Genomic DNA, 221,099 nt, shown 5'->3' on the forward strand with positions numbered 1-221,099 from the left:
CTCCGCTCCCGCGCCCGCCGCGACCACGCCAGGCACGCCGCCCACCGGCGCGCCGCCCGCGGCGCCCGACGTCGCCCCGGTCGGCGGCGAGCGCAACGGCCACGCCTTCCCGCCGCCTGCGCCCGAGCCGCAGCATCCGCCGCAGCCGCCGGCGGCCCAGCCCGAGCCCCCCGGCGCCGAACCCGCGCACGCCACCGCGGTCGCGACCGCCGAGGTGCAGGAGGCGATCCAGCCGCCCGCGCCGGTCGCCCCCGCCGGAGCCGTCGACCTCGCGTGGGTCAAGCAGAACTGGCCCGCGGTCATCGACATGGTCAAGGGCGCGAACCTCATGCTCGGCGCCGCGGTCGCGAAGTCCCGGCCCGTCGAGCTGAACGGCGACGAGCTCGTGGCCGCGTTCGCCAGCGAGGACTCGTTCTACAAGCGCAAGGCCGACGACGTCGCGTGCCGGCAGCTCGTGGCCGACCAGCTGCGCAACCTCGGCGGCGGCACGCTGAAGCTCACGTTCGACCTCCGCGACGAGGTCGAGGAGGAGGTCGCGGCCACGGCCGCTCCCGCGCTCTCCGAAGACGAGATCATCGAGCGGTTCAAGCACGAGTTCGAGGCCGAGGAGATCGTGCCCGACGACGAGGAGCCCACGTCCTGATGCCCCAGCCCCCGAACCTCCAGAAGATGCTCCAGCAGGCGCAGGAGATGATGGCCGCGCAGCAGGAGGCCCAGGAGGCGCTCAAGGAGGAGCGCGTCGAGGTCTCCGCCGGCGGCGGGATGATCAAGGTCGTCGCCACCGGCGACCTGCGCCTGGAGTCGATCACGCTCGACCCCGACGCGGTCGACCCCGAGGACGTCGAGATGCTCCAGGACCTCGTCCTGGCCGCGGTCAACCAGGCGCTGTCGCAGGCGGAGGAGATCGCGGCCAAGAAGATGGAGGGCCTCGGCGGCGGGGGCGGGTTCGACCCGGCCAGCGCGCTCGAGTCCCTCGGGCTCGGCGGCGGGCTGGGTGGCCTCGGCGGCGGTCTCGGCCCGGGCGCTCCGGGCGGAGCGCCCGGCGGGATGAACCGCGCGGCGCGCCGCGCGGCGAAGAAGAACCGGTAGCGCTTGTACGCCCCCTCCGTCCAGCGCCTGATCACCGAGCTCGGCAAGCTGCCGGGCGTCGGCCAGCGCACCGCGCAGCGGCTGGCGTTCCACCTGCTGCGCGCGACGCCGGAGGAGGCCAACGCGCTCGCGGACGCCATCCGCGAGGTGAAGGAGAAGATCGGCCTCTGCGAGATCTGCTTCAACCTCGCGGACGAGCCGACCTGCCGCATCTGCCAGGACACGCGCCGCGACGGCGGGCTCATCTGCGTCGTGGAGGAGCCGGGCGACGTCATCCCGATCGAGCGCACGCACGAGTTCAACGGGCGCTACCACGTGCTCGGCGGCGCGCTGTCGCCGATCGACGGCGTGGATCCGGAGGACCTCAAGCTCGCCGAGCTGTTCCGCCGCATCACGACGGCGGACGAGCCGATCCGCGAGGTCGTCGTCGCGACCAACCCGACGACGACCGGCGAGGCGACCGCGCTCTACATCGCCGACGAGCTGCGCGAGCGCGCGCCGGCGACGAGCGTCACGCGGCTCGCGTCCGGCCTGCCGGTCGGCGGGGACCTCGAGTACGCGGACGAGGTCACGCTCGGGCGCGCGCTCGCCGGGCGCCGCACGCTGTAGCGATGGCCGCGGCGAAGGCCTGCCTCTTCTGCCGCATCGCGGCGGGCGAGGAGAAGGGGTTCGTGGTCTACGAGGACGACGCGTTCGCCGCGTTCCTCGACATCCGCCCGCTCTTCCCGGGCCACGTCCTGCTCGTGCCCAAGGCGCACGTCGAGGCGGTCTGGGACCTGCCGCCGGAGCTGGTCGGCCCGCTCGGCGAGCGCGTCCAGCGGCTGAGCGTGGCGGTGCGCGACGCGATGGGGTCCAAGGGCGTCTTCAACGCCGTCAACAACATCGTCTCGCAGTCGGTCCCGCACCTGCACGTGCACGTCGTCCCGCGCAACCCGAAGGACGGCCTGCGCGGGTTCTTCTGGCCGCGCACGAAGTACGCCGACGACGCGGAGGCCGAGGAGGCCGCCGCGGCGATCCGGGCCGCGCTGGGCTAGGGCCGCCAGCCGGTCGCGCGCAGCGCGGTGACCGGCAGGAAGAGCGTGTCGGGCAGGGCGTCCCACGCGAACCACTCCCACGCGGTCGCCTTGTCGGGCTCGCGCAGCTCGGGCTCGCGGCCGGGCGCGACCTCGACGCGGTGGTGGAGCGTCACGTAGTGCAGCCCCTCGTCGGCGAAGACGTCGTTCGTCCACGCGACCGGCGCGACGTCCACCGCGACCAGCCCCGTCTCCTCCTCGAGCTCGCGCGCGGCGGTCGCCTCGGGCGTGTCGCCCGGGTCGAGCTTGCCGCCGGGGAAGCCCCACGTGCCCTCGCCGTGTGCGCCCTGGCGGCAGCCGAGCAGCACGCGGCCGTCGCGCACGACGATCGCGCTGACGCCGACGCGGGGGATGGCGATCTCGGGCACGGTGGTCACGGCGCAGGAGGGTGCCACACTCGGACGGTGTCCCACGGCCCCGACCTCGGCGTGCTCGGCCTCGACGCCGACACCCAGCGCAGCCTCGACTTCCTCACCGTCGCGCACGGCCTGACCGGGGTCGAGCGGCTCAACCGCCTGATCGACGGCTCGCGCGGGGAGACGAGCGCCGAGCACTCCTGGCACCTCGCGCTCTACGCGCTCGTCCTGCACCCGCGCGTGGCGCCGGAGACCGACCTCGGCCGCGTCCTGTCGATGCTCCTCGTCCACGACGTCGTGGAGGTCGATGTGGGCGACACGCCCTTCCACGACACCGCGGCCCGTGCGGCGATCGCGGACGCCGAGGCCGCCGCCGCGGTCCGCCTCTTCGGCCTGCTCCCGGACGACGTCGGCACGCACGCGCACGCGCTGTGGGAGGAGTTCGAGGCAAGCGAGACCCCCGAGGCGCGCTTCGCCCGCGGCCTGGATCGCCTCCAGCCGCTCGTCCTGCACTGGTCCGGCGACGGCTCGGCGTGGCGCGCGGGCGACCGCACGGCCGACCAGCTCCGCACCCGCCTGCTGCCGGAGATCGAGCGCCACTGGCCGCCGCTCGTCCCGATCGCCGCCGCGGTGATCGACGACGCCGCGCGGCGCGGCATGGTCCGCGCCTAGCCGTCCGCCGCGGCCTTGCGCAGCGCGGCAGCGTGGCGGAGCGCCTCGTCGAACCGCGCGCGCGGCACCCGCCCGGCGGCCACCGCGCGCACAAGCGCACGGACCGCCCCGTCCTGCTCGGCGCGGCCGCCGGGGACGAAGAGGAGGTCGCATCCGGCGCGCAGCGCGGCGACGGCGGCCTCGCCGACCGTTCCGCCGGTGGCCGCGGTGGCGGCGACGAGGTCGGCGCTGATCACCGCGCCCTCGAAGCCGAGCCGCTCCCGCAGCAGGCGGACCGCGTCGGGCAGGAGCGTCGCGGGCGTCACGCCGTCCCACGCCGCGTAGACCGCCGCGCTCATCTGCATCGCCGGCGCCTTGCCCACCACGCCCGCGAACGGCCGTACGTCGCGCGCGACCAGCTCCTCCAGCGAGAGGCCGACGGTCGCCGGGCCCGCGGAGGGATCCTGCGACGCCGCGCCCTCGCCGGGGAACCGCCCGGGCGCGGGGCTGACGCCCGCGGCCTCCCAGCCGTCGACCGCCTGGAACGTGAACGCCGCGGTGCGCTGCGGGTCGTCGCCGTAGGAGCGCTGGGAGGCCGCGCTCCCCTCGACGCCGAGATCCGCGGACGGCGCGAGCACGACGTCGACGCCGAGCCGGCCGAGGCGGCGGCCGCTGCGCAGCGCGGTCGTGCGCGCGTCGCGCTGGGTGCCCTCCGCCCCGAGCGTCGGCTGGGCCGCCGGGCCCAGGCCGGGGAACTCGGAGGGGTCCACGACGATCAGCGGGAGCGGCCGCCGCTGGCGCCGGGCACGCCGCTCCTCCCGGCGGATCAGCGCGCGCAGCTGGGTGGTGGAGCGGAAGTCCGCGCCGCTCACGTACAGCGCGCCCCAGATGCGCTGCGGCCCGCGGTCGACGGGGAAGCCGACGACGAAGAGCTGCGCGGCCTGGCGCTCGAGCGCGGCGGCGTCGCGCGCGGGCGTGGTGGCGGTCTGCGTCGTGGTCGCCGTGGTGCCGAAGCGCGAGCCGCCCTCGGGCACGCTGCGCCCGCCCCCGTCCGGGTTCGAACCGCCGCTCACGAGCAGCACGACGGCCGCGGCCGCGGCCATCGCGATGCCGGCTACCACCAGCGCCCAGCGCCTCATATCCTCCACCCGCGATGCCGGAGACCGTGGTCATGAAGTTCGGCGGCACGTCGGTCGCCGACGCCGAGCGCCTCAAGCGCGCCGCCAAGCGGATCGTCGAGAAGCGCGAGCAGGGCCACGACGTCGTGGCCGTCCTCTCGGCGCGCGGCAAGGAGACCGACCGTCTCATCGCCGACGCGCAGGAGATCTCCCCCGATCCCGACCCGCGCGAGATGGACATGCTCCTCTCCACGGGCGAGCGCGTCTCCTGCGCGCTGTGCGCGATGGCGATCAACGACCTCGGGCACCGGGCCATCTCCCTGACCGGCTCACAGGCGGGGATCGTGACAGACACGTCGCACACGAAGGCCCGCATCCTCGACGTGCGCGCGGATCGCATCCGCGAGGCGCTCGACTCCGGCTCGATCGTGCTGGTCGCCGGCTTCCAGGGCGTGTCGACCGCGAAGGACGTCACGACGCTCGGCCGCGGCGGCTCCGACACGACCGCCGTCGCGCTCGCCGCCGCCGTCGGCGCCGAGGTCTGCGAGATCTACACCGACGTGGACGGCGTGTTCACGGCCGACCCGCGCATCGTGCCGGAGGCGCGCAAGCTCTCCGTGGTCACCTTCGAGGAGATGCTCGAGATGGCCGCGTCGGGCGCCGGCGTCCTGCAGCTGCGCTCCGTGGAGTACGCGCGCAACCACGGGGTTCGAATCCACTGCCGTTCGAGCTTCCACGACAAGCCCGGTACGGTGGTGGTCGGAGACGACGAGACCGTGGAACAGCCCCTCATCACCGCCGTGACGCACTCCTCGGGCGAGGCTCGCCTCACCCTCGTGGGCGTGCCCGACATCCCCGGCATCGCCGGGCGGATCTTCACGACGCTCGCGGACGCGAACGTCAACGTGGACATGATCATCCAGAACGAGCCGGTGGGCGAGGGCGCCCAGGCCGAGGTCTCGTTCACGGTCCCGAAGGACGACCTGCGCACGGCCCAGGCGGCGCTCCAGCCGCTGGTCGACGAGGCGGGCATCGCCAACGTCGTCGCCGACGAGTCGATGGGCAAGGTCTCCATCGTCGGCGCGGGGATGAAGTCGCACCCCGGCGTCGCCGCCAAGGTCTTCCGCACGCTCGGCGAGGAGGGGATCAACATCGACATGATCTCCACGTCGCCCATCAAGATCTCCTGCGTCGTCCAGGGCGACCAGCTCAAGCAGGCGGTGCGCTCGCTGCACAGCGCGTTCGAGCTCCAGGGCCCCGACACGATGCGGCCCGAGAACCCGTTCGGGGAGTTCGCCGCCTGATGCGCGTCGCCGTCGTCGGAGCCACCGGTGCCGTCGGCACCATCATGCGCGACCTGCTGCGCAAGCGCGGGTTCAAGGCCGACGCCGTCGTGCCGTTCGCGAGCGAGCGCTCCCGCGGGCGCGAGCTGCCGAACACCGACGAGCCGTGCCGCGTCCTCGCCGAGGACACCATCCAGGACTTCGACCTCGCGCTGTTCAGCGCGGGCGGCGCGACCTCGCGCGAGTGGGCGCCGAAGTTCGCGGCGGCCGGCGCGGTCGTCGTGGACAACTCATCCGCCTGGCGCATGAGCGACGACGTGCCGCTCGTGGTGACCGAGGTCAACCCCGACGCGCTGGCCGGCCACAAGGGCATCGTCGCCAACCCGAACTGCACGACGATGGTCGCGATGCTGCCGCTCAAGGCGCTGCACGACGCGTTCGGCCTGCAGGCGATGGTGGCGACGAGCTACCAGGCCGCGGGCGGCGCGGGGCAGAAGGGCATCGACGAGCTCGCCGCCCAGGTGCCGGTCGTCGGCGCCGACGTCGACCTGCTCGTCAACGACGGCGACGCCGCGCGGCGCAAGGTCGAGGCGTCGGTCCACGCCGACACGCTCGCCTTCAACGTCGTGCCCTCGCTCGGCAAGGTCGTCGAGGACGGCTACACCGACGAGGAGATCAAGCTCCGCAACGAGTCGCGCAAGATCCTCGACATCCCGGGCCTGCAGGTCTCGCCGACCTGCGTGCGCGTGCCGGTGATGGTCGGCCACGCGGTCGCCGTCCGCGCGATCTTCGAGCGCGAGCCGTCGCTGGACGAGGCGCACCGCGTGCTCGAGGCGTTCCCGAACCTCGTCGTCCAGGACGTCCCGACGCCGCTCGAGTGGGCGGGCCGGGACGAGGTCGCGGTCGGCCGCATCCGCCCGGATCTCGGCGTCCCGAACGGCCTCAACCTGTTCGTCGTCGGCGACAACCTGCTCAAGGGCGCGGCCCTGAACACGGTGCAGATCGCCGAGGAGCTCGTGGCGCGCGACCTCGTGCGCCCGGCCTCCGCCGTCGCGGCGTCCTAGCGGCGCAGGCGCACGACCCGCTCGCAGGCGGCCGTGCGGTCGCCGGAGCCGGCGATCGCCGTGTCGGTCCCCGTGCCGCAGACCAGCAGGTCGCGGCCCGGGCCGCCGATGAGGAGGTCGTCGCCCGTGCCGCCGACCAGCACGTCGTGGCCGGCGCCGCCGTCGAGGCGGTCGCGGCCGCTGCCGCCGTCGACGCAGTCGTCGCCGGGGCCGGCGTAGACCTCGTCGTCGCCGCCGCGGGCGCGGATCAGCTCGGCGCGGGGCGCGCCGAAGAGGCGGTCGGCGCGGTTCGTGCCGCGTGGCGCGCTCAGCGTGGCCAGGCGGCTCGTGGGGCAGATGTCCGGGAGCGACGTGGAAGGGCGTGAGGACGGGCGCGACGCCACGCCGGCGAAGAGCTCGGGCGCGGGCGACGCCAGCAAGGCGGCCGGCTCACGGGCGGTCGGCGCGGCCGGCGCGGCGTTGGTGTTCGCGGGCGGGCGCGGCTCGTCGGGCTCATCGGGCGGCGTGAACGGCGCGGCATCCCCGCCCTCGACCGGCACCGCGACCGCGCCGGCGGTCGTGCTCACGAGCAGCTGGGCGTCGGCCAGGCGCGCCGCGCGCAGCCAGACGCGGCAGGACTCCCCGGGCGCCAGCGTCCGGCCGGTGCAGCCGTCCTCGGTCACCTCGACCCCGGACGCGCCGCGCTGGGCGGCGGCCGCCGCGGTCGATGCGAGCATCGTCGCGGTGACCGTCAGGCCGTCCGGCCCGGCCACGATCTCGACGGGCTCGGCGGCGCCGGTCTCCGGCAGGCGCAGCGCGGCGGGCGCCGCGAACGGCTCGGCGCCGTCCGGGTAGCCGACGCGGATCTCGCCCGCCAGCGGCGGGGCGTCCACGCAGCGCTGCTCGTACCAGCCCCACAGCCGGGTGACGTTGCCGACGTCGTCGTGCACGACCTCGCGGACGTCCCACGTGCCGCCGGCCGGCTCGCAGGCGCGGGCCGAGAACGCGACGCGCGGCTCGGGCCCGGTGAGGTCGACTCCGACGCTCGCGGTCTCGTCCGCGGCACGGACGACGAGGCCCTCGAGCGCGACCGTCGCCGCGGGCTCGCGGAGCACCGTCCCGCCGCTCACCGTCACCCACGACGCGCCGTGCGCGACGGCCGGCAGGCCGCACGCCGCCCCGACCACGATCGCGGCGATCAGCAGGCTGCTGCGTCCGTGCGAACGACCCACGTCGCGACACTACAGACCTCACCGTCCGGTGTCAGACCGGAGCTGCCACGAGGGTCGCACGCCGACGGCCGCGGAGCACGACCTCGTCGCACGACGCCCAGCGCTCGCCCTCGTCGCCGGACGCGCGATCGACCACCACGGACGAGACGAGCAGGCGCGCGTCACGCCGCTTGGCGAGGTCGCAGAGGCGCGCCGCCTCGTTGACCGGATCGCCGATCACCGTGTACTCGAACCGCCGCTCGGCGCCGATGTTGCCGGCGACGCACGGCCCGGCCGAGACGCCGATCGCGGCGTCCACGTCGGCCAGCACGTGGAGGCGGTGGCGCAGCTCGCGCGCGGCGCGCAGGACGGCGCCGGCCGCGTCGTGGTGGTCGGCCGGCGCGCCGAACACCGCGAGCGCCGCGTCGCCCTCGAACTTGTTCACCCAGCCGCCGTGGCGCTCGACGACGTCGACGACCACCGCGAAGAACCGGTTGAGCAGCGCGACCACCTCGTCCGGCGGCCGGCGCGCCGCCAGCGACGTCGAGCCGATCAGGTCGACGAAGAGCACCGCGACCTCGCGCTGCTCGCCGCCGAGCCGGACGCTCTCGCCGTCGGCGGCGCCGTCGAGGGCGGTGCGCGCGACCTCCTCGCCGACGTGGCGTCCGAACAGGTCGCGGAGGCGCTCGCGCTCCTCCAGCCCGGCGGCCATCGCGTTGACGCCGCTCTGCACGAGCCCGACCTCGCTGCCGTCGTTGACGGTCACGCGCGCCTGCAGGTCGCCGGCGCGGATGCGGCCGAGCGCGGAGCGCACGCCGCGCAGCGGGTCGGCGACCGAGCGCGCGGCGAGCAGCGTCCCGACGAGCCCGGCGCCCGCGGCGGCCACGGCCAGGGCGAGGACGCTGACCCCGAGCCGCTCGGCCGAGAAGTCCGGGTCGACGATCATCTGGACGGCGAGGATCATCAGGCCGAGCAGCGGGACGCCCGTCGCGCACGCCCACACCAGCACGAGCCGCCCCGTGACGCCCGGGCCGCGCGCGACGAGCTCGGGCTCGTCCGCGAGCGCCCGCGCGGTGACCGACCGCATCAGCCGCTCGGACAGCAGGTAGTCGAGCGCCGAGCACGTCAGCCCGCCGAGCACGATCGTCACCGCGACGTGGCCGGCGAACTCGGGCGTCGCGATCGCCGCGTTGAGCGCGAAGAACACCGCGGCGCCGATCGCCCACCCGACCGCGCCCGTGACGGCGCACCGCAGCGGGAGCGCGAGCACGCGGGCGCGCTCGGCCGCGCTCGACGGCCGGCCCGCCCGCAGCCAGCCGGAGATCGGCGCGTACTCACGCGCGCTGATCCGCCACGCGACGGCGCTGCTGAGCGCGAGGAACGCGAGGCCGACGAGGCCGTTGACGAGGAAGAGCGTGCCGCGGCTGAGGTCGCTCTCCGGCGTGGGGAGGATCAGCCACAGGAGGAGGAAGACGTCGAGCGCGCCGACGGCGGTGGCGGCGGTCTGCGCGGTGGTCAGGCGCCGGTGCGTCCCGTCGTCGGCCCAGACGGCGTGGCACCCCGCCTCCCGGTCGCGCTGCCGGCCGGCGTGGCGGGTGAGCCGCAACGTGCCGGTGCCCGCGCCCATGCAGGGACGGTACAGGTTCCTGCGTGCCGTGACGAAACGGTCCATGTGACGTCGGTCACGCACCGTGGCGCGTTGCCGCTGTCGCGGCACATGGGTGAACCGCATTAGGATGCGCGTGTGTTCGGCAGGGGAAACCGCGCGCGTCGCCGCCTCGTCGGCGCGACGCTGCTCTGCGCCGCGTTGGCCGGCGCCACTGCGGCGCCCGCGGGCGCCGAGGTCCGTTCGGCCCAGGGCAGCGACGCCCTCAACGACCAGACGAGCGTGCAGGGCGGCCACGACATCGGCGCCGTGCAGGTCGCGTACGACAGCGCGGGCGCCGCCACGGCGAGCGTCACGCTGCGCGAGGCGCCGTCGGCGGCCGCGGACGGCTACCTGCGCGTCTACCTCGGCAGCGGCTCGCGGACCGACTGCACGCCGCAGGCGCAGGTGCTGGCGGTTCTCCATCCGGCGAACACCGAGGGCGCGGCGTACGCGGTGCCCTCGACGGGCTCCCTGACGCTCGGCGGCACGCGGACCATCGTCGACAAGACGGTCACGATGCAGGTGTCGGGCGACAAGCTGCGCGGGCTCACGGTGGAGTGCGCGCTGGTCGGCACGACCAGCACGACGGACGTCTTCGACGCCTTCGGGCTCGACCTGCCGGTCACGCAGGCCGACCCGCCCCCGCCGCCTCCGCCGGCACCGACCCCCACGCCCACGCCGACCCCGACGCCGAGCCCCTCGCCGACGCCGGCGCCCGCGCCCAAGCCCGAGCCGGTCAAGCCGCCCGAGGGCGTCAAGCTCACCGTCGAGCTGCCCACGGTCGCGCCGCTGCGCACGAACCGGTGGGCGACCGCGAAGCTGCGCGTCGTCAACAGCGGCACGAAGGCCGCGCGCGACGTGCGGCTGAAGGTCACGCTCCCGCGGGGCGTCAACGCCAAGCGCAAGACGGTGAGGCTCAAGACGATCCGCGCGGGCAAGAAGGCGACCGCGACGCTGAAGCTGCGCCTCACCAGCCAGGCTCGCGCGACGTCGACCGTCCGGGCGACGGTGACCTCGAAGACGAAGGGCGTCAAGCCGCTCAAGAGCGACCTGGTCCTCAAGAAGTGGCGCAAGTCCAGCACGAAGAAGACGAAGGGCACCAAGGATCAGGCCGCGCCGCCGCCGTCGATGGTCGGCCTCGCGTTCACCCGCGCGGAGGTCGACGTGCTCTCCAGCAACCGGTGGTTCGCGTTCACCTTCATGGACGACAAGTGGGTCTACCGCGGCGTGCCGGAGGAGAGCGGCTTCCCGCCCTGCACCGCCAAGACCGCGGGTGTCGACGAGCGCGGCGACGAGACGGACGGCTGCCTGCCGTACCACTACGACCCGGCGAACAACTCGCTGACGATCGACGGCCAGGCCTACCTGGTCTCCGCCGACCGCACGAGCATCACGCTCGGCGAGAACACGTGGACGCTGAGCCCGATCCCGGCCGCCGGCTCGACGTGGAACCTCGCGCTCAAGGGGATCGACGTCTGGGGCTACTGGCCGAACCAGACCGTCCAGCAGAACTGGCTGACGATGACCACGACGGGCCTGTTCGCGCTGTCGCGCGAGACGCTCGGCACGTTCGGCGGTGGGGCGATGATCCCCGGCGGCGGCAACTTCGCCTCGGTCTCGCCGGACCAGAAGGGCACCTACGCGGTGCTCCCCAACGGCACGCTCGAGCTGCGCTACGAGAGCGGCGAGGTCGTGCGCAAGTCGATCATGGTCCTGCGCGACGCGAAGACCGGCGACGCGGACCCCGCGCGAGTCGGCCTGCTCCTCGGCGGGGTCCAGTACTTCCTCGACACCGACGACTGAGCCCGTCGGGGCCGGCGTCGCCTACGCGACGCCGGCCACCACCGCGTTCGACCAGTCGATGACCGACGTCGGCTTGACGACGTGGCGGCCGAGGCCGAGCTCCTTCTCGTCGAGGCCGAAGGCCAGGCCGAGGAGCTGCGGCAGGTGCAGGACCGGCAGGCCGAGGTCGCGCCCGGCCAAGCGCTCGGCCAGCGGCTGCTGCAGGTCGAGGTTGAGGTGGCAGAGCGGGCAGGGGGTGACCAGGCAGTCGGCGTCCTGGTCGATCGCGTCGCCGATGTGGCGGCCGGCCATCTTCAGCGACGCGTCCTTGTTCATGGTCACGATCGGGAAGCCGCAGCACTTGTGCTGGCCGGCGTACTCGATGACCGTGCCGCCCAGCGCCTCGATCAGCAGATGCAGGTACCGGTCGCGCGGGCGCTCGGTGTCGATGCCCAGGCGGTCGGTCGGGCGGATGATGTAGCAGCCGTAGAACGGACCCACCTTCAGGTCGGTCAGCGGCCGCTTGACGCGCGCCTTGACCTCGTCGAGTCCGATGTCCTCGACGAGCATCCACAGCAGGTTCTTGTTGACGACCTTGCCGGTGTCGTACCGCAGGCCGCCCTCGAGGTTGCCGTTGATGTGCTCGCGGTACTCGGCGTTCGCGTCGAGCCGTTCCTGCGCCTCGCTCTGCGACCCCTGGCACGTCGAGCAGATGTTCATCATCGCCGCGTCCGTCTGCTGCGCCAGCGCGAACGTGCGGGCGTTGAGCGTGTCGGCCAGCTCCTGCGAGTGCTCGGCGATCACGCCCGCGCCGCAGCAGTTGCCGCGGTCGAGCTCGATCAGCTCGATGTCGAGCAGCGGGGCGACCTTCGCCATCGCGCCGTGCAGCTCCGGCGTGAAGCCGCGGCTCACGCAGCCGGGCCAGTACGCGACCTTCATGCCGTCGCCTCCTTGTGCTCCTCCGCCGGGGAGTCGTCGTAGCCGGTGACGTAGAGGTTGAGCTCGACGCGCTCGTCGCGGCCCTCCACCACGTCGTAGATGCGCTGCACGTCCTTGAGATCCTCGCGCGCGAGCTTGTGGCCCAGCGCGGCCTGCTTGATGCCGACCTTGCGGCGGACGATCGCCTTGGTGATCGCCGGCAGGGAGGAGACGAGCTCCTGCCCGGCGGCGGGGTGGAACTTGCCGAACCACGAGTCGCCGCCGTACGAGCGCGGCAGCAGCTCGGCCTCGTGCAGCAGGCCGTAGCCGCGGATGAGCGAGACGAACGCCCGCTCGTGGCGGTTGCCGTTGTTGCGGTCGTCGATCTCGTGGTCGTCGCCCGCGATGCGCCGCAGCCGCATGATCTGGTTCATCGGCGCGACGCCCTTGGGGCACGCCTCGATGCAGTTGAAGCAGTGCGTGCAGTCGTACATGCCGTGCGGGTCCTCGGCGAGGTCCTTCAGGCGCTCGTACTGCTCGGCGTCGCGCGGGTCGCCCACGAAGCGGTAGCTCTTGGCGAGCGCGGCCGGGCCGACGAACAGCGGGTCGACCTCCATCGACAGGCACGACGCGACGCACGCGCCGCACTGGATGCACGCCATCGACTGCGTGACGTCGACCATGTTGTCGTGCGGGACGACGTACTCGCGCTCGGGCACCGGCTCCTTGGCCAGCAGCCATGGCGTGACGCGCTTGATCTTCTTCCAGTGGACCGCGTCCATGTCGACGATCAGGTCCTTGATCACCGGCATGTTGTTGAACGGCTCGACCTCGATCACGCCCTCGCGGCCCGTCGCCTGGGCCACGTCGAGGTGGGTGTGGCAGGCCAGGCCCGCGCGCCCGTTGATCATGACGCCGCAGGACCCGCAGATCGCCGCGCGGCAGGAGCACCGGATGCCGATCGACCCGTCCTGCTGGCCCTTGGCCTGCAGGATGCCCTCGAGCACGGAGTTGTGCGGCTCGAGGTCGACGGTGTACTCGGCCCAGTACGGCGGCTGGCCGCTCTCGGGGTCGTAGCGCCGCAGGCGCAGCGTGAACTCGGCCACTAGTACTTCCTCTCCTCGGGCTGCCAGCGCGTGATCGTGACCGGGGAGTAGTCCACCTTCGGCACGTCGTCCCCGTTGCGCGAGATCGTGATGTGCTTGAGCCAGTCGTCGTCGTTGCGCTCGGGGAAGTCGGTGCGGAACTGCGCCCCGCGCGACTCCTTGCGCTCGATCGCGCCGATGACGGTGGCCTCGGCGGTGTCCAGCAGGTAGCCGAGCTCGAGCGCCCCGAGCACGTCCTGGTTGAACACGGTCCCGCGGTCGTCGATGTACGCGGTCGCGGCCTCCTCCTTGAGCCGGCGCACGACCTGGTGCGCCTGCTGGAGGCCCTCCGCGTCCCGGAAGACGGCCACGAACTTGTTCATGGTCGTCCCCAGCTCGTCCTTGATCCCGGAGACCCGCCGGCCGGTCTTCGGCCGGTCGATGATCGCCTGGATCTCGCCGGCGTCGCGTTCGGCCGCGCCGGCGGCCGAACGGCTCTGCGGCATCGGCGTCTCGCGCGCGCGCCGGGCGGCGTGCTCCCCGGCGCGCCGGCCGAAGATGAGCGTGTCGAGCAGCGAGTTCGCGCCGAGGCGGTTTCCGCCGTGCACCGAGACGCAGGCGCACTCGCCGGCGGCGTAGAGCCCCTCGATCGCCGTCGCGCCCCACGCGTCGGTCTTGACCCCGCCCATGATGTAGTGCTGGCCGGGCCGGATGAGGATCGGCTCGCGGGTGATGTCGACGCCCGCGAAGTCCTTGCCGATGTTGACGATCTCGCGGAGCGCCTCGAGCGTGCGCTTGCGCGGCACGACCGTCACGTCGAGGTAGATGCCCTCGCCGTTCGGCCCCGCGCCGCGGCCCTCGTTGATCTCCGTCTGCTCGGCGCGCGAGACGACGTCGCGCGACGCCAGCTCGAGCTTGTTCGGCGCGTACTTCTCCATGAAGCGCTCGCCGTTGCCGTTGAGCAGGTGCGCGCCCTCGCCGCGGGCGCCCTCGGTGATGAGGAAGCCGTTGGTGACCAGGCAGGTGGGGTGGTACTGGACCATCTCCATGTCCATCAGCTGCGCGCCGATGCGGAACGCCTGGCTGATGCCGTCGCCGGTGCAGATGAGCCCGTTGGTGGTCGGCTTCCACGCGTGCCCGGCGCCGCCGCTGGCGAGGATCACGCTCTTGGCGGTGAACGTCTCCATCCGCCCGGTGCGGATGTCCCGCGCGACCGCGCCGACGCATCGGCCCTCGTCGTCCTGGACGAGCGACGTGGTGAACCACTCCTCGTACGAGTCCACCCGGTCGGCGTACTTCATGATCTGCTCGTAGAGCACGTGCAGGATCGCCTGCCCGGTGATGTCCGCCACGTAGTACGTCCGGGCCTGCGACGCGCCGCCGAACGCGCGGGTCCCGAGGTGGCCCTCGTCGTCGCGGTGGAACGTGACCCCGATGTGCTCGAGGTGGATGATCTCCTCCGGCGCGGCCCGCGCCATGATCTCGATCGCGTCCTGGTCGCCCAGGTAGTCCGACCCCTTCACGGTGTCGAACGCGTGCGACTCCCACGTGTCCCCGGCCTTGAGCGCGGCGTTGATCCCGCCCGCCGCGGCCACCGAGTGGGACCTGACGGGGTGGACCTTGCTCATGATCGCCACGGAGGCGCCGGCGTCGGCGGCCGCGAGTGCGGCGCGCTGGCCTGCGAGGCCGGCGCCGATGATCAACACGTCGTGTGCGGGCATCGCCGCGCAAAGTAACGGATGTCACCGCCTTAGGGTGACCTGCGTCACACCTCTTATGTGAGCGATGTCACGGAAGCGCGGCGGTGAGCGCTCTTCGGACCTGCTCGACCGTCAGCACGCCGCGCAGCACGCCGCTCTGGTCGACCGCCATGACGGCGCCCAGGCGGCGCAGCGGCTCGGCCCCGACGACGGCCTCCAGCGGCTGGTCGGTGGAGACGGGGTCGCCCGGCGTGAGCACCTCGTGGGCCGACAGCGCGGGCTGGCCGGCGTTGATCGCGGCGCCGATCCGCTCCCGCTCGGCGATGCCCAGCAGGCGGCCCTGGTCGTCGACGACGGCGGCCCAGTCGGCGTTGTGGCGCGCGAACCAGTCCTCGGCGTCGATCAGCCGCGTGGACGCCGGCAGCGTGAGCGGATGCGGGTCCATGATGTCGCCGACGGTGACGCCCTCCAGCCGGTCGGTCACGCGCGCGCTGACCGCCGCGGACTTGGCCGAGCCGGCGATCAGCCAGCCGAGCACGACCCACCAGATGCCGCTGAACGCGTCGTCGGACGTGAACAGCACGTACAGGCCGTAGCCGGCCATCAGGTAGCCGAAGCCCTGGCCGAGGCGGGCGGCCGCGACCGTGCCCTTCGTCCGGTCGCCGGTGACCTTCCAGATGATCGCGCGGGCGATCCGGCCGCCGTCGAGCGGGAACGCCGGGATGAGGTTGAAGACGAAGAGGATCGCGTTCATCGACGCGACGAACGCGATCAGCAGCTCGACCGGCTCGGGCGCCGAGCCGTCCTCGAGCGTGGCGAGGTCGAACGCCTCCCCGAACCCGGCGACGACCGCGGTGATCGCGTAGCAGAGCGCGACGATCAGCAGCGTGACCGCCGGGCCGGCCGCGGCGACCTTGAACTCCTCGCCCGGCGACTGCGAGTCGCGGTCGAGCTTGGCGATGCCGCCGAACAGCCACAGGTCGATGCCCTCGATGTTGATCCCCGAGCGGCGCGCCGCGAAGGCGTGGCCCAGCTCGTGCAGGATGATCGAGCCGAAGAACAAGAGCGCCGCGATGACCGCGACGACGTAGGCCTGCTCCGAGGAGCCGCCGAGGGCGTCCTGGAAGGAGCCCGAGAGGACGTAGATCGCGAAGAACAGGATCAGGAACCAGCTGGGGCTGGCGCCGACCCGGATTCCGCTGATCCGGAACAGCTGGATCGAACGCTCACCCAACACGGTGAGACAAAGCTACTCCCTAGGACCGGACACGCGTGAGGAAGGCGGCGAGCGCGGCGGCGACGTCGTCCGGCGCGTCCTCCTGCGGGAAGTGGCCGACGCCGTCGAGCACGACCAGGTCGGCGTGCGGGATCTCGCGCTGGAAGCGGTGCGCGCTCGCGACCGGCGCGAACGTGTCGTCGGCGCCCCACAGCAGCAGCGTCGGGACGTCCAGCGCCGCGAGCCGGCCTTCGGTGCCCGCGAGCTGCGCGAAGTCGCCGGAGCGGTAGAGCTCGAGCTGCGCGGCGCGCCGCTCCGGGTCGGCGTAGCCCTTCCAGTACTCGTCGAGCGCGCCCTGGGTGACGTGCGGCGACGCGCTCCGCAGCAGCTCCCCGAACGTCGCGCGGGTCAGCCCGGCGAGGAGCCGCTCCCCCTCGCCGTCGGTGCGCAGCGCGCGGGCGAGCCCGTGCCACTTGCCGTCGGGGAAGAAGCCGGTGCTCATGATCGCCAGCGCGCACACCGCGTACGGCCGCTCGATCGCCCACCGCAGCCCGATCAGCCCGCCCCAGTCGTGCGCGATCAGCGCGACCGGCGCCAGCTCCTCCTCGGCCACGAAGTCGTCGAGGCAGTGCACGTGCTCCTCCCACGTCGCGGCGCGTCCGTCGAGCGGCGCGCTGTCGCCGTAGCCCGAGAAGTCCGGCGCGACCGCCCGCCACCCGGCCGCCGCGATCGCCGGCATCACGGCGTGCCAGACGTACGAGCTGTTCGGATAGCCGTGGAGCAGCAGCGCGACCGGCGCGTCGGGGTCCCCGGCCTCCCGGAAGGCGAGCGGCATGGCGCCGCCAGCCTCTCAGAGCGGCGCGCGGGCGGCTAGAGGACCGGCGTGTGGCGGTCGACGATCGCGCGCGCGTCGACGCCGCGGGGGAGGGTGCCGAAGGCGAGGCCCGCGTCGCCCGCCAGGCGTGAGGCGCAGAACGCGTCGGCGACCGCGGGCGGGGCGTGGCGGACCAGCAGCGAGCCCTGGAGCGCGAGCGCGAGCTTCTCGACGATGCGGCGCGCGCGGATCTCGACGCCCTCGAGATCGGCGAACTCCGCGCGCAGGCCGTCCACGAACGCATCCAGGCGCGCGTCCCCTCCCGCGGCCTCGTCGACCTCGGCGAGGTACGCGTCGAGCACGGCCGGCTGCTTCGCCAGCGCACGCAGCACGTCGAGCGCGTTGACGTTCCCCGAGCCCTCCCAGATCGAGTTGACCGGCGCCTCGCGGTACAGCCGCGGCATCCCGGAGTCCTCGACGTAGCCGTTGCCGCCGAGGCACTCCATCGCCTCGAACGCGTGCGCGGGCAGCCGCTTGCAGACCCAGTACTTGCCGACGGCCGTGGCCAGGCGCTTGAACGCGGTGTCCTCCTCGTCGTACGCGCGCGCCAGGCGCATCGCCAGCGCCGTCGCGGCCTCGGACTCGATCGCCAGGTCCGCGAGCACGTTCTGCATCAGCGGCTGGTCGACCAGCGTCTTGCCGAACGCGCTGCGGTGCGCGGCGTGCCACGTCGCGTTCGCCACGCCCCAGCGCATCCCGGCGGCGCTGCCGATCACGCAGTCCAGGCGCGTGTGGGCGACCATCTCGATGATCGTCGGGACGCCGCGGCCGGGCTCGCCGACCAGCCAGCCGAAGGTCTGGTCGAACTCGACCTCGGACGACGCGTTGGACCTGTTGCCCAGCTTGTCCTTCAGGCGCTGGAGCCGGAACGTGTTGCGCGTGCCGTCCGGCAGGATCCGCGGGACGAGGAAGCACGACACGCCCTCGTCCGTCTGGGCCAGCACCAAGAAGACGTCGCACATCGGCGCGCTGCAGAACCACTTGTGGCCGGTGAGTCGGTAGCCACCGGCCGCGTCGTCCGGCACCGCACGGGTCGTGTTCGCGCGCACGTCCGAGCCGCCCTGCTTCTCGGTCATCGCCATGCCGCACTTGGCGCTCGCCTTGTCGGCGCGCAGCAGCGGGTCGTACGACGCGGCGGTCAGCTTGGGGATCCACTCGTCGGCCAGCGCGGGCGTCGAGCGCAGCGCGGGCACGGCGGCGAAGGTCATCGTGATCGGGCAGCCGTGGCCGCCCTCGGCCTGCGCCGTCGTCAGGTAGAGGGCGGTGCGCGCGACATGGGGGTTGGCCTCGCCCGACGTCCACGGCAGCGCGTGGATCTGGTGCTCGGACGACAGCGCCATGAGCTGGTGGTAGGCGGGGTGGAACTCCACCTCGTCGATGCGGTTGCCGTACCGGTCGTGCGTCCGCAGCACCGGCGGGTTCGCGTTGGCCTGGAAGCCCCAGACGGCCAGCGGCTCGCCGCCCCAGATGCGCCCGACCTCCGCCGCGCGCGCCTTCGCCCACCCGGCGCCTTCGCGCTCCAGCGCCTCCACGAGCGGGAGGTTCGTCGAGAACAGGTCGAGATCCGCGAGCGGCGGGACCTGGTTCGTGACCTCGTGGGTCGTGAACGGGGCGGACAGCGCATCGACGGCCATGTCGCGGAGGTTACGCCAGCGGCGCCGGCCGGCCGAACAGCCACCCTTGTCCGTAGTCGACGCCGCACTCGCGCACGGCGGTCGCCTGGTCGGGCAGCTCGACCCCCTCCGCGATCGTCGTCATCCCGTGCGCGTCGGCGACCGACACGATCGCCTCGACGATCCGCCGGTCGCGCGTGCTGCCCGGCAGCTCGCGCACGAACTCCATGTCGATCTTCAGCGCCGCGACCGGCAGGTGCTTGAGGTAGGAGAACGAGCCGAACCCGGTGCCGAAGTCGTCGAGGGCCGTCCGGCAGCCCGCGCGCGCGAGCGTCGCGCACAGCGTGGCGGCGTGCTCCATCGAGGCGATCGCGGCGGTCTCGGTGATCTCCAGCAGCAGCGCGCCGGGCGGGAGCCGCGCCGCGGCGACCGTGCGCGTCAGCCAGGTCGTGAAGCGCTCGTCGGTGATGGAGCGGGCCGAGAGGTTCGCGGCGACGGGCATCCCGCGCGCGGCCAGCGCGAGCGCCCGCTCGATCACCCAGCGGTCGATGCCGGACATCAGGCCGAACCGCTCGGCGGCGGGGAGGAAGGCTCCGGGCGGCACCTTCCGCCCGTCGCCGTCGACGAGCCGCACCAGCAGCTCGTGGCGCGCGACCGGCCGGGCGCCCTGGAGGGAGACGATCGGCTGGGCGCACAGCGTCAGGCGGTCCTCGCGGACGGCCCGGCGCACGCGGTCGGCCCACTGCAGCGGGCCGGGTCGGGCGAGGTCCGCGACGACGAGCCGCCCGCGGCCGGTCTCCTTGGCCTCGTACAGCGCCGCGTCGGCCGCGGACATCAGCTCCTCGGCGCCCGCCGGCCGGGGCCCAGGCAGGTGCACGACGCCGGCGCTGATCGTCGCGCCGAAGCGCTGGACGCACTGCGTGGCCGCGTCGACCAGCGTCGTCGCGACGCCGAGCGCGCCCGCCGGCTCCACCCCGCCGAGCAGCACCGCGAGCTCGTCCCCGCCGAGCCGCGCGACGACGTCGCTGCGGCGCACGTGCTCGCGCAGCGTGGCGGCGAGCCGGCACAGGAGCTCGTCGCCCGCCGCGTGGCCGTACGTGTCGTTGACCATCTTGAAGTGGTCGACGTCGAGGGTGAGCAGCGCGCCGCGCCACTCCCCGCGCGCGGCGAGGCTCGCCGCCCGCTCGACGGCGCTCTCCAGGTAGCGGCGGTTGTACAGGCCGGTGAGCGCGTCGCGCTCGGCGCCGTGGCGCAGCGCCTCCTCCATGCGCTTGCGCTCGGTGATGTCCTGGCCGATCACCGCCAGGCCGTCGCCGCCCTCGAGCAGCCCGAACGTGCAGACCGCGTCGAACAGCTCCCCCTCGGCGGTGAGGGCGACGGCGTCCTGCTGGCCGACGGCGCGGCCCGCGAGCGCGAGGTCGATCACGTGCCGCATGCGGACCCGGTCCGCCGGCGCGAACAGCTCGACCATCGGGCTGCCGATCGTCGCGGCCGCCGGGCGGCCCCACATCTTCGCGGCGCCCGCGTTCCAAGACGTGATGCGCCGGTCGCGGTCGATGGCGAACGCCGCGTCGGGCGTCGCCTCGACGATGCCCGCGAGGTTGCGGCACTCGGCCAGCGCGGCGGCGTGGTCGGTCTGGCCTGGCGGGCTCAAGACCTCGACGGGTCCCCGCTCGCACCGGAAGTCAGCGCGCCGACGTTGGCCGGCAACGCGGGCGCGCCGCGGCAGACCGGCGAGGCCGGGCGCTACGCGGCGACGCGCTTGAGCGGCTCGGCGACCGGCTCGAGCAGCAGGCGTTCGTCCAGCCGGTTGAACGCCGCGACGACCTCGGGGTCGAACTGCCGCCCCGCCTGGTCCTGGATCTCCTGGACGGCCTTGTCCAGCGGCCACGCCTGCTTGTGCGGGCGCGGGTGGGCGAGCACGTCGAAGACGTCCGCGACGGCGGTGATGCGGCCGGCGAGCGGGATCGCGTCCTCGGCCAGCCCGTGCGGGTAGCCGCTGCCGTCCCACCGCTCGTGGTGGGAGCGGGCGATCTGCTCGGCCATGCGGAGGATGGGGGAGCGCGAACCGCTGAGGATGCGCGCGCCGTGCGTCGTGTGCGCCTCGAGCATCTTGCGCTCGTGCTCGGAGAGCTTGCCCGGCTTGAGCCAGACGGCGTCCGGGATGCCGATCTTGCCCACGTCGTGGAGCGGCGCGGCGAGGCGGATGTGCTCGACGACGTCCGGCGAGAGCCCCAGGCGCGCGGCCAGCAGCGCGGCGGTGCGGCCGACGCGCTTGGTGTGCATCTGGGTGTCGTCGTCGCGGTACTCGGCGGCCAGCGCGAGGCGCTCGAGCGTCTCCTTGCGGGCGTCCTCGAGGTCCGCGGTGCGGGCTCGCACCCAGCGCTGGAGGTCGTGGTTGCGGTCCTCCAGCGCGCGCTGCAGGCGGCGGGTCTGGAGGAGGTTGCCGACGCGCAGCAGCACCTCGACGCGGTCGAGCGGCTTGGTGACGAAGTCGCGCGCGCCGAGGCCGAGCGCGCGGCGGCGCGTCGTCGGCGTGTCGTCGGCGGTGAGGACGAGGCAGGGGATGTCGAGGTCGACGATCCGCTGCAGGAGCGAGAACCCGTCGATGTTCGGCAGCTGGAGGTCGAGCACGACGAGATCGGGGTCCCACCGGTCGAGCAGGACGTCGAGGACGGCGGGCGCCGCGGCCGTCCGGACGTTCTCGTACCCGGCCGCATGGAGCATGCGCTCGAGCAGGCTGGCGCTGTCGACGTCCTCGACGACGACGATGCGCTGCTGGGTTCCGGATCCGTCCGGGACGAGCGTCATGGCCTTCTCTCCATCGACCGCCGGCCGCGAGAGTTGAGCGCGGATGGCCCGAAGGGCGACGCGTCTGGACGAGTCCCTTACTAGCCTCCCTGCCGCCCACGACAAGGACACGCATGGCCAAGATCAAGGTGAAGGACCCCGTCGTCGAGCTCGACGGCGACGAGATGACGCGGATCATCTGGCAGTTCATCAAGGACCAGCTGATCCTCCCCTACCTCGACGTCGAGCTGAAGTACTACGACCTCGGGATCGAGTCGCGTGACAAGACCGACGACCAGATCACGGTCGACGCGGCGAACGCGATCAAGCAGTACGGCGTCGGCGTCAAGTGCGCGACGATCACGCCGGACGAGGCGCGCGTCGAGGAGTTCGGGCTGAGCCGGATGTACCGCTCGCCCAACGGCACGATCCGCAACATCCTCGGCGGCGTCATCTTCCGCGAGCCGATCGTGATCTCCAACATCCCGCGCCTGGTGCCGGGGTGGACGAAGCCGATCATCATCGGCCGTCACGCGTTCGGCGACCAGTACCGCGCCGAGGACTTCGTGGTCCCCGGCGAGGGCAACCTGACGCTGACGTTCACGCCGAAGGACGGCGGCGAGCCGATCGTCCGCGACATCTTCGACTTCCCGGGCGGCGGCGTCGCCATGGGCATGTACAACCTGGACTCGTCGATCCGCGACTTCGCGCGCGCGTCGATGCGCTACGGCCTGGACCGCGGCGTGCCGGTGTACATGTCGACGAAGAACACGATCATGAAGGCCTACGACGGGCGCTTCAAGGACCTGTTCCAGGAGGTGTTCGACAACGAGTTCAAGGCCGACTTCGAGAAGGCTGGGCTGACCTACGAGCACCGCCTGATCGACGACATGGTCGCCGCGGCCCTCAAGTGGGAGGGCGGCTACGTCTGGGCCTGCAAGAACTACGACGGCGACGTGCAGTCCGACACGGTCGCCCAGGGCTTCGGCTCGCTCGGCCTGATGACGTCGGTGCTGATGACGCCGGACGGCAACACCGTCGAGGCCGAGGCGGCGCACGGCACGGTCACGCGCCACTACCGCCAGCACCAGCAGGGCAAGCCGACCTCGACGAACCCGATCGCGTCGATCTTCGCCTGGACCCGCGGCCTGGCCGCGCGCGGGCGGATGGACGGCACGCCGGACGTCACCGCGTTCGCGGAGACGCTGGAGAAGGTCTGCATCGAGACCGTCGAGAGCGGCAAGATGACGAAGGACCTCGCCCTGCTCGTCGGGCCCGACCAGGAGTTCCAGACGACGCAGGAGTTCCTCGCGTCGATCGACGAGAACCTCAAGAAGGAGATGAACGCCTGATGGCCACTCGGGTTGCCGTGACCGGCGCTGCCGGTCAGATCGGCTACGCCATCCTCTTCCGCATCGCCTCCGGCCAGGTCTTCGGGCCGCACGAGAAGGTGCAGCTGTCGCTCCTGGAGATCCCGCAGGCGGTCAAGGCCGCCGAGGGCACCGCCATGGAGCTCGACGACTGCGCGTTCCCGCTGCTGGAGTCGATCGACATCCACGACGACGCCACCAAGGCGTTCGACGGCGTCAACGCGGCGTTCCTCATCGGCGCGCGCCCGCGCACGAAGGGGATGGAGCGGGCCGATCTCCTCGAGGCCAACGGCGGCATCTTCAAGCCGCAGGGCGAGGCGCTCAACGCGGGCGCCGCGGACGACGTCCGCATCCTCGTGGTCGGCAACCCGGCCAACACGAACGCGCTCATCGCGCGCTCCAACGCGCCGGACATCCCGGCCGAGCGGTTCACCGCGATGACCCGCCTGGACGAGAACCGCGCGGTCGGCATGCTCGCCAAGAAGGTGGGCGTCGGCGTCGAGGACATCCAGGACCTCGTCATCTGGGGCAACCACTCCCCGACGATGTTCCCGGACCTCTTCAACGCGAAGGTGAACGGCAAGAAGGCCGTCGACGTCGTCGGCGACATGGACTGGTACGAGAACGAGTACCTCCCCAAGGTCGGCAAGCGTGGCGCGGCGATCATCGAGGCGCGCGGCGCGTCGTCGGCCGCCTCGGCCGCGTCCGCCGCGATCGACCACATGCGCGACTGGGTCCAGGGCGCCGACGGCCTGCGGTCGATGGCCGTCCCGTCCGACGGCTCCTACGGCGTGCCGGAGGGCCTGGTGTCCTCGTTCCCGGTGAAGGTGTCCGGCGGCTCGTACGAGATCGCGCAGGGCCTCGAGGTCGGCGAGTTCGCGCAGTCCAAGATCGACATCACCGTGAACGAGCTGTCCGAGGAGCGCGAGGCCGTGCGCAAGCTCGGCCTCGTTCCGTAGCTCGCAGCGCTGCTGCCCGGAGGACGCCTACGCGGCGTCCTTCGGGAACCAGCCCCGGCCGTCCTTGCGGACCTGGCCGTCCTGCTCGAGCCCGGGAAGGACGCGGTAGAGGTAGTTCTGCTGGATCCCCATCTGCTGCGCCATCTCGGGGATCGTGATGCCCGGCGACTTGCGCACGAGGTCGAGGGCCTCGTTGGCGCGCGTGCCCGAGCCGCGCGGGCGCCCGCGCCGGCCGTTGCCGCCGCCGCCCGACCTGCTCGCGCCACCGCCGGAGCTGCGCTGACCGCCGCCACCGCCGCCCCCCCGCGGCGCCTGCACGCCTTCGAGCGCGGCGAGCGCCGCCTCGAGCTTGCGGAACTCCTCGACGTGCGGACGCAGCTCGTCCAGGCGCGCGGAGATCTCGCTCTTCTTCTCTTCCAGAAAATCGGCCATGGCCGCTTAACCGTAACTCTTACTGACACATGAGAAGCAAGATCGCCGTCATCGGTGAAGTGACAGAGACGTTTCGGTGGCTGACCGCGCCGACGTTCGGCCAGTCGCCTGACGCCACTCCTCGGCGAGCATCGCGTAGAGCAGCTCGTCGGTCCACTCGCCGTGCATCCGCTCGTTCTGCAGGAAGTGGCCCTCCTGCCGCATCCCGAGCCGCGCGGCGACGCGGGCGGACGCGGCGTTGCGCGCGTCGAGCCGCGCGTGCACCCGGTGCAGCCCCGCGTCCTCGAACGCCAGGCGCAGCATCGCCCGCGCCGCCTCGGTGGCGTAGCCGCGCCCCTGGTGGTCGGGGTGCAGGACCCAGCCGATCTCGCCCTGCTCGTGCTCGGAGCTGCGCCAGAACAGGTAGGCCTCGCCGACCATCGCCTGCGTCTCACGGACCTCGACGACGAGGCACAGGTGGTCGTCGACGGCGCGGATGTCCGACCGGGTGCGCTTGTCGGCGAGCGCCGCGGTCAGCTCCTCGGGCGAGCGCCGCCCGACCGGCAGGTAGCGCGTCACGTCCTCGCGGCCGTAGAGGTCGAGCAGCGCGTCGAGGTCGTCCTCGCGGTAGGGACGCAGGTCGAGGCGCTCGGTCGTGATGGGGTACGTCGGGGACAGCATCGGGCGGCAGCGTACGGGGCGCCGCCGAGCCGGACGCGCGGGCTACGCGCGGACGCGGCTCTCGGCGAGCCGCTTGAGGTTCTCCAGCGAGGCGAGCGCCTCGCGCTCCGGGATGCCGCCGGCGATGACGCGCTCGGCGGTCGCGCCCAGCGGGCCGAACGGCGCCTTGAACTGGTTGCGGTAGTGGAAGCGCGTCCCGCCGCCCTCGGCGGTCAGCTGGTTCTCGATGAACGCCTTGGAGCGCATCGGGCCCTTGCCCTCGAAGCGCGCGAAGTGCGGCGCGTCGACCTCGACGAGGTCCCACGTCACCCAGAACGGGACGCCGCGCAGGCACAGCTGCTGCTTCATCTCGAAGCCCTCGCGGCGGAAGTCGCCGCGGACGTCCTTGACCTCGCGGGCGATCGTCACCCACCGCAGGGTGCCGCTCGGCTCCATGGCCAGCTCGAAGACCTCCTCGACAGGGGCCTGGATCAGGATGTCCACCTCGACGAGGCTCATCGCGCGCCAACGGTACCCGGCTCGAGCTCCTCCCACTCCCGCAGGGCGCGCTCGACGGCGCGATCGAAGCGGTGGAGCTTGACCCCGAGAAGCGGTGCGGCGGCGTCGTCGCGCGGGAGGATGTCCGCGCCGAGCGAGCCCATCAGCGGCTCGATCAGCCCCGGGTCCTCGCCCGCGATCGCGGCGGCCAGGCGGCTGGCGACGCCGTTCATCGTCACCGGCACCCCGACGCGCGGGCGGCCGACGACCATGTGCTCGGCGATCCGCTCCATCATCTGCCCGTACGTCATCACGTCGGGTCCGGCGATGTCGAGCGAGCGGCCGCCCGCCTCCGGCACCGTCGCCGCGCGGGCGAGGAACGCGAGCATGTCGCGCCCGTCGATCGGCGCGGTGCGGTACCTCGCCCACGGCGGCAGGGGGAGCACGGGCACGCGCTCGACGAGCCGGACGAGGAAGCGGAACGACCGCGACCGCGCGCCGATGACGATCGAGGCGCGCAGCGCGACCGAGTCGGGGACGGCCTCGAGCAGCAGCTCCTCGACCTTGAGGCGGCTGGCCATGTGCGGGGAGACCGGGCCGTCGGGGAGGATGCCGCCGAGGTAGACCACACGCCGCACCCCGGCGCGCACCGCCGCCTCCGCGAACGCCCGCGCCCCCTGCTCCTCGCGCTGCGCGAACGTGCCAGCTGCGGCGTCGGCCCGCTCCATCGAGTGGATCAGGTAGTACGCGACGTCGACGCCGTCGAGCGCCTCGTCCAGGCCGGCGCCGGTGAGCACGTCGCCGCGCGTCGTCGGCGCCGTGACGCCCGCCGCGCGCGCCCGCTCGGGGTCGCGCGCGAGCCCGACGACGTCGTGCCCTGTCGCGCTGAGCCGCGGCGCGAGCGCGCCGCCGACGTAGCCGGTGATGCCGGTGACGAGAACCCTCACACCCAACTCCTATAGCGTCTCGCCGTGCCCACGGATCCAGAGATCGCCGTCGTCGGCGCCGGCATCATCGGGCTCGCGGTCGCGCGCGAGCTGCTGCAGCGGGGCGCCGCCCGCCGCGTCGTCGTCCTCGAGCGAGAGGAGCAGGTCGCGGCGCACCAGACCGGTCACAACAGCGGGGTGATCCACGCGGGGATCTACTACCAGCCCGGCTCGCTGAAGGCGCGGCTCTGCGTCGAGGGCGCGCGGCGGATGTACGCGTTCTGCGAGGAGCGCGGGATCGCGCACGAGCGGATCGGCAAGCTCATCGTCGCGGTCGACGAGTCCGAGCTGCAGCGGCTCGACGAGCTGGAGCGGCGCGGGCGCGCGAACGGCGTCCCGGGCCTGCGGCGGCTCGACGCGGCCGGGCTGCGAGGGGTCGAGCCGCACGCCACCGGCGTCGCCGCGCTCCACTCGCCGGACACCGGCATCGCCGACTTCCCCGGCGTCGCCCGCGCGCTGGCCGACGACGTGCGCGAGCTGGGCGGCGAGGTCGTGCTCGGCACCGAGGTGCTCGGCGCCGAGCGCCGCAACGGCCACACCGAGCTGCGCACGCGCCCGCGCGCCGCCGCCTCCGCGGACGCCGCCGAGGTCCTCCGCGCCGGCCGCGCCGTCTTCTGCGCGGGGCCGTGGGCCGACCGCCTCGCGATCGCCGCCGGCGCGCCCGCCGACCCGCGCATCGTCCCCTTCCGTGGCGCCTACCTGACGCTGAAGCCCGAAGCCCGCCATCTCGTCAAGACGCTCATCTACCCCGTTCCCGACCCCGACCTCCCGTTCCTCGGCGTCCACCTGACGCGCCACATCTCCGGCGAGGTGTGGCTCGGCCCGACGGCGCTGCTGGTCGGCGCGCGCGACGCGTACGCGCTGCACACCGTCCGCGCCCGTGACGTGCGCGACACGTTCACGTGGCCGGGCACGTACAAGGTCCTGCGCCGCTTCTGGAAGACCGGCCGGACGGAGCTGCGGATGGCCGCGTCGCGGCGCGCGTTCGTCGCCGCCTGCGCGCGCTACGTGCCGGAGCTGACGCTGGACCACGTGGAGCCCGGCGCGGGCCCGGCCGGCGTCCGCGCGCAGGCCCTCGCGCGGGACGGCTCGCTGGTCGACGACTTCCTGCTGACCGACGCCGGAGGGGCCCTCCACGTGCGCAATGCCCCAAGCCCGGCGGCGACCTCCTCGCTCGCCCTTGCAACGATGATCTCAGACCGCGTCGAAAAGGCCCGCTCCTAGCGGCAGAATCGCGAAAATTGCTGCTATTTGCGGGTGATTAACAAATTGGCGGCATTTGCGGGAAGGGCCGTTGAAGGAGTTCGCCGCGTCGTGTTGAGTGGCCCCCCGTGACAGCCGCAGTTGCCCCGACCCGACCCGCTCGCAAGCCCTCCACCCGCAAGGCGTCCAAGGCCCCGTCCTGCGCCGATTGCTTCTTCCGCTGCAACCTCCTGTGCGCCCTCCAGGAGGACGCCCCGTGCGCGACGTTCCGGCCCAACCACCCGGACGGCCTGCGCCCCCCGCAGCAGCTGCGCTTCACCTTCCGCAACGAGCGCCGCACGCGCGCCGCGTGGGCCTTCCCCACCGCGGACGAGCAGGCCGCCCTCCACAGCTGAGCGTCACTGCGGGCCGTCGCGCGGGGGGAGCCTGATCTCCCGCGCCGGCTCGGCCGCCGCGACCCCGTCGACGGCGGCCACCTCCCGCAGCACGGCGTCGTCGGCGACGGTGCCGGTGATGGCGCCCGCCGTCGCCAGGACCGTGACGTCGCGCAGCCCCGCGCGCTGCGCCGCGGCGGCCACCGCGCCGATGTCGGCGAGGCGGCCGTCCTCGACGGAGATCGTCACCTCCACTACGGCGCCTGCACCAGGCCGGCGCCGACGTCGGCCGACGACAGGTTCGGCATCCGCCGCGCGGTGCCCGTGAGCAGGCGGGCGAGCGCCGCGCCGCGCGCGCTCGGGTCCGCCTCGGCCAGCAGCGCCGCGACGCCCGCGACGTGCGGCGTCGCCATGCTCGTCCCGTTCAGCCGCTCGTAGCGCTGCGGCATCGGGACCGTCGACAGCACGTCCACGCCCGGCGCGGCGACGTCGATCTGGCCGCCGTCCGGGTTGATCCCGCGGTTGGAGAACCGCGCGATCTGCATGCTCGAGTCGATCGCGGCGACGGCCAGGATCGACGGGCAGTTCGCGGGGTGGCTGACCGGCACGAGCGTGAGCGGCCGGCGGCTGTCGTTGCCCGCGGCGGCGATGATGAGCGAGCCGCCCTGCGCGGCGCGGCGCGCGACCGCCTCGAACACGCGCGAGAACCGGTCGCCCGGCTGCACGGTCCCGCCGAGCGACATCGAGATGACCGCGCACCGGTTGCGCATCGCCCATTCGATCCCGGCGAGGATCTGCGTGTCGGTGCCCGAGCCGCGGTCGCTGAGCACCTTGCCCGCGAAGATCTCCGCCTCGTACGCGACGCCGTAGCGCGGCCCGGTCGGCGGCGTCTTCGGCCCGGCCGCGGTGCCGATGCAGTGCGTGCCGTGCCGGTTGCGGTCCTGCGGCTCCTCGCCCCGCACGAACGACTCGGCCTTGATCGCGCGCTCGGCGAAGTCCGGGTGCGCCAGGTCCATCCCGGTGTCGAGCACCGCGATCCGCACGCCGGCGCCGCTGCGGGTGGAGAGCACCGCGCGCGTGGCCTGCAGGCCCCAGGTCGCCTGCGACTCGTCGACCTGCGCAGGCATCACCGCCGTCGCGCCCGCCGCCGGGCCTGCGGGCAGGCCGACGGCCGACGTGAGGTGGATCACCGCGTCGCGGTAGCCGGCGAAGTAGTCCGCGGACGGCATCCGCGCCTCCGGCGGCGCGAGCGGTGGCGGCGCGGGCGGCAGCGGCTGGGGGTTGAGCAGCGCCGCGCCGTCGGCCACCGGGCCGGTCAGCGCCGGCGCCTCGAGCGCGCGCACGATCCGCTCGGGCTCCACCGCGAGGATCGTGTTCGTGCTCTCCTTGCCCAGCGCCTCGCTCACCTTGGCCAGCTGATCCGGCGGCACGTCGCAGACCGCCACGCCGAGCTTCTCGAACAGGACCGCCCCGCCGGGCTCGGGCAGCGCCGCCTCCTTGCCGCTCGCCACGCTGATGCCGGCCGCCTGGCCGAGCACCCGCGCGCCGGCCTTCGTCGCGCCCTCCTCGAAGAGGACGAGGTACCGCCCCGTCGTGCTCGTGAGGAGCGGATCGGCTCCGTCGGTGCCACCGAACGCCGCCATGCCGGATCACCTTCCGTCGGGTAGGGGTTGCTCCTCCGCCGACCCTACGCCTGCCGCGCTCGACGGCGCCGACCGCGGCAGGTCCGTGGCAAGGTCTGCCGCAGCTTGCGGGAGAAGGACTAGCATCCGTCGCCGCATGAGGGTCACGGTGCTCGGCAAGTCGCCGGCCTACACGGACGCCGGCGGAGCGTGCAGCGGTTACTTGGTCGAGGACGGCGGCAGCGTCGTCCTGCTCGACTGCGGCAACGGCGTGTTCGGGAAGCTCCGGCGGTTCGTCGACTACTGCGCGGTCGACGCGGTCGTCATCTCGCATCTGCACGCGGATCACTTCCTCGACCTCGTCCCGTACGCGTACGGGCTGATCTACGCGCCCAAGCAGCAGCCGGTCCCGGTCGACCGGTGGCCGGGCACGAGCAACCCCGCCCGGCCGACGCTGTACGCGCCCGTGGGCGCGAAGGACGTGTTCCGGCAGGTCACCGGCGCGTGGGGCGACGAGGAGCTGATCCTCAAGGCGTTCGACGTGCGGGAGTACGAGACGCGCGACGAGCTGGAGCTGGGCGCGCTGAAGGTCCGGTTCCACCAGGTCCCGCACTTCCACCCGAACACCAACGCGGTCGAGTTCACGAGCACGGTCACCGGCGGCCGGCTGGTCTACGGCGCCGACCACGCGCCGACCGGCGAGCTCGTCGACTTCGCGCGCGACGCCGACCTGCTGCTGATCGAGGCGACGCTCCCGCGCCCCGAGCGCGACGGCGTGCGCGGGCACATCACGCCGCAGGAGGCGGGGGAGCACGCGCGCCGCGCGAACGTCCGCCAGGCGGTGCTCGTCCACATCTCCGACGAGCTGGACCACCTCTGGGCCGCCGACTGCGCGAGCAAGGCGTTCGGCGCGCCGGTGCCGGTCGCCAACGAAGGGGACGTGTTCGAGTTGCTCCCTCGGGGGGAGAACGTCGTCTCGGCCTCGGGCACTCGCAAGCTCGCGCCTGCGGACGACGTCACATGAGCAGCCGCGACCTCTTCGCCAACTTCGAGCGCATGCGGCGCGAGGTCGACGAGCTGTTCGGCGAGGTCTTCGACCCGCACCGCCGCCGGGCCGCGTTCTCGCCCGCCGTGGACGTCTTCTACGTCGGCGACCCGCCGCGCGCGGTCGTCCACGCCGAGCTGCCGGGCGTCAACCCGGACGAGGTCAAGCTCGAGGTCCGCGGGCGCGAGCTGATCCTCGTCGGCCGCCGCCTCCCGCCGCGCGCGGAGGGCCGGCTCTACCAGCAGATCGAGATCGAGCACGGGGCGTTCCGCCGCATCGTCCCGCTCGGCGCCGACGTCGACGCCGAGCAGGCCCGCGCCGACTACCGCAACGGCATCCTCGAGGTCGTCCTGCCGCTGAAGACCGACCGGCCCGTGCCCAAGAGCGTCCCGATCCGGCGCGCCGACGACGACGCCCCGGAGGGCCCCGGCCGGTGATCGACATCACCGCAACCGAGCCGCTCCAGGAGGGCGAGCAGCCGGCCGTGCCGGACCGCGCTCCGGTCCTGCCGATGCGCGAGGCGGTGGCGTTCCCCGAGACGGTCCTCCCGCTCGCGGTCGGCCAGCCGCGCAGCGTCAAGCTCGTCAACGACGCGCTGGCCGGCGACCGCACGATCGTCCTCGTCGCGTCCCGGGACCCCGAGCTCGACGAGCCCGGGCCGGACAAGCTCTACGACGTCGGCGTCGTCGGCACGATCGCGCGGATGCTCAAGGCGCCCGACGGGACGCTGCGCATCCTCGTGCAGGCCGGCGAGCGGGTGAAGCTCGACCGGTTCGTCAGCGAGACGCCGTACCTCGTCGCCGAGGTCACCGCGATGCCCGACGAGGCGCCGCCGGAGGACGCCGCGCCGGAGCTGACGGCGCTCGTCCGCAACGTCCAGCAGACGTTCAGCGAGATCGTCGAGGCGCTGCCGTACCTGCCCGAGGAGCTGCAGGTCGCGGTCGCCAACGTCGACGACCCGAGCGAGCTGTCGCACCTCATCGCCGGCTCGCTGCGGCTCAAGACGGCCGAGAAGCAGGAGCTGCTCGCGGAGACCGACGTGGCCAGGCGGCTGCGGCGCATCGCGCAGATCCTCGCGGGCGAGCTGGACGTGGTGCAGATCGGCTCGCGCATCCAGTCCGAGGTGCAGGGCGAGATCGACCGGACGCAGCGCGAGTTCTTCCTCCGCCAGCAGCTGAAGGCGATCCAGGAGGAGCTGGGGGAGCGCGACCCGAGCGAGGCCGAGGTCGACGAGCTGCGCGAGCAGCTGCACGACATCGAGCTGCCCGAGAACGTGCGCCGCCAGGTCGACCGCGAGCTCGACCGGCTGGAGCGGCTCCCGCAGGCCGCCGCCGAGCACGGCGTCATCCGCGGCTGGCTGGAGTGGGTCGCGTCGCTGCCGTGGGGCCGGCGCACCGACGACAACCTCGACCTCGCGCACGCGCGCGCGGTGCTCGACGAGGACCACTACGGGCTCGAGCAGGTCAAGGACCGCATCCTCGAGTTCCTCGCCGTGCGCAAGCTCAAGCCGGACGCCCGCGGCAGCATCATCTGCTTCGCCGGCCCGCCCGGCGTCGGCAAGACGTCGCTGGGCCGCAGCGTCGCGAAGGCGCTCGGCCGCGAGTTCGAGCGCATCAGCGTCGGCGGCGTGCGCGACGAGTCGGAGATCCGCGGCCACCGCCGCACGTACATCGGCGCGATGCCCGGCGTGATCATCCGCGCGATGCGCGACGCGGGCTCGATGAACCCGCTGTTCATGATCGACGAGATCGACAAGATGGGCGCGGACTTCCGCGGCGACCCGGCGAGCGCGATGCTCGAGGTGCTCGACCCCGAGCAGAACGCGACGTTCCGCGACCACTACCTCGACCTGCCGTTCGACCTGTCGTCGGTGATGTTCATCGCGACGGCGAACAACCTGGACACGATCCCCGGCCCGCTGCTGGACCGGATGGAGATCATCCAGATCGCGGGCTACACCGAGGAGGAGAAGCTCCAGATCGCCAAGCGCTACCTCGTGCCGCGCCAGCTGGAGCGGACCGGCCTGAAGAAGAGCTGGCTGACGGTGACCGACGCGGCGCTGCGCGTGATCGTCCGCGAGTACACGCGCGAGGCGGGCGTGCGGTCGCTGGAGCGGGAGATCGGGAGCGTGTGCCGCAAGGTCGCGCGCCAGATCGCCGAGCTGCCCGACGGCGAGAAGCCCGGCCGGCGGAGCGTGTCGGAGGCACGCGTGCGCGAGCTGCTCGGCAAGGCGCGGTTCCTGGCCGACCCCAGCCGCCGCACGCGCGACCCCGGCGTCGCGACCGGCCTGGCGTGGACGCCGGTCGGCGGTGACGTCCTCTACATCGAGGCGGGCGCGATGCCCGGGACCGGGCGGCTGACGATCACCGGCCAGCTCGGCGACGTGATGAAGGAGTCCGCCCAGGCCGCGCTGTCATGGGTGCGGTCGAGCGCGGACGGCCTGCGCGAGGACTGGTTCGCGACGCACGACCTGCACATCCACGTGCCGGCCGGGGCGATCCCGAAGGACGGTCCCAGCGCCGGCGTCACGATGGTGACCGCGCTCGTGTCGCTGCTCACCGGCCGCACCGTGCGGTCGGACGTGGCGATGACGGGCGAGGTGACGCTCCACGGCGAGGTGCTGCCGATCGGCGGGCTGAAGGAGAAGGCGCTCGCGGCACAGCGGCTCGGCATCCGCCACGTCATCGCGCCGGAGCAGAACCAGCGCGACATCGACGAGATCCCGGAGCATCTGCGCGAGCAGCTCGAGTTCCACTTCGTGAGCCGCGTGGAGGACGTCCTTGGTGTGGCCCTCGAGCGAACGGGGGTAGCATCAGGCAGCGAGAACGGCCAGCCACCTGAGAGAAGCGAGGAATGGCGAAGAAGAGCAAAGCGGCCAAGGCGACCGCGGGCACCGCAGTCGCAGGCGCCTCCCCGTACGTCCAGCGCCTGATCCAGGACGAGGAGCTGCGCGAGAACCTGCGGACGGCGTATGAGTCCGGTCGCAGCGCGTACGGCCGCCTCAACAACGGCAAGGCGCCCGCGAAGGCGCTGCTGGACGACAAGAAGCTCCACCGCGAGCTGCAGACCGCAGCCGACGCCCTGCGCGACGCCAGCGACGCGCTGCGCGAGGGCCCCCAGAAGAAGAAGAAGCGCAAGGGCGGGATCGGCAAGCTCCTGCTCGTCGGCATCGTCGGGACGGGCCTCGCCCTCGCGGTGAGCGCCGACCTGCGCAACAAGGTCCTCGACCTGCTGTTCGGGGCCGAGGAGGAGTTCGACTACACGTCGACGACCGCGCCGTCGAGCCCGGCGCCGTCGCAGCCGCAGCCCGCGGGCACCGGCGGCTGACGCCATACCAGCCGGATGATCGAAGGGCGCCTGCGGGCGCCCTTCGTCGTTCTCGGGCCGAAGCGAGGTCTAGGCTGTCGGGTCCGATGGAGGCCGCGGCCGCACCCACCACGCGCTCGCTGCAGGGCGAGAAGGCCGAGCGCATCGTGCAGGCGATGCGGCGGTCGGTCGCGTCGCGCGGCGTCGCCGGCTCGACGTTCGACCACGTCGCGCGCGAGGCGGGCGTCTCGCGCGGGCTGCTGCACTACTACTTCGGCACGAAGGAGCGGCTGCTGGTCGAGGTCGTGCGGCGCGACTGCGCGCTGCGGATGGCGATGCTCGACGAGCACCTCGCGCCGGCGCGCACGCCCGACGACGTGCTCGCGCTCCTGATCGCCGAGCTGCAGCACATCGTCTCGGCGGACCCCGACCTGCTGACGCTCCTCTTCGAGCTCTTCACGCTCGGCCGCCGCAACCCCGAGCTGGCCGCCGAGTACGTCGAGCTGCAGCGCCGCACGCGCGACCAGCTCGCGTCGGTGCTGGAGAGCAAGCGCGACGAGGGCGTGCTCCGCCTCGCGGCGGAGCCCACCGACGTCGCCGACGTGCTCTTCGCGATCGCCGACGGCATGGCGATGCGGATGGTCACCGAGCCCGACCGCGACTGGTCGGCCGCGATCGCGCTCGGCGTGCAGACGCTGCGGCCGCTCCTCGACGCGGCGTAGCGCGCTACGGCTGGTCCACCTTCGCGAGCCACCACCACTGCTTCGTCCCGAGGCTCGAGTCCCGCGTCTTCAGGTACGGCCCGGAGTCGGACCACGTCGGCTCGGCCGTCAGCAGCATGCCGGTCGGCCGATGGACGATCTCGAAGACGCCGACGCGCGTCTCGACGAGGGCCCAGCGTTGGCTCGGGTCCGTCGCGCTGTACCGCTGCGCGACGACGGCGGCGCCCGGACCGTCGGAGGCGATGCACGCGCCCGGGACGTTGCTGTGGATCGCGTAGCTGCCGGCGTGGTTGTCCACGAGCTGCCACTTCTGGTTGCGCTTGGCCTCGTCGTGCTGGAACAGGAGGATCCGCGTGCCCGGCGTCGCGGAGCCGCCGGCGAGGTCGAGCGCCAGCTCCGACGCGGCGTACGACCGCAGCCCGACCCAGGCGAGCTGGCTGACCGCGGCGACGTCGCCCGCCGACAGGTGGCTGCGCTGGCCGATGACGGCGCTCGGGTCCTTCGGGACGATCGTCGCGGTGTGCGGCTTCGCGAACGCGTCGCGGGGGTAGTGCATCACCGAGCCGTAGTCGTACGGGCCCGCCATCGTCGCCACCATCTGCCCGTACCTGGCGAAGTCCGGCTCCTTGTCCTTGTGCTCCGGCGCGAGGTTCGCGAGGTCGACGTCGACGTAGGTGTCGCGATCCCAGCGCGAGTGCTCGTGCACGAGCCCGACCGTGTGCCCGATCTCGTGGATCACGTTGCCCTCCGTGCAGTTGTCGGCGAGCGAGATCGTCTGCTTGCCGCCCTGCTTGCCGATCTTGCTCTTGCACCCCTCCGGGATCCGGGCGAAGACGACGAAGTTCGGCTCCGTCGTGCGGCGCGGGAACCGCAGCGGGGTCAGGCTCTCCCAGACGCCGAGGGCGTCGTGGACGCGGTCCTGGCCGGGGAGGTCCGACGCGATCTCGTACGGGATGACGTTGTCGGTCCACCGGTAGCCCGCGCCGACGATCATGCTGGCCTCGACGCGTCCGTCCTCGTGCCGCGCGAGGATCGTGTACTCGTGCGGCGCGTCGGGCGTGGACGCCGCGAGCTCCTCCGCCCGCCCCAGCACGATGTCGCCCTCGAAGATCGCGTCGCCGTCGTGGACGCCGTACTCGAGCTCGACCACCTCGTTCGTGGCGGCGAGACGGACGAAGCCGCGGCCGCGGCCGGTCGTCGGCACGTGCTCGACGTTCATGACGCCGCCGTCTCGCCTTCGAGGAGCGGCGACAGCGCCACCGCGCGCAGCGTCATGCCGCTGAGCACCGCCTGCAGGTAGGCGTCGATCGCGACGTGCAGCCGGCCGCCGCCCTCGTAGCGGCCGACCATGTTCGCGCCCTGGTAGGTGATCAGGCAGCCCCACGTCTCGCCGGAGTCGCCGTCGAGGTGCGCGTCGCCGATGTCGAGGAACGACAGCGGCCCGAAGTACGGCGTGTGGACGTACGCGTTGCCGATGACGCCGCTGCTCCACGTCGCGCCGGGACGGATGGTGTCCCCGCGCGACGTGCCCAACGGCAGCGCCGACCCGTTGCTGATGACGACCTCGTACATCGCAGCTCCCTCCTTGGAGGCGTGTGGGTGCGCGAGCCTACATGCCGGAAACTGGTGCGTGTTCTTTTCTTCTCCGGTTCAGTGGGCGTCGTCCATCCGCGCCTCGCGCGGGAGGAGGAACGCGAGCGCCGCCGCGGCCGCGAGCAGCGCCGCCGCGACGACGACCGTCCGCTCCGCCGCCGCGGGCGACGCGTGCCCGTGGTCGAGCAGCGAGAAGAAGATCGTCGCCAGCACCGCGATGCCCGCGGCGCCGCCGAGCTGCTGGATCGCCGTCAACGTGCCGGACGCCGAGCCGACCTCGTGCTCGTCGACGCCGGCGAGCACGACGTTGAAGAACGGGCCGAACACGAAGCCGTTGCCGATGCCGAAGGCCAGCAGCGGGCCCGCGAGCTGCCACGTCGTCGTGTCGGTGCCGTTGTGCGCGATCACCAGCCCGCTGACGAGCAGGCCCGCGATCGCGAGGAGCAGGCCGCCGTGGAGGACGCGCCGCCCGTACCGGCCCATCAGCGGGTACGAGGCGCCTGCGCCGATCGCGGCGCCGAGCGACATCGGCGCGAACGTCAGGCCGGCGTGCTCGGCGGAGAACCCGAGGCCGAGCTGGAGGAACAGCGACACGACGAGCATCACGCCCGTGAAGCCGGCGAAGAACACGATGCCGAAGAGCAGGCCGCCGCGGAACGCGCGGTTGCGCAGGAGGCTCGGCTCGATCAGCGGCGTGCCGCGCCCGCTGCGCTCCACCAGCGCGAAGAGCGCGAGCAGGGCGACGCCGGCGGCGAGCAGCACGAACGCCCACGCGGGCCAGCCGGCCTCGCGGCCCTGCACCAGCGGGTAGATCAGGCACAGCGACGCGGCGCCGATCAGCAGGACGCCGCGCCAGTCGAGCTTCACCGGCGTGGGCGCCTTCGACTCCGGAACGAACCGCGCGGCGAGCAGCAGGCCGGCGATGCCGACCGGGACATTGATGAGGAAGATCATCCGCCACTCGGTGCCGAGCAGGTCGGCGCCCGCCAGCCAGCCGCCGAGGATCGGCCCGCCGACCGCGGCGAGACCCATCGCCGGGCCGAACGCCGCGAACGCGCCGCCGAGCTCCTTCGGCGGGAAGACGTGCTTGATGATGCCGAGGCCCTGCGGGATGAGCAGCGCGCCGAACGCGCCCTGCCCGGCGCGCAGCGCGATCAGCGACTCGGGCGTCGGCGCGAGCGCGCACGCCGCGGACGCGGCGGTGAAGCCGCTCATGCCGAGCAGGAACATCCGCCGCCGCCCGAACGCGTCGCCGAGCCGGCCGCCGATGATCAGCAGCACGCCGAACGCGAGCGTGTAGGCCGCCGCCCACCACTGCATCGCCGACGCACCGCCGCCCAGGTCGGCGCGGATGACCGGCGCGGCGATGGTGATGATCGTGCTGTCGAGCAGGTCCATGATCTCGGCGGTCAGGACGATCGCGAGGATCAGCCAGCGCCAGCGGTGGGCGGGCGTGTCGGGTCCATCGGCGGACGGGGCCGCGGGGGCGGGGTGGGAGTCGGCAGCGGTGGTGGTCATCGCGTGGTGGTCTCCGGTCAGGTGATCGGCGAGCGAACGTCGTTCGTTACGAACAGCGTTCGTGACGAACACCGTACGCAACGAACAGCGTTCGTGTCAACTAGACTCCGGGCGATGGCCACCTCGCCGCGCTCTCGCCGCGACCGTCCCGCCAAGCCCCCGCTCACCCGCGAGGCGATCGTCGCCACGGCGCTCGACATCGCCCGCGCGGAGGGCGTCGAGGCCGTGACGATGCGGCGCCTCGCCCAGGAGCTCGACACCGGGCCCGCCTCGCTCTACGTCTACGTGGCCAACCGCGAGGCGCTCGAGGAGCTGATGTTCGAGGCGGCGGCGGCCGAGATCGACGTCGAGCCCACCGACCCGCGCCGCTGGCGCGAGCAGCTCCACGACCTGTGCGAGCGGATGGCGCGCGTGATGTCCGAGCGCTACCCGGGCATGGCGCGGCTCGCGATGGCGCGCATCCCGGTCGGCGACAACGTCATGCGCGTCACCGAGTCGATCCTCTCGCTCCTCGAAGCCGGTGGCGCCCGCGACCAGGGCGCGGCGTACGCGGGCGACATCCTCTCGATGTACGTGACGTCGATCGCCTACGAGCAGACGCTCTACACGCGCAAGGAGGGCGACAAGGCGAGGTACGCCGAGGAGCACGAGCGCGTCCACCAGCGGTTCCTCGGCATCGATCCGGCGCGGTTCCCGACCGTCGCCCGCCTGGGACCCGCGCTGGTCCGCGGCGACGGCCACGAGCGGTTCCACCTCGGCATCGACGTGATCGTCAACGGCCTGCTCTCCACGCCGACCGCCGGCCGCCTCTCGGAGATGCCGGCGGGCGACACCGGCGAGCCTATGTGGGGAACAGGCGACCGAGCCTGAGCAGCACGCGCGGGTCGCCGCTGGGGCGCAGCCGCCGCCGCAGCAGCAGCCGGGCCGGGTCGGCGCGGCCGGCGCTCAGGTCCACCCAGTCGTCGAACGACGCGTAGCGCAGGCGCACCGACGGCCGCGCCCCGCCGGGCACCGGCCCCGCCGCCACCCGCGCGGCCGCGCCGTCCACCACCAGGTGCCACGGCTCGTGGTCGCCGAACTCCCACTGCACGGTCGTCCCCGGCTTCACCGCGCCGACGCGCGCGGAGCGGCGGACCTCCTCGAACAGCAGCTCGGTCGCCACGGGGTCCGGCCCGCGGTAGTTGCGGCGCGGGCCGATGTAGCCGGCGCGCAGGAACCGCAGGCCGACCTCGGCCCGCTCGCGCGGCGCCAGCGACAGGTCGAACGGGAACCCCGGGATGTCGTCGATCGGCAGCCCGATCGACCGCAGCCGCGCCTCCTGCATCTGCGCGCCGTACGTGTAGAGGTCGGCGAGCTCGTAGCCCAGTGCGGTCGTGTACGTCTCGTCCCAGCCGGGCAGCTCGGCGACCGCGGTGGTCAGCGGGAGCACGTAGCGGTACTCCTCCAGGATCGCGTCCTGGATGCCCTGCGGGTCCTCGCGGTACAGGTCGGCGAGCAGGCGCACGCCGAACGCGATGTGGCGCTGCTCGTCGAGCGCGACGTTGCGCAGCCCCGCGCGGAAGCCGGGGAGCACGTCCAGCTCCGCCAGCTTCTCCTCGAGGATGTGCTGGCCGGGCTGGGCCAGGCCGCCCTCGATGACGATGTGGTAGAGCGTCACGCCCTTGGCCAGCAGCTTCCGGTCGCGCGGGGCGTCGCGCAGCTGCTTGGCCATGTCCTCCAGATGGCCGAACACCTGCCGGTGGCCCCACGACAGGTCGGGCGCGGTCGCCGCGAGCGTCCCGCCGACCGTGCCGTCGCCGACGCCCACGACCTCCTCGAAGAACCGCTTGAAGAGGATCGCGTGCCGGGTCTCGTCCACCTGCTGGGTGGTGATGAACTCCTTCTGCTCCTCCAGCGGCGCCGCGTCGATGTACGGCCCGAGCGTGTCGGCGACGGTGTCCTCGCCGTGGAAGAAGAGCGTGAACATCCACGACGCGGCGCGCCGCTGCTCCGGCGTCATCCGCTCGTGCCAGTCGACCCGGTCCTGTGTCAGGTCGATCTCCGTCGCCCGCCAGTTGCCCCGCTCCCACCGGGCGTAGAGATCGGGGTACGTGATCTGCTCGGTGGACGCCGGGATGACCGGCACGGTGGCGTTCGCGGTCATGAACGCCACCGTACACCCGCCCTGGCCGGGCGGCCAGTCGACTTACGAGGACAGCTTCGGCGTGGTCCACGGCGCGTTGAGGCGCCGCGTCAGCTCGTCCGCGAGCTCGTCGATCGCGATGCGGTCCTGCGCGAGCGAGTCGCGGTCGCGCACCGTCACCGTCCGGTCCTCCAGTGTCTGGTGGTCGACCGTCACGCACCACGGCGTGCCGATCTCGTCCTGGCGGCGGTAGCGCTTGCCGATCGAGCCGCCCTCGTCGTACTCGACGAACATGCGGCCGCGCAGCAGCGACTGGATCTCGCGCGCCACCTCGGGCTGGCCGTCCTTCTTGACCAGCGGCAGGATCGCGGCCTTGATCGGCGACAGGCGCGGGTGGAGCTTGAGCACCGTCCGCGACTCGCCGCCGACCTCCTCCTCGTCGTACGCGTCGACGAGGAACGCGAGCGTCGCGCGGTCCGCGCCGGCGGCCGGCTCGATCACGTGCGGGACGTAGCGCTCACCGGTCTGCCCGTCGAAGTACTCGAGCTTCTCGCCGGAGTACTCGGTGTGCTTCTTGAGGTCGAAGTCGGTGCGGTTCGCGACGCCCTCGAGCTCCGACCAGCCGATCGGGAAGAGGTACTCGACGTCCGCGGTGCCGGACGAGTAGTGGCTCAGCTCGTCCTGCTCGTGCTCGCGCATCTGCAGGTGGTCCGGGCGGATGCCGAGGCCCGTGTACCAGTTGAAGCGCTGCTCCTTCCAGTACTCGTACCACTGCGGCGACTCGCTCGGCGGGACGAAGAACTCCATCTCCATCTGCTCGAACTCGCGCGTGCGGAAGATGAAGTTGCCGGGCGTGATCTCGTTGCGGAACGACTTGCCGACCTGCGCGATGCCGAACGGCGGCTTCTTGCGCGAGAACTGCAGGACGTTCTTGAAGTTGATGAAGATGCCCTGGGCCGTCTCGGGGCGCAGGTAGGCCTGCGAGCCCGTCTCCTTCACCGGCCCGACGGTCGTCTCGAACATCAGGTTGAACTGGCGGACCTCGGTGAACTCGTGCCGCCGGTCCTCCGTCTTGGGGAGGTTCGCCTTCTTGGGGCAGATCTCGTCCGGGTCCACGTGGTCGGCGCGGAAGCGCTGCTTGCAGACCTTGCAGTCGACGAGCGGGTCCGTGAACCCGGCGAGGTGGCCTGAGGCCTCCCACACGCGCGGGTGCTGCAGGATCGCGGAATCGAGGGCGACGACGTCGTCGCGCTCCTGCAGGAGGGTCCGCCACCACTCGTTCTTGACGTTCGTCTTGAGGAGAACGCCGTAGTGGCCGTAGTCGTAGGTCGAGCCCAGACCGCCGTAGATCTCCGAGCTCGGGAAGATGAAGCCGCGGCGCTTGCAGAGCGCCACGATCTTGTCCATGGTCACGACATCGGTGCTGGGCATCGATGGGTGATCGTAGACTGCTGCGTCGCGATGCCGATCTACGAGTACCGACGGCCGGACGGCTCGACCTTCGAGGTCATGCAGAAGTTCAGCGACGAACCGCTGACCCAGGACCCCGAGACGGGTGTTCCGGTCGAGCGGGTGCTGTCCGCTCCGGCCATCCACTTCAAGGGCTCCGGCTTCCACAACACGGACTACGGGACGCGCAAGCGCAACCGCGAGAAGGCCGCGTCGTCTTCGAGCGATTCGGGCTCGTCCTCGTCGAGCGACTCCGGCTCGTCGTCCTCCTCGGGCGACGCGTCGTCGAGCTCCTCGACGTCCTCCGCGAAGTCGGACTAGTCACGGAGCGGGCGGCTCTCCCAAGCCGCCCGCCTCGTGGTTGCCCCTTGCCCGTCTCTCGGGAAGTCTGAGAGCGGGAACGCGGGGCGGCGCGAGAACTTGCGCTAACCGTCGAGGAACTTCTGGACCGCCCGCTGCTTGCGGTCCTCCGGCACGTTGCCGTCGAGCGTGCCGAGCACGTTCGTCTCCGGGGTGCCGCCCACCGCGAGGCTGCCGAACACGGCCAGCAGCGTCGGGCCGCTCATGTCGGTCTTGAACGTCTTCGGCACCTCCCAGCTGATGAACGGGAGCCGCACGAAGCCCTGCGGCGACAGCACGCGCGAGCGCATCGCGCCGATGATGCGCTGCTGGCGGCGGGCGCGGCTGAGGTCGTTCTCCCGTGGGTTGCAGTCGTTCTTGCGGACGCGCGAGAGCGCGAGCGCCTGCTTGCCGTTGAGGTGCGTCTTCTTGCCCGCCGGGATGCGCACGGTCACGCCGCCGTTCTTGTAGCCGCCGTTGACCTTCGCGACGACGCACGAGCCCTTGTAGTTGATGCCGCCCATCGCGTCGATCAGCTCCGGGAACTCGCTGAAGCTCACCTCGATCACGTGGTTGATCTCGATGCCCGTGTACTGGCTGACGGTCTGGATCGCCAGCGCGGCGCCGCCGAACGCGTACGCGGCGTTGATCTTCTGGACGCCGTGACCGGGGATGTCGACGAGCGTGTCGCGGGCGATCGAGAGGCGGCTGTTCGCGCCGCCGCCGACGCGCATGAGCATGATCGAGTCGCTGCGGCTCGGGCCGCTCGTGCTCGCCCCGGCCTCCTTCGTGCCCTCGGGCCGCTGGTCGGAGCCGAGGACGAGGATGTTCGTGGGCGAGCCGACCGGCAGCCCGCCGCCCGCCAGCGCCGCCTCGGTCTCGTCGGAGACCTGGCCCTGCTGGATCTGCGCGCTGACGAGGAAGACGACGAGGCTGAAGAGGAGCCAGGCCGCGATCGCGCCGAGGATCCAGCGGACGACGCGCCACTTCGTGATCGGCTTCTTGCGGAACAGGCGCCGCCGGCTTGGTCGCTGGGGCTCGTAGGGGATGTGCGGGGCGGGCTGCGGCCCGTCGGGGTGCAGGTCCGGCGCCGGCCGCGCCTCGTCGCCGCGCGGGGGCGCGCCTCCCTCGGCGACGGGGTCCTTCTTGCGCCGGCCGAGCGAGGGCCGTGTGCGGTACTTCGTGTACTTGGGAGGCTCGGGGCCGCTCATGGCGAGCGTTGTATGGTGGCAGCGCGATGCCCGCGGGCTGTGTGATCGGCGTCGACCTGGGAGGGACCAAGCTCCTGGGTGGGGTGGTCGATCAGGGTCTGACGGTGCACCACCGCGCTCACCGCTGGGCGCGTGGGCACGACGAGAAGCAGGTCCTCGAGACGCTCGTCGGCGCGGTGAACGAGCTGCGCGACGCCGCCGAGGGCCCGGTGCTGGGCGTCGGCTTCGGCATCCCCTCGCTCATCGACCACACGCGCGGCCGCGTGATGTGGACGAACCACTTCCCGCTCTACGACCTGCCGTTCCGCGACCTGATGGCCGAGCGGCTCGGGCTGCCGGTGTGGGTCGACAACGACGCCAACGTCGCGCTGCTCGTCGAGCAGCGGGCCGGGGCCGCGCAGGGGCACGACGAGGCCGCGATGCTCACGCTCGGCACCGGGATCGGCGGCGCGCTGATGATCCGCGGGACGATCGCGCACGGCGCGCGCGGCGGCGCGGGGGAGCTCGGGCACATGGTCGTCGACCTCGACGGGCCGCCGTGCCCGTGCGGCAACGTCGGCTGCCTCGAGGCGCTGGCGTCGGGCAACGCGCTCGGCCGCGAGGCGCTGCGGGTCGCGGCGGCGGTTCCGGATTCCGGCCTGGGCCGCGCGCTGGCCGCAGGCCGGGAGATCACCGGCCAGCTGTGCACCGAGCTCGCGCACGACGGGGACGCCGCCGCGCGCGACGTCGTGGCGCTGATCGGGATGCGGCTCGGGGTCGGCATCGCGAACATCGCGAACATCCTCAACCCGTCCGTCGTCGTGGTCGGCGGCGGCGTGATCGCGGCGGGCGACCTGCTGCTCGAGCCGGCGCGCGAGGAGGTCCGGCGCCGCGCGAACCCGCCGATGGCCGCGGACGCGCGCGTCGTGGCCGCGCGGTTCGGCGAGGAGTCAGGGATGCTCGGCGCGGCGCTCCTCGCACTCGACGGCCTGGCCGCGTCGTCGCCGCCGGTCGCGTCGTGAGCGGCCGCCTCGTCGTCTGCCCGACGCCGATCGGGAACCTGGAGGACGTGACGCTGCGCGTGCTCGCGGCGCTGCGCGAGGCCGACGTGGTGGCCTGCGAGGACACGCGGCGGACGCGGGTGCTGCTGGACCGGTACGGGGTGAGCGCGTCGCTGGTGTCCTACCACGAGCACAACGAACGGGCGCGGACGGCGGAGCTGGTCGCGCGGATGGCCGACGGCGCGGTCGTGGCGCTGGTGAGCGACGCGGGGATGCCGCTGGTGAGCGACCCGGGCCACGTCCTGGTCACCGGCGCCGTCGCGGCGGGCGTGCCGGTCGAGGTGCTGCCCGGCCCGTCGGCGGCGTTGGCCGCGCTGGTGGCCTCGGCGCTGCCGGCGGAGTCGTGGCGGTTCGTCGGGTTCCTCCCGCGGAAGGCGGGCGCGCTCGCGGACGTCTGGAAGTCGGTCGAGACCGTGGTGGCCTTCGAGTCCCCGCGCCGTCTCGCCGCGTCGCTCGCCTCCCTCGCCGCCGTCGACGGCGCCCGGCCGGTCGCGGTCTGCCGGGAGCTGACGAAGGTCCACGAGGAGGTCGTCCGCGGGGACGCGGCGTCGCTCGCCGCCCGCTACGCGGAGGAGGAGCCGCGCGGGGAGATCGTGGTCGTCGTCGGGGGCGCCTCCGGCGAGGCCGCGGCGGAGGGCCCGGCGGTCGACGCGCTCGCGCGGCTGGTCGAGGCGGGCGCGAAGGCGCGCCCCGCCGCGCAGGTCGTCGCGGAGCTGACCGGCGTCCCCGCCAACACGCTGTACCGCGCCCTCAAGACCCCCGGCGCCTAGTCAGCCTCCCGTCGCACCGGTCGCGGGCAGGCGCTCGTCGAGCTCGTTCTCGATCCGCTCCTCGAGCTCCGCGACGCTCCGGTCGAAGTCGCGCTGCACGACGTCGACCTGGTCGTCGATCCGCGTGTCGAGCTCGCCGCCGGCCACGACGAGCATCGCCCCGACCCCCGCGAGCACCACGACCGCGGTGACGAGCACGGCCGCGACGATCGCGCCGAGCGGCGACCGGCGCCGGTACGAGGTGCCGCAGTAGGGGCAGTGCGGATCGACCGTCCGCGCGACGGTCGAGCAGCGCGGGCAGACGCGCTGGGGCGGCTGTGCGGCGGCGGAAGCGGCGCTCATCTGCGGCAGGGTGCCACGTCTCTGCGGAGGGGGTGTGCCAATCCACGCGCAACCGCCCACGAGCGGCGCTCCAGCGCGCAGGATGGCCCGCGTGTCGGGCCTGACACGCAGCGCACGCCCCGGTCGCCGCCGCCTCTCCTCCCCCCTGTGGGCGGCGGCGGCCGCCGTGCTCTGCCTCGTCGCCGCCTCCCCCGCTGCCGGCGCCTGGACCCCGCCGGTGGAGGGGGAGGTGGTGCGGCGCTTCGACTTCTCGCGCGCGACGCCCTACGCGGGCGGCCGCCACCGCGGCGTCGACCTCGCCGCGCGCACCGGCCAGACGGTCGTCGCCCCGTGCGCCGGCCGCGTGACGTTCGCCGGCCGCGTCCCCGCGCACGGTCGCGGGGTCACGATCGCGTGCGGCGCCCACGCGGCCACGGTCCTCGAGCTGGCGTCGACCCGTGTCGCGCGCGGCACCCACGCCGCGCGCGGGATGCCGATCGGCGTCGCCGGCGCGCGTCCCGTCCACCTCGGCGCCCGCCGCCGCGGCCACCGGCACGGCTACGTCGACCCGCTCGGCCTCCTCGCCCGCACGCCGGCGCCCACACCGGCCGTCCCGCTCGGCCGCGCCCCGCAGCCCGCCGCCCCCGGGCGCCCGGCGCCCGCACCGCTCCCCGTCCCGGCCTCGACCCCGCGCCCGACCGCCGCCCCGGCCCCACAGGCCACACCCGTCCTGGCCTGGCTCGGCCTCGCCCTCCTCGTCTGCGCGATCCCAAGCGGCGCCCTCGCCCATCGCCGCCGCCGCTCGACCGTCGCCGACCGCGCGGAGACCGCGGTGTGAAGGTCAGGGAGATCATCCGTATGGTGGAGCGAGACGGGTGGTGCCACGTCCGAACCACCGGAAGCCACCGGATCTACAAGCACGCGAGGAAGAGCGGCATCGTGGTGATCGCCGGCAAGCCCAGCGACGACTTGCCGCCTGGCCTCGAGCGCAGCATCCTTCGTCAGGCTGGCCTATGGAGACGCTCATGACCGCAGGACCCGAGGAGTACCTGGTCGTCGTCGAGGGTGACGAGGCGACGAACTTCGGCGCCTATGCGCCCGACCTGCCCGGGTGCGTGGCGACGGCGAACACGTATGAGGAGTGCCTCCAGCTCATGCGTGAGGGCATCGCGATCTACATCGACGAGCTGCGCAAGGACGGCGAGCCGGTCCCGCCGCCGACCATCGCCGGCGCGGCGTTCGTGCGCGCGGCGGCCTGAACAAGCGGCTCGAACCCGGATCGCCCGCGCGGGTGGGCGTCGATAGCCTCGGAAGGACGATGGCCTTCTACGTCACGACGCCGATCTTCTACGTCAACGCCGCGCCCCATCTCGGGCATGCGTACACGACGATCGCGGCGGACGTCGTCGCGCGCCACCACCGGCAGCGCGGCGAGGAGGTCTTCTTCCTCACCGGGACCGACGAGCACGGCGAGCCGGTCGCGCTGGCGGCCGAGGCGCAGGGGCTCAGCCCGCGTGAGCTGGCCGACCAGAACGCCGAGCGGTTCAAGGCGCTGCTGCCTCAGCTGCACGCGTCGAACGACTTCTTCATCCGCACCTCCGACCCGCGCCACGTCGAGAAGGTGCAGGAGGTCCTGCAGCGCGTGCACGACAACGGGCACGTGTACAAGGGCCTGTACGAGGGCTGGTACTGCCCCCGCTGCGCGGACTTCAAGTCCGACAGCGAGCAGGGGCCGGACCACACGTGCCTCATCCACGAGATCCCGCTCATCCGCGAGCAGGAGGAGAACTGGTTCTTCCGGCTCTCCACCTTCCAGGAGCAGCTCGAGAAGCTCCTCGACGACCCGGACTTCGTCCAGCCCGCCGCCCGCCGCCGCGAGGCGCGCGCGTTCGTCGCGCAGGGTCTGCAGGACGTCAGCCTCAGCCGCGGCAAGCTCAGCTGGGGCGTCCCGGTCCCGTGGGACCCGAGCCACGTCTTCTACGTCTGGTTCGACGCGCTCCTCAACTACTACACGGCGCTCAGCTTCGCGAAGCCCGGCGAGGACCTCACCGACACGTTCTGGGGCGCGCCGACGAAGCACCTGATCGGCAAGGACATCCTCAAGTTCCACACGATCTACTGGCCGGCGATGCTGCTCGCCGCGGGCCTGGAGCTGCCGAGCCGCGTCTTCATCCACGGCTTCCTGCTCGGCGCGGACGGCCGCAAGATGTCCAAGTCGCTGGGCAACGTGCTCGACCCGTTCGCGGTGATCGACCAGTACGGCGTCGACGCGCTGCGCTTCTACCTGATGCGCGCGGTCTCGTTCGGCGAGGACGGCCCGGTCTCGATGGACGGCGTCCACGAGCGCTACAGCGCGGAGCTGGCGAACGACCTCGGCAACCTCGCGAGCCGCACGGTCAAGATGGTGCAGAAGTACCGCGGCGGCGACGTGCCGGCGGTCGACCTCGACGAGCGGCTGGAGAGCGAGTTCCGCGGCCTGTGCGCGGACGTCGGCGCGAAGGTCGGCGAGTTCGCCGTGGCGGAGGCGCTGGAGCTCATCTGGCAGCGCGTGCGCCGGCTCAACCAGTACGTGCAGGACACCCAGCCGTGGCAGCTCGCCAAGGACGAGGCGAACGCCGCGGAGCTGGACCGCGCGCTCGCGTCGCTGATCGAGGGCCTGCGCACGGTCACCGTCCTGCTGTGGGCGTGGCTGCCGGACAAGATGGGCGCGCTGCTCGACACGCTCGGCATCGCGGACGACGACCGCGCCCTGTGCGAGTTCGGCGCCGGTCCGCGCGTCGCGGCGGTCCGCGATCTCGAGCCGCTGTTCCCGCGGATCGAGCGCGCCGAAGCCGCGTGATCGACTCCCACACCCACCTGGCCTCCTGCAAGCCCGACGACGCCGAGCTCGTCGCGGCCGCGGTCGACGTCGGCGTCACGAAGATCGTCACCGTCGGCACCGACGCGGGCTCGCGACGCGCCGCGATCGAGGCCGCGGAGAAGTTCCCGCAGGTGTACGCCGCGATCGGGCACCACCCCAACGACGCGACGGGCTTCGACGACGCGGACCTCGCCGACGTCGCCCAGCTCGCCGCCCACCCGCGCTGCGTGGCGATCGGCGAGACGGGCCTCGACTTCTACCGCGACTACGCGCCCGCGCAGGACCAGCAGCGCGCGTTCGAGGCGCAGATCGACCTGGCCCGCGAGACCGCCAAGCCGCTCGTCATCCACACGCGCGCGGCGGACGACGCGACGATCGACACGCTCACCCGCCGCGCGGACGGCCTGCAGGTGATCCTCCACTGCTTCTCGATGGCGTCCCGGCTGGACGAGTGCGTCGAGCGCGGCTGGTGGTTCTCGTTCGCCGGCAACGTCACGTACAAGAACGCGCAGGACCTCGCGGACGCCGCCGAGAAGGTCCCGGCCGAGCGCCTGCTGGTGGAGACCGACGCCCCGTACCTCACGCCCCAGGTCGTGCGGAAGGAGCGCAACCAGCCCGCGTTCGTCGCGCACACCGCGCGGTTCGTCGCCGAGCGCCGCGGCGTGTCGTACGAGGACCTCGAAGCGCAGGTGGAGCGCAATGCCGCAGCCCTCTTCGGCTGGAGCTGAGGGCCTCCCCGCGCAGCCGACGCTGCGGCGGATGAAGGCGTTCGGCATCAAGCCCAAGCGCGACCTCGGCCAGAACTTCCTCATCGACTCGAACATCCTCGGGGTGATCGAGCGCGCGGCCGAGCTGGGCCCTGACGACGTCTGCCTGGAGATCGGCGGCGGCGTCGGCGTGTTGTCCGAGCACCTGGCGGCGCGCTGCGCCCACGTGCACGTGAGCGAGCTGGACCGCAGTCTCGAGCCGGCCCTGAAGGACGCGCTCGACCCGTTCGGCCCGGCGAAGGCGACGCTCCACTTCGGCGACGCCCTCCAGCTCGACCTGCCCGCGCTCGACCCCGCGCCGACGAAGGTCGTGGCCAACCTCCCGTACGGCATCGCCGCGACGGCGATCCTCAAGACGGTCGAGGAGCTCCCGCACGTCACCCGCTGGGTGGCGATGGTGCAGAAGGAGGTGGGGGAGCGGTTCGCCGCCCCGCCCGCGTCGGCCGCGTACGGCGTCCCGTCCGTGCTTGCCCAGCTCGCGTGCGAGGTGCGCGTGATCCGCGGCGTCTCGCGCTCGGTCTTCCACCCGGTGCCGAACGTCGACAGCGTGCTCGTGGGCCTGACCCGGCGCCCCGGCGTCGCGCCGCCCGACCGGTTCCTGCGCGGCCTCGTCCAGGGGGCGTTCGGCCACCGGCGCAAGGCGCTCGCCAAGGCGCTGCAGATCTCGGGCCGCGGCTTCGACCGCGACGCCGTCCGCGCCGCGCTCGACACGCTCGGCCTCCCGCAGGACGTCCGCGCGGAGCGCCTGACGCCCGAGCAGTTCCGTCAGCTCGCCGACGCCCTACGGGGCATCCCGGATGGCGGCTGAGGCGCGGGCCGGGCAGGCTTCCGCGCCGATGCAGCAGCCCCTGACCGAGCGCGCGCCCGCGAAGATCAACCTCACCCTCGCCCTCGGGCCGTCCCGCGAGAGCGACGGCCGCCACGAGCTGGTCACCGTCTTCGAGCCGCTGCGGCTCCACGACACCGTGACGCTGAGCGCCTCGCGCAGCGGCGTGGACGAGATCGCGTGCGAGGGCGTCACGGGGCCGAACCTCGCGGGCGACGCGCTGCGGCTCTACCGCGCGGCGACCGGCTGGGACGGGCCCGCGGTGCGGCTCACGATCGAGAAGCGCATCCCGGTCGCGGCGGGGATGGCGGGCGGCTCGGCTGACGCGGCGGCGGCGCTGCGGCTCGCCCAGCGGGCCGCGGATGGCGCGGCGAGCGACGAGCAGCTCCACGAGATCGCGTTCGCGCTGGGCGCCGACGTGCCGGCCCAGCTGCGGCCCCGCCGCGCGCTCGGCACCGGCGCCGGCGAGCGGCTCCGCGACCTGGCAGGACCGGTCGCCGATTACGGTGTCCTGGTGCTTCCGTCCGCCCACGAGCTGTCCACCGGCGACGTGTTCCGGCAGGCGGACGCGCTCGCCCTCGCCCGCGACGCTGGGGCGTTGAGCGCCGTGCTCGCCGAGGTCGAGGCCGCGACGCCGGGCGCCGCGGGGACGCTCGCGCACGTCACCGGCGGCGTGCCGCTCCTCAACGACCTGGAGGCCGCCGCCCGCGCGCTGCAGCCGGCGATCGGCGAGGCGCTCGACGCCGTCCGCGCCGCGGGCGCCGACCACGCGATGGTCTCCGGCTCGGGCCCGACCGTCGTCGGCCTGTTCGCCAGTCCGGCCGCGGCGGCCGCCGCCGCAGTGGAGCTCCAGGCGAGCGGCCGCACCCCCGCCCCCATCCTCACCGGCCCGCTGCACGGAGCCTGACCCGATGCGCGCGCTCCCGCTCGCCGCCGCGGCGATCATCCTGCTGCTGTTCGTGGTCCAGCGCCTGCGCCGCCTGTTCCCGTGGCCGCTGCAGGTCCTCGGCTTCTTCGTGATGGTCGCGCTGGCGCTCTACGGCTTCGGCGTATTCGACCTGCCGAACTTCGAGGAGCTGCTGCTCGACATCGGCGAGGCGCTCGGCAACTGGACGTACCTGCTCGTCGGCGCGCTCGCCTTCCTGGAGACCGGCGCGTTCGTCGGCCTCGTCGCGCCGGGGGAGACCGCGGTCATCGCGGGCGGCGTCATCGCCGGGCAGGGCGTGATCGACGTCGTCCCGCTGCTGCTGCTCGTGTGGACGTGCTGCGTCCTGGGCGACACCGCGTCGTTCTGGCTCGGGCGCAAGCTCGGCCGCGGGTTCATGCTCAAGCACGGCCCGCGCGTGAAGATCACTGAGGAGCGGCTGGAGGCGGTCGAGCGCTACTTCGCGCGCCGCGGCGGCCTGACGATCCTCATCGGCCGCTTCATCGGGCTCGTGCGCGCGCTGGCGCCGTTCGTCGCCGGCGCGTCGCGGATGCCGTTCGCGAAGTTCCTGCCGTACGACATCGTCGGCTGCGGCCTGTGGTCGTCGACGTTCGTGCTGCTCGGGTACTTCTCGTGGCGCAACATCGACCGCGCGGCGCAGATCGCGTCGACCGGCACGCTCGCCGTCGGCACGACGGTCTCGGTGGCCGTCGTCGGGTACCTCGTGTACAAGTACCTGCGGACGCCCGAGCAGCGCGAGGTGGCCAAGGACTGGCTGCGTGCGCAGGGCCTGTGGCGTTCGCGTCACAATGAGGGCTGAACCATGAGCAACGAGGCGATCACCTACCTCGTCGGGGCCTGCTGCGGCGTCTTCGGCCTCGCGGCCTACGCGGCGTGGATCCTCATCCCCGCGTGGACCTCCTACAGCCGCTGGTACGAGCGCCTGGGCGCGGCGTTCCTCTCCCTGTACGTGCTCGCCGGGATGGTCGGCGTCGGCCTCCTGGGCGGCGCCGCGGTCGTCTGGTCGTACGACCGCTGGGCCGGCTGACGCGGGCGCGTCAGGGGGCGTCTCCTAGAATCAGGGCATGTCGTCGCCTCCCCCAGGGACGGAGGCTGGCCTCGACCTCACCTCGCTGGAGGCCATCTCCGCCGCCGTCGAGGCGGGGGCCGGCCTGCCCGAGGTCGTGCGCGCCGCCGCTCGCGCGCTCGACACGAGCCTCGTGCTCGTGGACCGCTCCGGGCAGATCCTGGCCGTTGCGGCCAAGTCGCCCGCGGACGAGCGGTCGCTCATGAACGACGCCGACGACGTCGAGGTCCTGGAGCTGCGCGTCGCCGACCACGCGGTCGGCACGCTGCGGATGCGGCAGAGCGCGGGGGCGTCCCCGATGCTCGTCCGGCTCGTCACGACGCTCGTCGCGTCCGAGGTGGAGCGCGTCCGCGCACCCGAGCGCGCGTCCCGCGAGGCCGTCGCCTCGTTCCTGCACCAGCTGCTGTCGCGCGGCTTCACCGAGCGTGCCGACCTGCTCGCGCGGGCGGAGGAGCTGGCGATCGAGCTGGAGGGCGGCGCGTCGATCGTCGTCGCCCGCGCCAAGGCGCATGTCGCGACCGACGACGGCTGGCGCTCGCGCGTGCTGATGACGGCCGAGCGCGGCGCCCGCGCGGCGATCGCCGGGACGGTGGCCGCGCTGCGCGAGCGCGCCGAGTCGGTCGGCGCCGAGGTCGTGCTGCTGATCCCCGGCGGGGATGAGGCGGAGGCCGCGCGCACCGCGGAGGCCGTCGTGAAGGAGCTGGAGGCGGGGCTGCCCGGCCACACGTTCGCGGTCGGCCGCTCGCGCGTCGCGCTCGACCCGCTCCACCTCGATCGCGCGGGCAACGAGGCGCTGCTGGCCGCCAACGTGGCCGAGGGCGACGAGGAGCGGCCGGTGCTGGCGTTCGAGGAGACCGGCGCCTACCGGCTCCTGCTGCCCGCGATGAGCGAGGACCCGGCCGAGCTGCAGCGCTTCTACGCCGAGACCGTCGAGCCGCTCGTCGTCTACGACGAGCAGTACGCCACCGACCTCGTGCAGACCGTCGAGGCGTTCCTCGAGGCGGACGGCAACGTGGCCGGGACGGCGGCCAAGCTCTTCACGCACCGCCACACGATCCGCTACCGCCTGGAGCGGGTGCGGGAGCTGTCCGGGCTGGACGTCGGTTCGACCGACGGACGCGAGAAGCTCAGCCTCGGGCTGAAGGCGATGCGGGTCCTCGGCATCGCCGCCCCCGCGGGACCTGCCGCCGCGGACGCCGCTTGGCGCGCGCGTGATCGGCAGAAGTGACGCTTCTCTAGAGCGTTTACGCGCCAACTTGCTTCGCGCTGGACAGGTGTATGTCCAGGCGCCATCGGATGAACCGGCTCTTGGAGCGACCACCGCCCGATCAGGGGGGTTGATCCGCGGCCCCAGACGGTCGATGAGTGGGATGTGCAGGCAGGAGCACGACAGCCAGGCGGAGCCCCGGGCGGGACCGGGAACCGTGCGCGCTCGCTCGCGTGGTCGGCGGCCGGACTCGCGTCCGCGCTGGCCCTGATCGGCGGCTCGCTCGCCGCGCTGAACCGCGAGGTCCTCTCCAACGGGGAGTGGCACCGCTGGTCTCACGACACGCGCCCCGCCGAGGTGCAGCTCGCGCCCGACCAGCCGCGCGCCGTCGCCGGCGGTGGGCAGCAGCGCATCACCGGCAGCGGGCTCGGCAGCGGCTTCGGCTTCATCGCCGCGGTGGACGGCGCGCTCGTCGCGATCCCCACGGCGAGCGGCGACGGCTTCCTCGCGGGAGCCACGTCCGGTGGCGTCGGCGGCGGTCCGCAGGGCCCCGCAGGCAGCACGCCCGGCGGCGTGCCGCGCGGCGACGCGGTGGACGGCGACGTCGAGGTGCCGCGCTCGCCCGCCCGCAACCCCGGCTTCACGCCCACCGGCGACGCCGACGGCGACGGCCTCAACGACGACACCGAGCGCCGTATCGGCACGAGCCCGCGCCGCGCGGACACCGACGCGGATGGGCTGCCCGACGCGTGGGAGACGCAGAACGGCCTCAACCCGCGCTCGAAGGTCGACGCGCGCAAGGACTCGGACAACGACGGGCTCAGCAACGAGACCGAGTTCCGCGTCCGCTCGAACCCGCAGCTGGGCGACACGAACGGCGACGGGCGGTTCGACGGCGACGACGACAGCGACGGCGACGGGCTCCCGAACAAGTACGAGCAGAAGATGCCGCTGTCCGATCCGGCGTCCGCGGACTCCAACGCGGACGGCGTCGGCGACGGCGACGACGACGCGGACGGCGACGGCGTCCCGAACGCGGTGGAGATCGCCGCGGGGACGGACCCGCTGGTCTACGACCCGCCCGTGAAGCCGGTCGATCCCGAGCCGCAGCCGCAGCCGGAGCCCGAGCCGCCGGTGGAGCCCCAGCCCGAGCCGCAGCCCCCGGTCGAGCCGCAGCCGCAGCCTGAGCCGCCGGTCGAGGAGCCGCAGCCGCAGCCCGAGCCGCCGGTTGAGCAGCCGCCGGCCGAGCCCGAGCCCGCGCCGGCCCCCGAGCCGGAGCCTGCGCCGGCCTCCGAGCCCGAGCCTGCGCCGGCCCCCGAGCCCGCCCCGCAGCCGGAGGCCGCGCCCGCACCCGAGCCTGCGCCCGCCCCCGAGCCCGCCCCGGCGCCGGAGCCCGCTCCCGCGCCCGTCGCGCCGGCTCCGGAGCCTGCGCCCGAGCCCACTCCGGCACCGGCCGACCAGCCGCCCGCCCCGGACTCCGCGCCCACGCCTCCGGCCCCCGCCGCGCCGTAGCGGCGGCCGTCGGCCGAGGCGGGGCGCGGGGCGGACGGCGTACCATCCGCCGCGCATGATCGGCGTCATCACCGGCTCGGGGACGTACGCGCTCCCCGGCTTCCAGGGCGAGCCACGCGAGGTCGAGACGCGCTTCGGGACGGTCACCGCCACGGTCGGGACGTTCGCCGGCGCCGACGTCGCGCACGTCTCGCGGCACGAGCCCGGCCACCGCCGCCTCTCCAACCACGTCCGCCACCAGGCGAACGTCTCCGCGATGCGCGAGCTCGGCGTCCGCGCGGCGATCGGCGTGACCGTCTGCGGCGCGGTCGACCCGGACGTGCCGCTCGGGTCGCTCATCGTCTTCGACGACCTGCACTTCCTCGCGAACCGGCTGCCCAACGGCGAGATCTGCACGCTGTACGACACGCCGGGCGAGGCCGGCCGCGGGCATTGGGTCTTCGAGGGCCCGTTCGGCAGGGTGGTGCGCGCCGCGCTGCTCACCGGCGCCCGCGAGGCCGGGCACGACGCGCGCGACGGCGGGTGCTACGGCCACGTCGACGGCCCGCGGTTCAACACCAAGGCCGAGATCCGCACGCTCGCGCAGGCCGGCGTCACCGCCGTCTCCCAGACCGCGGGGCCGGAGACCGCCCTGTTCGGCGAGGCGGAGATCCCGTACGGGCTGCTCGGCTACGCGACCGACTACGCCAACGGCGTCAAGGCCGAGGCGACGCCGGTCGACGAGCTGATGCGGCTGATCGGCGCGTCCACGTCGACGTTCGCGACGACGCTCGCCGGCGCGGTCCCGGTGCTCGCGGCCGCCGAGCTGGGGCCGGTCGGAACGATCCTCCGCTTTGACTGACGCGCGCCCCGCCGCGGTCGTCGTGCTCGCCGGCCCACCGTCGGCTGCGCTCGAGCCGGTGCTCGGCGCGCAGGGCGTCGCGCGGCTGCACGACGTGCTCGTCCGGCGGGCGCTGGCGTGGGCGGAGAGCGTCGGGACGGCGTACGTCGACGACGACGCCGGTGGCGACCCGGGCACCCGCTGCGCCGCGGCGGTCGACCGCGTCCACGCCGAGCACGGCGGCGGGCCGGTGCTGCTGGTCGGCATCGCCACGCCGCAGATCTCGCCGACCGTCGGCCGGGAGGCGCTGGAGGACCTGCGCAGCGGCACCGACGTCACCTACGGCCCGACGGCGCACGGCGGGTTCTACCTCGTCGGCCTGCGCGAGCCGCACCCGGAGGTCTTCGCGCTCCCGCCCGAGGCGTGGGGCGGCGGCCGGGTGCTCGACCTCGCCCTGCGCGCCGCGACGGCCGCCGGGCTCAGCCTGGCGATGCTCCGCTCCGAGCGGGACCTCGCCGGTCCGGAGGACGTCGCCGCGTTCCTCGCCGACCCGCTGACGCCGCCCGAGGTCGCAGAGCTCCTCCGCCCGCCGGCCTGACGCGAGGCGGCGGTGTCCCGCCTTGCATGGCGCGTTGCAGCGGGACGTGGGAGGCTTTGCGCCCAACTTCGTGCAAAGTGCAGCGTTGAGGTACGCGTGTGGGCTGAGCCGTCTCACGATGGGTGGCAGGTGCAGGTGCTGACCGACGTGCTCGAGAAGCCGGGACGCGTGCGGCCGCATTTCCAGCCGATCGTCGACCTCCAGCGGGGCGAGGTCTGCGGATATGAGGCGCTGGCGCGGTTCACGGACTGGCCCGGCGTGCCGCCGGCGGACGTCTTCGCGGCGGCGGACGACCACGGGCTGGGCGGCGCCCTGGAGGCGCAGATGGTCCGCGAGGTGCTCGAGGCGCGGCCGCACGTGTCGGCCGACCGGTTCCTCTCGGTGAACCTCTCGCCGCGCGCGGCGCTGTCGGATGAGGTGCAGGAGGCGTTTGCGGGCTCCGACCGGCTCGACAGCGTGATCATCGAGATCACCGAGCAGACCGACACCGACCTCGACCCGCTCGGCGCCGCGCTGGCCGAGCTGCGGGCGCGCGGGGCGCTCGTCGCGGTCGACGACGCGGGCTCGGGCTACGGCTCGCTGCGCCGCATCACGGCGCTCCACCCGCACTTCGTGAAGATCGACCGCTCGCTCGTCCACAACCTCGACAACGAGCCCGCGCGGGCCGCCGTCGTCGAGACGCTGAGCGAGCTGGCGTCGCGGATCGACGCGTGGGTGGTCGCGGAGGGCATCGAGCGCCTGGAGGAGCTCGACGCGCTGATCCGCATGCGCATCCCGTTGGGGCAGGGGTACGCGTTCGGCCGGCCGGGACCGGGGATGGGCGAGCTCGAGAACGAGATCGCCGGGCACATCCGCACGAAGTACCGGCCGGCCGCGCGCGAGCTGCAGGTCGCGGCGCTGATCGAGGCGGTCCCGACGCTGCCCGAGCCGGTGAGCGACCGGGCGCTGTCGGTGCTGTTCGATCGCCGCCCGGGCCCGGAGCACATCGCGCTGGTGGACGCGCAAGGGAGGCCGAGCGGGCTCGTCCGCCGTGAGGACTTCGCGCGCCGCGAGCCGCCGGTGCGCTCGCTGATGCTGGTGACGCGCGAGATGCCGCTCGCGGCGGTGAGCCGGCGCGCGATGGCGCGCCCGGCGGCCCGGCGCTTCGACCCGCTCATGTGCTGCGACGAGGCGGGCCGCTACGCCGGGCTGGTGCGGATCGAGCGCATCGTGGACGCGCTCGCCGTGATCGCCTCCGAGTAGCTACGCAGCGACGATGTGCGCGCGCACCTGCGCGGCCAGCTCGTCGCTGATGTCGGTCAGCCCATGGTCCTCGTGGGCGTGCACCACGACCTGCCGCAGGATCCCGGCCTCGTCGGAGGCCTGGAACGTGGCGACGCAGCCAGGGACGACGGCGCCGCAGGCGAACTGCTTCATGGGGAGAGACCTTCCTTGGTCCGGAGAGCGATCGACGACCCGCGTCCGGTGCGGGTCCGAGACCTGCATCGGCGCGCGCATCAACCGATCGGAGGATGCGCGGACGAGCGTCCGACGGTGCCGGTGCCACCTTCACGCGGCGATCCCCATCTCCCGCTCGTACCACCGCACCCACTTGCGGACCGCGTTGTCGGAGACGCCGTACTTGCGCCCGGTGCCCGACCACCCGAGGAGCTCGACCTCCTCGATCAGCTGGCCGTAGGGCGGCCGCTCCACGCGGCGCGCGCCCGGTCGCGCTCGCCCAGTCCGGTCCCACCGCGAGCCGCACTCCTGCGAGCAGTACCGCTGCGATCTGGACCGCGGCCTGAACGACTTCTCGCACCGCTCGCAGGCCCGCTCGCCAAGCAGGGCCGCGTTGCGTCCGCAGTGCGTCGACAGCGTCGCGTTGCAGTTGGGGCAGACGATCCGGAGGTTCTCCAGGCGGTTGTCGTTCCGCACGCCGTTGACGTGGTCGAGGATCAGCGACATCCGCCCGCCGCGCCACTCCTCGCCCTGCCCGCAGAGCTCACACCGGCGTGCCTTGAGCCCCGCTCGGTAGAGCTTGTCCTTGAGATGCGACGAGCCGATCGTGCTGCCCTCGACGAGCAGCTGCTCGAGCGGTGTCGCCTGTCGCCTCGCGGCCGCGGCGATCTTGGCGTACGGCGGATCGAAGTGGTCGGTCGAGATGCCCCAGATCTCCGTCCACTTCCGGAGGACCTTGTACGCCCCTCCGCGGTCGCACATCCCCAGCCGCCGCAGCGTCTCGGCGTAGCTCTTCGACGCCGCGACCGCCTCGCGTGCCTGCTCTTCCGTGTAACGCGGTGCCATACGAACACATGTTCGTATCCGGCTCGGATGGAAGGGAGCTGGGGGGCCCGGATTTGAACCGGGGTCGCAACGGCTCCAAAGGCCGGCATCTTACCGCTAGACCACCCCCCAGAGGGTGCGCGGAAGAGTATGGCGTGGGGTGGGCTCCTACGATCTCCCGCATGCCTCGCCTCGTCGCCGTCGTCATGGCCGCCGGCCAGGGGACCCGCATGAAGTCCGCGACCCCGAAGGTGCTGCACGACCTGTGCGGCTGGCCCCTCGTCCGCTGGCCCGTGGAGGCCGCCAGGGCGGCCGGGGCCGATGCCGTGATCGTGATCGGCGGGCCCGATCGCGCGCTGGAGGGGCATCTGCCCGAGGGCGTCGAGCTGGCGGTGCAGGAGCAGGCGCTCGGCACCGGCGACGCGGTCCGCGTCGCCGCGCCGCACCTGCAGCCGGACGACACCGTCATCGTCATCAACGGCGACGTCCCGCTCGTCACCGCGGACACGCTCCGCGACCTCGCCGAGACGCACCGCAGCGCGTACGCCGCGGCGACGATGGTCACGATGGTGCTCGACGACCCGGGCGCCTACGGGCGCGTCGTGCGCTCGGTGGACGGCGACGTGCTGCGCGTCGTCGAGGCCAAGGCCGGCGGCGACGCGACGCCGCAGGAGCTGGCGATCAAGGAGGTCAACGCCGGCATCTACGCCTTCGAGGGCGCCGCGCTGGTCGACGCGCTCGCCAGGATCGGCAACGACAACGAGCAGGGCGAGTACTACCTGCCCGACACGCTCCCGGTCCTCATCAGCGCCGGCCGCCGCGTCGTCGCGCACGTCGTCGACGACGCCTCGCTGACCCTCGGCGTCAACGACCGGGTGGAGCTCGGCCGCGTCCGCGAGCTCGCGCAGCAGCGCATCCTCGAGACGCTCGGTCGCGCCGGCGTCACGGTCGTGCAGCCGTCCTCCACGTTCGTCGACGTCACCGTCACCGTCGGGCGCGACACGACGATCGAGCCGGGCACGGTGCTCAAGGGCGAGACCAGGATCGGCGCGGACTGCGTCATCGGCCCGCAGGTCACCACGCGCGACGTCACGATCGGCGACGGCGTCAAGGCGTTCCACGCGTACCTCGTCGACAGCACGGTCGAGGACGGCGTGAGCATCGGGCCGTACGTCCACCTGCGCGGCCACACCGTCCTGCGCGCGGGCGCCAAGGCGGGCACGTTCGTGGAGATGAAGAACTCCGACGTCGGCCCCGGCGCGAAGGTCCCGCACCTCTCCTACCTGGGCGACGCGGACGTCGGCGCGAAGTCGAACATCGCGGCCTCCAACGTCACCGCCAACTACGACGGGCGCAACAAGCACCGGACGACGATCGGGGCGAACGTGAAGACCGGCGTGGACACCACGTTCGTCGCCCCGGTCACCGTCGGCGACGACGCCGTGATCGCCGCCGGGTCGGTCATCACCGAGGACGTCCCGCCGGGCGCGCTCGGCGTCGCCCGGGCGCGCCAGACCAACATCACGGACTACGCCCGGCGCAAGGGCTAGAGTTCCACCATCGTGAGCGCCCTCGAGACGCAGCCTGTCGCGTCGAGCCTCGGCATCGGCTACGACAAGAAGCTCATGGTGTTCGGGGGTCGCGCGCACCCCGAGCTCGCCACCAAGATCGCATCGAAGCTGGGCATCGGGCTCGGTCCGGTGACGCTGAAGACCTTCTCCAACGGCGAGGTCTACTGCCGGTTCAACGACTCGATCCGCGGCGCGGACGTGTTCATCGTCCAGCCGACGTGCGGCAACCCGGCGACGGGCGTCACCGCGAACGACGCGCTCATGGAGCTGATCCTGATGATCGACGCCGCCGTCGGCGCGTCGGCGCACCGGGTCGTCGCCGTCACTCCGTGGTACGGCTACTCCCGCCAGGACAAGAAGTCGATGGGCCGCGAGCCGATCTCCGCCCGTGCCGTCGCGCGGATGCTGGAGGCCGTCGGCGCCGACCGCGTCCTCACGATGGACCTCCACGCCGGCCAGCTCCAGGGCTTCTTCTCCAAGCCGGTCGACCACATGACCGCGCTGCACATCCTCACGCAGCACTTCATCGACCTGAACCTGCCGGACCTCGTCGTCGTCGCGCCGGACGTCGGGCGCGCGAAGCTCAACCAGAAGTTCGCCGAGAAGATGGGCGCGGAGCTCGCGATCCTCACGAAGGAGCGCCCCGAGCACCAGAAGGCCGAGATCGGCTACGTGATCGGCGACGTCAAGGGCCGCAACGCGATCATCGTGGACGACATGATCGACACCGCCGGGACGCTGAAGGCGGCGGCCGAGACGGTGCGCGAGGCGGGCGCGAAGTCGGTGTACGCCGCGGCGACGCACCCGGTCCTGTCGGGCCGCGCGTTCGAGAACCTCACCGAGGCCGGGTTCGAGCAGATCGTCGTCACCGACACGATCCCGCTCCGCGACGGCGCACCCGACAACATCACCGTGCTCAGCTGCGCCGACCTGCTGACCGACTCCGTCCGCCGCATCTTCACGGACGACTCGGTGAGCGACATCTTCGGCGGCGAGAACCAGCTCTTCTAGGCCGGGAGCGGCGCTCCGAGGAGCGCCGCGACCGCACCCGCCGCCGCGGCGAGGAGCAGCGTCAGCACGACCCCGCGGCGGAGCGCGAGCAGCAGCACCGCCGCGCCCGCGAGGACGCCGTACTGCCACGCCTCCGAGAGCGCGTCCGCCAGCGGGACGGCGGACCCGACGATCGCGCCGATGGCCGCCGGCCCCGCGCCGGCGAGGAACGCCTGCGGTGCGGGCGACGTGCGCAGGCGGTCGAACCGCTCGGCTCCCAGCGCGATGAACCAGAACGACGGCGCGAACGCCACGAGCGCGGCGAGCAGCGCGCCGCCGACCCCGTGCGCGGCGTACCCGACGACCGCGACCGTCTGCACCACCGGCCCCGGCGTCGCCTGGCCGAGGGCGACCGCGCTCGTGAACTCCGCCTCGGTCATCCACCCGTGGCCGACCGCGTCGCCCTGCATCAGCGGGATGATCACGAACCCGCCGCCGTACGAGAGCGCGCCGACCTTGAACGCCGTCCACGACAGCGCGGCGAGCCCGCCGGTGGTCGCCGCGGCGAGCAGCAGCGGGGCGGGAGCGAGGGAGGGCGCACCCGAGGGCAGACCCCGGCGCCACACCAGCTCGACCGCGCCGCACGCCAGCAGGACGAGCACGAGCCACGCGCCGACGGTGGCGGCGGCGACGGCGCCCGCAGCCGCGTAGACGACCCACCGCGCGCGCGACGCGGCGCGCGACCAGCTCGGCCCCATCAGCGCGACGCCGGCCTGCACGGCGACCGCCGCCACCGCCGCGCCCGCACCCGCGCCGATCCCGCGCACCCAGTCCGGCGGCGCGCCGAGGAAGAGCGCGGCCAGCGCGATGATGAGCACGAGCCCGGGCACGATGAACGCGCACCCGCCGACCAGCGCGCCCGGCACCCCCCGCAGCCGCCACGCGCAGTAGATCGCCAGCTGGGTCGAGGCGGGCCCGGGGAGCAGGTTCGTGGCCGCGACGCCGTGCTCGAAGTCCTCCTCGTCGATCCACCCGCGCCGCTCGACGCACAGCTCCCGCAGCAGCGCGACGTGCGCCGGCGGCCCGCCGAAGCCGACGCACCCGATCCGCCCCCATTCGCGCAGGATCGTGGACAGGGGGAGAGCGGGGGCGGAGGTCGTCACGACGTGGAACACTGCCGCACGTGCTGCGCAGAGATGTGACCGACCACCACCTCGCATGACGTCGCTCGTCGTCCTGGGCCCGCCCGCGGCCGCCGTCGCGCACGCGATCGACCCCGACGCCTGGGTCCTCGGCGAGGGGCGCACGACGCCCGCGATCACCGCCGCCCACGCCGGCGCCGAGCACTCCCCCGGCGCGCTGGCCGACCGCGCCCGCCAGAGCGACGTGATCGCGATCGCCGCCGACGTCCTCGCCCCGCTGACCGTCCGCTACGCCTGCCGGGACCTGGCCGCCGAGCTGCAGGCGCCGGTCGTCCTCGCCATCGAGGCGGACGCCGGCCTCACCGGCCGCGCCCGCGCCGCCGCCGAGGCCGTCCGCGGCGCCGGGCTCGCGGTCGCCGCGATCGTCCTCACCGACTGGCCCGACCCGCCCGACCGCGTGCTGCTCGACGAGCGCGTGATGCTGTACGAGACGACCGACCTGCCGGTGCTCACGCTGTCGCGCGGCGAGCGGCCCGACTGGCCCGTCGAGGACTGGAAGGCCACGCTCCCGGCCACCGCGAAGCGCAGCGCCGACGGCTCCGCGCCGATCCGCATCGCGCTCGAGCCGTACCGCGCGTGGGACGGCGACGCGCCCGGCGACCCGCGCAGCGCGCCGCGCCCGCGCATCATGGAGACGCTCGAGGAGATCGTCAGCGTCGAGGGCCCGCTGCTCGCCTCCCGGGCGTACGCGCTCTACAACAAGGCCGCCGGCGGCAAGAAGCTGACGAGCGTCGCCCGCGCGCCGCTCTCGAACTCGATCTACCACCTGGCCCGCGAGGGCCGCATCGACCTGATCCGTAGCGACGACATCCCGTGGCAGAACGACGACGTCGTCCGCGCGCTCGACAGCCCCGAGGTCGTGGTGCGCGAGCTCGGCCCGCGCGAGCTGATCGAGGTCCCGCTCGACGAGATCGCCGAGCTGATGCGCCGCCTGCGCGCCGCGGGCGACCCGCCCGACCTCAAGCGCGCGGTGCTCGACGCCTACGGCCTGGTCCGCATGACGTCGCGCGCCCAGCAGTACCTGTCGGCCGCGGAAGAGCTGCTCTGAGCGCCGTGGACACCGGTGCGGCCGTCCTCACCGAGCGCCTGGGCCTCAGCGACGACGAGCTGCTGCGCGTCCTCGACGTCGACCCGCTCACGGTCCTGACGGGGGAGCTCGACCACAAGCCCGAGATCCCGATCCTGCTGGCGCTGACCGAGGACCTCGACGCCGTGGTCCTCCAGCGCTGGCTGCGGGCGCAGGGCCCGCGCGGCCGCCCCGTCGACCTCCTCCTCGCCCGCGACTTCGCGGCCTTCGAGGACGCGGTCGACGAGTTCCGCGGGCGCGGGTTGATCATCCGCGCCCGCTGACCCGCCGGCCTACTTGGGATCCGGGCGCTTCTCGCCCGGCCAGACGCCCGTGAGGTACTGGAAGCCCTCGGCGCCCCCGCGGTTGACCGCGGCGCGGACCGTCTGGAACACGGCGCCCTGGACGGCCGCCGCGAGCAGCACCTTCGTCCAGCCGCTGCCCTCGATCGTCGCCTTCGGCGCCTCCTCGTCGTCGATGCGCGACCAGATGACGTTGAAGACCGACTTGGCGAGCATGCCGCCAAGCAGGCCCAGCACGATGCCTATCGGTCGGTAGAGGATCTTCATGATCACGCTGTACCTCCTGTCGAAAATCGGGAATCTCGCCCGGCGCGTCTGACATCATGCCGTCATGGGTGAGCCGGAGGACACCCGACGCGACGAGGCCGAGGAGCTCCTGCGCCGTGCGCTCCTCGACGCGGCCGCTGCCGCCAGCGTCGCGCTGCGGGTGCAGCCCCTCGCGACGTGCGACGCGCTGACGATCATCTTCCACGGACGGCGCGACCTCGGCACGATCCAGACCTACGTCGCCCACGGCGGGCTCGGCGCGGGCGCGAAGGTGGGGGCGAACGAGCTGCTGCGCGTGCCGTGCGACCTCGACCTCGGGGACGCGCACGACCGCGACGAGGCCGAGGAGGCCTACCAGGCGCAGGCGCGGGCCCTGCGCGACGCGATCACCGCCGCCGACACCGTGCTCGCGGTGTGGCGCGAGCCGCTGGAGGACCTGGCGTCGAGCGTCGTCCAGGTCGACCGCTCGGTCGCGCTCCCGGTCAGCCTCCCCGCGCACCGCCTGATGCCGGTCGCGCTCGTCGCGCCCGACCGCGGGGTCGTGGTCGCGCCGGTCTGCAGCGCCCGCACGCTCGCCGACGGCACGCCGCCGCTCGGCATCGCGATCGCCCAGCAGGACGTCGCGCGCATCTACCCGCTGGCCCAGGAGCCCGAGGCCTGCCTCGACGCGTTCCTCACCGAGGCGGCGGAGCACGCCCGCGCGATGGCCGAGCGGCTGGAGCGGCAGGAGGCGTCGGTCGAGCGGTTCCTCGAGTTGAGCGGCGAGGAGCCCGATTGACCGTCGTCGCCCGGCGGCGGCTCGTGCTCGCCGTCGCCGTCGTGCTCTTCCTGCTCGTCAGCGTCGCGGTCGCGCGCTGGTTGTCGGCCGACTCGACGGAGCGCACGAAGGTCGAGCGCCTGCTGAACGCGCAGGCCGCCGCCGACCTGCGCGCGATGGCGACCGAGCTGGAGGACTGCGACACCGCATGCGCGCAGCAGCTCGCGGCCCTGATCGCCCGGTTCGAGGGGAAGGGGAGCGGCGAGGTCGAGATCGTCCGATACGACTCGGGCACCTCCCACGCGCTCGGCAGCGAGACCGCTCCCACCCGCGTCGTGTGGCAGCGCGACGGGCTGCTCCCGACCGTCCAGTGCGTCACCGTCGAGCGGACGGGGAACGCGATCACCGGCCCCTCCGTTAGCCTGACCCGCCTCAGCGAGCCGATCGCGCGGGAGAGCAGCTGCTGAGCTGAGCTTCCTGCGCAACCTTCGGCACGCCCGTGTGTTGAACCCCACCGTGCCGATGCCGAAGCGACTGCTCTTCCTGCTCCTCTCCCTCCTCGCCCTCCTCGTGGCCGCCGCTCCGGCGTCCGCGCAGGACACGCCCTCCCGCGGCGCCCTCTACCAGGACCGCGCCGACAACCTCTTCCTGATGGACGGGAGCTGGCTGTTCCGGCTCGACACCGCGAACGCCGGGCTCAAACAGGGCTTCCACAAGCAGACGAGCGCACAGGGCTGGACGGAGACGACGGTCCCGAACGCGTGGAACGCCCAGGACGAGTCGGCCGCCTCGATGGCCGGCACCGTCGGCTGGTACCGCAAGGACTTCAAGCTCCCGTCGTCGAGCAGCCGCTACGACTGGGTGCTCCGCTTCGAGTCGGCCAACTACCGCGTCCGCGCGTGGATGAACGGCAAGCTCGTCGGCACCCACCGCGGCGCGTACATCGGCTTCGAGCTGCGCATCCCGCGCAGCTACCTCAAGCGCAGCGGCACGAACCGGCTCGTCGTGCGGGTGGAGAACATCCGCAAGCCGTGGGACCTCCCGCCGGCCGGCTTCACCCGCACGTCGGTCCCGACCGGCGGCTGGTGGAACTACGGCGGCCTGCTCCGCGAGGTCTACCTCAAGCGCGTCGACAAGATCGACTTCAGCTCGGTGCAGGTGCTGCCCGAGCTGCCGTGCCGCTCGTGCGCGGCCACCGTCCGCTTCCGCGTGACCGTCCGCAACTACGCCGACGAGCCGCAGCGCGTCCGCATCACCGGCAAGTACGGCGACAAGACCGTCCGGCTCGGGACGCAGTCGATCGGCGCCAAGCGATTCGGCACGTTCACGACGAGCGTCCGCGTCGGCGACCCGAAGCTGTGGTCGCCCAAGCACCCGAACCTCTACGACGTCTCGCTCACCGTCCGCGCGGGCAAGGACGACGGCCGCAAGGTCCTCGGCTACCAGCTCAAGAGCGGCATCCGCTCGGTGAAGATCGTCGACGGCAAGCTCAACCTCAACGGCCTGCCGGTGAACGTCCGCGGCGTGTCGCTGCACGAGGACGACCGCAAGGTCGGGTTCGCGATCGACAACAAGATCCGCGACCAGCTCCTCAAGGACGCCCGCGACGTCGGCGCGACGATGATCCGCTCGCACTACCCGCTGCATCCGTACATGCACGAGCAGGCCGACCGGCTCGGCCTGCTGGTGTGGTCGGAGATCCCGATGTACGCGGTGAAGACGAACTACCTCGCGTCGGAGACCGTCCGCAAGGTCGGCGCCAACGAGCTGCGTGAGAACGTGCTCGCCAACGGCAACCACCCGTCGATCATCACGTGGTCGATCGGCAACGAGCTGTCGGCCCGTCCGGGCCCGGTGCAGGGCGACTACATCCGCCGCGCCGCCGCGCAGGCCCGCGCGCTCGACCCGACGCGCCTCATCTCGTACGCCGTCGCCGGCTACCCCGGCGCGGGCTGCCAGACCGAGTACAAGCCGCTCGACGTGATCGGCATCAACGAGTACTTCGGCTGGTACCCGGGCCCGAACGGCCAGATCGCCGACCGCACCGTGCTCAGCGAGTACCTCGACTCGGTCCGCGCCTGCTATCCGGACAAGGGCATCTTCATCACCGAGTTCGGCGCCGAGGCGAACCGCAACGGCCCGGTCGAGGAGAAGGGCACGTACGAGTTCCAGCAGGACTTCATCAACTACCACTCGGCCGTCTACAACTCGAAGCCGTGGCTGAGCGGCGCCCTGTACTGGACGATCCGCGAGTTCCGCGTCCGCCCGGAGTGGGACGGCGGCAACCCGCGGCCGCAGTCGCCGATCCACCAGAAGGCCGTCGTCTCGTTCGACGGCGTGCGCAAGCCCGGCTTCGCGGACCTGCAGCGCAACTACCTCGCCGTCGACCAGTACCCGGGCGATCCGGGGACGCTGCCCTCGCAGCGCTCGCGCCGCTAGGTAGCTGGTCGTCCGGACGGACCTCGCTACCCTCTCTGACCGCCATGGCCAACGCAACGACTCGTCTTTCCGCCACCCCGCGCGACATCGAAGGCTCGCGCTCGAACCGCCGCCTGCGCCGTTCCGGTCGCGTGCCCGCGGTCCTCTACGGCGGTGATGGCGAGCCGCAGCACATCAGCGTCGATGCTCGCGATCTCCGCATCGCCCTCCAGGGCGCGGGCGCCGTCATCGAGCTGGACGTCGACGGCACGACCGCCAACGCGGTCGTCAAGGACCAGCAGCGCGACCCGGTCCGCGGGGACGCCTGGCACGTCGACTTCGTGCGCGTCAACATGAACGTCGCGATCCAGACGCCGGTCGTGCTCGACCTCCAGGGCGTCGAGAACGCGCCGGGCATCGTCGAGGGCGGCGTGCTGGAGCAGCAGCTCCGCGAGCTGACCATCGAGGCGCTCCCGGGCGACGTGCCGGAGTCGATCGTCCACGATGCGTCCGGCCTCGAGGCCGGCGGCACGCTGACGGTCGCCGACATCACGGCGCCGAAGGGCATCACGATCCTCGACGACGCAGAGGCCGTCGTCGCGTCGATCACGCTGCCGCGCGCCGCGATCGAGGACGACTCCCCGGAGACCGAGACCGCGGTCGTCGGCGAGGACGGCACGCCCGCGGGCGAGGCCGACACCGGCTCCACCGGCGGCGACGCCGACGAGGCCGAGCCGGCCCCCGAGACCACCGAGCAGTAGCGCCCCGCCGCGGTGCGCTTCGGCAAAGGCCAGTCGACGGCCCCCGTCGACTGGCTGATCGTCGGCCTGGGCAACCCCGGGACGCGGTACGCCGGGACGCCGCACAACGTGGGCTTCGAGGTCGCGGACGCGCTCGCGCGCCGCTGGGACCTCCCCGCCGCGAAGAAGAAGTTCAACGGGCTGGTCACCGAGGGAAGGACTGGCCCGGGCGGTCCTCGCGTCGCGGTGCTCCTGCCGCAGACCTACATGAACGAGGCCGGCCGCAGCGCCGGCCCCGCGCGCGGCGCCTACCGCGTCGACGACCTCGAGCGGGTGCTCGTCCTGCACGACGAGATCGACCTGCCGTTCGGCGACGTCCGCACGCGCGTCGGCGGCGGGCTGGCGGGCCACAACGGCCTCAAGTCGCTCAAGCGCGAGCTCGGCGACCCGGGCTTCCAGCGCGTCCGGATCGGCGTCGGCAGGCCCGACTCCACCGATCCGGACATCGTGGCGTCCTACGTCCTCGGCAAGTGGCGCCAGAGCCGCGACGAGGTCCAGGACCTGATCGCGCGCGCGACCGACGCGGCCGAGCGCATCGTGCTGCCGTAGCCCGGCGCGCCGCGCAGCGCGCGCGAGCGCACGTCGAGCAGCTCGACCACCTGCGCGGTCGGGAGGAACGGGTCGGCGACCTTCGTGCCGTCCGTCATCGACAGCGCGGCGACCGGCCGGCCGTTCAGCTCGGCCAGCAGCACCTCGCCGCGCGGGACACGCGGGGAGGAGTCGAGGCCCGCGAGGTCGCGCAGCACCTGCTCGTCGTGCAGACCGGCACGGCGGATCGTGATGGTGGGATCCATCGCTTCCTGCCTTTCGTCTTCGGGGGAGGGAGAGGGGCGCCGCGGTCAGGCGGCGGAGGCGGCGCGGACGAGCGCCTCGGCGAGCAGCGGCCCGGCGGTGGCGGAGGCGTCCGCCTCCGGGTGCCACTGGGCGCCGATCGCGAACCGGCGGGACGGCACCTCGATCGACTCGACGACACCGTCCGCGGAGACCGCCACCGGGCGCACGCCGCGGCCGAGCCGCTTGATGCCCTGGTGGTGGGCGCCGCCGACGTGCGCGCCGGTGCCGACGATGTCGCGAAGCTTGGAGCCGTCGCCCGTGCGGACACGGTGCGACTCCTCGCTGCCGTGGACCTCGCCGGCCATCCCGGCCTGCGCGAGATCCTGGTGCAGCGTGCCGCCGAGCACGATGTTGAGCAGCTGGCTGCCGCGGCACACGCCGACGATCGGCAGGTCGTCGACCAGCGCCTGGCGGACGAGCTTGAGGTCGCGGCGGTCGCGCTCCAGGTCGGCGCCGAGCGTGAGCGGGCTCAGCTCCTCGCCGTAGAGGCCGGGGTGGAGGTCCTGGTAGCTGCCGCTGAGGACGAACGCGTCGGCGCCGGCGAGCGTCAGCTCCCGCTCGTCGCTCGGCAGCACGACGACGTCGGCGCCCGCGGCGCGCAGCCACGCCTCGCACGAGTCCGGCGCGGCGTCGGCGACGAGCAGCGCGACCCGCGGGGCGGCGCGCTGGGCGCCTTCGCGCATCGCCTTGGCGAACGCGCGGCGGGCGCGCGAGACGCGCTGGCGGGCGGCGGCGTCGGCGATGTCGAGCAGCTGCGCGATCTCGTGGTGCGTCAACCCGGCCTGGAAGCGCATCAGCAGGAGCATCCGCTCGTGCGGCGTCAGGCGGCCGAGGGCCTCGCGGGCGGCCAGCGCCTCGTCGTGGTCGCCGCCGACGGCGGCGGCGTCGAGCTCCTCCGCCAGCGGCGTCGCACGGCGCACGCGGCGGCGGCGCAGCTCGTCGAGCGCGAGGTTGGTCGCGGTCCGGTGCAGCCAGGCGCGCAGGTGGTCGTCGTCGGCGTCGCGGGGTGCGGCGGTCCAGGCCTTCGCGAACGCCTCCTGACGCACGTCCTCGGCGGCGTGCGGGTCACCGAGCATGCGCCGCAGCCGCCGGGTCAGCGGCGCCGTCTGCTCTTCCATGAGGGCTTCGAGGGTCATGCACCCGTTCAACGCACGAGGACCCCGAAGTGTGACGTCGTCAGCCGCGGAGGGTGAGACGGGCGGTCGCGATGCGCTGCCCGGCGGTCGCATGTGCGGTCACGGCGAGCCTGCCGCGGCGGGCCTTGCGCAGGGCGGTGCGGCCGCGGGAGGAGAGGCGGACGGCGACGGTGGCCGTGCCGCTGCGGGTGGCGGTGAACGTGGCCGTGCCGATCGTGCGCCTGCCGGCGCGGAGCGTCACCTTCCCGCGCGTCGATGGCGGAGCCGTGAGGCGCAGCGTGACGCGCCCGCGGGTGACCCGCAGCGTGCGGGCGCCGGTGAACGCGAGCGTCGGCGCGGGCGTGGCGCCGGGGCCGTCCGCGCGCGGGGCGGCCGGGGTGGTCCCGCCAGCGGGTGCGGTCCCGCCGCCGGCCGTGCTGCCGCCGCCGTCGGTGGTGCCGCTGCCTGTGCCGTTGCCGGTGCCACCGCCGCTGCCGTCGCCACCGGTGCCGGTCCCGCCGCCGCCGTCACCGTCCGCCGCGCTCGTCGTGAACGTGCGATCCGCGCCCGCGGCCACGACCTCGCCCCCACGCAGCGCCTCGACGCGGTAGTGGTAGGTCGTGCCGGCGGCGAGCCCCGTGAGCTTCGTGGTGCGCTCCACCGCGCCCCGCGCGGCGCCCGCCGAGGCCACGGTCGTCGCCGCGCCGTACGCCTCGGTCGTGCCCCAGACGATGCGGTAGTCGGTCGCGGCGCCCGCCGCGTCGATCGCGCCGCCCACCGTCGCGGTGCTCGCGCCGACGCCGGTGGCGACGGAGGTCGTCGCGGCCGCGGTGTTGTCCTCGCAGCCGGTGCTGCGGGTCGCGAAGCCGATCGACCACCCGGCGAGCGTGCCCGTGTCGCCCGGCCCGCCGTCGATCGCGGTGAGCGTCCACGTCCCGGCGGTCGTGGCGCCCTCGTACGGCGCGAGCGCCTCCAGCGGGCGCCAACGGCCGGTGAACGGCGCCTGGGCGAGCGTGGCGCCCGCGAACGCGCTCGTCGCCTGGTCGTCGAAGATCGTCGCGGTCATCGTCGCGGCGCCCATCCGCGCGTTGCCAGGGCGGCTCATGAGCCGCCGCCGCGGGCCCCCGTCGTGCGAGACGAAGAGCTCGAGGTCGCCGAGATACGCGTGCGTGAGGCCGTCGACGCGGACCTCGACGTCCTGCACCGGCGTCCCCGGCCCGGGGATCGTGATCGTCGAGCTGACGCCCCCGGCGTTGTTGTCGGGGATCGCCGCGTTCGGCGTCGCGGACGTCCACACCGTGCCGCTCGGGACGACCGGCGCGCCGGCGCGCAGCCGGAAGGGGAGCGTCGCGGCGCCGGACGGCAGCGTCGTGGCCACGTTCAACGTCGCGGGCGTGCCGCAGGGCAGCGACGGGTCGAGCGTCACCGTCACGTCGCCTTCCGCGTCGGCGCGCGCGAGCGGCGTCGCGAGCGCCGGCCACGTCGTCGCGCCGCCCGTCACCGTGACGCCGGCCGTCGCCGACGACACCGTCCCGGACAGCTCGCCCAGTCCCTCGACGCCCGTGTTGACCAGCGCCGGCCGCAGCCGCACGGTCTCGCCGGGCTCGGCCACGCCGTCGCGGTCGCCCTCGAGCTCGTGCACCGCCGGGTCGTCGGCAACCGACGGGCGCGGGAGGTCGAACGCCTCGGTGGCCGCGCTGACGTTCGTGCCCGCCGACGCGGCGGAGACGCCGAGCCCGCGGGCGGCGAACGCGCGCCACAGCTGCGCGTAGTGCGTCGCGCCGGTCGCCAGGTCGGCCTGCAGGATCGCGTCGCGCATGTCGACGTAGGTCGGGTTCGGCGCGCTGAGCCGCAGGCCGGCGGTGACGAGCCGCTCGGCCTCGTCGCTGCCGATCGCGCGGCGGACGTCCCACAGGGTCTGCGACCACATCTCGCCGCTCGTGTGCGGCGCCGTCAGCGTGCGGATGTCCTGGTACGTGTACGCGCCGCCGTTGGCCGCGCACCTCCCGGCGACCGGGTCCGTGCGGCGGCAGTCGATGGCCTGCGTGCGGATGCCGGTGCCGTTCCAGTACGCGCCGTACGACAGGTCGCCGGCCGTCGGGCCGTCGACCGCGTACCCGCTGCGCTCCAGGAAGTCGAGCGCGTACCAGTCGCTCCAGCCCTCGCCCATCGACCGCGCCTGCTCGCCCTGCAGCATCGAGCCTCCGGCCGCGTTGACGACGAGCCGGTTGGTCAGCCCGTGCGTGTACTCGTGGTAGACGGTCTCGGCGCTGTGCCCGCTCTGCAGGTCGTACGCCGACCGGCGCGGGAACATCTGCATCCGCGGTGACGTCCCGTCCGGCGGCGTCGAGAAGTTCGCGTTGTCGAACCCGCTGCCGTCGTTGTTCTCCGCGATGACGCGGTCGCCGCCCTCGAAGTTGCCCGAGGCGGGAGTGAACCCGATCGGCTCGCTCAGCAGGTGGTCGTGGAAGCGGTTGGCGTGGAAGAAGAGGTTGACCGCCGAGCTGCGCTCGTTGAGCGTCAGGGTGCTCGCGTCGGCGGAGTTCCACGTGCAGAACGCGGGCGCGGGCGGGCACGGCCCGGTCACCGTGTCGGGCGCGACGAGCGGGTAGCGCCAGTCGCTGCCGCTCGACGGCGGGGTGTCCTCGCCCGCGTCCGCGGCGTTGTTGGCGTTGCGGTCCGTGTAGGTGTGGGTGAAGTCGCCCGCCAGCTTGGCGGCGTCGGTCAGCCAGCGCGGGTTCGCCGCCAGGTCGACCGTCACCGGCGTGCCGCCCTGCGCGCTGCCCGGGAAGCGGTCGTAGACGTCCGCGCGCGACTCGTGCGCGGTGAGCGGACGACGGACGAGCACCGCACCGGTGTCCGCGTCGAGCGCCTGCTCGTAGCCGCGGCCGTCGGGGTCGAGGGCGAACGTCCGCCACACCAGCCGGCCGCCGCCGGGGCCCGCGAGGACGGCGAGGCGGGCGGCGCCGCCGTCGGCGAAGTCGGTCTCGCGCTCGGGGCCGCGCTCCGTCTGCCCGGCCGGCGCGACGCGGGGAGCGCCGGCGTCGGCCAGCGCCTCGCCGTAGGCCGCGCCCGGCCCGAGCGCCGGTTCGGCGTCGTCGACCGCCAGGTCGGGCTGCGCGCCGCCGCTCACCGAGATCAGCCGCCCGTCCCGTGCGACGTGCGCGATCAGGCCGGTGTCGAACGCCGCGATGCCGTCGACCGTCTGGACCCAGCGCAGCGTCGTGATGCCGTCCGCGGAGGTGAACCGGGCCTCCAGCCGGAGCGCGTCCACGTCGCCGGCGTCGAGCCCGAACACCTCGGGTCGCGCGCGCACGTAGTCGAGCGCGACCGTCGCGGCGTCCGCGGGGGAGGCGCCGGTGAGGAAGCCGTCCGCGCGCCGCACGTCGGCGACGCCGCCCGTCTGCGGGGCGGCCTCCACGCGACCGAGCGCGCCGAGCCGGCGATCCAGCGCGCGGCGGCCGGCGGCGACCTCCGCGCTCACGTGCGCGCGCTCGCCCGCGCGCGTGTCGAGGGCCGGGCGGCCACCGACGTCGCCCTCGTCGGCGCGTGCGGCGGCCGGCGCGCCGCCCGCGAGGGCGAGCACGAGCGCCAGCGCCGCGGAGGCGCGCAGGCGAAACGGGACGGTCCAAGGCCGCATGTCCCCAGATGATCGGACGCCGGCGCCCTGTCCGGTAGGCCGCGGACGCGCCACGGGTACCCTGGGAAGAGCACCCGGCCGGGCCTCTTGCCCGGTCGCTCTGCGTGCCCGGATCCATGTCCCTGCGCCCTCTCCTCCAGCACCTCACCGACGACGCCGACGCGGCGACGCTCCGCCTCGACGCCCCCGCCTCAGGCGCGACGCGCGCCTTCGTCTCGCAGGCCCTGCGGCCGTACGTCGTCGCGGGCCTCGCCGACACCGACCCGGCCCACGCGACGCTCGTCGTCGCCGGCGACGACAAGCAGGCGCGCGACCTCGCCGCCGACCTGGCGACCTGGCTGGCGCCCCGGCCCGTCCGCTTCTACCCGAGCCGCGGCGTCACGTACGAGTCGCACCTCGCGCCGCCGCCGCACCTCGTCGGCCTGCGGGTCGCGGCGATCGACGCGCTCATCGACGCCTCCAAGGGCGACGGCGACGCGGAGCCGCCGGTCGTCGTCGTGTCGGCCGTCGCGCTGTCCGAGAAGGTGCCCGACCCGGAGCTGCGCCCGCACGGCTTCATGGTCCGCAAGGGCGACCTGATCGACCTCGATGAGACCGCTATCAGGCTCGCCGCGATGGGCTACGCGCGCGTCGACCAGGTCGAGGACCGCGGCCAGTTCGCGATCCGCGGCGAGCTGCTCGACATCTACCCTGCGACGGCCGACCGCGCCGTCCGCGTCGACCTGTTCGACATCGAGGTCGAGACGCTCCGCGAGTTCTCCACGTTCACCCAGCGCTCGTTCGGCGACGTGGACTGCGTCGAGATCGCGCCGGCCGCCGAGCTGGCCGTCGAGCACCGTGAGCTCGCCGAGGTCGCCGCCGCGGACGAGGAGGCCGAGCGCCCCGACATCGCCGAGCTGCTCCCGCTCGACAAGTTCCACGCGTTCATGGACCTCGCGCCGGCCGACGCGCACGTCCTGATCGCGGCGGAGGAGGACCTCGAGCCCGCGCTCAAGGACCACTGGCAGGACGTCTGCACGGCGTTCCGGGACCAGGACGCGCACGGCCTGTACGTCAACCCGGACACGGTGCTCGCGCAGCTCGACGCGCGCGGCCGCGTGCGGCTCAGCTCGATCAGCGGCAACCAGCCGGTCGAGCTGCGCGCGCAGACCGCCGACACCGCGGCCCGTGGCCTCAAGGAGGCCGAGACGGAGCTGGAGAAGCTCACGCGCTCGGGCTACCGCACCGTCGTCACGTGGGCCACCCGCGCGGAGGGTGAGCGAGCGGCGTACAACCTCGCGCGGCTGCGCGCGTCGTGGGACTCCGACGAGAAGCTCCAGTTCCGCACCGCGCGCCTGCGCGACGGCTTCATCGCCCCGGGCCTGAAGCTCGCGGTCCTCCCCGACCACCGCCTCATCCGCCGCCGCCCCGAGCGCAGCGGCGGGATGGACACGGGCCGGCGGCGGCGCGGCGCGCTGCGGTCGTTCGCCGACCTGCGGACCGGCGACATCGTCGTCCACGAGGACCACGGGCTGGCGCGCTTCGCCGGCTTCGACACGAAGACCGTCGCGGGCGTCACGCGCGACTACCTCAACCTCGAGTACGCCGGCACCGACAAGGTCTTCCTGCCGGTCGACCAGCTCGCGAAGATCTCCCGCTACGTCGGCGCGGGCGGCAGCCACCCGCCGCTCTCCAAGCTCGGCGGCAAGAGCTGGGAGACGCTCAAGACGCGCGCCCGGCGGGCCGCGCAGGAGCTGGCCGGCGAGCTGCTCAACCTCTACGCCGAGCGCAAGCGCCGCGTCGGGCTCTCGTTCCCGCCCGACAGCGAGTGGCTGCAGGAGTTCGAGGCGAAGTTCCCCTACCAGGAGACGCCGGACCAGCGGATGGCGATCGAGCTGGTGAAGGGCGACATGGAGGCCGAGCGCCCGATGGACCGGCTCATCTGCGGCGACGTCGGCTACGGCAAGACCGAGGTCGCGCTGCGGGCCGCCTTCAAGGCCGCCGACGCCGGCAAGCAGGTGCTGATGCTGGTGCCGACGACGATCCTCGCCCAGCAGCACTACGGCACGTTCGCCGAGCGGCTCAAGGACTACCCGTTCACGATCGAGCACGTCAGCCGGTTCCGCCAGCCGAAGGACCAGAAGCTCGCCATCGAGGGCTTCGCCAACGGCACCGTCGACATCCTCGTCGGCACCCACCGGCTGCTCAGCCGCGACGTGCGCGCGAAGGACCTCGGGCTGATCATCGTCGACGAGGAGCAGCGCTTCGGCGTCAAGCAGAAGGAGCTCCTGCGGCAGATGAAGCTCAAGGTCGATGTCATCTCGATGTCGGCAACGCCGATCCCGCGAACGCTCCAGATGTCGCTCGCGGGCCTGCGCGACATCACGGTCATCGAGACCCCGCCGGAGGGCCGCCGGCCGATCAAGACCTACGTCGGCGAGTACGACGAGGAGCTGGTCAAGGGCGCGCTCGTGCGTGAGAAGGCGCGCAAGGGGCAGGCGTTCTTCCTCCACAACCGGGTCGAGACGATCGACGAGACCGCCGAGCGGCTACGCGCGCTGGTCCCGGACATGACCTTCGAGGTCGCGCACGGCCAGCTCGACGAGAAGGAGCTGGAGAAGCGGATGCTGCGCTTCCTGCGCGGCGAGGCCGACGTGCTGGTCGCGACGTCGATCATCGAGTCGGGGATCGACATCCCGCAGGCCAACACGCTGATCGTCGAGCGGGCCGACATGTTCGGCCTCAGCCAGCTCTACCAGATCCGCGGGCGCGTGGGCCGCAGCCGTGAGCGCGCGTACGCGTACCTGCTGTACCCGAGCGCGGCGGCGCTCACGGGCGACGCCGCGAACCGGCTGGCGGCGCTGAGCGACTACACCGAGCTGGGCGCGGGCTTCAAGGTCGCCATGCGCGACCTCGAGCTGCGCGGCGCGGGCAACCTGCTGGGCGACGAGCAGTCCGGCCACGTCGCGGCGCTCGGCTTCGAGCTGTACATGCAGATGCTCGACGAGGCCGTCGCCGAGCAGGCCGGCACGGTCGACGCGGACGCGCCCGAGCCTGTCCGGCTGGATGTCAACGTCGACGCGTACGTCCCGGCGGACTACGTCCCGTACGAGCAGGCCAAGGTCGACGTGCACCGCCGCATCGCCGGAGCCATCGAGGTGTCCGAGCTGGAGGCGCTGCGCGAGGAGCTCATCGATCGCTTCGGCCCGGTGCCCGAACCTCTCGCGAACCTCATCTCGCTGCAGCGGGCGCGGATCAAGCTCGGCCAGGCCGGGGCGACGGCCGTGTCGTTCCGTAACAATCGCCTCGCAGTCACGCCCGTCGAGCTAGACTCCGTCCGCGCGAAGCGCCTCCGACAGGAGATCCCGGAGGCGCTGTACGAGTCCGGCAAGTCGCAGGTCTCGGTTCGTGTCCCGGACGACCCGGCGGAGCGTTTCCCGGCGGTGGTCCGAGCCGCGGATGTGCTGCTGGCGGTCACAAGCGAAGCTGCTTGATCCTCACTTAACAAAGTCTCGCTCGAATAAGGATCCATGTCTCAAGTCGCAACATTCCGTCGCGCGATGCTGTGCGCGCTCGTCGTCCCGGCGCTCGCGCTAGCGGCATGCGGCGACGACAACGTCCCTGGCAACGCGGTCGCCAAGGTCGACGACGAGGTCATCTCGAAGTCGACGTTCGACCACTGGATGAACATCGCGGCCATCTCGTCGCAGTCGCAGCAGCAGCCGCAGACCGACGCCAAGACGGCCCCCAAGCCCAAGATCCCCGTGCCGCCGGACTTCACGGCCTGCATCGCGGACAAGAAGAAGAACGCGCCGAAGCCCGCCAAGGGCCAGCCGCAGCCGAAGGACTCGGACTACAAGACCCAGTGCAAGCAGGAGTACGAGGGCCTGCGCGACTCGGTCATGCAGCTGCTGATCCAGAACGAGTGGATCTCGGGCGAGGCCGCCGAGCAGGACATCAAGCTCAGCGACAAGGACCTCCAGAAGGCGTTCGACGCGGAGAAGAAGCGTTCGTTCCCCAAGGACGCCGACTACAAGAAGTTCCTCCAGACCTCGGGCTTCACCGAGGAGGACGTGAAGTTCCGCGTCCGGCTGCAGGAGCTGTCGAACCGGATCCAGCAGAAGATCACCAAGGGCAAGGACAAGGTCACCGACGCCCAGATCACGGCGTACTACAACAAGAACAAGAAGCAGTTCGCGCAGCCTGAGCGCCGCGACCTGCGGATCGTCCTGACCAAGGAGAAGGGCAAGGCCGAGGAGGCCAAGGCCGCCCTGGAGAACGGCGACTCCTGGAAGTCCGTCGCGAAGAAGTACTCGATCGACCAGCAGACGAAGGCCAACGGCGGCGAGCTGCCGGCGGTCTCCGAGGGCCAGCAGGAGCCGGCGCTCGACAAGGCGATCTTCGGCGCGGACAAGGGCAAGGTCACCGGCCCGGTCAAGACCCAGTTCGGCTACTACGTCTTCGAGGTCTCGAAGGTCACGCCGGCCAGCCAGCAGAAGCTGGAGGAGGCCAAGCAGACCATCAAGAGCATCCTCGCCTCCGAGGGCCAGCAGAAGGCCATGGAGAAGTTCGTCAAGGACTACGAGAAGCAGTGGAAGGACGTCACGCAGTGCCAGAAGGGCTTCGAGACGCAGAACTTCTGCAAGAACGCCCCGAAGCCGAAGACGACCACCACCGGCGCGATGACCGCCGAGGGCACGCCCACGCAGCCCTAGCCGTCGCCGCGTGATCACCTGGGAGAGTCCGCCTCTGGCGGATTCTCCCGGCTCGATCCAAGCCCGCAGGGCGCCGGATCGGGCGTTGTGCTTCTGTGAGGCGCATGGCTGACGGAGAGGACATCCGCCGGGCCCTCGGCGAGCTGGACGCGCTCACGCGCCGCCTGCGCGTGGAGTGCCCCTGGGACCGCGAGCAGGACGAGCGCACGATCGTCCCGCACACGCTGGAGGAGGCCTACGAGCTGGCCGACGCCGCCAACCGCGGCGACGACGGCAAGCTCCTCGACGAGCTGGGCGACGTGCTCTTCCAGGTGCACTTCCTGTCGCTGCTGCTCGAGGAGCGCGGCGCGGGCGACCTCGCCCAGGTGGCCGACCACATCCGCACCAAGCTGATCCGGCGTCACCCGCACGTCTTCGGGGAGACCGAGGTCGCGGACGCGGGCGAGGTGCTGCAGAACTGGGACGCGATCAAGAAGACCGAGGCCGGCCGCGAGCCGGGCATCTTCGGCGAGGTCCCGGAGAACCTCCCGGGCCCGCTGTACGCGCGCAAGGTGCAGCGCCGCGCGGCGTCCTCGGGCCTCGACGCCGACCACGTGCCGTACGAGGCCGTCGGCGCGCACCTCCAGCGGCTGGAGGCGGCCGCGGAGGCGCAGGACCGCGACGCGGCCTTCGCCGAGGTCGGCGACGTCCTCTTCGCGGCCGTCAACGTCGCACGGAAGCTGAAGGTCGACCCGGAGCTTGCCCTCCGCGCCTCAGCGGATAGGTTCCGCGCGCGGGTCGAGCGCGCGGCCGAGCTGTCCGGTGACGGATGGGACGAGCTGCCGGTCGACCGCAAGCTGCAGTACTACGCGCAGGCCAGATTGGAGACCGAGTGAGCCAGATCGAACGCGTCCACGCCCGACAGGTCCTCGACAGCCGGGGCAACCCGACCGTCGAGGTCGAGATCGCCCTGCGCTCCGGGGCGACCGGCCGCGCGCTGGTGCCGTCCGGGGCGTCGACCGGCGAGTTCGAGGCCACCGAGCTGCGCGACGGCGCCGACGCCTGGCTCGGCAAGGGCGTCACCCAGGCCGTCGCCAACGTCAACGGCGAGATCGCGTCCGCCATCGCCGGCGATGACGTGCTCGACCAGGCGGGGCTCGACCGCAAGCTCATCGCGCTCGACGGCACGCCGAACAAGAACCGGCTCGGGGCGAACGCCATCCTCGGCGTCTCGCTCGCCGCCGCCCACGCGGCCGCGGCGGAGGAGCGCCTGCCGCTGTGGCGCTACCTGGGCGGCGAGGCGGCCCACGTGCTGCCCGTGCCGATGATGAACGTCCTCAACGGCGGCGCGCATGCCGACAACTCCGTCGACTTCCAGGAGTTCATGATCGTCCCGTCCGGGGCGCCGACGTTCGCGGAGGGCCTGCGCTGGGGCGCCGAGGTGTACCACCACCTCAAGAAGACGCTCCACAAGCGCGGCCTGTCGACGGCGGTCGGCGACGAGGGCGGGTTCGCGCCCGACCTCGAGTCCAACGAGGCGGCGCTCCAGGCGCTCGTCGAGGGCATCGAGGCCGCGGGCTACAAGCCCGGCGAGGACCTCGTCATCGCGCTGGACCCCGCCACGTCGGAGATCTTCAAGGGCGGCGAGTACGACCTCGAGCACGAGCACCGCAAGCTCTCCTCCGCCGACCTGGCCTCGTACTGGGCCGACCTGGCCGGCAAGTACCCGATCGTCTCGATCGAGGACGGCATGGACGAGGAGGACTGGGACGGCTGGAAGGTCCTCACCGACAAGATCGGCGACAAGGTGCAGCTCGTCGGCGACGACCTGTTCGTGACGAACACGGAGCGCCTGAAGCGGGGCATCGAGGCCGGCGTCGGCAACTCGATCCTCATCAAGGTCAACCAGATCGGCACCCTGACCGAGACGCTCGAGGCGATCGGGATGGCGCGCGAGGCCGGCTACACCGCCGTCATGTCGCACCGCTCGGGCGAGACCGAGGACGTCACGATCGCCGACCTCGCCGTCGCCACCGGCTGCGGCCAGATCAAGACCGGCGCCCCGGCCCGCTCGGACCGCGTCGCCAAGTACAACCAGCTCCTCCGCATCGAGGAGGCGCTGGGCGGCGACGCGACCTACCCGGGCCGCAGCGTCTTCCGCAGCTAGCCGGTCGAGGAGCCGGTCCCGACCGACTCCTCCTGCGACGCGGCCTCCCGTCCGGTGAGCTCCATGAGCCGGGCGGGCGGCCCGTCGATGACCTTCGTGACCGAGAGGTCGAGGTCAGGCCCGACGCGGATCAGCTCGCCGGGCAGCAGCTCGCGCCAGCGCGGGTCGTCGTCCATCTTCTCGCTCGCGACGACGACGACCGGGCGGTCGGTGGCCTCCTCCATCTGCACGTTGATCTCGCCGTGCGAGCCGTGCTCGTTGAGCGGCGTCTCGTCCGGCAGGTGGTGGAGGACCCACAGCTCGTTGCCCTCGGGGTAGCGGAGCGCCCACAGCTCGTCAGGCGTCGTCATGACGAAGTTGAGCGAGTAGAGCTCGACGTTCTCCGCCAGCCAGCTGACGGCGGCGGTGACGCCCTGGCGGACGTCGCCGTCGTGGTCGCGGATCTTGCGGGTGATGAAGGCGAAGAGCCGCTCGCTGTCGGTGGTGCCGAGCAGCTCGGAGCGCAGGTCGCCCAGCTCCGCCTCGACCCGGTCCAGGTCTCCGACGATGCCGTTGTGGCCGAAGATCCGGCCGTCGAGCACGAAAGGGTGGGTGTTCTCCAGCGTCAGCTCGCCCACCGACGCGTAGCGCACGTGGGCGATGAACGTGGTCGAGCACTCCTCGCGGGCCTCCCTGGCGTACAGCTCGGCGACGTACGCGGCCAGCGGCGCCTTGTCGACGTCGATGCTGCCGTCGGGCTCGAACGTCCCCAGGCCGAAGCCGTCGGGGTTGCGGCGGCTCTGCTCGACGAGCGACCCGGGGGCCTCGAGGAGCCAGAAGGTGGCGTTGGCCGGCTCGCGGCCGGCGTGGAGTCCGAACAGTCTGCACATGACCCTGCACATCCGTCTAACCGGCAGGAGCGCCCCGAAACATGCCGAACGGACTAGGCACATGGCCGCCAAGTCAGCCGCTGCCCGAATCCGCTGGGATCGCGTGGGACGCGTCGCGCTCCTGCTCGTCCTCGTGGGCGTCGTCGGGCTGTACATCAACCCGCTCCGCTCGTACGTGTCGACCTGGCAGGAGTCCAAGGCGCGCTCGGCGGAGGTCGCCGCGCTCGAGGCCGAGAACGAGAAGCTGCGCAAGCGGCGCGCCGAGCTGAAGGACCCCAAGGCGCTCGAGCGCGAGGCGCGCAAGCTGGGCATGGTCAAGCCGGGCGAGCGCGCGTTCGTGGTCGAAGCTCCCACGAAGTAGTCGCGACGCGCCGTCGGTCTGACCTGCGGCGTCCGCCGAAGGTCGACCTCCCAACGCCGCCACAACCGCCCCGCACGGCGAGCCGCGGACGGTCGGCGGCATGAAGATCACCAAGCTCAGGGTCGCGGCCCTCACCACCCTCACGGCGCTCTCGATCGGCGCCGGCACCGCGTCGGCGATGTACGACGACGACATGTTCTGCGACGTCGAGGAGTACACCTGCGGCAACGGCGGCGGCTACGGCGGCTGGCCCACCGGCGGGGGCGGCGGGGGCGGCGGTGGAGGTGGCGGCGGCTACTACCCGACTCCGGTGTTCCGCGGCACCGACACGACCACGTGCTACCTCAACGGCGTCCCGTTCGCGTGCCCGCGCGACACGTACGAGACGTCGCCGGGCCGGTACATCACCAAGTGCTACTGGACCGAGGGCGGCGTGCGCCGGCACGAGATCCCGTGCCCGTGACCTCCTGACCGCGCGCGCCCCGGGCTAGCCTGGGGCGCGTGCAGGAGGACCCCTTCGAGACCGCCGCGTACCAGTGGCTGGAAGGCGAGCGCCGCATCCGCGATGCGGAGCCGCAGGAGCGCCGCGTCATGGAGCGCGTCGTCGACCGCGCCGTCGAGGAGCTGCGCCGCCGCCTCGGCGGCCCGTTCACCGCGGGCGAGCTGGCGCGCCTGTACGACGAGCAGGGCACCCGCTGGGTGATGGAGATCGCCCAGACCGTCGCGCCCGACGACCCTGCGGCGTGGGACCAGCGCGTCGCGGACGCCGCCTTCGCGCGCTACCTGCGCGAGGCGACCGACTACGCCGGCGGGCGGCGCATCGTCGAGTAGCGCCGCTGCCCGGCTCGAGGTCCGCTCCCCTTCGACCCGGCACAGTTTCGACCCGGTATGCGAGTCGAAGCTGTGCCGAGATGGCCCACCCGAGGCGGCGACCCTCGCGCAGCCAGCGACGGTGCGCGCAGGGCGGTGCCGAGCGCGAGGCGCTCGGTCACGTCAGCTTGGGCGTCCTCGACCTCCCACACGAAGCGCTGAGCGCGCTCCAGGGAGGTCAGGGGCCTACTCGTCGTCGTCGGTCGCGCCAGCTCGCCGGATCACGATCTTGTCTTCCTCGATCGTGATCTCGACGGGACGGTGACCAGCCCAGTGCTCCGCGTAGACGGGGTTGTCGACGATCGCCGGGTCGAGCCACAGGCCGTAGCCCTCCTCGCCGTGGTCGAACGTGCCCTCGAGGGGACCGCTGCTGCCGCCACTGCGGCGGCGGCCACCGCGGCGCCCTCGGCGCCGGCGCGGCTTGGTCTCCTCGTCGGACTCGTCGCCCTCGTCGGCGTCGGCTTCGTCGGCCCGGGCCGCCTCGGCGGCGTCGAGCTCGGCGGCGATCAGCGCGTCGTCTTCGGCGCGCAGGTCGATCTCATCGTCGAAGTCGACCCCAGTGGTCGGCTCCTCGCCCTCCTCGAGCCCCTGCTCGCGCTTGAAGGACTGGATCTGCTGGACGGTCACCTCGAGCTGATGCGCGATCCACGCGTCGGTACGGCCCTGGCGGACCCAGCTGCGGATCTGGTTGAGGTGGGGGCGCAGTGAACGTCTGGCCAAAACGCGGCGCAGACTAGCGCAATGTGCGGCCGGATCGCGGATGTCCGCGCGCTGACCGTGCCGGAATCCGGTCGGTTGAGTCGCCGCAAGGTCCTGTCGCGGAGGGCGTTCCGTCCACGTAGGATGTTTCTGCAAGGTGCGACCGGGGCAAGCGGCGAAGGACACCGTGGCCCGGCGGCAGGGAGGTGCCACCACATGCTCGTGCTCACCCGCAAGTCCAACCAGTCGATCATGATCGGCGACGACATCGAGGTCTCGGTGTTGTCGATCATGGGCGAGAAGGTGCGGATCGGGATCCAGGCTCCACGCGACGTGCCGGTCTTCCGGCGCGAGGTGTACCTGGAGATCCAGCAGGAACGCCGAGGCGTCGCCTCGGGGGACCGCGATACGCGTCACGAGGTTGAGTCAGCGCTGAACCGCCTCGGCAGTTCAGGCGACTGACCGGAGACAGCCAGCAAGGAGCGGAACGTCGGCGCGGCACGCAGGGTGCGGCGCCGGCGCTTCGTCCTTCGTGAAGGTTGGGTTAACCCATCACCATGTAGAGCGCCTGGAACATCGCGACGGTCACGAGGACCGCGGTCGCGATGAGGACCAGGACGAGCACGAAGAAGCGGAGCGTGCCGCGCTTGTGCTGGTGAGCCAGCTCGCGGTTGCGTGCGCGGGCGGCGGCCTGGCGGCGCAGGCGCTCTCGGCGCGCGGCGTCCTGCTGGGCCTCCTCCACGAACGCCTGCTCGAACTGGGCGAAGCTCTGGCGCATCTTCATGCTCGGCAGGAGTCTACCCCTCCGTGTCGACGCTGCACGACGACCAGAGGCCGCGCCCGGCCCGCCGCGCGGCGCGCTGCAGCTCGACGTACGCGTCGGCGCGCGCCACGTTCGGCGGCACCGTGAGCACCTGCGCGTACCCGCGCCGCAGCAACTCGGCGCCCACGTCGAGGCCATCGGACACCCGCTCGACGTAGGCGAGGGTGCGGCCGTAGCGGTCGCGCGCCTCGGCGTCGGGGACGAGCCGCACGCGCACGCCCTCCACGAGCCGGGTCGTGGCCGCGCTCGCCGCGCGGCCGAAGCACTCCACCGCCGTGCCCGGCTTGACCGACTCCGGCGTGTCGACGCCGATGATCCGCACCCGCTCGCCGCCCGCGAGCTTCACCGTGTCGCCGTCGACGACCCGCTCCACGGTCGCCGTGCGGGCGCCCTTGGCGGGGGCACCGGCGTCCTCGACGGCGCAGCCCGCGGTGAGGGCGGCGACGACGAGGGTGAGCGCGAGGGGCAGGCGGGGCATGGCCGGCCACGCTACGGCCGGCGCCGGTCAGCGTGCAGGCGCGAGTGCAGGGGCGCGCGTCGCGACGAGGCGGCAGGCCAGCTCGGGGCGCGAGCAGGGAAGCGCGCGCTCGACGGTGATCACGGCCTCCTGCCCGTGGACCAGCGGCGGCGGGGACCCGCGCAGCCAGTAGACCGTGTCGCCGTCCCACGCGGCGCCGTACGCCAGCACGCCGTCCGGGCGCAGCCCGCGCGGGGTGGTGGGGCGTGCCGCGTCGACCGCGAGGAACGTCGTCGCCGTCGGCGAGCACGGCGCCTGCGCGACGAGCGTCCGCAGCCCGCGGCCGGAGGCCGGCGCGCCGATGCCTACCGGCTGGCGGTAGCCGCACGCGCCCGAGACGTACCCCTGCGCCGGCTGGACCTGGCGGCCCGGGCGGCCGTTGCGCGGGCTCCACCGCGCCTCGACGCCGGGGCCGGCGCCGTAGGGGGCGACCGTCAGGCGCCACAGGAACGCGACGGCGTGCTGGCCGAGGTCGAGCGCATCGACCGCCGCGCGCGACGTCCGTGCCGCCGGCGTGCCGCCCCGCAGGGGCTTGGGCCGCGCGCTCGGGCTGTCCCACAGCAGGATCCGTGCGTCGCGCGCCCCGCGGCGGGGAGCGGCGGCCGCGGCGACCGCGCCCTTCCACAGCGACGGCGTCGTCAGCGAGAGCCCGTTCGCGCCACGCAGCTTCAGCGGCTCGGGCGCCGCGCTGCCGTCGGCCGGCGCGATCTGCACCGTGCAGCCGCGCGCGCCCGACAGGTCGACCGCCGGGAAGATCCCCGCAGGGACGCCGTCCACCGCGCAGCGGGAGAAGACGACCGCGGGCGCGCCGATCGCGTCCGGCCCGGCGTCCGCGTCGAACGGCACCGCCCGCGTCGGCACGCCTGGCACGACCCGCAGCCCTGTCGCCCGCGTCCACGCGACCAGCTCGTAGCGCCCGTCCGCGCGCAGGCGCGACGCGACGACCGCCCCGCCGTAGGCGGTCGGCTGCACGAGCCCCGCGCCGTCCGCGAGGTCGGTGAACGGCACGGCGGCCGGGCTCCAGCGCGACCCGTCGGCGGCCGCGCCCGCGGGAACGAGGAGGAGGGCCGCGACCGCGGCGAGGATCGCTCTCATGCCCCGTTAACGGGCGGCGTGCGCGACAGTCGCGCCGCGGAGCGTCCCAAGCCGAACGGCGACCGGGACGACCGCCGCCACCGCGAGCGCGCTCACCAGGAGCAGCCCGTTGCGCGCGCCGTCGTCCGCGAGCGCGCCCGCGGCCGCCGCGCCCGCCGCGGCACCGGCGGCGTAGGCGGTCACGATCCACGTCGCCGCCTCCGTCGCGGTGCCGCGCGGCGCGGCGGTGTCGAGGAGCGCGAACACGGACGCGGTCGCGGGCGCGATGGCGAGCCCGGCCAGCACGAGCGCGGCGGCGAGTGCCGGCCCGGAGTCCAGCGCGGCGAGCGGCAGGAGCGCGAGCGCGAAGAGCGCCGTGAGCGCCAGGTAGCGCGTCGCGCGGTCGCCCGGCCACGAGCGTGCGCCGTAGGCCAGGCCGCCGATCAGCGAGCCCAGCGCCAGCGCCGCGAGCAGCAGCCCGCCAGCCGCCGCCGTCCCCGTGGCCGTCCGCGAACGCCGGCGCGGTCACGTCGAGCGCGCCGATCACCGCACCGTACGGCACCTGCGCGAGCACGAGCGTCCGCATCCCGGGCGTCGCGAGCGCCCCGAGCGCGGTGCCCGCTCCCACGCGCGGCTCGCCCCGCCAGCCGCGCGACGCGGGCGTGGCGACGAACGCGCAGGTCGCGGTGAAGCTCACGCCGACGACCGCGAGGAACGTCGCGGTGGGCGAGGTGAGCGCGACGGCGAGCGCGGCGAGCAGCGGCCCGCCGAGGAACATCACCTCGATCAGCACCGACTGGAGCGCGTAGGCGCTGTCGCGCAGCGCCGCGTCGACGAGCGTGCCCCACAGCGCGCGCAGCGCCGGGAACAGCGGTGCCGCGGCGGCGGCACCGAGCCCCGCCAGCGCGGCCAGCGCCGCGACCGGGGCGCCCGCGCGCGCCGCCACGATCAACCCGAGCAGCGCCGAGTGACCGACCACCGCGCAGACGCCCAGCACCACGGTCTGCCCGTGCCGGTCGACCAGCCGCCCACGCACCGGCGCGGTCAGCGCCCCCGCGAGCGCCCCCGTCGCCGCGACCGCACCGGTGGCCGCGAACGACCCCGCCTGCTCGCGCACGAACAGCACCATCGTCAACGGCAGCGCGCCGTTGATCGCGACGCCCTGGACCACCGCGGCGACCACGACCCATGCGACGCCCGGGGCCGAGAGGACCTGCAGGTACCGCCGCACGCGGCGGATCCTACGCAAACGGCGCCGGCCGCGTGGGCCGGCGCCGCTCAGCGCGAAGCGCTGCTACGCGACCGTGACCTCGGGGGAGAGGTAGACGTCCTGGATCGCCTGCAGCAGCGCGACGCCCTCCTCCATCGGGCGCTGGAACGCCTTGCGGCCCGAGATGAGGCCCATGCCGCCCGCGCGCTTGTTGATGACCGCGGTGCGCACGGCCTCCTGCAGGTCGGTCTCGCCCGCCGACGCGCCGCCGGAGTTGATGAGGCCGGCGCGGCCCATGTAGCAGTTGACGAGCTGCCACCGGGTCAGGTCGATCGGGTGGTCCGTCGTCAGCTTCTCGTAGACGTCCTTGTGGGTCTTGCCGTACGACCCGTTGAGCCCGCTGACGGCCTGGTAGCCGCGGTTGGTCTCCGGCAGCTTCTGCTTGATGATGTCCGCCTCGATCGTCACGCCGAGGTGGTTCGCCTGGCCGGTCAGGTCCGCGGCGAGGTGGTAGTCGACGCCGTCGATCTTGAACTCCGAGTTGCGCAGGTAGCACCACAGGACGGTGAACATGCCGAGGCGGTGCGCCTCCTCGAACGCGCGCGCGACCTCGACGATCTGGCGCGAGGACTGCTCGGAGCCGAAGTAGATCGTCGCGCCGACGCCCGCGGCGCCCAGCTCGTACGCGCGCTGCACCGACGAGAACATGATCTGGTCGAACTCGTTCGGGTACGTCAGCAGCTGGTTGTGGTTCAGCTTGACGATGAAGGGGAACTTGTGGGCCCACTTCCGGCTGACCGCGCCGAGCACGCCGAGCGTCGACGCGAACGCGTTGCAGCCGCCCTCGACGGCCAGCTCGACCAGGTTCTCCGGATCGAAGTAGATGGGGTTGGGCGCGAACGACGCGGCGCCCGAGTGCTCGATGCCCTGGTCGACGGGGAGGATCGAGACGTAGCCGGTGTGCGCTAGACGGCCGGTGGCGTGCAGCCACTGGAGGTTGCGCAGCACCGTCGTCGGACGATCGGTGTCGGTGAAGATGCGGTCGACGAAGTCCGGCCCCGGCAGGTGCAGCTGCTCCTTGGGCACGGTCGTGCTCGTGTGCTGGAGAAGGGACTGCGCCTCGTCCCCCAGCAGCTCCTCGAGCCGGGAGGTCGTCATATCTGCGGTCGTGGCCATGTCCCGCACGTTACCCGGGTACGCTCCCGCGCGCGGATGCATCAGAACTTCACGTCGAAGGGCTTCACCATCGGCATCGAGGAGGAGCTGATGATCGTGGACGGCGAGACGTACGAGCTCGTCAACGCGATCGAGCAGCTGCTCGCCGACGACGACACCGACGAGATCAAGCCCGAGCTCATGGAGTCGGTGCTCGAGATCGCCACGCCGCCTTGCCGGGACATCCCCCACGCGGCCGCGGAGCTCAGACGCCTGCGCGGCCACGCGTCGGACGTCGCGAGCGCGAAGGGGCTGGCGATCGGCTCCGCGGGCACGCACCCGTACGCGATGTGGGAGGACCAGCGGATCGTCGCCCGGCCGCGCTACCGCGAGCTCGTCGAGGCGCTGCGGTTCGTCGCGCGCCAGGAGCTGATCTTCGGCATGCACGTCCACATCGGCATCGACGACCCCGACAAGGCGATCCACATCGCCAACGGCATGCGCGTGCACGTGCCGGTGCTGATGGCGCTCAGCGCCAACTCGCCGTTCTGGCGCGCCGACGCCACCGGGCTGCAGTCCAGCCGGATGCCGGTCTTCCGCCAGTTCCCGCGCGTGGGCATCCCGCCCTGGTACAAGGACTTCGCCGACTACGAGCGGCGGATGAAGTTCATGATCGACTCCGGCGTCATGGAGGACCCCACGTACCTCTGGTACGACGTCCGCCCGCACCCGAAGTTCGGCACCGTGGAGATCCGCGCGTGCGACTCGCAGACGCGGCTGGAGCACACGATCGGGCTCGCGGCGCTCACGCAGGCGATGGTCAAGGAGCTGGCCGAGCACTTCGACGCCGGCACGCCGCTCAGCGACTACCCGTGGGAGATGCTCGACGAGAACAAGTGGCTCGCCGCGCGGCACGGGCTGGAGGGTGAGCTGGTCGACCTGCCGACCAACGACCGGGTCACGACGAAGGCGCTCGTCAAGCGGCTCATGGACCGGCTCCGCGAGCACGCGCAGGACCTCGGCGCGGAGGAGGCGCTGGAGGGCGTCGACGACCTCATCGCGCGCGGGACGGGCGCCCACCGCCAGCGCGTGGTGTACGAGGCGAACCGGGACCTGCGCGAGGTGATGGCGGAGATCGTCGAGGCGACGTCCCCACGCTGAGAACCGGTCGCGCGGATCCTCGATCGGGGGTCTACGATGGAGGACAGCATGGCCTCCAGCCCTGAGCTCTTCGTCGTCTGCAAGAACTGCCGGTCTCAGGTCAGCCCGTACATCACCGAGTGCCCGTACTGCGGGCAGCGGCTGCGCAAGCGGGCGCCGAAGATCGAGCGCGACAAGGGGCCGGGCAAGGGGAAGGCCAAGGCGGAGCGGCGCAAGAAGGCCGCGGCGCGCCCGTCGCTGGGGCCCCTGCGCACCGGCGAGATCCCCGGCATCCGCGGGGACGAGACCCGCAAGCCGTGGGTGACGTTCTTCCTCGTGGCGGTCGGCGCGCTGTGGTGGCTGGCCGTCATCCCACTGCGCGACGAGGCCATCACCTGGGTGCTCGACCCGCTCGGCGAGTGGTGGGGCGTCATCGTGGCGCCGTTCCTGCACGCCAGCGGCTGGTACCAGTTCGCCTCGCTCGGCGTGCTCGCGCTGTTCGGCTGGCTGCTGGAGCGCCGCCACGGGCCTGTGGTCGTGCTCGTCGTGTGGCTGCTGGCCGCGTCCGGCGGCATGGCGATCGTCAAGGCCGTCGACCCGGTGCCGTTCGCGATGGGCGCCTCCGGCGGCGCGCTCGGCCTGCTGTGCGCCTGGGCGGTCCCGGTCCTCCTCGCGCGCCGCAAGACCGGCGACGACGATGACGACGCGGACCTCATCGGCGTCGGCGTGCTCTTCGTGCTGCTCGCGCTCATGCCCGCCGCGCGCGACGAGGTCAGCGCGATCGCGACCGTCTCGGGCATCGCGATCGGCTCCCTCTGCGGGCTCGTGCTCGCGAAGCTCGCCCCCCGCGCGTAGCTAGCGGACCGCGATCGTGCCCGGCGTGCCCTCGACCAGGCGGCCGACGACCGTGCCCGGCACCTCGCCCGCGCGATCTTCCGGCACCGCCGCGAGGAGGCCGCCGGAGGTCATCGCGTCGGCGAGGAGCCAGCGGCGGGCGGCGGGGACCTTCGCGTCCCAGGTCGTGAAGGTCTCGGCGTAGACGCGGTTGCGCTTTGTGCCGCCCGCGATCGCGCGTTCGCCCAGGGCGAACAGGCGGGCCGTGCCCTCGATGGCGGGCACGGCGGTGGCGTCGAGCTCGGCGGCGACGCCGGACGCGAGCGCCAGCTCGTGGAGGTGGCCGAGCAGGCCGAAGCCGGTGACGTCGGTGAGCGCGTGAGCGGCCGCCGCGCGCGCGGCCGCCGCGGCGTCGCGGTTGAGCGTCGTCATCACCTCGACCGCGCGCGCGATCAGGTCGCCCTTCGCGAGCCCGCGCTTCGCCGCGGTGGACACCGCACCCGCGCCGAGCGGCTTGGTCAGCACGAGCACGTCGCCGGCCCGGCCGCCCGCGTTCGTCAGCACCTCGTCGGGGTGAACGGTCCCGGTCACCGCCAGCCCGTACTTCGGCTCGGCGTCGTCGATCGAGTGGCCGCCGACGATCGCGCACCCGGCGTCGAGGCACACGTCGCTGCCTCCGCGCAGGATCTCGCGCAGGACGTCCGCGCCCAGCTTCTCCAGCGGGAAGGCCACGAGGTTCAGCGCGCTCACCGGCTCCCCGCCCATCGCGTAGACGTCGCTCAGCGCGTTGGTCGCCGCGATCCGGCCGAAGTCGTACGGGTCGTCGACGATCGGCGTGAAGAAGTCGACGGTCTGGACGATCGCGAGGTCGTCGCGCAGCTGGACCACGCCCGCGTCGTCGGCGGTGCCGAACCCCACGAGGACGTCGGCGCGGTCGGGGCGGGGGAGCGAGGCGACGAGCGGGTGCACGGCCGACGGCGGCAGCTTGCAGCCGCAGCCGGCGCCGTGCGAGAGGCTGGTGAGAGCGACGGCCATGGCGGGCAGTATCGTCGCTGGTCCATGGCCGACGACCGTCCCACCTACACCTCCGAGGAGGTCGACCGGGCCGTCGACGCGCTCGGCTCGCCCGACCGCTTCGCGCACGCCCAGGAGATCGTCACCCACGCCGCGCCGGGGCTCCAGCGCGTCCTGAACGCCGCGCTCGACGAGGGCGGCTACTTCGGCGACGCGAACGAGCAGGCGATCCGCCAGGCGGCCGGCGAGGCGGATCCGGAGCAGCGCAACCTCGCGGTCCGCACGCTCGTGGCGGAGGAGACGCGGCTCGGGATGCTGATCGGCGTGGCCGTCGGGCTGGAGCTCGCGCACGAGCTCCAGGCACAGCGCACCGAGAAGGAGAGCTGATGGAGATCACGTTCCTGGGCCACGCCGCGTTCCTGCTCGAGGGCGGCGGCGCGAAGGTGCTGATCGACCCGTTCCTCACCGGCAACCCGAAGGCGTCGGTCGCCGCCGGCGACGTCGAGGCCGACGCGATCCTCCTCACCCACGGTCACGGCGACCACATCGGCGACACCGTCGACATCGCCAAGCGCACCGGGGCGCCGGTCGCGGCGGTGGTCGAGCTGGCGCAGGAGATCTCCGACGACCTCGGCGGCGACCACACCGTCCACGCCTACAACCTCGGCGGCACCGTCACGTTCGACTGGGGCTGGGTCAAGCTCGTCCCCGCCTGGCACACGTCGACCACCCCGAAGGGCACGCCGTCGATCGCCGCCGGCCTGGTCATCAACCTCGGCGGCAAGACGATCTACCACCTCGGCGACACCGCGCTGTTCGGCGACCTGGAGCTGATCGGGCGCCGCAGCGGGCCGATCGACGTCGCGCTCGTGCCGATCGGCGGCTGGTACACGATGGACCGCCACGACGCGGTCTTCGCGGCCGAGCTGATCGGGGCCAAGCAGGTCATCCCGATCCACTACGACACCTTCCCGCCGATCGAGACCGACGCGCAGGCGTTCAAGGCCGACGTCGAGCGCGCGACGACCTCGCAGGTGATCGTCCTGCAGCCGGGGGAGACGCACACGCCATGACGCACGCGATCGTCCTCATCGAGGCCGAGCGCGACGCCCTCGCCTCGCTCGGCGGCCAGCTGGCCGACCAGGAGGGCGTGAGCGCCGCGTACTCGGTGACGGGGGAGTGGGACTTCGTGGCGGTGCTGAGCCTGCGCCACCACGAGCAGCTCCGCGAGGTCGTCACGCACGGCATCGCGTCGCTGCCCGGGGTCGTCAAGACGCAGACGATGGTGGCGTTCGAGGCGTTCTCCCGGCACGACCTCGAGTCGCTCTTCTCCGTCGGCGGCGAGTAGCCCGCCGGCGCCTACCGCTTGAGGGTCACCGCGCCGGTGAGGTCGCCGGCGCGGAGGCTCAGCTTCACCGTCCGCTTGCCGCGCAGGGCCCGCTTGGCCGCCTTCGTGAAGCGGAGCTTGACCGTCGCGGTGCCGTCGGCACCGGCCTTCGCGGAGCCGCGGGCGACGGTCGTGCGACCGCGCTTGGCGACGACCGTCACCTTCGCGCGCGCCTTCGCGCCGCGGACCTTGATCGTCAGCCCGGAGCGCAGCGCGGTGCGCAGCCTCGTCGGCTTGGCGAGGCTCAGCGCGCCGGTCTTCGTCCCGTTCGGCTTCGTGCCGGTCTTGCCCGGCGTCGTCCCGGCCGTCGCGGTGCCGCGGTCGACGGTCTCGCAGCTGGGCGCCACGACGTCCACCGCGTCGGCGACGACGCGATCCGTGCCGACGCCGCAGTCGATCGAGTCCTGCTCGCCGTCCCGCGCGTTGATCACGTCGTTGCCGTACGGCACGGTGCAGCTCTGCAGCCACCCGCACTGCGAGCCGGTGAAGTCCGCGTTGATGACGTCGCGGCCCGGCCCGCCGGTGAGCACGTCGTCGCCGAACCCGCCCTCCAGCTGGTCGTCGCCGGCGCCGCCGTCGATCGTCTCGCGGCCGTTCGACGCCAGGACGACGTCGTTGCCGCCCTGCATGTTCACCACGGACGGGCCCTTGTCGGTCGGCGAGAAGACCTCGACCTTGTCGGGGCCGTCGGTCATCGTGAACGTGCCGCCCGCGTACGTCCGTACGACCTCGACGCCGACGACGTTGTCGGCCTCGCCGGTGCGGCCGTCGTTCGCGACGCCGTCCTGGGTGAGCACGATCGGCCGCTGCGCGCGGTCGGTGGTGTCGGACCAGTCCTCGAGCTTGTCGATGCCGCCACCGCCGTCGACGACGTCGTTGCCGTCCGTGTAGTGGTCGGGCTTGAGCAGGTCGTCGCCGTCGCCGCCGAGCAGCCGATCGTCCCCAGCCCCGCCGGTGAGCTGGTCGTTGCCCGCGCCGCCGTCGAGCGTGTGGTTGCCGGCCTCCGACGTCAGCTCGTCGTCGCCATCCTCACCGGCGAGCACGACCGGGCCGGTGCTCGACGCCTTCAGCCGGTCGGTGCCGGGGCCGCCGCGCAGCTCGACCGGCAGCGTGAGCGCCGCGTCCGCGACCCAGCCCTGGTCGTCGCCGTCGCCCAGCTCGGCGCGGAACGCCGACGGCATCGGGCACGTGTAGGGGAACGACTCGTTGGGCCGCTCGCAGCCGGGCGGGACCGCGGTGAGGTTGTCGTTGTCGCTGACGCCCAGCCGGCCGCCGTCGGCGGCGGTCAGGGTCGGCCAGTTGAACTCGCCGGGCGCGGCGCGGAGGACGAGCGTGCCGCCCTCGTACGCGAGCGTGGACGCCTGCGTGGCGGCCGGGACGGTCGCCAGCGCGGCGAGGACGGAGAGCGGGATGAGGGTCCGGCGGACGAGGTTCTGAGGCATGGCGCCGACACTGGCCGTTGGGGTCGGGGGCTCGCGCCGGGGAGATCCACGATCGGCCCCCTAGACTGACGTCGCGGTGTCCTCCCTGCCGGTCAAGCCCGAGTTCGGGCCGACGCTGCCCGAGCTGGCCGCACCGTGGTGGCGCCGCACGCCGCGCGTCGTGCGGTTCGCGCTCGTGGCGCTGCTCGCGCTCGTGGTCCTCTTCGTCGTCGTCAAGAAGGTCGGCGGCGGCACCGACGAGATCTCCGTCGTGGAATCCGATGCGCCCGCGTTCAACTTCCGCCATGGCCCGTCGCTGAAGCAGGTCGACCCGCAGGCCGGCGAGCGTGTCCGGCTGGAGTCGTCGCGCGACGGGCTCTTCCTGCAGTCGTTCGTCGTCTCACCGCTCGAGATGCCGCCGTACGAGGGGCGCGCCGCCGGGACGTACCCGATCGTCGCCGAGCAGCTCAAGGAGCGGCTGGCCGCGAAGTACGACCGCTTCGAGCTGGTCGAGGAGGGCCGCGCCCGCATCAACGAGGTGCCCGGCTACGAGGTCGTCTTCCGGGCGATGAACGAGGAGAACCGCCGCCTCTACGGGCGGTTCGTGATGCTGGTCCCGCTCACCGACCCGCCGACGCCGCAGCGCCAGGGCGTCGTGCTGGAGCTGCTCGGCACGCCGTCGGCGGGCATCCCCAACGCGGACTCGATCGGCGACGTGGGCCAGCTCAAGCTCCCGCTGCGCTCGTTCCGGTTCGGGACCGAGGCGCCGTGATCGAGGACGACGTCCGCAACCGGGTGCGGGCGCGCGCCGACGCGCTGGCCGCGCGGGACGAGACGGCGCTCCTCGCGCTCCACCACCCAGACCTGCGCTGGACGACCTACCGCGGCGAGGTGCTCGACCGCGCGACGTACGTGGCACGCAACACGGACGCGGCGATCACCGCGCACCGGCAGGAGCACGAGGACGTCACGATCGTCGTCGTGGGCGACGTCGCCGTCGTCACGTCGGTGGTCACCGACGAGCTCGAACGCGGCGGTGATCCCACCGTGCACCGCGTGCGGCTGACGCAGACGTGGGTGAGCGAGGCGGGCGCGTGGCGCCTGCTCGCCGGCCACGCCGGCCCGCCGATCGACTAGGCGATCCGGTCGCCCGGCTGCGCGCCCTCGCGCGGCTCGAGCAGGATCACCGTCTCGCCGCGCATCGCGCCGAGCACGAGGACCTCGGAGCGGACGGGGCCGATCTGGCGCGGCGGGAAGTTGACGACGCCGACGACGAGGCGGCCCTCGAGCTCCTCCCGCGGGTAGTTGGTGATCTGCGCGCTGGAGCGCTTGATGCCGAGCTCCTCGCCGAAGTCGACGCGCAGCTTCCAGGCGGGCTTGCGGGCCTCGGGGAACTCCTCCACCTCGACGATGCGCCCCACGCGCATGTCGACCTTCACGAAGTCGTCGAATGTGATCTCCACGGACCTGACGGTACTTGCTTGTCACGGAACGGATGGCAAGCGACACTCCCTCGAACGAATGCGTGTTCTCGTTTGTGCTGCCCTCCTCTTGCTGTCGTCCGCCGCGCCCGCGGTGGCCGCTCCTCCCGCCGACCTCGGCCGCTACGACCCCGAAGGCCTGCGGGCCGAGCAGGAGGCCGCGGAGCTCCTGTCGGAGGCGTCGACCGAGACCCACGCCCGCCGCCCGTCCTGCATCCAGCAGATCGAGCACACCCGGCACGGGGACCTGCCGATCACCGACGCCGAGCCGAGCGTGGCCGTGCGCAGCGTCCTCGGGATCTTCCGGCGGCCGCCGACGGGCGAGGAGCTGGCGCTCGCCGCCGACCCGAACGCGACGCTGAACTACGCGGGCACGCTCGAGCGCTCGCGGCAGGGCGTCCGGGTCGTGCGCACCGCCTCGGGGCAGGAGATCGTCATCACGGTCCTCCCGCGGGTCAAGCGGCTCGTCCCGGACCCGGTGCTGCGGCGCTCCTGCACCGAGACCACGCGCAAGATCGCGCGCCGTCTGCGGCGCAGTGCGCGGCCGCGCGTCCAGCGCGAGCTGACCCGGATGATGCGCACGCTGCCAGGCGACGACGCGGACCTCGTGACCCTGCCCGACATCGCCGAGGCGGTGACGATCACGTGGCCCGAGGGCGGGACCGGCGGCCTCTTCGACACCCAGCGCTTCTCGGTCAACGGCACGTTCCTCAGCGTCGGTCGCGAGAAGCGGCGCTCGCTCGTGTTCGGGCTCGTGCCCGACGGCGTGGCGACGGTGGAGCTGCGCTACCCGCGGTACGTCTCGCGCGGGCGGTACCGGGATCCCATGGACTACGGGCGCCGCCACCGGCGAACGGTGCGCGTCCGCGAGAACGCCTTCTCGGCGACCGTCCCGCGCGGGGCGCAGGACTCCCTGCCGGCCGACATGGTCTGGCGGTCGGCGACCGGCGCCGTCGTCCGGGTCGTCGAGCCGGAGCTGGGCTAGCCCGCGGGCGGCGCCGGCGGGGGCGTCGGCGCCGGCTCGGCCGGGGCCGACGGCGTGGTGGGCGTCGTCGGGGTGGTCGGCGTCGTGGGCGTCGTGGGGGTGGTCGGCGTCGTCGTCGGCGTCGTCGGCTCGGGCTGCGTGGTCGGCTGCGGCTGCGGCGCGGGCGTCGGCTCCGGGGCCGGCTGGGGCTCAGGAGCGGGCGCCGGCGCCGGTGCGGGCGGCGGGACCGGCGCGGGCTCGGGCTGCGGCTGCGCGGCGGCCTGGGCCGTCGGCGGCGGGGCGGGCGCGAACGTGCCCCCGGTGCCGCCCGCGGCAGGCTGACCGGGCTGCTGGCCCGGGAGCACGACCGTGTCGACGCCCTGCTGCGTCCCGCCCGTCGGCATGACGGCCGGCTGGGGGCCCGCGGTCGCGCCGGGGTGCTTCTCGGCGAGCTCGCGGGCGTCGGCCGCGGCCGCGGCCTCGCGCTCCCTGGCGCGCTCGGCCTTCAGCTCGGCGGTGACGGTCTTCGCCTCGGTCGTCTCGTCGTCCGCGACGGCGGGCTCGGTCGTGACCGGCTGCGGCACCGACGCGATCGCCACGGGCTCCTGGTGCGGCGGCGCGACGGCCGGCTGCACCGGCGGCGGCGCGACCGCGGACTGCGCGGACGGGTGCGGCACGGGGATGTGGGCGCGCTTGACCTCGACGGCGCCGGCGGTGACGATCGCCGCGGCGGCGAGGCCGGTGGCGGCCTTGGACGCGATCGTGCTGATGCCCGCGGAGACCGCACCGCCCGCCGCGGCGCCGCCGGCCGCGCCCGTGGCGGCCGCGCCGCCGGCGCTGGCGGTCGTGCCCAGGTGGGCCAGCATGAGCTTCTTGAAGAGGAGCAGCGGCGCGACCGGCATGAGCGCGGCCAGCTGCTTGTTCGTCGCCTTGAGCTGCTTGCGGAACATCGTGCAGCGGTCGCAGCCGCGCAGGTGGCGGCGGACCGGCGGGGACGTGCGCTTGAGGCCCTCGGCGACCTCGCCCAGCTCCTCCCGGACCTCCTCGCAGGTGAGCTGGCGCGCCTCGGACATCTCCGCCAGCGCGACGCGGGCGCGCACCAGCAGCGACTTGACCGACGGGACCGTCGTCTCCATCGCCTCGGCGATCTGCTCGTAGGAGAGCGCGTCGATCTCGCGCAGGAGGAGCGCGGTGCGCTGCGTCTCCGGCAGCTCCTGCACGTCGCCGATCAGCGCGCGGAACTCCTCGCGCTTGTGGACCTTGTCCGCGGTCGTCAGGCCGCCCTCGGACAAGTGCACGTCCATCGAGTCGACGCCGATCGCCTGCTGACGGCGCAGGTGGTTCAGCGACCGGTTGCGCGCGATCCGGTACAGCCACGGCCGCACGTTGATCGGGCGGTCGTCGCCGAGGATCGCGTTGAACGCGGCGGCGAAGACCTCCTGCAGGACGTCCTCGGCGTCCTCCTTCGACCCGAGCATGTGGCGGCAGAACGCGAGCAGCCGCGACTGGTACCGCCCGACGAGCGCCTCGAACGCGGCATGGTTCCCCTTCCGCACGAGCGCGATGAGACGCTCGTCCGACTGGAGCCGGAGGAGGGGGGTCGGACCACGAAGGCTCGCGGCCCCTGGGTGTCGAAGGGCAGAAGCTTCCACGCGTGTGTCGAGTGGGAACTCCGCAGACCCCTGAGAGTTGCGGAGATGGACGGAAACGCACGACGGCTGGCGCCTCCGAACGGGGACGTGCCCCAGCGTAGCGGCCGGCCGCCGCGTTCGACCTCCCCTCGGCTTCGCACGCAGGGATGTTCGTGTCGGCATCGGACGATCGCCCCGTAGGGTTCGCAGGTAGGCCCGGGTAGTCCAACTGGTAGAGACCCCGCCCTTAAAAGGCGTCCAAGTGTGGGTTCGAGTCCCACCCCGGGCACTGCCGGCGCGCGTAGGATCGGTCGCCGATGCCCGCTGCTCGCCCCGCCCGGCCGCGTGGTCCCCGTGCCGACGTCGACGCTCGTGCCGCGCTGCTCGACGCGGCGGTCCGGCTGTTCGGAGAGCGGGGGTACGACCGCACGAGCCTGCGGGACGTGGCGGCGGCGGCCGGGGTCGACGTGGCGCTCGTCCGGTACCACTTCGGTGGCAAGGACGGGCTGTTCGCGGCGGCCATGGCGCTCGCGGTCAACCCGGCGGAGGTGCTCGACGGGATCCTGGCGGAGGGCGTCGACGGTGTCGGCGAGCGGCTCGTCCGCACGCTGGTCGCGATCTGGGACGAACCGCGCACCGGCGGCCCGTTCATCGTCATGGTGCGCTCGGCGGCGGCCAACGACGTCGCCTCCAGCCTGCTCCGCGAGTTCATCCAGGGCGAGATGCTCGGCCGGATCGTCGCCGTCCTCGACACGCCCGACCCGGAGCTGCGCGCCGCGCTCGCCGGCACGCAGCTCGTCGGGCTGGTCATGGCGCGCTACGTCGTCGGCATCGGCGCGATCGCGCAGGCGACCCCGGAGGCGCTGGCCGCCGCCATCGGGCCGACGCTCCAGCGCTACCTCACCGGCGACGTCGCCACCTGACGGGCGGCCGCCCGGCGCGGCAGCGTCCGGGCGACCAGGATCGCCGTCACCGCGCTGAGCGCCGCCGCGACGACGAGGCCGACCCCCATCGCGCCGACGAACGCGTCGCTCGCCGCCGCGGCCAGGTCGTCGCCGGCCGGGCCGGGTACCTGCTCGCCGATCCGCACCGCCGCGCCGATCGACTCCTCCGCTGCCTCGCGCGCGGGCGCGGGAAGCGCGGCAGTGGAGCCCTCCAGGTCATCGGCGTACAGCGACGTGACGAGCGAGCCGATCACCGCCACCCCGAGCGCGCCGGACACCATCCGCGCGACCGTGTTCATCGCGGACGCCACGCCCGACTGCGCGGCGGGCACCGCGCTCACGACGGCGTCGGTCGCCGGCGCCATCACCCAGCCCATCGACAGCGCGAGGAAGAAGAAGAACGTCAGCAGCGCACCCACGCTCGTGTCGACGCCGAACGCGAGCGTCGTCGTGAGCACGGCCGCCAGCCCGGTGAGCCCGATGGCCACGACCGGCGCCGCCCCGAGCCGCTCCACCGCCCGGTTCGACGACCCGGCGCCCAGCACCAGCCCGAGCGCGAGCGGCGACATGATCGCGCCCGCCTCGACCGCCGAGTGGCCGAGCGCGAACTGCAGGTACTGCGTGAGCGCGAAGATGCCGCCGAGCAGGGAGAAGAACGCGACGCTCACCGCGAGCGTCCCGACGCTGAACGGCGCGCTGCGGAAGAAGCGCAGGTCGAGCATCGGGTGCGCGACGCGGCGCTCCCAGACGATGAACGACGCGAGCAGGCCGGCGGCCACGGCGAGCAGCGTGAGGATCAGCTCGCTGTCCCAGCCCTCCTCGGGCGCCTCGATCACCGCGTAGACGAGCACGGTGAACCCGGCGGTCGACAGCAGCGCGCCGAGCAGGTCGAACCGCCCGGGCTGCGGGTCGCGCGACTCCGGGACGTAGCGGATGCCCAGCAGCACGGCCACGAGCGCGAAGGGGACGTTCACCAGGAAGACCGACGACCAGTCGAACCACTCCAGCAGCGCGCCGCCGGCGAGCGGACCGAGCCCGATCCCGAGCGCCGCGAGCGCGGCCCAGATGCCGATCGCCTTGCCGCGCTCCTCGGCGGGGAAGACGTTGGCGATGATCGACAGCGTGGCCGGCATGATGAGCGCGGCGCCCACGCCCATCACCGCCCGCACCGCGATCACCTCGTCCGCCGTGTCCGCGATCAGCGCGCCCAGGCTCGCGACGCCGAAGATCGTCACGCCCGACTGCAGCGCGAGCTTGCGCCCGAGCCGGTCGCCCAGCGTGCCGAACACCAGCAGCAGGCCGCTGAACACCAGCAGGTAGCTGTCGACCATCCACTGGAGCGTGGACGCGGACGCGTCGAGCTCCTCCTGGAGCGTGGGGAGCGCGACGTTGAGGATCGTGTTGTCGAGCCCGATCACAAGGAGGCTCAGCGCGAGCACGCCGAGCGTCTTCCAGCGGTTGGCGTGGACGTCGGGGTCGAGGGGTCGGGCAGCAGCCATGACGGCCTCCGGGCGTCGAGATTCAACAAGCGTTGAATCTCGACGGTACCGGAAGGACGTCTCCGGTTCAACGGCTGTTGAAAAGCGGCTACGGCACGATCTTCACGACCTGCCCGCCCGCTCCGCGGAACGGGCTGCGGCGCGGCGTCCGTGCCGGGAGGACCGAGTAGTTCGAGACGTAGAGGGCGCCGGACGCGTCGACCACCGCGCCCTGGGGCGCGAAGAGCTTGCCGGTGCCGAGGCGCTGCTTGACGCCGTCGGGGCGCAGGCGCACGACGTCGCCGGCGAGGTCCTCGGCGCGCGGGTTGGTCGCCAGCTCGGTCAGGTAGAGCGAGCCATCCGGGCCGAAGGCGACGCCGGTGATCATCGTGAAGCCGGTGGCGTGGACCGTCGGGGTGCCGCCGCCCGCGGGCACCTTCCACACGCGCGCCTTGTTGCGCCCCGCGCCCTCGGCGAGCTCGCCGACGTAGTAGTTGCCGTCCGGACCCTGCGCGATCGAGGACGGCACCGCCTGGTTCTTGCCGTTCTTCGGGATGACCGACAGGAGCTTCACGCTGCCGTCCGCGGCCACCTCGAGCACCGAGTTGCCGCCGGCGTCGACGACGATCGTGCGGTCGGACAGCGCCAGGATCGCGTACGGGTTGGAGTTGCGGTCGCCCTTGGCCTTGTCGGCGTTGTTGGCCCACTCGAACGCGGACACGTCGCCGATCACGGTCTTCTCGTTGCCCGTGACGTCGAAGAGCTTCCCGGCCAGGCGGCGGATCGCGGCCGGCACCGCGCGGATCTCGGCCGGCGTGCTCGACGTCTCGACCGCCAGCACGCGCCCGTCGGGCCGCACGCCCACGCCGTCGATCCCGACCGCGAACAGGCCACCCTCGCCGCCGATCGAGGGGAACCCGCTCGCGACGACGGTCTTCGCGCCGCCGGCGCCGAGCTTGAGGACGCGGCTGGTCATCCCGATGCAGGTGGCCTCCTCGCCCTCGCCCTGGCACTGCGTGCCCGCCCGGCCGGCGGACGCGACGTAGACGGCGCCGTCCGGCCCGAGCGCCAGATGGCGTGGGTTGTCGATCCCCGAGGCCACCACGCTGACCGTCTCGGCCTGCGCCGCCCCGCCCGTGCCCCACGCGAGCACGCCCGCGGCGATCCCTGCCACCACCATCCGTTGCGTTCTCATCGACCGATCCTGCGCAGGCCCACTCGCGCGGTGCAAGCGGCGCGGCAGGTCCGCGGTGGATCTCCCCCGGCGCGCGTCGGCGGGCCGGAGCGCCGGGGGAGAGGCCGGTGCGCGGGATCAGCGCACGACGAACACGCGCTCGCAGCCACGCGGCTTGCGGCGCTCGTTGCGGTTGATCCGCACCGTGTCGCGTCCGCCGCCGCAGCGCAGCGTCCGCACCGTCGGCCCGGCGGTCGCCGCGTTGATCGCGTCGCGCCCGGTGCCGGTCGAGACGCGGTCGCGCCCGTACGCGGTGTTGACGGTGTCGTTGCCGCTGCCGGTGGTCAGCCCGTCGTTGCCGGGGCCGCCGTTGACCGCGTCGTTGCCGCGCCCGCCGTAGACGCGGTCGTCGCCGAGCGAGCCTGCGAGCACGTCGCGGTCACGGCCGCCGTCCACGCAGTCGTCGCCGCCGCCGGATGCCACGCGGTCGGCGCCGGCGAGCGCGATGACGCGGTCCGCGCCGCCGCTGCCGGTGATCTTGTCGGCGCCCGCGGTGCCGACGACGGCGTAGGCGGGGCCGCGGCCGCGCGTGCACGCGCCGCCGAAGCGCTCGCGCGCGACGCTCAGCGGCAGGACGGTCCCGCCGCGCGGGCCCTCGAAGGGCTTGCCGATGACGATCTCGCGCACGGGCTGGCCGTTGCCGGCGGCGCCGGCCGCGATCACGCACACCTGCCGCGCGATGACGTAGGTCGAGCCGGCCGGGCAGACGCCCTCGACGGCGCGGCTGGCCGCGCTCGCGCCGGTCGCGTTCGTGCTGCCGTCGTCGGTCGAGCCCGCGCCCGTGCCCGGACCACCAGCGCCGGCACCGCCGGCCGCCGACCCCGCGCCGGCCGCGCCGTCGCCCGCCGCCCCGCGCGCGGCCGCGCACGCGTCACCGCCCGCGATCGCCTCGGCCACCACGACGGTCGCCACCGGCGTCCGGATCGCCAGCGCCCGCCGCACGAGCGCCGTCCCGTCGTCCTCGGCCTCGTTGACCGAGATCGAGCCGAGCGGCCCGAGGTCGAGCCGGAAGGGCGCGTCCCCTGGGGGCAGCGCGACCTGCGTCGCGTTCACGCGCAGGCCCGCCACCCGCGAGCTGCCGCTACGCGCCGTCGTCCCGCCGGTGCACGTCGCGAGCGCCGCCGCCTGGACGGCGTCGACCTCGACCGACAGCCCCGGCAGCGTCACCGCGAGGTCGGCCGCCCGCGCGCCCGCGCCGACCATCGGCCCGGCCTCGACGCCGGTCGCCGCGTCCGCCGCGGCGAGCCGCACGGGGCCGACCGTGGTCTCCTCGACCGTGGTGCTGGACTGCGGCGTGCACGGCGTGCGGGCGTCGTTGGCCCGGATCGGCTCGGCCGCCACGCCCTCGGCGAGCGGCGACTGGAGCGCGCTGAGGCGTAGCGCGCTCGCGCGGCACTGCGGGTCGGCCGCGGAGGCCGGGGCCGTCACCGCCAGCAGCGCGGTGGCGCAGCAGGCGAGCGCGAGCGCGAGCACCCGCGTGCGGCGTGCATCGAACGTCATGGAAGCTCCTCGGGTCTGGGCGCCGTTCTCCAGCCGGACGCCGATGCCGGTACGCCGCGCTTCTCACCACGCGTGACGCACCTGTTTCCCGTAAATCGAGGAGCCGCAACCGCGTAGGCGCGCTGCCGCTCACCCGATGCGGCCGAACGTCACCGCCACGGTGACCCCGCCGCGGCGGCCGTTGGGCGCGCCCTGGGACAGGCCGACGCCGACGTCGCGGAACCGCTCCTCCAGCAGCACGCGGCGGTGGCCGGAGCTGTTCATCCAGGCGCGCACGATGGCCGCGGGCGTCCGTCCGGTCCCGCTGCCCCACGCGAGGATCTCGCCGAACAGGAGCCGCCCGCTGCCGCCGTAGCCGGCCCGCTTCGCGCGGTCGCCGGCGTCGGAGCCGTCGGCCCCGCGGTGCGAGAACGTCTTGCGGGCGACGAGCTGCTCGGCGTAGCGGTGCGCGGCCTCGGCCAGGCGCGGGTCGGGGTCGAGCGCCGGGCGCGACCGCTCGGTGCGCTCGGCGTCGATCAGGCAGCGGACGGCGCGCTCGTACGCCGGCGCGTCAGCCGCGTCGGTGGGGCGCAGTCCGGCGTCCGGGCAGGCGCCGGCGGCAGCAGGGGACGCGGCGAGGAAGACGGGTGCGAGCGCAGCCGCGAGCGCGCGCACCCCGAGGGGCTTCGAGAGCACGGTGATGACCTCATGTCGGCGGCCTCTCCAATGCCGCCGGTCCGGTGGTCAGCCGCGCCTCTCACCTCGCGGGCCGATGGGGTGCTCGGAGGATCACCGCGCAAGGAGCTCTGCAAACCTGGGTCGGCGCGTCGGCGCGCAGCACGACGCGCGGGGACCCGGCCGCTGATGTGAGAAGCGGCCGTGGAGAACGGCCGAGGCGCCGGGTCCCCGCTGCGTCGGCCGAGGAACTGAACCACGATCAGTGGCCTGTGGACGCGCCATCGAGCGCTTTCATCCGGCAGTTCAACCATTCGGACGATCTTCGGAGCCTCGCGCGGCTCCTGACCCGGAACGGGTCGTTCTTGGTCGGGCGGGCATACTCCAAGGCGTGAGCGATCGCATCATCGGCGTGGACGTGGGAGGCACCAAGATCGCCGCCGCCGCGCTGGACACCGGAGACCTGTCCTCTCCGGTCGTCGTCCCGACCGAGACCTCGTCCACCGAGGAGCTCATCGACCAGCTCGAGGACGTCGTCCGCACCGTCGGAGACGCGGCAGCGGTCGGCATCGCCGTCCCGAGCGTCGTCGACTGGCAGACGGGGTCCGCGCGGTTCAGCGTGAACATCCCGTTGGCCGGGGTTCCCCTGCGGGAAGTCCTGGGGGAACGTCTCGGCGTGCCCGTGTACGTCGACAACGACGCGACCTGCGCCGCCCTGGCGGAGGCGCACTCGGACCCCAACGACATCCCGGACGTCCTGGTCATGCTCACCCTCGGAACCGGCGTCGGCGGGGGCATCGTCCTCGGCGGGCACCCGTTCCGCGGCGCCACCGGCGGCGCGGCCGAGCTCGGCCACATCATCATCGGCGCGGACCTGTCCAAGGGCGCGCCGGCGGGCTCGGACCTGTGGCCCAAGCCGGACTCCCTGGAGGGCAACGCCGACGGCGACGCGCTCACGGCCCTCGCGCAGCAGCACGGGCTCGCCAACGGGAAGGCCGCGGTCGCGGCCGCACAGGAGGGACGCCCCGAGGGCGTCGAGGTCCTCCGCATCTACGCCGAGCGCGTCGGCGTGGGCATCGCGAACCTGATGAACATCTTCGACCCGGACCAGGTCGTCCTCGGCGGTGGGGTCTCCGCCGCAGGCGAGCTGGTCCGCGGGCCGGCCGAGGAGGTCGCGCGCCGTCTTGCCCTGCCGGGCATCGGCACCAAGGCGCGCATCCGGCTGGCCCGGTACGGAAACGACGCCGGCATCCTCGGCGCTGCGCTGATGGCGCAGCAGGAGCTGGCCTTGGACTTGGAGAGGAGTCCCGACACCGCATGAGCAGTCCTGCAGTGAACGTGAACCCCCGTCTCGCCGCGCTGGTGCAGGCCGGCGTGAGCCCGTGGCTCGACCTGCTGCGCCGCTCCCTCACCGAGGGCGGCGAGCTGCAGCGCATGATCGACGAGGAGTCGCTGCGTGGCGCCACCTCGAACCCCGCGATCCTCGAGAAGGCGATCCTCGGCTCCGACGACTACGACGAGCAGCTCGAGCAGCTCGCGCGTGAGGGCGCCGACGGCCGGGAGACGTACCGCGCGCTCGTCGTGCGCGACATCCAGGCCGCGTGCGACGTCTTCAAGCCGGTGTGGGAGGCCACGGACCACGTCGACGGCTACGTGAGCCTCGAGGTCGAGCCCGACCTGGCGAACGACACCGAGGGCACGATCACCGCCGCCCGGTACTACTGGGAGCGCGTCGACCGCCCGAACGTGATGATCAAGATCCCGGGCACGCCGGAGGGCGTGGAGGCGATCGAGACCGCCACGTACGAGGGCATCAACGTCAACGTCACGCTGCTCTTCGCGGTCGACGCCTACAAGGCGATCGCCGAGGCGTACATCCGCGGGATGGAGCGCCGCGCGAAGGAGGGCAAGTCGCTCGACGTGCACTCCGTCGCCTCGTTCTTCGTCTCGCGCGTCGACACCGAGGTCGACAAGCGGCTGGCCAAGATGGGCGGCCACGACGAGCTGAAGGGCAAGGCCGGACTGGCCAACGCGCGCGCCGCGTACAAGCTCTTCCTCGAGGACCTCAAGCCGCGGATGGAGGCGATCGGCGCGCCGGCTCAGCGCCCGCTGTGGGCCTCCACCGGCGTCAAGGACCCGGCGTACCCCGACACGCTCTACGTCGACGGGCTCGTCGGCCCGGACACGGTCAACACCATGCCGCTCGACACGCTGATGGCGGCGGGCGACCACGGCGAGGCCGACCCGAGCGCGCCGCCGACCTCGGCGATCGACCCGACCGACGACCTCAAGGCGATCGCCGACGCCGGCATCGACCTGAAGGACGTCACCGACCACCTGCTCGTCGACGGCATCGCGAAGTTCGTGACGCCGATGGTGAAGCTCATGGCGGGGATCGAGTCCAAGCGCGAGGCGATCGTCACGCACCGCCCGCCGACCTTCGAGTCGAACCTCCCCGACGACCTCGAGCAGGCCGTCCGCACGCGCATCGAGCGTGCGCGCGACGAGGACGTCGCGCGCCGCGTCTGGCAGAAGGACCCGACGCTGTGGGGCGGCGACGACTCCACGCCCGAGCTGAAGGACCGCCTCGGCTGGCTCAACGTCGCCGAGCGGATGCAGGAGGAGCTGCCGGACCTCAAGGCGTTCGCGCAGGAGGTCGCCGGCGCGGGGCTCACCGACGTGCTGCTGCTCGGCATGGGCGGCTCGTCGCTCGCGCCCGAGGTCTTCCGCACGTCGTTCGCGAAGGGCGAGGGCGGGCTCGACCTCCACGTGCTCGACTCGACGCACCCGGACGCGATCCTCAACGCCGAGCGCGGGCTCGACCTCGCCAAGACGCTGTTCGTCGTCTCGTCGAAGTCCGGCGGCACGATCGAGACGCTCTCGCACTTCAAGCACTTCTGGGAGCGCACCGGCGGCAAGGGCGAGCAGTTCGTCGCCATCACCGACCCGGGCTCGCCGCTGCAGCAGCTGGCCGAGGAGAAGGGCTTCCGCCGCGTCTTCAACGCCGACCCCGAGATCGGCGGGCGCTACAGCGCGCTCAGCCACTTCGGGATCGTCCCGGCGGTGCTGCTCGGCGCCGACGTCGACGCGCTGCTCGACGGCGCGCTCGTCGCCGCGCAGGGCTGCCGCCCCGACGACCCGGCCGACCACAACTCGGGCCTCTGGCTCGGCGCCGCGCTCGGCGAGCTCGCGCTCCAGGGCCGCGACAAGCTGACGTTCGTCGTCGACGACCCGGAGATCACGTCCGTCGGCCTGTGGCTCGAGCAGCTCATCGCCGAGTCCACCGGCAAGCACGGCAAGGGCATCCTGCCCGTCGCCGACGAGCCGGTCGGCGCGGCCGAGGCGTACGGCGACGACCGCGTGTTCGTCCACCTGCGCGGCGAGGGCGCGAAGCTCGACGAGGCCCTCGGCGGGCTCGCGCACGCTGGCCAGGCCGTCCTGACGATCAACACGCAGGGCGCGAAGGACCTCGGCCGGATCTTCTTCTTCGCGGAGTTCGCGACCGCGGTCGCCGGCTGGGCGCTGGAGATCAACCCGTTCGACCAGCCCAACGTCCAGGAGGCCAAGGACAACACCAAGAAGGTGCTGGACGGGGGCCTGCCGGAGATCCCGACGGGCTCGCTGAAGGACGTGACCGGCAGCGCCAAGCCGCCGCACTACGTGGCGATCATGGCCTACGTGCCGCCGTCCGCGGAGGTCGACGAGGCGATCGCCGCGCTCCGCAGGAAGGTGCGCGACGAGACCAAGGCCACGACGACGTTCGGCTACGGCCCGCGCTTCCTGCACTCCACCGGCCAGCTCCACAAGGGCGGGCCGCAGACCGGCCTGTTCGTGCAGGTCGTCGGCGACGTCAGCAAGGACGTCGACGTGCCGGGCGAGCCGTTCAGCTTCGGCACGCTCATCCAGGCCCAGGCGGCGGGCGACTACCAGACGCTCCAGTCCCACGGCCTGACCGTCGTCCGCGTCCCCGTCTCGGAGATCCTCTAGTGCAGATCGGCTTCGTCGGCCTCGGCCGCATGGGCGGCAACATGGTCGCCCGCATCCACCGCGACTCCGACCACCAGGTCGTCGCGTTCGACCCCAGCGAGGAGGCCCGTGAGCGCGCCGTCGGCCACGGCGCGCGCGACGCGACCTCGCTCGAGGAGCTCGTGCAGAAGCTCGACGCGCCGCGGACCGTGTGGATCATGGTCCCGGCCGGCGACCCCACGCAGTCCACGGTCGACCAGCTCGCCGAGCTGCTCGACAGCGGCGACACGATCGTCGACGGCGGCAACTCGAAGTGGACCGACGACAAGGCGCGCGCCGAGCAGCTCGCGCCGAAGGGCATCCACTACGTCGACGTCGGCACGTCCGGCGGCGTGTGGGGCCTGGAGGTCGGCTACTGCATGATGGTCGGCGGCCCCGACGAGGCGGTCGAGCGCCTCGCGCCCATCCTCGACGTCCTCGCGCCCAAGCCCGACGAGGAGCACGGCCCCGGCTGGCAGCACTTCGGCCCGCCCGGCGCCGGGCACTACGTGAAGATGGTCCACAACGGGATCGAGTACGGGATGATGCAGGCGTACGCCGAGGGCTTCGACCTGTTCGACAAGTCCGAGTACGACCTGGACAACGCGAAGATCGCGCACCTGTGGATGCAGGGCTCGGTCGTCCGCTCGTGGCTCTGCGAGCTCGCCGCCAAGGCGTTCGAGCAGGAGGGCAACGACCTCGGCAACCTCGACCCGTACACGTCGGACTCCGGCGAGGGTCGCTGGACCATCGAGGACGCGATGGACAAGGACGTGCCGACCCCCGTCATCACGGCGAGCCTGTACGCGCGGTTCTACAGCCGTCAGAACGGCGAGTTCACGCACAAGATGCTCTCCGCGCTGCGCGCGCAGTTCGGCGGGCACGCGGTGAAGACGCGGGCGTAGGCCGTTGACCGCAACCGGCACCACGGCCGAGCGGACCGAGGAGAACCCCCTCGTCGAGGGGCTGGAGCGGCTGCCCGTCCACCCGACGACGCTGGTCATCTTCGGGGCGACGGGCGACCTGTCCCGCCGCAAGCTGCTCCCCGCGCTCTACAACCTGGCCCACGAGGGCGCCCTCCCCGGGCGGTTCAACCTCGTGGGCACCTCGCGGTCGCAGATGACCGACGAGGAGTTCCGCGACATGGCGGTCGAGTCGATCAAGCGGTTCAGCCGCCGCACGCCCGACCCCTCCGTGCTCGACGGGCTGCTGTCCGGCGCGCGGTACGTGGCGGGCGCGTTCGACTCGCCCGACCTCTACCGCGAGCTGGGCGAGGTCTGCGCGTCGTTCGACGCGGACGCGGGGCTGAAGCTCAACCGCACCTACTACCTCTCCACCGCGCCGGCGTTCTTCCCGGTGATCGTCGAGGCGCTCGGCGCCGCGGGGCTGGGCAAGGAGCCCGACGCCGACGTCCGCGTCGTCGTCGAGAAGCCGATCGGGACGAACCTCGGCGAGGCCCAGGAGCTCAACCGGCGGATGCTCGCCGTGCTCGACGAGCACCAGATCTTCCGGATCGACCACTACCTGGGCAAGGAGACGGTCCAGAACATCATGGCGTTCCGCTTCGCCAACGGGATGTTCGAGCCGGTCTGGAACCGCAACTACGTCGACCACATCCAGATCACCGCGGCCGAGGACATCGGCGTCGGCTCGCGCGCGGGCTACTACGACTCCTCAGGCGCGCTGCGCGACCTGGTGCAGAACCACATGCTCCAGCTGCTGTGCAACATGTGCATGGAGCCGCCGGTCAGCTTCACCGCCGACCAGGTCCGCGACGAGAAGGTCAAGGTCCTGCGGGCCGTCAAGATCCCGCAGCCGGAGGAGGTCGCGGGCATGAGCGTGCGCGGCCAGTACGTCGCCGGCAACGTGGGCGGCGAGGAGGTGCCGGGCTACCTCGACGAGCCCGACGTGCCCGCCGACACCACGACCGAGACGTACGTCGGGCTGCGGCTGGAGATCGACAACTGGCGCTGGGCCGGCGTGCCGATCTACCTGCGCACCGGCAAGCGGATGGCGCGCAAGATCACCGAGATCGCGGTGACCCTGAAGCCGGTCCCGCACCTCGGGTTCGCGCAAGAGGGCTCGCTGGGCGTCAAGCCGAACACGCTCGTGCTGACGCTCCAGCCCAACGAGGGCGTCTCGCTCCAGCTCGGGGCGAAGATCCCCGGCACCCGGATGAAGATCCGCCCGGTGTCGATGGAGTTCCAGTACGGGACGACGTTCCTCTCCGAGTCGCCCGAGGCGTACGAGCGGCTGATCATGGACGCGATGCGCGGCGACGCGACGCTCTTCACGCGCGTGGACGAGGTCGAGGCGCAGTGGCGGATCTGCGACCCGATCCTCACCGCGTGGGACGAGCGCGACATCCGCCCGTACGCGTACGAGGCGGGCGGTCAGGGCCCGGCCGAGGCGGCCAACATCATGCTCGGCGACGATGCCTGGCGCGCGATCTGACAGCGTCTGGAGCGCGTCGGACACGACGCCTGCGGAGATCGAGGCGGCGATTCGCCGCCTCGTCGTCGAGCGCCACCACCAGAACGCCGGGTACGTCCCCGCGCGGGCGCTGAACATGGTGTGCGTCGTCGACAAGGACTGGAGCGGCGAGATCGCCAACCGCCTGCGCCGCGTCGGCCGCTACCACGCGTCCCGCACGGTCGTCTGCGCGATCGACCCGCGGCGCACGACGCTCGACGCGGTCGCCTCGGTCGCGTCCGACGCCGAGCCCAAGCACGGCGAGTTCGCGCTGCTGCGCGAGACGATCGTGGTGACGATGGGCGCCAAGCACGTCAAGCGGCTCGACACGATCGTGCGACCGCTGGTGGTGAGCGACCTGACGACCGTCGCGTGGTCGCCGCACGACCACCCCGACGCGCTCGACGCGCTCCTCGGGGTCGCCCAGTCGGTGCTGCGCGACTCGATCGACGACCCGGAGCCGCGCGACGCGCTCGGCCGCTCGGCCAAGCTCGCCGAGCGCGCCTACGTCGTCGACCTGGCGTGGCTGCGCACCACGCCGTGGCGTGAGCGCGTCGCCGCGTACTTCGACCCGCCGGAGGTCCGGCCGCTGCTGCAGATGATCAGCGGCGTGACCGTGCGCTACTCGCACGGCTCGGAGGTCGCGGCGCTGCTGACGCTCGGCTGGCTGTCGTCGCGACTCGGCTGGCGGCCGTCGACGCTCATCAAGCACAACGGCGGCCTGCGCGGCACCGCGCACGGTCGCAGGCAGGACGTGACCGTGAAGCTCGAGACGGTTCGGCAGGATGTGCCGGGCATGGCAGGTGTGACGATCGAGACGGCGGACGGGGCGAGCTTCTCGCTCGACCGCGGGCCCGGCGGGCTGCACGCGCGCCGCTGCGCCCCTGACGGGCAGGAGCGCTCGTGGACGGTGCTGGGCGCCTCGCGCGGCGAGGGCGGCATCCTCGGCGAGGGCATCCGCCAGGCGCTGCTGCGCGATCCCGTGTACCAGCCGGCGCTGCGCTGCGCGAGGGCGTTCGCCGCGTGAGGGGCATCGTCGGCGACGTCCCGCTGGGCGGGAGCCCCTTCCCGCCCATCGCGGACTACGCGTACCTCAGCGACTGCGAGACCGGCGCGCTCGTCGCGCCGAGCGGCAACATCGAGTGGCTCTGCCTCAAGCGGTTCGACTCGCCGTCGGTGTTCGGCGCGATGCTCGACCGCGACGCGGGCGGGTTCATGATCGCCCCGCTCGGCGTCCACGTCCCGGCCTCGCGCCGGTACGTCCCGGGGACGATGATCGTCGAGACGACGTGGGGGACGAAGACCGGCTGGGTCATCGTCCGCGACCTGCTCGTCATGGGGCCGTGGCACGACGAGCGCGAGCGCTCCGGCACGCACCGCCGTGCCCCCACCGACTGGGACGCCGAGCACGTGCTGCTGCGGACGATGCGCTGCGTGCAGGGCTCGGTCGAGATGCACATGGAGTGCGAGCCGATGCTCGATTACGGCCGCAAACCGGTGCGGTGGGAGTACACGGGCACCGACTACCACGAGGGTCTGGCGCGCGCCGACGACTCCGACCTGGTGCTCAAGCTGACGACCGACCTGCGGCTCGGCTTCGAGGACGGACGCGCGCGGGCGCGGACGACGATGCACGAGGGCGACTTCGCGTACGCGGCGCTGTGCTGGAGCGAGCTCGGCAACCCGCAGTCGTACGAGGAGGCCTACGAGAAGGTCGTCAAGACCGCGGACTACTGGCACGAGTGGCTCGCGCGGGGGGACTTCCCCGACCACCCGTGGCGGACGCACCTGCAGCGGAGCGCGCTGACGCTGAAGGGGCTCACGTACGCGCCGACCGGCGCGATGATCGCGGCGGCGACGACGTCGCTCCCCGAGACGCCGGGCGGCGAGCGCAACTGGGACTACCGCTACACGTGGATCCGCGACTCCACGTTCATGCTGTGGGGCCTCTACACGCTCGGGTTCGACTGGGAGGCCAACGACTTCTTCTACTTCATCGCCGACGTCGCCGGCGGTGAGGAGGACCTGCAGGTGATGTACGGGATCGGGGGCGAGCGGCAGCTCGACGAGCACGAGCTCGACCACCTCGACGGGTACGAGAACGCGCGGCCCGTGCGGCTCGGCAACGGCGCGTACACCCACCGCCAGCACGACGTGTGGGGCACGATCCTCGACTCGATCTACCTCCACACCAAGTCGCGCGACGGGCTGCCGGATCGGATGTGGCCGATCATCAAGGCGCAGGTCGAGCAGGCGATCGTGCACTGGCGCGAGCCGGACCGCGGCATCTGGGAGGTGCGCGGCGAGCCCAAGCACTTCACGTCGTCCAAGGTCATGTGCTGGGTCGCGTGCGACCGCGGCGCGCGGCTGGCCCGGCTGCGGGAGGAGCTCGACATCGCCGACCGCTGGCAGGAGGTCGCGGACGAGATCCACGCCGACGTCCTGGCCAACGGCGTCGACGACCGCGGCGTGCTGACGCAGCACTACGGGACCGAGGCGCTGGACGCGTCGCTGCTGCTCGCTCCCCTCGTGCGCTTCCTCCCGCCGGACGACGAGCGCATCATCAACACCGTGAACGCGATCGCCGACGAGCTGACCGTGGACGGGCTGGTGCTGCGGTACAAGGTCGAGGAGACCGACGACGGGCTGTCCGGCGAGGAGGGCACGTTCGCCATCTGCTCGTTCTGGCTCGTGTCGGCGCTGGCGGAGATCGGTGAGACGCGACGCGCGCGGGAGCTGTGCGAGAAGCTGCTCGGGTACGCGTCACCGCTGGGGCTCTTCGCGGAGGAGATCGACGCGCGGAGCGGGCGGCACCTGGGGAACTTCCCGCAGGCGTTCACCCACCTGGCCCTCATCAACGCCGTCATGCACGTCATCCGCGCCGACCACGAGCTGTCCATCCGGAGGCAACCGCTCGACGCGCGCAGGCGCGACCCGCTGCGGTCCCTGGACGTCCCGCCGAAAGGAACCATGCCGTGACCCGGCTGACCGTCACGCCTGACATGGAGTCCGCGGCCCGGCGTGCCGCGGACGTGATGGCGAACCACATCAACGACGCGCGGATGCGCTCCGCCGACGTGCACATCCAGGTCGCGGGCGGGTCGACGCCGCAGCTGGCCTACGAGCTGCTCGCGGGGATGCAGGGGACGTGGTCGCACGTGCACCTGTGGCTCGGGGACGAGCGCTGCGTGCCGGCCGATCACGAGGACGCCAACCGGCTGATGCTCCAGCGCGCGCTGCTGGACCGGATCGGCGTGGCGGAGCGACCGCACGTGCACGAGGTGCGCGGGGAGCTCGGGCCCGAGGACGCGGCGTGGCTGTACGCGCGCGAGGTCGTGGGGCTGATGGGCGAGGAGCCGGTCTTCGACTTCGTGCTGCTCGGGATGGGGCCGGACGGGCACACGGCGTCGCTCTTCCCGGGCCATCCGGCGGCGTCCGCGTCGATCGCGCCGGTGATCGGCGTGCGCGACTCGCCCAAGCCGCCGCCGGAGCGGATCACGTTCACGCTGCCCGTGATCGCGCGGGCGCGGTACACGATGCTGCTGGCGACGGGCTCGTCGAAGGCGGAAGCGCTCGCCCGCGTGCGGGCGGGGGACGCCGAGCTGCCGCCGGCGCGGCTGGGGGAGTCGTTGAACGAGATCGTCTGCGACGAGGACGCGGTTGGCTGACCTGTTCGTCGTCCGCCACGGTGAGACGGCCTGGTCGCTGAGCGGCCAGCACACCGGCCGGAGCGACATCCCGCTGACCGACGAGGGGTGCGAGCAGGCCCGCGCGCTGCGGCCGGTGCTGCACCGGGTGTCGTTCGCGCTCGTGCTGTCGTCGCCGCTCTCGCGCGCGCGGCGGACCGCCGAGCTCGCGGGCCTGGCCCCGATGTTCGACGACGACCTGCTCGAGTGGGACTACGGCGCGTACGAGGGCCGCACCGCCGCGGACATCCGCTCCTCGCGGCCGGACTGGGACATCTGGCGCGACGGGGCCGAGGGCGGCGAGTCGCCCGACGAGGTCGCGGCGCGTGCCGACCGCGTGATCGCGCGGGTGCTGCCCGCGCTGGAGCAGGGCGACGTCTGCCTGGTCGCCCACTCCCACCTCCTGCGGATGCTCACGGTCCGCTGGCTCGAGCAGGAGCACGCCTTCGGCGCCCGCATCCCGATGGAACCCACCGCGGTCGGCCGCCTCGGCGTGCGCCGCGGCATCCGCGTCGTCCACGAGTGGACAGCGCCGGCGGACCGCTCCCGCCTCCGCCGCTAGCGCGCAACGCGGCACACCTTCGACTCGCTATGCGAGTCGAAACTGTGCCGCGTTGAACGACTGGGCTACTTCTTGAAGTTCCTGAGCTGCCGCTTGACCTCGTTGTAGGCCGGGCGGTGGGTGCCGTTGCTGCGGACGATGCCCGCGTCGAAGCGGCCCTCGCAGTCAGCGCCGGTGAAGTTGTAGATGTACAGGCGCTTGATGTCGGCCTTGAAGCGCTTGGTCAGCGTGAACATGAACTTCACCGACTTGGCCTGCTTCGACTCGGCCTTCTTGACCGAGGAGGCGCTGGCCGGGTTGCACGGGAAGGACTTGCCGAACTTCGCGACGCCGCCGGTCTCGGTCAGCCAGAACTGGGTCCGCGCGTTGTACGTCTTGACGGTCCTGAGGATCGCGCGCGTGCCGGTGTCGCGGTTGCGGTTCGTGTCGGAGTAGTTGTGGATGCCGACGATCTTCAGGCCGCTGCGCTGCGACGAGGTCAGCGCGGCGTAGAAGCGGGAGATGTACCGCTCGACGCCCTTCTGGTCGAGCACGTCGAGGCCGACGATCGTGCAGCCGGTGCAGATCTTCTTGAGCTCGAGGTAGAACTGCGCGGCGCGCTTGGGGTTGTTCCACGTCGGCTGCGAGGCGTGGTTGGCCTCGTTGAACGCGCCCCACGTCCTGACGCCCTGCGGCTTGTAGCGGTCGATGAGCTTCTTCACCGCGGCCGAGTACTGCTTGACCGACGGGAGCTTGGCGGTCTTGATGCCGAGGTCGTTGGTCGAGATGTGCATCAGGACCTGCGCGCCGTTCGCCTTGGCGTTGGCGACGTAGGCGTCGGCCTGCGCGAGCTCACCGGGACGCGTCGCCGCATCCCACTTGATGAAGTACCGGACCTTCTTCACCCCCAGCGCCTTGAAGCTGGAGTTTCCGAAGATGCCCTCGCTCTGGTCACCGATGCCGACGGCGACGTTCGTCACCGCGGCGTTCGAGACCGCCGGGGCGAGAAGCAGCGCCGAGAGCGCGACGAGGAGAGGGATCAGGGTCTTCCGTGGCATGCGTAGGTCGTCCTCCTGCTGGACGGGCGTTGGCGGAACGTGGAACCCGATGCGGCGGGCGAAGTTGCGCGAGCCTACCGAACCGTTCACCTTCAACCGGCAGCCCCCTGCCTCACTTCGGTCGATCCGGCGCTCGGGGAAGCGCCGCGGGAAGCCGCCCGGGGCGTCGCTCAGGCGACGGCGGTGGAGGCGGTCGCCTCGGTGGCCGCGGCAGGCGCGCCGCAGGCCTCCAGGACCGTCTCGACCAGGCGCTCGTCGCCCTCGACCGTCAGGCCGGCGCGGGAGCCGTTCGGGCTGAACGCGTCGATCCACGCGCGCTCGGTGCCGCTGACGTGCGCGTCGGCGTCGGGGGCGCTGCGCTCCTCGAGCGTCATCCGGCCGCGCTGGACCGTGATGGCGTACTGGCGCTCGGGCCGGCCACGCGAGGTGACGTCCAGCTCGATGATCCCGCTGCGCGAGCGCGGCGGCAGCTGCACGCCGGCGGCGGAGCGGAGGATCGCGCCGATGTCGACGGCCTCGCCGGTACGCGGCGGACCCCACGCCCACTGGTAGCCCCACGTCGCGAGCGCGCCCACGACCGGGAGCACCGCGCGGGCCCGCTCGGTCAGGTCGTAGTCGACTCGCGGCGGCACCTCGCGGTAGCGCTGGCGCGTGAGCAGCCCGTCCGCGACCATGCGGTTCAGCCGCGAGCGCAGCTGCTCGGTGGAGATGCCCGGCAGCACCCGCTGGAGCTCGACGAACCGGCGCGGGCCGGAGGCGAGGTCGCGGATGATCAGCAGGGTCCACTTGTCCCCGACCAGATCGAGGGCCCGAGCGTCGGGCGACCACTGGTTGTAGGGATGCCGCTTGGGGGGCGGAACGGAGGGCATCTGTTCGCGACCTTACACCTCGCGCAGGCGTCTGTGGCGATTTTCCGGTCGATTCGCTGGACGTTCGTTCGATGGTTGGCGCAAGAACTGGGGTGAGCCGCCGTTGAAGGTGTCGTGGGCGACGTCATCTCCCTCGCAGACCACCGCCGCACCCGCCTCGCCGGCCCCGCCGACGCGACGGCTCCGCGGTCGGCGCGCGCCGCGCGCGCGACGCTCCTGTTCGACCTGAGCTCGCCCTTCACGTACCTGGCGGCGGAGCGGGCCGAGCGGCTGTTCCCGGGCCTGGTCTGGAAGCCGGTGCTGGAGGAGGTGCTCCAGCTCCCGCGCCCCGAGCGCGCGGCCGCCGAGGAGCGCGCCCGCCAGCTCGGCCTCCCGCTCGTCTGGCCCGACCTCGGCCCGGAGACCGTCCGCCCCGCGATGCGCGTGGCGTCGCTCGCGGCCGAGCGCGGCTGCGCGGCGGCGTTCGTCCTGGCTGCAACGCGGCTTGCGTTCTGCGGCGGGTTCGAGCTCGACCACCCCGAGGTGCTCGCCGAGGCCGCGGCCGCCGCGAACCTCGGGCTCGAGGAGTGCCTGCGCGCCGCCGGCGACGTGGGCCGCGACGGCGCGATGGAGGAGCGGGCGCGCAAGCTGCTCGCCCAGGGCGCCGACAAGCTCCCCGCGCTGCGCGTCGGACGGCTGCTGTTCCCCGGCGAGGACCGGATGGGCGAGGCGCTCGCCGCCGCGCAGGCCCCCGCCCTGCGCGCCGGCTGACGGGCCTCCTCACGTACCATCTGGGCCGTGCTGGAGCGCGGGCTCAGGCTGGCGTACGAACGTCTCGGGCCCCGGTATCCCCCGGCGGCGCTCTTCCTGCTGTTCGCGCTCGCGTACGCGATCGGGCTGTTCGGCGTCGGCCTGCTGCGGCTCTACCAGGACATGTCGGACGGCGAGCTGGCGATCATCGCGGCCGTCGTCGTCAGCCTGGTCCTGCTGGAGAACGTCCTCGGCCTGCGCGTCGCGCTGCGTCTGATCGCGCCCGCGCGCGCGTGGCTGCACGGCGACCGCTCCTCCGAGGCCGCGACGCAGGCCTGGATCGCGCTCGCCGGGCTGCCGGTGAACTTCGTCACGCGCGGCCGGTGGATCGCGGTCCTCTTCAACGTCGTCCCCGTCGCGCTGTTCGTGACGCTGCTGCTGGGGCTCGAGCCGATCGCCTTCCTCATCCTCGGCGCGGGCGCCGCGGTGCTCCTCATCTACGGCGTGATGCTGCGCTGGTTCGGGATGGAGGTGCTGCTCCGGCCGGTGCTGCGCGAGGTCTCGTGCGAGCTGCCCGACGAGGGGACGCTGCACGTCGCGAGCGTCCCGCTGCGGTGGAAGCTGCTGCTGACGATCCCGGCGATGAACGTCGTCACCGGCGTGCTCGTGTCCGGCATCTCGTCCGCGCGCGACACGCAGAACCTCGCGGACCTGGGGTGGAGCGTCGCGATCGCGGTCGTCGTCTCGTTCACGATCTCGCTGGAGCTGACGATCCTGCTCACGCGCTCGGTGGGCGACCAGATCGACGCGCTGCGCCGCGCGACGCAGGCGGTGGCGCAGGAGGAGCGCGGCGTCCGCGTGCCGGTGCTCGCCACCGACGAGACGGGCGCGCTGGCCCGCTCGTTCAACCAGATGGTCGCGGGGCTGGAGGAGCGCGAGCGGCTCAGGGAGGCGTTCGGCGCGTTCGTCGATCCCGGCATCGTCGACCGCGTGATCGAGCAGGGCACGACCGACCTGGAGGGCGAGGAGGTCGAGGTGTCCGTGCTCTTCCTCGACATCCGCGGCTTCACGGCGCTGGCCGAGATGATGGAGGCGCACGCCGTCGTGGCGCGGCTCAACGAGTTCTACGGCCGCGTCGTGCCGGTGCTCGAGCGGCACGGCGGCCACGCGAACAAGTTCATCGGCGACGGGCTGCTGGGCGTGTTCGGCGCGCCGGAGCGGCTGGAGGATCACGCCGACCGCGCGGTGCTCGCGGCGCTCCACATCGCGCAGGAGATCCGGGCGGCGTACGCGGGGCGGCTGCGGATCGGGATCGGGATCAACTCCGGCCGCGTGCTGGCGGGCACGCTGGGCGGCGGCGGCCACGTCGAGTTCACCGTCATCGGCGACGCGGTCAACACCGCGGCGCGGGTGGAGCAGGCGACGCGCGTGACCGGCGACGAGATCCTCGTGACCGACGCGACGCGGCGGCTGCTGACGCTCCCGTTCAACGGGTTCGAGGAGCGGCCGGGCGTCGCGCTGCGGGGCAAGCGCGAGCAGGTGCCGCTGTACGCGGCGCTCACGGAGTCGCCCGCGGTCTCGAACGCGTAGCGTTCGCGCGCATGTCGACGGACACCACCGCGCAGGCCCTCCACGGAGGGCGGCTGGTCGCCAAGCGCCTGAAGGCCCACGGCGTCACGAAGCTCTTCACGCTCTCCGGCGGGCACCTGTTCTCCGTCTACGACGGCTGCCGCGAGGAGGGCATCGACATCGTCGACGTGCGGCACGAGCAGGCCGCGGCGTTCGCCGCCGAGGGGTGGGCGAAGGTGACCCGCGAGCCCGGCGTCGCCGCGCTGACCGCCGGGCCGGGCGTGACGAACGGGATGAGCGCGATCGCGTCCGCGCAGATGAACGGGTCGCCGATGCTCGTGCTCGGCGGGCGCGCGCCGGCGATGCGGTGGGGCCAGGGGTCGCTGCAGGAGATCGACCACGTGCCGTTCGTGCGGCCGCTGACCAAGCTCGCGGCGACGGCCGACTCGACCGCGGAGATCCCCGGGCTGATCGACGACGCGCTCGTCGCGGCGCTCACGCCGCACTCTGGGCCGACCTTCGTCGACCTCCCGCTCGACCACGTGTTCATGGAGGCGCCCGAGGCCGCGTCCTCCGTCACGCTCCCCACGCCGTGGACCGGCCCGGCCGCCGACGGCGTCGAGCGCGCCGCGGCGCTCCTGCGCGAGGCCGAGCGCCCGGTGATCATGGCCGGCACGAACCTCTACTGGGGACGGGGCGAGGGCGCCCTGCTGGCGCTCGCCGAGGAGCTGCGGATCCCGGTGTTCTTGAACGGCCTCGCGCGCGGGTGCGTCCCGGCCGACCACGAGCTGTTCTTCTCGCGGGCGCGCGGGGCGGGGCTGAAGGGCGCCGACGTCGCGCTGGTGATCGGCGTGCCGATGGACTTCCGGCTCGGGTTCGGGGCGTCGTTCGGGGAGGAGACCGAGATCGTCGCGATCGACGTCGCCGAGCCGCTGCGCGACCACCCGCGCGCGGTCGCGGCGGAGCTGTACGGGGCGCTGCCGGCGACGCTCGACGCGCTGCGCGAGTCGGCTGCGGGCGGGCCGTCGCGGGACGAGTGGGTCGCGTCGCTGCGCGCGGTCGAGACCGAGAAGCGGGAGGCGGAGCGGGAGGAGATGTCGGACCCGCGCGGCCCGCTCCATCCCATGCGGCTGTACGCCGAGCTGGCCAAGGTGCTCGACCGCAACGCGATCGTGATCGGCGACGGTGGCGACTTCGTCTCGTACGCCGGCCGCGTGGTCGACTCCTACGAGCCGGGCTGCTGGCTCGACCCCGGCCCGTACGGCTGCCTGGGCTCCGGCCCCGGCTACGCGCTCGCGGCGAAGCTCGCGCATCCGGACCGCCAGGTCGTGCTGCTGCTCGGCGACGGCGCGTTCGGGTTCAGCGGGATCGAGTTCGACACGCTCTCGCGGCACGGCGTCAACGTCGTCGGCGTGATGGGCAACAACGGCATCTGGGCGCTGGAGAAGCATCCGATGGAGTTCCTCTACGGCTACTCCGTCGCGGCCGACCTGGTGCCCGAGCGCCGCTACGACCAGGTCGTCGAGGCCCTCGGCGGGCACGGCGAGCTGGTGCGGACGCCCGACGAGCTCGTCCCCGCGCTGGAGCGCTCGTTCTCGTCCGGCCTGCCGGCGCTCGTCAACGTGCTGACCGACCCGACGGTCGTCTACCCGCGCAAGTCGAACCTGGCCTGATGCGGCGGGCGCTCCTCCCGCTCCTGGCCGGTCTTGCCCTCGCGGTGGCGGTCGCCAGCTGCGGCTCGCCGGCGTTGAGCGAGGAGGAGGCGCGGGAGGCCGCCGTGGCCGCGGTCGCCGGCGATGCGCTCGTCACCGAGGACGTGCCGATCGACCAGGAAGCGCTGGACCGCGCGATCGAGAAGATGCGCGATGAGGCGGAGGAGGCGGGCGGCACGCTCGCGACCACCGAGTCCGCGACGCCGGTGCCCGGTGAGACGACGAGCGTCCCGCTGACCACGATCCACGAGGCGAGCGTCACCGCCTCCATCTCCGGTCAGCACACCCCGCGTGTCGACCGCGTCAACGACCGCGTCGCGGTCGTCTGGGTCCCCATCGGCGACCGCGACGCGAAGGTCGTCGTGCACGAGGACCACGGAGAGGTGTCGGCGACCGTCGTCGCCTCGCGCCGACGCTGATACCGCTGTCACGCCCACGGCAGTGCCCGAAAACAAGGAAGCCGCCTCGTGAGAGGCGGCTTCCAAAGTGGCCCCGTCAGGACGGGCAGGGGTACGTGCCATGAAAGGGCCGGGTTGTAACGGCCGAACGGCGGGAGGCGCCGTCAATGCGGCTTCGCTCGGCCTATGAGCCGGTTGGAGCAGAAGCTCGTCCCCGGCCAAGGGCAGTATCGGCGCTCGGACCCATAGGGGCACATCGAACATCTGTCCAGTGATCGCCCCCGTTCTGACTAGGTCGCGCTACGCGCGCCCGTGATGCCTAGGCGTTGACGGCTCGGAGGGCCGCGCCGCGCAGGATGTCGTGCTCGGACACCTCGACGCGGTCGACCCCGAAGGCGTCCAGGACCTCGAGGAGGATCGCGACACCGGCCACGATCGTGGGCGCGCGGTCGGGGTGCAGGCCGGGGACGTCGCGGCGCTCGGGGTTCGGCATCGCGGACAGCATCTCCAGCTCCGCGTCGAGCGTCGCCGGCGTGAGGACGTGGCCGTGGACCTTGTCCGGGTCGTACGGCTCCAGCTTCAGGTCGATCGCGGCGGTGGACGTCGCGGTGCCGGCCACGGCGACCGCACCGGTCACGCTCGCGCGCACGTCTTCCGGCACCTGCTCGCGGATGATCCCGGCGACCTGCTCGCGCAGCGCGGCGATCTCGTCCGACGACGGCGGGTCGCCGTGGATGTGGCGCTCGGTCATCCGCACGACGCCGACCTGCATCGACACGAAGAACGACACGTCCTGCCCGTGGCCGACGACGAGCTCGGTCGAGCCGCCGCCGATGTCGATGACGACGATCGCGCCGTCGTCGGCGGAGTGGTCGCGCTCGCTCGTCGCGCCGAGGAACGTCAGCGCCGCCTCCTCTGCGCCCGGGATCTCCCGCGCGTCGAGCCGGTACTCGTCCCGCACGCGCGCGGTGAACGCGGCGCCGTTCGACGCGTCGCGCACCGCGCTCGTCAGCACCGCGATCGTGTGCTCCCCCGCGCCGTGCTCGTCGATGAGCCGCCGGTAGTCGTCGAGCACGGCGAACACGCGCCCCATCGCCTCGTCCGCCAGCGCGCCCGTCGCATCGACGCCCTGCCCGAGCCGCGTCACCCGCGACTCCCGCACCAGCTCGGCGGTGACCCGCCCGTCCGTGACCTCCGCCACCAGCAGGCGGGTCGAGTTCGTTCCGATGTCGACGACGGCGACGCGCATGGCGCGCCACGTTACCCACCGGCCGTGGGCACTTCGAACGCCGCACCGAGTCGTGCGTTGCGCTGGCGAGCGCGCGCCCCGCGACGATCAGGTGTCCGTCCGGTCGTGCGTCCGCTCGAGCTGCTCGCGGACCTCGTCCGCGCTCAGCGGTTCGGCGTTCTCGGCGGCGAAGCGAACTCCGTGCGGGCCGCCCTCGACGCGCGGGCTACCAGCAGGGTGCGGGAGCGGCTTGCCTGCCAGGCCGGCGAGGAGGTTGTCGACCGCGAGCGCCGCCATCCGTTCGCGCGCGGCGTGCGTGGCGGAGCCGATGTGCGGGACGACCAGGAGGTTCGGCGCGGTGAGGAGCGGGTGGTCGGGCGGAAGCGGCTCGGGGTCGGTGACGTCGAGCGCGGCCGCGGCGATGGTGCCGTCTCGGAGCGCTTGGAGGAGCGCGTCCTGGTCGACGACCCCGCCGCGGGCGGTGTTGACGAGGATCGCGCTCGGCTTCATGCGCTGCAGAGCGGCGGCGTCGATGAGGTGCTTCGTCGCGGGCGTGAGGGGCGTGTGGAGCGAGACGACGTCGGCGCGCTCCAGCGCGGGCTCGAGCGGGTCCTTCGATCGCACCTCGATCACGTCCATGCCGAACCCGCGGGCGCGCCGGGCGACGGCCTGCCCGATCCGCCCCGCGCCGACGATCGCGATCGTCGCGCCCTCCAGCTCCAGCCCGAGCCAGCCCGCGGGCTCCCACGTTCGCCAGCCGCCCGGGCGCCGCACCGCGGCCGCGGCCTCGGGCAGGCGGCGCGCGGCGGCGAGGATCAGCGCGAACGCGAGATCCGCCGTGGCGCCCGTCAGCACGTCGGGCGTCACCCCGACCTCGACTCCGCGCCGGGCTGCCTCGTCGAGGTCGACGTTGTCGCTGCCGACGGCGAGGTTGGCGACCACGCGCAGGTCGGGCGCGGCGTCGAAGAGCTGCGCGTCGACCCGCTCGGTGAGCATCGCGAGGAGCCCGTGCGCGCCCGCCGCGCGCTCCCGCAGCTCCTCCGGCGAGGGCGGCAGCGCGCCCTCCCACACGTCGACCTGGTGCGCGGCGCGGAGCCGGTCGAGCGCCGCGAACGGCAGCTCCCTCGAAACGAACACGTGAGCCATGGGTAGTCCGCAACCCTATGGAGACCGATCCGAACAAGCAGGCCGCGGAAGACACCGACCAGGGCAGCGACGACGAGTCGGTCGAGGACTTCCAGCGGGAGATGGAGGACGACCCGTCCCGCCCGCCCAGCGACGACCCGGACCTCGAGCGCCAACGCGGCGGCTGATGCGCTTTATCACCTGGACCGGCGGCACGCCGTTGCTATATTGGTCTCACCGCCGCGGGGTGGAGCAGTCTGGTAGCTCGTCGGGCTCATAACCCGAAGGTCGCGGGTTCGAATCCCGCCCCCGCTACTTCCCGAAAGGTCCGGCTCTGCCGGGCCTTTCGTCGTTCCGGGACGTTCCCGCGGGAACGTGCGCACCGGCTCGTGGTTCCAATGTGGTTCCAAATCCGGTGGGGGCGAGAGGCTCCGTCGCGCGACATAGTCGCGGCATGGCGAAGCGCTCGTACGGCTCGGGACGCCTCTTCGCCCGGGCGGACACTGCCGGGCGGGAGACGTGGTACGGCTCATGGCGGGTCGACGGACGGCGCGTCAAGCGCCGCATCGGCTTGAAGCGCTCGCCGTCGCTTGCGGACGGCCTGACGCGTACGCAGGCCGAGCCGAGCTGCGGCGGCTGATGGCGACGACGACGGTGGTCGCCGGCGCCGCACGTCGGACCGTCGAGGAGGCCGGCACCGCGTACGTCGACCACCTCGAGCACGTGATGGAGCGCAAGCGCACGACGATCGCGGACTACCGCGGCTACCTGCGCAAGCACCTGGTGCCGTTCTTCGGCTCCCGGCCGCTCGACAAGATCGACCGCGCCCGCGTCGAGAGCTACCTCCACGCGAAGAAACGCGACGGACTCTCGGCTAAGACGATCCAGAACCACCTCAACTTCCTGAACGGGATCTTCGTCTTCGCGATCAAGCGCGAGTGGGCGACGGCGAACCCGGTCTCCCTCGTCGACCGCCCGCGCGCGCCGCGGTCAGTCCACCGCCGGCTTCGCTTCCTGTCGTCAGAGGAGCTGGCCGCGGTGGTGCGCGCGGTTCCGGACGACGACCTCGGTGCTGTCGAGCGCCCGCTCTACCTGACCGCCGCGATGACCGGCCTCCGCCAAGGCGAGCTGCTCGGCCTCCGCTGGTGCGACATCGACTGGTCCGCCGGCCGCGTCCGCGTCGCCGAGAGCTACACGCGCGGTGCGTTCGACTCGCCGAAGTCCCATCGTGGCCGCAGCGTCCCGATGAGCGACCTGCTCGGCGGCGAGCTCGAACGCCACTTCCAGCGGACGCGCCGGCGAGGGGAGAAGGATCTGGTCTTCGCTCACCCGCTGACGGGCAACGTCCTCGATGCCTCGAAGCTCCGCAAGCGTTTCCGCCGCGCAGTTGCCGCGGCAGGCGTCGAAGACCTCACATTCCACGAGCTCCGCCACACCTTCGGAACCCGCATGGCCGCCGCGGGAGCGCCACTCCGCGCGATCCAGGCCTGGATGGGCCACGCGGACGCCAGCACGACGGAGATCTACGCGCACTACGCTCCGGACCCGGCCGGCGAGGCCGGCTTCGCCGAGCGAGCGTTCGGCCCGACGTCACCTGCACCCGCGACCCCGGCCGAGCCGACGCGACTCCCGGGTTGCTGAGTCAGCTCCGCTGCTCAGCGACCCAACGCTCGAGGTCGCTCCGCAGAAACCGCAGATGCTTCCCGAGCCGAACACACGGCAGCTCACCACTCCGCGCCGCGTCGTAGACCCACGACGTCCGCACCGACACCAGCTCCGCGGCGGCGGTGAGCAGCGGCTCACCGAGCGATACGGAGGGGCGGGATACGTCAAGTTGGAGTTGATGGGGGCATCCTCTGCTCCGTTCGGTCGACGTCATCCTCCGTCGCGCGAGCGGCCCTCCGACCCACCCCGTAGTTGTGTTCGCTGAGGACGCTGATAACGCGGTGCTTGGAGGCAGCAGCCCCGATGCGGTTCGGTCGGCTGTACTTTTTGCGCAAGCGGGAGCGATCCAGCGTTCGGTCGGTGAGGGTGCGAAGCGTCATGCCCGCAGCATGTCGAGCGCCTCGGCGCTTGCGCTGCGCAGGTCCCCACGGCGGGCTCCGTTCCGGGCGGGCTGCGCGCGCCTGACGTCCCCCGAGCCCGCCTCCGCAAGACATAGACAAGCTAGACGTGATGCGTCCGTCCACGGGGGTAATACTTCGGGTGCGATGGAATCGCACGATCCCTCGGAGCACCTCGACACGGGCGACTGCCTGCTGCGTGGGCTAGACGCCGCTGAGCGGATCGCCGCAGAGGCGCGGATCGCGGCTCGACTCGACGCGTACGCCCCGTTGGCGGAGACGGTGCGCCAGCGAGACGAGACGAACCGGCGGATCCGCAACTCCGTGATACACGCCGCCCGCCCGCAGGAGCTGCGCCGGCTTCAGGAGAAAGCCGACATCGCGCGGCGGGTACGCGAAGAGGAAGAGGCGCTCCACGCGCGCATCCGCGCGAGTACGGCGCCGGTCGACTTCAGCGGCCTCGCACGCGGGCTGGAGCGATTCTCTCGCGCACTGCAGGAACCGCCGCCTGTGTTCGCTGTGGTCTCCGGGTTCCTCCGGCAGCTCTCCGACGAACTCGAGAAGCATCGGCCCACCATCGACCGCGCCATCGAGTTCATCGAGCAGGCGCGCGAGCCGATCATGACGCTCGCGGAACTCCATCGCAGGGGGGCGTGGGGCCCGGGCGGCGGACGGACGGTCGTTCTCTATCGGCGGGATACGCGCGGAAACCCGCACCTGGCGACGCTCCTGCGGGCGATGGGCTGGAAGGTCATCGAGGTCCCGGGGTTCGAGCGAGCCTTCCGGCGCGCGCTCCGCAAGCATGACGCCGGGCAGGCGAGGCGGCTGTCGCATGCCTCGGGTTGCTGGGGCCGCGCCGGTCCGCGCCGCCGTGAGCGCCGGACGCGTCGGACGTGCGCTTGCGCCGTGCCCACGGATGACGACCGGGACGGCCACGGGGGCTCCGCGTGGACCAGTTCCTCGATTTCATCCCCGAGCACATGCACGACGAGCTCGGCTGGGTCGCTCTCGTTGCGGCGATCTCGATCTTGGTCTTCACAACCGTGCGGACCGCTGGCGCGATCGTCCGCGGCCTTGAGAGCTTCATCCTCGCCGTACGCAGCCTCGTCACCACATGGCGGCAGGGTGGATTCGGTATCCGCTCGCGTCCGACGTCTCCGCCCCTCGAGGCCGCTGCGGCGCATGCGGAGCTGACGGCTGGCCAAGACCCGGCGGCCGAGTCGCCCATCGACCCGACCGCGCTATTGGAGGCGGGGGGCTCCGACCCGTCCGCCGCCCCCGAGACTCCGGTTTAGGCCCCACTGCGCTATCGCTTCCGCGCGGAAGTGATTGCGCGGGACGGTAGTCAACAAGTTCCTAAAGCACGACGCTTAGTCGCGTGTCCGGTTCAGGTGACGCTCCAATCGCTCAACCACCACGATGAGATCCGCGCGCAGCTCACGCGCGTGCTCAAGGGCGTCGAGCAGCGCCAGTTCGCTGACGGTGCCCTCGCGGATACGGCGCGCCCGGTTGCGCTCCACTGCCCGCTCAACGAGCCGGCCGAGATACGCCGCGATCGAGTCGTTCCCGACCACGTCCCGGAACTCTCGCCATACCTCGTCGCTGACGTTCACCCGCGCCTGGTGGTCTCGCGTCGTTGCGTTGGCCTTCGGCGAGGCCGCCCCCACGGCGCGCCGGCGTGTTCGGCGTCCCATGACGACCTAGTCGCGCGAGTCGCCGCGAGCCCCCTTCCGCGTGTACATGTCGACGATGCACGAATCGTCGCTCCTATGTGTCAAGGGCTGTGGCGCGGAGGCTGGTGAAGACGGTGCGGGCCAGGTGGCGCTTGAGGGTGCGGAGCGCTTCGCGGTTGGTCTTGCCTTCGCTCTTCCGTCGGGCGTAGTAGGCCTTGGCGGGCGGGTGGGTGCGGATCTGGGTGACGGCGATGATGTGCAGGGCGCGGTTCAGGCGGCGGTTGCCGGTCCGGTTCAGGCGGTGGCGTTGCTGTCTTCCGGAGGACGCGTCCAAGGGGCTGACACCGGCGTAGGCAGCGAGCTGCGCGTCGGGGCGAAACCGGCCGACGGGTCCGACGTTGGCGATGATCGCCGCGGCGCAGAGCACGCCGCAGCCGGGGATCCGGAGCAGCTGCGGCGCGGTCTGCCGGGCGAGCGTGGTGAGTTCGCGCTTGAGCTGCGCGGCCGAGCGGACGAGTTCGCGGATGCGGCGCAGCAGGTCGCGGCAGACGCGGACCTGCGCGGTCTGCGGCAGGCGCTTGAGGTGGCGGTCGACGTGGTCGAGATTGGTCAGGTTCGTCAGGCCTTGGGCGGGGATGTGGAGCTCGGGGTCGAGTTCGTGAAGGTGCCAGCGCAGCCGGCGCTGATGGGCGGTTGCGTCGGCGATCAGATCGTCGCGGTGATCGACCAGCAACGCGATCTCCCGCTCAACTCCGGGCAACGCCGCGACCGGCAGATCGGGTTCGCGAACGGCGGCTCTGGCGATCGCCAGCGCGTCGATCGCGTCGCTCTTGCCGAAGCTGCGAACCGCTTTGCGCTCGGCGGCCATCAGCTTCGGCGGGACGCGCAGCACCCGTTCGCCGGCCTCGAGCAGCACGCGTTCCAGGCCGCTGCTCATGTTCCTGACGTCCTCGATCGCCCAGACCCGGTCCTCGTCGAGACCTTGCGCCCACTCGAGCAGCTTCGCGTTACCGGCCGGGACCGCGTCGACTTCGAGCTGGTCGAGCAGCTCGCCGGTCTGCCGGCCCACTGCCGCGGCGAAGTGACTGCGCTTGTGCGCGTCCACCCCGATCACGATCATCGTCTTCTCCCCTTCTCACCTGCGTTGAGTTGGGGCCTTCGGCGGACAGCACTCGTTCGGGGCGTCTAGGCCACGCTCCTATCAAGTCACGCCGACAGCCCTTCGACGCGGCGGACGACAAGACCGGCCGATAGCCATCCCGACAACGGAAGGCACGCAAGTGTTGAGTCGGCCCGCCGCGCCGAAGCTATGCGCCGCTCCGAACCCATCGCCCAGGCCGCGTCTGGGAGGGCACTCTGAATGAGTGCAAGTGTGTGCTGCGTCTGTCGGCCCTATGCCTCAGGAACGCGTCGAACCGGGCGCGCGCCGATTTCGACCGGCAGTGTGAGGCATGACGGGACCGTGTAGCTACGAAGGTCCGGCGGGGTCTTGCGATGAGCCGCCAGGCTGACCGATGGGCGCTGCTTGAGGAGACCTAAGACTCGAGCGTGACGCAGACTGCAGAATCATCCGGGGTTCAGCGTTGGCGCCACTCGGGTCAGCGTGTGAGCCAGTTGGGCGCGGTGCCCGTGACCGTGAGCGCGTGGACCCATTTCAGCTCCTGATAATGCATATCTGGACTCGCGGCATCGTCCGGGTCAACTAGCTCGTGGCCTTTGCTGACCTCTAGTACGCCCGTGTAGTTGATCGCGTCGAAGTTTGAGCCGGTCACGGTCGCGTACACGTAGTACGTGCCACCGAACATCGTGTCGAGAGCGCTGACGGTCCTCTTTGAACGTGGGTGGAGATTGACGACTGCGCAGTCGTCCTCGCGCGCCTCAGCTTCCTCTGGCCATCCGGGTGGAAAGTCCCCTTTGGGAACGAGGGACCAGATGGTCCGGTGATGCCCGAGCGCGACCCAAGGAATACGTCGGACGAACCCGGCCGGCACGGAACTCGTCGGATCCCCGTTTTCGCTGTCCGGGAAAGAGTCGAAACAGAGGCGCCGGTGCAGCACAAGGCGCAAGGGGGACAGTCCCTTGAACGGAGATGGTCGGGCAAGCGACAGGTAGATCTCGACGTCAATCGCTGTGTCTCGCTTCGTTTCCGCTGCGAGTTCGAGGAAGCCCTCCGTGTGCTGGGACTGGGTGTCGGTGTCCCAAAACTCGTTGCTCGCGTCGAGGCCTCTCAACACAAGCCTCGGCCGCCGACCTCGCGCCCGCCACTCCGGTCCGAAAAGCGCAACGAGCACAGCTGCGACGGTGATAAGAACCCCGGCCATTGCGACAGAACCAGTGACGTAGTCCCAAGTCACCTTCTCTGCCGCGGCACTCAGCGGTTGGAAAGGCATCGCATCATTCCGGTGGAGCCGCTTCGTGTCACAACGTACCTGCGGCGCGATCGCGTTCGGAGACCAATCAAAGCCTGTCTAAGGAGCGAGAGGCCTGCTTCAGCGAGGGTGATCTCCGCTTCGACACCACAAGGCGGTGTCAGTCACCCGAATCGGGAATCGGAACGTCCTCGGGCGTATGACAAACGTAAACCCAAACGTGATCCGGCTCTCCGCCACCGGGTGACTGCTCAAGGATGTCGAGAGCACGCTTCACCGCAGCGCTGGCGTCCGCGAAGGTGGCGGCAGGGTGCTCCCAGGTTGCCGTTCCAGCGCGCGAGAAGCCGTCGTATTCGAGCGACTTGACGACAGCGGTGCGCGTAACTCCCTGTAATTCATGGTTGATTGAGAAGCGCACGGTTGCTCGAAACATTGTCTGACCATACGGGCGGTCCTCCAGACTTGCAATCGCCTAGAACGTCGGACCGGGTGCTCAGCGGCGTGCTGGATCCGTAAGGAGTCTGTTGTCATCAGCCCCAATGGGCCGTACGGCCGGGCCCGTTCCCGGGTCGCGTTGACCGCATCGGAGTCAACGTGGGTTTCGCAGGATGTCCGCCACCGCGGGGTGCGATGGTCGCTCGTGGTTCCAATGTGGTTCCAATCTGACGAGAACCACCCCTCGCGAACCCCACGAATCTCTCGCAAACTGCGGGAACCTGAGACAACCCGACCCCCGGGTCTTCATCTCATAACCCGAAGGTCGCGGGTTCGAATCCCGCCCCCGCTACTTCACGAAGGGCCCTCTCACGAGGGCCCTTCGTCGTTCTCCTCACAAGTGCCGGGAGAACCAGGCGGTGCTCGCCTCCATCGACTCCTCGAAGCCGCGGCCCGGCACGTACAGGTCGTGGTGCTCGGCCTGGGGGATCTCGACGAAGTCGGTGGGAGCGGGGACCTCGGAGACGAAGTCTCGGGCCATCTCGGTGGGGATGATCCGGTCCTTGCCCGCGACGATGACGAGCAGCGGTGCGGCGATCCGCCTGGCGTACGGGCGCACGTCGAACTCCACCGCGTGCTCGAGCGAGCGGGCCGTGAAGCAGTTCTGCCACTCCAGCGGGACGCCGGCGGGCCCGTTGATGGCGTAGTCGTAGCCCTCCTGGCTGTCGACGAGCGCGAAGGTGCCGGGCGGATCGTTGGGCATGAGGACCTGCTTCCACAGCGTCGGGCGCTCGCCGCTGAGCGTCCGCCGGCGCTCGGCGTGGAACATCGCGCGCAGGCCGGCGAGCGCCTCGCCTCCGAGGGCGTGCTCGGTGATCGTCGTCCCGGTGATCCACGGGGCCTGGCTCACCACCGCCTTCACGCGGTCGTCGTGGCCCGCCACGGCGAGGACGTGCCCGCCGGTGAAGCTCGTGCCCCACAGGCCGATCCGGCCCGGGTCGAACGCCGGGTGCGCCTGGGCGAACGTGATCGCCATCTGCATGTCGCGCGACTGGGCCACCGGATCGAACTCGTTGCGCGGGAGCCCGTCGCTCGGCCCGAAGTTCCGGTGGTCGTAGAGGACGACCCCGTAGCCCGCACCGCAGAGGTGCTCGGCGACGATCGTCAGCCGATCGGCCGAGTCGCCCATGCCGTGGGTCACGACCACGGCCGCGACCGGCTCGCTGGCGTCGGCGGGGACGTACGCGCGGCCACGCAACGTGAGCGCGCCCTCGTACGACCGGAACTCGATGTCTTCGACTCGCATGGGGGCCTCCAGGTGCCGGGGACCGTTCTGTACGCGATCCCAATTGGTACTGAGTACCGCAAGGTATCAAGTCCACGTCGGCTACCATCGACCCCGATGGCGACTCCGCGGCGTCCGCTCACCGACAAGAACCGCGCGCGAGCGCGGGCGCGGATCGTCGACGCGGCGAGCGAGCTCTTCGCGCAGCGCGGCTTCGAGGCGGTGTCGGTGGCCGACATCGCGGAGCGCGCGGAGGTCGGCCGGACCACGTTCTTCCGCCACTTCCGCGACAAGCAGGAGGTCGTCTTCGCGAGCGAGCAGGCGGTGGTCGACGCCATCGCCGAGCACCAGCGCCAGACGCCGCAGGACGCTCCGGCCACGCTCGACGAGGCCCTCGCGCAGCTCCGCGAGGTCGTCCTCCTGCTCTGCGAGCAGGCGACGCGCGACGTCGACGCGTACCGGCGCCACTACGCCTTGATCGAGCAGCACGTCGAGCTGCAGGGGCGCGACGCGCTCAAGACCCGGCACCTCACCCAGCTGCTGGCGGACCTCCTCGTCCACCGCGGCGCTGACCAGGAGACGGCGCGCCTCGCCGCCCACCTCGCGGTGGCCTGCTACCTCGCCGGCCGCGAGGGGAGCGCCGACGACCCGCGCTCGCTCGCGGACAGGACGCGGTCGAGCTTCGACCGGCTCACCGCGGATCGGCGCCGCTGATGCGCCGGTGTCGCGCCGGCGCGGCCTACGCCGCGTCGAGCGCCGCGCGGTCCAGGCCGGTGGCCGCCGCGACGTAGTCGAGGATCCACCCCACAACGGTCTCGCGCCGCTCGCGGCCCACGAGCACGTAGATGCCGTGCCCGTCCTCCAGCCCGATGACGTTCCGCGCGATGCCGCGCACCGGTGCGGTCAACGTCAGCTCGCCGGTGCTCGCGCCGACCTCGAGGATCGAGGTGTACATGGTCACCTGGCGCTCGACGTACGCGGACATGAGCGCGGCGCACTCGGCGCTGCGCAGCGCCACGCCCTCGAGCTCGTAGAGCATCCGCGTGACGGAGTCGTCGACGCCGGTCGGGATCCCCATGTCGACCGCCACGCGCAGGCGCGCCGCCACGCCGGACGCGCGCGCGACCTGGGCCTCGCGCTCCTCGCAGTAGCGCTTGACGCCGAGGTCGTACGCCGCGGTGAACAGCTCGTCGAGGCCGTCGTAGTAGTAGAGGACCGCGCCCGACGTCAGCCCGGCCGCCTCGGCGACGTCCCGCAGGCGCACGCCCGTCAGGCCCTTGTCGGCGACGAGCTTCGACGTCGCGGCCACGAGCTCGTGGCGGCGGCGTTCCTGGTCGCGCGTTCGGGCCATCGCGCCGTCAGCGTAACGGACGGTTGACAACCGCCAGGGGCCTCGTCATTTTTTGAAGCACGTTCAAGGAAACGTGGGAGACCGCTGTGCACATAGCGCTCGAGGCATCGCCGATCGCTCCATCGCCTTCAGTGCCGGTCCGCGCTGCGGCCGCGTCTCCGTCCGCCCGGATCACGGTGGCGGACGCGCTCGCGCTGCCGGTCCTGCGGCGCGGCCTGCCGCGCGTGGTCGCCGGCAACGAGCAGCTCGGCCGCCCGCTGCGCTGGGTCCACGCCGGCGAGGTGCCGAACATCGCCAAGCTGCTGCGCGGCGGCGAGCTGCTGCTGACCACCGGCATGGGCATCGGGGCGCGCGCGGCCGAGCAGCGCCGCTTCGTGGCCGAGCTCGCCGCCCGGGACGTCGCGGCGGTCGCGATCGAGCTGGGCGAGCCCTTCCGCGCGCTCCCGCTAGCGATGGTCGCTGCCGCCCGCGAGCACGGCCTGCCGCTGGTCGAGCTGCGGCGCGAGGTGCCGTTCGTGGAGGTCACCGAGGCCGTCCACACCGCGATCGTCAACCAGCACTACGACCTCCTGCGCCGCGCGGACGCGCTGCAGGCGCGGTTCAACGCGCTCGTGCTCCACGGCGGCGGCATCCCGGGCGTGCTCGCGCTGCTGGCGGACGCCATCGGCAACCCGGTCTTCCTCGAGGGCGGCGACGGCCGGCTCCTGCTCCACGCGGCGCCCGGCCGCGGCGAGGCCGAGGGGGACCCGGTGGGCGCCTGGTCGCGCGCCGCTGACGCGGGCGTCGCCGTGACCGTCGACGCGCCCCCGGGGACGCCGGCCCGCCGCCTCGTCGCCCTGCCGGTGGACGCCCCGCTCGACGCGCTCACCGAGGTCGCCGTCGAACGCGCGGCGAACGTCGTCGCCCTCGCGCTGCTCCGCGGGCGCGAGGAGGACCGGCTGCACGCCCGCGGCCGCGGCGATCTGCTGGCGAGCCTCGCGGCCGGCACGATCGCCCCCGCGCGGGCGGCCGAGCACGCCGGGGCGATGGGCTTCGCGCCCCGCCCGGCCCGGCTCCTCCCGCTCGTCGCCCGCCTGGCGGGCCGTCCGTGCACCGGGGGATGGCTCGCGGCGCTGCCGGAGCTCGACCAGGCGCTCGCCGCGTCCGGCGTCCCCGTGCTGGCCGGCGTGGCGCCAGGGGACGAGGGCACGCTGCTCCTCCTGCTCGGGGTCGCCGACCCGGCGCACCGGCAGGCCGTCGCCGACCGCGTCGCGCGGGCGATCCACGCGCACGCGACGCGGCACCACGACGCGCCGGCGGTGGTCGCCGTCGGCGCCCCGGGGGACTGGTCGTGCGCGCGCCTCGGGCTGGCCGGGACGATCGACAGCGCGGCCGCGGCGCTCGCGCTTCCCGCCCGTCCGTGGCACGACGCGACGCGCATGTCGCTCGACCAGCTGCTGTGGCGCTGGCGGGACCGGGGCGAGCTGACCGTCTTCGTCGCGAGCGTCCTCGGCCCGCTGCTCGACTACGACGCCGAGCGGCGCACTCAGCTGCTGCCGACGCTGGAGGCGCTGTGCGAGCACGGCGGGCGCAAGGCCGAGACGGCGCGGGCGCTGCACCTCAACCGCCAGGCGCTGTACGACCGGATCGCCCGCCTGGAGCAGGTCCTCGGCGTCGACACCGGGGACGCGGAGGTCCTCCTCGAGCTCCAGCTCGCCGTTCGCGCGCGCCGGCAGCTCGGCGTGACGGCCGCCACACAAGCTGTCGGCTGAGCCCGGGCAGGTTGCCGACAGCTTGTCGGTTCCCCCGCGCATCCCGGCGCTCCAGAGTGCCGCGCATGCCCCGCTTGCTCACGATCCTCGCCCTCCAGCACGGGCACGTGGCGGGAGATCCCGCAGCCACCCTCGACCGGTTCGAGGAGCGCGTCCGCACGGCAGGCCGGCTCCTGGAGCAGGTCGACCTCGTGATGGCGCCCGAGCTGCACCTCTCCGCGCCGCCGGCGCTGCTGGACGAGTCCGACGAGTACGCGGAGAGCGTCGCGATCGACCTCCCGGGACCGGAGACCGAGCGCCTCGGGCGGCTGGCCCGCGAGACCGGCCTGTGGCTCGTCCCCGGCAGCGTGTACGAGCGCACGCCGGACGGCATCGCCAACACCGCGCTGGTCATCGACCCCGACGGCGATCTGGTCACCCGCTACCGCAAGTGCTTCCCGTGGCAGCCGTTCGAGGGCACCACGCCCGGCCGGCGCCTGGAGACGTTCGACATCCCCGGCGTGGGTCGGATCGGGCTGGCCATCTGCTACGACGGCACCTTCCCGGAGGTCTTCCGGCAGCTGGCCTGGTACGGCGCCGAAGCCGTGCTGCAGCCGGTCCTGACCAGCACCGCGGACCGGGAGCCCGAGGTGGTCTGCGCGCGGGCCAACGCCATCTTCAACCAGCTCCACGTCGTCTCGCTCAACGCGCCATCGCCGTACGGCCACGGGCGCACCGTCGTCGTCGACCCGGAGGGCACGGTCCGGTACGAGGCGGGCACCGGCGAGGAGCAGATCACCGTCACGCTGGACCTCGACGCCGCGGCCACGGCCCGGCGGCGGGGGAGCTTCGGCATCAACCGCATGCTCGACCAGCTCGACCGGCTCGGGCCCGACCTCGAGCTGCCGATGTACGGCGGGTACGTGCCGCGTCCCGCCGAGGCCAAGATCAACGAGGAGCAGCCGGCATGAGCACCACCACCGTCAGGCCGGCCGGCGCGCCCGCGGACGGCGCGCCCGCGGCGTCCCTGGTCGCCGACAAGGGCCTGCGGCCCGGATCGATCGGCCTGCTGGGGAGCACCGTCCTCGGCGTCGTCCAGACCGCGCCCGCCTACAGCCTGGCGGTCACGCTCGGCCTGCTGGCGGCGACGGTCGGCCTGCAGGCGCCCGCGCTCGTCGTGCTCGGCTTCCTGCCGATCCTCTGCATCACGATCATGCAGCGCGCGTTCCTGCGGCAGGACCCCGACTGCGGCACGCTGCTGGTCTGGGTAGGCCGCTCGCTTGGCCCGAGCCTCGGCTGGCTGACGTCGTGGACGATGCTCGTCGCGACGGCCATCGCGCTCGCCAACCTCGCGCTCGTCACCGGCAGCTACGCCTTCCTGGTGGTGGACGCCGACTCGCTGGCCGGCTCGGCGGTCGCGACGACGGCCGTCGGGCTCGTCTGGCTCGCCGTCGTCGCGCTGCTGGCACTGCGCGGCATCGAGATCTCCTCGCGGCTGCAGACGACGCTGCTCGTCGCCGGCATGGCGGTGCTCGGCGTCTTCACCGCGGTCGCGCTCGTGAAGGTCGCCGCGGGCAGCGCGGGCGACCAGGCGATCGATCCCTCCCTGGACTGGCTCAACCCGGCGGCCGTCGACGGCAGCGGGGCGCTCTCCGCCGGCCTGCTGCTGACGATCTTCCTCTTCTGGGGCTGGGACGGACCGTCGTCGGTGGTCGAGGAGGCGGACGACGCGTCCACGCCGCGCAAGGCGATCGCGCTCTCCGTCGGCCTGCTGCTCGGCTTCTACCTGCTCGCCGGGATCGCGGTCCAGGCGTACGCCGGCATCGGCGTGGAGGGGATCGGCCTGGGCAACGAGGAGAACGCGGGCGACGTGCTCGGGGTCGTCGGCACCGCCGCGATCGGCTCCTGGTTCGGGACGCTGATGGAGATCGCGGTGCTGACGTCGGCCGCGGCGTGCCTGGCCGCGGCGATCGTGCCGTCGGCGCGCGCGCTCCTGGCGATGGGCGCCTACCGCGCGCTGCCCGAGACGTTCGCGACGGTCGACCGCCGCACCGGCGCCCCGGTCGCGGGGACGATCGCGGTCGCGGCGGGCACCGGCGTCGTGCTGGTCGCGCTGCAGCTCGTCTCCCAGAACGTGCTCGCCGACGCCATCGGGGCGCTCGGCCTGCTGATCGCCCTGTACTACACGGTGTTCGGCCTCGGCTACCTGTGGGCGTTCCGCGCGCGGATCCTCGGCGGCGGGCCGCGCGCGCTGCTGGTCGAAGGGCTGCTCCCGCTCGCCGGCACCGCCGTGCTGGGCTGGGCGTTCGCCCGCACGCTGAAGGACACGTACGCGACCGACTACGGCTCGACGACGATCCTCGGCGTCGGCGGCGTGTTCGCCATCGGGGTCGTCGCGGTCGGCATCGGCGTCGTCGCGATGGTCGCCTGGCGGCTGCGCGCCCCCGCGTTCTTCCGGGGCGAGACGTTCGCCCCCGACTACGTCCGCGAGCACCGGCCGGACCTGGTCGGCGCGCTCGACTAGCCGGCCGCTCCGGCCGCCCACCCGTTCGCACACCCATCGAGGGAGGAACACCCGTGCCCCGCACCCCGTACATGCGCACGCTCCAGCGCCTCGCCCGCCTGCAGCGCGCGGCCGACGCACAAGGCATCGACGTCGCCGAGGCGGAGGGCCGCGCGCGGGCGCTCGCGACCTCCGACCAGGGCCTGACGCGCCGCGAGATCCTGCGGCGGGGCGCCGTCGCCGGCGCGGGCGCGACCGTCGGCGGCTGGGCGCTCAACAGCCGGCGGGCCTTCGCCGCCGGGCCCAGGACGCAGCCGACGATCGCCGTCGTCGGCGCCGGCATCAGCGGCATCACCTGCGCGCGCACGCTCAAGGACCTCGGGTTCGCCAACGTGACGGTCTACGAGGCCGCCTCGTACATCGGCGGGCGCACCGCCACGAACACCACGTCGTGGGACGCCGGGCAGTGGACGGAGTGGGGCGGCGAGCTGATCGACACCAACCACTCGACGATCCACTCGCTGTGCGAGCGCTACGGCCTCGACCTGATCGAGCTGCCGACGGTCCAGACCCCCGGGTCGAAGGACATCATCGTCATCGACGGCGCGTACTACCCGTGGGCCGACATGGTCGCGGAGTGGAAGGCGTCCGGCGCCGACGCCGTGCTCGACGCGCAGATGCGGACGCTGCCGACGTGGCCGTGGCCCTACGACGCCAAGTGGTCGGCGGAGGCGATCGCGATCAGCGACATGACGGTGCAGGACTGGGTCGAGCGCTACATCCCCGGTGGGTACGGCTCGCGGCTGGGGAAGTTCGTGAGCCTGGCGTACGTGCTCGAGTACGGCGCCGAGGCGCACGAGCAGTCCGCGCTCGACCTCATCTGCCTGCTGGGGTTCGGCACCAAGATGCCGGCCGACGACTGGTGGATCTGGGCGGAGTCCGACGAGCGCTGGAAGATCGTCGGCGGCAACCAGCAGCTCTCCCTCCTCCAGGCGGCGGAGATCGGGTCGTCGAACATCAAGCTCGGCTGGGCGATGACCGCGCTGAGGACGAACGCCACGGGCACCGTGACGCTGTCCTTCGACGCCGGCGGCCAGAGCCGGACGGTCACCGCCGACCGCGTCGTGCTCGCGCTGCCGACCGGCGTGCTCAAGCACATCCAGGCCGGCGGCGGCTTCGCCGGTGCCGGGTTCGACGCCCGCAAGCGCGCGCAGATCGCGGCGATGCCCATGGGCGCGGTGCACAAGCTGCACGTCCAGACGAGCGACCGCTTCTACGGCAAGCCCGGCCCGTGGGGGAACGGCACCGGCTCGGCGTTCGGGGAGCGTTTCGGCCAGTTCTGGGACGGGACCTGGGGCGAGCCCGGGACGCGCGGCATCGTGTGCAACTACTTCGCCGGCGACGCCGCGCGTGCGGTCGTGCCGCCCAAGCCGTGGGGTCAGACGACCGACGCGGACCCGGCGACGGCGCAGTTCGTCCAGGCGCAGGCGGCGACGTTCCTCGGTCAGGTCGAGCCCGCGTTCCCCGGGATGACCGCTCGGTACACGGGCAAGGCGACGCTCGCGGCATGGCACACGAGCCCGCTCCAGCGCGGCGCGTACTCGTACTGGTCGCCGGGCTACGTGCAGCGCTACTGCACGTATGAGCGGGTGCCGCAGGGCCGCGTCCACTTCGCCGGCGAGCACTGCTCGCAGGACTTCCAGGGGTTCATCAACGGCGGTGCGGAGGAGGGCGAGCGCGCCGCCAAGGAGCTGCTGGCGCTCTACCGCTGACCGCCCGGGCCGGGAGGGCGGGGCGCGCGCCCGCCCTCCCGCCGCCGGAGCCATCACCATGTGCGGGATGCCGACCGCCCGCTCCCCCGAGCCGGACGCGCCGCTCAGCGAGCCGCAGCTGCGGGCGCTGGCCGCCGTGGCGACCGCCGTGGCCGGCGCGCACGAGCTGCGCGATGTGCTCGAGGTCGCCGCGGAGGAGACGCGCGCGGTGCTCGGGGTGTCGGCGCTGGCGATCAGCCGGTGGCATCTGGACCGCGGCGAGCTGCAGACGCTCATCAACGTCGGCGACCTGGCGCCGGGGGAGGAGCGGTGGCCAGAGGACGAGACGTACGCGCTGGGCGACTTCCCGATGGCGCACCAGGTGCTGCGGCGCGGCGAGCCGCACGTGACCTCGGTCGACGACCCGCGCGCGGACGCGGCCGAGCGAGCGCTCCTGGAGGAGCTCGGCAAGCACGAGTGCGCGGCGGTGCCGATCGTCTACGAGGGCGCGACGTGGGGCGAGATGTACGTCGCGAACATCGCGGGCGTACCGCCGCTCAGCACGGGCGACGTGCAGTTCATGCGGGCGATCTGCGCGCAGCTCGCACTCGCGATCGGGCGCGCCGAGCTGTTCTCCGACGTCCTCGCCGCCGCCTACCGCGACCCGCTGACCGGCCTCGCCAACCGGCGGGCGCTGGAGGAGCGGCTGGGGGAGCTGGTCGAGAGCGCGGCCGACAGCGTCGCGATCCTCCTCGGCGACCTCGACGGGCTGAAGGTCGTCAACGACCGCGACGGCCACGCGGAGGGCGACCGCGCGCTGCAGGCCGTCGGCCGCGCGCTGCAGGCGGCGGCGCGGCCCGGGCTGATGGCCGCGCGGGTGGGCGGCGACGAGTTCTGCGTGCTGCTGGAGCGCTCGTCGCGCGCGGCGGCCGAGCGGCTCGCGGGGGAGCTGAGCGAGTACCTCGCGGTGGGCGATCCGCCGGTCGCGGTCTCGTGGGGCGTCGCCGACCAGCCGGGCCCGCTGCTCGATGCCACCGCGCTGCTGCGCGCCGCGGACGCCGCGCAGTACGCGGCCAAGCGCGAGCGCGCGACGCGGCGCGGCGGCGGTGGGACGGCCGGTGCGGCCGACCGGCCGGGGCGGCGGCTGCACCGCGACGCAGAGCTGCGTGCGGCGGCAGAGCTGACCGAGGTGCTCGCCCGGCTGCGCGGCGAGCTGGACGAGCGCGCCCGCACCGGCGGTGCCCGGGACGTCGAGCTGGCGCGGCTCGCGGCCGAGGCGCAGGAGCGTCTGCGGGCGCTTCTCGGTTAGCGGACGCTCACGCGCAGCAAGCGGTCAGCGGTCGCTCGCGGCGAACAACGCCAGCCGTCGCGCGACGACCCTCGCCAGCGGCGATTCGGACAGCAGCTCCCGCAGCGCCTCCAGGGCGGGCTCGAGGTCCCGATCGGCGACGTGCTCCTCTGCCTCGTGGAACGCCTTGTCACGCACACGCGCGACGCGCCGCTCCAGCCGGCGCCCCGCGTCGGTGAGCGTCAGCTCGACGCGCCGCCGGTCGCCGGCGGCGGGGACGCGGTCGACCAGGCCGGCGGCGACGAGCCGGTCCACCAGCCGGCTCGGGTGGCCGCTCTCGGCGATCAGCAGCTCGCCCAGCTCCTTGAGCGCGATCGGGCCGCGGCGCCCGATCACCTCGAGCGCGTCCGCCTGCCCGCTGGTGACGCGCAGCGGGCGCAGCAGCTCGTTGTCGCGGCGCTCCAGCTCCCGCTGGGCGGCCTTGATCGACATGACGAGCTCGCGGACCTGGCTCACGCGCCGAACGATACGACCATCATCGGGTGATGCGTCATCTGATGATGTGCCACGCGCATGGCTGTCGAGCGGCTCTCGACGGCGCCCGCGCGCGCAGGTAGGGTCGCGCGGACGTGCTGCGCATCGCGCTTCTCGGAGACCTCCGCCTCGAAGTCGACGGGGCGCGCGCGGCGCTGCCCGCGAGCCGGCGGGCGCGTTCGCTGCTGGCCTGGCTCGCGCTGCACCCGGGTGAGCATCCGCGCTCGGAGGTCGCCGGCCGCTTCTGGCCGGACGTGCTGGAGACGAGCGCGCGCACGAGCCTGCGCGGGGCGATCGCGGAGCTGCGCCGCTCGCTCGGCCCGGCCGCGGACGCGCTGATCGCCACCCGCGACCGCGTCGGCCTGCGCCGCGGCGACGGCGTGTGGATCGACGCCGACGAGCTGGAGGCGCGGCTGCGCGCAGGCGACGTCCCGCAGGCGCTGGAGCTCGTCCGTGGCGAGTTGCTCGCCGGCCTGGACGACGAGTGGATCCTCCCGCTCCGCGAGGCGCACCGGCGTGAGCTGCTGACCCTCCACGGCCGGCTCGCCGCGGAGGCGGAGGAGCGCGGCGACCTGGGCGAGGCGCTCGACCACACCCGCCGGCAGGCCGAGCTGGAGCCGCTGTCCGAGGAGGTCCACCGCGCGCTGATGCGGCGGCTGGCCGCGTCGGGCGACCGCGCGGCGGCGGTCACGGCGTACCGCGCGCTGGAGGCGCGGCTGCGGCGCGACCTCGCGATGGCGCCCGCGCCGGAGACCCGCGCGCTGCTCGACGCGCTGCGGGCGGAGGGCGCGGTCGGTGGTCCCGCGGCGGCCGGCGGCGCCCCGCCGCGCACGCCCACCCCCGACGCCCGCCCGGCCCCGGACCAGGACGGCACGCCGCTCCCGCTCCCCGGCCCGCTCCTCGCCGAGCGCGCCCCCGTGGTCGGCCGCGACGCCGAGCTGCAGCGGATCGAGGCCGCGTGGGCCGACGCGTGTGGCGGGACGGCGCGGCTCGTGCTGCTGGCGGGCGATCCGGGCATCGGCAAGACGACGCTCGCGCGCGAGGCCGGCCGGCGCGCCGCGGCCCAGGGCGCGACCGTCCTCTACGGCCGTGCCGACGAGGAGGGGATCGTCCCGTACGAGCCGTGGGTGCAGATCGCGTCGCACGCGGTGACCCACGCGAGCGACGCGACCATGCAGCGGCTGGCCGCCGGCGTCGGCCCCGAGCTGGCGCGCCTGGCGCCCGAGCTGCGCCGCCGCGTCCCCGACCTCCCGCAGCCGCTGCAGGCCGAGCCCGACACCGAGCGGTGGCGCCTGTTCGACGCGCTCGCCAGCCTCCTGGAGGAGCTGTCGACGGAGCGCCCGACGCTGGTCATCCTCGACGACCTCCACTGGGCCGACCGCTCGACGCTCCTGCTCCTGCGCCACGTCGTCCGCGCCAAGCCCACCGCGTGCGTCCTCGTCGTCGGCACCTACCGCGCGATCGAGGCCGACCCGGACGGGCCGCTCGCCGCCGCGCTGGCCGACCTGCGCCGCGAGCACCTGTTCGCCGAGATCGACGTCACCGGGCTCGAGAAGCCGGCGGTCGCCGAGATGGTCGCGCGCCGCCGGGGCGACGAGGCCGCCGACGCCGCGTTCGTCGCGGCGCTGCACCAGGAGACCGAGGGCAACCCGTTCTTCGTCGAGGAGGTCCTCCGCAACCAGCCCGGCGGCGGGGTGCCGCAGGGCGTGCGGGAGGCGGTCGGCCGCCGGCTGGCGTGGCTGTCGGCGCCGGTGCTGGAGCTGCTGAGCGCCGCGTCCGTCATCGGCCGCGACTTCGACTTCGACGTGCTCGCGCGCATCAGCGCCGACGACCAGGACGCGCTCATCGCGCGGCTCGACGAGGCGGTCGCCGCGCAGGTCATCGAGGAGGTCGGCGTCGGCCGCTACTCGTTCCTCCACGCCCTGATCCGCGCGACCCTGTACGACGACCTCAGCCTCACCCGCCGCGCCCGGCTGCACCTGCGCATCGGGCAGGCGCTGGAGGAGCTGCGCTGCGACGCGGGCCAGGTGCCCTACGGGGAGCTGGCGCACCACTTCTGGGTCGCGGCCGCGGGCGAGCTCGGGCGCGTCGCCGACTACTCGGCGCGCGCGGCGGCCGAGGCGCTCGACCAGCTCGCCTACGACGAGGCGGCGAACCACGCCGAGCGGGCGCTGGAGGCGCTCGACGCCGCGAAGGCCGACGAGCCGCGCCGCCGCATCGACCTGCTCCTGCTGCTCGGCGAGGCGCGCGCCCGCGCGGAGGAGACGCCGGCGGCCCGCGCCGCGTTCGTCGCCGCCGCCAAGCTCGCGCGCAAGACCGGGGACGGCCGCGCCCTCAGCGCCGCCGCGCTGGGGGTCGCCGGCCCGTCGTGGCGGAGCTTCGGCGAGGTCGACGAGGAGGCCGTGGCGCTGCTGGAGGAGGCGCTCGCCTCGGTCGACCGCCAGCACGGCGCGCTGCGCGCCCGCGTCCAGGCGCGGCTCGCGATCGCGCTCTACTTCGCCCGCCAGCCTGAGCGCATGCAGGCGCTCACGGGCGAGGCGCTCACGCACGCGCGCGCGTGGAGCGACGGGCCCGCGCTGGCGGCGGCGCTGGAGGCGCGGCTGTACGCGACCTGGCATCCCGACGGGCTGACCGAGCGGGTGCAGGCCGCGGTCGAGCTGGGCCAGCTGGCCGAGCGCGAGGCGCGGCCGGAGCTGGGGGCGCTCGCCCGCCGCTGGCTCGTGGTCGCGCTGCTGGAGGCGGGCGAGATCGACCGCGCTCGCGAGGAGACCCGCCGCCACGCGGAGGCCGCCGAGCAGCTGCGCCAGCCGTACGAGCAGATGTACGTCGCGGTCTTCGGCGCGCTGTGGGCGCTGCTGGAGGGCCGCTACGAGGACGCCCAGCAGCACTCGCAGGCGGTGCTCGCGCACGGGCAGACGCGCGGCGGCGCCGACGCGCTGCAGTTCGTCGGCGTCCACCTCCTCTCGATGGCGCAGGAGCACGGCGGCCTGGAGCACCTCGTCGACCCGCTGCGCGCGAACGCCGACCAGTACCCGGCCATCCCCGCGTGGCGTGCCGCGGTCGCGTACTGCGAGGCGGTCGCCGGCGACCGCGACGCGGCGCGCGCGACGCTCGCGTCGATCGCCCCGATCCCCGAGCACCTGCCGCGCGACGCGAACTGGCTGCCCGGGATGATCTTCTCCGCGCAGGCCGTGGCGCTGCTCGGCGACGCCCGCACGGCGCGCGAGCTGCGGACCGCGCTGGAGCCGTACGCCCACCACGGCGTCCTGCTCGGCGCCGGCGGCGCGCTGTGGAGCACGGGCGCGCACTGGCTCGCGGTCCTGTGCGACGCGGCGGGGGAGCGGGAGGACGCCGCGCGCTTCTGGGAGCAGGCGCTCGCCCGCGCCCGCGCGATGGACGCGACGCCCTGGATCGCGCGGGCCGAGCAGGGCCTCGCCGCCGCGCGCGGTCAGGCTCCGGCCAACGCCACGACGCCCAGCGCGACGTAGATCGCGGCGCTCCCGTAGGCCAGGCGGTGCCCGGCGACGGCGCTCCGCAGACGGCTGCGCAGCCGGGCTGCGGCGATCGCGTACGCGCCGTCGCTCAGCGCCGCCAGCGCGACGAAGCACAGGCCGAGCACCGCGATCTGCGCGGCGACCGGGCCGTGGCCGGGCTCGACGAAGCCGGGGAGGAACGCGAGGAAGAAGAGCGCGGTCTTGGGGTTGAGCACGTCGACCAGCACGCCCTCGCGGAACAGCGCGCGGTGGGAGGCGGGCCCGCGTCGTCGGGCGGCGGTGGCGTCGGCCGCGGCAGCACGATGGCGGCGGACGGCGCGGACGCCGAGCCAGACGAGGTACGCCCCGCCCGCCGCGCGGACGAGGTGGATCGCGGCGGGCGACGAGGCGAGGAGCGCGGACAGGCCCGCGGCGGCGGCGCCGACGTGGAGCAGCGCGCCGGTCTCGATCCCCGCGACCGAGACGAGCCCGGCGGTGCGGCCGTGCTCGAGCGTGCGGCCGACGACGTAGAGCACGGACGGGCCGGGGATCGCGAGCAGCGCGAGGGTGGAGGCGGCGAAGAGGAGGAGGGTGGCGGGATCGGGCATGGGCCGACCCTCCTCGCTCGCCGTGCGCGCACCGTGCTGCGCGCGTGAAACGTCACCGGCCGGCGGCGGGCGCCTCCCCGTAGGGCACCAGGCGGACGGGGCCGACGAGCCCGTAGGCCTGCCGCGCCGCGACGCCGTACACCGTCGGGTCGGTGACCCGCAGGCGGTTGAGGAGCGTGGTCGCCACCTCGACCTCGATCACGTTGCGGCCACGGCGCAGGTACGGGCCGACGTCCACCGTCGGGGCGACGAGGTCGGCGGGCGGCAGCGCGCGGCCGTTGACCTTCACGCGGTAGGTGTCGAACACCTCGCCCAGCTCGAGCATCGCGCCGAATCCGCCCGACCAGGGCTCTCGGAGGTCGACGGTCGCGCGGTAGCGGCCGACGCCCGAGACGTCCTCGAGGCCGGGCACGTCCTTCCACGCCTTCAGCCCGTCGAGCGTCAGGCGGCGGCGCGGCTTGCGCGTCTCGGTCGGCGTCGCGCCCGGCTGCCAGTCCTCGACCTCGAGCTCCCAGCGGGTCAGCGGGATCGGCGCCGGGACGTCGGCGATCTTCCCGCGGACGGTGCGGCCGTTGTGCAGGGTCGTGGCGTACGTGCCGGGCGTGGTGTCGCGGATGACGAGCCCCCGCGCGGTCGCGCGCACCGCGTCCGCCTCGGTGCTCGTCGCGGCGCCCGGGCGCAGCCAACCCGGCGCGGCGCCCCGGCCCGCCCAGCCCGGCGCGGCGAGCGCGACGACCGTCGTCTGGCCCGGGGCGAGCGTGACCCGGACGCGGATGCGGTCGGGCGCCGGGCGGTCGAACAGCGCGAGCGGCTCCACCTTCCCGGTCCACGCGTCCACGCGGAACGGCACCGCGCCGCGGCCGCCCGCCGCCTTCAGCGTCACGAGCTGGTCGAGCGGCGCGGTGGCCGAGCCGTTGGCGAGGAAGTACAGGTCGGTCCGCCCGTCCTGGCGGTGGGCGTTGAGGAGCGTCGAGCGCTCGTGCTCGACGTCCCGTGCGATGCCCAGCGCGGCGAGGCCGGTCGGGATGTCGGGCCGGTCGGGGACGTTGCGGACGGTCGGCTGGGCGAGCAGCTCGGCCATCAGCGCGGCGAGCCGCTCGTTCTCGCCCGGCTTGGGGAGGCCCGGGACCTTCGGCGCCGACCAGTTCCCCACGACGACGATCGGCAGGCCGGCGCGCGCGAACGTGAGCAGCTTCTCGACCGTGCTCACCTGCAGCTCGGTGGCGCGCGAGGAGAACGCGTCGCCCTCGAACACGAGCGCCTTGTACGCCGGGCCGTCCGGCGCCAGGCGGCCGCTCGCGACCCGCGCGAGCGGCAGGTGGAGCAGGCGCTCGCTGAGGATCTGGTGCGTCCACCCGAGCGGCACGCCCTCCTTCTCGAACCACGGCGCGCCGAAGCCCGAGCCCGCGTAGCCCTTCTGGCGGAGCGTCGCGACGTCGATCCGGTTCGTGCCGGTCTGGAGCACGAGCTGCGTGCGCGCGAGGTAGCCGGCGACGTCCTCGGTGTGCTCCCACGTCGGCTGGCGCGGGCCCCACGACTCGCCGTAGCCCATCCGGCCGCCGTACGGCGTGAAGGCCGCGAACCCGGGCCACGCCGCGCCGGGCGCCGACGCGTACGAGAAGCCGTGCAGCACCGCCTGGTTGACGCCGGCCGAGTACTGCGTGACGAGCTTCGTCACGAGCGCCTGCCACGTCGTCGCGTAGGCGCCGCCGGCGGTCGCGCCGGCCTCGTTGGAGAGGATGCGCCGGCCGCCCATGTCGCGGCCGCCGGCCAGGCAGCGGAAGTCCTCGAGGTTCTTGAACCCGAGCGACTCGCCCTCCGGGATGTCCATCGTCGCGGCGGCGGCGATCGCGTCGGTCTCGAGGCCGTACGGCTGGATGCGCAGCTGCAGCCCGAGGCCGTGCGCCCAGTCGCGGAGTGGGACGACGTGCTCGTCGAGGTAGAGCTGGCTCAGCGTCTCCCACACGTCGCGGCGCACGCGGCGGGTGGTGTCGGCGTCGAAGTCGAAGACCGGTCGCTCGTTGACCTCCAGCAGCACCGGCAGGTAGGGCAGGAGCGAGTAGCCGCGCTGGCGCTCGAACGCCTCGGGGAGGACCGGGGTCCACAGCGTCGCCTCGGTCTCCAGCTCCAGCGAGTCCTCGAACAGCGCGCCCCCGGCGTCGCGGAGCAGGCGGCGGATGCGGGGCGTGAGGATCATCGACTCCCACGCGTCGATGACCGCCTGCGTGCCGGCGCGGCTGAAGTGGTCGATGACGTACGGCTCGGGGACCGAGTGCGGGCCGGCCTCGGGCTGCTGGCCGCTGCCGCGCTCCCAGTAGGAGATGAGCGCCCACTGGCCCTCGTCCGGCGCGGTCCACGTGAGCGCGCCGTCCTGCACGTCGCCGGTGAGGTCGACGAGCGAGGCGCGGTCGAGCACCGACGGCGTGCGCGGGTTGGTGGAGAGCGTGACGACGCGCGCGGCCTGGACGGCGAGCAGGCGCTGGTCGGTGACGCCGGCGCTGGGCTCGACGACCGCGTGGGGGAGCGGGCCGCTGTGCGTCTCGCCGGCGGCGAGGAGCTTCAGGCCGTGCGCGAGCTCCTGCACCGCGGCCTCGTCGTCGGGCGTGATCGTCGGGACGGCCGCCGGCCAGGACGGGCCGACCGCGATGTCCACGACGACGCCGCGCCGGCGGGCCTGGGCGAGCGCGGTCTCGACGGCGGTGAGCCACGGCCCGGTGCCCCAGCCGTGGCCGGCGGGATCGAGGTCGTGGCCGGAGCCGACGCTGTGGTGGACGTCCTGGATCTCGACGCCGCCGAAGCCCGCGTCGGCGATCTGGTCGATCTCGCGGGCGATCTCGGCCGGGTCGACGAGGCCGTGCGGCCACCACCAGCGGAACTTGGCCTGGACCGGGCGCGGCGGCGCGGCGAACTTCCCGGCGAACCCGGCGCTCGGCCCCCAGGCGCGCGCGACGGCCCCGGCGGGCGTCGGCGACGCGGCCAGCGCGCTGGCGCCCGACGCGGCGGTCAGCGCCAGGAAGCCACGGCGCGTCAGCTCGTGCCGGCGGGCCTCGCCCGCACGGTCCTCGGATCGACCCACGATCGTCTCCTTGTGTCCCCTGCCCATCCCCCGCGGACGGGCGCGGAGCGGGACCCTATGTCCCCTTTTGCGCGAATCGCAACCTGATTGGCGCGTTCTCGATCACAAGCGAACAGAAACGATCGCGTCACCGCACAGGCGTCGTTCGTCATGCTGAGGCCCATGCGCGTCATCGCCGGCACCGCCAAGGGCACCCAGCTCCGCGCGCCCTCCTCGGACGGCACGCGGCCGATCTCCGACCGCGGCAAGGAGGCGCTGTTCTCGATCCTCATGCCGCGCCTGCAGGGCGCGCGGTTCCTCGACCTGTTCGCCGGGACGGGCGGCGTGGCGATCGAGGCGCTCTCGCGCGGCGCCGCGCACGCGCTGTGCGTCGAGCTCGATCGCCGCGCGCTCGCCGACCTCGAGCACAACCTCGCCAAGGCACGCGTCGCGGACCGCGCGGAGGTCGTCCAGGGCGACGCGTTCGCGGTCCTCCAGCGCGGAACGCCTGAGCCCTACGACATCGTCTTCGTCGCGCCGCCGCAGTGGAAGGCGATGTGGGACCGCGCGGTGCTCACGCTCGACGCGCGTCCCGAGTGGCTCGCGCCCGGCGGCCTCGTGGTCGTCCAGTGCGACCCGAGCGAGATCCGCGAGCACGTGCTCGAGCACCTCCACGAGATCGACCAGCGCGTGTACGGCGGGGTCGCGTTCGTGTTCTACGGCTCGCTGGTCGTCTAGCCCAGGCCGAGCCGCTTGCGCTCGGCGCGCCAGCCGTCCATGAGCGGCGGGAACTCGCGCACGAGGTAGGCGAAGAACGCCTCGCTCTCGGCCATCCGCCGGCCGCCGCGCGTGTCCGGGCCGAGCACCTCGGCAGCCTGCGCGAACACCGGCCCCCAGCGGCGCAGCAGCGCGATCCGCCCGCCGTACATCTCCGACCACAGGTCGTCGCCGAGGCGGAACCGGTCCCGCCGCTCGCCCGGCCGTCGCTCCCGCAGCACGAGCCCGCCCGCGGTCAGCGACCGCACCGCGCCGGAGATCGCCGCCGGGCTCACCTGCAGCCGCTCGGCCAGCTCCGCGGCGGTGAGCGCCTCCTCGTCGTCGGCCATCAGGCATGCGAAGACGCGCGCGGGCATGCGCTGCATGCCCGCATCGGTGAGCAGCCCGGCCAGGCGCTCGACGATGCGGCCGCGGTCGTCCGTGATGGGCCGCAGTCTAGCTGCGGCTTCACACGTTTCAGGAATTCATGAATCTTGTGTACGGTGGAGGGCATGAGCAGCGCCATCGCCATCCGCGGCCTGGTCAAGCAGTTCGGCAGCTTCCGCGCGCTCGACGGCCTCGACCTCGACGTGGCGACCGGCGAGGTGCACGGCTTCCTCGGCCCCAACGGCGCCGGGAAGTCGACGACGATCCGCGTGCTCCTCGGGCTCCTGCGCGCGAGCGGCGGCGAGACGCGGCTGCTGGGCGGCGACCCGTGGCGGGACGCGGTCGCGCTGCACCGGCGGCTCGCGTACGTCCCCGGCGACGTGAACCTGTGGCCGACGCTGACCGGCGGCGAGGCGATCGACCTGCTCGGGCGGCTGCGCGGCGGTGTCGACCCAGAGCGCCGGGACGAGCTGCTGGAGCGGTTCAAGCTCGACCCGACGAAGAAGGCGCGCACGTACTCGAAGGGCAACCGGCAGAAGGTCGCGCTGGTCGCGGCGCTCGCGGCGGATGTCGAGCTGCTCGTGCTCGACGAGCCGACGTCCGGCCTGGACCCGCTGATGGAGAGCGTCTTCCAGGAGCACATCCGCGCCCTGCGTGACGAGGGCCGCACCGTGCTGCTCTCCAGCCACATCCTCGCTGAGGTCGAGGCGCTGTGCGACCGGGTGACGATCATCCGCGAGGGCAAGACGGTGGAGAGCGGCGCGCTCGACGACCTGCGCCACCTGCACCGCACGTCGATCGACGTGCGCACCGAGCGATCGGTCGACGGGACGCTGCAGCGGCTCGCCGGCGTCCACGACCTCCAGCTCGAGGGCACGCGGGCGCGGTTCGACGTCGACGCCGACGCGCTGGAGGAGACGCTGACGACGCTCGCGGGCGCGGGGATCGAGAGCCTCACCAGCCGCCCGCCGACGCTGGAGGAGCTGTTCCTGCGCCACTACGACGGCACGTCGTGAGCGTGACGCTCGCCGGGCTCGGGCCGCTGCTCCGGTTCGCGGGCCGCCGCGAGCGGCTCCGCATCCCGGTCTACGTCGGGCTGTTCGCGCTGTTCGCGCTCGTCACCGCGGTGCAGAGCGAGGAGCTGTACTCCACGCAGGCCGAGCGGGACGAGTACGCCGCGACGGTCGCCGGCAACCCCGGCATGGTCGCGCTCGTCGGGCCGGCGCACGCGGTGACGAACGTCGGCGGCGACGTCGCCTGGCAGCTCGGCGGGCTCGGCGGCGTCGCGGCGGCGCTGATGTCGATGGCGATCGTCGGTCGCCACACCCGGGCGGAGGAGCAGTCGGGCCGCAGCGAGCTCGTGCGCTCCAACCCCGTCGGACGGGCCGCGCCGACCGTCGCGGGCCTGCTCCTCGCGGTCGCTGCGAACGTCCTGCTCGCCCTCGTGCTCACGCTCGCGATGCTCAGCCAGGACCTCGACGTCGCCGGCAGCGTCGCGTTCGGCGTCTCGCTCGGCGCGGTCGGGCTGACCTACGCGGGCCTGGCGCTGGTAGCGGCGCAGGTGAGCCAGACGACCTCCGGCGCGTGGGGGCTGCTCGGCGCCGCGGTCGGCTTCTCGTACGTCCTGCGCGCCGCCGGCGACGTGGGCGACGGGACGCTCTCGTGGCTCTCGCCGATCGGCTGGGGCCAGGCGATGCGCCCGTTCGCGGGGGAGCGGTGGTGGCCGCTGCTCCTCCTGCTCGGCGCCGCCGCGGTGCTGATCGCCGCCGGGCTGCGGCTGGTCGCCGGCCGTGACGACGGCGCGGGCGTCCTCGCCGAGCGGCCGGGCCCGCCGCACGCCGCGCGGTGGGTCACGACGGCGACCGGGCTTCCGCTGCGGCTCGGCCGCGCGGGGCTGTACGGCTGGTCGCTCGGGCTGCTGCTGAGCGGCGCGTCGATCGGCTCGATCGCGCAGGACGCCGACAGCGTGCTCGGCGACTCGCAGGCGGTCGACGACCTCGTCGGGCGCGCGGGCGGCAGCGCGGTCGACAACTACCTGGCGATCTCGCTCCAGTCGCTCGGCATGGTCGGCGCGGCGTTCGCGATCGCCGCGGTGCTGCGGCTGCGGACGGAGGAGCGCGAGGGCCGCGCGGAGGTGCTGCTCGCCACCGCGCTCGGCCGCACGCGATGGGCGGCGGGGCAGCTCGCGTTCGCGCTCGGCGGCACGGTGCTCGTGCTCGGCGCGGGCGGGCTGGGGACCGGCGTGACGGACGCGATCGTGGCCGGCGACGCGGGCCGCATCTGGGTCTCGTTCGGCGCCGGCCTGGCGTGGGTGCCCGCCGTGTGGGTGTTCGCCGGCCTGACGCTGCTGCTGGTCGGGGCGCTCCCGCGCGCGGCCTCCGCGGCGTGGGGTCTGCTGGGCGCGGCGTTCGCGGCCGGCATCTTCGGGCCGCTGCTCGACCTGCCGGACTGGGTGCTCGACCTGAGCCCGTTCGACCACGTGCCGTTGCTGCCCGCGGCCGAGGGCGACCCGGGCGCGCTGCTCGCCCTGACCGCCGTGGCGGCGGCGCTGAGCGCGGCGGGGCTGGCCGCGCTCAGGCGCCGCGACGTGGGCTAGCGGCGCCCGCCGCGCAGGGCGGGCACGTCCACGACGATGAACTCCGAGTCGTCGGGCCGCCCGGCGTTGCGGCCGGTCGAGCCGAAGTTCGTGTCGTTCACCAGCGCGAGCTGGCCGTGGCCGAGCGGCAGCACCGACTCGACGGTCAAGAACGGGAACTTGAACGGGTCGCCGAGGCCGAAGTCGCCCTCCCGGGCGGGGAGCGAGATGCCGGTCGGGTCGGCGACGTCGAGCAGGTCGACCAGCTCCGTCTTCGCCACCGGCGCGTCGCCCGGCCGCCCGAGCGCGAACCGGAAGACCTTCTTGAGCTGCGCCGCCGGCCCCTGCGCGTTGTCGCGCTCGATGATCGCGAACGACCCGTCGTCCAGCCGCGTCAGGTCGCCGATCGCCGCGTCGGGACGCTCCATCAGGTACGTCCACCGGCGGCCGGTGTAGCGCCGCTCGCGGACGTCGAACTCGTAGATGTGGCGGCGGCGCTTGTCCTGCTCGGCCAGCAGCGCCTGCTCGATCGACGGGTACAGGTAGCGCCCGTCGCGCGAGATCGCCATCCCCTCGAAGCCGCCCGAGCTGGGCAGCGTGACCGGCAGCGTGCCGCGGTAGGCGTTCTCCTGCGCGCGCACCTTCGGCAGCGCGATCGGCGCCTCGAGAACCCGCCCCTGCGCGTCGGTGTGCAGGAGGTACGGGCCGAACTCGTCGCCGAACCACAGCGTGCCGTCGGCGCCGATCCGCAGCGACTCGACGTCGAAGTCCGCGCCGGTCAGCAGCCGCTCGTCGGTGCCCTCGGTCGTGATCGGGAACGGGATGTTGCCCTCGGGGTCGCGCAGCTGGATCGTGTCGAGCACGCGCACGTCGCCGGCGCCGCCGCGCGCGGTCTCGAAGCGCGGGTCGACGCGGTAGACGCGGAGCAGGAACTCGGCCGAGTTGGCCTTCGTGCCGTAGCCGTTGTCCGGCATGGCGTAGAGGCCGCGGCCGGCGGGCGCCTCGATCAGCGCCGAGAAGCCGCCGAGCGGCTGCTTGGGGAACGGCGCGGGCGCCGGCTGCGAGCCGGTCGTCTGCGACTCCGCCGGCAGGACGGCGCGGCCGGTGAGCGTCGGCACGCGGTCGTGGCCGCGGTCACCGACGGCCGCGACCGCGGCAGGGGCCGCGGTCGCGAGCAGGACGCCGGCGGCGAGCGCCAGCGTGGGGAACCTCCGGGTGATGTGCATCGGGCGGAAGTTCATCCGCCCGGTGCACGCCGGAGGTTGCCCGGCTGTGAACCGCTGGTGCTACTTGATCCGGACCGTGTAGACGGCCGTCTTCTTGCTGCCCACGTCGACGCGGAGCCGGTAGCTGCCGCGCGTGACCTTGCGGGTCGCGCGGAGCTTCGACGCCGTGCCCTTGGCGTACGTGCGGCCGAGGCGGGTCAGCGTGGCCGAGCGCGAGGAGAGCGTCCGCACGCTGGACTTGGACGCCTTCGCGCCCGCGGCCTTGCTGTCCGCCGAGACGACGACGCCGATGTCGCAGGTGACCTGGCCGTTCTTGACGGTGCAGGTGATGGTGGCCGGGTCGCCCTTGTCGCCCTTGTCACCCTTGTCGCCCTTCGGGCCCTGCACGCCGGTCTCGCCCTGCGGTCCCTGCGGGCCGGCCGGGCCGACCGGGCCGGCATCGCCCTGCGGCCCCTGCGGGCCGGGAGCGCCGGTGTCGCCCTTGTCGCCCTTCTCGCCGGCCGGGCCCTGCGGGCCGGTCGGGCCCTCGGGGCCCTCCTCGCCGCGCGGCGTGTCCGTGCTGACGCCGCTCAGCGGGACGCGGTGGACCCGGTCGGCGGTGTTCGTGGCGAACTGCAGCGTCGCCACCGACGTCGCGCCGGCGGCACGCGACGGGGCGAAGCGGACCAGCACGCGGCACGAGCCGCCCGCCGGGATCGGCGCGGACGAGCAGTCGTCCTGGACGACGAGGAACTCGCCCTCCGAGCCGGCGTCGCCCGGGACGACCTTGACGCCGGAGATCTCCAGCGGCTGGTCGCCGTCGTTGGACACCGTGACCGCCTGGACCGGGCTGATCGTGCCCGTCGGCTGCGGCGTGAACACCGGCACCGGCGCGGAGAACCGCGGACCCGGGCCCGTGTACGCGTCGACCTGGATCGTGCGCTCGGTCGTGATCGGGGCGAGCGACGCCTCGTCGGTGTACTCGCGCATCGAGTCGAGCGTGACGTTCACCTTGACCGTGCCGTTGCGCAGGCCGGTGACCTCACGCGTGACCGGGTCGAGGATCGCGACCTTGCCGGCCTTGCGGGCCGCGTCGACCGCCGCCTGGCCGGAGCCGATGGCGAGCGAGTCCGAGCCGCCCCAGCGGAGCGACACGGGGTACGCGAGCGGCACGACGCGCGTGCCGTTCTGGTTGACGCCCGACGGCTGGACGAACGAGCCGGTGAGCGTGCCGGACGTGCCGACCTCGATCTTCGCCGGGGCGTTCAGGTCGACCGTCGAGGCGAACGCGCGGGCGTCGGCGGTCAGCCACTGCTGGGAGGCGGAGGCGTCCTTGTCGACGCTCCACTTCACCCAGCCGGTGATGCCGCCGCGGTCCGGCGTGCCGTACGGCGACTTGCCCGACGAGGGGAGCACCGTGTACGGGACGCCCTCCTCGCGGTGGACGTCGAGGATCTGCGCGTGCGAGCCGGTCATCGTGACGGGCTTGCCGCTCTCCTCACGGAAGTCCGAGAGGAGCTTCTTGATGAGCTCGACCTCGGTGCGGTCGGTCAGCTGCGACGCCTTCGTCGCGGCGGGGTCGTCGACCGGGTGGTGAGCGAAGACCAGGACGTTCTTGACGTCCGCGTCGGTCTTGGCCTCCTCCAGGGCCTGCTGGAACATCGTCAGCTGCGCGAAGTCCGAGCCGCGCAGGGAGCCCAGCGCGGAGTTGAGCAGGATGAACCGCGTGCCCTTGTGGTCGAACGTGCGGTACGCCTGGCCGAACTCGGCCTTCCAGCTGTCCAGCGTGCCCTGACCGGCGGCCGTGTAGGCCTCGTGGTTGCCCGGCACGTAGTAGCAGGGCACCTTCCCGCCGGTGGGCGACGGCGTGTGGTCCTCCGGCAGCTCCTGCCCCGCGGGGATCAGGTCGCAGCCGCCGGCCTCGAGGGTCTCGCGCGCGAGCTTCAGGTCGGCGGGCGAGCCGAGGTCGGTGATGTCGCCGTTGAGCACGACGAGGTCCGGCTTCTGCTGGCGGATGCGCTTCAGCGCCGAGATGCCGACCTTCGCGAGCGTCGGGTCCGCGGCGGTGAACTGGATGTCCGACAGCGTCGCGTACGACCAGTCGTCCTGGCCGTTCGTCTTGCCGTCAGGCGAGATGATCGGGTCGGCCTTCAGCGGCGCCTCGGCCGGCAGCTCGACGTCCGGGGCCTGGTCGACCTCGATGCGGTCGAGCACGATCGCGCCGTCCTGCTGGCGGCTCGTGTTCGTCTCGATCACCTGGAACTGGCTGATCGAGACCGGGAACTTCGTGTCCGCCGGGAGCGTCCACGTGATCTCGTTCCAGCCGGGCTTCGGGCCGGGCAGGAGCTGGTTCTTGCTCGTGCCGGTCGCGTCGACCCAGTACATGGTCGAGAACTCGGTCTGGTCCTCCGACCACACGCGCCAGCGGATGCGGAGCGGCTGGCCCGGGACCGGGATGCGCGACGCCGCCGGGCGGCTGACGCCCATGTTGCGGGCCTTCTTGTAGTCGAGGCGCAGGCCCTCGGGCGCGAGCGACAGCGTCTTCTGCGTGCCGGCCGTGCCGTTGGTCTGCCAGCGCGAGACCTCGTCCTCGTTGTCGAACTCGTAGATCGCCTGCGTGTTGACGCCGACGGTCGTCGGGAGCTGGACGGACTTGCCTGCGGCCTTGATCGTCACCAGCGTGCCGCCGACGGCGACCGGGGTGATGCGGAGCGCGTCGCCGGCCGGCTGGATCTTGACGACCTTGGGGTCGTACTCGAGGTCCAGGTCGGCGGCCTCGACCGGGGCGGTGAAGCCCTGCGCGTCGCGGCCGGTGACGTTCACGATCGTCGGAGCGCTGGTCGGCTCGGCGATCGAGAGGCGGGCGGTCGACAGCTCGAGCTCGTCGAGCCTGCCGAGCACGCGGACCTCGGTGTCGGTGCGCGCGGTGTCGCTGGTGGCGCGGACGCGGACGTCCTTGCCGCCGGCGGCCGGCGCCGCGAAGACGCCGTTCGTGACGGAGCCCTCGGTCGCGGTCCAGTTGACGTCGCTCTTGTTCAGCGCGACCGGGACCTGGTTGCTGTCGACCGCGGCCACCTTCAGCGTGCGATGCAGGCCGGGGAAGACCTTCGCGTCGCCCTCGCCCGGGGTGACGACGAGGTCCTCGACCTTGCCGTTGCCGGCCTTGACGAAGACGCCGACGCCGTTCGGGTCCGAGCGCTCGTTGCCGTCGGACGGGGTGTTGCGGACGGTCGCGAGCGGGTTGCCGAGCGCGCGGCCGACCATCGTGGTGGAGCCGCCACCGTCGAGGTTGACGGCCGTGTCGGCGCCGAGCTCGTCCATCATCTCGGCCATCTTCGGCAGCGTCACGCCGCCCTTGCCGGTGCCGCCCGGGCCGTCGACGGTCAGCAGGATCATCGTCCGGCCGCCGTCCTTGAACCCGATCGCGGTGCGCGGGGCGATGGAGTTGCCCGACGCGCCGCCGCCCGACTCGCTCGGCGGGACCGCCGCGCCGTCGCGCACGAGCTGGGCGTCGGTGCCCAGCGCGAACTTGAACTTGTCCTCCATCGCCGGGTTGACGTCGTAGGACAGCGTCGCGGTGTCGCCCACGCGGAGCTTGCGCAGGTCCTCGGCGCCGGCCTCGCGGCCGACGAGCGCGGTGACGCCCTCCGGCAGGACGCCGCCGGTCGGCGTGCGCGCCTCCTGGACGACCTTGCCGTCCTTGATCCAGATCTCCGCGGTGTTGGCCGCGTTGCCGGCGCCGCCGGCGTTCGTGATCCGGTCGTAGGAGCCCCACTCGGAGGTGTAGGCGCCGATGCCGCCGGACGGGATGCCGACCTGGTTGTAGCCGGCGATCGTGCGCTCGGCGAGGCCGAACGTCACCTTCGCGGACAGCGCGAGGTTGACGAGCTTGCCGATGCCGCCCTGGGTGACGCCGATCGACTGGCCGCCGTTGCGGGTGCCGCTCTTGCGCAGGTTCCCGCCGGCGATCTCGAACCCGAGCGCCGCGCCCGAGTTGCCGATGTCGAAGAAGTCGCCGTTGACGCCGGCGACCGCGCCGGCCTTGTTGGCCTGGACGCTGAGCGCCGAGCCCTGCGCGACGTGGTCGGCGTGCAGGAGGTCGGTCGTGACCGCGGGGTTGGACAGGTCCGCGGTGAGCACCTGGCGATCGAGGAACGCGGTGGTCGCGACGCCGCCGGACGTCAGCCCGTTCGTCGTCAGGTACTTCTGGTGGGTCAGCTCGATGCCGGGGCCGAGCGGCTCCTTGTCATCGATCAGGGCGAGCGGCTGAGCCGCCTGCGCTGCCGCAGCGGGCAGCGCGACTACGGCCGCCGCAGCGGCCAGCGACGCGCGCCAGCGGCGCACGCGCTTGGGACTTGCGAGCACGGAGCTCCTAGTGACTCGGGGGGTGAGGACGCGCGGCCGTTCGTGGCCGCGCGTCGCCCGACTCTGAAGAAAGGAACGCCGTTGACCTGTTTCCGACCGGTTGCCGACCGGTGGAAAAGGTGTGAACGACGAACGTTTTCGCTGAGGAGACGCCTACTCGGTGCCGAAGAGGCGGTCGCCCGCGTCGCCGAGGCCGGGGCGGATGTAGCCGCGCTCGTCGAGGCCGCGGTCGAGCGTGGCGGTGGTGATCGGGATGTCGGGATGGTCCTCGCGCACGCGCGCGATGCCCTCGGGCGCCGAGACGAGCGTCACCAGGCGCAGGTCCTCCGCGCCCTGCTCGCGCATGCGGGTCAGCGCGGCGCTCGCGCTCCCGCCCGTGGCGAGCATCGGGTCGACGACGAAGACCGTGGAGTCGGCGACGCCGAGCGGGAGCGACTCGTAGTAGTCCTCGGGCTGGAGCGTCTGCTCGTTGCGGCGCATGCCCAGATGCGCGACCGACGCGTCCGGCACGAGGCGCAGGAAGCCGTCGACCATCCCGAGCCCGGCGCGCAGCACCGCGACGACCATCACCGGGCGGGCGAGCACGCAGCCCTCGGTCTCCTCCAGCGGGGTGGCGACCGGGACCGGCTTGGTGGGCACGTCGCGCAGCGCCTCGTAGGCGAGCGTCTCGGCCGCCGACGCCATCGCGGCGCGGAACTCCGCGCGCGACGTCCCTTCCGCCCTGAGGGTGGTCATCGCCTGGGCGAGGAGGGGGTGGTCGACGACGTGCACGCGGTCCATGACGCGCGCAGGTTATCCAGCCCTTCACATCCCGCCGCGCCGGGAGCGGCGATACCGTCGTGCGTTCATGGAGCCACGCCGCAACGTCGAGCTCAAGGCGCTCGACCCCGACCCCGACGCCACGCTCCGCGCGGCGCTCGACCACGGCGCCGAGGACCACGGGCTGCTGCGCCAGCGCGACACGTACTTCGCGACCCGCGACGGCAAGCTCAAGCTGCGCGAGGAAGTTCGGGAGGGCCAGTCGCCGCAGGCCTGGCTGATCGCGTACGTGCGCGCCGACGAGGCCGCCGCGCGCCTCTCCAGCTACCACCTCGTCGACGTCCCCGACCCGGCCGCGCTGCGCGCCGCGCTGGAGGCCACGCACGGCGTCAGCGTCGTCGTCGACAAGCGCCGCCGGCTGCTGCTGCACGACGGCGTGCGCATCCACCTCGACGACGTCGACACGCTCGGGACGTTCGTCGAGCTGGAGGCGGTCGCGCCGCCGGAGTCCGACCTCGCCGCCGAGCACCTGAAGGTCAGCGAGCTGCGCCGCGTCCTCGGGATGTCCGACGACCGCGTGCTGTCGCTGGGCTACGCGGCGCTGCTGCTGGAGGACGGCCGCACCGACGCGCTCGTCGCCGGCGCGCGCCGCGCGTACGAGCGCGCGTACGCCCCGTACTCGAACTTCCCCGTCGGCGCCGCGTTCCGCGACGAGCACGGGAACATCCACATCGGCGCCAACGTCGAGAACGCCGCCTACCCGGTCGGGAACTGCGCGGAGGCGTCGGCCCTCGGCGCGCTCGTCGCGGGCGGCGGCCACACGATCCTGGAGGTGGCCGTGATGGCCGACACCGATCTGATCACGCCGTGCGGCGGCTGCCGCCAGCGCATCGCCGAGCTGGCGGCGCCCGACACGCCCGTGCACCTGTGCGGGCCCGAGGGCGTGCGCCGCACGACGACGGTCGGCGACCTGCTGCCGTTCAGCTTCGGCGCGGACGACCTCGGGGAGGCGCGCGCGTGAGCGCCGACGCCACGGCCGCCGCCGTCGACACCCTCCGCCGCGCGCTCTCAGGCGCGCCGGTCCCGAAGCTCGCGCTCGTCCTGGGCTCGGGCCTGGGCCCCGTCGCCGACGCGGTCGAGGACGCCGTCGCCGTCCCGTACGCCGACCTGCCGGGCTTCCCCGTCGGCTCCGTCCACGGGCACGCGGGCCGGCTGGTGATCGGCCGGTTCGAGGGCGCGCAGGTCGCGATGTTCCAGGGCCGCGCGCACCTGTACGAGGGGATCCCGGCGCCGCAGCTCGCCAACCCGATCCGCACGATCCGCGCGCTCGGGGTCGAGACGCTCGTGCTCACCAACGCCGCCGGCTCGCTCAACGCCGAAGTCGTGCCGGGCCGCCTGATGGCCATCACCGACCACATCAACCTGATGGGGCAGAACCCGCTCATCGGCCCCAACGACGACGCGCTGGGGCCGCGGTTCGTCGGGCTCGGCGACGCCTACGACCGCGACCTGATCGGCGCGCTGCACGACGCCGCGCGCGAGGCGCGCGTCGAGCTGGCCGAGGGCGTCTACCTCGCGGTCGCCGGGCCGTCGTTCGAGACGCCGGCCGAGATCCGCGCCTTCAAGGTCCTCGGCGCGGACGCGGTCGGCATGTCGACCGTGCCGGAGGTGATCGCCGCCCGCCACGTCGGCCTGCGCGTCGCCGCCGTCTCCGCCATCACCAACCTCGCCGAGGGCATGGGCGACGTCCCGCTCAGCCACGAGCAGACGCTGGCCAGCGCCGAGCAGGCCGCCGTCGACCTGGAGCAGGTGCTCCGCCACTTCGTCCGGGGGTTCTCCGCATGACCGACCCGATCACCCTGCTCGACCTCACGAGCCTCAACGACGGCGACGGGCCCGACGTGGTGCGCTCGCTCGCCGTCAAGGCCGTGGTGCCCGGCGGGACGCGGCACGTCGCCGCGCTGTGCATCAACCCGGATCTCGTCGAGGTCGCGGTGGAGGCGCTGGCGGGCACCGGCGTGCTGGTCGCGACGGTCGCGAACTTCCCCGGCGGCGCGAACGACCCGGACACGGCCGCGCGCGAGGCCGCGGCGGCGGTGGCGGCGGGCGCCGACGAGGTCGACGTGGTCGCGCCGTGGCAGGCACACCTGGACGGCGACGCGGACGCGGTCGCGGCGCTCGTCGCGGCGACCAAGGAGGCGTGCGGCGACCGGACGCTGAAGGTGATCCTGGAGACCGGCTCGCACCCCGACGCGGGGGCGACGCGGGCGATGGCCGACGCGGCGCTCGAGTCCGGCGCGCACTTCCTCAAGACGTCGACCGGCAAGGTCGGCGCGGGCGTCTCGCCCGAGGCGGCGCAGGTTCTGCTGGAGGCCGTGCGCGACTTCGGCAGCGGCGGCGTGAAGGTGAGCGGCGGCGTGCGGACGGCCGAGCAGGCCGACGCGTACGTCGCGCAGGCCGAGCGGGTGCTCGGCGCCGCGGTGACGCCCACGACGTACCGGATCGGCGCGAGCTCGCTGCTCGACGCGCTGCTGGAGCGCGAGGCGTGACCGCGCCCGTCAAGGAGCTGATCCGTCGCAAGCGCGACGGCGGCACGCTCGACGCCGACGAGCTGCGCGCGATCGCGAACGGCATCGCCGACGGCGGGCTCACCGACGCGCAGGTCGCGGCGTTCGCGATGGCCGTGTTCTTCCGCGGCCTCGACGCGCAGGAGCTGCCGCTCTTCACCGCCGCGATGCGCGACTCCGGCACCGTGCTCGACTGGTCGGGGCTCGACCGGCCCGTGCTCGACAAGCACTCGACCGGCGGCGTCGGCGACAAGGTCTCGCTGCTCCTCGCGCCCATGCTCGCGGCGTGCGGCGCGGCCGTCCCGATGCTCTCCGGGCGCGGGCTCGGCCACACCGGCGGCACGCTCGACAAGCTCGAGGCGATCCCCGGCTACGACGCGACGCCCGACGCGGCCAAGCTGCGCCGGACGGTGGAGCGCGTGCACTGCGCGATCGCCGGGCAGACGCACGACCTCGCGCCGGCCGACCGCAAGCTCTACGGCATCCGCGACGCGACCGGCTCCGTCGAGGCGCTCCCGCTGATCGTCTCCTCGATCCTCTCCAAGAAGCTCGCCGCCGGGCTGCAGGGCCTGGTGATGGACGTCAAGCACGGCTCGGGCGCGTTCATGCCGGAGCTCGATCGCGCGCGCGGGCTCGCGCGCGCGCTCGTGGACGTCGCTGGCGCCGCGGGGCTGCCGACGGTCGCGCTGCTCACCGACATGGACCGGGTGCTGGGCCGCACGGCGGGCAACGCGCTGGAGGTCCGCGAGTCGGTCGAGGCGCTGCTCGACCCGGCCGGCGCCGACCCGCGGCTGATCGCGGTGACGGTCGAGCTGGCGCGCGAGCTGCTGCCGCTCGGGTCGCTCGACGCCGACCCGGAGGAGGCGCTGCGCAGCGGCGCCGCCGCCGAGGCGTTCGGCCGGATGGTCGCCGAGCTGGGCGGTCCGGCGGACTTCATGGAGTGCTACGCCGACCACCTGGAGCGCGCGCCCGTCGTGCGCGCGGTGCACGCCGAGCGCGCCGGTGTCGTGACCGCCCACGCCACGCGCGACCTCGGCCTCGCCGTTGTCGTCCTGGGCGGCGGGCGGACGGCCGACGGGCAGGCGATCGACCACGCGGTCGGGCTCGACGCGGTCGCCGCCCCGGGCACGCGCGTCGGCCCGGGCGACGACGCGCCGCTGGCCGTCGTCCACGCGCGCGACGAGGCCACCGCCGACGCGGCCGCGGCCGCGGTCCGCGCGGCGATCACCGTCGGGGACAGCGCGCCGGCGGATCCCCCGGTCGTGGCGGAGGTGCTGCGGTGAGCGACTTCCCGGTCCCCGACGTCGCCAAGGCGGAGCTGCACGTCCACCTGGAGGGCACGGCCAAGCCCGAGCTGGTCAAGCGCATCGCCGCGCGCAACGGGCTGAGGCTCCCCGACGGGCTCTTCAAGGACGAGGACACGTTCGCCTGGAAGGACTTCCTCGACTTCCTCAACTCGTACGACCTCGCGGCGAGCGTCATCCGCACCGCCGAGGACTACCGCGACATCACGTACGAGTACCTGCGCGACTGCGCGGCCGAGGGCGCCGTGTACGTCGAGCTGATCGCGTCGCTCGACCACGGCGCCGCCGTCGGGCTGCCCGACGACGAGCACTGGGCGGGCATCGCGCAGGGCATCGACGACGCGGAGGCGGAGTTCGGCATCGTCGGGCGCATCCTCTCGTCGGCCGTCCGCAACTTCGGCGTCGAGGCGGCGGAGAAGGTCGTCCAGCGCACGATCGACCACCCGCACCCGTACGTCGTCGGCTTCAACATGGCGGGCGACGAGGCGGGCTACCCGCCCCCGCCGTACGCGCGGGCGTTCGCGATGGCCGCCGAGGCCGGGCTGGGGTGCAGCGTCCACGCGGGCGAGTGGGCCGGGCCCGAGTCGATCCGCGGCGGCCTCGCGCTCCCCGGCGTCACGCGCATCTCGCACGGCGTGCGCGCGGTGGAGGACCCGGCGCTGGTGGATGAGCTCGTCGAGCGCGAGATCGTGCTGGAGGTGTGCCCGACGTCGAACGTCGTGCTCGGCGTCTTCCCCTCCTACGACGCCCATCCGCTCAGGTTCCTGCATGAACGGGGCGTGAAGATCACGTTGGGCAGCGATGATCCTCCGTACTTCGACGCGTCGATCGGGCGAGAGTACGGGGTGGCTCAGCACCTGGGATTCGGCACGGAGGAACTCGAGGAGATCACCGAAACCGCGCTGAATGCGGCCTTCGCTCCGGCGGAGACGATGAAGATCGTGCAGGACCGCCGGAACCCGAGCTAGTCTCCGTACCCAGACCTGGGTCAGGTCATTCGCACCACCCTGCCTGCCCACACTTCTGAAGGAGCCAGTTTGTCTGTACGTAGGTTCGCCGCGGTCGCGATGACCGGGTTGCTCGTCGCGTTCGCTTCCGCGTGCGGTGACGACGAGGAGAGCGGCTCCGGCTCGGAGTCGGCTTCCACCACCGCTTCCGACAAGCCGGCCATCAAGGTCGGCCTGGTCACCGACATCGGCGGCCTCAACGACCGCTCCTTCAACCAGCTCGCGAACACGGGCCTCGAGCAGGCCAAGTCCGAGCTGGGCATCGAGACGCGTGTCATCACGTCGAAGTCCAACGCGGACTACGTCCCGAACCTGACGACGCTCGTCCAGCAGAAGTACGACCTGATCATCGCCGTCGGCTTCCTCATGGCCGAGGCGACCGAGACCGTCGCCAAGAAGTTCCCGGACGCGAAGTTCGCGATCATCGACTCGTCCGCGGAGGGCATGAAGTCCAAGCCGACGAACGTCTCCGGCCTGCTCTTCAAGGAGGCCGAGGCCGGCTACCTCGCGGGCTACCTCGGCGGCCTGTGGGCGAAGGACAACGACGTCGACACGATCTCCTCGGTCGGCGGCCAGAAGATCCCGCCGGTGGACGCGTACATCGCGGGCTACCAGGCCGGCGCGAAGGCCGCGAACTCGTCGATCAAGACGCTCAACGGCTACTCCCAGGACTTCGTCGACCAGGCGAAGTGCAAGGAGATCGCGCTGAACCAGATCGAGCAGGGCTCGGGCATCGTGTTCCAGGTCGCCGGCCAGTGCGGCCTCGGCGCCCTCGACGCGGCCAAGCAGGAGTCCAAGCTCGGCATCGGCGTCGACGCCGACCAGGGCTACCTCGGCTCGCACATCATCACCTCGGCGATGAAGCGCATCGACACGGCCGTCGTGTCCGAGATCAAGAAGGTCCAGGACGGCACGTTCGCCGGCGGCAAGGACGAGATCTTCGACATCAAGTCCGACGGCGTCGGCCTCGGCAAGCTGTCCGCCGACGGCGAGAAGTACCAGGCCCAGCTGGACGAGGTCCAGCAGCAGCTCGCCGCCGGCGAGATCGACGTCCCGGACACCGTCAAGTAGTCAGGGACGTGGCGTCCGAGACGCCGAAGACCGCAGGTGCCGCGGAGCTCGCCCTCGAGCTCCGCGGCATCACCAAGCGGTTCGGGGCCGTCACCGCGAACGACGCCGTCGACTTCCAGCTGCGGCGTGGCGAGATCCACGCCCTGCTGGGGGAGAACGGCGCCGGCAAGTCGACGTTGATGAACGTCGTCTACGGCATGGTCGCGCCCGACGAGGGCGAGATCCGCGTCGGCGGCACGCCGGTCACGATCGGCTCCCCGCGCGAGGCCATGGCGCAGGGCATCGGCATGGTGTTCCAGCACTTCATGCTGATCCCGGTCATGACCGTGGCCGAGAACCTCGTGCTCGGCGACGAGCCGCGCAAGGGCGGCATGCTCGACCTCGCGGCCGCGCGCCGGCGCACGCGCGAGCTGTCCGAGCAGTACGGCCTCGCCGTCGACCCCGACGCGAAGGTCGGCGACGTCACCGTCGGTCAGCAGCAGCGCGTCGAGATCCTCCGCGCGCTCGACCGCGGCGCCGACATCATCGTCCTCGACGAGCCGACCGCGGTGCTGACCGCGCAGGAGACCGCCGAGCTCGCGGCCGTCCTGCGGCGCCTGCGCGACAACGGCACGTCCATCGTCTTCATCTCGCACAAGCTCCGCGAGGTCCTCGACATCGCCGACCGCGTCACCGTCCTGCGGCGCGGCAAGAGCATCGAGACGTTCGCCACCGAGGGCGCGTCCGAGGCGACGCTCGCCCGCGCCATGGTCGGCCGCGACGTCGTCCTGCGTGTCGAGAAGGAGCCCTCCAAGCCCGGCGACGCGCTCCTCGAGATCGAGGACCTGCGCGTAGTCGACGACCGCGACCTGCCGGCCGTCGACGGGATCTCGCTCACCGTGCGCGCCGGCGAGATCGTCGCGCTGGCCGGCATCGACGGCAACGGCCAGCGGGAGCTGGTCGACGGCATCGCCGGCCTGCGCCCGGTCGCGTCCGGCCACGTGCGCGTCGGCGGCGTCGACATCACCGGCTGCGATCCGCGCGAGGCGCGCGACGCGGGGCTCGGGCACATCGCCGAGGACCGCCACGCGCGCGGGCTCGTGCTCCCGTTCTCCATCGCCGAGAACCTCGCGCTGCGCGACTACAACCGCGGCTCGCGCTTCGGGCTCATCAACCCGCGCCGCATGCTCGACAAGGCCAAGACGCTGATCGGCGAGTTCGACGTGCGCGGCGGCTCGCCCGCGACGCCGTGCAGCTCGCTGTCGGGCGGCAACCAGCAGAAGGTCGTCGTCGCGCGCGAGATCGCGGGCGACCCGCAGGTGCTCATCGCCGCGCAGCCCACGCGCGGCCTCGACGTCGGCGCGATCGAGTTCGTGCACCGCCGGCTGCTCGCCGAGCGCGACGCCGGGCGCGCGATCCTGCTGCTGTCGCTGGAGCTCGACGAGGTCCGCTCGCTGGCGGACCGCATCCTCGTGATCTACAACGGACGGATCGTCGGGGAGACCACGCCCGACGCCTCGGACGAGGAGCTCGGGCTCCTCATGACCGGCGGCTCCGCGCCCGCTCCTGCCTCATGAGCGCCTCCGTGACCCCGCCCCCGCCTCCGGCCGCCCAGCCGGAAGGCGCCGGTTCGACCGTCTCCGGCCGCCTCGCCGAGGCGATGCGCGACGGCGGGCCGATCCTGCCGCTCGTCACCGTGCTGCTGGCGTTCATCGCGGGCGGCCTGGTCGTGCTCGCGACCGGCCACGACCCGTTCTCGACCTACAAGGCGATCTGGGACGGCACCGGCCTGAAGTGGCTGCTGCCGTGGACGCCGGAGGCCGACCGCGAGCTGGCGGCGGCGAACCTCCAGCAGACGCTGATCACCACCACGCCGCTGATCCTGCTCGGCTTCGCGGTCGCCTACGCGTTCCGCGCCGGCCTGTTCAACATCGGCGGCCAGGGCCAGTACACCGTCGGCACCGTGCTCGCCGTGTGGGTCGGCTCCTCGTTCGCGGGGATGCCCGGCTGGCTGCACATCATCCTGGCGATCCTCGCGGCCTCGATCGGCGGCGCGATCTGGGGCGGCATCTCGGGCTTCCTGCGCGCGTCCACGGGCGCCAACGAGGTGATCACGACGATCATGCTGAACTGGATCGCGATCTGGATCGCGGTCTACCTGTTCAGCCTCGGCGGGCCGCTGCAGAACGACACGCAGCCGGACATCCCGGTGTCCAACGACGTCGTCCAGAACGCGCGGCTGCACGTCTTCTGGGGCGACAAGGAGCTGCAGGGCCTGCACATCGGCATCTTCGTCGCGATCACCGCGGCGCTGCTCTTCTGGATCCTGCTCAACCGCTCGACCAAGGGCTTCGAGGCGCGCGCCGTCGGCCTCAACCCGGAGGCGGCGCGCTACGGCGGCATCCGCGTCGGGCGCACGTACGTGCTCGTCATGGCGATCTGCGGTGCGTTCGCCGGGCTCGCCGGGTCGCTCGACATCCTCGGCTGGCAGTTCCGGCTGGCGACGAACGACATCCAGATCTCGCAGCTGGGCTTCATCGGCATCGCGGTCGCGCTGCTCGGGCGCAACACCGCCGTCGGCACCGTGCTGTCCGCGCTGCTGTTCGGCGCGCTCCTGACAGGCACGTCGGTGCGCAACCTCGACCCGACCGTGTTCGAGCCGGAGATGGCGCAGAACCTGACCTACGTCATCCAGGGCATCGTCGTGCTCCTGATCACCACCGACGTGCTGCTGATGCAGCTGTGGCGGAGGATCAAACGCGGCCGCAACGGCTCCGGACCGGCCGGCGCCGAGCCTGAGGCGGTGCCCGCGTGAGCACCACGACCGAGAACCTCGTCGGCAAGCTCCGCGCGCCGAAGCTGCCGCACCGCGGCGCGCGCACGCCGATGACGCAGGAGAAGAAGCTCGGCATCCTCGGGCTCGTCGTCGCCGCGCTGGCGTTCTTCATCACGATCCCGCCGCTGACGGTGCGGACGCTCGTGCCGTCGGTGGTCCTGACGCTGATCGCGGTCGGGCTGGCCGTCGTCGCGCTGCGCGGCGGCGAGAGGAAGATCGGCTGGGTCGGTGTCGTGCTCGCGCTGCTGTGCCTGGTGCTCGCCTACGGGGCGACGCAGTCGGGCGTCGGCAAGCTCGAGACCGTCGTGTCGTGGAGCGCGCTGCTCGCAGCGACGCTGCGCTACGCCACGCCGCTGCTCTTCGCGGGCCTCGGCGGCCTGGTCTCCGAGCGCGCGGGCGTCGTGAACGTCGGCCTCGAGGGCATGATGCTCATGGGCGCGTTCTTCGCGGCGTGGGGCGCGGCGGAGAGCGAGTCGTGGCTGATCGGCATCCTCGTCGGCGTCCTCGCGGGCGTGGCGCTGGCCGCCGTGCACGCCCTCTTCTCGATCACCGTTCGGGCCGACCAGATCGTGTCGGGCGTGGCGCTGAACTTCGTGGCGCTGGGCCTGACGGGCTACCTCTACGTCGACACGTTCGGGACGGAGGGGACGCCGGACGACCTGCCGCAGGTGCCGGAGATCGACCTGCCGACCGAGTCGCTTGGGTTCATCGGCAAGGCGATCGGCAACCAGAACCTGCTCGTGTGGGGCGCGTTCCTCGCGGCCTTCGCGATCTGGGTGTACGTCTTCCGGACGCCGCGCGGCCTGCGCCTGCGGTCGGTGGGCGAGAACCCGCGCGCGGCCGAGACGGTGGGCATCGGCGTCGAGAAGATGCGCTACGGCGCGGTGCTGGCGTCTGGCGCGCTGGCCGCGCTCGGTGGCGCGTTCCTCTCGATCGGCTTCGTCCACTCGTTCACGCAGAACATGACCGCGGGCCGCGGCTTCATCGCGCTGGCCGCGATGATCTTCGGCCGCTGGCACCCGTTCGGGCTGGTCGGCGCGACGCTGCTGTTCGGCTTCTCCAGCGCGCTCGCGCAGCGGCTGCCCGAGTTCTCGCCGCAGGCGGCGACGCTCTTCCAGGCGCTGCCGTACGTGCTGACGCTGATCGCGGTCGCCGGCCTCGTCGGCCGCTCGACGCCGCCCGCCGCGGACGGCGTGCCCTACCGCCGGGAGGATTCGTGACGCCGCCGCCCGTGACCGAGACCGACGTCCTGATCGGCGCCGAGGAGCTGCGCGAGCGCGTCGAGCAGCTCGCGGCGCAGATCTCCGCCGACTACGCGGGGCGCTCGCTCGTGCTCATCTGCGTCCTGAAGGGCGCGGTGTTCTTCCTCGCCGACCTGATGCGCGAGCTGACGGTCGACTGCGAGGTCGACTTCATGGCGGTGTCGTCCTACGGCGACGCCACCGAGTCGAGCGGCGTCGTGCGCGTGCTCAAGGACCTCGACCGCCCGATCGAGGGCCGCGACGTCCTCGTGGTCGAGGACATCGTCGACTCCGGCCGCACGCTCGCGAAGCTCCTCGAGATGCTCGAGACCCGCGGCCCGGCGTCGCTCGAGGTCTGCGCGCTCTTGACCAAGCCGGACCGCCGCGAGGTCCCGCTCGAGGCCTCCTACGTCGGCTTCGAGATCCCCGACCGCTTCGTGGTCGGCTACGGCCTCGACCACGCCGAGCGTCACCGCAACCTCCCCCACATCGCCGTCCTCGACTAGCGGGCGGGCGGCCCCGGGCCACCCGAACCCGAACGCTTGACCGGGAACCGGCGCATCACGCGCGCGGCGGTGATCTAGTTCCCGTGCATGAGGCAGGTGTTGCGAGGGGTCGCGGCGGTGGCGCTGCTGGTGGTGGTGGGTGGAGCGGCGCCCGGGAGCGCGAGCGCGCAGGGGAGCGAGGCGGTGTGGGCGCTCACGAAGGGGTGCTACGCGCTGAAGGCGGGCGACAAGTTCGTAGGGCGTGACGGGAGCGGGTACGCGGCGAAGGCGGGTGAGCTCGCGCAGGCGCAGCCGTTCCGGTTCCAGGCCGCGACGCTCGGGCGGTACCTGCTGTACGGGCGCGAGGGCGACCACCTCGCGACGGCCTCCACCGCCGGCGCGACGATCACGCAGGCCCGCACGCCGAGCGAGAACGCGGACTGGCAGGTCACCGAGGACGGGGGCGGGTACACCTTCGCGCTCGCGAGCCAGACCGACCGCAAGCTCGCGGTCGGTGCGGGCGGCGTCCTCGAGGCGCAGGCCACCGCGACGCGGTTCCAGCTCGTCCCCAACCGCAACTGCGCGGAGTTCCCCGAGGTCCAGGTCAACGTCTCCGGCGACCCGATGCGCGGCGAGAGCCCCTTCGGCGAGGTCCGCGGCACGGTGGACGCGCACATGCACCTGATGGCGTTCGAGTTCCTCGGCGGCCAGGCCCACTGCGGCCGGCCCTGGCACCCGTACGGCGTCACCCAGGCGCTCGTCGACTGCCCCGACCACTACCCCGCCAACGGCTCTGCGGCGCTGCTGGAGAACGTCATCTCCAAGAACTCGACGCCGGTCCGCCAGCACGATCCCGTCGGCTGGCCGACCTTCAAGGACTGGCCGGCGTGGAGCTCGCTCACCCACGAGTCCTCGTACTACAAGTGGCTGGAGCGGGCGTGGCGGAGCGGGCTGCGGCTCTACACGAACCTGCTCGTGGACAACCACGTGCTGTGCGAGCTGTACCCCTTCAAGCGCAACTCGTGCAACGAGATGGAGACCGTGAGGCTCGAGGCGAAGGCGATGCGCGAGCTGCAGGACTACATCGACGCGCAGGAGGGCGGCCCCGGCAAGGGCTGGTTCCGCATCGTCAAGGACCCGTACGAGGCGCGCCGCGTCATCAACGACGGCAAGCTCGCGGTCGTGATGGGGATCGAGGTCTCCAAGCTCTTCGACTGCGGCGTCTACAACGACCAGCCGACGTGCACCAAGGCGGAGATCGACCAGCGCCTCCAGGAGGTCTACGACATGGGCGTCCGCCAGATGGAGCTGATCAACAAGTTCGACAACGCGTTCGGCGGCGTCGCGGGCGACGAGGGGACGACCGGCGTCATCACGAACGTCGGCAACAAGCTGGCCACCGGCAAGTTCCTCGACATGCGCACCTGCGAGGGCCACGCGCACGACCGCCAGCAGCTCGGCATCCCGCACGCGCACAACTCGGACAGCCTGATCGCGAACGGCATCCAGGCCTTCGTGCCGCCCGGGACGCTCCCGCTGTACCCGGCCGCCCCGCACTGCAACGCCAAGGGCCTGACCGAGCTGGGAGAGCACCTCGTCCGGCGGATGATCGAGAAGAAGATGATCATCGACCCCGACCACCTCAGCGTGCTCGCGCGCAACCAGCTGCTCAGCGTGGTCGAGCAGGCGAACTACCCGGGGATCATCTCCAGCCACAGCTGGTCGACCGAGGACGCGTTCCCGCGGATCTACAAGCTCGGCGGCTTCATCACGCCGTACGCCGGCGACTCGAGCGGGTTCGTGAAGGCGTGGGAGGCGACGAAGAAGCTCCGCGCGCCCGGCTACTACTTCGGCTTCGGCTTCGGCGCCGACGCGAACGGCTTCGGCGCGCAGGGCCCGCCGCGACCGGACGCGCAGAAGAACCCGGTCACGTACCCCTTCAAGAGCCCGCTCGACCCGGGCGTCACCGTCGACAAGCAGGTCAGCGGCTCGCGCGTCTACGACATCAACGTCGACGGCGTCGCGCACTACGGCCTCTACGCCGACTGGCTGGAGGACCTGCGCAAGATCGCGGGCGACGAGATCGTCACCGACATGGCGCGCGGCGCCGAGGCGTACCTGCAGACGTGGGAGCGCGCCGACGGCATCCCCCGCAGCACGTGTCAGCCGGCGCGCACGCACCTCGACCGCCGCGGCGTGGGCGCGATCACCTACGGCAAGACGGCGGACGCGCTGCTGCGCTCCGCCGGGCAGCCGGTGCGGCGCGGGGCGCGGGCATGGGAGCTGTGCGTGCAGGAGCGCGGCCGCGGCGACGCGCCCGTCTACGCGTCGCTCGACGCCTCGGGGCGCGTCGCGCTCGTCGGCACGCGCGCGAAGTCGCTGCCCGCGTTCGGGCTCGGCGTGGGCGACCGGGCCAAGCGGGCGCGCAGGCTGACCAAGCGCGCGCTCGGCCGGCCGGACATCCGCATCCGCTCCAACCGCGCGGGCGGCTACTTCGTGTACGGGATGCGCGGCGGGCGCATCGCGTGGACCGCGGCGACCACCGCCGCGGTCGGGCGCGACCCGGTGCAGCTGCGCCGCCACATCCGCCAGGCGGGCCTGGCCTTCACGGGCTAGGCCGCGGGCTGCGGCACCCACCCGGCGGGGAACGCGCCCGCCGGGATGCGGCCCGCAACCGCGTCAGGGAAGAGCCGGAGCGCCAGCGCGCTGCACGGCCGCCCGGCGAGCAGCGGCGCGAGATCCTCCACGACGTGGAGCACGCGCAGCGTCGCGCCGATCTGCAGGTCCGCCGCGTTCGGCTGCTCGCCGCCCATCACGCCGTCGGCGAGGTACGCGTCCACGTGGTCGAGCTTCGCCGGCAGGCCCTGGAGGTCGTCGTGCAGCCGCTGCGCGGTGATGCCGTGGTACTTCCACGCGGCGCGCACGAAGCGGATCGCGAAGTCGGTGCCCGCCGGATCGAGCGGGCCGGCGCCGCCCATCGTCCCCATCGCCTCGGGCCGGAAGTGCAGCGCGCCCCACGGCAGCCGCCGCCCGAGGTCCTGCAGCTCCTCGTCGCCCCACCGCTCGGCCGCGCGCACGGCGTCGGCGCGGTCGGCGGGGAAGAGCGCGGGCTCGGGCGCCAGCTCCTCGAGCCTGGCGAGGATCGCGCGTGAGCCGTGCACCGGCTCGTCGCCGACCAGCAGGCCCGGCACGGTCGTCCGTCCCTCGCCGTACAGCTCGGCCATCTTCGCCGGGTGCTCGCCCATCGGCAGGTCGACCCGCTCGTACGCCAGCCCCTTCAGCTTGAGCGCCGCCTCGGCGGTCATGCAGGGGTGCGAAGGCGGGAGCGCGTGGAGCGTCAGCGACGGGACGGTCATGCGCGGCACCCTACCCGCGTCCACTGCGCCACGGTTGCGCTGGAGCGTCCGCACGTGGGACGCCGAAGTACCGCAAGGTCGTGGCCGAGCTGGCCGGCGCGTGCAGCCAGCCGATCGCGGTCGACCGGCGGGCGACGATCGTGCGCCGCACGGTCCGCGGGGGCACCGTCCGCGTCGTCGCGCGCGTGCGCGGCGTCGCCCGCGGCGCGGCCGTGACGCTCGACCGCCGGTTCGGGTGCGGGGCGACGGAGCCGTACGGGAAGGCCCGCGCCGGGCGGGGCGGCGAGATCGTCCTGACCCTGCCGCTCCCGCCCGCGGGCGCCGACCCGGTGCTCTACCGCGTCGTCGCCCCGGTCGGTCGGGGCGCGTCGTACACGCTGCCGATCGTCGTCACGTCGTCGGCTGCAGCCCGCCGTCGATGACGTAGTCCGCGCCGGCGATGTTCGCCGCCGCGCCGGAGGCGAGGAGCACGATCAGCGTCGCGACCTCCTCCGGCCGGCCGAACCGGCCGGTGGTGAGGCCGAACTGCGCGGGCAGACCGTCCATCACCGCGTCGACGTCGCTGCCGTTGGCGTCGGCGATGAGCTGCGCCAGGCCGCCGTCGCCGGTCCACATGTCGGTGGTGACCGGACCGGGGGAGACCGTGTTGACGCGCACGCCCTGCGGCCCGAACTCCTTCGCCAGCGCCTTCGACAGGTTCGTGAGCGCGGCCTTGGCCGCACTGTACGCGGCGACCGATGCGTCCGGGAGCGCGGCGTTGAGCGAGGAGACGTTGACGATCGCGCCCGCCGCCCGCTCGACCATGTACGGGAGCGCCGCGCGCGAGGCCCGCACCGCGCTCATGACGTTGACGTCGAACGTCCAGCCCCAGTCCGCGTCGGGCGTCGTGAGGAAGCCGCCGAGCTGCGGCCGCGCCGCGCCGACGTTGTTGACGAGCACGTCGACCGTCCCGTGCGCGAGCACCGCCCGCTCGACCAGCGTCGCCGGGCCCTCCTCGGTCGCGAGGTCGACGCTCACCGGCAGCACGTCGAACGTGCGCGCGAGCGACTCGAGCTCCGGCGTCCCGCGCCGCGCGCCCGCGACCACCCGCGCGCCCTCCCGGGCGAACGCCCGCGCGGTGGCCAGCCCGATGCCCTTCGACGCGCCGGTGACGACGACGACCTTGTCCTGCATGTCGAGTTCCATGCCCGTGCAACGGCGAAGGTCGTGGCGATGTGAGGTCAGCCGCCGGCGCGCTGCACGAGCACCTGCGGATCCGGCTTGGTGTCGATGCGCAGCAGGCGCGCGGTGGCGGTGTTCACCGGCAGCCGCTCGTACACCTCGAACCGCGACGTGAACGTCGTCCACTGACGCGAGCCGGCCGGCCTGGACTCGATGCGCACCGTGATCGGCGCGGAGGTCTGCGGGTCGACGTGGTACTCGGCCTGGACGACGACCGTGCCGGCCTGAAGGCGGTAGCGCTCCGCGCCGACCAGACGCCGGACCTCCCGGCCCGCGACCGTGGCGAGCCCCGCATCGCGCAGCTTGCCCTGCGAGAGCAGCTCGCGCAGCGTGATCACCGGGTCGCGGCCGAGCGTCGTCGTGCCCGGGGTGTTCATCCTGCGGCCCACGCCCGCGTCGCGCAGGATGCTCAGGCGGTTGGTGCTGCGGACGTAGAAGCGCTGGACGCCGTCGGCGTAGGCGATCTCGGCGGTGGGGAACCGGTCGCTGGTGCTGACCGCGCGCCACCGCGCCTCGGTCGACCACAGCTCGACGCGCGCGCTCGCAGCGCCGCCGCCCGCGGGACGCGTGCGCTCGTTCCCGCGCCCGCGATGGTGCTCCTGCACGACGACCGTGTGGAGGATCGTGTCCGCGGGCGCGGCCAGCGCCGCCCGCGCCTCGGCCACCGGGTCGAGCCGCTCGGGCGCGCCGGGCAGCGCGAGCACCGCCACGAGCGCGCCCGCGAGCGCTGTGGCGAGCCCCGCGGCCGCCACGCGCCGGGGAGTGCGGCGCCGCGCGGGCGGAGCCGTCGTCGCTCGCTCCAGCGTCCGCCCGAAGTCGTCCAGGTACCGGTCGAGGTCGCTCATGCGCGCACCGCCTCCGTGATCGCGTCGATGTCCAGTCCGTCGCCGAGCGCGCGCAGCCCGCGCGACACCCGCGCCCGCGCCGCCTGCTCGGTGATGCGCAGCCGCCGCGCCACGTCCGCGTACGGCAGCTCCTCGACGACGCGCAGCTCGACCGCCACGCGGACGTCCGGCGAGAGCGCCGCGACCGCCGCAGCGACCTCGCGCCGCAGCACGTCGAGGCCCGCCTCGCGCACGAGCTCCGCCTCGACCTGCTCCGACGCCGGCGGCCGCTCGATCCCCAGCCGCTGCAGCGCCCGCTGCTCGGCCCGCCCGCGCCGGTAGTACGCCGCGAGCTGGCGCCGGGCGATGCCGTACAGCCAGGCCGCAGCCTCGCCGTCCGACCGGCCGCCGCGGAACCGCCGCCGCCCCGCGACCGCCTGCGCGAACGTCTCCGCCCACACGTCGAGCGCGACCTCCGCGTCGGCCGTCCGGCGGACCAGGAAGAGCAGCAGCTCGCGGCCGTGGGCAGCGTACAGCGCGGTGATGTCGAGCTCGCGGCGGCGCATCGTCGGCCCTACAGTTGCGCGAACGTCCGGCCGTGTGACACGCGCCGCTGCTGGGGAGACCGCAGGCATGAGCGCGACCACCGCCGCGGGCGGCTTCCCCGCCGAGGACATCACCGCCTGGCGCGGCCAGGACGTCCTGGACCCGGACGGCGACAAGCTCGGCAAGCTCGAGGAGCTCTACTACGACGGCGAGACCGACACCCCCGTCTTCATCGCCGTCAAGAGCGGCCTCGTCGGCAAGAAGCTGACGCTCATCCCGCTCGCCGGGGCGACCGTCAGCCCCGACCACGTCCGCGTCGTGCACGCGAAGAAGGCGGTCAAGGACGCGCCGAGCATCGGCACCGACACCGAGCTCACGGTCGACGACGAGACGACGACCTACGCGCACTGGGGCCTGCCGTACACGCCCGTCGGCGCGGGCACGCGGCGGCTCGCGAGGCGCTGAGGCGGGCCGGCTAGAGCCGGCCGCCCTCGAGCAGCCGGCGCAGGAAGCGCTGCGTCTCGGGGTGCTGCGGCGCCTCGAGCAGCTGCGTCGGCTCGCCCTCCTCGACGATGCGGCCCTCGTGGAGGAAGCAGACGCGGTCGGCGACCTCCTTGGCGAACGACATCTCGTGCGTGGCGAGCACCATCGTCATGCCGCTCGTCTTCAGCTCGCGCAGCAGGTCGAGCACCTCGCCGACGAGGTCGGGGTCGAGCGCGCTGGTGACCTCGTCGAGGAGCAGCGCGCGCGGCTCGGCGGCGAGCGCGCGGATGATCGCCACGCGCTGCTGCTGGCCGCCGGAGAGCTGGTCGGGGTGCGCCTTCTCGCGCCCCTCCAGCCCGAACCGCGCGAGCATCTGCCGCGCGTTGGCCTCGGCCTCGGCGCGCGGGATGCCGTGCGCGCGCACCGGCGCGAGGACGATGTTCTCCAGCACGGTCAGGTGCGGGAAGAGGTTGAACTGCTGGAAGACCATCCGCAGCCGCCGGCGGACCTCGACCGGGTTGACCGACGGGTCCGTCACGACCTCGCCGTCGACGAGGACGTCGCCGTCGTCGATCTCCTCCAGCAGGTCGATGCAGCGCAGCAGCGTCGACTTGCCCGAGCCGGACGCGCCGATCAGCGCGACGGCCTCGTGCGCGTGCACGGCGAGGTCGATCCCGCGCAGCACCTCGCGGTCGCCGTACGCCTTCGTGACGCCGCGGACCTCCAGGACGGGCGCGCCGCTCATCGCGCCACCTGCTTGCGCTGCATCCGGTCCACGATCCGCGCGAGCGGGATCGTGACGCACAGATAGAGGAATGCGGCCGCGAGCAGCGGCGTGTAGATGAACTCCGACGACGCCTGGATCTGCGCGACGCGGAACGCCTCCAGCGGCCCGAGGATCGACACCAGCGCCACGTCCTTCTGGAGCGAGATGAAGTCGTTGAGCAGCGGCGGCAGCACGCGCCGGACCGCCTGGGGGAGGATCACGAACCGCAGCGTCTGCCGCTCGGTCAGCCCGACCGCGAGCGCGGCCGAGCGCTGGCCGGGGTGGATCGAGTCGATGCCCGCGCGGTAGACCTCGGCCACGTAGGCGCTGTACGCGAGCGTCAGGCCGATGCCGCCGAGGATGATCGGATCGGTCGGCAGGCCGTCCATCGCGAGCGCCGGGATGCCGAACCCGATCAGGTAGACGACGAGGATCACCGGCACGCCGCGGAACAGGTCCACGAACACCGCGCTGAGGATGCGCAGCGGCGCCAGCGCGGCGTGCTTGGACTGCCGCACGAGCGCGATCGCCAGGCCGAGGATCAGCACCGCGATCTCGACGACCACGAAGAGCTTGACGTCGAGCCAGAAGCCGTCGAGGACGTCGGGGAACGACGCCTTGAAGTCCTCCCACGAGAAGAACGTCTCGCGGACGGTCGGCCAGCCCTGGCTGGTGACGATCAGCGTCACGAGCACGCTAAGGACGACGATCGTGGAGACCGTCGCCACCAGCGTGTCGCGGCGGGCCTTCTTCCGGCGCGCCGCCTCGCGGACGGCGCGCCGGTCGGTCGATGCGGGGACCGCGGCGCTCACTTCACTGCCCGGGCGGTGCGGCTACTGCAGGTCCGGCGCGGCGTCGCCGCCCATGTACTGGTCCTGCAGCTTCTCCAGCGTGCCGTCGGCCTTCAGCGCCTCGACGGCCTGGTTGACGCACGGGGTCAGCTCCGAGTCCTTCTGGAGCAGCAGGCCCCAGTCGTCGCCGCCCGGCGCCTCGAACTGGCCGACGATCTTGCCGCCCTCGATCTCCGCGGCGGTCAGGTAGAACGCGGTCGGCAGGTCGACCACGATCGCGTCGACGCGCTTGGTCTTGAGCGCGCGGACGGTGTCGTTGGAGTCGTTGAAGACCTGCGGCTGCTGCGTCGGCTTGATCTGCGCGGTGGCGGCGTCGAGCGACGTCGTGCCGACCTGCACGCCGAGCTTCTTGTCGGCCAGCTCGGCCAGCGACGTGGCCTTGGCCGCCTCGCTGTCGGCGCGCGCGACGACGGCCTGCGGGGCGGTGAAGTACGGGGTGGAGAAGTCGACGCGCTTCTGGCGCTGCGGCGTGATCGAGATCTGGTTGATGTCGAAGTCGAACTTCTTGTCGCCCGGCGCGTAGGAGGAGTTGAACGGGACGGTCGTCCACGTCACCTCGTCCTTGGTGAAGCCGAGCTGCTCGGCGACCGCGTACGCGACGGCGGACTCGAAGCCCTTGCCGTTCGTCGGGTCGTCGTCCTCGAAGTACGGCGGGTACGCCGGCTTGTCGGTGCCGACCGTCAGCTTGCCGTCGGCGAACGTCTGCAGGGACTCCTTGGTGCAGGAGTCGGCGGCCGTCGTGGCGGTCGTCGCGCTGGTCTGCGCGCTCGAGCCGCTCTCGTCGTCGTCACCGCAGGCGGCGACGGTCAGGGCGAGCGGGACCAGCGAGAGGGCGAGGGCACGGCGCAAAGACGGCATGACGATCCTTCGTCGGACGGGAGCGGGTCCCGAAGAATCTAGCCATGCCTGGTCGAGTTTCCCGGGGATGTGGGCGCCGCGTCACGCGCGGCGCCCCTGCCCGTGGGGTCAGCGCGGGCCGCGCGGGTGGCCGCCGAAGCCGAAGCCGGGGCCGCCGGGGGCCTTCGGGACGTCGGGGCGGCCAGGGCCGCCCGGCCCGCGGAGGGGGAACGCGTCCTCGAACACGTCGCGGACCTTGTCCTCGCTCACGCCGAGCTCCTTCGCCAGCGCGGCGACGAACGCGGCGTGGCGCTCCTCGAACCGCTTCTCGGCCTCCTCGCGGAGCTTCTCCTGCGCGGTCTCGAGCTGCTCCTCGGTCACCCCGAGCGCTTTCGCCAGCTCGGCCTGGTGGTCGTCGCGTGAGCCGCGGTCGGGCCGCACGGCACGGAACGCGTCGCGCAGCTTCTCCTCGGAGACGCCGAGCTCGGAGGCGAGGTCACGCGGGCCGCCGTCCTTCAGCGCCTCGCGGACCTTGGCCGCGTCGACGCCGAGCTCCTTCGCCAGCGCATCGGCGAACGCGTTCGTCTTCTCCGTGCGCAGCTGCTCGAGCGCCGCCTCCACCTTCGCGGCGTCGAGCCCGAGGGCCTTGGCGAGCGCGTCGAGGTGCTCGTCCTTCGCCGGGGGTGCCTGCGTGTCGCGGACCTTCTCGAGCGCGGCGCGGAGCTGCTCCTCGGTCACGCCGAGCTGCTTGGCGGTGTCGGCGATCCGCGCGTCGGGGCCGCGGAAGCGCCCGTCGTGGCGCGGGTCCTTGGGTGGCGTGGGCGGCGCGGGGGTGGTGGCGGTGGCCGCCGGCGTCGTCGTCGCCTGGGCGCCGGCGGTGCCGTCGCCCGCCTGGCTGCCCAGCGCGAACCCGACGGAGGACAGCACGACGGCCCCGGTGAGGGTCGCGGCGGTCGTCTTCGTTCGCTTGGTCATGGGAGCCACGGTCCCGGCCGAACCTGAAGGCGGCCGAAGAGGAACGTAAGAACCCGAAGACCCGCGTAAGCGCCGTGAGCGTGACGAGCGCGGCGCGCCGGGTAGGGCGACGGGCGATGGCGAACCCCGACCCCACTGCCGGCTACGCGCCCGGCGAGCAGCGCCCGCTGAAGGGCTACGCGGTGCTCAGCGGGGCGTTCTTCACCGCGCTCGGCGGGGCGCTGACCGCAGCGCACCGCTCCGGCCGCACCCTGGACCGCCCGTCCACGACCGACGTCGTCCTCGCCGGCCTGGCGACGCAGAAGGTCGCGCGGCTGATCGCCAAGGACAAGGTCACGAGCTTCGTCCGCGCGCCGTTCACCCGCTTCCAGGAGGCGCCGGGCCACGGCGAGGTCGAGGAGGCCCCGCGCGGCGAGGGCCTGCGCTACGCCACCGGCGAGCTGCTCGTGTGCCCGTACTGCCTGGCCCAGTGGGTCGCGGGCGGCATCGCGGTCGGGTGGGTCGTCGCGCCGCGCACCACCCGCCTGCTGACCGGCATGTGGGCCGCGCAGGCGATCGCCGACGGCGTCCAGCTCGCGTACTCCAACGCCGAGTGACGCCCGGCGTCGGCGACCTCGCGTTCCTGAGCGACTGCCGCACGTCGGCGCTCGTCACGCGCGGGGGCGAGGTCGTCTGGTGGCCGGGCCCGCGGTTCGACGGGCCGAGCGTCTTCACCGCGCTGCTCGACCCCGACGCGGGCCGCTTCGCGCTGGGCCCGGCGGCCGCGGCGGAGCGGGTCGAGCGCGCGTACGTCCCCGGCACGCTCGTCCTGCGGACCGAGCACGCGCTCGCGGGCGGCGCGCGGCTCGTCGTCCACGACGCGCTTGCGCTCGAGGCCGGCGCCGAGGGCCACGAGATCGGCCACCGCTCCCCCGACGCGCTCGTCCGCGTGGTCGAGGCGGTCGGCGGCGACGTCGAGGTCGAGGCGACGTACGTGCCGCGCCCCGAGTACGGCCTGGCCGTCCCGCGCGTCGTGCGCGAGCGCGGGCGGCTGGTGACGCTCGGCGGGCCCGAGCGGCTGTTCGCCGCCGACGCCGGGACGCTCGCGCCCGACGGCGGCACCGCCGCCGCGACGTTCACCCTGCGCGCGGGGGAGCGGCGCGGCTTCGTCGTCCACCGTCGGCCCGGCGTCCGCGCGGACGGCCCGCCCGCGCTCGACCCGTTCGCGACGCTCGACGCCACGATCGCGGCGTGGCGCTCGTGGACCGACGAGCACGAGGCCTACGACGGCCCGTACCGCGAGCAGGTCCGCACGACCGCGCTCGTCCTGCAGGGCCTGACCTACCAGCCGACCGGCGCGGTGGTCGCCGCCGCGACGACCTCGCTGCCCGAGCGCCCCGGCCACAGCGACACGTGGGACTACCGCTTCGCGTGGCTGCGCGATGCGAGCCTCATCGCCCGCGCGATGCTCGACGCCACGTGCAGCGACGAGGCGCTCGCGTGGTTCGGCTGGATGACCCGCGCGGCGGTCTCGTGCCGCCACAGCTCGCACGTCCAGATCGTCTTCGGCGTCGGCGGGGAGCGGCAGCTCGACGAGCGCGCGCTCGACCACCTGCGCGGGTGGCGCGACAGCCGGCCGGTGCGGATCGGCAACGCGGCGTGGCGCCAGCGCCAGCTCGACGTGCTCGGGGAGGTGCTCGACGTCGCGCACGCACTCGACGAGGCCGAGCTGCTCGACCTCGACGACTTCACCGCCGCCTTCCTCTGCCAGCTCGTCGACCGCGCCGCCGAGTCGTGGCGCGAGCCCGACCGCGGCATGTGGGAGGCGCGCGACCAGGACCGCCGCCACACGCTCGCCGCGGCGCTGTGCTGGGTCGCGCTCGACCGCGGGGTGCGGCTGGCGGAGAAGCTCGGCGAGCACGCGCGTCCCGAGGCCTGGGCCGCCGCGCGCGACGAGGTCCACGCGACGGTGCTGCGCGACGGGTGGAGCGACGCGCGCGGCGCGTTCGTGTCGGTGCTCGGCGGTGACGCGCTCGACGCGTCGCTGCTCCTGCTCCCGCTGTACGGCGTCGTCGCCGCGGACGACCCGCGGATGGTCGCCACGTGCGACGCGGTCGAGCGGGAGCTGGCGCTCGACGGGCTGCTGCGGCGCAGCGAGACGCGGCCCGACGAGCCCGCGTTCCTGCCCGCGACGTTCTGGCTGGCGGCGGCCCGCGCGCAGGCGGGTGACCCGGCGGCGGCGCGGGCGGTGCTCGAGCGCGGCGCCGCGTGCGCGAACGACCTCGGGCTGCTGAGCGAGATGTACGACCCCGGCGCCGGGGAGGCGCTCGGCAACGTGCCGCAGGCGCTGACGCACGTGGCGCTCGTCGCGGCCGCACGCGCGATCGAGGAGGCGGAGGCATGAGCAGGGTGGTCGTGGTGACCGGCGCGAGCGCGGGCGTGGGCCGCGCGACGGCGGTCGAGCTGGGCCGGCGCGGGGACCGCGTGGCGCTGATCGCGCGCTCCGCCGAGCAGCTGGAGGCGGCCGCGCGGGAGGTGCGCGCGGCGGGCGGGGCCCCGTACACGTTCCCGCTCGACGTCGCCGACGCGGCCGCGGTGGAGGCGGCGACGGAGCGGATCGAGCGCGAGGTCGGCCCGATCGACGTGTGGGTGAACGACGCGATGACCGCGGTGCTCGCGTTCGTCCACGAGACGTCGGCGGAGGACTTCGCGCGCGTGATGGAGGTCAACTACCTCGGCTACGTGCACGGGACGCTGGCGGCGCTCAAGCGGATGCGGGTGCGCGACCGCGGGGTGATCGTGCAGGTCGGCAGCGCGCTCGCCTACCGCGCGATCCCGCTGCAGGCGACGTACTGCGCGTCGAAGTTCGCGATCCGCGGGTTCACGGACGCGCTGCGCACCGAGCTGCTGCACGAGGGCAGCGGGGTGCAGGTGACGATGGTCCAGCTGCCGGGGCTGAACACGCCGCAGTTCACGTGGGTGAAGACGAGCCTGAAGCGGCACCCGCGCCCGGTGGCCCCCGTCTTCCAGCCGGAGGTCGCCGCGCGCGCGATCGTGTGGGCGAGCGAGCACCCGCGCCGCGAGCACTGGGTCGGGCTGAACACCGCGATCATCATCGCGGCCAACCACGTGTTCCCGAGGCTCGGCGACCGCTACCTCGCGCGCACGAACGTCGACGGGCAGCAGACCGACGAGCCGCTCGATCCCGGCCGACCGGACTACCTGTACGCGCCGCTGGACGACCGCGGCACGCACGGGCCGTTCGACGACGAGGCGAAGTCCCGCTCGCCCGCGGAGGTGCTCGCGCGCTACCGGCGGCCGCTGACCGCGGGCCTCGTGGCGGCGGGGGCGGCGGCGACCGCGGCGCGGCGGCTCAGGGTGCGCGGCTGACGCTCCGCCCGTCGAGGCTGGCGGTGTAGCGGCGGCCGTCGGTGAGGAAGATCGTCCAGCGCGTCCCACCCGTGGCGGTCAGCGTCGCGTAGGCGAAGGATCGCGCGGGCACACGCGCGCGGGAGGTCGCTGTGCGCGCCATGCGCCGCACCGCCGACGCGTTCACCTGCGACCAGCGCAGCGTGGGGAACCCGCCGATGCCCGGCGCGGCGGTCGTGGCGAGGACGCGCGTCCCGGTGCTCCAGTCGTGGTGCATCACCCGCAGCCGCTCGGCCGGCGTGATGACCTGGACCTGCACGCTGTCGGGCGCGATGCGGACCATGATCGGCCGCCCGCCGCCGCTGCGCGCCTTCAGCCGGCGCAGCGCGGGCGCGAGGTTGCCCCGCAGGAGGAGCGAGCCGCGTGCGAACCCGCGCGGCGGCCCCGACGTCTGCGTGACCTCGCTCTCGGTCACCGAGCCCTCGATCTCCACCCGGGTGGATGACGACTCGCGCACGGCGGTGTCGCCGCCCTCGCCCGCGATCAACCCGTACGCCATCACGCCGAGCGCCAACGCCACGGCGACGAACACGATCCCCACGACCCAGGCGGACGCGCTCGACGCCGCGTCGTCGTCCGGCGACTCCAAGGCCAGCGGGGAGGCCGGCCTGGGCGGCTGCACGATGCCGCCGCCGGCGATCGGCACGTCGGCCGCGGTCACCGGTGCGGCGGGCGCCGGCGCCTCCTCGCGCGGCGTGCCGGTCGCGGCACGCGGCGGCTTCGTCATGTCCCCCGACCACCCCATCGCGCCCAGCGGGTCCTCGCCCACGTCGCGCCCGAACGCGTCTCGTTCTCCCGTCACAGCCGGCAGTCTTGCGCATGCGCGGCTCAACGCAGCCTTCATCTTCGGGGCTTGCGCCTGTGCGGATTGTCTGTAGGGTCCCGCCCTGCTCGTCACGGCACCTGTCCCGCCGTGAAGGAGGAGGGGGCGGAGGGCCTCCCGAGCGGAGGCCCTCCGGCGATACCGTGCTGCGCGTCGACGACCGTCCGCGCAGCACCACTCGCAACTCGACGTTCCCCCCGCCGCTCCACCGGGGAGGCCCATGCGGAGAGCAGTTCCTGCAGAGGGGGTCACCGACGATGCGACAGCTGACGAGCCTGGACGCGCAGTTCCTGGCGATGGAATCCGCCCGCACGTACGGGCACGTGTCCGGACTCGCGATCCTGGACCCGTCGACCGCGCCCGGCGGCCAGATCACGGGCCAGGACGTCTGCCGCCTCGTCGGCGAGCGGCTGCCGCTCCTCAAGCCGTTCCGCTGGAAGCTCGCGGAGGTCCCGTTCGGACTCGACCATCCGTACTGGATCGAGGACCCGGACTTCGACCTGGACTTCCACATCCGCGAGACCGCCGCGCCGCCGCCGGGGGACGACCGCGCCCTGGCCGAGCAGGTCGCGCGGATCGTCGCGCGGCCGCTCGACCGCTCCCGGCCACTGTGGGAGCTCTACCTCATCCACGGGCTGCCCGAGGGGCGCGTCGCGGCGCTGACGAAGATCCACCACGCGGCGGTGGACGGCGTGTCCGGCGCGGAGATCCTCAGCGCGCTCGTCGACCTCAGCCCCGAGGGGCGGGAGGTTGAGCACCGCCGCCGCCGGCCCGAGCGCGACCGGATGCCGTCGCAGCTGGAGATGCTCGGCCGCGGCCTCGCCGGCCTCCCGCGCCAGCCGCTGCGCGCGCTCGGCGCGGTGCCGACGAGCGTCCCGAACCTCGCGGACATCCCCGGCGTCCAGCAGCTCCCCGGCATCCCCACCCTCGGCCGCGCCGCCACCGCCGCGCGGCGGATGCTCGGCGCGACCGACGAGGGCGCGCTGCTCGGCCCGTCGCCGGTCTCCGTGCCGCGGACCCGGTTCAACCACCCGATCAGCGCGCACCGGCGCTTCAGCTTCGGCTCACTGCGGCTGGACCGCGTCAAGGCGATCAAGAACGAGCTCGGCATCAGCGTCAACGACGTCGTCGTCGCGATCTCGGCGACCGCGATCCGCAACTACCTGCTCGAGCGCGACGAGCTGCCCGACCAGCCGCTCGTGGCGATGATCCCGGTGAGCGTCCGCACGCAGGAGCAGATCGGCACGTTCGGCAACCGGATCGGGATGATGATCGCGCCGATCCCGACCAACGTCGCGGACCCGCGCAAGCGCCTGCAGGCCGCCCACGACACGCTCCGCTCGGCCAAGACGCGCCACCGCGCGATCCCCGCCGACCTGCTGCAGGACGTCACGAAGTTCATCCCGCCCGCGGTGCACGCGCGCGCGTCGCGCGCGACCCTGCGGCTGAGCGGCTCACGCCGGCCGCTCCTCAACCTCGTCATCTCCAACGTCCCCGGCCCGTCGATGCCGCTGTACATGGCCGGCGGCCGGCTCGAGGCGCACTTCCCGGTGTCGGTCATCACGGACGGCGTGGGCCTCAACGTCACCTGCATGAGCTACCGCGACCACATCGACTTCGGGATCGTGGTCGACCGCGAGATGGTCGACGACGCGTGGCCGCTGATGGACGCGCACCGCGCCGCGCTCGAGGAGCTCGACGAGGTGATCTGCGGCGACCGCAGGGGCCGCGTCATACCCTCGAAGCATGGATCTCGCAAGCCTGCTAGGGCGCAACAAGCTCAGCCTTCCCACGCCTGAGGAAGCGCTGCGCGGCCGGCCGGCGGAGATGCCCCTGACGGACAAGCACGCCGTCCTCGGCACGCCGCTGAAGCCGCCGTTCCCGGAGGGCACCGAAACGCTCGTCGTCGGCATGGGGTGCTTCTGGGGCGCGGAACGGATCTTCTGGCAGACCGAGGGCGTCTACACGACCGCCGTCGGCTACGCCGGCGGCGTGACGCCGAACCCGACGTACGAGGAGGTCTGCTCGGGCCGCACCGGGCACACCGAGGTCGTGCTGGTCGCGTTCGACCCGGCCAAGATCTCCCGCGAGGAGGTCCTGCAGAAGTTCTGGGAGGGCCACGACCCGACCCAGGGCATGCGGCAGGGCAACGACGTCGGCACGCAGTACCGCAGCGCGGTCTACGTCTCGACGCCCGAGCAGCTCGCCGCGGTCGAGGCCACGCGCGACGCCTACCAGGCGCGCCTACGCGAGGCCGGCTACGGCGACATCTCGACCGAGATCAAGCTCGACGCGGACCTGCCCTTCTACTACGCGGAGGACTACCACCAGCAGTACCTCCACAAGGTCCCGAACGGCTACTGCGGCATCGGCGGGACCGGCGTGTCCTGCCCCATCGGTCTCAGCGCCTAGCTAGACCCCGTTCAGCGAGAGCAGGAGGATCTCCGGCGGCGCCCCGAGCCGCACGGGGAGCCTGCTCTCGCCGATCCCCCGGCTGACCACGAGGTGGCGGCCGCCCTCGACCACGTGGCCGTCGGCGAACCGCTCTCCGAAGCGGGAGGGCATCCACGTGCTGCGCGCGATCGGGACGTTGACCTGGCCGCCGTGCGTGTGGCCGGACAGCGTGAGCGCGACGCGCTCGGGGACGCGCGGGAAGACGTCGGGGTCGTGGCTGAGGAGCAGGACGCCCGCGCGGTCGGGCACCGCCGCGAGCGCGCGGGCGATGTCGGGGCGGCGCTCGGTCGCGTCGGCGACGCCCGCGACCCACAGCTCCTCCGGCGTCCGCGCGATCCGCGTCGCGCTGTTCTCCAGCACGCGGATGCCGTGGTCGCGCAGCGCGCCCGCGACGCGCTCGCCGTCCGCGGCCCAGTCGTGGTTGCCGAGGACCGCGACCGTCCCGAGCGGCGGCGCCAGCGCCCCGAGGCGGGCGGCGACCGGCTCCGGGGCGACGCGCGCGCCCAGCTTCACCTCCGGGTCGACGTAGTCGCCCAGCAGCGCCACGAGGTGCGGGCGCAGCTCGCCCACGGCGGCGACGACGCGCTCGACCTGTCGCAAACCCACGTGCGGGCCGCCCGCGTGCAGGTCGCTCACGAGCGCGACGCGGAAGCCCTCGTACCGCCGCGGCCAGCGCGGCAGGTGCAGCTCGAGCCGGCGGACGACGATCCGCCGCGGCTCGAACCACAGCGCCCGCGCGGCGACGCCCGCGCCGACCACCGCGGCGCCGGCCGCGAGCGCGCGCGGATCCAGGCCGGTGCGACGGGACGCGCCGGGAGCTATGCCAGCGCCCCCGGCAGCCCGTCGCCGCCGTCGCGCAGCTTCCAGTGCTGGGGGATGTCGGCGTGCTCGGCGAACGCCAGGTGGTCGTCCGCGCCGGAGGTCGCCATCGCGTCCCACGCCTTCTGCAGCGCGCCCTCGAAGTCCTCGGCCTCGATGTGCAGCTCCAGGATCCCGACGTCGTCGGGCTCCGGGACGGGGATGCCGAGGGCGTCGGCCAGGCGCTGGCGCGCGTTCGCGCACGGGACGCCGTGGTCGAGGCACTGCAGGGCGACGGCGTAAGACATGGGGCTCATCTCCAGTCCGGGTGCTGATGGGGCGGTGGCTGGGCTCTAGTTCCGTACCCCGGCCCTGGGGGTAGCGACACGATCATGACACCGAGTACAACGGGACCATGACACCCAGCACCCCCGACGACGACCTCGTCCGCGAGGAAGAGGCCGCAGCGGCCGAGGCCGCGCGCCGCATCGGCGGCCGCGCCGGCGACGAGGACGACTTCGATCCCGCCATGCGGCCGGTCTACGAGGCCGGCGGCGGCGAGGCCGAGGGCTTCGAGCAGGCGGAGGCGGACCTGATCCGCAACGCCACCCACGACGACGGGCGCGGCAACCCCATCCGGGACGCGTTCACGGGCGAGGTCGAGTCCGACCTCAGCGGCGCCGAGTACGGCGAAGCCGACCAGGCTGAGGATCAGGACAACCGCTAGGCGCAGCTCTGCACAGGTTTCGGCCGTGAACCTCCACACAACGTCTACGGGACGTTGGACGAGTGCGTCCCACTCAGCAGCCTGACGGCCGACCAGAAGGCGGTGCATTCGTCGCCGCTGCGGACACGGACGGACGCTGAATGGACGACTTGGAACGGCTCTTGGGCAGCTGGCTGCTGGATGACGTCCCCGCGGACGCGGACGCGTGGCCCGCGGTCGAGGCGTGGCTGGCCGACGCGGTGAACCCCGTGGTGGTGCTGCCCGCCGACGACCTGCTGGGCGAGCGCGTGCTCTGGGAGCTCGGGCTCGCCAGCTCGTCGGTGCTGGGGGCGATCGCGCTGCACACGTCGGGCATCTCGATCGACCGCGGGTGGGTCCGCATCCACGGGCCGCAGCTGCTGGCGAAGTCGCCGCTCGACCCGCGCCAGGGCCTGCTGATCGCCCACGACGCGGTCGGCGGGAGGTTCGCGCTGGATTACGGCGGCATCGCGGGCGTCGCCGGGGAGGTCGTCTACCGCGGCCCGGGCGCGCTGGAGTGGCAGTCGATGGACCGGCCGCTCGAGGACTGGCTCCAGTGGCTGCTGCAGGCGGACCTGCGGCCGTTCTACGCGGAGTTCCGCTGGCCGGGGTGGGAGCGCGAGCTGCTCGAGCTGCCGCCCGGCGACGCGATCCGGCTCGAGCCCGCGCCGTGGAGCGGCGAGACGTGGAGCGCCGCCCGCGCGCGGCGCGAGCGCGTGCCGGTCGAGGAGCTGCTCGCGCTCTTCTAGCGGTCCGCACGGGTAGCCCCAGGGCATGCCCTCGATGCAGACCAGCGACGTGACCGCCGAGCGGCTCCAGCGCCTCGCGACCTTCGCGGCGCCGGAGTCGGCGCGGGTGCTCTCGCTGTACCTCAACCTCGATCCTGCCGCCAACCTCGCCGCTCCCGGCAACCGCCGGTCGGCCGTCACCTCGCTGATCGACGGCGCGCACCGCGCGGTGGAGGGGCTGGAGGGGCTCACCCACGACGCGCACATGGCGCTGCGCGAGGACGTCGACCGGGCCCGCGCGGGGCTCGATGCGAACCTCGACGACGACTGGGCCGAGGGCGCGCACGCGCTCGCGCTCTTCGTCTGCGGCCCCGCCGACCTGTTCGAGGTCGTCAAGCTGCCCCGGCCGGTCGACCAGCGGGTCTTCATCGCCGACCGCCCGGTCGTCGGGCCGCTCGCCGAGAGCGGGCCCGCGGAGCCGTGGGCGGTCCTGCTCGTCGACGGCAACGACGCGCGCCTGCTGGAGGGGCGCGGCGACCGGCTCGCGCAGGTCGCCTCCGACAGCTCCGACCACGGCGGCCGCACGTCGAAGGGCGGCATGTCCGCGCAGCGCTACGAGCGCAGCATCGGCATGGAGGAGCACGAGTTCCTCGGCCAGGTCGCCGAGATGCTGCGCCAGGCCGACGACCGCGTCCGCTTCACGCGCATCGCCGTCGGCACCACCGAGCGCCACTTCGGGGAGCTGCAGGGCAAGCTCGCCGAGCCGGTCAAGGACCGCATCATCGGCCGCTTCGACGCGGGCGCGGACTGGGAGTCGCCGCAGTCGATCCGCGAGAAGGTCGAGCCGCTGCTCCAGGTCGAGGAGACGCGGCGGGAGAAGGAGGCGATCGATGCGGCCGTGCAGAACGGCGTGCGTGGGCTCGCCGACACGCTCCCCGCGCTGTACGAGCGGCGCGTCGCGACGCTGCTGCTCGAACCGGGGCTGGAGCACCCGGGCAAGGTCTGCCCGAAGTGCCGGTGGGCGGTCGCGGACGAGCGCGACACGTGCCCGGTCGACGGCGAGACGCTGGTCGAGCACCCGAACCTCGCCGAGTGGGCGATCGAGCTGGCGGTGGAGCAGGACGCGACCGTGCTGCCGCTGCGCCACCACGACGACCTCTCCGACCACGAGGGGATCGGGGCCGCGCTGCGGTTCTGATCACCGGCGCGGGCGCTGGACGCGGAGCCACTGCTCCACCAGCGCCCGGTCCGCCTCGCGCATCCGGTCCAGGCGCACCCCGAGGAGCCCCTCGTCGGTGCGCCGCACGACCGCGCCGGCGGCCGGGATGGGCAGCTCCTCGCCGGGGAGCTGGAGGTGGACCTGGAGCGGCGCGCCGCTCCGGATCGACGTGGGCGAGCGCACGAGCGCGCCGCGGGCGCTGAGGTCGATCGTCAGCGCGCGCGACGGGCCGACCGGCGACTCCATCGGCACGAGCGTGATCGGCAGGACCGCGCCGATGCGCGGGGACGCGCGGCGCTGCTGCGCGCCGAAGTGGACGATCACGGTGTCCTCGCGGACCTTCCCGCGCCGCCCGACCGTCATCGCCAGGACGCCCTCGCCGCGGAACCGCCGGCCCTCCCAGAAGCGCTCGATCGCCGCGGGGCGGCGGTGGAGGAGCCGCGCGGGCATCGCGCCCTCGCCGAGCAGCAGCGTCGCCTGCTCCTTCGTCGTCGCGACGACGGTCGCCGCGACCGGCGCGAGGTCGTCGACGAACAGCGCCACGCGATCGCCGGTCCGCAGGGGCAGCATCGCCTGGGCGGTGGTGGAGGTGGCGGAGCTGGCGGGCATGGCTGGCGGGTGCATCGGCGGGACTGGCGCGCGACTGACGCGCTGCAACGCCGCTGGCCGAGCCGGAGCCGCTGTCGCGACCCTACCCCGCTGCGCAACCCCGGTGTGCGAAGTCGCTCTTTGCGGTTTGGTGAAGGACCCGCTACCGACCGGTGAACGACGGTTGACGCGGGCGCGTGGGCGCGCGCGTAATCCCTGCTCATGCCCATGATCGTGATCCGCGACGAGCCGTTCCTGCACCTGGGCGGGCTGCTCGACCGGCTTCCCGTCGGCGCCGAGGCGCTCGACTGGGCGCTGCTCGAGCTGTGGGGGTTCGCGCGCGATCCGGAGCTCGACGTGCTCGCCCTGGCCCGCCGCGCGGAGGCCGCGCCGACCGGCCTGCCGCTCACCTCGCGGGACCTGCGCCTGGTCGCCGACCAGCTCCTCCAGGTCGTGGACACGATCCTCGTGGGCCACCGCGGCCGCCCACCCGAGCGCGGCAACCCCGACCTGCGCCGTGACGCGGAGGTCGTGATCGAGGCGCTCGACGGGCTGTGGTGGCGGGTCTACGCGCGGGAGGACCGCACGCTCGGCCAGCTCCGCACGGGCTACCGCGACGTCCGCGCGGTCGACCCCGAGGTCGCCATCCCGGCGATCCACTTCGCGACCTGACGCGCGCTCGGCCCCGCGCTTCGCGCCGGCGCGGGCGTGGGCGTGCCGGGCGGACTGGGTAGCGCGATGACATGCCCACCCGCACGCCCTCGCTCCCCCGACCCGTCGCCGACGCCACCGCGAGCGCGTGGGGCGCGCTGGCCCGCCGGCGGCACGCGCGGGCGCTGCACCCGAGCGGGCAGGCGTTCACCGCGACGCTCGAGCTGCCGGGCGGGGCGCGCACCGGCGTGGCGCTGTTCGACGAGCGCGCCGTGCACCATGGGGTCGTGCGGCTGTCGCGCGCGCTCGGGCTGCCGTCGCCGCTCCCCGACGCGCGCGGCCTCGCGCTCCGCATCCCCGACCTGCACGGGCCGGGCCGCCACCAGGACCTGCTGCTCACGACGTCGGTCGACGTGCCGGTGCTGCACCACCTGCCGCTCCCCGCGACCGGGCCACGCAGCCAGACCTACTCCAGCCTCCTCTCGTACCGCCTGCGCGGCCGCGACCACCTGCTCGGCGCGCAGCCCATCCGCGGCGACGAGCACGCGTTCGCCCTGGCGCTCGCGCCGCACCGCGGCCGGTTCCGCCCGCTCGGCGTCCTGCGGCTCGGCGCGCCGCTCCCGCCCGCCGAGTCCGAGCACCTGCACTTCGACCCGTGGAACACCGGCGGCGGCCTGGAGCCCGCGCCGCACTGGCTCCAGCGCCTGCGCGCGCCCGCGTACAAGGGCAGCCAGCGCGGGCGCGAGCAGGTCACCTGAGGAGCGTCTGCGCGCCAAGAAGGGCGCCATTGTAGATCGACCGCGCAGAAGGGCTCGAACGTCACGACGACGACGTACGGCTACGACGCGACGGGCGTGAACATCGGCTCCATCGTCGAGACGCCGAGCGGCGGGACCGCCAAGCAGGTGGCCGCGTTCACCTACGACGGCTTCGACCGGCTCAAGACGCAGTCGGCGCTGGCGCCCGACGGGCGGACGGATGCAGACGTTCACGTTCGACGCGTTCGACCGGCGCGACACCGTCTCGGAGAACGTCACGCCGGCCGGCGGCGCGCTGCAGACCAAGGACGCGAACTACACCTACCTCGGGCTCTCCGAGGCGATGACCCGGCGGGGCCCGCTCACGCAGAGCGCCGAGAAGACGCTCCTCTACGACTACGACTCGTCGCTCGCGCCGCTCGGCATGTCCCGGCGCGCCGGGCCGGCGACGGCGGAGGAGTACCGCAGCTTCGCCAAGGACGTCAACGGCTCCATCGAGGGCCTGACCGACAGCGCCACGGGCAACTACCGCGCCCGCTACGCCTACGACCCGTACGGCAACGAGGAGAAGTCCGAGGGCGAGACGCCCGGCTCGCCCGCGACCGAGGAGAGCAAGGACAACGTCGTCCGCTTCCGGTGGGGGCCGCTCGACGACGCGCTCGACAAGGGCAAGGACCTCGCGGAGGGCGCCACGGATGTCGGCGAGGACGCCGTCAAGAAGGGCGCGCACTTCGGCAAGGACGCGATCAAGGGCGCCGGCGACGGGTTCTACGAGGCCGGCAAGGCGCTCTATGACAAGGGCAAGGAGCGCGTGACCGACCCGGTCGGGTCGGTGAAGCGCGACCTCGAGACGTACAAGAACATCGCGAAGGACCCCAAGGCCGCGGGCAAGGCCATCGTCAAGTCCGTCACTGACGACTACAAGGACGCGAGCTGGGGCGAACGCGCCGGCCGCGCGTTCTCCGAGGTCGTCGGCGGTCCGGCGAAGTGGGCCGGGCGGGCCGCGAAGGCCTCGAAGGCCACGAGCGCCGTGGGCAGGTCGGGGCGCGACGACGGCGCCGCCTCGCGGAAGCCCGACCGCACCGGGGTCGGGCCGCACGCCAAGGAGTCGATCCCGGCCCGCGGTCCCGACCGGGACTTCAACAAGGGAGAGCGCGAGAGGGGCAACGAGATCGGTGACCGCGACGGCTGCCACTCGTGCGGTACTCGGGATCCCGGGACGAAGAGCGGGAACTGGGTGCTGGACCACCAACCGCCCACCGCGCTCCTGAAGGACCCGAAGACGCCGCAGCGGCTGTTCCCGCAGTGCCTCCGCTGCAGCCGGGAGCAGGGCGTGCAGATCAATAAGATCAAGCAGGAAGAGCGGAAGCGCGCGCGGGATCGCAAGCGAGACGACAGGTGAACGAGCAGCTCGAGATCCGTCCCCCGAACGCCCTGATCATCGTCGGCGACCCGTATGGCGACGCCCCCGACGTCGCCGGGCCCGGGCTCGTGTGGCACACCACGAGCTCGGTCGCCGTCGGCACGCGCGAGCCGTCGGACGCCGCGACGACGCTGCGGGTCACCGACGACGGTCGCGGCCCGGAGCCCGAGCACCTGGTGTTCGACGGGGCGATCGAGACCGCCGACGGGACGCTGACGGTCGAGAGCGTCGTCGGCGACGTCTACCTCACGGTCGAGACCGGCCCGACCACGGCGCTGAGGATCTGGGCCGACGACCCCGTCGAGCCGGACGAGATCCTGATCCGCGTCGCCTGAGTCGCACGTCGTTCACCTCCTCACGAGCCCGGATCCCCTCCCGGGCGGGTGAACGGCCGGCGTCCTCGTGGGTAGGGGTGCGGCGTGGGCAGCCGCATCGCCATCGGGACGTCGTCGTGGGCCGACCCCGGCTTCGTCGAGGACTGGTACCCGCAGGGGCTGCCGGCGCGGGAGCGGTTGGCCTGGTACGCGGAGCGGTTCGACGCGGTGGAGGTCAACTCGACCTTCTACGCGGTGCCGGACGCGAAGACCGTCGCGCGGTGGGTGGAGGAGACGCCCGACGGGTTCACGTTCGACGTCAAGCTCCACAAGCTGCTCAGCCGCCACAGCGCCGACCTCAAGTCGCTGCCGTCCGACCTGCGCGACGGCGCGGAGGTGCGCGGGCGCGGGCGGGTCGTCCTGAAGGACGAGCTGGAGGCGGCGATGGCCGACGCCACGCTCGCCGCGGTCGAGCCGCTGCGCAAGGCTGGCAGGCTCACGAGCTTCCTTCTGCAGCTGTCGCCCGGGTTCGAGCCGCGCAAGCACGAGCTGGACGAGCTGGCGCCGCTGGTGGAGCGCCTCGCACCGGCCGCGCCCGTCGCGATCGAGCTGCGCCACCGCGCATGGGTCAAGCCGGACGTGCTGGAGACGACGCTCGGGTGGTACGAGGACCACGAGGCGGCGTTCGTCTGCGTCGACGCGCCGCAGGGCCGCTCGCCGACGATGATGCCGGCGGTCGACGCGGTCACGCACCCGAAGCTCGCCTACCTGCGCGCGCACGGCCGCAACGCCGAGGGCTACGCGCGCGGACGCAGCGTCGCGGAGCGGTTCGCGTGGGAGTACGCCGACGACGAGCTGCGCGAGCTGGGCGACCGTGTGGAGGAGCTCGCGGGGTCCGTCCCGGAGGTGCGCATGATGTTCAACACAACCGCGGCGCGGACGCCCCGACGGCGGCCGCGCGGATGAAGGAGCTGCTCGGCGCGTGAACAAGCAGGCGGAGCTGGACGAGATCGCGGAGGATCTGCGCACGCACATCCCGTGCGGGTTCGCGATCTGCGAGGAGGCGACGAACCTCGTTCCGGGCGAGGGCAACCCGGACGCCGACGTCGTCCTCGTCGGCGAGGCGCCGGGCGCGAACGAGGACAAGCACGGGCGCCCCTTCATCGGCTCGGCCGGCAAGCTCCTGGACGAGCTGCTCGCCGACGCCGGCCTGGTCCGCGCGGACATCTTCATCACGAACGTCGTCAAGGCGCGCCCGCCGAAGAACCGCGACCCGAAGAAGGACGAGATCGCGCACCACCTGCCGTGGCTCGTCCGTCAGCTCGAGGTCATCGCGCCGCGGTTCGTGGTCCCGCTCGGCCGCCACGCGCTCGCGCACTTCGCGCCCGACGCGAAGATCGGCGAGGCGCACGGGACGGTCGTCCCCACCGAGACCTGGACGGTCTTCCCGATGTACCACCCGGCCGCGGCGATCTACAACCGCTCGCTGCGGGAGACGCTGAGCGACGACGCGCGCAAGCTCGCGGAGGCGCTGGCGGCGGGGTGAGCGCCGGGCGGGTCCACATCGGCTGCAGCGGCTGGCAGTACGCCGACTGGCGCGAGGTCCTCTACCCGAAGGGCCTGCCGCAGCGGCGCTGGCTGGAGCAGTACTCCGGAGCGTTCGACACGGTGGAGGTGAACGCGACCTTCTACCGGCTCGCCAAGCCGGAGTCGGTCGCCGGGTGGGTGGAGCAGACGCCGCCCGGGTTCGTCCTGACGCTGAAGGGGAGCCGGTTCCTCACCCACATGAAGCGCCTGCGCGACACCGACCAGGGGCTCGACCGCTTCTTCGCCTCCGTCGCGCCCGCGCTCGCGTCGCCCAAGTGCGGGCCGATCCTGTGGCAGCTGCCGCCGGACTTCCAGCGCGACCCCGAGCGGCTCGACACGTTCCTCACCGCCGCCCGCGCGCGCCACGGCGGCCGGCACGCGGTCGAGCTGCGCCACCGCTCGTGGTTCGAACCGGAGACGTACGGGGTGCTGCACGCCCACGGTGCGGCGCTCGTGCTCGCCCACGACGGGCGGCGCGACGAGCAGCTGCCGTACGAGCAGACGACCGAATGGGCGTTCGTGCGCCTCCACTACGGGGCCCGCGGGAGGCGGGGCAACTACGCTGACTCCGAGCTGCACGAGTGGGCGGCGCGGGTCCGCGACCTCTCCCGGAACGGTGACGTGTTCGTCTATGCGAACAACGACTGGGAAGGCTTCGCGGTGAAGAACGCGCGGCGCCTGCGGCGGCTCGTCACCGACGACCCCTGAACGCACCTGCGCACCTACCTCGACATCCTCGGCGACCGCAAGATCGCGGCGCTGATGCTGTCGTCGCTGGTCTCGCGCGTGCCGATCACGATCAGCGGCCTGGCGATCGTGCTCTTCCTCCGCGAGGAGACCGGCTCGTACTCCGTGGCCGGGGCGGTCGCTGGCGGGATGGCGCTGGGGACCGGCGTGTTCGCGCCGCTGGCGGGCCGGCTCGTCGACCGGCAGGGGACGCGTGTGCTGCTGCCGCTGGCGGTGGGGAACGCGCTGGCGCTCCTCGGGCTGATCGCGCTCGGGTCCTCGGGCGCGCCCGGGCCGGCGCTGTTCGCGACCGCCGTGGTGGCGGGCGGGCTGTTCCCGCCGAACGCGTCGGTGCTGCGCGCGCGGTTCCCGGAGCTGCTGCGCGACCGGCGTGAGCTCGTCTCCTCCGCCTACGCGCTGGACAGCGTGATGCTGGAGCTGACGTTCGTGCTCGGGCCGCTGCTCGTCGCGCTGCTGGTCGCGGTGTCGGAGGCGCGGGTGGCGCTGGTGCTGTCGGTGGTGATGGTCGTGGTCGGGACGGCGCTCTTCACCGTCGTGCTGCCGTCTGGGGAGCGGGGCGCCGCGGGCCCGGGCGATGGCGGGCTGCTCGGCCCGCTGCGCGAGCCGGGCATCCAGACGCTGGTCGTGACGATGGTCCCGGTCGGGTTCGCGATCGGCGCGATGGAGGTCGTGATGCCGGCGTTCGCCGAAGGGCTCGGCCACGAGCACCTCGCCGGCGTCCTGCTGGCGACGTGGTCGCTGGGGAGCGCGGTCGGCGGCTTCGTCTACGGCGCCCGCGCGTGGCCGGTCGCGGTCGGCGCGCTGCACCTGCGGCTGACCCTGCTCCTGCCGCTCGCGTTCGCGTTCCCGCTGGCGGCCGGCGGTTCGATCCCGGCCATGGCGGCGCTGCTGCTGCCCGCGGGCGTGCTGATCGCCCCGATCATCGCGACCCGCAACGAGCTCGCCTCCGCGGCCGCGCCGCCCGGCACGCAGACCGAGGCGCTCACGTGGCCCCTGACCGCGCTGCTGTCCGGGCTCTCGCTCGGGGCCGCGGTCGCGGGCGCGCTGATCGACGCGACCGACTGGCGCGGCGCGGTCGTCGCGGCCGTGGCCGGGGCGGCGGTCGGGGCGCTCGTCGCGGCGGCCCGCCGCGGCACGCTCCCCGTGCCCGCGCAGGCCTAGGCGCGGGTCAGGCGGAGGATCGCGTCGACGCGCGCGTGGGCGTGGTCGTCGCCGGCGAAGGTGTGGGTGCGCGGGCGCTCCTCGCACGTCTCGACGCGCCAGGCGGCCTCGTCGAGGGCAAGCGCCGCGCGCGTCTGCGCGGCGGTCTCGAGCTTCGCGTGCGGGTGCTCCTCCGACGGCGCATGCCCGATCACCAGCAGCGTCCCGCCCGGCGCGATCCGCTCCGCCGCGGAACGCAGGATGTCCGCGCGCGGCAGCTCGACCGGTGAGTGGAGGAACGCGGTCGTGACGAGGTCGAACGGCCCGTCGGGCAGCGACGTCGCGAGGTCGCGCCGCTCCCACCGCACGCGCACGCCTGCGGTCCGCGCCTCCTCCTCGGCCTTTGCGAGCGCGACCGCCGACACGTCGATCGCCGTCACATCCCACCCCTGTCGCGCGAGCCAGATCGCGTCCGCGCCCTGCCCACAGCCCAGCTCCAGCGCCCGCCCCGGCGCGAGCCGCTCGACCTCCTCGACCAGCGCGGCGTTCACGTTCCCGCTCCACCGCCCCCGCCCCTCGGCGTAGAACCCCTCCCAGAACTCCTCGACCGCGCTCGTGCTCATGCCGACCACCATGCCGCGCGCGACGCGACTCGCCAACCCTCCTTGCCGTTCCGGCAACTCGCGCTGGATCGCTGTCATGACGGTCGTTCATCCACCTGCGGTGGCATCTCGATCAGGCTCTCTTGGCGGTCCACCGCCAGCGGCTCCTCCGACGGAAGCAGCCCACTGACGCGGTCGAGTGATTCTCGCTCGATCGTCACCCACTGCTCGACGCCGTTCGCCACCGCATCCAAGTCGTCGCCGACCACCTTCGTGAACGGCGCGCCGTCCTGCGAAGACCACAATTGCACGTGGCCTCCAACCCCGAGCCTCCCGCCGAGGCTGTTGATGCAGTTGTCAACCGTTCGATAGGCGACAAGGCGCAACGTCGCGACATCCCGCGACGCGATGTCATAGCCCTTCATCAACGCATGCGCGACGTAAGCTGCTGCGCTACCACTTCCGACTGTGTGGAATCCGCTGTCCGTGTAGAACGTCGCAGTGTTGTTCCCGTCTAGTTCGAGAAGCCAGTAACCGGCCTCGTCACGGCCAGCTACAAGAACCGCCCCGGCGAGCATGCTGAAATTCTGGCCGGGCGCGGCGGGCACGAAGCTCTGATAGACCTGCATCAGGACTGGGTGCAATGTCTGTTGAAGCAGGTTCGCAGCTGCGTGTCGGTCTATGATCGCTCCACCGCCGAACGAACCTTCCACGGCCTCGTCCATTGCGTGGGCAACGCGGTCCTTCACGGCTCCACTGCCTGTGTAGCCGCATAGGAGGCCGCCACAGGTCCAGATCTTCTCGACGTCGTAGCGAACCTGTGTGCCTTCGGAAGCCTCGCTGTCCGACGCCATCACGGCACCGTCGCCGCCCACGAAGGCGACGACGACAGTCATGAGCGGCGGTACCGCGACTCGGTCGCGTACTCGGGGAACGCGGCGTAGATCTCGTCAAGTAGCTCGGTGAAGGACCGGCTCGTTACGTACTTCCCGATCTGCCGAAGCCAGTCAGCGTCAGACCCGCCGATCGCACGCCGGAGTTCAGCGGCTCGCGATCGGCCTGCGGGTGTCAGCCTGTAGGTGGCGTACCGCCCACGGTGGTCAGCGGACAGCAGACCACGCGATAGAAGACCGTCGCGCGAGCGGTATACGTCCGAGTCGAACGGACCGTAGTCGTACGGGCGGAAGTCGAACAGCGACCGCCACGCGTGCTTCCCACGCTGCGACACGAGGAAGCAGCCCTTCATGAGTCGAATGGGATCCAACGGAAACGCGCCGTCTGCGCCGTCAGCGATCAGCACGAGTACGTCCTGTCGATCGAGCGGTGGATTGTCAACGACGCTCATGGTGCGACCGTACACAGGTCCTCGGCGGTAGAGCTACCCACCTCGACCAATAGGACCCGTCCTGGCGGATTCGAGTTCTGAACGGTCGCTCCTTGTCCGGATTCGTCGGCAGCGGTCCACATTGGGCCCGCGCCGCGGCCGTGCGACAGGCCATCACGATGGCCTGACTTGCCGGGAGAGGCGGGTGGGCGGGTGGGCGGCGCGACCACCCACGACGCCAGGGGCACCGCGCCGACGCGCCACGGCAGCCGGGCCACCCCGCCGCTAGAGCCAGCCGCGCTCCGTGGCCATCAGCACGGCCTGCGCGCGGTCGGCGACGCCGAGCTTGCCGTAGACGTTGTGGAGGTGCGACCGCAACGTCGAGGTGGAGAGCCCGAGTTCCTCCGCGATGTCGCGGTAGGTGCCGCCGGACGCGAGGCCGCGCAGCGCGTCCAGCTCGCGGGGGGTGAACGGGGAGGGCTCGAGCGGCTCGCGCTGCTCGGCGGCGGCAGGCGTGGGGGAGTGGAGCTCGAACATCACGCCGCGCAGCTCGGTCGGGCCGAGCCCGAGGTCGCGGGCGACCTTGAGCATCGAGCCGGGGTCGACCGGGCCGCCGGTCGTGTAGTGACCGAGCATGTCGGCCAGGCGGATGATCGCCGCCTCGCGCGAGCGGCCGTCGTCGTGGTGGCCGCCGACCGCCTCGACCACGCGGTCCGCGACGCCCCAGCGCTGCACGAGCATCGCCCCCGCCGAGGCGTGGTCGAGCGTCAGCTCGCGTCGCTCGGCGCGCACGCGCTGCTCGGGCGTGCGCGCGTTGCCCAGCACCTCGCGCGGGTACGCCGGCGTCGCCTCGGCGAGCACGACCTTCCCGACGTCGTGCAGCAGCGCCGCCAGCGCCAGCTCGCTCACCGCCGGATGCTCGATCACGCCGGCGATCCGCCGCGCGGCGCGCACCACGCTCACCGCATGCAGCCGGAAGCGCTCGGGCGGGACCCGCGCTCCGGCGACCGCCTGGAAGAAGTCGTAGACCGGCACGTCGCGCGCCGCCCGCGCGACCCCGTCGACCCCCAGCGCCTGCACGGCGTCGCGCACCGACGCCGCCGGCGACCCGATCGCCGCGGCGGCCCCGACCAGCGCCGCCGCCAGCCCCGGGTCGGTCTCGGCGAGCGCCGCCATCTCGCCCGCCGAAGGTGAGTCGACCTCGGCCAGCGTCAGCAGCCGCTCGCGCGACTCGGCCAGCGCCGGCAGCCGCGTCTCGGCCAGCGCCGCGCCCAGCCCGCGCAGCCCGGCCCCGCGCGCCAGCCGCGCCTCGCGCTCCTGCCCCTCGTCGGCGTGCTCGACCGACGCGACGGGTACCGCCGGCGCGTCTGGCAGCACGCTCAGCGACGGGTCCTCCTTCAGCACCGCGAGCGCCGCGGCGACCACGCGCGGGTCGAAGTGCGAGCCCGCGCCCGCCCGCAGCACCTGCTGCGCCCGCTCGGCCGACAGCGCCGGGCGGAACGGCCGGTCGGCGGTCAGCGAGCAGAACGCCTCGCACACGCCGATGATCCGCGACGCCAGCGGGATGTCCTCGCCGGCCAGCCCGTCGGGGTAGCCGCGCCCGTCCCAGCGCTCGTGGTGCGAGCGGACGATGTGCGCGCAGTCGCGCATCCCCTCGATGCCCGCGAGCACCTCGGCGCCCCAGCCCGGATGGCACCGCATGATCGCCCACTCATCCGGATCGAGCTTGTCCGGTTTGTGCAGGATGCGATCGGGGATACCGACCTTGCCGATGTCGTGCAGCTTCGCCGCCGACCGCAGCGAATCGGCCTCGTCGCCCGTCAGGCCGAGCCGTTCGCCGACCGCGCCGGCGAGCGTCGACGCCCGGTCGGCGTGCAGGCCGGTGTAGCCGTCTCTCAGGTTGAGCAGGCGCGCGAGCGCCTCGATCCCGCCCTCCATGTGAGAGCGGGTCCTACCCCACCGAGCCCGGGGTCTAGCTCGACGCCTCGGGCGAGTCGGTCTCGCCGCGCGCGTACTCCTGGTTCTGCCGGCGCTCGCCGAGCGTGACCGCGACGGCCGCGCCGATGAGGCCGTGGAGGACGACCGGGAAGAGCACGAAGAAGATCGCGATGAGCGCGATGGTCATGTTCAGCGCGATGTCCGCGACCAGGAACGTCATGGCCGGGATCTTACCCAGTGGATGAGCGGGGTAGCGTGCACGTCGAGATGCCCGCCGTCCGCCATCGTGGGATGCACGCCGTCGTCGAGCACGACGGGACGGACGACGCCGTGGCGGTCGAGGAGCCGCTGGAGATCCGCGTGGACGGCGAGCCGGTCGCGGTCACGATGCGCACGTCGGGCCACGACGAGGAGCTCGCGCTCGGGTTCCTCCACGGCGAGGGGCTGATCCCCGGCACGCCGCCGCGCGACGCCGGCCCCACGGACGACTTCGCCAACAACGTCGTCGAGGTCGCCGGGCCGCTCGCCCGCGCGCTCCCCACCCGCCGCTTCTACACGAGCAGCAGCTGCGGCGTCTGCGGCAAGGGCGCGCTCGACGAGGTCGCGGTGTCGTCGGCGCCGATCACCGGCGACGTCGTCCGCATCGACCGCGCGCTCCTGGCGCAGCTGCCGGACCGCCTCCACGAGGAGCAGCCCGAGTTCGCCCGCACCGGCGGTCTGCACGCCACCGGCCTGTTCACCCCCGCGGGCGCGCCCGTGTGCGTGCGCGAGGACGTCGGCCGCCACAACGCGATGGACAAGGTGATCGGGTGGGCGCTCACCGAGCGCCGGCTCCCGCTCGCCGGCCACGTGCTGTGCGTCAGCGGGCGGCTCTCCTTCGAGCTCGTCCAGAAGGCTGCGGTCGCCGGCTGCCCCGTCCTGGTGGGCGTCGGCGCGCCCACGTCGCTCGCGATCGACCTCGCCGCGGACCGCAACCTGACGCTCGCCGGTTTCGCGCGCGGCGATCGGGTGAACGTGTACACCGGAGCCCACCGTGTCCACTGACCCCGCCCAGCGCCCGCAGAAGCCGAAGCTCCCCTTCCGCAAGCTGCGCGAACTCCCCGTCGTCGGGAAGGTCGCCGACTGGGGCATGGGCCCGGCCGCGGTCTCGAAGACCACCCGCGAGGCCGGCTCCCGCATCGCCGGGCTGAAGGCCACCGAGTCGGTCTGCCCGTACTGCGCGGTCGGGTGCTCGCAGGTCGTCTACACCAAGGGCGGCCGCCTCGTCGACATCGAGGGCAACCCGAGCTCGCCCATCAACCAGGGCACGCTCTGCCCCAAGGGCTCGGCCTCGCGCCAGCTCGTCCAGCAGGCCGGCCGCCTGACCAAGGTCAAGTACCGGCGGCCCGGCGGCACCGAGTGGGAGGAGCTCGACCTCGAGACCGCGATGGACATGATCGCCGACCGCGTGCTCGAGGCCCGTCGCAACGGCTGGCAGGACACCGACCACCGCGGCTGGAAGGTCAACCGCACGCTCGGCTTCGCGCACTTCGGCGGCGCGACCCTCGACAACGAGGAGAACTACCTCATCAAGAAGTCGTTCACCTCGATGGGCGCGATCCAGATCGAGAACCAGGCCCGCATATGACACTCCTCCACGGTCCCCGGTCTGGGGACCTCGGTCGGGCGCGGAGGCGCCACCATGCCGCTGCAGGACCTGGCCAACGCGGACATGGTGTGGATCCAGGGATCGTCGATGGCCGAGGCGCACCCGGTCGGGTTCCGCTGGGCGATGAAGGCCAAGGAGCGCGGCGCGCGCGTCGTGCACGTCGATCCCCGCTTCAGCCGCACGAGCGCGCTGGCCGACGAGCACATCCCGATCCGCGCGGGCAGCGACATCGCGTTCCTCGGCGGCCTGATCAACCAGGTGCTCGAGCGCGACGCGTGGTTCAAGGAGTACGTGCTGGCCTACACGAACGCCGCGACGATCGTCAACGAGGAGTACGTCGACGCCGAGGACAACGGCGGGCTGTTCAGCGGCTTCAACCCGGAGACCGGCGCCTATGACCCGCGCACGTGGCAGTACGCGGGCGGCGAGGTCGCCGCGTCGGCGGGCGTCCGGGAGCACTCCGCCCAGGCGTTCGAGGCGAGCACCGGCGCCGGGATGCTGACCGGCCAGGTGCAGCGCGACGAGACGCTCCAGCACCCGCGCTGCGTGCTCAACGTCCTGCGCCGCCACTACGCGCGCTACACGCCCGAGATGGTGTCGCAGATCTGCGGCGTCTCGGAGGAGCAGTTCCTGCGCATGGCCGACTCCCTCATCGAGAACAGCGGCCGCGACAGGACGACCGCGCTCGTCTACGCGGTCGGCTGGACGCAGCACACCGCCGGGGTGCAGATGATCCGCGCCGGCACGATCCTCCAGCTCCTGCTCGGCAACATGGGCCGGCCCGGCGGCGGCATCCTCGCGGCGCGCGGGCACGCGTCGATCCAGGGCTCGACGGACATCCCGACGCTGTTCGACATCCTGCCCGGCTACCTGCACATGCCGAAGGCGTACGAGGAGGAGCTGACGCTGCGCTCCTACATCGACACCGGCGGCGCGAGCAAGGGCTGGTGGTCGCACTTCGACAGCTACATCGTCAGCCTGCTGAAGGCGTGGTGGGGCGACGCGGCGACACCGGAGAACGACTTCGCGTTCGGCTACCTGCCGCGGCTCACCGGCGTCCACGCGCACTTCGCCACGACGCTGCGGATGCTCGACGGCGGCGTCGAGGGCTTCTTCGTCATGGGCCAGAACCCGGCCGTCGGCTCGATGCACGCGGGGCTCCAGCGGCGCGCGCTCGCCAAGCTCAAGTGGCTGGTCGTGCGCGACCTGGCGGAGATCGAGACCGCGACGTTCTGGCGCGACTCGCCGGAGGTCAAGAGCGGGGAGCTGAAGACCGCGGAGATCGGCACCGAGGTCTTCCTCATGCCCGCCGCCTCGCACATCGAGAAGGAGGGCACGTTCACGCAGACGCAGCGGTTGCTGCAGTGGCGCGACAAGGCGCTCGACCCGCCGGGCGACGCGCGCAGCGAGCTGTGGTTCATGCACCACCTGCACCTGCGCGTCCGCGACCGCCTGAAGGACTCGACCGACCCGCGCGACCGGCCGATCCTCGACCTCACCTGGGACTACCCCGAGCACGGCGAGCACCGGGAGCCGAGCGCCGAGGCGGTGCTGCGGGAGATCAACGGCTACGACGTGGCGACCGGCGCGCCGGTGCCCGGGTTCGCGAAGCTGAAGGCCGACGGCTCCACCGCGTGCGGCTGCTGGATCTACTCCGGCGTCTACGCCGACGGGATCAACCAGGCGCGGCGCCGGACGCCGAGCGACGACGCGATCTCGCCGGAGTGGGGCTGGGCGTGGCCCGCGAACCGGCGCGTGCTCTACAACCGCGCGTCCGCCGACCCGGACGGCAGGCCCTGGTCGGAGCGCAAGAAGCTCATCTGGTGGGACGAGGACGCCGGCAGGTGGGTCGGCCCCGACGTCCCGGACTTCCCGGTCGACAAGCGCCCGGACTACGTCGGCCCCGACGACGCGGAGGGGATGGACGCGATCAGCGGCGCCGAGCCGTTCATGATGATGGCCGACGGGCGGGCGTGGCTGTTCGCGCCGTCGGGCCTGGTCGACGGGCCGCTGCCGACGCACTACGAGCCGCTCGAGTCCCCGCTGGAGAACCCGCTCTACCCCAAGCTGCACGAGAACCCGGCGGCGCTGCGGTGGTCGCGCCCGGACAACGTGTACGCGGGCGCGGAGAACCCGGAGTTCCCCCACGTGCTGACGACCTTCCGGCTCACCGAGCACCACACCGCGGGCGCGATGTCGCGCTACCTGCCGTGGCTGGCGGAGCTGCAGCCCGAGATGTTCGCGGAGATCGACCGCGAGCTGGCGGCCAAGCTCGGGGTCGAGGACGGCGGCTGGGTGACGATCGCGACCCGGCGCGCGGAGATCGAGGCGCGCGCGCTCGTGTCCCCGCGGATGAAGCCGCTGCGGATGGGCGAGCGGACCGTCCACCAGGTCGCGCTCCCGTTCCACTGGTCGTACGGCGGCGACGGCGTCAGGGGCGACGCGGCGAACGACCTGATCCCGCTGTCCGGCGACCCGAACGTCGTCATCCAGGAGTCGAAGGCCTTCGTCTGCGACGTGCGGCCGGGGCGCAGCTCGCAGGGCACGCGCCCGCTCGCAGGCGTGCGCGAGCCGGTGCACCCGGTCGGGCCGCGCGACGACCACCCGGCGGAGGAGCGGCCGCAGGCATGACCGAGATCGCGATCCACCGCGACACGCCCGCGGGCGCGGCGGCCACCGCCGAGCGCATGGGGTTCTTCACCGACACCACGACGTGCATCGGGTGCAAGGCGTGCGAGGTCGCGTGCAAGCAGTGGAACGACCTGCCCGCCGACGGCTACCAGTTCCGCCGCCGCGGCTCGTACGACCACACCGGGCAGCTCGACGCATCGACGTGGCGGCACGTGCGGTTCGTCGAGGTCGAGACGCCGGTCCACGAGCCGGTGCGGACGCCGATGGACACCGTGCTCGCGCCCGACGGCGGCGGCCACGACGCGCTCGACCTCGTCGGGATGCTCGAGCAGCCAGAGCTCGACCGCTGGGTCTTCATGTCCGACGTCTGCAAGCACTGCACGCACGCCGGCTGCCTCGACGCGTGCCCGACCGGCGCGCTGATCCGGACCGAGTTCGAGACGGTGATCCTCCAGGCCGACGTCTGCAACGGCTGCGGCTACTGCATCCCGTCGTGCCCGTTCGGCGTCGTCGCGCGCGACCCCGACGACGGCCGCGCCGCCAAGTGCACGCTCTGCTACGACCGGCTCTCCGACGGGCTGGAGCCCGCGTGCGCGAAGGCGTGCCCGACCGACTCGATCCAGTTCGGGCCCTACGACGAGCTGCTCGACGTCGCCGCGCGACGCGTCGACGCGCTGCAGCGGCGCGGGCTCGACGGCGCCTACCTGTACGGCGCGGGGCGCGACGAGGAGCTGGCCGGCGGGCTCGGCGCGTTCTTCCTCCTCACCGAGCCGCCGGAGACGTACGGGCTGCCGCACCGCGCCGAGTCGCCGGTGCAGGAGAACGTGGTCCCCGCGACGATCGCGGCGATGGGGGCGGGGCTCCTGGCGGCGGCGGGCGTCGCGGTGGCGTTCGTGCACGGGGCGCGGAAGGCGAAGCGATGAGCGGCGACGCGGGCGGCGGCCGCGGCGCGGGGTCGGGCGACCGCGAGGCGTTCGACAAGGAGCGCGCGGCGATGCGGGCGGCGCAGGAGGAGGCCGCGCACGCGATGCGTGAGCACCGCGCCTCCGACCCGCGCGACATGACGCCGGCGCTCGGCACGCGCGGCGAGCCGGGAGAGTGGCGCCGCGCCGAGCCGGGCGCGCGGGTGGCGCTGCACGTCGGCGAGTGGCGCGACGGGCGGTGGTCGTACCTCTACGGCGACGACACCGTCTACGGCACGCGCGACGGCGACGCCGACACGGGCTACGGGTTCGACCCCGAGGCCGCGCTCCGGATGCGCGGCGCGCGCGACGAGGAGCCCGCGCGGGTCGTCGGACCCATGATCCACGCGCCCGTGTGGACGTGGGAGGTGCCCCTCTACTTCTGGTTCGGCGGCATCGCGGCGGGCTCGTCGTTCGTGGCGCTGGCCTGCGACCTGGCGGGCGACGAGGCGTCGGCCCGCGTGGCGCGGAAGGTGGCGCTGGGCGCGGTCATCCCGTCGCCGGTGCTGCTGATCCTCGACCTCGGGCGGCCCGCGCGGTTCCTCAACATGCTGCGGATCGTCAAAGTCCGCTCGCCGATGTCGTTGGGGGCGTGGTGCCTGATCACGTTCTCCAACCTGGCGGCGGGCGCGGTGCTGGCGGACGTGCTCGGGCGCAAGCGCACGGCGAAGGCGGTCGGCGGCGCGAACGCGATCGTCGGCGGCTACCTGGGCTCCTACACCGGCGTCCTGCTCGCCTCGACCGCGGTGCCGCTGTGGGCGCGCTCGCGCCTGTTCCTCGGCCCGATCTTCGTCTGCACCGCCACGGCGACCGGCGCCGCGGCGACCCGGCTGGCGCTGATCGCCACCGGGAAGCTGCCGGAGAACCACCCGACGCGCCACGCGCTCGGGACGGTCGAGACCGTGGCGATGGGGCTGGAGCTGACGCTGTCGATCGTCAACGAGCGGCGGCTGGGGGACCTGGCGACGGGTCTGGAGACCGGGCGCCCGGGGAAGATGTTCAAGCTCGCGAAGTGGCTGGTGCGCGCCGGCCTCCTGCTGCGTCCCGTCCGCAAGCGCACCGGGCGTCCCGCGCACGACTTCGCCAGCGTCCTGTACCTGGTCGCCGGCCTGCTCTTCCGCTACGCGTGGGTCCGCGCCGGCCAGATCAACGCGCGCGACGACGAGGTCGTGGCCAAGATGGCGCGGGAGCCGGGCACGTGAGCCGCCTCGCCCGCGCGTGGGCGGACGGCGTCACGCGGCTGTCGCTCCTCATCGAAGGCGTGTTGACGCGCCGCGGCCTGCTGCCGCGGAAGAAGCACTAGCGGCGCCGTCGCCGCGGTCCGTCCGGGCGGTGAGGCGGTCGCGGTCGGAGTGCTCGTCGGGCGCGTCGCCCGCGTGCGGCTCGGCCGGCTCCTCCCGCCCGTAGAGGTACCAGTAGAAGCCGGCGACGAAGATCCCCGCGCCGGCGAGGTTGCCGAGGAACGCGAAGATCCAGTTGTGGATCGTGTCCCACCAGGTGATGCCGTCCACGCCCGCGAAGATCGCGGCCGGCAGGAAGAACATGTTCGCCACGACGTGGTCGAAGCCCATCGCGACGAAGGCCATGATCGGGAAGAAGATCGCGAGGATCTTGCCGGCGACGTCCTCGGCCGCGAAGGCCATCCACACCGCGAGGCAGACGAGCCAGTTGCAGCCGACCGCGCGGAGGAAGATCTGCCACTCGGTCTCCTCGACGCCCTTGGCCTCGGCGATGCCCGACAGCCGCTCGAGCGCGATGTCGGTCGTCACCACGCCGGTCTGCACCGCCAGGAAGTAGGCGACGAAGAGCGAGCCGAGGAGGTTGCCCAGCAGCACCCAGCCGAAGCTGTGGAAGAGCTGCCCGAGCGACGCCCTGCCGCGCATCGCGGCAAGCGGCACGAGCGCCATGTTGCCGGTGAGCAGCTCCGAGCCTGCCAGCACGACGAGCACGAGGCCGAGCGAGAACACCGCGCCCGTGAAGAAGGTCTGCAGGCCGCCCCACGTCTCGGCGTTCAAACCGGCTGACACGGTGATCGCGAGCAGCGCGCCGAAGGCGATGTAGGCACCGGCCAGGAAGCCGGCCACGAGGGCCTTGTCCCAGGAGAGACGGGCCTTCTCCGCGCCCTTCGCCGTCCCGGTCTCGGTGATGGCCTTGGGGTCCTTGAACGCCATGCACCGCAGGGGTACCCGTGTGTGACGCGAACCACGCGACACGAGCTTGTGCGCTCGTGTATCTTTCAGAGGCTGCCTTCGAGGCAGGCGCTCTCCTGCGGCTCGCGACAAGCGCCGCGTCAGTGCCAGCCAGTCTAGCGAAGGAGGCTTGCGCGGGCGCCCGACTGCCGGGCGGGAACGCGCGAACAACTTCCGATAACCACCTCCGACTCCACCCCGATCGGATTAGCAAGCTTTGAAACGAGGGATTCCTACGACCATGACGCTCGAGACGCGCCCCCAGCCTGAGTACGTGCCGGAGGCCGTCGACACCACCGTTGACCCGCTGCACCAGCTGCTCGCCGAGTCGCGCCGCTGGCCCCTGCTCATGCCGGCCGAGGAGATCGAGCTGGCGCAGAGGATCGAGCGCGGCGACCTGGTGGCCAAGGAGCGGATGATCAACTCGAACCTGCGCCTCGTCGTCTCCGTGGCGCGGAAGTACCAGGGCCAGGGCCTCCCGCTGGGCGATCTCGTCCAGGAGGGCATGCTCGGCCTCATCCGCGCCGTGGAGAAGTTCGACTGGCGCAAGGGCTTCCGTTTCTCGACCTACGGCACGCTGTGGATCCGTCAGGCGATCCAGCGCGGCCTGGAGAACACGAGCCGGACCATCCGTCTTCCTGTCCACATGTCGCAGCGCGCCCGCAAGGTCGCCCGCATCGAGCGCGAGCTCGCGCTGAAGCTCGGTCACGAGCCGAGCAACGAGGAGATCGCGGACGCCGCCGAGCTCACCGTCGAGGAGGTCGAGGAGATCCGCGCTGCCGACCAGGCGCCGGCGTCGCTCGACAAGACCGTCGGCGACGACGGCGACACGGCGTTCGGTGACCTGCTCGCGGCCGACCAGCAGTCGCCCGAGGAGGAGGTCGCGGAGGCCTGGCAGTCCGAGATCCTCCAGTCGGCCGTCAAGGAGCTCCCCGAGCAGGAGCGTCGCGTCATCGAGCTCCGCTTCGGCGCGGGCCCCGAGGGCAAGATGCACACGCTCGGCCAGGCCGGCAAGGTCCTCGGCGTCTCCGCCGAGCGCACCCGCCAGATCGAGGAGCGCGCCCTGCGCCGCCTGTCGCAGAACACGGACCTCTCGGTCCTGCGCGACGCCGCGTAAGCGCACCTCACACGCAGTGTTGGACGAAGGGCGCCCTCCGGGGCGCCCTTCGCCGTTCTCGGGGGGAGGCGGGCCGGCGCTTGCCGCGTCGGTGGTGTGGCCCCGTCGTCCGGTCCGGCAGTCGCCCACCCACCCACCCGACCGCGCGCGCCAGACCTCATGCGCCTTGTCGACCGTAAAGGTCGATAAGGCGCAACAGGTCGCCAGCGCGCCGTGCAGCGACGGCCGCGGCGGTCAGCCGCGCGTGAGGGCGGCGAGCTGCGTGCGCCGCTCGCCGACGAGGGTCGCGAGCGCGGATTCCTGCGCGAGCACCTCGCGGGTGCGGGGGACCGAGCCGCGCTCGACCTGCTCGCGCAGGAACGCGACCTCCGCCGCCGCGTGCTGGAGCTCGACCATCGCGCGCCGCGCCGGCCGGCCGCCCCGCCGGGACGCCTCGCGTCGCCACGCGCGGCGGGCCCGCAGCGACGACAGCGCCGCGACCTCGCCCGGCGGCAGCAGCCCGGTGAGCTGGCGGGCGATCACGCGCCCCTCGCGGCGGAGCCCCACCATCACCACCAGCACGACCGCGAAGAAGACCGGCACGAACACGACGACGTAGACCGAGAGGAACGCCTCCGAGCCTGCGGTCGTGTTCCACAGCGAGTGCAGGGCCATCGCCGCGGCGAGCCCGGCCAGAGGCGCCACCGTGCGGAGCATCGGGGAGCGCGTCGTGACCGCCACGCCCAGCCCGATCCCGGTCATCGCCGTGAAGACCGGGTGCGCGAACGGCGACAGCAGCCCGCGCGCGACGAACGTCCCGACCGCGCCGACGACCCCGTCCTCCACCGCCCCGCGCCCGTAGTAGAGGACGTTCTCGGTCATCGCGAACCCGAGCCCGACCATCGCCGCGTACACGACCCCGTCGACCACGCCGTTGAACTCGCGGCGGTACAGCGCGACGAGCCCGAAGAGCACGACGCCCTTCGCGCCCTCCTCGACGATCGGGGCGGAGATCGAATAGCCGTAGATCTCCGCCGCGTCGCTCCCCAGCGACTCGCTCACCACGACCTCGCCGAGCGTGTTGAGCACGATCGCGACGAACGCCGCGATCGTCGCGCCCCACGCGAAGGTGAGCAGCAGCATCCGCGCCGGCTCGTGCTCGTACCGGTCGATGAACAGCACGAGCGCCGCGTAGACCGGCACCGGGAGCACCGCGAGGCCGACGGCCAGCGCGAACGCGTTCGGGCCCGTCTCGGCGCCCGCCACGGCCAGCACGGCGAACCCGCACACCAGCATCGCGACCACGAGCGCGAGGAGCAGGGCTCCACGGAAGAGCCGGGCGGTGGCGGAGGGCACGGCGGCGCATGCTACGCGGCGACCGCCGTGGCCAGGGACGTCCGGGCGCGGACGAGCAGCGACTTCGTGGCCGGGATGCTCGTGCCGAGCGTCGCCGACAGCTCGACGTGCGACGCGCCCGCCAGCTCGCGCTGCACGAGCGCCATCCGCTGGCGCTCCGGCAGCCGCCCGATCTCGGCCACGACGCGCCCCAGCTCCTCGCGCGCGGCGGCGCTGACGTAGGGGTCGGAGTGCTCGGGCGCGGCCACGAGATGGAGCCGCTCCGCGCCGTCCGCCGGCCGCGCCGCGCGGAGGTGGTCGTACGCCCGGTTGCGGACGATCATGTACAGCCACGGCCGCAGCGCCATCGGGCGGTCGCTGGCGCGCAGGCCGCGCAGCGCGCGGATGAACGCGTCCTGGACGACGTCCTCGGCGTCGGCGTGGGAGCCGCCGAGGAGGCGGGCGGCGAAGCCGGTCAGCGGCTCGCGATAGCGGGCGACGATCCGCTCGAACGCGGTGTCCGAGCCGGCGCGGACCTGGTCGACGAGGTGCGCATCTGAGGGGGTGAGGAGCATGGCCACACCTTCTCCCCGCGCGCGCCTTCCTCCCAGGTGGCCTGGGTGTGGACCGCGCCCACCCGAGGTGTCGTCTGCTTCACCCCTAGGATGGGTTCCAGACGTGTCGACGCTGGATGACACACCCCTGGGCCGCCATTCCGCGACCCCGGCGGAGCTGAAGGAGCGGCTCCTCGCCGAGCGACAGGGCGATCCGTTCCTCGTGTGGAGGAACGCGGACAAGCAGCAGGAGATCCTGCCGCTCCACGCCGGCCTGCGCCGCGTGACGATCGGCCGCGGGCCGTCGAACGACGTGGCGCTCGGCTGGGACACCGAGGTGTCGCGCCTGCACGCCGAGCTGGAGCGCCTCGCGGGTGAGTGGACGGTCACCGACGACGGGCTGTCCCGCAACGGGACCTGGCTCAACGGCCAGCGCATCGGCGGCCGCCAGCGCCTGCGCGACGGCGACGTCCTGCAGGTCGGCCAGACGATCCTCGCGGTCCGCGTGCCGGACGTCGAGGACTCGCGGCCCACCGTCGCGGGCGGCACCACGGCGGCGCCCCAGCTCACGCCCGCGCAGCAGCGGGTCCTGGCGGCGCTGTGCCGGCCCTACAAGGAGTCGGAGTTCGCGACGCCCGCGACCAACCAGCAGATCGCGGAGGAGCTCTTCCTGAGCGTCGACGCGGTCAAGGCGCACCTGCGCGCGCTGTTCGCCGCCTTCGGGCTGGAGGACCTGCCGCAGAACCAGAAGCGCAGCGTGCTCGCGATGCGCGCGCTGCAGCTCGGCCTCGTGCGCTAACCGCCCGCGGCGGAGATCGGGACCCGCTCCAGGATCCCGTCGCCCTGGCTGACGGCGTAGACCGCGTCGCCGGACACCACGAGCTTCGTCGGGTTGAGGCCGAGCTGGACGGGCTCCCCCGTCGGCGACCGCGGCTGCCGCGGGTCGATCCGCACGAGCGTCGAGGTCGTGAACGTCGTCGCCCAGAGCGAGCCGGCGCCGTAGGTGAGGAACCGCGGCTCGCCGTCGATCGCGAGCGTGCCCGTGACGCGTCGCTCCGAGCGCGACACGCGGCTGATCGTCTCGTCCTCGGCGTTGGCGACCCACACCCGGCGCCCGCCGACCGCCAGCCCCGCCGGGCCCGCGCCGACGTCGATCACGTCGAGCTCGCCCGTCGCGATGTCCAGCCGCGTGATCGAGTCGCGCGCGCGGTTGGACACCCACACCGCGCCGTCGCCGACCGCGAGGTCCTGCACGCCGAGCGGGATGTCGACGCTCTTGACGATCTCGCCCGTGCGCGGGTTGACGCGCACGACGCGGGACGGCGGGTAGGAGCGCAGCTTCGCCCCGCGGACGCCGACCCACACGGCGTTCTCCCCTGCCTCGACCGCCACGGGCGTCCCGTCGGGGAGGTCGGTGAACCGGGTCTCGCCGCCGTCGAGGTCGACCCGCGCGAGCCGCTCGGTCCGCGACGCGCTCGACACCCACAGCGCGCCGAACCCGGCGTCGATGTCGAGCGCCCCGCGACCGACCTCCGGGCCCTCCTCGACCTTCGTGAACGCGTCGAGCGGGACGCGCACCAGCCGCGCCGAGCGGGGGAGCGTGACGTACGCCGCGCCGCGCGCGACCGCGACCCCGTTCGGGCGATCGCCGACCGCGACGCCCGCGGGCTGGTCGTCCGGGACCGCGGTCTTCGCCGTCGGCGTGGTCTGCGCGGGCGCGGAGGGGTCGTCGCCGCCCGAGGCCGCGAGCGCGACCGCCACCCCGGCGATCGCGAGCACCGCGACCGCGGCGGCGATCAGGGCGGGACGGCGCCGCGACGGCCCAGACGGCGGCGCGCCGTCGCCCGCATGCTCGGTCGGCGGCGTGTCGCCACGGGGCAGTACGCCGGGCGCGGCGGGCGTCGTCGGCTCGGGCGCCTGCGCGGTCGGCGCGGTCTGCCCCTCCACCGGCGTCGTGACGGCGGTGCGCGGCGGACCCGCCGGCGCGCCGGCCGCGTCGGGCCGCGCCTCCGGCGGCGTCACGCGCGTCTCGTCCGCGGCGGTCGCCGCGCCCGGCGCGTCGAGCCCCGCGACGCTCTGCGCCGGCCGCCCGATCGCCGCGAGCACGGCCCGGCCCATCTCGCCGGCGGTCGCGAACCGGTCCTCGGGGTCCTTGGCCAGCGCCCGCGCGATCACGGCGCCGAGCTCGCTCGGCACGCCGGCCGGCAGCGCGGGCGGCTCGTCGTTGAGGTGCGCCCACAGCGTCGCCTCGTCGCTGGAGCGGTCGTACGGCGGCGCGCCGGTCAGCGCGTGGAAGAGCACGCAGCCGAGCGCGTAGACGTCGGTGCGCCCGTCGATCCGGTCGTCGCGGATCTGCTCCGGCGCGACGTACCCCAGCGTCCCGACCCACCCGCCCGGCCGCGTCGCCGCGGTGGCGCTGGAGTGCAGCCGCTTGGTGAGCCCGAAGTCGGTCAGGTACGCGTGCTCGGCGCGGTCGAGCAGGATGTTCGCCGGCTTGACGTCGCGGTGGACGAGCCCGCGCGTGTGCGCGGCGTCGAGCGCGGCGGCGATCTGCGCGACGATCGTCCCGGCGCGCGCGGGCTCCAGCCGCCCCAGCTCGCGCAGCAGCGAGCGCAGGTCCGGCCCGTCGACGTAGCGCATGACGATGTAGAGGACGCCCTCCTCCTCGCCGGCCGAGAAGACCGGCAGGACGTTGGGGTGCTCCACGGCCGCGGCGGCCTTCGACTCGCGCACGAACCGGGCGGCGAACGCGGGGTCGGCAGCGAGGGCGGGTGCGATCGTCTTGAGCGCGACCAGCCGATCGAGAGCCGGCTGGACGGCGCGGTAGACGACCCCCATCCCGCCCTTTCCGGCCACGCCTTCGATGCGCAGGCCGGCGAAGAGATCGCCTGGCTTGAGGTCCATTGCGGACCCCTTGTGTATCAGCCTCGCCTGTCGCTACTGGTGCTCGGCCGCGATCAGCGAGAGCCCGCCGTCCACGACGAGCGACGCGCCGGTCACGTACGAGGCGCCCTGACTGGCCAGGAACACGACCGATTGGGCGATCTCGTCCGCCTTGCCGGCACGCCGGAGCGGGATGCCCTCGCTCGGGTCGGGCGCCTGGTCCTCCTGGCCGGTCATGCGCGTCGCGATCTGGCCCGGCGCGACGGCGTTGACGAGGACGCCGTGCTCGGCCAGCTCCAGCGCCGCGACCTTCACGAGCCCGCCGAGCCCGTGCTTGGCCGCGCTGTACGGGGCGTTGCCGCGCAGCGGGATGTGCTCGTGCACCGACGTCACGAAGATCACGCGCCCGCCGCGGCCCTGCGCGACCATCCGCCGCGCGGCCGCCTGGAAGCAGAGGAACGCGCCGGTCAGGTCGACCTCGAGCACGCCGCGCCACTCGTCGGGCGTCAGCTCGAGCACGGGCTTGTCGGTGCCGTAGCCGGCGTTGGAGACGAAGCACTCGACGGAGCCGAGCGCGTCGGCCAGCTCCTCGACCACGCGCGCGCCGGCCTCGCCGTCGTGCAGGTCGACCTGGCGGGCGACCGCACGGCGGCCGTGCTCCTCGATCTCGCGGACGGCGTCCTTCGCGCGCTCCTCCTCGCTGTGCCAGGTGAAGCCGACGTCGAATCCGGCGGCGGCGAGGGCGACGGCGGTCGAGCGGCCGATGCCGCTGTTGCCGCCGGTGACGATGGCGTTGGGCATGGCGGGAGCCTCCCCGCCGCGCCGCCGGGCCGAAACCGCGCCTACGCGGCGGCGGCGGCCGGGCCGCCGGGGAGCAGCGTGTGCGGGATCGGCGCGCCGTAGCGCGCGGCGACCAGCTCGACGTCCGCGCGGTCGATGATCTCGCAGCCCAGGCGCGCGGCGATGCGCTCGGCGGTCGGCACCTCGGTGCGGCGGATCAGCGCCTCGATGCGCGCGTGCTCGGCGCGCAGGCCGTCGGCGTGGGCTTCCAGGCGGCCCCAGACGGTGACGATGCCCTCGACCCAGTCGAACTGGCCGAACCAGTTGCGCCTGCCGGGCCGGTGGTGCGCGTAGATCCCGCACTGGCAGTCCGGGTGCGGGGACGCGTGGTCCTCGACGACCCAGCCGTTCTGCGCGCCCAGCATGATGCGGCGCTGGAACGGGTGGCACTCGGCGTGCATGGTGCGCCCCTCCCAGCGGATGGGCATGAGCGGCGAGAGCAGGCGGTCGCCGATGACCTTCCACGCCCGGTACGCGACGACGGGGCGGATCAGGTCGGGCGCCGCGGTGCTCACGCCGCGGCGGGGGCGGGAGCCGGCGCGGGGACCGCGGGCTGCGCCGGGATCGGCGCGGCGGCGGGGGCCTCGAGCGGCTCGACGACGATGGTGACGGACTTGCCGGGAAGGCTCATGATCTCTGCCGTCGATAGTAGGAGCGGGCCTTGGCGCGGCCGCCGCAGATCCGCATCGAGCACCAGGCCGACGAGCCGTTGACCGAGCGGTCGTAGAAGGCCCATCCGCAGCGCGCGCCGGGGCACGCCTTGAGCCGGCCCCACGTGCCGTCGGCCATCGCCGCGAACGCCGCCGCGAGCACCTCGGCGACCGCGCCGCCCGGCGTTTCCCCTGCAATTCGCGGGTGTCCGCCGAACCGGGGACGCAGGTCGAGCCGCGTGGCCGCCGCGTCGAGCGTCGCGGCGGCGCGCGCCAGTCGCTCCTGCGTGACCACCGCGCCCGCGTCCGCGCCCGGCGCCGCGAGGTCGGCGGGCGGAGTGTGACCGTTCCCCCACAGGAGCAGGCGCAGCGCCTCGCGCACGCTCAGCGCTTCGTCCAGCGGCAGGTCCTCGCGGAGACCCCGCGCCGCGCACCACGCCGCCCACCCGCCGGCGTCCGCCAGCAGGTCCGGCCCGTGCTCGCGGTCGACGGTGTTGACGAACGCCTGCACGAGCGCGAGCGGCCGCGGGGCGGGCGCGCGGCCGCCGGGCTGGACCGAGGCGTCGATGAGCGCTTGACGTTCCATCTAGACTCACCACCAGAGGCTATCTGCTGGTGAGATCGATCGAGGACGAGCCGCCCAAGCTCTCGCGCTTCGAGGTCGTCGGGGCGTGGCTGCACGTGTGGACGCCCCCGCGCGGCGCGCGCGTCCCGCCGGTGCCCTGGCGCGAGGTCGGGCTGTGGGCGCTGGCGCTGCTCGTGGTCGGCGGCGCCGCGCTGGCCGTCATCGCGCCGAAGATCGACGCGGGCAAGGACGAGCGCGCCGCCCGCGCGCAGGAGGAGCAGGACGCCAGGGCCGAGGCGCGACGGGCGAAGATGGCCGCCGACCAGCGCGCGCAGCGCGGCACGTTCGCGACGTCGGCCGGCCGCGCGGCCGTGGTCGCGGAGATCGAGCAGGCGATCGGCGCGGATGCCCGCGCCCGCTTCGACCCCGACGCCCGCACCGCGTCGTGCTCGCCCAGCCCCGGCGCCGACCCCGCCGCCCGCAAGGTCGCCTACGACTGCTTCTCGTCCGTGCGCGCGATCGAGGGCGCGGGCGCGCAGGCGGGCGCGCGAGGGGAGCTGGCCATCCCGTTCCGCGCGGTCGTCGACTTCCCCGCGGGCGCGTACGCGTTCTGCAAGCTCAACCCGGTGCCGAGCGAGGCCGCGCTGCCCGACCCGGACGAGTCGGTGCCGCTCCCGGCGGCCTGCCGCATCCCGCGCGACTAGCGCGGCGGGATGCGCTCGAGCTTCGTCCAGCCCCGCCAGCCCCGCTCCTCGAGCAGCTCGCGCAGGCGGCCCGCGATCGGGCTGGCGGTGAGGAACATCGAGTCGAGCAGCTCGACGAGATCGTCGTCCATCGGGTTCTCGGCGCTGGCCTCCCACTCGGCGTCGCTGACCGCGTCGAAGATCGCGGCCAGCCGGTCGGCCAGCTCCGGCAGCCGGGGGTCGTCGCGCTCCCAGTCGACCACCGCCGTGTACATGTCGCGGTAGAGGGCCAGGGTCGCCGGGTCCTCGAGCTGCTCGTGCTTGGAGGCCATGAAGGCCGGCATGCTGTCGGGCAGCTTGGCCGCGACCAGGATCCAGGCGTCGCGCTCGGCGGCGAGGACGCGCTCCGAGAAGCCGAGCCCGCGCATCCGTTCCAGGTACGCGACGGCCTCCGGGGGCAGCGCGAGGCTGTCCCCGGCCGCGAGCTGGGCGATCCGCTCGCGGTGGCGCCGCTTCTCCCGGATCTCGGCCTGGAGGCGGCGGTCGACGTCCTCGATCGCGGCGGCGAACGCCTCGGCGTCGGCCGTGAGCAGCTCGCCGATGCGCGCCAGCGGCACGCCGGCGTCGGCGAGCGTCCGGATCCGGATCAGCTCGACGACGCTCCCGGCGTCGTACCGCCGGTAGCCGGAGTCGTCCCGCTCCGGCTCCGGCAGCAGGCCCTTCTGGTGGTAGAAGCGCACCGCGCGGACGGTGACGCCCGCGTACGCGGCGAGCTGGCCGATGGTGAGCACGCCGGGGAGTCCTACTTGGCGGGTACGCGGAGGTACAGCCGCCGGGACCAGAGGAAGCCCAGCAGCGAGATCGCCACGCACCAGCCGATCGCGAGCCACAGGTCGGAGTCCGTCGGGGCGCCGGTGACGAGCGCGCGCAGCGTGTCGATGATCGGGGTGAAGGGCTGGTGCTCGGCGAAGTGCCGCACGCCCCACGGCATCGCGTCGGTCGGGACGAAGCCGCTGCTGATGAACGGCAGCAGCACGAGGAACATCGGGGTGTTGCTCGCGGTCTCGACGCTGTCGGCCGCGAGCCCGAGCCCGACGGTGAGCCAGGTGAGGGCGAACGCCAGGAGCACCAGGAGGCCGAAGGCGCCGAGCCACTCCAGCAGGCCGGCGTCGGAGCCGAACCCGAGCAGGAACGCGAACGCGATCACGACGACGAGCGCGAGGACGGTCTTGATGACGGCGCCCAGCACATGACCGGTGAGCACCGACACCTGCGCGATGTCCATCGTGCGGAAGCGGGCGATGATGCCGGTGGTCATGTCGGTGGCGGTCGCGATCGCGGTGCCGAGCGCCACGCTGGCGACGGTCATGATCAGGATGCCGGGGGTGATGTACACGAGGTAGTCGTCGCGGTCGCCGATGCCCGCCTGCCCCGGCAGGCCGGCGCCCAGCGTCCCACCGAACACGTAGACGAAGAGCAGCAGGAACAGGATCGGCTGGGCGACCAGCATGATCGACAGCGACGGGTAGCGGCGGATGTGCAGCAGGTTGCGGCGCAGCATCGTGGCCGAGTCGCGGACGGTGAAGGTGCTCATGCGGAGATCTCTTCAGGGGTGGGCGCCTCGGCCGCGTGGCCGGTGAGCGCGAGGAACACGTCGTCCAGATCGGCGTTCTGGACGGTCACGGCGGCGACGCCGTCGTCGTCGAGCCCGTCGAGGACCCGGCGCAGGCCGCTGACGCTGCCGTCGCTCGGGACCTGCAGCGTGAGCGTCTCGTCGTTCGCCACCGCGTCGGGGTGCGCCGCCGCGGCCGCGGCCAGGCCGGCGGCGTCGGCGAACTGCACCGCCACGTGCCCGCCCGGGACGCGGCGCTTGAGCTCGGCGGCGGTGCCCTCGGCGACCAGCCGCCCGCCGTCGAGGATGCCGATCCGGTCGGCCAGGTGGTCGGCCTCGTCGAGGTACTGCGTCGTCAGCAGCACGGTCACGCCGTCGGCGACCTGCTCCCGCACGATCGCCCACAGCTCGCGGCGGCTGCGCGGGTTGAGGCCGGTCGTCGGCTCGTCGAGGAAGATCAGCCGCGGCCTCGCGATCAGCGTCATCGCCAGGTCGAGCCGCCGCTTCATGCCGCCGGAGTAGGTCTGGGCGGGCCGGTCGGCGGCGTCCACGAGGTCCAGCCGCTCGAGCATCTCGGTCACGGCGCCGGGCACGGCGGCCCGGTCGAGGTGGGCCAGGTCGGCCATCAGCCGCAGGTTCTCGCGGCCGGTCAGCAGCTCGTCGATCGCCGAGAACTGGCCCGTGACGCCGATCGCCGCGCGCACGCGCTCGGGCTCCCGGCGCACGTCGTGGCCCGCCACGCGAAGCGTCCCCGCGTCGGCGGTCAGCAGCGTGGAGAGGATGTTGACGGTGGTGGTCTTGCCGGCGCCGTTCGGGCCGAGCAGGGCGTAGACGGTGCCGTCCGGCACGGTCAGGTCGATGCCCGCGATCACCTGGTGGTCGCCGTAGGACTTGCGCAGTCCGGCCACCTCGATCGCGGTGCTTCCGTAGGTCATGCCGGGCATCTAAGACCCTGACGTAACGTCAGGGTCAAGCCCTGTTTTCGCGCCAGCTTCCGGCGGACCGGGCCGGCCGCGACGGCGGGCGGGGCCTACGCGGCGGAGGGCGGGCCGGCCGTCAGCGCCTTCAGCGCGGCGATGTCCTCGGCCATCGCGTCGACCTCCGCGCCCAGCTCGCTCATCGCGGTCGGGTCGCCCTCGGCGATGGTCTCGGCGGCGGCCTTGGCCTCGTCGACGCGGCGTGCGAGCGCGTCGAGCCTCTCGATCAGCTCCATCGGGTCAGTCTGCCGCAGCGGCTGAGACGATGCGCACAGGCCCCCGGGCGATCCCGACTCACGCGGTAGGATTTGACGCGTGATCTTCACGACGAAGGCCGAGTATGGCGTGCGGCTCCTCGTCGAGCTCGGCAAGCAGGATGGCGGGGTCCCGATCTCGCTGAAGTCCATCGCCGAGGCCGAGGGCCTCCCGCTCGCCTACCTGGAGCGCATCGTCGCGCTCCTGAAGAAGGGCGGCTTCGTCGAGTCCACCCGCGGCGCCCACGGCGGCTACCGGCTGGCCCAGCCCGCGGAGGAGATCCGCATGGACGACGTCATCGCGGCCCTCGAGGGCGGCGTGGCGCCCATGTCGTGCTTCGTCGACGACACCGTCGACGGCTCGCGCGTCCTGTGCAACCACCACACGGACGGCGAGCTGTGCGCCACCAAGCTGCTGTGGACCCGCGTCCAGGGGAGCGTCGTCAAGGCGCTCCAGCAGACGACGCTCGCCGAGCTCGTCGCGTTCACGCAGCGCCAGCCTTCCCAGCAGATGCTCGTCACCCACCACTGAGAACCAGAGACTTCATGCTCGAGATCAAGAACCTCCACGCCCAGGCGGGCGACAAGCAGATCCTCAAGGGGCTGGACCTCACCGTCCGCAAGGGCGAGATCCACGCGCTGATGGGTCCGAACGGCTCCGGCAAGTCCACCCTCGCGAACGTGATCATGGGCCACCCGAGCCTCGAGGTCACCGAGGGCACGATCGTCTTCAACGGCGAGGACGTCACGGAGGCCGATCCGGACGAGCGCGCCCGCCTCGGCCTCTTCATGGCCTTCCAGTACCCGGTCAGCGTCCCGGGCGTGACGATCACGAAGTACCTGCGGATGGTGCAGAACGCGCACCGCGAGGCGAAGGGCGAGGAGCCCATCTCCCTCAAGGACTTCCGCAAGACGACCGAGGCCGCGATGGAGCTGACGAACGTGCCGAAGCAGTTCGCGGCGCGCTACCTCAACGAGGGCTTCTCGGGCGGCGAGAAGAAGCGCCTGGAGATGCTCCAGCTCGCGCTGCAGCGCCCGGAGATCGCCATCCTCGACGAGACCGACTCGGGCCTCGACATCGACGCGCTCAACGTCGTCGCCAACGCCGTCAACAAGGTCAAGGCCGAGACGGACATGGGCGTCCTGATCATCACCCACTACCAGCGGATCCTGCACATGGTGAAGCCGGACCGGGTCTCGATCATCTTCGACGGCCGCGTCGCGCACGAGGGCGGCCCGGAGCTCGTCGACCAGCTCGAGCGCGAGGGCTACGCCAAGCTGCGCGAGCAGTACGGCGCGCCGGCCGCGGCGTAGAGAGCGATGTGACCCGGTGAGCACGCTCGCCCTCGACACCGTCGCCCGCCAGTTCCCGGTCCTGGACCGGGAGGGCCTCGTCTACCTCGACAGCGCCGCGACGGCCCAGAAGCCGCGCGCCGTCATCGACGCGGTGACCGACTTCCTGTCGCACCACAACGCGTCGGTGCACCGCGGCGTCTACCCGCTCGCGGTCGAGGCGACGGACCTGTACGAGGGCGCGCGCACGGTCGCCGCCGAGCTCGTCGGCTGGAGCGGCCGCGACACGATCTTCACGGGCAACGCCACCGCGGCGATGAACCTCGTGATCCAGTCGTGGGGCCGCGCGAACCTGCAGCCCGGCGACCGCGTCGTCGTCTCCGTGATGGAGCACCACTCGGTCGTCGTGCCGCTCAAGCTCATCGCGGACGAGCGCGGCGCCGTGCTCGACGTGATCGACGTCGACGACGAGGGCCAGCTGCGCCTCGACCAGCTCGACGCGGCGCTGGAGCGCGGGCCGAAGCTCGTCGCCGTCACGCACGTGTCGAACGTGCTCGGCACGATCAACCCCGTCGAGGAGATCGTCCGCCGCGCGCACGCCGCCGGCGCGGTCGTGCTCGTGGACGGCACGCAGGCGGTGCCGCAGCTCCCCGTCGACGTCGGCGCGCTCGACGCGGACTTCTACGTCTGGACCGGCCACAAGGCGTACGCGCCGACCGGCATCGGCATCCTCCACGGCAAGCGCGAGATCCTGGAGGCGATGCCGCCCTTCATCAGCGGCGGTCACATGATCTCCAGCGTCTCGTTCGACGAGGTGCGCTTCGCCGAGGTGCCCGCGAAGTTCGAGGCCGGCACGTCGCCGATCGCCGAGGCCGTCGGCCTGGGCGCCGCGATCCGCTGGATGCAGGAGCTGGGCCTCGACGCGATCCGCGCGCACGAGCGCGACGTCACCGCCTACGCGCTGGAGCGCCTGGCCGACGTGCCGGGGCTGACCGTCTTCGGGCCGTCCGACGCGGACGCGCGCGGCGCGGTCGTCTCCTTCGCGATGGAGCAGGCGCACCCGCACGACGTCGCCGACATCATCGGCCGCCAGGGCGTCTGCGTCCGGGCCGGCCACCACTGCGCGCAGCCGCTGATGAAGCGCCTGGGCGTCGGCGCGACGACGCGTGCGTCGTTCGCCGTGCACTCGACCCGCGACGACGTCGACCGTCTCGTGGAGGCGCTGGGCGAGGTCGAGCGGATCTTCGGAGACTGAGGCTTCAGATGGACGACCTGTACCGCGAGCAGATCCTCGAGCACTACAAGCGCCCCCACAACTGGGGCGAGCTCGAGAGCGCCGACCTCGAGTTCGAGGACAACAACCCGCTGTGCGGCGACGAGCTGAAGGTCCAGATCGTCGTCGGCGACGACAACACGGTGCAGGACCTGCGCTTCAGCGGCCACGGCTGCGCGATCTCGCAGGCGTCCGCCTCGCTGGCCTCCGACGAGGTCAAGGGCATGAAGGTCGACGAGCTGCTCAGGCTCGACAAGGAGTTCATCCTCGACCTGCTGGGCATCGAGCTCAGCGCCACGCGGCTGAAGTGCGGCCTCCTGTCGCTGAAGGTCCTCAAGAGCGCGGCGCTCGGCGCGGCGGTCGACTGGGAGGCCGACACGCCCGAGGGCGTCAAGCCCCCGGGCAGCGCGACCCTCTAGCGGCTAGCTGAGCTTCACCAGCACCGTCGGCAGCTTCGAGCCGGCGGTGGCGGGCCGCAGCGTGTACGTGCCCTTCAGCCGCGGGTACGTGGTCCGCACCCGGCGGCTCGCGCCCTTGCCGGTGACCGTCCGCCGAGGCGCGACGGTGAGCACGAGCTCCGTCCCCTCCAGCGACCCGGTGGCGACGCGGTTGCCGCCCTTGGTCAGCCACACGCGGTAGGCCTTCAGCGGGTTGAGCCCGAGCGCCCGCGACAGGGTGACCTTCACGCGCCGCTTGCCGGTCTTCGCGCCGCGGACCGTGGCGGTCAGCCCCTTGCTCGAGACACGCTGCGTGACCGCCGGCGCGGCCGGCCCGGGCACGACCCGCTCGACGACCTTCTCGACCGTCGGCCCGGGCCCGTCACCGCCGCGCCCGTCGTCGTCCAGCTCGCCCTCCAGCGACGGCAGGGCGCCGATCGTCCGCGAGACGGTGATCGTCGCCGGATCGAGCTCCGCGCCCACGTACAGCAGCGCGAGGACCTTGTTGCCCTCCTCGCCCAGCGCACCCGGCTCGGTCTTCCACGTCACCGTCTTGGCGCGGACGATCCGCTCGCTGATCGGGAACGTCCCGAGCGTCACGCGCGCATCGCTGTCCGCGCCGGAGACCGCGCCCGGGGCGCCGGCCACCGAGCAGTCCTCGACGATGTCCTGGGTGATCCGCACGCTGACGCTCGCCTGGCTGCCCGCCAGCGTCCAGCGCGGGTCGCGGAGGGTGATCGTGAAGCAGTGCGCGGGGTAGCTGAGCACGACGCGGCCGCGGGTCGCGACGACCGCCGTGTCACCCGCGACGTCGAGCGAGGCCCCGGTCGGGGTCCACTGGAAGCCGACGGGCCAGCTCAGGCCCGACCTGCGCGCCGGGTCGCAGCCGCCGACGGCGACGTCGGGGTTGGGCGTGCACAGCGCGCCGTCGTCCGCGACGATCGGCGGCGGAGAGACCCCGGGCACGTAGCCGGGCGCGCCCGACGAGCCGTAGACGTAGTTGCGGAGGTTCGCGCGGACGCCCCAGTCCACGATGGTGTCCACCTCCTCGACGGGCGTGCCGCCGCCCGTGGCGGGATCGGGGAGCGTGAGCACGTCCACGAAGCCGTTCGTGTCGCTCGTCGACGTCAGCCCCGAGCCGCCGATCGCGAGGTCGGCGAAGCCGTCCC

The 221,099-nt window shown here is 73.3% G+C and carries 220 protein-coding genes, 3 tRNA genes and 2 pseudogenes (1 of these 225 running past the window's edge); 128 read left to right on the forward strand and 97 right to left on the reverse strand.

All coding sequences use genetic code 11. From position 1 onward, the window contains the following. The 4 genes and pseudogenes from AC1UE5_RS09330 to AC1UE5_RS09345 form a co-directional block, all read left to right on the forward strand. Nucleotides 1-643 (forward strand): annotated as a pseudogene (locus AC1UE5_RS09330) (hypothetical protein); the annotation flags it as partial. Next, the gene (locus AC1UE5_RS09335) at nt 643-1,089 is read left to right on the forward strand and encodes a YbaB/EbfC family nucleoid-associated protein (protein WP_482922462.1); all 447 of its coding nucleotides are present in this window, start codon (nt 643-645) and stop codon (nt 1,087-1,089) included. The pseudogene AC1UE5_RS09330 and the gene AC1UE5_RS09335, both read left to right, overlap by 1 nt. A 3-nt stretch (nt 1,090-1,092) precedes the next feature. Beyond that, nucleotides 1,093-1,698, forward strand: a complete 606-nt coding sequence (gene recR / locus AC1UE5_RS09340) for a recombination mediator RecR (RefSeq protein ID WP_482922464.1) — start codon at nt 1,093-1,095, stop codon at nt 1,696-1,698. 2 nt (nt 1,699-1,700) lie between these two features. After that, nucleotides 1,701-2,123: an HIT family protein gene (locus AC1UE5_RS09345; protein WP_482922466.1), complete on the forward strand. Its 423-nt coding sequence runs from the start codon at nt 1,701-1,703 to the stop codon at nt 2,121-2,123. Here AC1UE5_RS09345 and AC1UE5_RS09350 read toward each other — a convergent pair. Next, nucleotides 2,120-2,539 (reverse strand): nucleotide triphosphate diphosphatase NUDT15, encoded by a 420-nt coding sequence (locus AC1UE5_RS09350; RefSeq protein WP_482922468.1) that lies wholly within the window; start codon nt 2,537-2,539, stop codon nt 2,120-2,122. The two genes, AC1UE5_RS09345 and AC1UE5_RS09350, sit on opposite strands and share 4 nt — an antisense overlap. 27 nt (nt 2,540-2,566) lie before the next feature. On the opposite strand from AC1UE5_RS09350, the gene AC1UE5_RS09355 reads away from it, so the two are divergent. Next, entirely contained in the window at nt 2,567-3,190 is a 624-nt protein-coding gene (locus AC1UE5_RS09355; RefSeq protein ID WP_482922470.1) for an HD domain-containing protein, read from the forward strand. Here the strand turns inward: AC1UE5_RS09355 and AC1UE5_RS09360 are convergent. Then, nucleotides 3,187-4,272 carry a glycoside hydrolase family 3 N-terminal domain-containing protein gene (locus AC1UE5_RS09360; protein WP_482922472.1) on the reverse strand — a complete coding sequence of 362 codons (1,086 nt, stop codon included), beginning with the start codon at nt 4,270-4,272 and terminating at the stop codon, nt 3,187-3,189. The genes AC1UE5_RS09355 and AC1UE5_RS09360 overlap by 4 nt on opposite strands. 50 nt (nt 4,273-4,322) lie before the next feature. On the opposite strand from AC1UE5_RS09360, the gene AC1UE5_RS09365 reads away from it, so the two are divergent. After that, the gene (locus tag AC1UE5_RS09365; protein WP_482922474.1) at nt 4,323-5,591 is read left to right on the forward strand and encodes an aspartate kinase; all 1,269 of its coding nucleotides are present in this window, start codon (nt 4,323-4,325) and stop codon (nt 5,589-5,591) included. Further along, complete coding sequence (locus AC1UE5_RS09370) at nt 5,591-6,634, forward strand: aspartate-semialdehyde dehydrogenase (RefSeq protein WP_482922476.1); 1,044 nt, start codon at nt 5,591-5,593, stop codon at nt 6,632-6,634. The genes AC1UE5_RS09365 and AC1UE5_RS09370 overlap by 1 nt, the downstream gene beginning before the upstream one ends. On the opposite strand, the gene AC1UE5_RS09375 is transcribed toward AC1UE5_RS09370, so the two are convergent. Beyond that, nucleotides 6,631-7,845 carry a calcium-binding protein gene (locus AC1UE5_RS09375; RefSeq protein ID WP_482922478.1) on the reverse strand — a complete coding sequence of 405 codons (1,215 nt, stop codon included), beginning with the start codon at nt 7,843-7,845 and terminating at the stop codon, nt 6,631-6,633. The two genes, AC1UE5_RS09370 and AC1UE5_RS09375, sit on opposite strands and share 4 nt — an antisense overlap. A gap of 31 nt (nt 7,846-7,876) precedes the next feature. After that, nucleotides 7,877-9,451, reverse strand: coding sequence for an adenylate/guanylate cyclase domain-containing protein (locus tag AC1UE5_RS09380; RefSeq protein WP_482922480.1), 1,575 nt, complete (start codon nt 9,449-9,451; stop codon nt 7,877-7,879). Between the two features lie 117 nt (nt 9,452-9,568). On the opposite strand from AC1UE5_RS09380, the gene AC1UE5_RS09385 reads away from it, so the two are divergent. After that, complete coding sequence (locus AC1UE5_RS09385; RefSeq protein WP_482922482.1) at nt 9,569-11,275, forward strand: NEW3 domain-containing protein; 1,707 nt, start codon at nt 9,569-9,571, stop codon at nt 11,273-11,275. 21 nt (nt 11,276-11,296) lie between these two features. Here the strand turns inward: AC1UE5_RS09385 and AC1UE5_RS09390 are convergent, their stop codons facing one another. The 8 genes from AC1UE5_RS09390 to AC1UE5_RS09425 form a co-directional block, all read right to left on the reverse strand. Further along, the gene (locus AC1UE5_RS09390) at nt 11,297-12,193 is read right to left on the reverse strand and encodes a CoB--CoM heterodisulfide reductase iron-sulfur subunit B family protein (protein WP_482922484.1); all 897 of its coding nucleotides are present in this window, start codon (nt 12,191-12,193) and stop codon (nt 11,297-11,299) included. Beyond that, on the reverse strand, nt 12,190-13,278 hold the full coding sequence (locus AC1UE5_RS09395; RefSeq protein WP_482922486.1) for a succinate dehydrogenase/fumarate reductase iron-sulfur subunit: 1,089 nt from the start codon (nt 13,276-13,278) through the stop codon (nt 12,190-12,192). Before AC1UE5_RS09395 ends, AC1UE5_RS09390 begins: the two co-directional genes overlap by 4 nt. Next, entirely contained in the window at nt 13,278-14,978 is a 1,701-nt protein-coding gene (locus AC1UE5_RS09400) for an FAD-binding protein (protein WP_482922488.1), read from the reverse strand. The genes AC1UE5_RS09395 and AC1UE5_RS09400 overlap by 1 nt, the downstream gene beginning before the upstream one ends. 67 nt (nt 14,979-15,045) lie before the next feature. Next, on the reverse strand, nt 15,046-16,194 hold the full coding sequence (locus AC1UE5_RS09405; RefSeq protein WP_482922490.1) for a site-2 protease family protein: 1,149 nt from the start codon (nt 16,192-16,194) through the stop codon (nt 15,046-15,048). A gap of 19 nt (nt 16,195-16,213) precedes the next feature. Then, entirely contained in the window at nt 16,214-17,008 is a 795-nt protein-coding gene (locus AC1UE5_RS09410) for an alpha/beta fold hydrolase (protein WP_482922492.1), read from the reverse strand. A 35-nt stretch (nt 17,009-17,043) separates the two neighbouring features. Further along, nucleotides 17,044-18,681 carry an acyl-CoA dehydrogenase family protein gene (locus tag AC1UE5_RS09415; RefSeq protein WP_482922494.1) on the reverse strand — a complete coding sequence of 546 codons (1,638 nt, stop codon included), beginning with the start codon at nt 18,679-18,681 and terminating at the stop codon, nt 17,044-17,046. Nucleotides 18,682-18,691: 10 nt separating this feature from the next. Then, a complete protein-coding gene (locus AC1UE5_RS09420; RefSeq protein ID WP_482922496.1) occupies nt 18,692-20,314 on the reverse strand; it encodes a putative bifunctional diguanylate cyclase/phosphodiesterase in 1,623 nt (540 codons plus the stop codon). A 92-nt stretch (nt 20,315-20,406) separates the two neighbouring features. Then, nucleotides 20,407-21,471, reverse strand: coding sequence for an HD domain-containing phosphohydrolase (locus AC1UE5_RS09425; RefSeq protein ID WP_482922498.1), 1,065 nt, complete (start codon nt 21,469-21,471; stop codon nt 20,407-20,409). 113 nt (nt 21,472-21,584) lie between these two features. Here AC1UE5_RS09425 and AC1UE5_RS09430 point away from each other — a divergent pair, with 113 nt between their 5' ends. Beyond that, entirely contained in the window at nt 21,585-22,802 is a 1,218-nt protein-coding gene (locus tag AC1UE5_RS09430; RefSeq protein WP_482922500.1) for an NADP-dependent isocitrate dehydrogenase, read from the forward strand. Further along, nucleotides 22,802-23,779 carry a malate dehydrogenase gene (locus AC1UE5_RS09435; RefSeq protein ID WP_482922502.1) on the forward strand — a complete coding sequence of 326 codons (978 nt, stop codon included), beginning with the start codon at nt 22,802-22,804 and terminating at the stop codon, nt 23,777-23,779. The genes AC1UE5_RS09430 and AC1UE5_RS09435 overlap by 1 nt, the downstream gene beginning before the upstream one ends. Before the next feature lie 27 nt (nt 23,780-23,806). On the opposite strand, the gene AC1UE5_RS09440 is transcribed toward AC1UE5_RS09435, so the two are convergent. The 4 genes from AC1UE5_RS09440 to AC1UE5_RS09455 are packed head-to-tail and all read right to left on the reverse strand — an operon-like array spanning nt 23,807 to nt 26,295. After that, a complete protein-coding gene (locus AC1UE5_RS09440) occupies nt 23,807-24,211 on the reverse strand; it encodes a hypothetical protein (RefSeq protein ID WP_482922504.1) in 405 nt (134 codons plus the stop codon). 48 nt (nt 24,212-24,259) lie between these two features. Then, a complete protein-coding gene (locus tag AC1UE5_RS09445; protein ID WP_482922506.1) occupies nt 24,260-24,871 on the reverse strand; it encodes a GNAT family N-acetyltransferase in 612 nt (203 codons plus the stop codon). Nucleotides 24,872-24,913: 42 nt separating this feature from the next. Next, nucleotides 24,914-25,369, reverse strand: a complete 456-nt coding sequence (locus tag AC1UE5_RS09450) for an SRPBCC family protein (RefSeq protein WP_482922508.1) — start codon at nt 25,367-25,369, stop codon at nt 24,914-24,916. Beyond that, a complete protein-coding gene (locus AC1UE5_RS09455) occupies nt 25,366-26,295 on the reverse strand; it encodes an NAD-dependent epimerase/dehydratase family protein (RefSeq protein ID WP_482922510.1) in 930 nt (309 codons plus the stop codon). The genes AC1UE5_RS09450 and AC1UE5_RS09455 overlap by 4 nt, the downstream gene beginning before the upstream one ends. 24 nt (nt 26,296-26,319) lie before the next feature. Here AC1UE5_RS09455 and lhgD point away from each other — a divergent pair, with 24 nt between their 5' ends. Continuing rightward, the gene (lhgD, locus tag AC1UE5_RS09460; protein ID WP_482922512.1) at nt 26,320-27,558 is read left to right on the forward strand and encodes an L-2-hydroxyglutarate dehydrogenase; all 1,239 of its coding nucleotides are present in this window, start codon (nt 26,320-26,322) and stop codon (nt 27,556-27,558) included. 107 nt (nt 27,559-27,665) lie between these two features. Further along, complete coding sequence (locus AC1UE5_RS09465) at nt 27,666-27,932, forward strand: hypothetical protein (RefSeq protein ID WP_482922514.1); 267 nt, start codon at nt 27,666-27,668, stop codon at nt 27,930-27,932. Between the two features lie 3 nt (nt 27,933-27,935). Here AC1UE5_RS09465 and AC1UE5_RS09470 read toward each other — a convergent pair whose 3' ends face one another. After that, nucleotides 27,936-28,166 carry a hypothetical protein gene (locus tag AC1UE5_RS09470; protein WP_482922516.1) on the reverse strand — a complete coding sequence of 77 codons (231 nt, stop codon included), beginning with the start codon at nt 28,164-28,166 and terminating at the stop codon, nt 27,936-27,938. Beyond that, complete coding sequence (locus AC1UE5_RS09475) at nt 28,166-29,554, reverse strand: S8 family peptidase (RefSeq protein ID WP_482922518.1); 1,389 nt, start codon at nt 29,552-29,554, stop codon at nt 28,166-28,168. The genes AC1UE5_RS09470 and AC1UE5_RS09475 overlap by 1 nt, the downstream gene beginning before the upstream one ends. A 136-nt stretch (nt 29,555-29,690) precedes the next feature. On the opposite strand from AC1UE5_RS09475, the gene AC1UE5_RS09480 reads away from it, so the two are divergent. The 5 genes from AC1UE5_RS09480 to AC1UE5_RS09500 all read left to right on the forward strand — a co-directional run bounded on the left by AC1UE5_RS09480 (nt 29,691) and on the right by AC1UE5_RS09500 (nt 34,606). After that, a complete protein-coding gene (locus AC1UE5_RS09480; RefSeq protein WP_482922520.1) occupies nt 29,691-30,557 on the forward strand; it encodes an MBL fold metallo-hydrolase in 867 nt (288 codons plus the stop codon). Next, complete coding sequence (locus tag AC1UE5_RS09485; protein ID WP_482922522.1) at nt 30,554-31,015, forward strand: Hsp20/alpha crystallin family protein; 462 nt, start codon at nt 30,554-30,556, stop codon at nt 31,013-31,015. Before AC1UE5_RS09480 ends, AC1UE5_RS09485 begins: the two co-directional genes overlap by 4 nt. Beyond that, on the forward strand, nt 31,012-33,510 hold the full coding sequence (gene lon / locus AC1UE5_RS09490) for an endopeptidase La (RefSeq protein WP_482922524.1): 2,499 nt from the start codon (nt 31,012-31,014) through the stop codon (nt 33,508-33,510). The genes AC1UE5_RS09485 and lon overlap by 4 nt, the downstream gene beginning before the upstream one ends. After that, complete coding sequence (locus AC1UE5_RS09495) at nt 33,432-33,905, forward strand: hypothetical protein (RefSeq protein ID WP_482922526.1); 474 nt, start codon at nt 33,432-33,434, stop codon at nt 33,903-33,905. The genes lon and AC1UE5_RS09495 overlap by 79 nt, the downstream gene beginning before the upstream one ends. Nucleotides 33,906-33,991: 86 nt before the next feature. Then, the gene (locus tag AC1UE5_RS09500) at nt 33,992-34,606 is read left to right on the forward strand and encodes a TetR/AcrR family transcriptional regulator (protein WP_482922528.1); all 615 of its coding nucleotides are present in this window, start codon (nt 33,992-33,994) and stop codon (nt 34,604-34,606) included. A gap of 4 nt (nt 34,607-34,610) precedes the next feature. Here AC1UE5_RS09500 and AC1UE5_RS09505 read toward each other — a convergent pair whose 3' ends face one another. The 3 genes from AC1UE5_RS09505 to AC1UE5_RS09515 form a co-directional block, all read right to left on the reverse strand. Then, complete coding sequence (locus tag AC1UE5_RS09505) at nt 34,611-35,825, reverse strand: M12 family metallopeptidase (RefSeq protein ID WP_482922530.1); 1,215 nt, start codon at nt 35,823-35,825, stop codon at nt 34,611-34,613. Beyond that, nucleotides 35,822-36,178 (reverse strand): hypothetical protein, encoded by a 357-nt coding sequence (locus AC1UE5_RS09510; protein WP_482922532.1) that lies wholly within the window; start codon nt 36,176-36,178, stop codon nt 35,822-35,824. Before AC1UE5_RS09510 ends, AC1UE5_RS09505 begins: the two co-directional genes overlap by 4 nt. A gap of 78 nt (nt 36,179-36,256) precedes the next feature. Further along, on the reverse strand, nt 36,257-37,717 hold the full coding sequence (locus AC1UE5_RS09515; protein WP_482922534.1) for an MFS transporter: 1,461 nt from the start codon (nt 37,715-37,717) through the stop codon (nt 36,257-36,259). 114 nt (nt 37,718-37,831) lie between these two features. Between AC1UE5_RS09515 and AC1UE5_RS09520 the strand changes: the two genes are divergently transcribed. Next, nucleotides 37,832-38,587 carry a TetR/AcrR family transcriptional regulator gene (locus AC1UE5_RS09520; RefSeq protein ID WP_482922536.1) on the forward strand — a complete coding sequence of 252 codons (756 nt, stop codon included), beginning with the start codon at nt 37,832-37,834 and terminating at the stop codon, nt 38,585-38,587. On the opposite strand, the gene AC1UE5_RS09525 is transcribed toward AC1UE5_RS09520, so the two are convergent. Both AC1UE5_RS09525 and AC1UE5_RS09530 read right to left on the reverse strand, forming a co-directional pair. Beyond that, nucleotides 38,559-39,860, reverse strand: coding sequence for a ribonucleotide-diphosphate reductase subunit beta (locus AC1UE5_RS09525; protein WP_482922538.1), 1,302 nt, complete (start codon nt 39,858-39,860; stop codon nt 38,559-38,561). The two genes, AC1UE5_RS09520 and AC1UE5_RS09525, sit on opposite strands and share 29 nt — an antisense overlap. A 42-nt stretch (nt 39,861-39,902) precedes the next feature. Next, a complete protein-coding gene (locus tag AC1UE5_RS09530; protein ID WP_482922540.1) occupies nt 39,903-41,270 on the reverse strand; it encodes a glycine--tRNA ligase in 1,368 nt (455 codons plus the stop codon). 30 nt (nt 41,271-41,300) lie between these two features. On the opposite strand from AC1UE5_RS09530, the gene AC1UE5_RS09535 reads away from it, so the two are divergent. Next, a complete protein-coding gene (locus tag AC1UE5_RS09535) occupies nt 41,301-41,609 on the forward strand; it encodes an FmdB family zinc ribbon protein (RefSeq protein ID WP_482922542.1) in 309 nt (102 codons plus the stop codon). 104 nt (nt 41,610-41,713) lie between these two features. On the opposite strand, the gene AC1UE5_RS09540 is transcribed toward AC1UE5_RS09535, so the two are convergent. After that, on the reverse strand, nt 41,714-42,838 hold the full coding sequence (locus AC1UE5_RS09540; protein ID WP_482922544.1) for an LCP family protein: 1,125 nt from the start codon (nt 42,836-42,838) through the stop codon (nt 41,714-41,716). Between the two features lie 26 nt (nt 42,839-42,864). Between AC1UE5_RS09540 and AC1UE5_RS09545 the strand changes: the two genes are divergently transcribed. After that, nucleotides 42,865-43,839 carry an ROK family protein gene (locus tag AC1UE5_RS09545; protein ID WP_482922546.1) on the forward strand — a complete coding sequence of 325 codons (975 nt, stop codon included), beginning with the start codon at nt 42,865-42,867 and terminating at the stop codon, nt 43,837-43,839. Then, nucleotides 43,836-44,648, forward strand: a complete 813-nt coding sequence (gene rsmI / locus AC1UE5_RS09550; RefSeq protein ID WP_482922548.1) for a 16S rRNA (cytidine(1402)-2'-O)-methyltransferase — start codon at nt 43,836-43,838, stop codon at nt 44,646-44,648. The genes AC1UE5_RS09545 and rsmI overlap by 4 nt, the downstream gene beginning before the upstream one ends. Here rsmI and AC1UE5_RS09555 read toward each other — a convergent pair whose 3' ends face one another. Beyond that, a complete protein-coding gene (locus AC1UE5_RS09555; protein WP_482922550.1) occupies nt 44,649-44,990 on the reverse strand; it encodes a hypothetical protein in 342 nt (113 codons plus the stop codon). 91 nt (nt 44,991-45,081) lie between these two features. Between AC1UE5_RS09555 and AC1UE5_RS09560 the strand changes: the two genes are divergently transcribed. The 14 genes from AC1UE5_RS09560 (at nt 45,082) to AC1UE5_RS09625 (ending at nt 56,813) form a co-directional block, all read left to right on the forward strand. Beyond that, entirely contained in the window at nt 45,082-45,807 is a 726-nt protein-coding gene (locus AC1UE5_RS09560; RefSeq protein WP_482922552.1) for a murein hydrolase activator EnvC family protein, read from the forward strand. Next, on the forward strand, nt 45,804-45,998 hold the full coding sequence (locus AC1UE5_RS09565) for a type II toxin-antitoxin system HicA family toxin (protein ID WP_482922554.1): 195 nt from the start codon (nt 45,804-45,806) through the stop codon (nt 45,996-45,998). The genes AC1UE5_RS09560 and AC1UE5_RS09565 overlap by 4 nt, the downstream gene beginning before the upstream one ends. Further along, nucleotides 45,995-46,228: a type II toxin-antitoxin system HicB family antitoxin gene (locus AC1UE5_RS09570; protein WP_482922556.1), complete on the forward strand. Its 234-nt coding sequence runs from the start codon at nt 45,995-45,997 to the stop codon at nt 46,226-46,228. The genes AC1UE5_RS09565 and AC1UE5_RS09570 overlap by 4 nt, the downstream gene beginning before the upstream one ends. A gap of 59 nt (nt 46,229-46,287) precedes the next feature. Further along, the gene (gene metG, locus AC1UE5_RS09575; RefSeq protein WP_482922558.1) at nt 46,288-47,808 is read left to right on the forward strand and encodes a methionine--tRNA ligase; all 1,521 of its coding nucleotides are present in this window, start codon (nt 46,288-46,290) and stop codon (nt 47,806-47,808) included. Further along, nucleotides 47,805-48,557 (forward strand): TatD family hydrolase, encoded by a 753-nt coding sequence (locus AC1UE5_RS09580; protein ID WP_482922560.1) that lies wholly within the window; start codon nt 47,805-47,807, stop codon nt 48,555-48,557. Before metG ends, AC1UE5_RS09580 begins: the two co-directional genes overlap by 4 nt. Beyond that, on the forward strand, nt 48,529-49,404 hold the full coding sequence (rsmA, locus tag AC1UE5_RS09585; RefSeq protein WP_482922562.1) for a 16S rRNA (adenine(1518)-N(6)/adenine(1519)-N(6))-dimethyltransferase RsmA: 876 nt from the start codon (nt 48,529-48,531) through the stop codon (nt 49,402-49,404). Before AC1UE5_RS09580 ends, rsmA begins: the two co-directional genes overlap by 29 nt. Nucleotides 49,405-49,432: 28 nt before the next feature. Next, entirely contained in the window at nt 49,433-50,329 is an 897-nt protein-coding gene (locus AC1UE5_RS09590) for a 4-(cytidine 5'-diphospho)-2-C-methyl-D-erythritol kinase (RefSeq protein ID WP_482922564.1), read from the forward strand. Between the two features lie 4 nt (nt 50,330-50,333). Further along, on the forward strand, nt 50,334-51,167 hold the full coding sequence (locus AC1UE5_RS09595; RefSeq protein WP_482922566.1) for a DedA family protein: 834 nt from the start codon (nt 50,334-50,336) through the stop codon (nt 51,165-51,167). 3 nt (nt 51,168-51,170) lie between these two features. Continuing rightward, nucleotides 51,171-51,395, forward strand: coding sequence for a hypothetical protein (locus tag AC1UE5_RS09600; RefSeq protein WP_482922568.1), 225 nt, complete (start codon nt 51,171-51,173; stop codon nt 51,393-51,395). Between the two features lie 37 nt (nt 51,396-51,432). After that, nucleotides 51,433-52,662 carry a PucR family transcriptional regulator gene (locus AC1UE5_RS09605; RefSeq protein ID WP_482922570.1) on the forward strand — a complete coding sequence of 410 codons (1,230 nt, stop codon included), beginning with the start codon at nt 51,433-51,435 and terminating at the stop codon, nt 52,660-52,662. 144 nt (nt 52,663-52,806) lie between these two features. Beyond that, nucleotides 52,807-54,153: a hypothetical protein gene (locus AC1UE5_RS09610; RefSeq protein WP_482922572.1), complete on the forward strand. Its 1,347-nt coding sequence runs from the start codon at nt 52,807-52,809 to the stop codon at nt 54,151-54,153. A gap of 55 nt (nt 54,154-54,208) precedes the next feature. Further along, a complete protein-coding gene (locus tag AC1UE5_RS09615; RefSeq protein ID WP_482922574.1) occupies nt 54,209-54,994 on the forward strand; it encodes an MTAP family purine nucleoside phosphorylase in 786 nt (261 codons plus the stop codon). Further along, complete coding sequence (locus tag AC1UE5_RS09620) at nt 54,987-55,571, forward strand: TIGR04282 family arsenosugar biosynthesis glycosyltransferase (RefSeq protein WP_482922576.1); 585 nt, start codon at nt 54,987-54,989, stop codon at nt 55,569-55,571. The genes AC1UE5_RS09615 and AC1UE5_RS09620 overlap by 8 nt, the downstream gene beginning before the upstream one ends. 129 nt (nt 55,572-55,700) lie before the next feature. After that, nucleotides 55,701-56,813 (forward strand): EAL domain-containing protein, encoded by a 1,113-nt coding sequence (locus AC1UE5_RS09625; RefSeq protein WP_482922578.1) that lies wholly within the window; start codon nt 55,701-55,703, stop codon nt 56,811-56,813. Here the strand turns inward: AC1UE5_RS09625 and AC1UE5_RS09630 are convergent, their stop codons facing one another. The 3 genes from AC1UE5_RS09630 to AC1UE5_RS09640 all read right to left on the reverse strand — a co-directional run bounded on the left by AC1UE5_RS09630 (nt 56,814) and on the right by AC1UE5_RS09640 (nt 57,965). Further along, nucleotides 56,814-56,987, reverse strand: a complete 174-nt coding sequence (locus AC1UE5_RS09630; protein ID WP_482922580.1) for a DUF1059 domain-containing protein — start codon at nt 56,985-56,987, stop codon at nt 56,814-56,816. Nucleotides 56,988-57,119: 132 nt separating this feature from the next. Next, entirely contained in the window at nt 57,120-57,854 is a 735-nt protein-coding gene (locus AC1UE5_RS09635) for an HNH endonuclease signature motif containing protein (RefSeq protein ID WP_482922582.1), read from the reverse strand. Between the two features lie 38 nt (nt 57,855-57,892). Continuing rightward, nucleotides 57,893-57,965 (reverse strand) — tRNA-Gln (locus AC1UE5_RS09640). A 50-nt stretch (nt 57,966-58,015) separates the two neighbouring features. On the opposite strand from AC1UE5_RS09640, the gene glmU reads away from it, so the two are divergent. Together glmU and AC1UE5_RS09650 are read left to right on the forward strand one after the other, a co-directional pair. Beyond that, nucleotides 58,016-59,383, forward strand: coding sequence for a bifunctional UDP-N-acetylglucosamine diphosphorylase/glucosamine-1-phosphate N-acetyltransferase GlmU (gene glmU / locus AC1UE5_RS09645; RefSeq protein ID WP_482922584.1), 1,368 nt, complete (start codon nt 58,016-58,018; stop codon nt 59,381-59,383). A 54-nt stretch (nt 59,384-59,437) separates the two neighbouring features. After that, nucleotides 59,438-60,415 carry a ribose-phosphate diphosphokinase gene (locus AC1UE5_RS09650; protein ID WP_482923295.1) on the forward strand — a complete coding sequence of 326 codons (978 nt, stop codon included), beginning with the start codon at nt 59,438-59,440 and terminating at the stop codon, nt 60,413-60,415. Here AC1UE5_RS09650 and chrA read toward each other — a convergent pair. Continuing rightward, nucleotides 60,412-61,557, reverse strand: a complete 1,146-nt coding sequence (gene chrA, locus AC1UE5_RS09655; protein ID WP_482922586.1) for a chromate efflux transporter — start codon at nt 61,555-61,557, stop codon at nt 60,412-60,414. The two genes, AC1UE5_RS09650 and chrA, sit on opposite strands and share 4 nt — an antisense overlap. A gap of 55 nt (nt 61,558-61,612) precedes the next feature. Between chrA and AC1UE5_RS09660 the strand changes: the two genes are divergently transcribed. Together AC1UE5_RS09660 and AC1UE5_RS09665 are read left to right on the forward strand one after the other, a co-directional pair. Continuing rightward, nucleotides 61,613-62,644: a hypothetical protein gene (locus AC1UE5_RS09660; RefSeq protein ID WP_482922588.1), complete on the forward strand. Its 1,032-nt coding sequence runs from the start codon at nt 61,613-61,615 to the stop codon at nt 62,642-62,644. Nucleotides 62,645-62,649: 5 nt separating this feature from the next. Then, the gene (locus AC1UE5_RS09665; protein ID WP_482922590.1) at nt 62,650-62,946 is read left to right on the forward strand and encodes a rhodanese-like domain-containing protein; all 297 of its coding nucleotides are present in this window, start codon (nt 62,650-62,652) and stop codon (nt 62,944-62,946) included. 9 nt (nt 62,947-62,955) lie between these two features. Here the strand turns inward: AC1UE5_RS09665 and AC1UE5_RS09670 are convergent, their stop codons facing one another. Continuing rightward, entirely contained in the window at nt 62,956-63,231 is a 276-nt protein-coding gene (locus AC1UE5_RS09670; RefSeq protein ID WP_482922592.1) for a DUF4235 domain-containing protein, read from the reverse strand. A 64-nt stretch (nt 63,232-63,295) separates the two neighbouring features. On the opposite strand from AC1UE5_RS09670, the gene AC1UE5_RS09675 reads away from it, so the two are divergent. Genes AC1UE5_RS09675 through pth form a run of 5 tightly spaced genes read left to right on the forward strand, consistent with a single transcriptional unit; the run spans nt 63,296 to nt 67,755 of the window. Then, complete coding sequence (locus AC1UE5_RS09675) at nt 63,296-64,009, forward strand: hypothetical protein (RefSeq protein ID WP_482922594.1); 714 nt, start codon at nt 63,296-63,298, stop codon at nt 64,007-64,009. Continuing rightward, nucleotides 64,006-64,455, forward strand: coding sequence for a hypothetical protein (locus AC1UE5_RS09680; RefSeq protein ID WP_482922596.1), 450 nt, complete (start codon nt 64,006-64,008; stop codon nt 64,453-64,455). Before AC1UE5_RS09675 ends, AC1UE5_RS09680 begins: the two co-directional genes overlap by 4 nt. A gap of 55 nt (nt 64,456-64,510) precedes the next feature. Then, nucleotides 64,511-66,427 carry a glycoside hydrolase family 2 protein gene (locus AC1UE5_RS09685; RefSeq protein ID WP_482922598.1) on the forward strand — a complete coding sequence of 639 codons (1,917 nt, stop codon included), beginning with the start codon at nt 64,511-64,513 and terminating at the stop codon, nt 66,425-66,427. 44 nt (nt 66,428-66,471) lie between these two features. Beyond that, nucleotides 66,472-67,167 (forward strand): 50S ribosomal protein L25, encoded by a 696-nt coding sequence (locus tag AC1UE5_RS09690; RefSeq protein ID WP_482922600.1) that lies wholly within the window; start codon nt 66,472-66,474, stop codon nt 67,165-67,167. 12 nt (nt 67,168-67,179) lie between these two features. After that, nucleotides 67,180-67,755 carry an aminoacyl-tRNA hydrolase gene (gene pth / locus AC1UE5_RS09695; protein WP_482922602.1) on the forward strand — a complete coding sequence of 192 codons (576 nt, stop codon included), beginning with the start codon at nt 67,180-67,182 and terminating at the stop codon, nt 67,753-67,755. On the opposite strand, the gene AC1UE5_RS09700 is transcribed toward pth, so the two are convergent. The 3 genes from AC1UE5_RS09700 to AC1UE5_RS09710 are packed head-to-tail and all read right to left on the reverse strand — an operon-like array spanning nt 67,662 to nt 72,795. Continuing rightward, on the reverse strand, nt 67,662-68,000 hold the full coding sequence (locus AC1UE5_RS09700; RefSeq protein WP_482922604.1) for a hypothetical protein: 339 nt from the start codon (nt 67,998-68,000) through the stop codon (nt 67,662-67,664). The two genes, pth and AC1UE5_RS09700, sit on opposite strands and share 94 nt — an antisense overlap. A 45-nt stretch (nt 68,001-68,045) precedes the next feature. Next, nucleotides 68,046-69,176, reverse strand: a complete 1,131-nt coding sequence (locus AC1UE5_RS09705; RefSeq protein WP_482922606.1) for a sigma-70 family RNA polymerase sigma factor — start codon at nt 69,174-69,176, stop codon at nt 68,046-68,048. Nucleotides 69,177-69,216: 40 nt separating this feature from the next. Beyond that, a complete protein-coding gene (locus AC1UE5_RS09710) occupies nt 69,217-72,795 on the reverse strand; it encodes a M36 family metallopeptidase (protein WP_482922608.1) in 3,579 nt (1,192 codons plus the stop codon). Between the two features lie 116 nt (nt 72,796-72,911). On the opposite strand from AC1UE5_RS09710, the gene mfd reads away from it, so the two are divergent. The 4 genes from mfd (at nt 72,912) to eno (ending at nt 79,635) form a co-directional block, all read left to right on the forward strand. Then, a complete protein-coding gene (gene mfd / locus AC1UE5_RS09715; protein WP_482922610.1) occupies nt 72,912-76,268 on the forward strand; it encodes a transcription-repair coupling factor in 3,357 nt (1,118 codons plus the stop codon). A gap of 66 nt (nt 76,269-76,334) precedes the next feature. After that, nucleotides 76,335-77,489, forward strand: coding sequence for a peptidyl-prolyl cis-trans isomerase (locus tag AC1UE5_RS09720; protein WP_482922612.1), 1,155 nt, complete (start codon nt 76,335-76,337; stop codon nt 77,487-77,489). Between the two features lie 104 nt (nt 77,490-77,593). After that, the gene (gene mazG, locus AC1UE5_RS09725; protein ID WP_482922614.1) at nt 77,594-78,364 is read left to right on the forward strand and encodes a nucleoside triphosphate pyrophosphohydrolase; all 771 of its coding nucleotides are present in this window, start codon (nt 77,594-77,596) and stop codon (nt 78,362-78,364) included. Then, the gene (eno, locus tag AC1UE5_RS09730) at nt 78,361-79,635 is read left to right on the forward strand and encodes a phosphopyruvate hydratase (protein ID WP_482922616.1); all 1,275 of its coding nucleotides are present in this window, start codon (nt 78,361-78,363) and stop codon (nt 79,633-79,635) included. Before mazG ends, eno begins: the two co-directional genes overlap by 4 nt. Here eno and AC1UE5_RS09735 read toward each other — a convergent pair. After that, a complete protein-coding gene (locus AC1UE5_RS09735) occupies nt 79,632-80,504 on the reverse strand; it encodes a class II glutamine amidotransferase (RefSeq protein WP_482922618.1) in 873 nt (290 codons plus the stop codon). The two genes, eno and AC1UE5_RS09735, sit on opposite strands and share 4 nt — an antisense overlap. Before the next feature lie 103 nt (nt 80,505-80,607). Between AC1UE5_RS09735 and AC1UE5_RS09740 the strand changes: the two genes are divergently transcribed. From AC1UE5_RS09740 to AC1UE5_RS09750, 3 genes are all read left to right on the forward strand, one after another. Next, a complete protein-coding gene (locus AC1UE5_RS09740) occupies nt 80,608-80,865 on the forward strand; it encodes an FtsB family cell division protein (RefSeq protein WP_482922620.1) in 258 nt (85 codons plus the stop codon). Between the two features lie 100 nt (nt 80,866-80,965). Beyond that, entirely contained in the window at nt 80,966-81,328 is a 363-nt protein-coding gene (locus AC1UE5_RS09745) for a hypothetical protein (RefSeq protein ID WP_482922622.1), read from the forward strand. 38 nt (nt 81,329-81,366) lie between these two features. Then, nucleotides 81,367-81,696 carry a hypothetical protein gene (locus AC1UE5_RS09750; protein ID WP_482922624.1) on the forward strand — a complete coding sequence of 110 codons (330 nt, stop codon included), beginning with the start codon at nt 81,367-81,369 and terminating at the stop codon, nt 81,694-81,696. A gap of 225 nt (nt 81,697-81,921) precedes the next feature. Here the strand turns inward: AC1UE5_RS09750 and AC1UE5_RS09755 are convergent, their stop codons facing one another. Further along, nucleotides 81,922-82,455 carry a hypothetical protein gene (locus tag AC1UE5_RS09755; protein WP_482922626.1) on the reverse strand — a complete coding sequence of 178 codons (534 nt, stop codon included), beginning with the start codon at nt 82,453-82,455 and terminating at the stop codon, nt 81,922-81,924. Nucleotides 82,456-82,650: 195 nt separating this feature from the next. Between AC1UE5_RS09755 and csrA the strand changes: the two genes are divergently transcribed. Next, nucleotides 82,651-82,896 carry a carbon storage regulator CsrA gene (gene csrA / locus AC1UE5_RS09760; RefSeq protein ID WP_482922628.1) on the forward strand — a complete coding sequence of 82 codons (246 nt, stop codon included), beginning with the start codon at nt 82,651-82,653 and terminating at the stop codon, nt 82,894-82,896. An 82-nt stretch (nt 82,897-82,978) separates the two neighbouring features. Here csrA and AC1UE5_RS09765 read toward each other — a convergent pair whose 3' ends face one another. The 6 genes and pseudogenes from AC1UE5_RS09765 to AC1UE5_RS09790 form a co-directional block, all read right to left on the reverse strand. Next, on the reverse strand, nt 82,979-83,218 hold the full coding sequence (locus AC1UE5_RS09765) for a hypothetical protein (RefSeq protein ID WP_482922630.1): 240 nt from the start codon (nt 83,216-83,218) through the stop codon (nt 82,979-82,981). 13 nt (nt 83,219-83,231) lie between these two features. Next, nucleotides 83,232-83,735, reverse strand: a complete 504-nt coding sequence (locus tag AC1UE5_RS09770) for a thermonuclease family protein (protein WP_482922632.1) — start codon at nt 83,733-83,735, stop codon at nt 83,232-83,234. A 27-nt stretch (nt 83,736-83,762) separates the two neighbouring features. Then, nucleotides 83,763-84,869: a hypothetical protein gene (locus tag AC1UE5_RS09775; protein ID WP_482922634.1), complete on the reverse strand. Its 1,107-nt coding sequence runs from the start codon at nt 84,867-84,869 to the stop codon at nt 83,763-83,765. Between the two features lie 6 nt (nt 84,870-84,875). Beyond that, nucleotides 84,876-85,154, reverse strand: a complete 279-nt coding sequence (locus AC1UE5_RS09780) for a hypothetical protein (RefSeq protein ID WP_482922636.1) — start codon at nt 85,152-85,154, stop codon at nt 84,876-84,878. 226 nt (nt 85,155-85,380) lie between these two features. After that, nucleotides 85,381-85,977, reverse strand: a pseudogene (locus AC1UE5_RS09785) (MFS transporter); the annotation flags it as partial. 165 nt (nt 85,978-86,142) lie between these two features. Further along, nucleotides 86,143-87,234, reverse strand: a complete 1,092-nt coding sequence (locus AC1UE5_RS09790) for a class I fructose-bisphosphate aldolase (RefSeq protein WP_482922638.1) — start codon at nt 87,232-87,234, stop codon at nt 86,143-86,145. A gap of 36 nt (nt 87,235-87,270) precedes the next feature. Here AC1UE5_RS09790 and AC1UE5_RS09795 point away from each other — a divergent pair, with 36 nt between their 5' ends. Beyond that, nucleotides 87,271-88,374 (forward strand): carboxylate-amine ligase, encoded by a 1,104-nt coding sequence (locus tag AC1UE5_RS09795; RefSeq protein ID WP_482922640.1) that lies wholly within the window; start codon nt 87,271-87,273, stop codon nt 88,372-88,374. Between the two features lie 48 nt (nt 88,375-88,422). Further along, nucleotides 88,423-89,208, forward strand: a complete 786-nt coding sequence (locus tag AC1UE5_RS09800) for a rhomboid family intramembrane serine protease (protein WP_482922642.1) — start codon at nt 88,423-88,425, stop codon at nt 89,206-89,208. Here AC1UE5_RS09800 and selD read toward each other — a convergent pair whose 3' ends face one another. Next, a complete protein-coding gene (gene selD, locus AC1UE5_RS09805; protein WP_482922644.1) occupies nt 89,209-90,222 on the reverse strand; it encodes a selenide, water dikinase SelD in 1,014 nt (337 codons plus the stop codon). Between the two features lie 24 nt (nt 90,223-90,246). On the opposite strand from selD, the gene AC1UE5_RS09810 reads away from it, so the two are divergent. Genes AC1UE5_RS09810 through AC1UE5_RS09820 form a run of 3 tightly spaced genes read left to right on the forward strand, consistent with a single transcriptional unit; the run spans nt 90,247 to nt 91,549 of the window. Continuing rightward, nucleotides 90,247-90,588 (forward strand): hypothetical protein, encoded by a 342-nt coding sequence (locus AC1UE5_RS09810; protein ID WP_482922646.1) that lies wholly within the window; start codon nt 90,247-90,249, stop codon nt 90,586-90,588. Beyond that, entirely contained in the window at nt 90,588-91,274 is a 687-nt protein-coding gene (locus AC1UE5_RS09815) for a metal-dependent hydrolase (RefSeq protein WP_482922648.1), read from the forward strand. The genes AC1UE5_RS09810 and AC1UE5_RS09815 overlap by 1 nt, the downstream gene beginning before the upstream one ends. Continuing rightward, nucleotides 91,271-91,549, forward strand: coding sequence for an Lrp/AsnC family transcriptional regulator (locus tag AC1UE5_RS09820; RefSeq protein WP_482922650.1), 279 nt, complete (start codon nt 91,271-91,273; stop codon nt 91,547-91,549). The genes AC1UE5_RS09815 and AC1UE5_RS09820 overlap by 4 nt, the downstream gene beginning before the upstream one ends. Before the next feature lie 11 nt (nt 91,550-91,560). Here AC1UE5_RS09820 and AC1UE5_RS09825 read toward each other — a convergent pair whose 3' ends face one another. Next, nucleotides 91,561-93,030, reverse strand: coding sequence for a calcium-binding protein (locus AC1UE5_RS09825; protein ID WP_482922652.1), 1,470 nt, complete (start codon nt 93,028-93,030; stop codon nt 91,561-91,563). Nucleotides 93,031-93,106: 76 nt separating this feature from the next. Between AC1UE5_RS09825 and AC1UE5_RS09830 the strand changes: the two genes are divergently transcribed. Next, the gene (locus tag AC1UE5_RS09830; RefSeq protein WP_482922654.1) at nt 93,107-93,781 is read left to right on the forward strand and encodes a hypothetical protein; all 675 of its coding nucleotides are present in this window, start codon (nt 93,107-93,109) and stop codon (nt 93,779-93,781) included. After that, nucleotides 93,778-94,146 carry a nuclear transport factor 2 family protein gene (locus AC1UE5_RS09835; RefSeq protein WP_482922656.1) on the forward strand — a complete coding sequence of 123 codons (369 nt, stop codon included), beginning with the start codon at nt 93,778-93,780 and terminating at the stop codon, nt 94,144-94,146. Before AC1UE5_RS09830 ends, AC1UE5_RS09835 begins: the two co-directional genes overlap by 4 nt. Here the strand turns inward: AC1UE5_RS09835 and AC1UE5_RS09840 are convergent. Then, nucleotides 94,143-94,436, reverse strand: a complete 294-nt coding sequence (locus tag AC1UE5_RS09840; RefSeq protein WP_482923298.1) for a tRNA-binding protein — start codon at nt 94,434-94,436, stop codon at nt 94,143-94,145. The genes AC1UE5_RS09835 and AC1UE5_RS09840 overlap by 4 nt on opposite strands. 124 nt (nt 94,437-94,560) lie before the next feature. Here AC1UE5_RS09840 and AC1UE5_RS09845 point away from each other — a divergent pair, with 124 nt between their 5' ends. Beyond that, nucleotides 94,561-95,475: a hypothetical protein gene (locus AC1UE5_RS09845; protein WP_482922658.1), complete on the forward strand. Its 915-nt coding sequence runs from the start codon at nt 94,561-94,563 to the stop codon at nt 95,473-95,475. On the opposite strand, the gene AC1UE5_RS09850 is transcribed toward AC1UE5_RS09845, so the two are convergent. Next, nucleotides 95,472-97,010 (reverse strand): RNA polymerase sigma factor, encoded by a 1,539-nt coding sequence (locus tag AC1UE5_RS09850; protein WP_482922659.1) that lies wholly within the window; start codon nt 97,008-97,010, stop codon nt 95,472-95,474. The two genes, AC1UE5_RS09845 and AC1UE5_RS09850, sit on opposite strands and share 4 nt — an antisense overlap. A 289-nt stretch (nt 97,011-97,299) precedes the next feature. Between AC1UE5_RS09850 and AC1UE5_RS09855 the strand changes: the two genes are divergently transcribed. Together AC1UE5_RS09855 and AC1UE5_RS09860 are read left to right on the forward strand one after the other, a co-directional pair. Beyond that, a tRNA-Leu gene (locus tag AC1UE5_RS09855) sits at nt 97,300-97,374 on the forward strand. A gap of 28 nt (nt 97,375-97,402) precedes the next feature. Beyond that, nucleotides 97,403-98,008, forward strand: a complete 606-nt coding sequence (locus AC1UE5_RS09860; RefSeq protein ID WP_482922660.1) for a TetR/AcrR family transcriptional regulator — start codon at nt 97,403-97,405, stop codon at nt 98,006-98,008. On the opposite strand, the gene AC1UE5_RS09865 is transcribed toward AC1UE5_RS09860, so the two are convergent. The 4 genes from AC1UE5_RS09865 to AC1UE5_RS09880 form a co-directional block, all read right to left on the reverse strand. Then, a complete protein-coding gene (locus tag AC1UE5_RS09865) occupies nt 97,981-99,528 on the reverse strand; it encodes an MFS transporter (protein WP_482922662.1) in 1,548 nt (515 codons plus the stop codon). The two genes, AC1UE5_RS09860 and AC1UE5_RS09865, sit on opposite strands and share 28 nt — an antisense overlap. 88 nt (nt 99,529-99,616) lie before the next feature. Beyond that, on the reverse strand, nt 99,617-100,702 hold the full coding sequence (locus AC1UE5_RS09870) for a ScyD/ScyE family protein (RefSeq protein ID WP_482922664.1): 1,086 nt from the start codon (nt 100,700-100,702) through the stop codon (nt 99,617-99,619). A gap of 117 nt (nt 100,703-100,819) precedes the next feature. Next, nucleotides 100,820-102,241 (reverse strand): calcium-binding protein, encoded by a 1,422-nt coding sequence (locus tag AC1UE5_RS09875; protein ID WP_482922666.1) that lies wholly within the window; start codon nt 102,239-102,241, stop codon nt 100,820-100,822. 129 nt (nt 102,242-102,370) lie between these two features. Next, on the reverse strand, nt 102,371-102,916 hold the full coding sequence (locus tag AC1UE5_RS09880) for a CAP domain-containing protein (RefSeq protein WP_482922668.1): 546 nt from the start codon (nt 102,914-102,916) through the stop codon (nt 102,371-102,373). Nucleotides 102,917-103,286: 370 nt separating this feature from the next. Between AC1UE5_RS09880 and AC1UE5_RS09885 the strand changes: the two genes are divergently transcribed. From AC1UE5_RS09885 to AC1UE5_RS09920, 8 genes are read left to right on the forward strand one after another with little or no spacing between them, the layout of a single operon-like run. Continuing rightward, complete coding sequence (locus tag AC1UE5_RS09885; RefSeq protein WP_482922670.1) at nt 103,287-104,216, forward strand: ROK family protein; 930 nt, start codon at nt 103,287-103,289, stop codon at nt 104,214-104,216. Nucleotides 104,217-104,233: 17 nt separating this feature from the next. Further along, a complete protein-coding gene (locus tag AC1UE5_RS09890) occupies nt 104,234-106,882 on the forward strand; it encodes a bifunctional transaldolase/phosoglucose isomerase (RefSeq protein ID WP_482922672.1) in 2,649 nt (882 codons plus the stop codon). After that, the gene (gnd, locus tag AC1UE5_RS09895) at nt 106,882-107,805 is read left to right on the forward strand and encodes a phosphogluconate dehydrogenase (NAD(+)-dependent, decarboxylating) (RefSeq protein WP_482922674.1); all 924 of its coding nucleotides are present in this window, start codon (nt 106,882-106,884) and stop codon (nt 107,803-107,805) included. Before AC1UE5_RS09890 ends, gnd begins: the two co-directional genes overlap by 1 nt. A gap of 4 nt (nt 107,806-107,809) precedes the next feature. Next, a complete protein-coding gene (zwf, locus tag AC1UE5_RS09900; RefSeq protein ID WP_482922676.1) occupies nt 107,810-109,354 on the forward strand; it encodes a glucose-6-phosphate dehydrogenase in 1,545 nt (514 codons plus the stop codon). After that, nucleotides 109,335-110,399, forward strand: a complete 1,065-nt coding sequence (locus tag AC1UE5_RS09905) for a glucose-6-phosphate dehydrogenase assembly protein OpcA (RefSeq protein WP_482922678.1) — start codon at nt 109,335-109,337, stop codon at nt 110,397-110,399. Before zwf ends, AC1UE5_RS09905 begins: the two co-directional genes overlap by 20 nt. Continuing rightward, nucleotides 110,375-112,351, forward strand: coding sequence for a glycoside hydrolase family 15 protein (locus AC1UE5_RS09910; RefSeq protein WP_482923300.1), 1,977 nt, complete (start codon nt 110,375-110,377; stop codon nt 112,349-112,351). The genes AC1UE5_RS09905 and AC1UE5_RS09910 overlap by 25 nt, the downstream gene beginning before the upstream one ends. Beyond that, entirely contained in the window at nt 112,348-113,040 is a 693-nt protein-coding gene (gene pgl, locus AC1UE5_RS09915; protein ID WP_482922680.1) for a 6-phosphogluconolactonase, read from the forward strand. The genes AC1UE5_RS09910 and pgl overlap by 4 nt, the downstream gene beginning before the upstream one ends. Next, nucleotides 113,033-113,620 carry a histidine phosphatase family protein gene (locus tag AC1UE5_RS09920; protein ID WP_482922682.1) on the forward strand — a complete coding sequence of 196 codons (588 nt, stop codon included), beginning with the start codon at nt 113,033-113,035 and terminating at the stop codon, nt 113,618-113,620. The genes pgl and AC1UE5_RS09920 overlap by 8 nt, the downstream gene beginning before the upstream one ends. Before the next feature lie 65 nt (nt 113,621-113,685). On the opposite strand, the gene AC1UE5_RS09925 is transcribed toward AC1UE5_RS09920, so the two are convergent. After that, nucleotides 113,686-114,657, reverse strand: a complete 972-nt coding sequence (locus AC1UE5_RS09925) for a hypothetical protein (protein ID WP_482922684.1) — start codon at nt 114,655-114,657, stop codon at nt 113,686-113,688. Between the two features lie 170 nt (nt 114,658-114,827). Continuing rightward, complete coding sequence (locus AC1UE5_RS09930) at nt 114,828-115,526, reverse strand: winged helix-turn-helix transcriptional regulator (protein WP_482922686.1); 699 nt, start codon at nt 115,524-115,526, stop codon at nt 114,828-114,830. A gap of 114 nt (nt 115,527-115,640) precedes the next feature. On the opposite strand from AC1UE5_RS09930, the gene AC1UE5_RS09935 reads away from it, so the two are divergent. From AC1UE5_RS09935 to AC1UE5_RS09950, 4 genes are read left to right on the forward strand one after another with little or no spacing between them, the layout of a single operon-like run. Next, the gene (locus AC1UE5_RS09935; RefSeq protein WP_482922688.1) at nt 115,641-116,276 is read left to right on the forward strand and encodes a thioredoxin domain-containing protein; all 636 of its coding nucleotides are present in this window, start codon (nt 115,641-115,643) and stop codon (nt 116,274-116,276) included. A 27-nt stretch (nt 116,277-116,303) separates the two neighbouring features. Beyond that, nucleotides 116,304-117,845, forward strand: coding sequence for an adenylate/guanylate cyclase domain-containing protein (locus tag AC1UE5_RS09940; RefSeq protein WP_482922690.1), 1,542 nt, complete (start codon nt 116,304-116,306; stop codon nt 117,843-117,845). Between the two features lie 11 nt (nt 117,846-117,856). Continuing rightward, nucleotides 117,857-119,497 carry an acetolactate synthase gene (locus AC1UE5_RS09945; protein WP_482922692.1) on the forward strand — a complete coding sequence of 547 codons (1,641 nt, stop codon included), beginning with the start codon at nt 117,857-117,859 and terminating at the stop codon, nt 119,495-119,497. Next, a complete protein-coding gene (locus AC1UE5_RS09950) occupies nt 119,497-119,955 on the forward strand; it encodes a hypothetical protein (RefSeq protein ID WP_482922694.1) in 459 nt (152 codons plus the stop codon). Before AC1UE5_RS09945 ends, AC1UE5_RS09950 begins: the two co-directional genes overlap by 1 nt. A gap of 298 nt (nt 119,956-120,253) precedes the next feature. Here the strand turns inward: AC1UE5_RS09950 and AC1UE5_RS09955 are convergent, their stop codons facing one another. Both AC1UE5_RS09955 and AC1UE5_RS09960 read right to left on the reverse strand, forming a co-directional pair. Then, nucleotides 120,254-121,183 (reverse strand): Ppx/GppA phosphatase family protein, encoded by a 930-nt coding sequence (locus AC1UE5_RS09955; RefSeq protein ID WP_482922696.1) that lies wholly within the window; start codon nt 121,181-121,183, stop codon nt 120,254-120,256. A gap of 87 nt (nt 121,184-121,270) precedes the next feature. Then, a complete protein-coding gene (locus AC1UE5_RS09960) occupies nt 121,271-122,308 on the reverse strand; it encodes a 2-hydroxyacid dehydrogenase (protein WP_482922698.1) in 1,038 nt (345 codons plus the stop codon). A gap of 17 nt (nt 122,309-122,325) precedes the next feature. On the opposite strand from AC1UE5_RS09960, the gene AC1UE5_RS09965 reads away from it, so the two are divergent. The 3 genes from AC1UE5_RS09965 (at nt 122,326) to AC1UE5_RS09975 (ending at nt 123,928) form a co-directional block, all read left to right on the forward strand. Continuing rightward, nucleotides 122,326-122,475, forward strand: a complete 150-nt coding sequence (locus AC1UE5_RS09965; protein ID WP_482922700.1) for a hypothetical protein — start codon at nt 122,326-122,328, stop codon at nt 122,473-122,475. 53 nt (nt 122,476-122,528) lie between these two features. Next, nucleotides 122,529-122,602: transfer RNA gene (locus tag AC1UE5_RS09970), tRNA-Met, on the forward strand. A gap of 324 nt (nt 122,603-122,926) precedes the next feature. After that, nucleotides 122,927-123,928, forward strand: a complete 1,002-nt coding sequence (locus AC1UE5_RS09975; RefSeq protein WP_482922702.1) for a tyrosine-type recombinase/integrase — start codon at nt 122,927-122,929, stop codon at nt 123,926-123,928. 1 nt (nt 123,929) lies between these two features. On the opposite strand, the gene AC1UE5_RS09980 is transcribed toward AC1UE5_RS09975, so the two are convergent. After that, nucleotides 123,930-124,166, reverse strand: a complete 237-nt coding sequence (locus AC1UE5_RS09980) for a helix-turn-helix domain-containing protein (protein ID WP_482922704.1) — start codon at nt 124,164-124,166, stop codon at nt 123,930-123,932. Nucleotides 124,167-124,554: 388 nt separating this feature from the next. Next, complete coding sequence (locus AC1UE5_RS09985; protein ID WP_482922706.1) at nt 124,555-124,992, reverse strand: hypothetical protein; 438 nt, start codon at nt 124,990-124,992, stop codon at nt 124,555-124,557. Between the two features lie 305 nt (nt 124,993-125,297). Between AC1UE5_RS09985 and AC1UE5_RS09990 the strand changes: the two genes are divergently transcribed. After that, nucleotides 125,298-125,645, forward strand: a complete 348-nt coding sequence (locus AC1UE5_RS09990; protein ID WP_482922708.1) for a hypothetical protein — start codon at nt 125,298-125,300, stop codon at nt 125,643-125,645. A 75-nt stretch (nt 125,646-125,720) separates the two neighbouring features. On the opposite strand, the gene AC1UE5_RS09995 is transcribed toward AC1UE5_RS09990, so the two are convergent. From AC1UE5_RS09995 to AC1UE5_RS10015, 5 genes are all read right to left on the reverse strand, one after another. Continuing rightward, nucleotides 125,721-125,963, reverse strand: coding sequence for a hypothetical protein (locus AC1UE5_RS09995; protein WP_482922710.1), 243 nt, complete (start codon nt 125,961-125,963; stop codon nt 125,721-125,723). Between the two features lie 154 nt (nt 125,964-126,117). Continuing rightward, nucleotides 126,118-127,143, reverse strand: coding sequence for an IS110 family RNA-guided transposase (locus AC1UE5_RS10000; RefSeq protein WP_482922712.1), 1,026 nt, complete (start codon nt 127,141-127,143; stop codon nt 126,118-126,120). Between the two features lie 478 nt (nt 127,144-127,621). After that, complete coding sequence (locus AC1UE5_RS10005) at nt 127,622-128,344, reverse strand: hypothetical protein (RefSeq protein ID WP_482922714.1); 723 nt, start codon at nt 128,342-128,344, stop codon at nt 127,622-127,624. A gap of 208 nt (nt 128,345-128,552) precedes the next feature. After that, a complete protein-coding gene (locus AC1UE5_RS10010; RefSeq protein ID WP_482922716.1) occupies nt 128,553-128,825 on the reverse strand; it encodes a hypothetical protein in 273 nt (90 codons plus the stop codon). A 396-nt stretch (nt 128,826-129,221) separates the two neighbouring features. Continuing rightward, nucleotides 129,222-130,133, reverse strand: a complete 912-nt coding sequence (locus AC1UE5_RS10015) for an alpha/beta hydrolase (RefSeq protein ID WP_482922718.1) — start codon at nt 130,131-130,133, stop codon at nt 129,222-129,224. 96 nt (nt 130,134-130,229) lie between these two features. Here AC1UE5_RS10015 and AC1UE5_RS10020 point away from each other — a divergent pair, with 96 nt between their 5' ends. Next, nucleotides 130,230-130,826: a TetR family transcriptional regulator gene (locus tag AC1UE5_RS10020; RefSeq protein WP_482922720.1), complete on the forward strand. Its 597-nt coding sequence runs from the start codon at nt 130,230-130,232 to the stop codon at nt 130,824-130,826. A 25-nt stretch (nt 130,827-130,851) separates the two neighbouring features. Here the strand turns inward: AC1UE5_RS10020 and AC1UE5_RS10025 are convergent, their stop codons facing one another. Further along, entirely contained in the window at nt 130,852-131,463 is a 612-nt protein-coding gene (locus AC1UE5_RS10025; RefSeq protein ID WP_482922722.1) for a TetR/AcrR family transcriptional regulator, read from the reverse strand. A gap of 176 nt (nt 131,464-131,639) precedes the next feature. Between AC1UE5_RS10025 and AC1UE5_RS10030 the strand changes: the two genes are divergently transcribed. From AC1UE5_RS10030 to AC1UE5_RS10050, 5 genes are all read left to right on the forward strand, one after another. Then, nucleotides 131,640-133,214 carry a PucR family transcriptional regulator gene (locus AC1UE5_RS10030; RefSeq protein ID WP_482922724.1) on the forward strand — a complete coding sequence of 525 codons (1,575 nt, stop codon included), beginning with the start codon at nt 131,640-131,642 and terminating at the stop codon, nt 133,212-133,214. Between the two features lie 65 nt (nt 133,215-133,279). Continuing rightward, the gene (locus tag AC1UE5_RS10035; RefSeq protein WP_482922726.1) at nt 133,280-134,164 is read left to right on the forward strand and encodes a carbon-nitrogen hydrolase family protein; all 885 of its coding nucleotides are present in this window, start codon (nt 133,280-133,282) and stop codon (nt 134,162-134,164) included. After that, entirely contained in the window at nt 134,161-135,717 is a 1,557-nt protein-coding gene (locus AC1UE5_RS10040; RefSeq protein WP_482922728.1) for an APC family permease, read from the forward strand. Before AC1UE5_RS10035 ends, AC1UE5_RS10040 begins: the two co-directional genes overlap by 4 nt. Nucleotides 135,718-135,770: 53 nt before the next feature. Beyond that, nucleotides 135,771-137,468, forward strand: a complete 1,698-nt coding sequence (locus tag AC1UE5_RS10045; protein ID WP_482922730.1) for a flavin monoamine oxidase family protein — start codon at nt 135,771-135,773, stop codon at nt 137,466-137,468. 67 nt (nt 137,469-137,535) lie between these two features. Next, complete coding sequence (locus AC1UE5_RS10050) at nt 137,536-138,756, forward strand: GGDEF domain-containing protein (protein ID WP_482922732.1); 1,221 nt, start codon at nt 137,536-137,538, stop codon at nt 138,754-138,756. Nucleotides 138,757-138,780: 24 nt separating this feature from the next. Here the strand turns inward: AC1UE5_RS10050 and AC1UE5_RS10055 are convergent, their stop codons facing one another. After that, nucleotides 138,781-139,251, reverse strand: coding sequence for a MarR family winged helix-turn-helix transcriptional regulator (locus AC1UE5_RS10055; RefSeq protein ID WP_482922734.1), 471 nt, complete (start codon nt 139,249-139,251; stop codon nt 138,781-138,783). A 113-nt stretch (nt 139,252-139,364) separates the two neighbouring features. Here AC1UE5_RS10055 and AC1UE5_RS10060 point away from each other — a divergent pair, with 113 nt between their 5' ends. Continuing rightward, nucleotides 139,365-142,757 carry an ATP-binding protein gene (locus tag AC1UE5_RS10060; protein ID WP_482922736.1) on the forward strand — a complete coding sequence of 1,131 codons (3,393 nt, stop codon included), beginning with the start codon at nt 139,365-139,367 and terminating at the stop codon, nt 142,755-142,757. Here the strand turns inward: AC1UE5_RS10060 and AC1UE5_RS10065 are convergent. Both AC1UE5_RS10065 and AC1UE5_RS10070 read right to left on the reverse strand, forming a co-directional pair. Beyond that, on the reverse strand, nt 142,718-143,350 hold the full coding sequence (locus AC1UE5_RS10065; protein ID WP_482922738.1) for a LysE family translocator: 633 nt from the start codon (nt 143,348-143,350) through the stop codon (nt 142,718-142,720). The genes AC1UE5_RS10060 and AC1UE5_RS10065 overlap by 40 nt on opposite strands. A 52-nt stretch (nt 143,351-143,402) precedes the next feature. Next, nucleotides 143,403-146,426 carry a glycosyl hydrolase gene (locus AC1UE5_RS10070; RefSeq protein WP_482922740.1) on the reverse strand — a complete coding sequence of 1,008 codons (3,024 nt, stop codon included), beginning with the start codon at nt 146,424-146,426 and terminating at the stop codon, nt 143,403-143,405. A gap of 162 nt (nt 146,427-146,588) precedes the next feature. Here AC1UE5_RS10070 and rsmD point away from each other — a divergent pair, with 162 nt between their 5' ends. Continuing rightward, nucleotides 146,589-147,143 carry a 16S rRNA (guanine(966)-N(2))-methyltransferase RsmD gene (rsmD, locus tag AC1UE5_RS10075; RefSeq protein WP_482922742.1) on the forward strand — a complete coding sequence of 185 codons (555 nt, stop codon included), beginning with the start codon at nt 146,589-146,591 and terminating at the stop codon, nt 147,141-147,143. Here rsmD and AC1UE5_RS10080 read toward each other — a convergent pair. Continuing rightward, a complete protein-coding gene (locus AC1UE5_RS10080) occupies nt 147,140-147,547 on the reverse strand; it encodes a GbsR/MarR family transcriptional regulator (protein ID WP_482922744.1) in 408 nt (135 codons plus the stop codon). The genes rsmD and AC1UE5_RS10080 overlap by 4 nt on opposite strands. 126 nt (nt 147,548-147,673) lie before the next feature. Here AC1UE5_RS10080 and AC1UE5_RS10085 point away from each other — a divergent pair, with 126 nt between their 5' ends. Both AC1UE5_RS10085 and AC1UE5_RS10090 read left to right on the forward strand, forming a co-directional pair. Beyond that, complete coding sequence (locus AC1UE5_RS10085; protein WP_482922746.1) at nt 147,674-148,564, forward strand: ABC transporter ATP-binding protein; 891 nt, start codon at nt 147,674-147,676, stop codon at nt 148,562-148,564. Next, nucleotides 148,561-150,144, forward strand: coding sequence for an ABC transporter permease (locus AC1UE5_RS10090; protein ID WP_482922748.1), 1,584 nt, complete (start codon nt 148,561-148,563; stop codon nt 150,142-150,144). Before AC1UE5_RS10085 ends, AC1UE5_RS10090 begins: the two co-directional genes overlap by 4 nt. On the opposite strand, the gene AC1UE5_RS10095 is transcribed toward AC1UE5_RS10090, so the two are convergent. The 3 genes from AC1UE5_RS10095 to upp all read right to left on the reverse strand — a co-directional run bounded on the left by AC1UE5_RS10095 (nt 150,141) and on the right by upp (nt 156,473). Continuing rightward, nucleotides 150,141-151,349, reverse strand: coding sequence for an esterase-like activity of phytase family protein (locus tag AC1UE5_RS10095; protein WP_482922750.1), 1,209 nt, complete (start codon nt 151,347-151,349; stop codon nt 150,141-150,143). The two genes, AC1UE5_RS10090 and AC1UE5_RS10095, sit on opposite strands and share 4 nt — an antisense overlap. 60 nt (nt 151,350-151,409) lie before the next feature. Next, nucleotides 151,410-155,693: a phosphodiester glycosidase family protein gene (locus tag AC1UE5_RS10100; RefSeq protein ID WP_482922752.1), complete on the reverse strand. Its 4,284-nt coding sequence runs from the start codon at nt 155,691-155,693 to the stop codon at nt 151,410-151,412. A 153-nt stretch (nt 155,694-155,846) separates the two neighbouring features. Next, nucleotides 155,847-156,473, reverse strand: a complete 627-nt coding sequence (gene upp, locus AC1UE5_RS10105; protein ID WP_482922754.1) for a uracil phosphoribosyltransferase — start codon at nt 156,471-156,473, stop codon at nt 155,847-155,849. Between the two features lie 67 nt (nt 156,474-156,540). On the opposite strand from upp, the gene cdd reads away from it, so the two are divergent. The 11 genes from cdd (at nt 156,541) to AC1UE5_RS10160 (ending at nt 169,558) form a co-directional block, all read left to right on the forward strand. After that, nucleotides 156,541-157,473, forward strand: coding sequence for a cytidine deaminase (gene cdd / locus AC1UE5_RS10110; protein WP_482922756.1), 933 nt, complete (start codon nt 156,541-156,543; stop codon nt 157,471-157,473). Beyond that, a complete protein-coding gene (locus AC1UE5_RS10115) occupies nt 157,470-158,297 on the forward strand; it encodes a purine-nucleoside phosphorylase (RefSeq protein ID WP_482922758.1) in 828 nt (275 codons plus the stop codon). Before cdd ends, AC1UE5_RS10115 begins: the two co-directional genes overlap by 4 nt. Continuing rightward, nucleotides 158,294-159,001 carry a deoxyribose-phosphate aldolase gene (deoC, locus tag AC1UE5_RS10120; RefSeq protein WP_482922760.1) on the forward strand — a complete coding sequence of 236 codons (708 nt, stop codon included), beginning with the start codon at nt 158,294-158,296 and terminating at the stop codon, nt 158,999-159,001. The genes AC1UE5_RS10115 and deoC overlap by 4 nt, the downstream gene beginning before the upstream one ends. Further along, entirely contained in the window at nt 158,998-160,302 is a 1,305-nt protein-coding gene (locus tag AC1UE5_RS10125; RefSeq protein ID WP_482922762.1) for a thymidine phosphorylase, read from the forward strand. Before deoC ends, AC1UE5_RS10125 begins: the two co-directional genes overlap by 4 nt. Further along, complete coding sequence (gene add, locus AC1UE5_RS10130) at nt 160,299-161,291, forward strand: adenosine deaminase (RefSeq protein WP_482922764.1); 993 nt, start codon at nt 160,299-160,301, stop codon at nt 161,289-161,291. Before AC1UE5_RS10125 ends, add begins: the two co-directional genes overlap by 4 nt. Nucleotides 161,292-161,390: 99 nt before the next feature. Then, nucleotides 161,391-162,401, forward strand: coding sequence for a BMP family lipoprotein (locus AC1UE5_RS10135; protein ID WP_482922766.1), 1,011 nt, complete (start codon nt 161,391-161,393; stop codon nt 162,399-162,401). 8 nt (nt 162,402-162,409) lie between these two features. Further along, nucleotides 162,410-163,957 (forward strand): ABC transporter ATP-binding protein, encoded by a 1,548-nt coding sequence (locus AC1UE5_RS10140; RefSeq protein WP_482922768.1) that lies wholly within the window; start codon nt 162,410-162,412, stop codon nt 163,955-163,957. Beyond that, nucleotides 163,954-165,195, forward strand: coding sequence for an ABC transporter permease (locus tag AC1UE5_RS10145; protein ID WP_482922770.1), 1,242 nt, complete (start codon nt 163,954-163,956; stop codon nt 165,193-165,195). The genes AC1UE5_RS10140 and AC1UE5_RS10145 overlap by 4 nt, the downstream gene beginning before the upstream one ends. After that, nucleotides 165,192-166,436, forward strand: coding sequence for an ABC transporter permease (locus AC1UE5_RS10150; protein WP_482922772.1), 1,245 nt, complete (start codon nt 165,192-165,194; stop codon nt 166,434-166,436). Before AC1UE5_RS10145 ends, AC1UE5_RS10150 begins: the two co-directional genes overlap by 4 nt. Nucleotides 166,437-166,447: 11 nt before the next feature. After that, the gene (hpt, locus tag AC1UE5_RS10155; protein WP_482922774.1) at nt 166,448-166,963 is read left to right on the forward strand and encodes a hypoxanthine phosphoribosyltransferase; all 516 of its coding nucleotides are present in this window, start codon (nt 166,448-166,450) and stop codon (nt 166,961-166,963) included. A gap of 87 nt (nt 166,964-167,050) precedes the next feature. After that, complete coding sequence (locus AC1UE5_RS10160; RefSeq protein ID WP_482922776.1) at nt 167,051-169,558, forward strand: hypothetical protein; 2,508 nt, start codon at nt 167,051-167,053, stop codon at nt 169,556-169,558. Here AC1UE5_RS10160 and AC1UE5_RS10165 read toward each other — a convergent pair. Further along, nucleotides 169,555-170,298 carry a glutathione S-transferase gene (locus tag AC1UE5_RS10165; protein WP_482922778.1) on the reverse strand — a complete coding sequence of 248 codons (744 nt, stop codon included), beginning with the start codon at nt 170,296-170,298 and terminating at the stop codon, nt 169,555-169,557. The two genes, AC1UE5_RS10160 and AC1UE5_RS10165, sit on opposite strands and share 4 nt — an antisense overlap. An 80-nt stretch (nt 170,299-170,378) precedes the next feature. Here AC1UE5_RS10165 and AC1UE5_RS10170 point away from each other — a divergent pair, with 80 nt between their 5' ends. Then, complete coding sequence (locus tag AC1UE5_RS10170) at nt 170,379-170,720, forward strand: hypothetical protein (RefSeq protein ID WP_482922780.1); 342 nt, start codon at nt 170,379-170,381, stop codon at nt 170,718-170,720. Here the strand turns inward: AC1UE5_RS10170 and AC1UE5_RS10175 are convergent. From AC1UE5_RS10175 to AC1UE5_RS10185, 3 genes are read right to left on the reverse strand one after another with little or no spacing between them, the layout of a single operon-like run. Further along, nucleotides 170,689-171,483: an oxidoreductase gene (locus AC1UE5_RS10175; RefSeq protein WP_482922782.1), complete on the reverse strand. Its 795-nt coding sequence runs from the start codon at nt 171,481-171,483 to the stop codon at nt 170,689-170,691. The genes AC1UE5_RS10170 and AC1UE5_RS10175 overlap by 32 nt on opposite strands. Nucleotides 171,484-171,518: 35 nt before the next feature. Then, entirely contained in the window at nt 171,519-172,364 is an 846-nt protein-coding gene (locus AC1UE5_RS10180) for a hypothetical protein (RefSeq protein ID WP_482922784.1), read from the reverse strand. Then, nucleotides 172,361-172,909: an RNA polymerase sigma factor gene (locus AC1UE5_RS10185; protein ID WP_482922786.1), complete on the reverse strand. Its 549-nt coding sequence runs from the start codon at nt 172,907-172,909 to the stop codon at nt 172,361-172,363. The genes AC1UE5_RS10180 and AC1UE5_RS10185 overlap by 4 nt, the downstream gene beginning before the upstream one ends. A 67-nt stretch (nt 172,910-172,976) precedes the next feature. On the opposite strand from AC1UE5_RS10185, the gene AC1UE5_RS10190 reads away from it, so the two are divergent. Beyond that, nucleotides 172,977-173,354, forward strand: coding sequence for a PRC-barrel domain-containing protein (locus AC1UE5_RS10190; protein ID WP_482922788.1), 378 nt, complete (start codon nt 172,977-172,979; stop codon nt 173,352-173,354). Nucleotides 173,355-173,364: 10 nt separating this feature from the next. Here AC1UE5_RS10190 and AC1UE5_RS10195 read toward each other — a convergent pair whose 3' ends face one another. The 4 genes from AC1UE5_RS10195 to AC1UE5_RS10210 form a co-directional block, all read right to left on the reverse strand. Beyond that, nucleotides 173,365-174,117, reverse strand: coding sequence for an amino acid ABC transporter ATP-binding protein (locus AC1UE5_RS10195; protein WP_482922790.1), 753 nt, complete (start codon nt 174,115-174,117; stop codon nt 173,365-173,367). Then, nucleotides 174,114-174,950, reverse strand: a complete 837-nt coding sequence (locus tag AC1UE5_RS10200; RefSeq protein ID WP_482922792.1) for an amino acid ABC transporter permease — start codon at nt 174,948-174,950, stop codon at nt 174,114-174,116. Before AC1UE5_RS10200 ends, AC1UE5_RS10195 begins: the two co-directional genes overlap by 4 nt. Nucleotides 174,951-174,971: 21 nt before the next feature. After that, the gene (locus AC1UE5_RS10205) at nt 174,972-175,847 is read right to left on the reverse strand and encodes an ABC transporter substrate-binding protein (protein ID WP_482922794.1); all 876 of its coding nucleotides are present in this window, start codon (nt 175,845-175,847) and stop codon (nt 174,972-174,974) included. 108 nt (nt 175,848-175,955) lie between these two features. Next, complete coding sequence (locus tag AC1UE5_RS10210; RefSeq protein ID WP_482922796.1) at nt 175,956-176,801, reverse strand: hypothetical protein; 846 nt, start codon at nt 176,799-176,801, stop codon at nt 175,956-175,958. A 116-nt stretch (nt 176,802-176,917) separates the two neighbouring features. Here AC1UE5_RS10210 and AC1UE5_RS10215 point away from each other — a divergent pair, with 116 nt between their 5' ends. From AC1UE5_RS10215 to AC1UE5_RS10225, 3 genes are read left to right on the forward strand one after another with little or no spacing between them, the layout of a single operon-like run. Continuing rightward, nucleotides 176,918-177,397, forward strand: coding sequence for a DUF1360 domain-containing protein (locus AC1UE5_RS10215; RefSeq protein ID WP_482922798.1), 480 nt, complete (start codon nt 176,918-176,920; stop codon nt 177,395-177,397). Then, nucleotides 177,394-179,184: a glycoside hydrolase family 15 protein gene (locus tag AC1UE5_RS10220; RefSeq protein ID WP_482922800.1), complete on the forward strand. Its 1,791-nt coding sequence runs from the start codon at nt 177,394-177,396 to the stop codon at nt 179,182-179,184. The genes AC1UE5_RS10215 and AC1UE5_RS10220 overlap by 4 nt, the downstream gene beginning before the upstream one ends. Then, on the forward strand, nt 179,181-180,170 hold the full coding sequence (locus AC1UE5_RS10225) for an SDR family oxidoreductase (protein ID WP_482922802.1): 990 nt from the start codon (nt 179,181-179,183) through the stop codon (nt 180,168-180,170). The genes AC1UE5_RS10220 and AC1UE5_RS10225 overlap by 4 nt, the downstream gene beginning before the upstream one ends. On the opposite strand, the gene AC1UE5_RS10230 is transcribed toward AC1UE5_RS10225, so the two are convergent. Then, nucleotides 180,154-181,011: a hypothetical protein gene (locus AC1UE5_RS10230; protein ID WP_482922804.1), complete on the reverse strand. Its 858-nt coding sequence runs from the start codon at nt 181,009-181,011 to the stop codon at nt 180,154-180,156. The genes AC1UE5_RS10225 and AC1UE5_RS10230 overlap by 17 nt on opposite strands. A gap of 278 nt (nt 181,012-181,289) precedes the next feature. Between AC1UE5_RS10230 and AC1UE5_RS10235 the strand changes: the two genes are divergently transcribed. Together AC1UE5_RS10235 and msrA are read left to right on the forward strand one after the other, a co-directional pair. Continuing rightward, nucleotides 181,290-182,831, forward strand: coding sequence for a WS/DGAT/MGAT family O-acyltransferase (locus AC1UE5_RS10235; RefSeq protein ID WP_482922806.1), 1,542 nt, complete (start codon nt 181,290-181,292; stop codon nt 182,829-182,831). Continuing rightward, complete coding sequence (msrA, locus tag AC1UE5_RS10240; RefSeq protein ID WP_482922808.1) at nt 182,779-183,444, forward strand: peptide-methionine (S)-S-oxide reductase MsrA; 666 nt, start codon at nt 182,779-182,781, stop codon at nt 183,442-183,444. The genes AC1UE5_RS10235 and msrA overlap by 53 nt, the downstream gene beginning before the upstream one ends. Here the strand turns inward: msrA and AC1UE5_RS10245 are convergent, their stop codons facing one another. Together AC1UE5_RS10245 and AC1UE5_RS10250 are read right to left on the reverse strand one after the other, a co-directional pair. Continuing rightward, nucleotides 183,445-184,245, reverse strand: coding sequence for a metallophosphoesterase (locus AC1UE5_RS10245; RefSeq protein ID WP_482922810.1), 801 nt, complete (start codon nt 184,243-184,245; stop codon nt 183,445-183,447). It abuts the gene before it with no gap. Between the two features lie 59 nt (nt 184,246-184,304). Continuing rightward, entirely contained in the window at nt 184,305-184,592 is a 288-nt protein-coding gene (locus AC1UE5_RS10250) for a hypothetical protein (protein WP_482922812.1), read from the reverse strand. Nucleotides 184,593-184,699: 107 nt separating this feature from the next. On the opposite strand from AC1UE5_RS10250, the gene AC1UE5_RS10255 reads away from it, so the two are divergent. The 3 genes from AC1UE5_RS10255 to AC1UE5_RS10265 all read left to right on the forward strand — a co-directional run bounded on the left by AC1UE5_RS10255 (nt 184,700) and on the right by AC1UE5_RS10265 (nt 186,955). Continuing rightward, nucleotides 184,700-185,011: a hypothetical protein gene (locus tag AC1UE5_RS10255; RefSeq protein WP_482922814.1), complete on the forward strand. Its 312-nt coding sequence runs from the start codon at nt 184,700-184,702 to the stop codon at nt 185,009-185,011. A 149-nt stretch (nt 185,012-185,160) separates the two neighbouring features. Then, nucleotides 185,161-185,778 (forward strand): DUF2625 family protein, encoded by a 618-nt coding sequence (locus tag AC1UE5_RS10260; RefSeq protein ID WP_482922816.1) that lies wholly within the window; start codon nt 185,161-185,163, stop codon nt 185,776-185,778. A gap of 25 nt (nt 185,779-185,803) precedes the next feature. Then, a complete protein-coding gene (locus tag AC1UE5_RS10265; protein ID WP_482922818.1) occupies nt 185,804-186,955 on the forward strand; it encodes a baeRF10 domain-containing protein in 1,152 nt (383 codons plus the stop codon). Here the strand turns inward: AC1UE5_RS10265 and AC1UE5_RS10270 are convergent, their stop codons facing one another. Further along, the gene (locus AC1UE5_RS10270; RefSeq protein ID WP_482922820.1) at nt 186,956-187,585 is read right to left on the reverse strand and encodes a PilZ domain-containing protein; all 630 of its coding nucleotides are present in this window, start codon (nt 187,583-187,585) and stop codon (nt 186,956-186,958) included. Nucleotides 187,586-187,786: 201 nt separating this feature from the next. Here AC1UE5_RS10270 and AC1UE5_RS10275 point away from each other — a divergent pair, with 201 nt between their 5' ends. From AC1UE5_RS10275 to AC1UE5_RS10310, 8 genes are all read left to right on the forward strand, one after another. Then, on the forward strand, nt 187,787-188,236 hold the full coding sequence (locus tag AC1UE5_RS10275; RefSeq protein WP_482922822.1) for a hypothetical protein: 450 nt from the start codon (nt 187,787-187,789) through the stop codon (nt 188,234-188,236). Between the two features lie 71 nt (nt 188,237-188,307). Further along, nucleotides 188,308-188,973 carry a hypothetical protein gene (locus AC1UE5_RS10280; protein ID WP_482922824.1) on the forward strand — a complete coding sequence of 222 codons (666 nt, stop codon included), beginning with the start codon at nt 188,308-188,310 and terminating at the stop codon, nt 188,971-188,973. Nucleotides 188,974-189,193: 220 nt separating this feature from the next. Next, nucleotides 189,194-190,375 (forward strand): hypothetical protein, encoded by a 1,182-nt coding sequence (locus tag AC1UE5_RS10285; protein ID WP_482922826.1) that lies wholly within the window; start codon nt 189,194-189,196, stop codon nt 190,373-190,375. After that, nucleotides 190,372-190,731, forward strand: coding sequence for a hypothetical protein (locus tag AC1UE5_RS10290; RefSeq protein WP_482922828.1), 360 nt, complete (start codon nt 190,372-190,374; stop codon nt 190,729-190,731). Before AC1UE5_RS10285 ends, AC1UE5_RS10290 begins: the two co-directional genes overlap by 4 nt. 84 nt (nt 190,732-190,815) lie before the next feature. Further along, on the forward strand, nt 190,816-191,676 hold the full coding sequence (locus AC1UE5_RS10295) for a DUF72 domain-containing protein (RefSeq protein WP_482922830.1): 861 nt from the start codon (nt 190,816-190,818) through the stop codon (nt 191,674-191,676). 16 nt (nt 191,677-191,692) lie between these two features. Next, on the forward strand, nt 191,693-192,256 hold the full coding sequence (locus AC1UE5_RS10300; protein WP_482922832.1) for a uracil-DNA glycosylase family protein: 564 nt from the start codon (nt 191,693-191,695) through the stop codon (nt 192,254-192,256). Beyond that, nucleotides 192,253-193,005, forward strand: a complete 753-nt coding sequence (locus tag AC1UE5_RS10305; protein WP_482922834.1) for a DUF72 domain-containing protein — start codon at nt 192,253-192,255, stop codon at nt 193,003-193,005. The genes AC1UE5_RS10300 and AC1UE5_RS10305 overlap by 4 nt, the downstream gene beginning before the upstream one ends. Nucleotides 193,006-193,059: 54 nt before the next feature. Beyond that, nucleotides 193,060-194,205, forward strand: coding sequence for an MFS transporter (locus tag AC1UE5_RS10310; RefSeq protein WP_482922836.1), 1,146 nt, complete (start codon nt 193,060-193,062; stop codon nt 194,203-194,205). On the opposite strand, the gene AC1UE5_RS10315 is transcribed toward AC1UE5_RS10310, so the two are convergent. From AC1UE5_RS10315 to AC1UE5_RS10335, 5 genes are all read right to left on the reverse strand, one after another. Beyond that, on the reverse strand, nt 194,202-194,807 hold the full coding sequence (locus tag AC1UE5_RS10315; RefSeq protein ID WP_482922838.1) for a class I SAM-dependent methyltransferase: 606 nt from the start codon (nt 194,805-194,807) through the stop codon (nt 194,202-194,204). The two genes, AC1UE5_RS10310 and AC1UE5_RS10315, sit on opposite strands and share 4 nt — an antisense overlap. 74 nt (nt 194,808-194,881) lie before the next feature. Next, nucleotides 194,882-195,682 (reverse strand): Ntn hydrolase family protein, encoded by an 801-nt coding sequence (locus tag AC1UE5_RS10320; protein WP_482922840.1) that lies wholly within the window; start codon nt 195,680-195,682, stop codon nt 194,882-194,884. Next, nucleotides 195,679-196,131, reverse strand: coding sequence for a hypothetical protein (locus AC1UE5_RS10325; RefSeq protein WP_482922842.1), 453 nt, complete (start codon nt 196,129-196,131; stop codon nt 195,679-195,681). Before AC1UE5_RS10325 ends, AC1UE5_RS10320 begins: the two co-directional genes overlap by 4 nt. Before the next feature lie 264 nt (nt 196,132-196,395). After that, a complete protein-coding gene (locus AC1UE5_RS10330; RefSeq protein WP_482922844.1) occupies nt 196,396-198,048 on the reverse strand; it encodes an HD domain-containing phosphohydrolase in 1,653 nt (550 codons plus the stop codon). A gap of 34 nt (nt 198,049-198,082) precedes the next feature. Then, the gene (locus tag AC1UE5_RS10335) at nt 198,083-198,268 is read right to left on the reverse strand and encodes a hypothetical protein (protein ID WP_482922846.1); all 186 of its coding nucleotides are present in this window, start codon (nt 198,266-198,268) and stop codon (nt 198,083-198,085) included. 47 nt (nt 198,269-198,315) lie between these two features. Between AC1UE5_RS10335 and fdhD the strand changes: the two genes are divergently transcribed. The 4 genes from fdhD to nrfD are packed head-to-tail and all read left to right on the forward strand — an operon-like array spanning nt 198,316 to nt 204,491. After that, complete coding sequence (fdhD, locus tag AC1UE5_RS10340) at nt 198,316-199,092, forward strand: formate dehydrogenase accessory sulfurtransferase FdhD (protein ID WP_482922848.1); 777 nt, start codon at nt 198,316-198,318, stop codon at nt 199,090-199,092. 43 nt (nt 199,093-199,135) lie between these two features. Then, nucleotides 199,136-202,327 (forward strand): formate dehydrogenase, encoded by a 3,192-nt coding sequence (gene fdh / locus AC1UE5_RS10345; protein WP_482923303.1) that lies wholly within the window; start codon nt 199,136-199,138, stop codon nt 202,325-202,327. After that, nucleotides 202,324-203,250, forward strand: coding sequence for a 4Fe-4S dicluster domain-containing protein (locus tag AC1UE5_RS10350; protein WP_482922850.1), 927 nt, complete (start codon nt 202,324-202,326; stop codon nt 203,248-203,250). Before fdh ends, AC1UE5_RS10350 begins: the two co-directional genes overlap by 4 nt. Further along, entirely contained in the window at nt 203,247-204,491 is a 1,245-nt protein-coding gene (gene nrfD / locus AC1UE5_RS10355; protein ID WP_482922852.1) for an NrfD/PsrC family molybdoenzyme membrane anchor subunit, read from the forward strand. Before AC1UE5_RS10350 ends, nrfD begins: the two co-directional genes overlap by 4 nt. Before the next feature lie 48 nt (nt 204,492-204,539). Here the strand turns inward: nrfD and AC1UE5_RS10360 are convergent, their stop codons facing one another. Further along, the gene (locus AC1UE5_RS10360) at nt 204,540-205,460 is read right to left on the reverse strand and encodes a formate/nitrite transporter family protein (protein ID WP_482922854.1); all 921 of its coding nucleotides are present in this window, start codon (nt 205,458-205,460) and stop codon (nt 204,540-204,542) included. A 259-nt stretch (nt 205,461-205,719) separates the two neighbouring features. On the opposite strand from AC1UE5_RS10360, the gene AC1UE5_RS10365 reads away from it, so the two are divergent. Next, entirely contained in the window at nt 205,720-206,595 is an 876-nt protein-coding gene (locus AC1UE5_RS10365; protein ID WP_482922856.1) for a sigma-70 family RNA polymerase sigma factor, read from the forward strand. A gap of 234 nt (nt 206,596-206,829) precedes the next feature. Here AC1UE5_RS10365 and AC1UE5_RS10370 read toward each other — a convergent pair whose 3' ends face one another. Both AC1UE5_RS10370 and AC1UE5_RS10375 read right to left on the reverse strand, forming a co-directional pair. Next, nucleotides 206,830-207,930 carry a PrsW family intramembrane metalloprotease gene (locus tag AC1UE5_RS10370; RefSeq protein ID WP_482922858.1) on the reverse strand — a complete coding sequence of 367 codons (1,101 nt, stop codon included), beginning with the start codon at nt 207,928-207,930 and terminating at the stop codon, nt 206,830-206,832. A gap of 11 nt (nt 207,931-207,941) precedes the next feature. Next, nucleotides 207,942-208,484, reverse strand: coding sequence for an RNA polymerase sigma factor (locus AC1UE5_RS10375; RefSeq protein ID WP_482922860.1), 543 nt, complete (start codon nt 208,482-208,484; stop codon nt 207,942-207,944). 103 nt (nt 208,485-208,587) lie between these two features. On the opposite strand from AC1UE5_RS10375, the gene AC1UE5_RS10380 reads away from it, so the two are divergent. Next, nucleotides 208,588-209,262, forward strand: a complete 675-nt coding sequence (locus AC1UE5_RS10380) for an FHA domain-containing protein (RefSeq protein WP_482922862.1) — start codon at nt 208,588-208,590, stop codon at nt 209,260-209,262. Here AC1UE5_RS10380 and AC1UE5_RS10385 read toward each other — a convergent pair. The 4 genes from AC1UE5_RS10385 to AC1UE5_RS10400 all read right to left on the reverse strand — a co-directional run bounded on the left by AC1UE5_RS10385 (nt 209,259) and on the right by AC1UE5_RS10400 (nt 213,422). Then, complete coding sequence (locus AC1UE5_RS10385) at nt 209,259-211,367, reverse strand: protein kinase domain-containing protein (RefSeq protein WP_482922864.1); 2,109 nt, start codon at nt 211,365-211,367, stop codon at nt 209,259-209,261. The two genes, AC1UE5_RS10380 and AC1UE5_RS10385, sit on opposite strands and share 4 nt — an antisense overlap. A 33-nt stretch (nt 211,368-211,400) precedes the next feature. Continuing rightward, a complete protein-coding gene (locus AC1UE5_RS10390) occupies nt 211,401-212,147 on the reverse strand; it encodes an SDR family oxidoreductase (RefSeq protein ID WP_482922866.1) in 747 nt (248 codons plus the stop codon). A gap of 41 nt (nt 212,148-212,188) precedes the next feature. Then, nucleotides 212,189-212,701 (reverse strand): hypothetical protein, encoded by a 513-nt coding sequence (locus AC1UE5_RS10395; protein ID WP_482922868.1) that lies wholly within the window; start codon nt 212,699-212,701, stop codon nt 212,189-212,191. A 112-nt stretch (nt 212,702-212,813) separates the two neighbouring features. Then, nucleotides 212,814-213,422 carry a CGNR zinc finger domain-containing protein gene (locus tag AC1UE5_RS10400; RefSeq protein WP_482922870.1) on the reverse strand — a complete coding sequence of 203 codons (609 nt, stop codon included), beginning with the start codon at nt 213,420-213,422 and terminating at the stop codon, nt 212,814-212,816. 29 nt (nt 213,423-213,451) lie between these two features. Here AC1UE5_RS10400 and AC1UE5_RS10405 point away from each other — a divergent pair, with 29 nt between their 5' ends. Next, nucleotides 213,452-214,105, forward strand: coding sequence for a hypothetical protein (locus AC1UE5_RS10405; RefSeq protein WP_482922872.1), 654 nt, complete (start codon nt 213,452-213,454; stop codon nt 214,103-214,105). On the opposite strand, the gene AC1UE5_RS10410 is transcribed toward AC1UE5_RS10405, so the two are convergent. The 4 genes from AC1UE5_RS10410 to AC1UE5_RS10425 form a co-directional block, all read right to left on the reverse strand. After that, nucleotides 214,102-214,875, reverse strand: a complete 774-nt coding sequence (locus tag AC1UE5_RS10410) for a MerR family transcriptional regulator (protein WP_482922874.1) — start codon at nt 214,873-214,875, stop codon at nt 214,102-214,104. The genes AC1UE5_RS10405 and AC1UE5_RS10410 overlap by 4 nt on opposite strands. Nucleotides 214,876-214,886: 11 nt before the next feature. Continuing rightward, a complete protein-coding gene (locus AC1UE5_RS10415; RefSeq protein ID WP_482922876.1) occupies nt 214,887-215,678 on the reverse strand; it encodes an ABC transporter permease in 792 nt (263 codons plus the stop codon). Then, the gene (locus AC1UE5_RS10420; RefSeq protein ID WP_482922878.1) at nt 215,675-216,631 is read right to left on the reverse strand and encodes an ABC transporter ATP-binding protein; all 957 of its coding nucleotides are present in this window, start codon (nt 216,629-216,631) and stop codon (nt 215,675-215,677) included. The genes AC1UE5_RS10415 and AC1UE5_RS10420 overlap by 4 nt, the downstream gene beginning before the upstream one ends. A gap of 95 nt (nt 216,632-216,726) precedes the next feature. Beyond that, nucleotides 216,727-216,909 (reverse strand): hypothetical protein, encoded by a 183-nt coding sequence (locus AC1UE5_RS10425; protein WP_482922880.1) that lies wholly within the window; start codon nt 216,907-216,909, stop codon nt 216,727-216,729. A gap of 79 nt (nt 216,910-216,988) precedes the next feature. Here AC1UE5_RS10425 and AC1UE5_RS10430 point away from each other — a divergent pair, with 79 nt between their 5' ends. From AC1UE5_RS10430 to sufU, 4 genes are read left to right on the forward strand one after another with little or no spacing between them, the layout of a single operon-like run. Next, entirely contained in the window at nt 216,989-217,459 is a 471-nt protein-coding gene (locus tag AC1UE5_RS10430; protein ID WP_482922882.1) for an RrF2 family transcriptional regulator, read from the forward strand. Between the two features lie 14 nt (nt 217,460-217,473). Then, nucleotides 217,474-218,241 (forward strand): Fe-S cluster assembly ATPase SufC, encoded by a 768-nt coding sequence (gene sufC, locus AC1UE5_RS10435; protein ID WP_482922884.1) that lies wholly within the window; start codon nt 217,474-217,476, stop codon nt 218,239-218,241. Between the two features lie 16 nt (nt 218,242-218,257). Continuing rightward, on the forward strand, nt 218,258-219,475 hold the full coding sequence (locus AC1UE5_RS10440) for an aminotransferase class V-fold PLP-dependent enzyme (protein WP_482922886.1): 1,218 nt from the start codon (nt 218,258-218,260) through the stop codon (nt 219,473-219,475). Between the two features lie 8 nt (nt 219,476-219,483). Next, entirely contained in the window at nt 219,484-219,912 is a 429-nt protein-coding gene (gene sufU / locus AC1UE5_RS10445) for a Fe-S cluster assembly sulfur transfer protein SufU (RefSeq protein WP_482922888.1), read from the forward strand. A gap of 3 nt (nt 219,913-219,915) precedes the next feature. Here the strand turns inward: sufU and AC1UE5_RS10450 are convergent, their stop codons facing one another. Further along, a protein-coding gene (locus tag AC1UE5_RS10450) for an HtaA domain-containing protein (RefSeq protein WP_482922890.1) crosses the window boundary here: on the reverse strand, nt 219,916-221,099 show its end. Its footprint extends 1,468 nt past the window's final position; the window shows 1,184 of its 2,652 coding nt (coding positions 1,469-2,652); the start codon falls outside the window, past its right edge; its stop codon occupies nt 219,916-219,918.

It is taken from the genome of Parviterribacter multiflagellatus, from assembly GCF_056863265.1.

Excerpts from the sequence above, each read along its gene's own strand:
- AC1UE5_RS09605 (WP_482922570.1), top strand. The coding sequence starts at position 51,433 with ATGTCGTCGCCTCCCCCAGGGACGGAGGCTGGCCTCGACCTCACCTCG.
- AC1UE5_RS09370 (WP_482922476.1), top strand. The coding sequence starts at position 5,591 with ATGCGCGTCGCCGTCGTCGGAGCCACCGGTGCCGTCGGCACCATCATG.
- AC1UE5_RS09505 (WP_482922530.1), bottom strand. The coding sequence starts at position 35,825 with ATGAACGTCGAGCACGTGCCGACGACCGGCCGCGGCCGCGGCTTCGTC.
- AC1UE5_RS10190 (WP_482922788.1), top strand. The coding sequence starts at position 172,977 with ATGAGCGCGACCACCGCCGCGGGCGGCTTCCCCGCCGAGGACATCACC.
- upp (WP_482922754.1), bottom strand. The coding sequence starts at position 156,473 with ATGGACCGCGTGCACGTCGTCGACCACCCCCTCCTCGCCCAGGCGATG.
- AC1UE5_RS10160 (WP_482922776.1), top strand. The coding sequence starts at position 167,051 with ATGAGGCAGGTGTTGCGAGGGGTCGCGGCGGTGGCGCTGCTGGTGGTG.
- nrfD (WP_482922852.1), top strand. The coding sequence starts at position 203,247 with ATGAGCGGCGACGCGGGCGGCGGCCGCGGCGCGGGGTCGGGCGACCGC.
- AC1UE5_RS09445 (WP_482922506.1), bottom strand. The coding sequence starts at position 24,871 with ATGCTGTCCCCGACGTACCCCATCACGACCGAGCGCCTCGACCTGCGT.
- AC1UE5_RS09475 (WP_482922518.1), bottom strand. The coding sequence starts at position 29,554 with ATGGCGGCGTTCGGTGGCACCGACGGAGCCGATCCGCTCCTCACGAGC.
- AC1UE5_RS09870 (WP_482922664.1), bottom strand. The coding sequence starts at position 100,702 with ATGAGAACGCAACGGATGGTGGTGGCAGGGATCGCCGCGGGCGTGCTC.
- AC1UE5_RS10135 (WP_482922766.1), top strand. The coding sequence starts at position 161,391 with ATGACCGGGTTGCTCGTCGCGTTCGCTTCCGCGTGCGGTGACGACGAG.
- cdd (WP_482922756.1), top strand. The coding sequence starts at position 156,541 with ATGGAGCCACGCCGCAACGTCGAGCTCAAGGCGCTCGACCCCGACCCC.
- AC1UE5_RS10330 (WP_482922844.1), bottom strand. The coding sequence starts at position 198,048 with ATGGAGGGCGGGATCGAGGCGCTCGCGCGCCTGCTCAACCTGAGAGAC.
- AC1UE5_RS09690 (WP_482922600.1), top strand. The coding sequence starts at position 66,472 with ATGGCCAACGCAACGACTCGTCTTTCCGCCACCCCGCGCGACATCGAA.
- AC1UE5_RS09390 (WP_482922484.1), bottom strand. The coding sequence starts at position 12,193 with ATGAAGGTCGCGTACTGGCCCGGCTGCGTGAGCCGCGGCTTCACGCCG.
- AC1UE5_RS09440 (WP_482922504.1), bottom strand. The coding sequence starts at position 24,211 with ATGGCCGATTTTCTGGAAGAGAAGAAGAGCGAGATCTCCGCGCGCCTG.
- rsmA (WP_482922562.1), top strand. The coding sequence starts at position 48,529 with ATGCCGCAGCCCTCTTCGGCTGGAGCTGAGGGCCTCCCCGCGCAGCCG.
- AC1UE5_RS09930 (WP_482922686.1), bottom strand. The coding sequence starts at position 115,526 with ATGCCCTCCGTTCCGCCCCCCAAGCGGCATCCCTACAACCAGTGGTCG.
- AC1UE5_RS09415 (WP_482922494.1), bottom strand. The coding sequence starts at position 18,681 with ATGGCCGTCGATGCGCTGTCCGCCCCGTTCACGACCCACGAGGTCACG.
- AC1UE5_RS10235 (WP_482922806.1), top strand. The coding sequence starts at position 181,290 with ATGCGACAGCTGACGAGCCTGGACGCGCAGTTCCTGGCGATGGAATCC.
- AC1UE5_RS10210 (WP_482922796.1), bottom strand. The coding sequence starts at position 176,801 with ATGACCAAGCGAACGAAGACGACCGCCGCGACCCTCACCGGGGCCGTC.
- AC1UE5_RS09700 (WP_482922604.1), bottom strand. The coding sequence starts at position 68,000 with ATGGATCCCACCATCACGATCCGCCGTGCCGGTCTGCACGACGAGCAG.
- AC1UE5_RS09955 (WP_482922696.1), bottom strand. The coding sequence starts at position 121,183 with ATGCGCGTCGCCGTCGTCGACATCGGAACGAACTCGACCCGCCTGCTG.
- AC1UE5_RS09365 (WP_482922474.1), top strand. The coding sequence starts at position 4,323 with ATGCCGGAGACCGTGGTCATGAAGTTCGGCGGCACGTCGGTCGCCGAC.
- AC1UE5_RS09590 (WP_482922564.1), top strand. The coding sequence starts at position 49,433 with ATGCAGCAGCCCCTGACCGAGCGCGCGCCCGCGAAGATCAACCTCACC.
- AC1UE5_RS10400 (WP_482922870.1), bottom strand. The coding sequence starts at position 213,422 with ATGGAACGTCAAGCGCTCATCGACGCCTCGGTCCAGCCCGGCGGCCGC.
- AC1UE5_RS09815 (WP_482922648.1), top strand. The coding sequence starts at position 90,588 with ATGGAGATCACGTTCCTGGGCCACGCCGCGTTCCTGCTCGAGGGCGGC.
- AC1UE5_RS09430 (WP_482922500.1), top strand. The coding sequence starts at position 21,585 with ATGGCCAAGATCAAGGTGAAGGACCCCGTCGTCGAGCTCGACGGCGAC.
- AC1UE5_RS09975 (WP_482922702.1), top strand. The coding sequence starts at position 122,927 with ATGGCGACGACGACGGTGGTCGCCGGCGCCGCACGTCGGACCGTCGAG.
- AC1UE5_RS10275 (WP_482922822.1), top strand. The coding sequence starts at position 187,787 with ATGCCCATGATCGTGATCCGCGACGAGCCGTTCCTGCACCTGGGCGGG.
- AC1UE5_RS09425 (WP_482922498.1), bottom strand. The coding sequence starts at position 21,471 with ATGACGCTCGTCCCGGACGGATCCGGAACCCAGCAGCGCATCGTCGTC.
- AC1UE5_RS09615 (WP_482922574.1), top strand. The coding sequence starts at position 54,209 with ATGATCGGCGTCATCACCGGCTCGGGGACGTACGCGCTCCCCGGCTTC.
- AC1UE5_RS10085 (WP_482922746.1), top strand. The coding sequence starts at position 147,674 with ATGAGCAGCGCCATCGCCATCCGCGGCCTGGTCAAGCAGTTCGGCAGC.
- AC1UE5_RS09705 (WP_482922606.1), bottom strand. The coding sequence starts at position 69,176 with ATGACCCTCGAAGCCCTCATGGAAGAGCAGACGGCGCCGCTGACCCGG.
- AC1UE5_RS10195 (WP_482922790.1), bottom strand. The coding sequence starts at position 174,117 with ATGAGCGGCGCGCCCGTCCTGGAGGTCCGCGGCGTCACGAAGGCGTAC.
- AC1UE5_RS10315 (WP_482922838.1), bottom strand. The coding sequence starts at position 194,807 with ATGAGCACGAGCGCGGTCGAGGAGTTCTGGGAGGGGTTCTACGCCGAG.
- AC1UE5_RS09765 (WP_482922630.1), bottom strand. The coding sequence starts at position 83,218 with ATGAAGATGCGCCAGAGCTTCGCCCAGTTCGAGCAGGCGTTCGTGGAG.
- AC1UE5_RS09410 (WP_482922492.1), bottom strand. The coding sequence starts at position 17,008 with ATGCCGCTCGCCTTCCGGGAGGCCGGGGACCCCGACGCGCCGGTCGCG.
- AC1UE5_RS09950 (WP_482922694.1), top strand. The coding sequence starts at position 119,497 with ATGCGGCGGGCGCTCCTCCCGCTCCTGGCCGGTCTTGCCCTCGCGGTG.
- selD (WP_482922644.1), bottom strand. The coding sequence starts at position 90,222 with ATGGCCGTCGCTCTCACCAGCCTCTCGCACGGCGCCGGCTGCGGCTGC.
- AC1UE5_RS09775 (WP_482922634.1), bottom strand. The coding sequence starts at position 84,869 with ATGAGAGCGATCCTCGCCGCGGTCGCGGCCCTCCTCCTCGTTCCCGCG.
- AC1UE5_RS09980 (WP_482922704.1), bottom strand. The coding sequence starts at position 124,166 with ATGACGTCGACCGAACGGAGCAGAGGATGCCCCCATCAACTCCAACTT.
- AC1UE5_RS09335 (WP_482922462.1), top strand. The coding sequence starts at position 643 with ATGCCCCAGCCCCCGAACCTCCAGAAGATGCTCCAGCAGGCGCAGGAG.
- AC1UE5_RS10350 (WP_482922850.1), top strand. The coding sequence starts at position 202,324 with ATGACCGAGATCGCGATCCACCGCGACACGCCCGCGGGCGCGGCGGCC.
- AC1UE5_RS09555 (WP_482922550.1), bottom strand. The coding sequence starts at position 44,990 with ATGAGCGCCGCTTCCGCCGCCGCACAGCCGCCCCAGCGCGTCTGCCCG.
- AC1UE5_RS10010 (WP_482922716.1), bottom strand. The coding sequence starts at position 128,825 with ATGTTTCGAGCAACCGTGCGCTTCTCAATCAACCATGAATTACAGGGA.
- mfd (WP_482922610.1), top strand. The coding sequence starts at position 72,912 with ATGTCCCTGCGCCCTCTCCTCCAGCACCTCACCGACGACGCCGACGCG.
- AC1UE5_RS09510 (WP_482922532.1), bottom strand. The coding sequence starts at position 36,178 with ATGTACGAGGTCGTCATCAGCAACGGGTCGGCGCTGCCGTTGGGCACG.
- AC1UE5_RS10215 (WP_482922798.1), top strand. The coding sequence starts at position 176,918 with ATGGCGAACCCCGACCCCACTGCCGGCTACGCGCCCGGCGAGCAGCGC.
- AC1UE5_RS09860 (WP_482922660.1), top strand. The coding sequence starts at position 97,403 with ATGCCCGCTGCTCGCCCCGCCCGGCCGCGTGGTCCCCGTGCCGACGTC.
- AC1UE5_RS09500 (WP_482922528.1), top strand. The coding sequence starts at position 33,992 with ATGGAGGCCGCGGCCGCACCCACCACGCGCTCGCTGCAGGGCGAGAAG.
- AC1UE5_RS09790 (WP_482922638.1), bottom strand. The coding sequence starts at position 87,234 with ATGGCCACGACCGCAGATATGACGACCTCCCGGCTCGAGGAGCTGCTG.
- AC1UE5_RS09530 (WP_482922540.1), bottom strand. The coding sequence starts at position 41,270 with ATGCCCAGCACCGATGTCGTGACCATGGACAAGATCGTGGCGCTCTGC.
- AC1UE5_RS09735 (WP_482922618.1), bottom strand. The coding sequence starts at position 80,504 with ATGTGCAGACTGTTCGGACTCCACGCCGGCCGCGAGCCGGCCAACGCC.
- AC1UE5_RS10425 (WP_482922880.1), bottom strand. The coding sequence starts at position 216,909 with ATGGAGCTGATCGAGAGGCTCGACGCGCTCGCACGCCGCGTCGACGAG.
- AC1UE5_RS09520 (WP_482922536.1), top strand. The coding sequence starts at position 37,832 with ATGGCCACCTCGCCGCGCTCTCGCCGCGACCGTCCCGCCAAGCCCCCG.
- AC1UE5_RS10280 (WP_482922824.1), top strand. The coding sequence starts at position 188,308 with ATGCCCACCCGCACGCCCTCGCTCCCCCGACCCGTCGCCGACGCCACC.
- AC1UE5_RS10335 (WP_482922846.1), bottom strand. The coding sequence starts at position 198,268 with ATGACGTTCCTGGTCGCGGACATCGCGCTGAACATGACCATCGCGCTC.
- AC1UE5_RS09945 (WP_482922692.1), top strand. The coding sequence starts at position 117,857 with ATGTCGACGGACACCACCGCGCAGGCCCTCCACGGAGGGCGGCTGGTC.
- AC1UE5_RS09400 (WP_482922488.1), bottom strand. The coding sequence starts at position 14,978 with ATGCCCGCACACGACGTGTTGATCATCGGCGCCGGCCTCGCAGGCCAG.
- AC1UE5_RS09635 (WP_482922582.1), bottom strand. The coding sequence starts at position 57,854 with ATGGCACCGCGTTACACGGAAGAGCAGGCACGCGAGGCGGTCGCGGCG.
- msrA (WP_482922808.1), top strand. The coding sequence starts at position 182,779 with ATGGATCTCGCAAGCCTGCTAGGGCGCAACAAGCTCAGCCTTCCCACG.
- AC1UE5_RS09485 (WP_482922522.1), top strand. The coding sequence starts at position 30,554 with ATGAGCAGCCGCGACCTCTTCGCCAACTTCGAGCGCATGCGGCGCGAG.
- csrA (WP_482922628.1), top strand. The coding sequence starts at position 82,651 with ATGCTCGTGCTCACCCGCAAGTCCAACCAGTCGATCATGATCGGCGAC.
- AC1UE5_RS09960 (WP_482922698.1), bottom strand. The coding sequence starts at position 122,308 with ATGGCTCACGTGTTCGTTTCGAGGGAGCTGCCGTTCGCGGCGCTCGAC.
- sufC (WP_482922884.1), top strand. The coding sequence starts at position 217,474 with ATGCTCGAGATCAAGAACCTCCACGCCCAGGCGGGCGACAAGCAGATC.
- AC1UE5_RS09810 (WP_482922646.1), top strand. The coding sequence starts at position 90,247 with ATGGCCGACGACCGTCCCACCTACACCTCCGAGGAGGTCGACCGGGCC.
- fdhD (WP_482922848.1), top strand. The coding sequence starts at position 198,316 with ATGCCCGCCGTCCGCCATCGTGGGATGCACGCCGTCGTCGAGCACGAC.
- AC1UE5_RS09570 (WP_482922556.1), top strand. The coding sequence starts at position 45,995 with ATGACCGCAGGACCCGAGGAGTACCTGGTCGTCGTCGAGGGTGACGAG.
- AC1UE5_RS10185 (WP_482922786.1), bottom strand. The coding sequence starts at position 172,909 with ATGCGCCGCCGCGAGCTCGACATCACCGCGCTGTACGCTGCCCACGGC.
- AC1UE5_RS09495 (WP_482922526.1), top strand. The coding sequence starts at position 33,432 with ATGGCGAAGAAGAGCAAAGCGGCCAAGGCGACCGCGGGCACCGCAGTC.
- glmU (WP_482922584.1), top strand. The coding sequence starts at position 58,016 with ATGCCTCGCCTCGTCGCCGTCGTCATGGCCGCCGGCCAGGGGACCCGC.
- metG (WP_482922558.1), top strand. The coding sequence starts at position 46,288 with ATGGCCTTCTACGTCACGACGCCGATCTTCTACGTCAACGCCGCGCCC.
- AC1UE5_RS09480 (WP_482922520.1), top strand. The coding sequence starts at position 29,691 with ATGAGGGTCACGGTGCTCGGCAAGTCGCCGGCCTACACGGACGCCGGC.
- AC1UE5_RS10145 (WP_482922770.1), top strand. The coding sequence starts at position 163,954 with ATGAGCGCCTCCGTGACCCCGCCCCCGCCTCCGGCCGCCCAGCCGGAA.
- AC1UE5_RS09525 (WP_482922538.1), bottom strand. The coding sequence starts at position 39,860 with ATGACCGCGAACGCCACCGTGCCGGTCATCCCGGCGTCCACCGAGCAG.
- sufU (WP_482922888.1), top strand. The coding sequence starts at position 219,484 with ATGGACGACCTGTACCGCGAGCAGATCCTCGAGCACTACAAGCGCCCC.
- AC1UE5_RS10025 (WP_482922722.1), bottom strand. The coding sequence starts at position 131,463 with ATGGCCCGAACGCGCGACCAGGAACGCCGCCGCCACGAGCTCGTGGCC.
- AC1UE5_RS10270 (WP_482922820.1), bottom strand. The coding sequence starts at position 187,585 with ATGCCCGCCAGCTCCGCCACCTCCACCACCGCCCAGGCGATGCTGCCC.
- AC1UE5_RS10205 (WP_482922794.1), bottom strand. The coding sequence starts at position 175,847 with ATGCCGTCTTTGCGCCGTGCCCTCGCCCTCTCGCTGGTCCCGCTCGCC.
- AC1UE5_RS09875 (WP_482922666.1), bottom strand. The coding sequence starts at position 102,241 with ATGACGTTCGATGCACGCCGCACGCGGGTGCTCGCGCTCGCGCTCGCC.
- AC1UE5_RS10325 (WP_482922842.1), bottom strand. The coding sequence starts at position 196,131 with ATGAGCGTCGTTGACAATCCACCGCTCGATCGACAGGACGTACTCGTG.
- AC1UE5_RS09630 (WP_482922580.1), bottom strand. The coding sequence starts at position 56,987 with ATGAAGCAGTTCGCCTGCGGCGCCGTCGTCCCTGGCTGCGTCGCCACG.
- AC1UE5_RS09770 (WP_482922632.1), bottom strand. The coding sequence starts at position 83,735 with ATGCCCCGCCTGCCCCTCGCGCTCACCCTCGTCGTCGCCGCCCTCACC.
- mazG (WP_482922614.1), top strand. The coding sequence starts at position 77,594 with ATGGCTGACGGAGAGGACATCCGCCGGGCCCTCGGCGAGCTGGACGCG.
- deoC (WP_482922760.1), top strand. The coding sequence starts at position 158,294 with ATGACCGACCCGATCACCCTGCTCGACCTCACGAGCCTCAACGACGGC.
- AC1UE5_RS10165 (WP_482922778.1), bottom strand. The coding sequence starts at position 170,298 with ATGACCGTCCCGTCGCTGACGCTCCACGCGCTCCCGCCTTCGCACCCC.
- AC1UE5_RS10320 (WP_482922840.1), bottom strand. The coding sequence starts at position 195,682 with ATGACTGTCGTCGTCGCCTTCGTGGGCGGCGACGGTGCCGTGATGGCG.
- AC1UE5_RS09670 (WP_482922592.1), bottom strand. The coding sequence starts at position 63,231 with ATGAAGATCCTCTACCGACCGATAGGCATCGTGCTGGGCCTGCTTGGC.
- AC1UE5_RS10040 (WP_482922728.1), top strand. The coding sequence starts at position 134,161 with ATGAGCACCACCACCGTCAGGCCGGCCGGCGCGCCCGCGGACGGCGCG.
- AC1UE5_RS10420 (WP_482922878.1), bottom strand. The coding sequence starts at position 216,631 with ATGACCTACGGAAGCACCGCGATCGAGGTGGCCGGACTGCGCAAGTCC.
- AC1UE5_RS10080 (WP_482922744.1), bottom strand. The coding sequence starts at position 147,547 with ATGCAGCGCATGCCCGCGCGCGTCTTCGCATGCCTGATGGCCGACGAC.
- AC1UE5_RS10050 (WP_482922732.1), top strand. The coding sequence starts at position 137,536 with ATGCCGACCGCCCGCTCCCCCGAGCCGGACGCGCCGCTCAGCGAGCCG.
- AC1UE5_RS09435 (WP_482922502.1), top strand. The coding sequence starts at position 22,802 with ATGGCCACTCGGGTTGCCGTGACCGGCGCTGCCGGTCAGATCGGCTAC.
- AC1UE5_RS10365 (WP_482922856.1), top strand. The coding sequence starts at position 205,720 with ATGACGCTCGAGACGCGCCCCCAGCCTGAGTACGTGCCGGAGGCCGTC.
- AC1UE5_RS09675 (WP_482922594.1), top strand. The coding sequence starts at position 63,296 with ATGGGTGAGCCGGAGGACACCCGACGCGACGAGGCCGAGGAGCTCCTG.
- AC1UE5_RS10065 (WP_482922738.1), bottom strand. The coding sequence starts at position 143,350 with ATGCCCGATCCCGCCACCCTCCTCCTCTTCGCCGCCTCCACCCTCGCG.
- AC1UE5_RS10375 (WP_482922860.1), bottom strand. The coding sequence starts at position 208,484 with ATGCTCCTCACCCCCTCAGATGCGCACCTCGTCGACCAGGTCCGCGCC.
- AC1UE5_RS10005 (WP_482922714.1), bottom strand. The coding sequence starts at position 128,344 with ATGGCCGGGGTTCTTATCACCGTCGCAGCTGTGCTCGTTGCGCTTTTC.
- AC1UE5_RS09600 (WP_482922568.1), top strand. The coding sequence starts at position 51,171 with ATGAGCAACGAGGCGATCACCTACCTCGTCGGGGCCTGCTGCGGCGTC.
- AC1UE5_RS10035 (WP_482922726.1), top strand. The coding sequence starts at position 133,280 with ATGCCCCGCTTGCTCACGATCCTCGCCCTCCAGCACGGGCACGTGGCG.
- AC1UE5_RS10095 (WP_482922750.1), bottom strand. The coding sequence starts at position 151,349 with ATGCACATCACCCGGAGGTTCCCCACGCTGGCGCTCGCCGCCGGCGTC.
- AC1UE5_RS10385 (WP_482922864.1), bottom strand. The coding sequence starts at position 211,367 with ATGGACCTCAAGCCAGGCGATCTCTTCGCCGGCCTGCGCATCGAAGGC.
- AC1UE5_RS10000 (WP_482922712.1), bottom strand. The coding sequence starts at position 127,143 with ATGATCGTGATCGGGGTGGACGCGCACAAGCGCAGTCACTTCGCCGCG.
- AC1UE5_RS09535 (WP_482922542.1), top strand. The coding sequence starts at position 41,301 with ATGCCGATCTACGAGTACCGACGGCCGGACGGCTCGACCTTCGAGGTC.
- AC1UE5_RS09720 (WP_482922612.1), top strand. The coding sequence starts at position 76,335 with ATGCTGTGCGCGCTCGTCGTCCCGGCGCTCGCGCTAGCGGCATGCGGC.
- AC1UE5_RS09345 (WP_482922466.1), top strand. The coding sequence starts at position 1,701 with ATGGCCGCGGCGAAGGCCTGCCTCTTCTGCCGCATCGCGGCGGGCGAG.
- AC1UE5_RS10415 (WP_482922876.1), bottom strand. The coding sequence starts at position 215,678 with ATGAGCACCTTCACCGTCCGCGACTCGGCCACGATGCTGCGCCGCAAC.
- AC1UE5_RS10265 (WP_482922818.1), top strand. The coding sequence starts at position 185,804 with ATGCCCTCGATGCAGACCAGCGACGTGACCGCCGAGCGGCTCCAGCGC.
- AC1UE5_RS10225 (WP_482922802.1), top strand. The coding sequence starts at position 179,181 with ATGAGCAGGGTGGTCGTGGTGACCGGCGCGAGCGCGGGCGTGGGCCGC.
- AC1UE5_RS09545 (WP_482922546.1), top strand. The coding sequence starts at position 42,865 with ATGCCCGCGGGCTGTGTGATCGGCGTCGACCTGGGAGGGACCAAGCTC.
- AC1UE5_RS09820 (WP_482922650.1), top strand. The coding sequence starts at position 91,271 with ATGACGCACGCGATCGTCCTCATCGAGGCCGAGCGCGACGCCCTCGCC.
- AC1UE5_RS09540 (WP_482922544.1), bottom strand. The coding sequence starts at position 42,838 with ATGAGCGGCCCCGAGCCTCCCAAGTACACGAAGTACCGCACACGGCCC.
- AC1UE5_RS10175 (WP_482922782.1), bottom strand. The coding sequence starts at position 171,483 with ATGGAACTCGACATGCAGGACAAGGTCGTCGTCGTCACCGGCGCGTCG.
- AC1UE5_RS09685 (WP_482922598.1), top strand. The coding sequence starts at position 64,511 with ATGCCGAAGCGACTGCTCTTCCTGCTCCTCTCCCTCCTCGCCCTCCTC.
- AC1UE5_RS09795 (WP_482922640.1), top strand. The coding sequence starts at position 87,271 with ATGCATCAGAACTTCACGTCGAAGGGCTTCACCATCGGCATCGAGGAG.
- AC1UE5_RS09710 (WP_482922608.1), bottom strand. The coding sequence starts at position 72,795 with ATGCGGCCTTGGACCGTCCCGTTTCGCCTGCGCGCCTCCGCGGCGCTG.
- AC1UE5_RS09865 (WP_482922662.1), bottom strand. The coding sequence starts at position 99,528 with ATGGCTGCTGCCCGACCCCTCGACCCCGACGTCCACGCCAACCGCTGG.
- AC1UE5_RS09905 (WP_482922678.1), top strand. The coding sequence starts at position 109,335 with ATGCCTGGCGCGCGATCTGACAGCGTCTGGAGCGCGTCGGACACGACG.
- AC1UE5_RS09925 (WP_482922684.1), bottom strand. The coding sequence starts at position 114,657 with ATGCCACGGAAGACCCTGATCCCTCTCCTCGTCGCGCTCTCGGCGCTG.
- AC1UE5_RS09985 (WP_482922706.1), bottom strand. The coding sequence starts at position 124,992 with ATGGAGTTCCGCGAGCGTCATGATCGGCTCGCGCGCCTGCTCGATGAA.
- AC1UE5_RS09840 (WP_482923298.1), bottom strand. The coding sequence starts at position 94,436 with ATGCGCGTGGGGCGCATCGTCGAGGTGGAGGAGTTCCCCGAGGCCCGC.
- AC1UE5_RS09660 (WP_482922588.1), top strand. The coding sequence starts at position 61,613 with ATGACGTCGCTCGTCGTCCTGGGCCCGCCCGCGGCCGCCGTCGCGCAC.
- AC1UE5_RS09745 (WP_482922622.1), top strand. The coding sequence starts at position 80,966 with ATGAAGATCACCAAGCTCAGGGTCGCGGCCCTCACCACCCTCACGGCG.
- AC1UE5_RS09965 (WP_482922700.1), top strand. The coding sequence starts at position 122,326 with ATGGAGACCGATCCGAACAAGCAGGCCGCGGAAGACACCGACCAGGGC.
- AC1UE5_RS10390 (WP_482922866.1), bottom strand. The coding sequence starts at position 212,147 with ATGCCCAACGCCATCGTCACCGGCGGCAACAGCGGCATCGGCCGCTCG.
- AC1UE5_RS09800 (WP_482922642.1), top strand. The coding sequence starts at position 88,423 with ATGGCCTCCAGCCCTGAGCTCTTCGTCGTCTGCAAGAACTGCCGGTCT.
- AC1UE5_RS09825 (WP_482922652.1), bottom strand. The coding sequence starts at position 93,030 with ATGCCTCAGAACCTCGTCCGCCGGACCCTCATCCCGCTCTCCGTCCTC.
- AC1UE5_RS09515 (WP_482922534.1), bottom strand. The coding sequence starts at position 37,717 with ATGACCACCACCGCTGCCGACTCCCACCCCGCCCCCGCGGCCCCGTCC.
- AC1UE5_RS10360 (WP_482922854.1), bottom strand. The coding sequence starts at position 205,460 with ATGGCGTTCAAGGACCCCAAGGCCATCACCGAGACCGGGACGGCGAAG.
- AC1UE5_RS10015 (WP_482922718.1), bottom strand. The coding sequence starts at position 130,133 with ATGCGAGTCGAAGACATCGAGTTCCGGTCGTACGAGGGCGCGCTCACG.
- AC1UE5_RS10020 (WP_482922720.1), top strand. The coding sequence starts at position 130,230 with ATGGCGACTCCGCGGCGTCCGCTCACCGACAAGAACCGCGCGCGAGCG.
- AC1UE5_RS10255 (WP_482922814.1), top strand. The coding sequence starts at position 184,700 with ATGACACCCAGCACCCCCGACGACGACCTCGTCCGCGAGGAAGAGGCC.
- AC1UE5_RS10310 (WP_482922836.1), top strand. The coding sequence starts at position 193,060 with ATGCTGTCGTCGCTGGTCTCGCGCGTGCCGATCACGATCAGCGGCCTG.
- AC1UE5_RS10285 (WP_482922826.1), top strand. The coding sequence starts at position 189,194 with ATGCAGACGTTCACGTTCGACGCGTTCGACCGGCGCGACACCGTCTCG.
- AC1UE5_RS10180 (WP_482922784.1), bottom strand. The coding sequence starts at position 172,364 with ATGAGCGACCTCGACCGGTACCTGGACGACTTCGGGCGGACGCTGGAG.
- AC1UE5_RS09360 (WP_482922472.1), bottom strand. The coding sequence starts at position 4,272 with ATGGCCGCGGCCGCGGCCGTCGTGCTGCTCGTGAGCGGCGGTTCGAAC.
- AC1UE5_RS09595 (WP_482922566.1), top strand. The coding sequence starts at position 50,334 with ATGCGCGCGCTCCCGCTCGCCGCCGCGGCGATCATCCTGCTGCTGTTC.
- AC1UE5_RS10250 (WP_482922812.1), bottom strand. The coding sequence starts at position 184,592 with ATGTCTTACGCCGTCGCCCTGCAGTGCCTCGACCACGGCGTCCCGTGC.
- rsmD (WP_482922742.1), top strand. The coding sequence starts at position 146,589 with ATGCGCGTCATCGCCGGCACCGCCAAGGGCACCCAGCTCCGCGCGCCC.
- AC1UE5_RS09450 (WP_482922508.1), bottom strand. The coding sequence starts at position 25,369 with ATGAGCCTCGTCGAGGTGGACATCCTGATCCAGGCCCCTGTCGAGGAG.
- AC1UE5_RS09380 (WP_482922480.1), bottom strand. The coding sequence starts at position 9,451 with ATGGGCGCGGGCACCGGCACGTTGCGGCTCACCCGCCACGCCGGCCGG.